A 196,079-nucleotide genomic window follows, 5' to 3' on the forward strand; every position below is an offset into this window, starting at 1 on the left:
GGACTGAGGTCATGTTATCTCTACTATCTGCTAGTTATCGGTGCCGTTGTCCGTGTTTTGTCACGGTTAACGGACTTACCAAGTGAAAACCACAGAGGCCGCGCGCTGCTCTGCACGGAACTCTGTGGTTGATAAGCATGCAGTGTACCGCCTAACGGCGGCCACTGCAAACGCACTTAGTTCAAGGTCTTGTGCAGACCTTGCAAATCGTACACACGCAACTCATCGAGGTGACGGATGCCTTCGACGGCCGCTTCCGCGCCCGCGATGGTGGTGTAGGTCGTCACGCGCGACGCCAGGGCCGACGTGCGGATGGCCCGCGAATCGACGATGGCGCTGCGTTTTTCTTCCACGGTGTTGATCACCAACACGATTTCATGGTTCTTGATCATGTCGACGATGTGCGGACGGCCTTCGATCACCTTGTTCACTGGCGTGACGGCGATGCCGGCAGCAGCGATCACGGCGGCGGTACCCTTGGTGGCGACCACGGTAAAACCGGACTCGACCAGGTCACGCGCCACTTGCACGGCGCGCGGCTTGTCCGACGCTTTCACGCTGATGAAGACCTTGCCCGATTTTGGCAGGTTCACGCCGGCGCCCAGTTGCGATTTCACAAACGCTTCGCCGAAGGTCAGGCCCACGCCCATGACTTCACCCGTCGATTTCATTTCAGGGCCCAGGATGGTGTCCACGCCCGGGAACTTGACGAACGGGAACACGGCTTCCTTGACGCTGAAGTATGGCGGCACGACTTCCTGCGTGATGCCTTGCGAGGCCAGCGACTGGCCGACCATGCAGCGCGCGGCGATCTTCGCCAGTTGCAGACCGGTGGCTTTCGAGACGAAAGGCACGGTGCGCGAAGCACGCGGATTGACTTCCAGCACGAAGACGACGTCTTTCATTTCGCCATCGATCTCTTGCTTCTGGATGGCGAACTGCACGTTCATCAGGCCGACCACGTTCAAGCCCTTGGCCATCAGCGCCGTCTGGCGCTTCAGTTCATCGATGGTTTCTTGCGACAGCGAGTATGGTGGCAAGGAGCAAGCCGAGTCGCCCGAGTGGACGCCAGCCTGTTCGATGTGTTCCATCACGCCGCCGATGAACGTCGTTTCGCCGTCGGAGATGCAATCGACGTCGCACTCGATGGCGTCGTTCAGGAAGCGGTCCAGCAGCACCGGCGAATCGTGCGAAACCTTGACGGCTTCGCGCATGTAGCGCTCGAGGTCGCGTTGCTCATGGACGATTTCCATGGCGCGACCGCCCAGCACGTACGATGGACGCACGACCAGCGGGTAGCCGATTTCCTGCGCCAGCGCCAGAGCGTCGGCTTCGGTGCGCGCGGTGCGGTTAGGCGGCTGGCGCAGTTCCAGCTTGTGCAGCAGTTGCTGGAAACGCTCGCGGTCTTCGGCCGCATCGATCATGTCGGGCGAGGTGCCGATGATGGGCACGCCATTCGCTTCCAGGTCCAGCGCCAGTTTTAATGGTGTCTGGCCGCCGTACTGCACGATCACGCCCACCGGTTTTTCGATGGCGACGATTTCCAGCACGTCTTCCAAGGTCAGGGACTCGAAGTACAGACGGTCCGAGGTATCGTAGTCGGTCGAAACCGTTTCTGGATTGCAATTGACCATGATGGTTTCGTAGCCATCTTCGCGCATGGCGAGGGCCGCGTGGACACAGCAATAGTCAAACTCGATACCCTGGCCGATGCGGTTCGGGCCACCGCCCAGCACCATGATCTTTTTCTTGTCGGTCGGATTCGATTCGCACTCTTCGTCGTACGTGGAATACATGTACGCCGTGTCGGTCGAAAATTCCGCCGCGCAGGTATCGACGCGCTTGTAGACGGGACGGATGTTCAGCGCATGGCGCTGCAGGCGCACGGCCGTGTCGGTCGTCTGCAACAAAAAGCCCAGGCGGCGGTCCGAGAAGCCCTTCTGTTTCAACTTGTACAGGGTGTTCTTGTCCAGGTTGTCCAGCTTCTGCGTATCGAGCCACAGTTCCAGGTCGACGATTTCCTTGATCTGGATCAGGAACCATGGGTCGATCTTGGTCAGGTTGTGCACTTCTTCCAAAGTAAAACCTTGGGCAAACGCATCGCCCACGTACCAGATGCGCTCAGGACCAGGCTCGCCCAGTTCTTCTTCGATCTTTTCGCGGTCCTTGGTTTTCTCGTTCATGCCGTCCACGCCCACTTCCAGGCCGCGCAAGGCTTTCTGGAACGATTCCTGGAAGGTACGGCCGATGGCCATCACTTCGCCGACGGATTTCATCTGCGTCGTCAAGTGGTGGTCGGCGGTCGGGAACTTCTCGAACGTGAAACGGGGGATCTTCGTGACGACGTAATCGATCGACGGTTCGAACGAGGCCGGCGTGGCGCCGCCCGTGATTTCATTGCGCAGCTCGTCCAGGGTGTAACCGACGGCCAGCTTGGCGGCGATTTTTGCAATCGGGAAACCCGTGGCTTTCGATGCCAGCGCCGACGAACGCGATACGCGCGGGTTCATCTCGATGACGATCATGCGGCCATCGACGGGGTTGATCGAGAATTGCACGTTCGAGCCACCGGTGTCGACGCCGATCTCGCGCAGCACTGCCAGGCTGGCATTGCGCATGATCTGGTATTCCTTGTCCGTCAGGGTTTGCGCCGGCGCAACGGTAATCGAGTCACCCGTGTGCACGCCCATCGGGTCGAGGTTTTCGATCGAGCAGATGATGATGCAGTTGTCCGCCTTGTCGCGTACCACTTCCATCTCGTACTCTTTCCAGCCCAGCAACGATTCTTCGATCAGCAACTCTTTCGTCGGCGAGGCTTCCAGGCCGCGCTTGCAGATGGTTTCGAATTCTTCTTCGTTGTAGGCGATACCGCCGCCGGAGCCGCCCATGGTGAACGATGGACGGATGATGGTCGGGAAACCCAGGGTGCGCTGCACGGCCCACGATTCTTCCATCGAGTGCGCCACGCCGGAACGGGCCGAACCGAGGCCGATCTTGGTCATCGCGTCCTTGAACTTGGAACGGTCTTCCGCCTTGTCGATGGCTTCCGGCGAGGCGCCGATCAGCTCGACGTTGTATTTCGCCAGCACGCCATTGTTGAACAGGTCCAGCGCGCAGTTCAGCGCCGTCTGGCCACCCATCGTCGGCAGGATGGCGTCAGGACGCTCCTTGGCGATGATGCGTTCAACGACCGACCAGGTGATCGGTTCGATGTACGTCACGTCGGCCATTTCCGGGTCCGTCATGATGGTCGCTGGATTGCTGTTGACCAGGATGACTTTGTAGCCCTCTTCGCGCAGGGCCTTGCACGCTTGCGCGCCGGAATAATCGAATTCGCAGGCCTGGCCGATCACGATCGGGCCAGCGCCAATAATCAGAATACTTTTGATATCTAAACGTTTAGGCATTTTTCTTTTTCTCCTCCGCAGCCATCAAGTTGATGAAGCGGTCAAACAGGTAAGCAACATCCATCGGGCCCGGCGACGCTTCAGGGTGGCCCTGGAAGCAGAAGGCCGGCTTGTCCGTGCGGGCAAAGCCCTGCAGGGAGCCGTCGAACAGCGATTCATGGGTCACGCGGCAATTCGCGGGCAGAGTTGCCGCGTCGACTGCGAAACCGTGGTTTTGCGAGGTAATCAAGACCTGTTTCGTTTCCAGGTCTTGCACCGGGTGGTTCGCGCCGTGGTGGCCGAACTTCATCTTCAGCGTTTTCGCGCCGGAAGCGAGCGCCATGATCTGGTGACCGAGGCAGATGCCGAAGGTCGGGATGCCCTTTTCGATCAGTTCCTTGGTCGCGGCAATCGCGTAGTCGCACGGTTCCGGGTCGCCGGGGCCGTTCGACAGGAAGATGCCGTCCGGATTCAGTGCCAGGGCGTCGGCTGCGGTGGCTTGCGCCGGCAGCACGGTGACTTTGCAGCCGCGCGACGTCAGCATGCGCAGGATGTTGCGCTTGACGCCGTAGTCGAAGGCGACCACGTGGTATTTCGCGTCCGCGTCAGCCAGTTGGCCGTAGCCTTCGCCCAGGGTCCATTCCGTTTCGCGGTACTCGTAGGCGGCCTTGCTTGATACCACCTTGGCCAGGTCCATGCCGGACAGGCCGGGGAAGGAGCGGGCCAGTTCCAGCGCCTGCGCGGCGGATGGCTCATTGCCTTGCGTGCCGACCAGGATGGCGCCGCCCTGCGCACCTTTTTCACGCAGGATGCGCGTGAGCTTGCGTGTATCGATGCCGGCGATGGCGACGATATTTTCAGCTTTCAGGTAATCGGACAGGGAGAGCGTGGAACGGAAATTGGATGCCAGCAATGGCAGATCGCGGATGATGAGGCCAGCGGCGTGAACCTTGGAAGATTCGACGTCTTCCGGGTTGACGCCCGTATTGCCGATATGCGGATAGGTCAGGGTGACCATCTGGCGGCAATAGCTTGGGTCGGTAAGGATTTCCTGATACCCGGTCATCGAGGTGTTGAAAACAACCTCGCCCGTGGTATGACCGGCGGCACCGATCGAAAAACCTTTAAAGATCGTTCCATCAGCAAGCGCTAATATGGCTGGAACGGCAGGGCCAGAAAAAAATGGCGGCAAGGGCAACTCCTGATAAAGTTACCGTAGCTGCGCCACGTCAGACCGACCGCCTAGATACCCGAGCCAGATGCACTCAGGGTGTTTCAACGGTCATTTTGAATGAGGGGATGGGTAGTCGCTACGGTATATGTGTGATTGGCTAAACCTTTGAATTATAACCAAAAGGAAGCTTTTCCACAAGGAAGAAAATACAGAAGGCCCGGCATTTTTTTGCGCAGCAGCATAAATCCTGCGCCCCATGAAAAAGCCGCCCGGCTTGCGCGGGGCGGCTGGTTCATTCTTCTGAAGATGCAATTGCGGTTATTACTTAAATCACAGTTGACGTCGCAACACCTGGCAAAACCGTAGCGAGCGGATGTGATTTGTGGCCGAGAAGCGCAACCGTACTAAAGTACGGTGAGCATCGCCGGCCGCAAAGCGCGCCGCGCAGTAGGTTTGGCCAAGTGTCCATCACACCAAAGCGGCGATACCCGCTTTGGCGATTTGCGCATCTTCCGCGGACTTCACGCCCGAGACGCCGACGGCGCCCACGTAGTGACCATCAAACACGATGGGCACGCCGCCTTCGAGCAAGCCGTCGATTTCCGGCGCGCTCAGGAACGATACGCGGCCGCCATTGATCATCTCTTCATAGATGCGCGATTCGCGGCGACCCAGTGCGGCCGTCTTGGCTTTCGATGGGGCGATGTGCGACGAGATCGGCGCCACGCCATCCATGCGCTGCAGCCACAGCAGGTGGCCGCCGTCATCGACGATGGCGATCGCGACCGCCCAGTTATTCTTGACCGCTTCCGCTTCGGCGGCGGCAGCGATTTTCTTTACGTCGTCCAGGGTCAAAATCGGTTTCGATTGCATGGTGCATCCTTGTTATGTTGAATCAAAATTGTATACGAAATGCGCAGCAGCGCGATCGATTACTGATCGCTTACTGCTCGCGTTTGGCTTTCAGCTTTTGCTTGAGCTGCGCCATGACGGCAAACGTCGCCTGCTCGCCCGCCAGGATGGCCTGGTTGCGGCTGTTGAAATCGTTGCCCTTCATGGTGCCCAGGCTGGGCTGGATCACCACGTCCGCATCCTTCAGTTCGAACTGGTTGATGCGCTGGCCCATGATGGCAAACGTCTGCATCAGCACTTCCATCGAGCTGATGGCCTTTTGCGTATCCGTTTGCGACGAGATATTCACGGCGATGATGAAATCGGCGCCCATGTCGCGCGCAAAGCGCACGGGCACGGGAGCGACGAGGCCGCCATCGACATAGGTGTGGCCGGCAATGGTTACAGGCTGGAACACGCCCGGCACGGCCGACGAGGCGCGCACGGCCATGCCGGTGTTGCCACGCTGGAACAGGATCGGCTGGCCATTTTTCAAATCGGTCGCCACCACGCCAAACGGAATCTTCAGCTTTTCCAGCGGCACGCCGCCGATAGCCTTGTTGACATAGCTTTGCAGCGCTTCGCCTTTCAGCACGCCGGACGACTTGCCGAACAGGGGCAAGGCCCAGTCGGAAATGGCCGCCTCGTCCATGTCGAAGGCCATCTTTTGCAGGGCAAAGCCGGAGTTGCCCGCCGCATACAGGGCGCCCACCACGCTGCCGGCGCTGGTGCCGGTGACGATGTCGGCGTGAATGCCCTGCGATTCGAGCGCCTTGATCACGCCGATATGCGCGAAGCCGCGCGCCGCGCCACCACCCAGCGCCAGGCCGATCTTGATCTTGCGCGGCGTGACGACGATGGGTTCCGGTGGCGTCAATACTTGTATGGGTTTCGGGGCGGTGGTATCGCAGCCGGCCAGCGCAAAGGCGGCCAGGGCAAGCAGGGTCAGGCGTTTAGGGAACATGGTGGAGAGTGAGAACCGCGCGCGGCAGTGGTAACAAAGGAGAGCCGATTGTAGCGCAAGCGGGGCCGCTGGCACTGAAGGCAGTCTTAAATGTTTATGGTGACAAGGTTCGTGCGCCCCTGCCCTGCTGCTAGACTGGCACCTGCTCTTTACTCTCAATCAAACATGTCCGACGATTTGCAATTTGCCGACAGCCGCGCCTTGAGCGCCCCTTTTTCACAGCAGCTGGCCAGCCACCCCGGCGACGGCGCCCTCGCCTGGCTGACCGCCATCCTTGCCACACAGGCGCCCGCGCTGCGCTCGTCGAACGCCATCCTGCTGGCCTACACGGGCAATCCGGCCGCCATCGACTGGATCGACGCGAATATCGGCTCGCCTGTGGCAGGAGCATGGGGTGTGGCGGCGGCCCTGCTGGGCACGCCCTGGCCGCGCATCTTTGACTGGCTGCAGCGCGGCGGCCCGCACCGGCTGATGGCACTCGATACCCTGTGCGCGTATCGCAAGCCGGCCGTCAACATGTCGCCGCTGGAACAGATCGCCGCGCCTGTACTGCCGCAAGCGCCCGCGCGCGCCGACCTCGACGCCGCGCTGGCCGCCTGCCTGGCAGCGTCAGCCACGCCACGCATCCAGGCAGCCGCCAACTCGATTAACATGCATGTGGACGACATCCTGCGCGGCGGCCCACGCGGCGTGGCCGTGGCCGACTTGCCGTGCCTGTACCTCGATCCGACACCGTTCAAGGATGCGCCCGCCATCATGGAACAGCACGAGTCGGTAGTGGGCGGCATGCGGCAAAACCTGCAGAACCTGCTCAAGGGCATCTTGTGAACAGACCAGCCCTGGTGGCCATCGACTTGAGCGATATCAACTCGCCGCGCCAGTTGCATGCGGCGCTGGCCTCCGCGCTGGGTTTCCCTTCCTTCTACGGCATGAACTGGGATGCCTTCTGGGATGCCATCACGGGCTTGGTGCACATGCCGCAACAGCTGGAACTGCGCGGCTGGCAAGCCTTCGCCGCACGCCTGCCCGCCGAGGCGGCCATCCTGCAACGCATCCTGGCGCGCATGGCGCAGGAAATGCCGGCCCAGGCGGCGCACGTGCGCCATACCTGAGCCTGCGACATTGTCTATTTCGAATATCCCTGCTCATTGAACTGCCCCGCGTCCAAGGTTGCCCAGGCATGCCGGATGCCCCACCACATCAGATAGGCATTGCCGCCGCCGCGCGCGCGGAACCACGGTTTCACGGGGTCAATCGGACGCACCTTGGCCGGCGGCAATATCAGCACGCCGGTCGTCTGGCCGACGTCGCTGGTGCCCGCCACCAGCACGTTCTGGCCAAAGTGATTCGCCTGCGCGATGCCCAGCGCCACATTCGTCAAGGCGGTGGCGGCGCCCATCTCGCCCAGCAAGGCAGGCGTATTGAAGGTCTGCTGGAGAAAATCGAAGGCTGGCAGCTCCGTCGTCAAGGTTTGCGCCAGGTGGCCGATGCGGTCCGATGAAGCCGGATGCGCATTGTGCGCGTCATGGATCACATAGCCGATATCTACCTCGCTCTTGCGCCCATTGCCTGCAGCCTGCGCCAGCGTCGCCTGCCACGCCTGCACCGTCGGCGGCGGCAAGCCCTTCTGCGCCGCAAAGGCGCTGACCTGCTGCGTGGCCGGATAAGCTATCCACGCCAGCGCATCACGCTCCGTCTTGTAATGGGGTCCTGCCAGTACCAGCAAGACCATGTTTTCATTGATCTGTTCATCTTTCGGAAAACTGGGCGCATCCCAGCTCATCACCCACACCGTTTCACTCGGATGCGCCTGCAGATAATCAAGGGCGGCCGCCAGGGAAATAAACCCGGCATTCGCGCCGCCGGCTGTGACGCGCACGTCAGGCGGGGTGGACTTGCTCCAGGAGTTGGGGAAACTTGGATTCCCGATGGAAAAAGTACTTGTAATTTGCTTGCGCAAGTCTTCCCCAGCAAGAAGAGGATCAAACCGCTCTGCAGGCAAAGCGTACTCAACATGGATACCCGCCAGTTCATTCCAGCCTTTTTTGTGTTTGAAGTCGTGGGCGTTATAAAAATAGGTGGGATTGGAAAAATACATGCCATGAAACTTGGTAATTATCTGCTGGACATATTTTCCGTGAAAGTTCACAAAAGTACCTTTTCCATCATTTGACGAAGCTATGCCAGACACAGATCTGACCTCAGAGAAAATAGCTGGGTATTGTTCTACCATGTCGTCTTTCTTATTTGGCCTTACTTTCCCAAGGGTCCATAGCAGTTGCCATTCGGTTGGATAATCCTGACGCTGATGCGGATTTAGCCATTGCACGCCCACCACTTGCGCCATGAAGGGCTGGACAATCATTTTTTCATTCTCACGGCCATCTCTGCTCACCGGATGCGTCACGCATGCCGACAAAGCCAAGCTTGCCAGCAGTGCCGCCAAGTTGCGAAAGGAAAAGAGAAGGTTCATTTTTCACCCTGGTCAGTTCATCGAAAACGCCATCTGGCGCGCCATTCCCATCGTCTACTTTGAATATCCCTGCTCATTGAACTGTCCCGCATCCAGCGTGGCCCAGGCATGCCGGATGCCCCACCACATCAGATAGGCATTGCCGCCGCCGCGCGCGCGGAACCACGGTTTCACGGGGTCGATGGGGCGCACCTTGGCCGGCGGCAAGATCAACACGCCGGTCGTCTGGCCGGCGTCGCTGGTGCCCGCCACCAGCACATTCTGGCCAAAGTGATTCGCCTGCGCGATGCCCAGCGCCACGTTGGTCAAGGCGGTGGCGGCGCCCATTTCGCCCAGCAGCGCCGGGGTGTTGAAGGTTTGCTGGAGAAAATCGAAGGCCGGCAGCTCCGTCGTCAAGGTTTGCGCCAGGTAGCCGATGCGATCCGACGAGACCGGATGCGCATTGTTTGCGTCATGGATCACATAGCCGATCTCGGCATCGGTCTTGCGCCCATTCGCGGCCGCCTGCGCCAGCGTCGCCTGCCACGCCTGCACCGTCGGCGGCGGCAAGCCCTTCTGCGCCGTAAAGGCACTCACCTGCTGCGTCACCGGATAGCCTATCCACGCCAGCGCATCGCGCTCCGTCTTGTAATGGGGGCCAGCCAGCACCAGCAAGACCATGTTTTCATTGATCTGCTCGTCTTTTGGAAAACTGGGCGCATCCCAGCTCATCACCCACACCGTTTCCTTAGGATGCGCCTGCAGATAATCGAGCGCGGCCGCCAGGGAAATGAAACCGGCCTGCGCGCCACCGGCCGTCACGCGCACGTCGGGCGGGGTGGACTTGGTCCAGGAGTTGGGGAAACTTGGATTGCCGATGGAAAAAGTATCGATGATTTCCTCGCGCAGGACATCACCAGCCTGGATGGGATCAAGCCGTTCTGCAGGCACCGCATATTCGACATGGATACCCGCCAGTTCATTCCAGCCTTTTTTGTGTTTAAAATCGTGGGCGTTATAAAAATAGGTGGGGTTGGAAAAATACATGCCATGAAATCTTGCGATCATTTGGATTACATATTTACGATGATAGCCTTTGAAAGTACCTGTCAATTTATTTGATGATGCTATATCAGACACATATTTTAGTTCAGAAAATTTCTCTGGATATAGCTCCAACATATCATCTCTCTTATTCGGCCGCACCTTCCCCATAGCCCATAATAATTGCCACTCTGTTGAATAATCCTGACGCTGAAGCGGATTCAACCATTGCAGCCCTACAACTTGTGCAATGAACGGCTTGCCGACATCAGTCGTGTCAACTTTATTTTTATCTGCATTCAATTCCGGATTGACGGCACACGAAGATAGCCCTATCGACGCCATGATTGCAGCCAAAGAAGTCACTACAGAATTTTTAGCCATAGCATCAGCCTTTAATTTTGTTTGTAAAATTTCAAATCACCTATTTTCGCGCAGACTCTTAATTTTTTCTGGCATTGAGCCCTCTGCCGACTTACTCCACTCCAAAACAGCAACCTCTTTGTATTTCCCTTTTTTAATGTATCTATCCAACAATATAAGTTCCTCATCAATCTCGAAATACTCAAGAAACCGCCAATCCGCCATGGTCCTCAACTCCCGCAAATCCGTTTCCAACAGATGGCAGCAGCCCACGGCCACGTCATACGCCAGCGCCTTTCTGGAATGCTCGCTATTGGTCAGGATGGTGGAGTGATCGGTGGCATAGGTGCCCACGTTGCCAGCCAGGCCGGCCTGGATTTTCCGCTGGCGCCATGCCGTGTATTGCGCGCTCGCCGTCTCGGGATGGTCTTCTTCCGTGACGTGTTTGCCTTTCTCGACCTTGCCTTCGCGCTTGGCCATCATGCGCAGGGAGGCGTGGTACTCGTATTGCAGTGCCGCTTCGCTCTCTTCGTTGCCGCGCGCCGCATCGGTTCGCTGTTTTTCGCCATGCAGGCCGCCACGCGGTATCTCCAGCTCGCGCTCGCCATGGAACGGGTCGCCCTGCGGATGGGCCGCATCCTTGTTGCGATCCCAGCCATGCGGATGCAGTCCCATATCGAAACTGGGGCAGATAGCGCCAAACAACTTCGCCTGCGGGAAGAAGGTCTCCGGCAGGTCGGGCGCTTCCAGCGGGATTTTCCAGTACTTGTCGGGCGAGGCATTGATACGCTTGCGCATCAATGCGGTGGCCACGATGGCGATGGGCGCAAACGCCACGGTGAGTATCTGGAACAGCCAGTTCTCTTGCGCTTCCAGGCCCTTGGCCACGCTATACGTGGAAATCATGGAAGGCGGATTCCAGAAATGGTCGCTGCCAAAATCAATGGCAGGACGATGATCGCCCCAGTAGTCGTACGCGCCTTTTACGCCGACGGGAAAACCTTCGGCAAACACGCGCTGGGTAAATATTCCCTCGCCGCCTGCCCTGGCGATTTCACCCGGGTCGAGCTTGCCCTGGCGGTCTTTCTTTGGCAGGCCATTCTTGTTCAGCACAGGGCACGGCTACGCGCCGCACCCGTCTGGCGACCCGTGCTGCCATCGGCCGTCTTCAGGTTCGACGACGTCCAGTTCTCCGCCAATGTGGGGATTGTGGCAGTCGCTGCTGACGATACCCAGTGCACCGGCGACGCCGGGATAGCGCGCAGCGAACTCCTGCTGATGCGTACGCAGCATGCCCAGTTCGAGTTCATAGTACTTCAGCAACGATTCCATGCTGGCAGCTCCAAAGCAGGGCGGGCGACACAGGTCGCCAGACGGAATCCGCATTATTCAATATCGCCGGAAAAGTAAGTTGCGCAGGAACAATAAGTCGAGCTGCGGCATGGCAGCTGCATCGTTCCCTGCCGAAATATGCTTGACAGCCCGGCCCCACTTCCCTTACATTAAGTGCATGTCCTCCTTCAAACATTCCTCCCCTTCCCTGCTGTCGCTATCGCGACTACTGCTAGCACGCGCATAAGTTTGCCGCATTGCTTCGCCTGGCCACACGCCGGCGTGTTTCAAAAACCCTGGAAGGTTTGATGATGTTTGCACCATCCCCCGCTACACCCGTAACTTCTGACGCGACCGCCACCGCTGGCGCCGTTGCCCTGTTTTGCCTGCTAAAACTACCGACCGCTTGCCTGGCCTAGTGTTGCGTGGCCGCCCGGCAAGCTTGCGCCACAACCATTGATTTCCCCCTATCTTCAGGAGTACCCGATCATGATGTTGCAAAACCCAGCTTCCAAATACCGCGCTTTTCCTCCCGTCAAATTGACCGACCGTCAATGGCCGAACCAGATCATCAGCAAACCGCCGATCTGGATGAGCACCGACTTGCGCGACGGCAACCAGTCCTTGATCGAGCCGATGAGCGCGGAAAAGAAGCTGCGCTTCTTCGAGATGCTGATCGCCATCGGTCTGAAGGAAATCGAAGTGGGTTTCCCATCGGCATCGCAGACGGATTTCGACTTCGTGCGCAAACTCGTCGATGAAGGCCGCATCCCGGACGACGTCACCATCATCGTGCTGACCCAGTCGCGTGAAGAATTGATACGCCGCACGGTCGAATCGGTGGTCGGCGCCAAGCGCGCCATCGTGCACCTGTACAACTCTGTGGCGCCTGTGTTCCGCAAGGTCGTGTTCGGCATGTCGCGCGAAGAAATCACGCAGATCGCCACCACCGGCACCACCCTGGTCAAACAGCTGGTGGCGCAGCATCCGCAAACGGAATGGGGCTTTGAATACACGCCGGAATCGTTTTCCACCACGGAACTCGATTTCTCCAAGCATATCTGCGACGCCGTCAGCGCCATCTGGAAGCCGACGCCGGCCAACAAGATGATCATCAACTTGCCATCGACCGTGGAATGCAGCACGCCCAACGTGTATGCGGACCAGATCGAATGGATGTCGCGCAAACTGGCGCGCCGCGATTCCATCATCATCAGCGTGCACCCGCATAACGACCGCGGCACGGCCGTCGCCTCGGCCGAGCTGGCCGTGATGGCGGGCGCCGACCGCGTGGAAGGCTGCTTGTTCGGCAATGGCGAGCGCACCGGCAACGTCGACTTGGTGACGTTGGCGATGAATTTGTACACGCAAGGCGTGCACCCGGGCCTGGATTTCTCCGACATCGATACCGTGCGCAAGTGCGTGGAAGAGTGCAACCAGTTGCCCGTCCACCCGCGCCACCCGTATGCGGGCGACCTGGTCTTCACGGCCTTCTCCGGCTCGCACCAGGATGCGATCAAGAAAGGTTTTGCCAAGCAACAACCGGACAGCATCTGGGAAGTGCCGTACTTGCCGATCGACCCGGCCGACCTGGGCCGCAGCTACGATGCCGTGATCCGCGTCAACAGCCAGTCCGGCAAGGGCGGCATGGCGTACTTGCTGGAACAGGAATACGGCCTGGTCTTGCCGCGCCGCCTGCAGATCGAATTCTCGCGCGCCGTGCAAGCCGTGGCCGACGCCACGGGCCGCGAAATCGCCGCGCAGGATATCCATGAAATCTTCCAGAAGGAATACCTGGAGCAGACGGCGCCGTACGCCTACGCTGCGCACCGCATGGTGGAAGACACCAGCAGCGACGAATCCGTGCAGATCGACATCAGCCTGTCGCACCGCCAGACGCCATTGGCCCTGCAAGGTGGCGGCAACGGCCCCATCGATGCCTTCGTCAATGCGCTCGGTCTCGATATCAAGCTGATGGATTACCATGAGCACTCGATCGGCTCGGGCGCCAATGCGCAAGCGGCGTGCTACGTGGAATTGCGCCTCGATAATGGCCCGACCCTGTTCGGCGCCGCCATCGACAGCAATATCGTCACCGCCTCGTTCAAGGCCGTGCTGTCGGCAGTGAACCGCCGCATCGGGCAGACGGAAGCCGAAAAAACAACAGCGGCCGATGTGGCGGCCAGCGCCGCCTGAGCGCGACTCCGGCCTCCCTCATAGGGAAAAAAAGCGGTACGGCTTGATCGCCGTGCCGCTTTTTCATTTCTCCAAGGCAATTGTTGCTGCAAAAGAAGTATCACGCGCCGTATAATCGTTTCATAATAAGACCAGCGGAGACAGATCATTAGCTACCGAAGGAATCAGTATGAAATTGACGGATATGAAGATAGGCGTGCGCCTGGGCGCCGGTTTTGGCGTGGTGCTGCTGCTGATGGCAGTGCTGGTAGGCACGGGATTGTTGCGCCTGGACAAAATCGGTGGGCTCAGCGAGTCCATCATCGAGAAAGACTGGGCCAAGGCCGACGCCATCGCCACCATCCGCAGCACCACGCGTTCGAACGCGGCGCTCGTTCTGGAACTGTTCATCCATGAAGACCCGGCCCGCGCCAACGCCATCCATGGCGAAATCGACGCCAACAAAGCCACCATCAGCGATGCGCTGGCTATCCTCGACCGCCTGATCGTGCTGCCTGAAGGCAAGGAGCTGCTGGCTACCCTGAAGCAGCAGCGCAAAGCCTATGTCGTTTCGTTCAGCCAGGCCGACAAGCTGCTGGTGGCGGGACAACGCGCGGAAGCGGCCGTGTATGTGCGCGACGATACCCTGCCCGCCCTGAACCGCTTGCAAAAGACGGTGAACCAACTGAACGAAATCCAGCGCGCGGTGGTCGTGCATGGCGGCCAGCAAATCCAGCACAATATTACAGCAGCCAATATGCTGATGGCCAGCCTGGGCACGGCCGCCCTGCTGCTGGGCGTGCTCTTTGCCTGGTGGGTCACGCGCTCGATCACCACGCCCATCGCGTATGCCCTGCGCGTGGCGCAAGCCGTGGCCGCAGGCGACCTGAGCAGTAAAATCGTGGCCGACGGCAAGGATGAAACGGGCCAGCTGCTGCAGGCGCTGCGCGACATGAATACCAGCCTGGCCACCATCGTGGGGCAAGTGCGGGGCGGCACGGGCACCATCGCCGTGGCGTCGAGCCAGATTGCCAGCGGCAATGCCGACCTGTCGGCCCGCACGGAAGCGCAGGCCAGCGCGCTGGAAGAAACGGCCTCGTCGATGATCGAACTGACGAGCACCGTGCGCAGCAACAGCGACAATGCGCGCCAGGCGGACAGCCTGGCCCGCTCGGCATCCACCATCGCCCAGCGCGGCGGCACGGCCATGGCGGAAGTGATCGGCACCATGGATGCCATCAATGCATCGTCGCGCAAGATCGTCGACATCATCGCCGTCATCGACGGCATCGCCTTCCAGACGAATATCCTGGCCCTGAACGCGGCCGTGGAAGCGGCGCGTGCCGGCGAACAGGGACGCGGCTTTGCCGTGGTGGCCACCGAAGTGCGCAACCTGGCGCAGCGCTCGGCAGCGGCTGCCAAGGAAATCAAGGAACTCATTGCCGACTCCGTCAACCGCGTGGGACAGGGCGCGCAGCTGGTCAGCCAGGCGGGCGCCACGATGGACGAAGTGGTGGCCAGCGTGGGCCGGGTCAGCGCCATCGTCGGTGAAATCAGCGTCGCCAACCACGAGCAAAGCGAAGGCATCGAGCAGATCAATGCCGCCATCATGCAGATGGACCAGACGACGCAGCAGAACGCGGCCCTGGTCGAAGAAGCGGCTGCGGCCGCGGCAGCCATGCATGAACAGGCGGGCGAACTGGAAACCCTCGTCAGCCAGTTCAAGCTGGAACAGAACGCCGGCGGCAAGGCGCCAGCCCGCCCTGCGCCAACCGCCACCCCGCGCTTGAACTAGCTCAGCTATTCCACCTGGCGAGCCAGGCGGATGCCGGAAAATTGCCAGCGCGCACCAGCAGGAAAGAAATTGCGGTAGCTGGCGCGCGCATGGCCGGCCGGCGTGGCGCACGACGAGCCGCGCAGCACATACTGGTTCAGCATGAACTTGCCGTTGTATTCACCCAGCGCCCCGGGCGCCGTGCGGTAGCCGGGATACGGCGCATAGCTGCTGCTGGTCCACTGCCAGCAGTGCCCGAACATTTGCCGCAGTCCCGCTCCCGGCGCACCGGCGGCAGGATTCAACTGCCCCACTTCCACGGCGACGCCTTGCGCCGCTACTTCCCATTCGGCTTCCGTCGGCAGGCGCGCGCCAGCCCAATGCGCATACGCGTCCGCCTCGAACAGCGACAAGTGCGTGGCTGGCGCCTGCGGGTCCAGCGCGCGCAAGCCGAATAAAGTGAATTCCTGCCAGTGGCCCGCCTCGTCGCACTGCCAATACAGCGGGCATGCCAGCTGTTGCGTGCGGACCCAGTCCCAGCCTTCGGCTAGCCACAGGTGGGCCGTGCGGTAACCGCCCGCCTCGATGAAGGCGAGAAATTCGCCATTCGTCACCAGTGCAGTGGCCAGCTCGAACGGCGCCACGTACTGCGGATGGCGCGGCAATTCATTGTCGAAGCAAAAACCATCGCCCGCATGGCCGATCTGCGCCAGGCCGCCGTCGAAGGCGAGCCACGCCGTGGGCTGCGCGTGTTCTTGCGCTGGCGCCACCGCGCTGGCCAGCGCATTGTTCAGCGCATTGTCCATGTAAGCGGGAAACAGGGCGCTCTGCGCCAGCAAGTGTTTCACGTCCGTCAACAGCAACTCCTGGTGCTGCTGCTCGTGTTCGAGCCCCAGCGCCAGCAGCATGGTCAGCCGTTCGCGCTCGGGACGCGCCAGCTCACTGGCCAGCAGCCGGCCGATGCGCGCATCGACATCGATCCGGTAGGCGCGCACTTGCGCCATGCCGGGGCGCGTCAGCAAGCCCCGCTGGGCGCGCGGATGCTTCTCGCCCACCCCGTTGTAGTAGGAATTGAACAGCACGCGGAAGGCGGGGTGGAACGGCATGAACGCCGCTTCCATGCTTTCCAGAATAAACGTTTCGAAAAACCAGGTGGTATGCGCCAGATGCCATTTCACGGGACTGGCGTCCGGCATCGACTGGGCCCCGCAATCCTCGTCGGACAGGGGCTCGGCCAGCAGCAGAGAATACTGGCGCACTTGATGGTAATGATCGATCAGCATCGTCGCCTTTTAGTCTCGAATAACGCGTGCGTAAATGACGGCAAACCACTGCTGCGGGTCCGTCCAGACTTGCACGGTGGAAAACCCCGCCTGCTCCAGCAAGCCGACGAAACTTGCACGGGTGTATTTGTAGCTGTCTTCTGTATGGATGCGTTCGCCTTTCGCGAAACGCCGCTGGCCACCTTTCCAACGGACAACTTGTTCGCTGCGCGCTTCCAGGTGCATTTCGACGCGGCGCTCTTCGGCGTTGAAAAAGCCGTGGTGCCGCCACGCACGCACGTCGAAGTCCGCGCCGATCAGGCCGTTCACATGGCGCAGCATGTTCAGGTTGAAGGCGGCCGTGACGCCCAGCGCATCGTCATAGGCGGCGTCGAGGATGGCATCGTCCTTGATCAGGTCGACGCCGATCAGCAAGCCGCCATCGCCGTCCGCATTCGCGCGCAGGCGGCGCAAAAAGGCGGTTGCTTGTTCAGGCGCAAAATTGCCGATCGACGAGCCGGGATAGAAGAACAGGCGCCGCGCCTCGCGCACGCTGTCGGGCAAGTCCAGGCGGCTGGAGAAATCCAGGCCCAGGCCCGTCATCTCGATGTGCGGAAAGCGCTGCTGCAGCCGGCTCAGCGATTCACTGAGGAAATCATAGGAAATATCCACGGCCACATACTGGGCCGGATGCAGCAGGGGGAACAGGCTGGCGGCCTTGGCGCAATTGCCCGCACCGAGGTCGATCAGGGTGCTGCCCGGCCCCACGGCGTGCGCGATCTCGGCGCCGTGACGGGCGAAGATGGCCGACTCGGTGCGCGTCGGATAGTACTCGGGCAAGGCGCAAATGGCTTCGAACAGTTTCGAGCCCAGCGCGTCATACAGGTACTTGGGCGAGGTCCAGGCCTCGCGCGCCAGCAGGCCGCTGCTGATCTCGACTATCGTGGCAGGAGTGGCGCTGGCCACTCGGACGTTGCTGGCGGGAGACAAATCTGACTGCTGTTGCGCGAGTGGCATGGTCATGGGCTGGCGTCGTCTATCAAGGTTCACGAAGGGCTTGCACGGTCAGCCACCGGGCGCCGCCCCTGCCATAGCGGTGTGCGGGCGCCTTTTCCGATGACTTTTTTCCATCATAGCGGAATCCGCACAAGCCAGCCGTGCGACAGGTAACTTAAGCTCAAACGAGCAGTACGTACACAAAATGGGTATTGCCCAGCAAAAATGATAATCCTGTCGTATACTACACATTGCCGGCCAATCAATCCGCGCCCCTTTGCAGTTCCCAGGCCCCCCTCTCCCCCGCGTGCCTCCCTTTACGATAGCCGTTAACATCATGCTCGAATTGCGCCATCTGTCGAAGTCCTATGCCCATGCCCGTCCCGTGCTGGCCAACATTTCCTGCCGCTTCAAGGCAGGGGAATTCATCGCCATCATGGGTGACTCGGGCGTCGGCAAGTCGACCTTGCTGAACCTGATCGCCGGCCTCGATACGCCCGATGCGGGTGCCGAAGCGCACCCTATCCTGGTGGACGGCATCGCCATGTCCAGCCTCGATGACGCCGCCGCCACCCGGCTGCGTCGCGCCCGCATGGGCTTTATCTTCCAGGCCTTCCACGTCTTGCCGCACCTGACCCTGCTGCAAAACGTGGCCCTGCCGCTGCTGCTCAACGGACTGCCCCAGGAGCGTGCCGCCAGCATGCTCGAAGCGGTCGGCCTGGGCGGACGCGGCGGCGACTTTCCGCAGCAATTGTCCGGCGGCGAAATGCAGCGCGTGGCCATTGCCCGCGCGCTCGTGCACAAGCCGGCGCTGGTGCTGGCCGATGAGCCGACCGGCAACCTCGATCCCGATACAGCACACAGCATCCTGCAATTGCTGCGCGCCGAAATCAAGGCCAACGGCAGTTGCGCGATCATGGTCACACATTCGCTGGCCGCCGCCGAAATGGCGGACAGAACCATGATCCTGACCAAAAACGGCTTACAAAATACAACAACCGTCGACCAAATTGGTCAAACAATCAGTTAATTTAACTGACCATCTTTCACAAGTTTTGTTATCGTAGTATTATTGAAAACACTTGCCTGGTTATCAATGTTGTAACGCGAATGGTATCACGTCACCCGGACAGCCGTACTGCGATGACGAACTATAGCTGGGACCACATACAGTGGTCTCGTCCCTTGCATAACCTGAAGGAGGAGTAAATGAACGTTCGGCAAAAGAAGCTGGAAATGATTGAAGCGATGAACCGGGCGCGTGCGCTCGAACCATCGAGTTTTGTGCCCAACAAGCTGCTCGATACCCTGATCGAGAAGATGAACCTGAAAAATGATGCGGAACTGTGCCGTGTTCTGGAAGTCCAGCCTCCCATCATCAGCAAGATTCGTCACGGCAAACTGTCGGTCGGTGCAACGATTTTATTGCGCATGCATGAAAAATCGGACATCACCATCCGCGAACTGAAGGAACTGTCCGCCACGCCAGTCCACTGAGATACACGCTGTTGCAATGCCATGCCAGGCACCCAGGTCCCCGGCGCCATGAACTTTTGCCATGCAATTCGCGCAGTTCGCTCACCGCACCACATCCGCGCACGATAGCGAAGAGACCCAGCCCAAACCATGCTGACCGTTTCTCTGCCCATCCGCTCCAGCGCCCCTCCCCGCTGTCACGCCCCCCCTGCCAGCCAGCATTTCCACTCAAACTTGATCTGACGCAACACGCATAGTCTCCGCAGGCATCAAGGTCAGCTTTTAACCAGTGATCCCAACCGCATGTCCAGCGACCCTCTTGCGCCGCCCGTGCTGCGTCTGACGCTCACGCGCGATCCCCTCGCCGACGCCGGGGACTGCCCCGCCGCGCCCGGCTGGCACAGCGAGACCCACGTGCTGTCGGGCGCGCGCGGCATCGGCAGTTGCCGCACGGCACTCGATATCGGTCCGGCCGACGTGGTGCAGCTGCTGTTGTGCGACGGCAGTTCACTGCTGGCGAGCAGCCTGGACCTGCCACGCTACCTGGGGCCGGTCATGGCGGCACGCGACGACGCGCCCGCCAGCATCGAAGTGGGGCTGGCCTTGCGCCCGCAGGCGGCGCGCCCGCCGCCCGGCGCCAGCCGCGACGGCCTGGGCGCCTGGATGCTGCGGGCCGTGCGCGTGTACCGCTGCGGCGCCGCCGCCATGACTGCGCTGGCGGCGGCGGGCGCCTTCCAGGACCGCCAGCTGGAACAGCGCCTGGGCCTGTACCGCTGCGGCATCGAAGCGGGCAGCATGACGTCCGTCGCCAGCGTGCCCGCCGGGCCGGAACCGGTGCTGCTGCTGTTGCACGGCACGGCGTCGTCGACCCAGCGCAGCTTTGGCGGCCTGTGGCGCAATGGCCTGGCGCCGCAGCTGGTGGCGCAATACGGCAACCGCATCTACGGCTACGAGCACCGCAGCCTCAGCGAAAGCCCCATCGAGAACGCGCTGGCGCTCGTGCGCCAGCTGCCGCACGGCGCCGTGCTGCACCTGCTGGCCCATTCGCGCGGCGGCCTGGTGGGCGAATTGCTGGCGCGCGCGCAGCGCATCGACAGCCGCGGCGCCGTCGACCTGGCTGGCGACGGCCTGGAACGGCTGAGCGAAAACACGGTAGGCGGCGAAGCGTTCAACAGCCACGATATCGGGCACTTCACGGCGCAGGCACGGCTGGGCGCACGCGCCGGCCACGACGCGGATGCGGCGCGCCTGCGCGAACTGGGCGAGGAGTTGAAGACGCGCGCCATCCGCATCGCCCGCTTCGTGCGCGTGGCCTGCCCGGCGCGCGGCACCACCTTGATGTCGGGCCGGCTCGACCGCTGGGCCAGCGTGATGTGCAACCTGCTGCCGCAGGACGATGTGCCCGATGGCGGCATGGCCTTCCTGCTGGCCGTGGTGCGGCAGCGCTGCGACGCGCGCATCCTGCCGGGCCTGGAAGCGATGATGCCCGACTCGCCCCTGGTGGCGCTGCTCAACGCGCCCGACGTGCGCGTGGCCAGCCCGCTGCACGTGCTGGCCGGCGCGTGCAGCGGCGATGGCTTGCTGGGCTGGCTGGGCGACTGCCTCGGCGACCAGCTGTACGGCGGCCAGAACGACCTGGTGGTCAACTGCGCCTCGATGGCGGGCGGCGCCACGCGCAGCACGCCGGTACGGCAACTGCTGCTGCGCGGGCCGCAGACGCACCACCTGAACTACTTCGAGCGCGCACCGTCCGGCCTGGCGGCAGTGCAGGCGCTCACGGGCGACGACAGCGCCTACCAGCCGCTGGCCGGCATCGAGCACGGCGCGCTGGGACGCGGCGGCGAAGTGCCGAAGCGGCGCGCGCACGCTCCCATCGTGCTGCTGCTGCCCGACATCATGGGCAGCCATCTGCAAGTGGGCAGCAACCGCATCTGGTTCGACCCCGTCAACCTGGTCGAAGGGCGCATCGAGCGCCTGGCCGTGGGCCAGCCACACATCGTCAGCGCCGGCTGGGTCGAATCCTGCTATGAACCGTTTGCCCGCTTTCTCGCGCAAAGCCAGGAAGTGCGGCCCTTTACGTATGACTGGCGTTTGTCGCTGCAGCACTCCGGCAACGCCTTCCTGCCCGTGCTGGACGAGGCCATGCGCGACGCCGAACAGCGCGGACAACCTTTGCGCATCCTTGCCCACGGCACGGGCGGGCTGGTGGCGCGCCTGGCATTGAAGGACCGCTGGCAGCGCTTCGGCGCCCTGCCCGGCAGTCGCCTGCTGCAGGTAGGCACGGCCAACCGGGGCACGCAAGCGATGGTGCAAGTGCTGCTGGGACGCGATCCGCTGGTGCGGATGCTGGCCTGCTGGATAGGCTGGAAGCACACGCGGCGCCAGTTTCTCGGCTTCGTGCGCGCCTTTCCCGGCGTGCTGGACATGCTGCCGTGGCCGCAGCCGCAGCCGCAGGTGGCCGGCAGCATCGATTATTTCGACAGCGACGCCTGGGCGCAACTGGCCGCCGGCGATGCGCAAGCGGGCCTGCCCGACGGCTGGCAGGCGCCCGAGGCACCAGCGCTGGCGGCGGCGCGCGCCACCGTGGCCTTGCTGGAGGCCGCCCCGCTCGATGCCCGCCATTGCTGCTACCTGGCCGGGTGCGCCGACACGCCGGTGGCGCTGCGCCTGCGCGACGGCGGCATCGAGACGGCCTGGTCGCCGGACGGCGATGGCCGCACGGCCTGGCAAGGCGCGGTGCCGGACGGCGTGCAAGCGTGCTACCTGCCGGTGGCGCATGGCGACCTGCTGCTGCAAAAAGAAACCTACCCGGCCATCGCGCAACTGCTCGAGAACGGCCAGGGCGCAGGCCTGTCCCGGCGCCCGCCGCACGCGCCGGGCGGCGCCCCGCCGCGCTTCCGTCCATACGCCCCCGATGCGCGGCCGCTGTACCCGCAGCCGCCGGAACTGCTCGACGCCGCCCTCGGCGCCGCCGGCCCCGCCAGCACGCCGGAGGTCTGCGCGCCGCAGCTGAGCCTATCCGTCATCCACGGCAGCATGGCCTCGGCCGACGCGCCCGTCATGAGCGGCTGCTACGCGTATGAATCGCTGCGCGGCAGCATGAGTTTTCTCGACCGCCTGCTGGCGGGCAAGCTGCAGGAAATCCACGCGCTGGGGCGCTTCCCGCAGCGTCCCGACTCTGCCCTGGTGGTGCTGCAACCCGATGCCGCGCGCCGGCCCGGCGGCGCCATCGTCATCGGCCTGGGCGCGCTGGGCGAACTGACGCCGGGCGAACTGGCGCGCGCCTTTGCCGGCGGCCTGCTCGAATACGCCTGCGTCTGTCTGCAGGTGCGCGCCGCCGGCCATGCGGCTGCGCCGCCGATGGGCGCACACGGCTTGCGCGTGGCCAGCCTGTTGTCCGGTTCCGGCTATGGCGGCTTGAGCATCGCCCTGTGCGCGCGGGCCCTGATCGATGGCGTGCGCAGCGCCAACCGGCGCCTGGAAGACGCGGGCATGGCCTGCCGCATCGGCCACATCGCCATCTATGAACAATCCGAGGCGCGCGCCATCGCCGCCGCCGTGGCCATCGAGCAGATCATGGCCGAGGCGCGCTACCAGGGCAGCTTCACGTTCGAGCGGCGCATCCGCCACAGCCCGGGCGGCTACCGGCGCATCTTGCCCAGCCTGAGCGGCGACAATGGCTGGCGCCGCGTGCAGATCGTCGCCGCGGACCTCTCCGGCGCCCTGCGCTTCACCGTGCTGACGGACCGCGCCCACAACAGCGTCGACGAGGAGCCGAACCAGCGCCAGGCCGTCGATGGCCTGATCATGGACGCCACCGACAACACCACCGACCAGCCGGGCCTGTCGCGCGCGCTGTACGAACTGATGCTGCCCAATGGCCTCAAGGCGGCCATCCCCGAGATGCGCGGCCTGATCCTGGCCGTCGACCAGAGTGCCGCCATCTATCCGTGGGAGCTGATGCGCGACGAGGCGGGCAGCGAGGAAAGCCCGCTGTCGACGCGCATCGGCATGGTGCGCCAGCTGGCCAGCCTGCGCGAGCAGCCGCCCGCCACCAGCCCGCCCAGCAACAGCGTGCTGGTGATCGGCGACACCGATTCCGGCCTGCCCGAGCTGCCCGCCGCGCAGGCCGAGGCGCAGGACGTGGCGCGCATGTTCCGCGCCTACGGCTACCAGGTGCGCGAGCTGCTGCGCCCGCACGCGCAGCGCGTGCTGGTGCACCTGTTCGACGAGCGCTATTTCGCCATCCACCTGGCCGGCCACGGCGAAGTGGCCGGCCCCGGCATCGCGCATACGGGCCTGGTGCTGGGACCGAAGACGCGGCTGACGGCGGCGCAGGTGGGCAAGCTGAAACGCGTGCCGCAATTCGTCTTCATCAATTGCTGCCACCTGGGCGACATGCGCCCGGACGCCATCGCGCCGTGGTCGAAACTGGCCGCCAGCCTGGCCACGGCCTTCATTGAAATGGGCTCGCAGGCGGTCATCGCGGCCGGCTGGCGCATCGACGATCAGGCGGCCAGCATCTTCGCGCACAGCTTTTATCACGCCATGCTGAGCGGCGAATACTTCGGCGACGCCGTGCGCCTGGCGCGCGAGGCGGCGTACCTGCAGTTCCCGGCGTCGAATACCTGGGGCGCCTACCAGGCGTATGGCGACGACCGCTACCGTTTCCCGAATACCCAGAGCCGGCCCTGGCAGGCGCCCGACTATCACTACCACGGCCACCTGCTGGCCGACCTGGAAACCCTGCATGCGCGCCTGGCGGGCGCCGATCCTGCGCGCCGCGCCGCCATCGAGGAAAAGCTGGCCAGCATCGAGCAAGCCGTGCGCGCGCGCTTCTTCGGCTGCGCCGACATCCGCGAAAACATGGCCGCCACGCGCGCCGGCCTGGGGGGACTGGAGAACACCCTGCGCGCCATCGAACACTACCGGGCGGCGCACAGCGCGGCCGACGGCAAGGTGGGTTTGCGCGCGCTGGCGCATTGGGCGGAATTGGAGATACGCCAGGGCGCGGCCCTGTGCGGCATCGATGCGGGCGCCGGCATCGAGGTGCCCGTCGTGCCGGATATGGCGCAGGGACGGCAATTGCTGCAGGATGGAAAACAGCATATCGACCTGCTGGTGGCGCTGGCGCCCACGGCGCAGCGCCTGGCCCTGCTGGGACGCTACTGGGCCTTGCAGGCACGCCTGGCCTGCGCCGAAGGCCATTCCGGCACGCCGGCGCTGCGCGCCATGACCGATGCCTGCCTGGGGGCGCTGGACGAAGCGCGGCGGCGCAGCGGCGTGGCCGACTGCGACCTGATTTTCCAGGTGCTGGCGGGCGCCCTGCTGTTGAAAGCCCATGGCGACGGCGACGCCTGGCGCGCACTCGATGCGCAACTGGGCGACTTGCTGCACGACGCCATCACCTATGCGCGCCAGCGCCACGCGGACGAACACCGCGCCATCGACGCCGGCGCCCCCGTGCGCGCCGCCCTGCTGGCGGCCCTGTGGCAAGTGCCGGACGGCCAGCCCTTCGACGCGCCCGCGCGCGCCGCCTTCCTGGCCTTGTACCACGACGCCGTGCGGCGCCATGGCAGCATCGGCGAACCCGAAGCGATCACCGTGCCGCTGCGCTTCCTGCTCGAACTGCTGCCGCCCGACAGCGCGCAGACCGGCTTGCGCAGCGCCGTGCAGGCGCTGGCCAGCCAGTTGCAGGCCTCACTCCCCGGCATTAACCTTAGCCAGGCACCACGCCGTAGTGGCGCGCATAGCGCTCGTCCAGATTCGCCAGCGGCATCATCATGAACATGTCGGCGCTTTCGAAATCAGGGTCCCACGCCGGTTCGCCGCAAATCCAGGCCCCCGAACGCAGATAGCCCTTGATCAGCGGCGGCACTTGCGGCTTGTGCGCCGCTTCCACCTGGTGGATGGGGAAAGGCAGGTGCGGCGTGACGCGGTATTCGCTTGGGGCCATGTGCTTTTCGGCCAGCGCCTGGTACACGGCAACGGCGTTATGCCCGCCATCGGCCAGGCTGATGCTGGCGCAGCCGACCAGGTAGTCGCAGCGCTCGCGGCGCATGTACTCGGCCAGGCCCGACCACAGCAGCATGATCACGCTGCCGCCCCGGTACTTGGGATGGATGCAGGCACGGCCCGCTTCGACCATGCGTCCGCGCAGGTTCTTCAGGCGGCTCAGGTCGAACTCGTTTTCCGCATACAGCCGGCCGATCTTGGCCGCCTTGGCCGCGCTCAGCACGCGGTAAGTGCCCACCACTTTCAGGGTATCGGCATCGCGCACGATCAGATGATCGCAATGCGCGTCGAACTCATCGCTGTCGAGGCCATCGGCATTCGCCAGCGAGCTCAATCCCATGGCCTCGATAAACACCTTGTAACGCAAACGCTGGACTTCGCGCAATTCCGCCGCGGTAGTGGCCTGGCTCAGCACCAGTTGGACCGGCCGGGCCTTGGCTTCGTTTGATGCGACTATGTTCTGCATGGTTTCATCCCCTGTGATCAAGACGACTCCAGCGTACTTGTCTAATATGTCAGGAAAATGACAGCCGAATGTCATTTCCATGACGCAAGTCAATGTCAGGGGAAGAGCGTGCGCATTTACCACACTCGCCGGCGCCGTCAGTGAAAACGCCGCTTACAGCGTGATACCAGGCGTGTAGTCGACGAAGGCATCCTGGCGGCAAAAGCCCACCAGTTTCATGCGCGCCTGCGTGGCGATGGAAATGGCCAGCGAACTGGGGGCGGAAATCGTCGCCAGCAGGGGAATCTGCATGCGCGCCGCCTTGCGCGCCAGCTCGTAGCTGCCGCGGCTGGACAGGAACACGAAGCCGCGCCGCATGTCGACATCGTGCAGCGCGAGGTGGCCAATCAGCTTGTCGAGACCATTGTGCCGGCCGACATCCTCGAACACATGCACGATGTCGCCATCGGGCGTGCACCAGGCGGCCGCATGCACGCCGCCCGTTGCCTGCATCAGCGCCTGGTGTTCGCGCAAGCCGCTCGACGCGCGCGCCAGCGCGGCCGGCAGGTCGACCTGGATCAGGGATGGCGGCAGCGCCGCGGGCCGCAAGTCGAGCATGTCGATGCTGTCGATGCCGCACACGCCGCAGCCCGTACGGCCCGTCAGCTGGCGCCGCCGGTCCTTCAGGCGCACGAAATCTTCCTGTGCGATGCTCAAGGACACTTCGGCGGAATCAGGGCGCAGGAGCACTTCACAGTCGAAAATGGCGCCGGCCGAAGCGACCACGCCTTCCGTCAGCGCAAAGCCGTAGGCAAACGCTTCCAGGTCACGCGGGGTGGCCATCATGACGACGTGGGAAATGCCATTGAAGACCAGCGCCACGGGGATTTCCTCGGCGACGTGGTCGATGGCATCGGTGGACTGGCCCGCGCGGTGGCGAACGATGGCGCGCTCGACGAAGCCGGCGCGTTCAATACTGATTTCTTCTGACATGGCAACCATGGGGGAACTATCACAGGCCCCATGGTAAACCAGAATGGGCAAGCGGAGGGGCGGCCCCTCCGCTGGCGCCATCAATCCTTCTTCGGACGGCCCGTTTTCAGCTGCGGCAAGCCGGCCAGCACGTTTTGCAGGGTCGCCAGGTCGATCTGGCTGATCAGCGCCACGCCGATGCGCAGCAATTCGCTTTTCTTGATCTCGAAACCGGCCTTCAGGCAAGCTTTCTTGACCTGGCCCAAGACTTCATATTCCGCTTCCGGCATGGTGAAGCTGTCGCGCACCAGTTTCGGCTTGCGGGCTTTTTCCTTGACGGCGGCGACCTTGGCGACAGGCGCTTTTTTCGCGGCGGCTGGCTTGGCGGCCGGTTTGGCTGCCGGTTTGACGGCGGCTTTCGCTGCCGGCTTGGCGACGGCCTTGGCGGCTGGTTTCGCAGCAATCTTGGCGGCCGGTTTGGCAGCGGCTTTGGCGACTGGCTTGGCCACAGCCGGTTTGGCCACGACGGCCTTGGCCGCCGGTTTGGCGACGGGTGCCTTGGCTACCGCAGGCTTGGCGGCAACGGGCTTGACTGCTGCCGGCTTCGCAGCGGCGGCTTTGGCGGCCACTGGCTTGGCGGCGGCCTTGGCCACCGGCTTGGCTGCCGGCTTGGCTACCGGTTTCGCGGCAGGCTTGGCGGCCGGTGCAGCCTTGGCTGCTGCCGCATTGATCGAAGCGCTGGTGGGGAACATCGATACGGGCGCGCTGTCGGCTTTTTTCACGGGAACGGTTTTGGTCATGGATTATCCAATCTAATAAATAATATAAACAATATATACTCTTTTTTGAAATCTTGCTTGCTGCACATCAAGCCATGCATACGGCATGACCTCCTAGGCGCTGGCGCGGATGGTGAAATCGACCCCGACCTCATCCCAGAATTCCTGCTCCTTTTCGATCCAGAACGACACGGTGGGATGGTGTGCCACCCAGCCGCGCTTGATGTCGAGCTCGATTCTGCTCTTCATGCGCAGGCGCAGTTCGCTGAAATCGGCTTCGATGCGCGCATGCATGAGCAGAATCGACAGGCGCAGCGCCAGCACGGCCTTGGCGAAATCGGGGTCGGACAGCACTTCGCCGATCTTGCGCAAGTTGCCCTTCTGCGCCAGGATCAAGCGGCTCATGGTCTTCTGTTCGCGCGTGGTAAAACCGGGCAAGTCCGCGTTTTCCACGATGTAGGATGCGTGCTTGTGGTAGCCCGTCTGCGACACGGCCAGACCCACTTCGTGCAGCAGGCTGCTCCAGCGCAGGCTTTTCACCAGGGCGTCCGACGTGGGCTTGAGCTGCGCATACATGGCCAGCGCCTGCTCGGCCACCCGGCCGGCGCGCTGCTGGTCGATATGGAATTTTTCCATGCAACCCTGCACCGATTGTTCGCGGCGGTCGCGCTTGGTCGAACGCAGGTACAAATCCCACATCACGCCCATGCGCAGGCCAGCCTCGATCGGCGTCATGACGGGAATGGCCAGTTCGCGGAACAGGCCGATCAAGATGGCCAGGCCGCCGACGATGGTGCTGGCGCGGTCAGGGCGCAAGCCGGGCATGTCGATGCGGCTGGTGTGGCCGAGCTCGATGAAGCGCCGCGCCAGCGCATCGAGGCTGACACCGGACAGCAAGCCATCACCGAGCTTGTTGCGGACGATGATGTCGGCGATGGTGCGGATGGTGCCGGAAGAGCCATACGCCGTCTTCCAGTGCTGCGGACCGAATGGCGGCGCGCCATCCTCGAAATGGCTGCGCGCCGACAGGATTGCCGCCTCGAACGACGGCGCATCGATGCGCCCGCCGATGAAGAACGACAGGCTTTGTTTGACCGTGCCCAGGCTGAAGGATTCGACGCGTTCGATATCATTGCCGCGCCCCAGTATCAGTTCGGTCGAGCCGCCGCCGATATCCATCACCAGCCGGCGTTCGCCGGGAATGGCGAGCGCATTGGCCACGCCCATGTAGATCAAGCGCCCCTCTTCCTCGCCCGAGATAATCTCGATCGGGTAGCCGATGGCTTGCTCGGCCAGCGGCAGGAAGACGGCGCCGTTGCGCGCCACGCGCATGGCCGACGTGGCCACCACGCGCACGGCATCGAGTTCGAAGCCGGCGAGGATGGCGCGAAAGCGCTGCAGGCAAGCCAGCGCCCCCTGCATGGCCGCCTCGGTCAGGTCGCCATTGGCGTCCAGGCCGGCGGCCAGGCGTATCGGGTCGCGCACGCTCTTGACCACGCGGATGGTGTCGCCATCATGCTTGCCGACGTGTAAACGAAAACTGTTGGACCCCAGGTCCACCGCTGCATACATACTGGCCTCTTGTCTTGTCATTGCTGTGCCAACTGAAAAAGTTGGCAAATTCAGTTGCTAAACTATATAAATCATTTAAACGATTTAAAAATCCTACCACACTACCCCCATCGTATGACAGCGGCGTGACAGGATTGTGACAAGAAGCCGCGCAGCTGCGACGTTTACGGCACGATGGTGGTGAATAAATAGACGGCAAAAATCACCAGGTGCACCGTGCCCTGCATGACCGTGGTGCGGCCCGTGCCCAGCGACAGGGTGGCGACCATCAGCGACAGCAGCAGCAGCACTGTCGATTTGATATCGAGTCCCAGGGTGATCGTCAGGCCCGTGGCCAGCGACACCACCACCACGGCGGGAATCGTCAGGCCGATGCTGGCCAGCGCGGAGCCGAGGGCCAGGTTCAAACTCGTTTGCAGGCGATTGGCGCGCGCGGCACGCACGGCGGCCAGGCCTTCGGGCAGCAGCACGATGGCGGCGATGACGATGCCCACCAGGGTCTTTGGCGCCCCCATGGCGGCAATCGCCGTCTCCAGCGCGGGCGCCAGCGACTTGGCCAGCAGCACCACGGCGCCGAGACACACCAGCAGCGCGCCGGCACTGACCCAGGCGACGGTGGGCGTGGGCGGCGCCGCATGCACCTCTTCGTCACCGACGGCTTCCTTGGGCAGGAAGTAGTCGCGGTGGCGCACCGTCTGCACCAGCACGAAGGTGCCGTACAGGACCAGCGAGATGACGGCGATGAAAATGAGCTGGCTGGAGTTGTAGTACGGGCCGGCGGCGCTGGAGGTGTAATTCGGCAGCACCAGCGTCAGGATGGCGATGGCCGCCAGGGTGGCCAGCGACGCGCTCACGCCCAGCAGGCCGAAGGTCTGCTCGCGGTGGCGCCCGGCGCCCAGCAGCAGGCAAATGCCGACGATGCCGTTCAAAATGATCATGATGGCGGCAAATACGGTGTCGCGCGCCAGTCCCGTCGTTTCCGGCCCGCCGGCCAGCATCAGCGAGACGATCAGCGCCACCTCGATCAGGGTCACGGCCAGCGCCAGCACCAGGGTGCCATACGGTTCGCCGATGCGGTGCGCCACCACTTCCGCGTGGTACACGGCGGCCAGCACGCTGCCGATCAGGCCAGCCACCAGCAGGATTTGATAGTAGCCGCCGACATTGAAGGTGGAACCGAACAGGAACAGCCAGCCGGCAAGGGGGGCGGCAAGCGGCCATACAGGCAGAGATTTGAGCATTTTCATTGTGGGCCTGGCAAGAGTAAGAAAGGGGAACTGCGGTGCGGACGACAAGAAGGGCCTGGCATGCACCCCACAGCATAACTTGCCTAGCTTAAATGAAAGTTAGGGAATGCACATGTTCAGCTGCCGGCGGCCAGCATGGCCTGTCTGGTAACATGCCGTTGCAATTTTCTTGTCTTTTTGCTTGCTGCCGCCGTCATACTGCAGGGTACGCCTTACCGGCAACGACCAAGGACAGACCATGATTTCAATAAACAACACAGCCATGCGCACCTTCTTCCTCGCCGGCAGCCTGCTGTGCGCCGCCGCATACGCGGACACGCCGCCAGCGCGCGAGGCGCAGGTGGACGCGAACTGGGCCACCCCTCCCGCGCCTGCCGCTGAGTCAAAGTGGCAAGACAGCCTGCCGCCCGCGCCGCCCGTGGAACCGCGCGCAGAAAAGATACTGCCCCGCAGCGAATGGCTCACCGTCGAGCCGATGAAGGCGCCCGACCGGCGCTGCGATCCCGGCCTCGACGCCCTATTCCTGAGCAAGGAATGCGGCAAGGAACCCAGCTGGCTGGGTTCGCGCAAAAAGTAAGCCGATTTACATATCGAGGGGGCTGGCGCCCTGCGCTTCCACCACCCTGTTGCGGCCCGCCTGCTTGGCCGCCTGCAGCGCCTCGTCGGCCCGCTTGAACAGGCTGACGGTGCTGTCCTCGGCGCGGATGGTGGTCACGCCCAGGCTGGCCGTCAGCTGCAGCACGGCGCGTTCCGTCTTGACCGGCAGCACTTCGACGGCGGCGCGGATGCGCTCGGCCACCATCAGCGCATCGGCCAGGGTCGTGCGCGGCAGCTGGATGGCAAATTCGGCGCCGCCCAGGCGACCCATCAGGTCGCTGTCGCGCAGCTGCTGGCGGCACGTGTCGACAATGGTTTTCAGCACCGCGTCGCCCACCGGATGGCCATAGCTGTCGTTGACGCGCTTGAAATGGTCGATATTGAGCACCACCAGCGCCGTCGGCAAGCCGGGCCGGCGCGCCAGCGCCATCCACGGCGCCAGCGCCTGGTAAAAACCGCGCCGGTTCGGCACGCCCGTGGCCGCGTCGAGCACCTCCAGGCGCGCCAGTTCGCCGCCCAGTTTTTCACGCGACAGCAGCAGGTAGCCGAAGGCGTTCGTCAGCATCATCAGATACAGGGCGCCAAAACCGGCCAGCTGTAGCAGCTCGGCATCAACATCCGGCACGGCGGCAGCGAGCACGCCGCGCGCGGCGATCAGCAGCGACAGGATGCCCATACTGACGACGAGGAAGCGGCGCAGCATGCTCGCCTCGCGCCATTTGAGGCACAGCGCGGCCACGCCGGCGAGGAAAAAGCCGGCCACGATCAGCGAGCCGCCGGCACTGCGCAGCAGCGGCGCCACATTAAACAGATAGCAGGCGGCAAACAGCGCCACCGACAAACCCAGCGCCGGCAGCATGGTACGACGCCAGCCGCTGCGCCCGGCCGCCTGCCACAGCGCGCCCGCGTCCAGCGCCATGCCGGCAAACAGCAGGCTGTTGCCCAGCAAGATGGACAGCATATCGGGCAGGACGCCGCGGAAATACAGCAAACACCAGGCCACGGCCTGGCACTGCTTGGCTACCGCCCAGGTGGACAGGCTGAGCGACTTCTTGCGCTCGTACTCGAAGAAGAACAGGGCCGCGCACAGGCTCAGGTTGCCGAGCGCCAGGGCCAGTACCAGGGTCTTGATATCCATGGGCTACGCTATCGATGCGCAGGCTAGGCGCGCCAGGTCAGATTTCGTGTTCGACATTCGTGCTGCCGTCGCCGACCTTGCTGGCCCACGCCTGCACGAAATACTGCTTTTCCACTTCACTGGGCGCCTCATGCCAGAACACGATGAGGGTGCCCTTGTGGTCATGAATCTGCGCCACTTTTTCAATGAATCCGAAGTTGGCGGCCACGTCGGCCAGCGCCGCCGCATAACCATATACGCGCGTCAGCCGCTCGATGCGGTCAGGCTCGGTAAAACTGTTCGTCGCGGTAATGATGGGGTGATCCAAAAACATGCTTGTCTCCATGGTGCCCGACTGCGTGGCCGTGCCGCCGCGCGTCATATGCATATACGCATGCTCGGCGCGGATTAATCGGGTATGCTCACGGGAGCTTATCAGATTTCTCTGAATGCAACAAAGCATCTTCCCCAGTCCACTCAGCGAAGTCGTCCTATGCCGGATAGCAAATTACCTGCCGTGCGCGCGCCCCAGGTGCATACCTGCGGCGACCGGCGCCGCCTGGAATTCCAGCCAGGCATGATCCAGAGCGAAATGTTGCTGTCGCGCCCCGATCATCTGCTGCTGCGCTATGCGCGTGCCATGATGTGCTTCACCCTGTTCGTGCCGCGTCCCCGGCACATCCTGATGGTGGGACTGGGCGGCGGCTCGCTGCTGAAATTCTGCCACCGCCACCTGCCCGAGGCGCGCATCACGGTGCTGGAACTGCGCGCCGACGTGATCGCCCTGCGCGAGCAGTTCATGCTGCCGCCCGACGACGCGCGCCTGCGCATCATCGAAACGGACGCCGTCAGCTATATCCGCCAGCATCCGGGCTGCGCCGACGTGCTGCTGCTCGACGGCTACGACGAAACGGGCCTGCCGCCCGCACTGGGCAGCGCGCGCTTCTATGCGGACTGCCTGCGCACCCTGCTGCCCGGCGGCGTGCTGGTAGCCAACCTGTTCAGTTATGACGCGCACTACCCTGCCATGCTGGCGCGGCTGATGCTCACCTTCCGCGGCGCCGTGTGCCACTTCGACGGCATCGCCGGCAACAACCGCATCGTCTTCGCCGCCAGGCCAGACAAGCTCGGGGCGGGCCGTGCCCTGCGCATCGTGCGCCTGGTGCGCTGGCGACGCGTGTGCGGCCTGGGCTTCCTGAACCGCTGGCTACCCGCATGGCAGTTGTGGCGTGTGCGCCGGCGCTCGGGCGCGGGCAGCGACTGAACGTCGCCTTCCGGCCATGGATGTTGTTGCTTAATAGCAGCAATTTGGTGCAAAATCAGCATGATGGATGTGGTTTATGACAAACTGTGGCCTGCGGGGCCGGCAGGCGCCGCCGAATCCAAGTATCCATGAAGTGAGATAGGAAAAAACATGCTGCGTGGCCGCCTGCCATTGTCAATTTCTGCCGCGGCCGCGCTGACCTTTGCCTGCGGCGCCAGCATCACCGCCGTGCTGTTCGCCGCCATCAGCCAGCTCGAATACGACAAAATGAGCCTGAGTCTGCAGCAGCGCGCCGGCGCGCGCGTGGCCGCCATCGAGCAGGGACTCGACGACGCGGTCGAGGTGCTGACCACGACCAACCAGCTGTTTGCCGCCGTCGTACCGGTCACGCGCGAGCAGTTCCACGACTTCACCACGCCGCTGCTGCAACGCCACCCATTCATTCAGGCCTTCAATTTTCACCGCCTCGTGCCGCACGCGCAGCGCGCGGCGTTCGAGAAGGAACTGCGGCGCGTCGTGCCCGACTATGCGATGACGGAAATGCGCGATGGCGTCATCCATCCCGTGACCGAGCACGCGACCTACCTGATCGTCGATTATCTCGAACCGCTACAGGGCAACCGCCCCGCCTTCGGCCTGAACGTGCGCCCTGACGGCTTGCTGGCCGGCGCGCTGGAACAGGCCATCATCAGCGGCCAGACCACCGCCACCGGCCTGCTGGCCCTGGCGCAGGGTCCGCAGCAGGGTTTCGTTATCCTGCGCCCCGTGTACCGCCACGGCGTGCCCCTGCAGACGGTAGCACAGCGGCGCGCGGCGCTGATCGGTGATACGGCGGCCATCGTCCGCGCCGGGGAACTGGTGCAGAAAATCCTCGCCGGCGCCGACCTGCTGGGCGACCCGCAGCTTGAACTGAGCGTCTACGCCGACGCTAACGCGGATCCGCTCCAATTGATCTTCCGGCATGGCCAGGCGCCTGCCGCCGAAGCGGGCGACGCCTGGGAGTCGCTGCCACGCTGGCTGCAATTTGCCTATCACAGCCATTATGACCGGGTCTTTGCCTCCGCCGGCCGGCCCTGGCATGTGCGCGTGGTGGCCCATCCGCGCCCCTTCCTGGCCGACCATCTGGGCTCATTGTTCACCCTGATCACGGGTTTGCTGTTCAGCGTGCTGACGGCCGCCTTCGTGCAATCGCTGACGCAGCGCTCGCGCCGCGTGCAGCTGCTGGTGGAACAGCGCACGGCCGACCTCAAGCGCAGCAATGAACTGCTCAGCGCCGACGTGCGGGCGCGCCAGCGCACGGAACGCGCCCTGCAGGAAAGCGAAAAGCGCTTCCGCCGCCTGCTGGCCCTGTCCTCGGACTGGTACTGGGAACAGGATGTCAACTTCTGCTTCACCCACATCACCGGCGGCTTTACGGACAAGTCGAACATGCCGCTGGAACGCTTCATCGGCATGACGCGCTGGGACAACAACCCGGAGATGCGCAATTCGCGCTGGGGCAAGCAGCATATCGCCAACCTGGAGGCGCACCTGCCCTTTTCCAACCTCGAATATGCGATGAAAGACCGCGATGGCCAGCTGCGCTGGTTCAGCATCAATGGCGAACCGCTGTTCAACGAGCTGGGCGAATTTCACGGCTACCGGGGCACAGGGTCCGAAATCACGGAACGCAAGCTGGCCGAGCAGCAAATCCAGCACATCGCCCACCACGATGTGCTGACGGGCTTGCCCAACCGCGCCCTGCTGCGCGACCGCCTGGCACAGGCCATGGCCCTGTCGCGCCGCAAGAACCGGGCCCTGTGGGTGCTGTTGATTGACCTCGACCGTTTCAAGTTCGTCAACGACAGCCTGGGCCACAAGGCCGGCGACCTGCTCCTGAAAACCATCGCCACGCGGCTGCAGGCCAGCCTGCGCGAAAGCGATACGGTGGCGCGCCTGTCGGGCGACGAATTCGTCGCCATCCTGTGCGAACAGGCCGACGAAGTGCTCAGCGGCGCCATCGTGCAACGCGTGATGGATGCCGTGGCGCAGCCGGTACTACTCGACGGCAAGGAATTTTTCGTCACCTGCAGCATCGGCGTGGCCGTCTACGACATGTCGCGCTACGACGCCCCCGGCGACGTGACCTTGCATGGCGAAACGCAGAACCTGATCGAGCAGGCCGACATCGCCATGTACTGCGCCAAGAAACAGGGCCGCAACAACATCAAGTTCTACACGACGGCCATGAACCAGGCCACGCTGGAGCGCCTGCGCATCGAGACGGCGCTGCGCCACGCGCTGGAACGGGAACAGTTCGTGCTGCATTACCAGCCGCAGGTGGACCTGGCCAGCGGACGCATCGTCGGCGTGGAAGCGCTGCTGCGCTGGCAGCACCCGGAACTGGGCATGGTGGCGCCGCAGCGCTTCATCGCGCTGGCGGAAGATACGGGCCTGATCGTGCCGATCGGCGCCTGGGTCATGCGCGAAGCGTGCACGCAGGTGAAACGCTGGCATGCGGCGGGGCTGGACACGCTGCGCCTGGCCGTGAACCTGTCGGCGCGCCAGTTCAACGAGCCGAACCTGGTCGCCTTGATCGCCGAAGTGCTGCTGGAAACGGGCCTGCCGCCCGCCTGTCTGGAACTGGAACTGACGGAAAGCCTGTTCATGCACGACGTGGCGCTGGCCGTCAGCCAGCTGCACGACATGAAGGCGCTGGGGGTGCAACTGTCGATCGACGACTTCGGCACCGGCTATTCCAGTTTCGCCTACCTGCGCACCTTCCCCATCGACGTGCTGAAGATCGACCGCAGTTTCGTCGGCGATGTGGCGCGCGACGCGGACGACGCGGCCATCGTCGTCTCCATCATCGCCCTGGCGCACAATCTGAAGCTGCGCGTGGTGGCCGAAGGGGTGGAAACGGCCGAGCAGCTCGATTACCTGCGCCGCCATGGCTGCGACGAAGCGCAAGGTTATTTCTTCAGCCACCCGCTGCCGGCGCATGAGGTGGAGGCGCTGCTGAGCAGCGCACACGCGACCGCATAAGGTCAGGCCGGCGTGCTATTTCTTGTATCTGAGCGTAAACCTGAACGGTACTACCATCGCGCAAGGCTGGCCTGCGCAACGGCCCGGTGTAAACCGGAGATGCATGAACATGGCCGCCGCCAGCTTGCCGGACTCGCTGTCCGGGCTTTTCAGCAGGGTGACATTCTGCGCCACGCCCTGCTCATCGACACCGACATTGACGTGCAACTCGCCGATTGCGTCCTTGTATGAGATCAGGCTTTGCATGGCGCGCGATATTTCCAGTATGCCCTTTTCCGGATACGGCGGCGCATCGTCATCCTGCAAGACTGCGTAGTCTCTTTTCACAAGCTGCTGCTGCTCCGGTGTCAACTGGGCGTAGGACTTTTCCGGGGGGACGTCAAAGCCCCCGGAGGCAGTGCCACGAATGTTCGAGCCAATCGCCGCACTTTGTTCCTTGATGGTGTACAGATTGCTTACCACGGGCAATTCCGGCTGCGCTGTCAGGTGGAAGCTACCATTGAAACGCCCCTTCAGCACGCGTCCGTTGGGATACAAGATCTCACCGTCACCATCCGGTCGTCCTTTGCGCCATTGCCCACGATAGGCGCCACCCATAAAAAATGTCATGGTACCGTAGCCTTCCGGACCATCCTGCCAGCCGCCCTCATACTGATCGTCGCCCGGAGAGCCGAACTTGACATTGCCCACCGGCTTGTCCTGCTCGAAATTGCTTTCCAGTTTTTTCCCGCCCTTAAAGATCACCACGGCAGGGCCCTGCAGCATGCCATCCCGGTAGGTCCCCTCATGCAAGCTGCTGTCCGCCCACTGTGAAATGCCTGCGCCTTCCGGCACGCCCTTGCTCAGCGTTCCTTCATAACGCTCCGTTGGCTTGCCGTCCTTGCTCCACTGCAAAGCACCGGGTCCGCTGGCATAGCCATCGTTGCAAGCGCCATTCCAGTAAGCTATGTGCCCGGCCACCCGCGCATGCTCGACAACGCGGCAGTCCGCTTTGCCCGCATAGGTGATGCTGGCGGCGCCGGCGCTGGACATGTATAACAAGGCGATCAGGGCAAAATGTTTACGCATGTTTTTTTTGCAATTTTTTAAGTTGCAACATGCTAGCATGGCTTACACAATAGAAAATGCACACTTTCTCACAAGGCACTACGGTTTTATTGCAGGCATTCCTGGCGCAGGCAGCCTCGCCCCGATTTCGAACTCATCCCAGCCGGCATGCAGCCCTGCCTCGGTGAGAAACGTCCCGACATCCAGCATGCTGTCGGCCGTGATCCGCATCTCCGGATGCTCCCATAGTGCATCGCACTCCGTGCAGACGATCACCTGCTGCCCTGTTTCTTTGATGGTGGCGTACAGCAAATCGCCATATTCGTCACAGGTTGGACATTGCATGCCGCTCTCCGTCATGGCTACAGCTTCTGTTGCAAAAATTCGAGGAAGCAGCTGATGCGCTGCGCCAGCTGCGTATTGCGGTAATACACGGCGTGGATCTGCTGGCGGTAGCCCGTGTAGAACGGCTGCAGCACCTGCACCAGGCGGCCGGCCGCGATGTCGTCCTTCGTCATGAAGTCGGACAGGCAGACGATGCCCTGGTCATGCAGCGCCAACTGGCGCAGGGTTTCGCCGCTGGAGGCGGCCAGCGCGGGCACGATCTGCAGGCTGTTGCCGGCGTCGTGGCGCAACGGCCAGCTGTTGCCCAGGTCGTACTGGGCAAAGCCCAGCAGCGCATGGCCGGACAGCGCTTCCGGCGTGGCGGGTTCGCCGTGGCGCGCCAGATAGGCGGGCGTGGCCAGCACGTGCAGGGGACTGGCACTGAGCGGGCGCGCGTGCAGGGTCGAGTCGACCAGGGTGCCGATGCGGATGGCGATGTCTGTACGGTGCTCGAGCAGGTCGGCGATCTGGTCGTTGCTGGTCAGCTCCAGGCGGATGTCCGGGTACATGGCGCGAAACTCGGCCACGTGGGGCACCACGCAATGCAGCATGAAGGGCGAGGCGGCATCCACGGACAGGCGCCCGGCCGGCTTCTGCCGGCGGATGCGGATCGATTCCTCCACATCCTCCATCGAGGCGAGGATGGCGCGCGCCTTGTCCAGGAACAGCTGCCCCTCTTCCGTCAGCTCCATGCGCCGCGTGGTGCGCGTCAGCAGCGAGGTGGCCAGCTTGTCTTCCAGGCGCGACAGGGCGCGGCTGACGCCCGAGGTGGTTTGCCCCAGGTGCACGGCCGCCGCGCTCAGGGTGCCGCTGTCGATGACGGTGACGAAGATTTTCAGGTCGTCCGAATTGATATCCATTGTTGCCTTATTGTTGCCTGCGTTTCACATATCGCGCCATTATAATGGAATCATGGCAACAGTGAGAACGAGCGACAACGTCAGGCAACGTAGAACAAAATGGCGATAAAATGACAGCTACTGCCGGCCAGCACGAACAGATGCCAGATGCCGTGGCCATGGCGCAGCTTGTGATCGGTGGCGTAGAAAGCGATGCCGCCCGTGTAGCACAGCCCGCCTGCCACCAGCCACAGGAAACCGTTCCACTCGAGCGCCGCCAGCAGCGGCTTGATACCGATGATGACCAGCCAGCCCATGGCCACGTAAATCACCAGCGACAGGATGCGCGCGCCTTTCGCGTACACATATTCCTGCACGATGCCAAACAGCGCCAGGCCCCAGACGACGCTGAACAGCGACCAGCCCCACGGCCCGCGCAGGGTCACCAGCATGAAGGGCGTATAGGTTCCCGCGATGAGCAGATAGATGGCGCAGTGGTCGAGCCGCTGCAGCATGGCCTTGGCCTTGCCGCGCACGCTGTGATACAGGGTGGAAGTGAGGTACAAGGTCAGCAGCATGGCCGCATACACGCTGCAGCTGACGATTTTCCAGGGATCGCCCGTGCGGGCCGCCGCGACGATCAGGATGACGCCGCCGATGGCCGCCAGCGCGGCGCCCACCGTATGGGAAATGCTGTTGAAGCGTTCACCGTGGTACATGGCTAAGCCCTGCGCATGGAGACGCAGCAAAACTCCGGGGTCAGACCTTCAAGGTCTGACCCCAGTTCCTGCTTTGGGGTTTCAATCAAGCTTCTTCCGCCTTCTTGCGCGCAGGACGGCGTGCCGGGGTCTTGCGCGGCGCCTTGGCCGGCTTGTCTTCAACGACCGAAGCGACTTCCACCGGCGCAGGCTCGATGACTTCGACTACCGCCTCAACCGCCTTCTTGGCCGGCTTTTTCGATGCTGCCGCCTTGCGGGCCGGCGTGCGCGGCTTGGCCTTCGGCTTGGCTTCCACGACCGCTTCCACTACCGGCTCAGGTACAGGTTCAGGCATGGCTTCCACCGCAGCGACTTCGACAACTTCGGCGCGCGCTTCACGGGCGCCATCGCCATTCTTGCGGCCGCCACGGCCATTGCGGCGCGAACCGCGCTTGGCGTTGCCCTCTGCCACCACCTCGGCCACCGCTTCCACGGCTTCGGCCACCTCGTGCAGCACTTCCGGCTGCGGCGCCGACGCATACTGCTCGATGACAGCCGATTCGGCCTCGGCCACCGGCACGAAGGCCTGTGGCGCGGACTCGCTGCGGCGTTGCTCGTTCTGTTTGCGGCCGCCACGGCCATTGCGGCGCGAATCACGGCGGCTGCCGCCTTCGCGGCTGTTGCCCTCTTCCGCCGTCGCGCCGGTCTCGCCACTGGCGCTTGTCTCGCTGGCGGCATCCGCATTCACGGCAACGGGCACGACCACCAGGCCGCTGCTGCGGTAGACATACGCGCCCGATTTCTCGTCGCGGCCAAATTCCAGCAAACCGCGCGTCTGCGCTTCTTCCAGCAGGTTGCCGAAGGTGCGGAAACCGTAATACGATTCGCTGAAGTCCGGCTTGCGGCGCTTGATCGCTTCTTTCAGCATCGAAGCCCATATCTTGCCGCTGTCGCCCCGTTCGGACACCAGCGCGTCAAAGGTTTCGACGGCCATTTCGATCGCTTCCGTCTTGCGCGACTCGTATTTTTCCTTGCGGCGCACTTCTTCGTCGGGCGAGCGCTTGACAGCGGCAGCCGGGCTTTCGCGCGCGTCGCGCTTGGCGGCCGTGCGGCGGCTCTCGCGCACCAGGTCATCGTAGAAAATGAATTCGTCGCAGTTCGCCACCAGCAGGTCGGAGGTCGACTGCTTGACGCCCACGCCGATCACCTGCTTGGCGTTTTCGCGCAATTTCGACACCAGCGGCGAAAAATCGGAATCGCCACTGATGATGACGAAGGTGTTCACGTGGGCCTTGGTGTAGCACAGGTCCAGTGCATCGACCACCAGGCGGATGTCGGCCGAATTCTTGCCGGACTGGCGCACGTGGGGAATTTCAATCAGCTCGAAGTTCGCTTCGTGCATGGTGCCCTTGAAACTTTTATAACGGTCCCAGTCGCAATATGCCTTCTTGACAACGATGCTGCCCTTGAGGAGCAAGCGTTCGAGGATGGGCTTGATATCGAATTTTTCGTAATTTGCATCTCGCACGCCGAGCGCGACGTTCTCGAAGTCGCAAAACACGGCCATGCTGAGGTTTTCTGGGGATGACGCCATAAGGGTGAATTCTCGCTGGATAATAAGGGCGGACGGGAAGCGCAACGCCTCCCTTTTCGCCTAGTATATTCGCCCATCGCCCGTTTCGGCGACAACTATCGTGCGCGGCAGCCTATTGCGCACCACCTACGGCGCTGGCGCCCGGCCAAACCACGCTTTCATCGACCGAATACAACTGGCACGGCAGGCTGCTGCGCCGCTGGCACGAAGCGAGTGCGCGCACATCGGGACTTTCGCCTTCCTCGGCCCAACCCCAGGCGCCGCTGGCCGACAGGGCAAAGGCGCGCGGTGCGGTTTTCTCCAGGAAGACGCGGTAGGCCGCGCGGCCCTGCTCTTCCAGATACGGCACGGCGGCGATATCGTCCTGCTGCGCGAAATGCGTGGCGGGCGGCGACGGCGCATCGGCCACGCGGTAGACCTGGCGCACCGGCATGCCGATTTTCTGCAGGAAGCGCTCCGTGGCGGGCAGCCACACGGCCACGCCGTCGCGGCTGCCCAGGGTCAGGTGGGCGTCGCGCTTGAACGGACCATAGGCCAGCAGTTGCGCCTGCCCGCCGGAACCCGTGAAAGAGCGAAACAGGCGCTGCGCCAGCGCCGGCGAAAAATACGCGTCGTTCGCGCCATACAGCCACAGGCTGGGAATGTGGTTGTAGGCGCCCAGGGTGGCGAAAGTCTTGGCCAGCGCCCCTTGCCAGTCGCAGCCGGGCATATCGACGCGCAGGCCGCCGGCAAAATTGAGCACGCCGCGCACGCCGGGCAGCACCCGGGTGGCCAGCGCCAGCGCCGCCATGCCGCCATACGACTGGCCCGCGACGACGATGCGTTGCGGGTCGACCCAGCTCTGGCGGCGCGCATACGCCAGTGCGGCGAGCATGTCGCGCGCCTGGCCCTGGGCATTGCCCAGCATGTCGCAGCCAAAATCGCGGTAGGCGCCCGTGGAGCGGGCAAAGCCGGCGCGCATGGGCAGCATCACCGCATAGCCGCGGCGCACGAATTCGGTAGCCATATAGATGAAGCGCTCGCGCTGCTGCAGCCGGGCCGGGCCGGCCTGCTTGCCGTGATTCATCAGCAGCAAGGGAAACGGACCGGGGCCGGCGGGGCGGAACACCGTCGTCTCCAGCGTCTCGCGCAAGCCGTCGCCGGCCGGCACCATGATCACCTGCTCGTTCAGGCGCGCATCGAGCGGCAACTGCGAGGGAACAAGCTGGGCTTTCAGGGGCAGGCAAGGCAGACTGAGCAGCAAAGCCAGGAAAATGGGGCGACGCAGATGGAAAATGGCGGACTCCGTGGACGACTTCCCCGCCAGTCTAGGCAGTGAAATACCACAGAGCAATATGAAAATATTATGTGATGCACCTATTTTTTTGCAGCAAGAAGCAACAGGAAAAATTGTTGCCTTGCACCACCACACTTTTCCCGCTGGCGGGAGTAAACTAGGCGTATTCTGAAGGAGTCGCCATGTCCATCTCCGCCCTCACCAGCGGTACCTCGGGGCTGACCGCCAACCAGCGCGCGCTGGATGTGGCCGCCAACAATATCGCCAATGCGAATACGCCGGGCTTCCAGCCGCAACAAGCCGAGTTCCAGGAGTCCAGTCCGGCCGGCACGGGCGTCACGCTCTCCGTCGAAGGGCGCAAGCTGGCCGCCAGCGAAAGCGTCAGCGGCGCCAATGCGAATGCGGCCAAGGCGGCGGAAAGCCGGCCGAACGGCGTCGGCCTGGCGTCCGAACTGACGGATAACCTGGTCTACAAGGCCGGTTTCAACCTGTCGGCGAATGTCGTCAAGGCGGCCGACCAGGCCTTGGGCAGCCTGATCGACGTCAAGACTTGAAGCCTTGATACTATCTACACCATAGCCAGCGCCAGCGGCGCCATGGCTGGCGCAATCAGCGCCAGCAGCCGTTCGGCCGGAATGCCGTCGCGCGCCTGCACCGACAGCCCATGCAGCAGCGCCGCATAATAATCGCCCAGCGCCTGCACGTCCGCTTCCCCTTTTAATTCTCCCGCCAGCTGCGCCGCGCGCAGGCGCTCGATGACCGCTTGCGTGCGCGCGCGGCGGTGCTGCGCCAGCCAGTCGGCGATGCCGGCGTTTTCCGCGCTCGTGTTGGTCGCGGCCGTGACCACCATGCAGCCTTGCGGCTGGCCGCTGCGCGTGTACAGCAGCACGGCTTCTTCCAGCATGCGCGCCACCGCCTCGCGCACGTTCAAGCTGGCGGCCAGCGCGTGCACGGCAAACGCGCCCTCGCCCGTTTCATACAATTCCACGGCTTCGCGGAACAATTGTTCCTTCGAGCCGAACGCCGCATAGATGCGCGCCGAGGCGATGCCCAGCGCCGCCACCAGGTCGGCCATCGACACGCCTTCATAGCCGCGCGTCCAGAACGCGTCGCGCGCTTTTGCCAGCGCCAGCGCGCGGTCAAATTCCCTCGGTCTTCCTGCCATTGTGATCCTCTGCTTGCGAAGTGGCGGCCAGTATAACGCCTGGCACGCCACCCGCCGTCGCGATTTATTTTGCAGCGACGCCTTGACCGAAGGGAAAATTTCGCCTATTCTTTGTCGATCGACAAACAATAGGAGCCGATATGAAAACCATCCAAGGACCAAGCCTGCACCTGGCACAATTCGCCGCCGACACGGCGCCCTTCAACACCCTGCCCGCCATCGCCGAGTGGGCGGCCGGCATGGGCTTCAAGGCCCTGCAGATTCCCGCCTGGGATGCGCGCCTGTTCGACGTGGCGCAAGCGGCGCACAGCCAGCAATACTGCGATGAACTGGTCGCCATGCTGGCCGGCCATGGCCTCGTCATCAGCGAACTGACGACGCACATCCTCGGCCAGCTGGTGGCCGTGCACCCGGCCTACGACGCGCTGTGCGACAGCTTCGCGCCAGCCCACCTGCACGGCCAGCCGGCCGCGCGCACGGCCTGGGCCATCGAACAGGTGAAACTGGCGGCGATGGCCTCGAAACGCCTGGGCCTGACCGACATGGGCACGTTTTCCGGCTCGTTCGCCTGGCCGTATCTGTTCCCGTTCCCGCAACGCCCACCCGGCCTGATCGAAACGGCCTTCGACGAACTGGCGCGCCGCTGGCTGCCCATCCTCGACGTGTGCGAGGAACAGGGCATCAACCTGTGCTACGAAATCCACCCCAGCGAAGATCTGCATGACGGCATCAGCTTCGAGATGTTTTATGAAAGAGTGGGCCGCCACCCGCGCTGCAAGATGCTGTTCGACCCCAGCCACTTCGTGCTGCAGCAGCTCAATTACCTGGAATTCATCGATATCTACAAGGAGCACATCCGCATGTTCCATGTGAAGGATGCGGAATTCAATCCGACGGGACGGCAAGGCATCTACGGCGGCTACCAGTCGTGGGAAAACCGCGCCGGGCGTTTCCGTTCGCTGGGCGATGGCCAGGTCGATTTCAAGGCGATCTTCTCGAAGATGGCGCAAAACGACTACGCGGGCTGGGCCACGCTGGAATGGGAATGCTGCCTGAAGGACCAGGAAGTGGGCGCGCGCGAAGGCGTGGCCTTCATCAATGCCCACATCATTCCCGTCACGGACAAGATCTTCGACGACTTCGCCGGCGCTCCCGTCAGCGCGCAACAGATCCATCAATTGCTGGGCATCCAGCACAACTAATTAGGGAAACACCATGAACGAATTTACACATGATTACGTCCGCATCGACGGCCAGCGCCTGCATTGCGTGATTGCTGGTCCCGGCACCGGCAAACCCGTGCTCCTGATTCCCGGCTGGCCGCAGACCTGGTATGCGTGGCGCCACGTGATGACAGCCCTGGCGGCCAATGGCTACCAGGCCATCGCCATCGACCCGCCCGGCAGCGGCCACTCCAGCCGCCCCGCCGATGGCTACGACACGGGCGCCGTGGCCGCCACCCTGCACCGCGCCATGCTGGCCCTGGGCCACGCGCAGTACGATGTGGTGGGTCACGACATCGGCATGTGGGTCGGCTATGCGCTGGCCAGCGATTTCCCGCAGGCCGTGACGAAACTGGCGCTGACGGAAGCCGTGATTCCCGGCCTGGCGCCCGCTCCGCCCATTTTCGTGGCGCCGTCCGACAATATCTTCCTGTGGCATTTCATGTTCAACCAGGTGCTCGATTTGCCGGAAATGCTCACGGCGGGCAAGGAGCGCGAGTACATCCGCTTCATTTTCGACCGCTGGTCGTACCGCCGCGACAAGGTGGCCGTCGACGTGTATGCGGATGCCTACGCCACGCCGGGCGCCCTGCGCGCAGGCTTCGCCTACTACCGCGCCATCCCTGAAACCATCCGGCAAAACCTGGAGCGGGCCAAGCGCAGCCTGCCGATGCCGGTGCTGGCCATCGGCGCCGACCACGCGACGAATGACGCGCCCCTGCTGACCATGCAAGGCAAGGCGGATCATTTACAAGGCGCCATCGTCGCCGAATGCGGCCACTTCATCATGGAAGAACAGCCGGAAGCCTTCATTTCCCACCTGCTGCCCTTCCTGGCGGGAGAGCCCGCATGAGCCTCGATCCACTGATCGCCGCCTGGCTGGAAGAGAGCAAAAATGCGCCGCCGCCCGCCTCGCTGGCAGACCTGCGCGCCGCCACGGAAACGGGCTTGCGCCAGCTGCACGGGCCGTTGGAGGACGTCGCCTCGATCAAGGATTACGTGCTGCCCGGTGAACATGCACTGGCCGTGCGCGCCTACGTGCCGGCCGGCGCGGATACGGGCAAGCCCCTGCCCGCCATCGTCTTTGCGCATGGCGGCGGATGGTGTCTGTGCTCGCTGGACCTGTACGACAATCCGTGCCGCGCGCTGGCCAACGCCACCGGTTGCGTGATCTTTTCCGTCGACTACAGGCTGGCGCCCGAGTACAAGTTTCCCGTGCCGCTGAACGACTTTTACCGGGCCTTGTGCTGGGTCGCCGAACATGCGGCAGCGCTGGGTATCGACGCGAAGCGCCTCGCCGTGGGCGGCGACAGCGCCGGGGGCAACCTGGCCGCCGCAGCGGCACTGATGGCGCGCGACCAGGCCGGCCCCGCGCTGGCGCACCAGCTGCTGCTGTACCCGGCGCTCGATTTCGCCTTCGACACGGCTTCGTACCAGCGCTATGCGGATGGCCATTCGCTGACCCGGGAAGCCATGCGTTTTTGCTGGTCGGCGTACCTGAACGAGCCGGCCGAGGGCGTGCAGCCTTATGCTGCGCCCCTGCGGGCCGCGTCGCTCAAGGACTTGCCGGCAGCGACGGTGCTGGTGTGCGAATTCGATCCACTGAATGACGAAGGTGCGGCGTATGCGCGGCGTTTGCGCGATGACGGCGTGGCGGCGCAATGCGTGCAGCTCGACGGCATGATCCATGCATCGATGCACATGCTGGGCCTGACGCCAGCTGCGCGGGGATTGTTTGACGTGGCGGGCCAGGCCATGCGGCAGGCGCTGGGAACGTAAAAAAAACCGCCGCCGGGGATGGCTCCACGGCGGCGTATCACATCAGTCCACCAGCTTGCGCACCTCGATGCCGTTCAACCATTTCACATGGCGCGGTCCCGTGCGGATATCCTTCGCCGAGATGAGGGCGATCTCGCCATCGTTGTCGTCGAGCGCCTTGCCGTTTTTTTCATAGTAGACGATCACGCCCTCGCCGGCCGGCGCGTTATACAGCTCGCCCCAGGAAAACACCACCGCGTAGCCATCGGTGGCCGTGGCGATGATGGCGAGCTTCTTGACGTCGTTGTGGCCCGGCGCGTCGAGCACCGCCTTGTCGAGGATGTCGCGCAGGCGCACGCCCTTGTAGCTGGTGATGGTCTCGGCCTTGTCGCCGTTATGGCGCGTGACGGCAATCTCTCCGCCATTCGCCGGCGGCAGCTGACGCAGGTCGGCCACTTTCAGGGTCAAGGGCGTTTCCACCATGCCCGTCACGGCCAGCGCGTGGCTCATGTTGTCGCGCGCGGCAGCGGGTGCCGACCACGCGGCCGGTGCCGCCGCCAACAACGACGCCGCGGTACAGGCAGCGAATATTTTCTTGAACATGCTAAATCCTTTCATCGAACAGTCAAAAAATCAGAACTGGACCTGTGCATTGGCCAGCCAGGTGCGCCCGGCGCTGGGGAAGCCGTCGGACAGCGCGTAATTGCGGTCACCCAGGTTCGCCACGCCCGCTTCCAGCGTCAATGCCGGCAAGGGACGGTACACGGCCTTCAGGTTCAGCGTCGTAAAACCGCCAAGTTCCAGGGTGTTCGAGACCCAGCGCCCGCTGTTCGCTTCAGCGATGGCCACCACGTCGACCTGGCGCGCAGCATGCAGCACGGCGTGCGCCGTCAGCTTGTGGCGCGGCACGTCCGTCAGGCGGATAGCGCGGTCGCTGACATTTTTCATGTCCGTATACGTGTAGTTGCCGCCGAAATCAAGCCAGGCGCCGGCGCGGCCACGCAAGCCCAGTTCCACGCCGCTGATATGCGCCCGGCCCGCATTCTGCATCTGCGCGCGCACGCCCGAGACATTCGCCACGCTTTGGATCTTGTCCTTCACGTCGCTGTAGAACAGCGCCGCCTCCAGCGCCAGGCCTTGCGCATTGCCCTGATAGCCCAGCTCATAGTTCATCGCCTCCTCCGCGCGCAAGGCCGGGTTTTCGATATATGTGCCCAGGCGCTGCGAGTAGCGGTCCTTCAGGGTCGGCAGGCGCGACTTGCGCGCCACGGTGGCATACACGCGCGATTCAAGTCCGGTCTTGTGGAACAGGCCCGCCTGCAGGTCGGTGGCCGATTGATTGGCTGGCAAGGTATACGCATTGCCGGCGCTGTAGACGGTATCAGGGCGCAGTGCATTGCGCGAGGCGCCCAGCGACAGTTCCGTCGCCGCATTGAGGGCGATGCTGTCTTCCGCACCCAGGGTCCACAGGGCATCCTTGTACCAGGTATTGCGCACGCCCTTGGCGTCGAGTTCCTGGTGCTCGTCGGCCTTGTAGCTGGCGACGACGCGCAGGCTGTGCGCGGCCAGGCGGAACGATTCGAGTTCCACCGCGCCGCCGTTCGTGCGGTCGTTATAGATGCTGCGCCCGCCGCTGACACTGCCCTGGCCACTGGTTTTCAGGGTCGTGTAGCTGCCATTGGTAAACGAGGTGATTTCATTGTCATAGCTATCGTGGTACAGCCGCAATTTCAGGCGTTCCTGCTGGCCCAGGCGCGTCTGCGAGACGAAATACACGCTTTCCTTGTTCCAGTACGGCCATTGCCAGTAGCGCGCGCCGACGGGGTTGGTCGATGGCGGCTGGCCCTTTTCGCCATGCTGCTTGTAGTAGCTCAGCGCATACTCGTCGCCCGCCTGCGCGCCATCGGGCGTGTAGCCCACCTTGAACGACAGTTTATGGTCCTTGCGATAAGCATTGTTGCGCGTGCCGCCGTCTTCCGTGGCCGTGGGGCGGAAGTCGGACGACATGGGGAAACCGTCGCTGTCGATATACGACACACCCGCCTGCAGATACCACAGGCCCTGGTTGGTTCCCACGTTGGCCGATACCTGGCGCTCGCTGCCCGAGCCGAAACCGATGGAGGTATCGCCCTCAAGGCGCGCCGCGGGTTTGCGCGAGATCAGGTTGATGGCGCCGCCCAGGGTATTGGCGCCGTAAGCCACGGAGCTGAAACCCTTGGCCACCTGGATGGCGGCCAGGTCGCCAGTCGTGAAGCGGTTGAAATCGACGTAGCCGTCATACGGCACGTAGACGGGAATGCCGTCGATGTACAGCGGCACCTGGCGCGCATCGAAACCGCGGATGGCGACGGTTTTTTCGTTGCGTGAATTGGTCGACAGCGACACGCCCGACAGCAAATTGAGGGCGTCGCCCACGTTGTCGCGGTTAAAGCGGCGCATCTCGGCGCGGCTCACTTGCGCGCCCACCTGCTGTTCCATTTGGCCTGCCTGCTCGCGCTGGCCGATCACCGTCACCGTGCCCAGCACGAACGGCGCCGCCTCCATCTCATCCTTGCCGCCTGTTTGCTGCGCCTGCGCCATCTGCGCCAGCGCCAGCATCACGGCGCCTGCCATTACCTGTTTCAACATCGTCTTGTTCTCATCTCTCGTTATATACGTTATATATCGTCTTATATAGCGATATACAAAAAAATACAAAAAAAGCGGCCGCGCTTGCGGCGACCGTCACCCAACAGCGCAATATACAGACGTATATAGCGATGCTCAAGCGAGAAGACCAAAAGCGCGCGCACAAGTCAAATTTCATGCCTTTTTCATGCAGCGCAGCATTTCGCTGTGCGAACGAATGTTTCACAAAACGGTTGACAGGCGAGATCCGGCTAGGCAAACTAATTTCCAGGGAGTCCGCAAATGAAGGCAAATATGAGCAAGATTCAGACCGCAGCCGATCCGGAACTCATCGTCTTCAGCGATGACGAAGAAGGCAAGGATCGCCAGTTCGTCAACGCGCTGGCGCGCGGACTGGAAGTGCTCCGGTGCTTCCGCCCCGGCGAAGTGTTCCTGTCGAACGCGGACATGGCCAAGCGCACGGGCATCCCGAAACCGACGATTTCGCGCCTCACCTACACGCTCACCAAACTCGGCTACCTGAATTATTCGGACAGCCTGGGCAAGTACCAGCTGGGCGCCGGCGTGCTGGCCCTCGGCTACCGCATGCTGTCGAACCTCGACGTGCGCAAGATGGCGCGTCCGCTGATGGAAGAACTGGCCGAACATGCGCAAGCCTCCGTGTCGCTGGGCACGCGTGACCGCCTCAGCATGGTCTACGTGGAAACCTGCCGCAGCAGCGCCAACGTCACCCTGCGCCTTGACGTCGGTTCGCGCATTCCCCTGATGACCACGGCCATGGGCAAGGCCCTGCTGTGCATCCTGCCGCAGGCCGAGCGCGACTACCTGATGGACCATGCGCGCGAGCACGAGACGCAGCGCTGGCCGCGCATCAAGGCCGGCATCGAGCAAGGCTTCAAGGATTACCAGGACCGGGGCTTTTGCATCTCGGCCGGCGAGTGGCAAAACGACGTGCATGCGGTGGGCGTGCCCATGCTGGGTGCCGATGGCGAACAAGTCATGGCCTTCAATTGCGGCGGCCCCGCCTTTTTGCTGTCGCGTGAAAAACTCGAATCCGACCTGGGACCGCGCCTGGTCGCCCTGGTCAAGACAGTGGAAAAAAACCTGGGCCGCGGTTAGACTGCGCGCCCCCTCTCAACGACAGCTCACATCAAAGCGCCGAGGAAACCGATGATACGCGACGAAGAAACCCTGAACATCCTGCTCGACAGCATCGCCCGTTTCGTGCGCGAAGTGCTGGTGCCGAACGAGGCGCTGGTGGCCGAAACGGACACGATACCGCCCGCCATCGTGGCGCAGATGCGCGAACTGGGCCTGTTCGGCCTGTCCATCCCGGAAGCCTACGGCGGCCTGGAACTGAGCATGGAAGAGGAAGTCAGGGTCGCGTTTGAAATCGCCCGCACCTCGCCCGCCTTCCGCTCGCTGATCGGCACGAACAACGGCATCGGCTCGCAAGGTATCGTTATCGACGGCACGGAAGCGCAAAAACAATACTATCTGCCCAAGCTGGCGGCCGGCGAGATCATCGGCTCGTTCGCCCTGACGGAAGCGGGATCAGGCTCCGACGCGGCATCGCTGCGCACGAGCGCCGTGCGCGATGGCGATTTCTATATCCTCAACGGCAGCAAGCGCTATATCACCAACGCGCCCGAGGCGAGCATTTTTACCGTGATGGCGCGCACGGACCCCGTCAAACGGGGCGCCTCGGCCATTTCCGCCTTCATCGTGGAAAAGGATACGCCGGGCCTCTCGCTGGGAAAAATCGATAAAAAGATGGGCCAGCAAGGCGCGCATACCTGCGACGTTATCTTTGAAAACTGCCGTGTGCCGGCCGCGAACATCATCGGCGGCAAGGAAGGCGTGGGTTTTAAAACGGCCATGAAGGTGCTCGACAAGGGCCGCCTGCACATCGCCGCCGTCTGCGTGGGCGCCGCCGAACGCATGCTGGGCGACGCCCTGGCGTATGCGATGGAGCGCCAGCAGTTCGGCCAACCCATCGCCGAGTTCCAGCTGATCCAGGCCATGCTGGCCGACAGCAAGGCCGAGATTTACGCGGCGCGCAGCATGGTGCTCGATTGCGCGCGCCGGCGCGACAACAAGGAAGACATTTCGACGGAAGCGTCGTGCTGCAAGCTGTTCGCCTCCGAAATGTGCGGCAGAGTGGCTGACCGCTCCGTGCAGATCCACGGCGGCGCCGGCTACATCAGCGAATACGCGGCCGAACGCTTCTACCGCGACGTGCGCCTGTTCCGCATCTACGAAGGCACGACGCAGATCCAGCAGATCGTCATCGCCCGCAACATGATCAAGGCAGCGCAAAAGTGAAGGAGGCCGCGATGGACATTCCCGCCCTGCTGGCGCACTTGCCGGCACGCCTGTCGGCCATCCCTATCTATTGGGCGATGCGCGCGCCGGACGCGCCCGCGCTGCATGAAGGGGGCCGCAGCTGGACCTACGCGCAGCTGCAGCGCAGTGTGGAAAGCGCCGCGCAGCTGCTGCGGCAGCTGGACGTGCGCGCCGGCGACCGCCTGATGGTGGTGGGCGAGAACTGCGCGCTGCAGGTGGCGCTGATCTTCGCAGCGGCCAGCATCGACGCGTGGATCGTCAACGTCAATGCGCGCCTGTCGGCGCGCGAGATCGACAGCATCGCAGGCCACTGCTCGGCGCGGCGGCTGCTGTTCCTGGCCGGCGCCTCGCCGGAAGCGGCCGCGCATGCCGCACGTCTGGGCGCGGCCAGCGCCACGGTCGACGGCATGGGAGAACTGCTGGCGGGTGAGTTGAACGAGGCAGCCATCGCGGAAGATACGGTCCCCGGCAACGAACAGGTGGCCGCACTGATCTACACGACGGGTACCACGGGACAGTCGAAAGGCGTGATGCTGACGCACCGCAACCTGCTGTTCATCGCCGCCGTCTCCAGCACCCTGCGTGGCCTGACCAGCAGCGACCGCGCCTATGGCGTGCTGCCGATTTCGCACGTGTACGGCCTGGCCTCGGTGACCCTGGGTACCCTGTATGCGGGCGCCGCCCTCTATCTGGTGCCGCGCTTCTCCGTCGATGGCCTGCTCTCGGCCCTGAAGAATGACGGTTTGACCATCGTGCAGGGCGTGCCCGCCATGTACGCCAAGCTGCTGCAAACTCTGGGCGGCGCCGATACGCCGCTGCCCACACGGCTGCGCTTTGCGTATGCGGGCGGCTCGCCGCTGGCGCCGTCGCTCAAGCGCGAGGTGGAAAAGCTGCTGGGTACCGCGCTGCACAATGGCTACGGCATGACGGAAAGCGCTCCCACCATCAGCCAGACGCGCCTGGATGCGCCGCGCCGCGACGATTCGGTGGGCATGCCGATCCCCGGCGTGGAAGTACGCGTGGTGAACGTGGCCGGCCTGGATGTGACGCCGGGCGAGCCGGGAGAATTATGGATACGCGGACCGAACATCATGGCCGGCTACTACCGCGAACCGGCCATGACGGCGGCCACCATGCGTGAAGGCGGCTGGCTCAATACGGGCGACATGGCGCGCCAGGAACCGGACGGCGCGCTGTTCGTTGTCGGGCGCACCAAGGAACTGATCATCCGCTCCGGCTTCAATGTGTATCCGCTGGAAGTGGAAACGGCGCTCAACGCCCACCCATCCGTGGTGCAGTCGGCCGTGGTCGGGCGCACGCTGGACGATGGCAACGAAGATGTCATCGCCTACGTGGAACTGGACCCGCGCCAGCCCGCCAGCGTGGCACAATTGCAGGCCTGGCTGGCGCAAACGCTGTCGCCGTACAAATGCCCGTCCGCCATCATCGTCATGGAAGCGCTGCCGGCGGCCGCCACGGGCAAGATTTTAAAGGGGCAGCTGCGGCAAATGGCGCAGAATGCCCGATAAGTTGACCATAATGTACCAGACCCGAGAATAAAACCAAGCCACATCACCGGAGGAGACACGATGAAACGCACCTACACACGCATCGCCATGGCAGCGCTGGTTGCCAGCGCCTGGATGACGCAGGCCAGCGCCGACGAATTCCTGGTCGGCGCGGAAATCCCGCTGACGGGCAACCTGGCGCGGGTCGGCGCCGGCATGCAGGAAGGGATCATGGTCGCGGCCGAAGTCTTCAACAAGACCAACGGCAAGCACACCATCAAGATCATCACCGTCGACGACGAATCGGCGCCCGCCAAGGCCATCGCCGCCGTGGAAAAGCTGGCCAGCCAGGGCGTGGTGGCCATCACGGGCGGCTATGGCTCGAACAATATCTCGCCCGCCTCGGACACTGCCAATAAACTGGGCCTCGTCTACATCACCTCGGGCGGCGTGGACGACAGCCTGGTAGCGAGCGGACGCAAGAATTTTTTCCGCATCAATAACACGGCCGGCTATGAAAAAGCCATGCTGGGACTACTGCAGGACGTGGGCGCCAAGTCCGTCTCCATCGTGTATTCGACCAAGGATGCCACCACGGGCCTGGCGAAAGACGTGGAGAAAGCCCTGACGGCCAAAGGCGTGAAGGTGACGACGCATTCGTTCGACCCGGCCATTACCGACTTCAAGCCCATCATCAACAAGATCAAGCTGCAGGATAAATCGGAAGTGGTGGCCATGGTCGGCTACGAAAACGATTACGTGGGCATCATCCGCGCCGCCCGCGTCCTGAAACCGAAGATCAAGGCCATGGTGGGCGTGTGGTCGCTGGCCACGCCAAAAATGGCGGCCGACTTCCCCGACCTGATGCCGAACGTGTTCGGCACGGCCCTGCTGCCCTTCCCCACCGAATTCAAGACGGCCGACGGCAAGGCCTTCAGCGACGCCTACAAGCAGCTGTACAAGAAAGAGCCGGACTACCTTGGCCAGTTCGGCTACGTGCAATCGATGCTGCTGTTCGAAGCCATCGCGCGCGCGGCCGACAAGGGCACGCTCAAGAAAGGCGGCGTGGCCGAGGAAATGCGCAAGACGGACCGCGAAACCCTGATCGGCCGGGTGCAGTTCGCCGCCAATGGCGACAACCAGAACTTCGTGCACCGCATGGCGCAGCACCAGGACAAGAAGGTGGTGATCGTCTGGCCGAAGGAACACGCCACGGGCAAGCTGGCCTACCCAGCCCTGCCCTGGTAAACGGCAGCCGCCCCCTGCACACGCGCGCGCCTCCGACTGGGCGTGCACCGATGAACGGCATCCCTGGCGCATACTTCGCGATGCGCCAGGGATGCCCGACGGGATGACGACATGACAGAATTAATCTTGCAAGCCCTGTATTCAGGCTTGCTGCAGGGCGGCTCCTACGCCCTGATCGCACTGGGACTGGCGCTGGTCTTCGGCACCATGAAAGTGATCAACCTGGCGCACGGCGAACTGGTGCTGCTGGCCGCCTATATCGCCTACAGCGTGGAGTCAAGCCTGGGACTCGGGCCCATGTTCGCCATTCCCATCGCGCTGGTGATCGTCAGCCTGACGTCCGTGGGCGTGTATCTGATCGTCAGCCGCATCAAGAAGGACCGCGAAATCAATTCGCTGATCCTCACCTACGGCATCGGCGTCATTCTCACCAATGTCATCCTGCTGGTATGGAAGGCCGACATCCGCTCGACCTCATCGAGCTGGCTGCAGGAAGGCATCGAGATCGGCCCGTTTTTCAGCATGCGCAGCGAAGTGATTTTCTTCGGCGTCAGCCTGGTGCTGATGGCGGCCCTGTGGCGCTGGCTCGCCACCAGCTGGTATGGCCGCGCCGTGCGCGCCGTGTCCAGCAACCGCGACGCGGCCAAGCTGATGGGCATCGACCCGGGCCGCACGGAACTGGTCTCCTTTTTAGTCGCAGGCATCCTGGCCGCCTTCGCCGGTGTCGCCCTGTTCAGCTATGGCGTGATCCAGCCCGCCTACGGTGGCGCGTTGACGGTGAAAGCCTTCATCATCACGGTCCTGGCCGGCATCGGTTCGATTCCCGGCGTGCTGCTGGCCGCCGTGCTGCTGGGCGTGGCCGAAGCGCTGACCGTCACCCTGGCCAGCTCCGCGCTGCAGGAATTGTCCGGCATGGTGCTGTTCCTGCTGGTGCTGTTCATCATGCCGAACGGCCTGTTCGGCGCACAACGGAGGCGCGGATGAAGCGCTCAACACTGATTTCAACGGCCGGTTTGCTGCTGACCGCCTATGTCGCCGTGCCGCTGGCCCTCGGCGGCAACCAGTATGTGATGAGCATGGTGGTGGCGGCCCTGATCATCGGCGGCGTGGCCATGTCCTGGGCCCTGCTCGGTAATTTGGGCGGCATGGTCAGCTTCGGCCATGCGGCCTTCTTTGGCGTGGGCGCGTATGTCTCCGCGCTGACCACCGTGAAACTGGGCTTGCCCGTGTTTGCCGCCATGCTGCTCGGTGGCGCGGGGGCGGCCATCGCCGCCGTCATCATGTTGCCCGTGCTGCGCCTGCGCGGGCCGTACTTTGCGCTGGCCATCCTCGCCTACGCCCACATCTTCCGCATCCTGGCCACGGAATGGAGTGCCCTCACGGGCGGCGCCGGTGGCATCAACAATATTCCCACCCTGCCCACTGTCTTCGGCTTCGACTTGGCCAGCAAGACGGGCGCCTACCTGGTGGTGCTGACCCTGGTGGTGTGCTGCGCGTTTGCCTACAGCCGCATCCGCGCCAGCCATTACGGCATCGCCCTGCGCGCCATGCACGACAGCGAAGACGCCACGCGCGTCGTCGGCGTCAACAGCACCTTGCTGAAAGGTGCCATGCTGCTGGTGTCGGCCTTCATGGCGGGCCTGTTCGGCGCCTTCAACGCCCACTACATCAACTTCCTGGAGCCGGATTACGCCTTCAACAGCCTATGGGTGACCTTGCCCATCGTGGCAGCCATCTTCGGTGGCTACCGCACGATACTCGGCCCCGTGCTGGGCGCCGTGGTGGTCTACCTGGTCGACCAGCTGATCTTCAAGTCGCTGATTCCCACGGGCCACCAGCTGGTGCTGGGCGTGCTGCTGGTGGCGATGATTGTCTTCAGTCCGAACGGCCTGCTGCCGCTGCTGCGCAAATTGGTCAAGGGCAAAGCGAAGGAGAACGCACATGCTTGAACTCGATAATGTGTCCGTGCGCTTCGGCGGCCTGACGGCCGTCGATTCCGTCACGTTAAAGGTGGGCAGCCACGACGTGATCGGCCTGGTGGGCGCGAATGGCGCCGGCAAGACCACGCTGTTCAATGCGATTTCCGGCCTGGTGCGCCCCACCAGTGGCGGCATCCGCTTCGAGGGGCGCGACATCATGGCCACGCCCATGTACCAGCGCGCGCGCCTGGGATTGGGACGCACCTTCCAGATTCCGCAACCCATGCATGAATTGACGGTGCGCGAAAACCTCATCGTGGCGCAGCGCTTCGGCACGGGCAAGGTGGACCAGCGCAAGATCGATGAAATCCTCGATTTTACGAGCCTTCTTGACAAGGCCGGGCGCGATGCGGCCAGCGAACTGGCGCTGACGGAACTCAAAGCGCTGGAAGTGGCCAAGGCGCTGGCCACCAATCCGAAGCTGCTGCTGCTCGATGAAGTGCTGGCAGGCCTGGAAACGAACGGCAAGCGCCGCTTCATGGGCATGCTGAAGGACTTGCACGCCGCCTTTGGCGTGGGCATCGTCATGATCGAACACGATATCGAAACCATCAGCAACCTGTGCCAGCGCGTGGCCGTGCTCAATTTTGGCCAGCTGATCGCCGATGGCACGCCGGACGCCGTCTTCCGCGATCCGGCCGTCATCGAAAGCTATACGGGAGCCGCGCATGCCTGAAACGATGCTTGAATTAAGTCAACTGCGCGCCGGCTATGGCGCCATCAACGTGCTGTGGGATGTGTCGCTGTCCATCCAGAAGGGCAAGCTGACCACCATCATCGGCCCGAACGGGGCCGGCAAGACCACGCTGCTGCGCGCCATCATGGGTTTGCTGCCCGTGGGCGCGGGCAGCATCGCGCTCGATGGCGTGGCGATCAACGGCACGCCGACGTGGAAGATGAGCGATGCCAGGGTCACCATGATCCCCGAGGGGCGCATGACGTTTCGCGACATGAGCGTGGAAGAAAACCTGATCATGGGCGCCTTCCCGAAGGAGCACCGCAGCCACATGCCGGCGCGCCTGGCCGAAGCCTATGCCATGTTCCCGCGCCTGCACGAACGCCGAAAGCAGCTGGCCGGTTCCCTCTCCGGCGGCGAGGCGCAGATGCTGGCGATGGCGCGCGGGCTGATGTCGGACCCGTCGCTGCTGATCATCGACGAGCCGTCGCTGGGACTGGCGCCGCTGGTGGTCAATGAACTGTTCGACATCCTCGCGCGCCTGAACGACGGCCGGCGCACCATCATTTTAGTGGAACAGAACACGGCGCGCGCCGTGGCCGTGGCCGATCACGTGTACCTGATGCAAAGCGGTAAAGTGGCGCTGTCGCAGGCAGCTTCCGAAGTCAACCTGGAGCACCTGCACGAACTCTATTTTGCGCGCTGAGTGGTATCCGCCACCAGCGCATTGTCAGCGGCCTGCGGCCGTCACTCCTCGTCGTCGGCCAGTTTATCGAACGCCAGCAGCTCACTCTTGCCGAGTCCCGTCGTCACGAAGGGATCGTCGGCAGGAAAGCGGCCGGTATCGACCAGCATGCGCAGCTTGCTCAAGCGCTCGCCCAACGCCAGCGCCTGCGCCTGCGGATCGGCATCGGCTTGCCCCACCTGCCCGATCGCGCGGGTCACGGACGCGGGAAATTCCCATAATTCGGCGATGCGTACCGACAAGATACGCGCTTGCGCAAATACCTGGGCAATGAAGGCGTCCGATTGCGGAAAGGCGTCGGGCGCATGCATCTGGTCGATCAGGCGGAACGCCACCACCAGGCCGACATTGGCCATCAGCCCCGCGAGATAGGCGTCGAAGGCATTGGCCTGCATGGCAGGCGCGAGCAGGTTGGCCGCCAGCGCACATTTTTCGGACTGGCGCCAGATCAGCGGCGCCGTGCGTATGGTCAGGCCGCCGCTTTGCATGCTGACGATGGGACGGAAGGCGACGCGGGCAAGCAGCATGCGCATGCCGTTTTGCCCGAGCAGCATGATGGCGCCTTCCATATTGTTGATCGACGGGCTGGCGTTGTAGCGCGACTGGTAGCAGGGCCGGTTCGCTTCGCGGTAGACCTCGGCGACCAGCAGCACGTCCTGTGCCAGCTGGGCCGACAGCTTGGCCGCGCTCATGTTTTCATCTTGCAAGGTACGCATCAACTGCGGAATGATGGCTGGAATGCGCGGCACCAGCGCGGCGCCAGCGATCGGTTCACGGGCCAGGCGCGCCAATTCGTCCAGAATCTGCTGTTCAGCCTCCGCCGGAGCCTGCGCCGAACCAGCAGCCGCCAGCCAGCGGTAGTACATGGCATCGATTTCGGTGATGGTGGCTGGCTGCCGTGCCATCTCAGGCGCCGCCGCTGCCGTGATGGGCGCAGGCTTGTTTTTTGCGTCGCCGCCGTTCAGTAATTTTCCTATCCAACCCATTTTGCTATCCAAGCCCTGTATGCATCATTATCGCGCAGTTCGCTCCGTGATTTTACTTGATGACAGCAGCGCTGGTGCGGCTGGCGTGACCGCTTTGTCCACCTGCCGCAACATGCTACAGTGGCGCTCTCGCAGCTTCCCCTGCTTTGCAAGGTACTCATGAACAATCCGCTGGCCCGTTATGTCACCGGCCAGGCGTACAACAACGCCTGGGCCAACCACCGCCTGCTGAAGGCTTGCGGGCAGCTGACTCAGGCCGAGTTCCAGGCCACGCGCGTCAGCTTCTTCCCCACCATCGGCTTCACCCTGAACCACATATTGACGTGCGACTGGTTTTATCTCGACGCGCTCGAACGCGAACTGCGCGGCGAAGCGCCCCATGCCGACTGCTATGTCTTCTTTGAAAAGGACGAGCCATTTGCCGATTGCGCGGCCCTGCACGCGGCGCAGCGCGCGTCGGACTTGCGCCTGATCACCCATTGCCGCAGCCTGTGCGATGCGGACCTGGCGCGGCCCGTGACGATCCTGCGCGATAATCCGCAAATCGACACGCGCCAGCGCCTGCTGGCGCACGTGTTCCAGCACCAGATCCACCACCGTGGGCAAGTGCACGCCATGCTGGCCGGCACGCGCATCGAAGCGCCCCAGCTCGACGAGTTCTATTGCGCCGGCGAAGCGGGCGAACGAGCGCAGGATTTCCTGGAACTGGGCTGGACGGAAGACGATGTGTGGGGTCCGCGCTGAATCACCGCTCGGCGTGGCAGCAGACGCACAGCTTGTTGCCGTCGAGGTCGCGGAAGTAGGCGCCATAATAATTGGCGTGGTAATGGGGCCGCAAGCCGGGTGGCCCCTCGCACACGGCGCCCAGCGCCAGCGCGACCTGGTAGCTGCGGTCCACCTGGGCGCGGCTGGCCGCCAGCCAGGCCGTCATCTGGCCATTTCCGGGCGTCGCCGGCAAGCCGTCATGCGGCGCCGTCAGCACGAACAGGGGGCGCGGCGCCTCCCGCGCCATCCAGCCCGCCCAGGGTTGGGCCGGATCATGAAATTTTTCGATCAAATCGAGTTCTCCCAGCAGGGCCGTGTAGAAGGCATAGGCGCGGGGAAAGTCATTGGTGCCGAGGCAGATATGGGACAGCATGCTGCTCCTTCATGGGTAGAAACGGGGGTGCGGCGAAATGCGCCAGCTGATTATAATGGCGCATCTCTTTCGGGCCAGATCCCATGCCAGACATCGACCGCCTCCAATTGTCCCCTCCGACCAGCGCCGACCTCTCCGCCTTGCTGGCCTTCGAGCTGGACAACCGCGCCTATTTTGAATCCTGGGTCACGGCCCGGGCGCCGTCCTACTATAGCCAGGAAGCCATCGCCGCCGCCATCGAGCAGGCACAGCGCGAGCGCCAGCAAGACCTCGCTTACCAGTATCTGGCCAGGCTGGACGGACAGATCATCGGCAGGGTCAACCTGACAGCCGTCACGCGCCCGTATTTCAACAAAGCTGCGCTCGGTTACCGCATCGGCGAACAATTCGGCGGACGCGGCTACGCTACGCGCGTCGTGGCCCTGCTGCTGGAAGAAGCGTTCGGTCCACTGGAACTGTGGCGCCTGGAAGCGACGGCGCGGCCGCAAAACCTGGGCTCGGTCGCGGTCATGCAGCGCAACGGCTTTCACCAGTATGGGCGCTCGGAAAAAGCCATGCATTTCCAGGGCGCCTGGTCGGACTTGCTGTATTTTGAACGGCGCAACGAGCACGCCGGCATGGAGTAAAACCGAGCAGTTGCTCTATTGTGAGGCCACTTTTCCCCTGGCGTTATAAAATAGGCAAATATGGCACGACATCGGCCGTGCCGCTTGCCAGCCTTTCGCGCATGCGGATGCGCTCACATTCAGGGGGAAACCATGACCAATACAAACAAAAAAGCCTACCTCATCGGCGGTGGCATCGGCTCGCTGGCCGCCGCCGCCTTCATGATACGCGACGGCGGCATGCAAGGCAGCAACATCACCATCTTCGAAGCATCGCCCGTGACGGGGGGCAGCCTCGATGGCGGCGGCAATGCCGAGGATGGCTATACCTTGCGCGGCGGGCGCATGCTGACCACCGATAATTACGAGTGCACCTGGGACTTGTTCAAGAGCATCCCTTCGCTCGAACATGCGGGCCAGAGCGTCTACGATGAAACCATCGCCTTCAACGAACGGCACCTTCCCCACTCGCGCGCGCGCCTGGTCGACCGCAACCGCTTCAAGGTCGATGTCAGCAGCATGGGCTTTTCCATGCAGGACAGGCTGGAATTGCTGAAGCTGACGGAAGCCGATGAAGACACGCTGGGCAGCAGCGCCATCACGGACTGGCTCTCGCCCGAATTTTTCGACACCAAGTTCTGGTTCATGTGGGCCACCACGTTCGCCTTCCAGCCCTGGCATAGCGCCGTCGAGTTCAAGCGCTATCTGCACCGCTTCATGATGGAGTTTTCGCGCATCGAAACCCTGGCCGGCGTCAAGCGTACCGTCTACAACCAGTACGACTCGCTGGTGCGCCCGCTGGTCGCGTGGCTGCAGGAGCAAGGCGTCAACATCATCATGGATTGCACGGTGACCGATATCGAGGTGCAAGAATCCGGCGGGCGCCTGAGCGCCACCGCCATTGCCTGCCAGCGGCGCGGCCTGGCCGACGTGATTCCCGTCGCCGCCGGCGACCTGGTGTTTTTCCAGAACGCCTCGATGACGGATGCCTCCAGCTATGGCAGCATGCACAGCGCACCGGCCAAGCGCACGAAAAGCGACAGCCAGGGTTGGCTTCTGTGGGAAAAACTGGCCGAAGGCCGCCCGGAGCTGGGCCGTCCAGCCGCCTTCAACAGCAGCATCCCCGAATCGTACTGGGCCTCGTACACGGTCACCTTGAAGGACAGCGCCTTCTTTGACCGAATGGAACAATTCACGGGCAACAGCGCGGGCACGGGCGGCCTCGTCACCTTCAAGGACAGCAACTGGTTCATGTCCATCGTACTGGCGCACCAGCCTCATTTCGCCGGCCAGCCCGAAGGCGTGCAAGTATTCTGGGGCTATGCGCTGCACCCTGACCGCATCGGCAACTTCGTCGCCAAGCCCATGTCCGAATGCAGCGGCGAGGAAATCCTGCGCGAGCTGTGCGGCCACCTGAACTTCGACCTCGACATCATGGCCACGGCCAATTGCATTCCCTGCCGCATGCCCTACATCACCAGCATGTTCATGCCCCGCGCAAAGAGTGACCGCCCGCTGCCCGTGCCCGCCAACTCCGTCAACCTGGCCTTCGTCAGCCAGTTCGTGGAGCTCGCCGACGATGTCGTCTTCACTGTGGAATACTCGGTGCGCGCGGCGCAGACGGCCGTCTACCAACTGCTGGGCGTACAGCGCGACGTGCCGGCCATCCAGGCGCACGACAAGTCGCTGAAGGTCAAGCTGGACGCCGTCATCAAGGCCTTCAAGTAGCCGCATTCCCGGACGTCAATGCCGTTTTCCGCCTATCGTCCGCGACTTTGTGGCAGCGCAAGGCACCGTGATAATGGACTGATAACGTCAAGGTTCGGGAATCTTATCTATCTTGCAAAGTCCAACATGAAAGTGCGGCTACGCCTGTTCGAACATGTGCTGCTGGTGCTGGCATTGGCCGTCGCCATCTTTGCCGCCGCCATCGTGCTGGCACGCATGACGCAGTGGGCGGAAGCGCAGGAATTGCCCGTCTACCTCGTGCAGGGCATGCACCTGGTAGGCAAGGTGCTGTTTTTCCTCGATGGCTGCATCGTCATCGCCGTCAGCAGCATTCTGGCCGCCCGGCTGTTCCGCCTGCTCACCAAGGAGGATGTATGAACCACCTTCACTACCTGTTCACGCTCCAGCATCCGCGCCGCTTCTGGTACAGCGCCATCATCATCGCCATCGCCTCGGCCATCCTGCTCGGTCCCTGGCTCGACAGTATTCCCTGGCTGGTGGCGATCCCCTTCGTGGCCGGCGGCTTGCTGGTGGCGCTGGGCGAGCTGTGGGATGAGATGCACGGCAAGCGCCGGAGCAACGGCGACGACGACGCGCATGCGCCGTGCCGGCATCCCTGAACCAGGGTGATGCGTGCACGCAACAATACTCAAGCCATCGGCCGCGCCTGCGTTGATTTAAGACTGGCTTCAGCCTCGCCGTGCATCGTGGATAGGGCGCCAGCAGCAATGGCGACTTCCCTCACACTCACGGGCACGGCCCAGCGAAAGAGCCAACATGACCACATGGATACGCGCCAACAAAGGTTTTTTGATGTTTCTGCTGCTGTTCGGCGTGTTCCGCACGGCCGTGGCGGACTGGAATCCGATACCATCGGCATCCATGCGGCCCAACCTGCTCGAGGGCGACGTGGTCTTCGTCAACCGCCTCGCCTTCAACCTGAAAGTGCCGCTCACCGATATTGTGCTGCAGCGCCTGGGTGAACCGCAGCGGGGCGATATCGTCACCTTTTCCTCGCCGAAAGATGGCACGCGCTTGATCAAGCGCATCATCGCCCTGCCCGGCGACACGGTGGAAATGCGCAATGAACAGCTGGTCATCAATGGCCAGCCCGCCCGGTACACGGCGCTCGACACGGCGCCCGAAACCATCGCCCACCTGGGCCAACTGACGGCGCAGCGCATCAGCGAGCGCAACCAGACGGAACAGCACCGCATCCAGGTCTTGCCGCAAATCGCGGGTGCGGCGCGCAGCTTTGCCCCCGTGACGGTGCCGGCCGACCACTTCATGATGCTGGGCGATAACCGCGACAACAGCGCCGACTCGCGTTACTTCGGCTTCGTGCCACGCGCATTGCTGATCGGCAAGGCCGAGCGCATCCTCGTCTCGGCCAATATTCAGGAGCATTGGCAGCCGCGGCTGCAGCGTTTCGGCATGAAGCTGGAGTAAACATCCCCCCTTGCAACGGCGCCATGCTTTTCGGTTAGCATGGCGCATCATGCAAAACTTTCCCTTAGCCAGCCAGCAGTGCGCCAGCGACGATCCCGCCCTGGAGCAGCTGGCGCAGTTCCTGCAGCGCCATTCCGACGTGCTGCTGCTGACGGGCGCCGGCATCAGCACGGCGTCCGGCATTCCCGCTTACCGCGACACGCACGGCGTGCGGCACGGCAATGCTCCCGTGCAAGGCCCCGAGTTTCGCCGCCAGGAAGCCGTGCGCCGCCGCTACTGGGCGCGCAGCATGGTGGGCTGGCCGACGCTGGCGCGCGCCACGCCCAATTCCGGTCACCTGGCCATCGCACATTTGGCCCAGCGCCAGCACATCGGCGGCCTGGTCACGCAAAACGTCGATGGCCTGCATCAGCAGGCAGGCAGCGCCGCCGTCACGGAGTTGCACGGCAGCATACATGGCGTGGTGTGCCTCGATTGCCGTACGCGCCACACGCGCCGCCTGATCCAGGACCAGCTCGAACGCGACAATCCGCAGATGCTGGGTGCCACGGCCACGCCGGCGCCCGACGGCGACGCCTTGCTGGAGCCATCGCAGCTGGCCACCTTCCACCTGCCCGTCTGTCCCCGCTGCGGCGGCACCCTGCAGCCGGACGTGGTGTTTTTCGGCGATGGCGTACCCGCCGCCTGCGCCGCCGAGGCCGAGCGCAAGATGCAGGCCGCCGGCGCCCTGCTGGTGGTTGGCTCGTCCGTGATGGTGTATTCGAGCTTTCGCCTGTGCCGCATGGCGGCCGAGACGGGCAAACCCGTGGCCGCCATCAACCTGGGCAAGACGCGCGCCGACCATTTGCTGGCCTTCAAGGCCGAAGCGCCGGCACAGGACATCCTGCCAGCATTAGCGGCCATGCTGGGCTGATGCCGCCTCGGCGGTGCCCCACTCTGGCTATACTGTGCGATTGACGAGGAGAATTCATGCTTGAACTGTTGAGTGAACACGCCTGTTTTGGCGGCGTACAACGTTTTTATCGCCACGACGCGCACGCCATCGGCTTGCCCATGCGTTTCTCGGCTTTCATTCCAGATACGTCGCCAGGCGCCACGGTCAGCACCAAGCGCCCCGCCCTGTTTTACCTGGCCGGCCTGACGTGCACGGAAGAAACGTTCATGATCAAGGGCGGCGCGCAGCGCGTGGCGGCCGAGGAAGGCTTGATCCTGATCGCGCCCGACACCAGCCCCCGTGGCGCGAATATCGCGGGCGAGACGGATGCCTGGGATTTCGGCGCGGGCGCCGGCTTTTACGTCGATGCCACCGAGGCGCCGTGGCGCAGCCACTATCGGATGTATAGCTACATCCTGGAACTGCGCGCCCTGCTGGAACAGGAACTGGCGATCGATGCGCAACGCACGGGCATTTTTGGCCACTCGATGGGCGGCCATGGCGCGCTGGTGCTGGCCTTGCGCAACCCTGACCTGTTCCGCTCCGTCTCCGCCTTCGCCCCCATCGCCGCACCGAGCCAGTGCCCGTGGGGCAAGAAGGCGTTCACGGGCTACCTGGGCAACGATGCAGCCAGCTGGCAGCAGTACGATGCCAGTGCGCTGATGCGCGGCCTGCAAGGCCAGCCGCCGCTGTTCCCGGAAGGCATCCTGATCGACCAGGGCCTGGCCGACAAGTTCCTGCCCGAGCAACTGTACCCCGAGGTCTTCGAAGCGGCGTGCCGCGACGCCGGCCAGCCATTGCAGCTGCGCCGCCATGCCGGCTACGACCACGGCTATTACTTCATCGCCAGCTTCATGGAAGAGCATGTGCGCTTCCATGCGAGGAACTTGCGCGCCGCCTGATCTGCTGCGCTACTGCGCCGTACTGGTATGCCCGTTGAAATGGCGCGTGTACCAGTCAGTAGCCAGCAAGGCCGCCTGGTGGCGCGTGTCGGGGCCGCCAGGCGCGGCGATCTGTTCCAGTTGTTTGTCGCAGCGCAAGGTGGCAAACGCCATGCGGTTCAGGCCGGCCACGTCGGGGTCACGCCCGCCCACGATCAGCAGCGATGGCACGCGCACGTTTTCCAGCGCCGCCTTGCCCGCCATTTCCACCTGGCCATCACAGACGGCCAGCGCGGCGATTTCCGCGCTGCGCCAGGCCGCCAGTTGCATCACCACGGCGGCGCTGGTGCCATAGCCATACAGGCCGCAGGGCAAGCGCCGCGTGGAAGGGTCGACTTGCAGCCAGCCCAGGGCTTTTTCCAGTTGACGCGCCAGCAGCACGATATCGCTGCGCACGAAATACGCGTGGCCGTTGCTGCCGCCACCAGGCTCGACACCGCCCTGGTCGAAGCGCAGGGTGGCGATGCCCGCTCGCAAAAAATCCTGGGAAGTGGCGTGGCTGGAAGCGCCCAGGTAGTCGCTATCGGCGCCTGCGCCATGGGCAAACAGGACGATGCCCACGGGCCGCTCGGGCATTTCAAGCACGCCGTCCATTTGAAGTTCATCGGCCGTGATGCTGACAAATTGTTCTTGCATGGCTGCCTCCGCTATCGAACTTGGATCAAGCTGACATCAAGCTGCTAGTGCGCTGATTTTGCCGGACCGGGCGCCGCCTGCGCGCCCAGAGCGGCAATTCTCAGTGTACCAGCCTGCGCCCATTCACGCGCGGCGCACGTCATTTTGCCCCGCACCCGCATCAGACGGCGCCGTGCCGGTCCAGCCCCTTCAGCACGGCTTCCGGGCGGATCGGCAAATGCCGCACGCGCGACGCCACGGCGGCAAAGATGGCGTTGGCTATCGCCGGTGCCACGGCCGTCGTGGGCGGTTCGCCCATGCCTGTCGAAGTTGCCGTGCTGGCCACGAATTCGATGTCGAGCTCGGGCACGTCGGCCATGCGCAGGGGCGTGTAGGTATTCAGGTTGGTATCCTTCACTTCGCCGTTGAGGAAAGCCGTGCCTTCATGCAAGGCCATGCTGACGCCCCACAGCGCGCCCCCTTCCGCCTGCGCCAACGCGCCATCGGGATCGACGATGCTGCCCGCGTCGATGACCATGAACAGCTTTTCGACTTTCACCATGCAAGTGCTGCGGTCCACTTTCACCCGGGCAACGCAGGCCGTCCAGGTCGGCATGTCGCGCTCCTGGCCGAACGTGGCGGCAATGCCCAGGCCCGTGTCGGGCGGCATGGCCGTGCCCCAGCCCGCCTTGGCCGCCACCCGCCGCAGCACGTGGGCCAGGCGCGCGGCACCGCCGACGGCGTTCGGCGCGCTGCCCGCATTGCGCCCCGTCGCCTGCAGCAAGGACAGACGGAAGGCCAGCGGATCGACCTTGGCCGCCTGCGCCGCCTCGTCCATGAAGCTTTCCACTGCCCAATTCGTCCAGCCCGGGCCCACGGAACGCAGCCAGCCGGGGCGGAAACTGCTGTTGGCCAGGTCGTTCGACACGGCCCGCACGCGCTGCGCGCCCACCGTGTACCAGTGGTCGGCGCCGGCGATGGCGAACGGGTCATACGGATGGCCCTGCTTATCCTTGGCCAGGAAGGCGGGTATCATCGCTTGCGTGGGCCAGCCCGCGCTCGCTTCGTGCACCATCGCAGACACCTTGCCGGTATCGTCGAACGCCATGCGCACATGCTGCACGGATGGCGAACGGGGCGAATCAAAACGCGCATCGTCGGACCGCGTGCAAATCATCTTGACGGGGCGTCCCACGGCTTGCGCCGCCAGCGCGGCCGGCACGCAATAATCGCCATTCAAACGCCGCCCGAAACCGCCACCGAGCAAATAGGTATGCAGCATGACCTTGCTCTCCGGCACCTGCAACGCCTGCGCCAGCACGGGCAGGATCAACGATTGCCACTGGTTGCCCGCATGGATATGCCAGACGCCGTCGATTTCCTGCGCCAGCGCATTCACCGGTTCCAGCTGGAAATGCAGCACGGTGCTGGTCGTGTAGTGGCGTTCCAGTTGCAGGCTGGCATCCTTGAACGCTTGTTCCACGCCATCATCATCGACCACGCGGGCGCCCAGGCTGGCATCGGCCAGTTGTTTGCCCGCATAGTTGAGGATATCCTGCTCCGACACGTGGGCCGCCGCACCGGCCCGCCACTTGACCTGCACCAGGTCGGCCGCGCGCATGGCGGCCGCATACGTGTCGGCCACCACCATGACCCAGCCGGGCACCGTGCCGCTGGGGTCTTGCAAGGCGAACGAGCGCAAGTAGCCCTGCACCTTCTTGGCCGCCGAGTCGTCGATGGACACCACTTTCGAACCGTAGCGCGTGGGCGGGATCTTCGGGCGCGCATACAGCATGCCCTCGACCTGCGCATCGATGCCGTACACGGCCGTGCCGTTGATTTTCGCCGGAATGTCCAGCGCCTGCACCTGCTGGCCGATCAGGCTGCGCTGCTGCGGTATTTTCAGCACGATGGCTTGCAATTGCCCGGGCGTGTACTGGCGCGCCAGCTTGCCACGGCGCACGATTTCTCCATAGCTGATGGAGCGCCCACGGCCATGCACGACACCGAGCCGGGCGTGGCAGGCGGAAACGGGCACGCGCAGCAGGCGCGCGCCCTCCTCGACCAGCGCGAGGCGCCCGGCCGCGCCGGCACGGCTGAGCGGGTCAAAATTCTGCCAGACGGACCAGCTGCCGCCCGTGACCATCAAGCCCCATTTCGGGTCCGTGTCCACGTAATGCAGGCGCACCTTGCTCCAGTCCGCTTCCAGCTCCTCGGCCACGATGCGCGCCAGGGCCGTGCCGATATGCTGGCCCATTTCCGCCTTGGCAATATTCACGGTGACGATGCCGTCGCGCTCGATCTGGAACCAGATGCTGGGATCGAACACGGGCACGCTGGCTTTGACCGGCGGCACGGGCGCCACCTTGCCGGCGGCCAATGAGCTGTCGGCGCGCAAGAAAGCGAGCGTAAACCCCGTGCCGGCGGCGGCGATCAAGAAACCGCGCCGGTCCAGCGCGCTGGGGCGGGTGGCGGAATTTTCTTTCGGCAGCTTAAACACCGGGCGCCTCCTGCATGCCGGCCGCCAGTTTAATTGCCTTGCGGATCCGTACATATGCCATGCAGCGGCACAGGTTGCCGCTCATGACGGCATCGATATTCGCATCCGTCGGCTGCGGATAGTCTTTCAACAAGGTGGCCGCCTGCATGATCTGGCCCGACTGGCAATAGCCGCACTGCGGCGCCTGCGTGGCCAGCCAGGCCCGTTGCAGCGGGTGCGTACCGTCCGGCGAGAGGCCTTCGATGGTGGTGATGGCGCAGCCGGCCACGGCGGCAATCGGCGTGATGCACGAGCGCATGGCGCGGCCATCCACGTGCACGGTGCAGGCGCCGCACATGCCGATGCCGCAGCCAAACTTCGTGCCTTTCAGATGGGCTTCATCGCGCAGCACCCACAGCAGGGGCGTCTCGGCGTCGGCTTCGGTGCCGAAGGGCTGGCCATTGACAATAAGGTTATACATGAGTGTTATACATAAGAAACTTTCAGAGATTACTTGCCGGCGCGGGCGCGTGCCACGGCCGCTTCCAGGTTCGTCCAGGCGGGCTGAGGGCTGCGGCTGCGGCGCAGATAGGCGGCCAGCTGGGCCACGTCGTTGTCCGTCAGCGAGGCGGCAAAGCCAGGCATCTGCACGCCGGGCATGGCCTCATCCTTGGTCAAGCCGTGCAATATCACCTGGATCAGGTTGGCGGGATCGGGCGCGCTGACGGCGCTGTTCAGGCTCAGTTCCGGACGCAGGGCCACGGGCCGGCCATCGCTGTTCGAGTGGCACGATGCGCAGGCGGCCACGTACAGGCTGGCGCCACGGTCGTTGTCGACCAGGCTGACCCGCTGCGAACGCTTGATGCCGGCTTGCACCACGGTATCGGTATCGACCTGGCGTTGCTCTGCGCCGGCCACGCCGGCAAAATACGTCGCCAGCGCGCGAATATCGCTGTCGGGCGAAGCGCCCATGCCTTCGTGCACGACGGCCGACATGGGCCCCGCCGCCACGCCGTGCAGGGCCGTCGCTCCCGTACGCAGGAAGGCGTACAGCTCATCCTGCGTCCACGGCAAGGGCGCCGTGTTGGCACTGGTCAAGGCCGGTGCATACCAGTGATCGATGGAAGCGCCCAGATACGACGAACCGACAAGCTCGGCGCCCAGCGCATTGCGCGGCGTGTGGCAGGCGGCGCAATGGGCCAGGCCCTCGGCCAGGTAGCGCCCCCGGTTCCAGTCCAGCCCTTGCGCGGCATCGAGCTGATACGTCGTTGGCTTGAAAAACAGCAACTTCCAGCCCGCCTGCAAGGGGCGCAGGTTCAAAGGGAAAGGCACGCTATTGGCGGGCGCCACCGCATACACGGGCGGGCGCGTCATGACATACGCGTACAAGGCCGTCAAATCGGCGTTCGAGACGAGGTTGAAGTGGGTGTACGGAAAGACGGGATACAAATGGGCGCCATCGCGGCCTACGCCTTCGCGCATGGCCCGCTGGAAGGCGGCCAGCGACCAACGGCCGATGCCCGTTTGCCGGTCGGGCGTGATATTCGTCGCATAGATCGTGCCGAACGGCGTGGCCAGGCCATGGCCGCCCGCGTAGTCGGCGCCGCCCTGGGCCGTATGGCAGGCGGCGCAATTGCCCATGCCGGCCAGGATGCGGCCCTTCTCCACCACTTGCGGGGAAAACGCCGGGGCGGCAGGCGGATCGATGGGCGCCAGCGCGGGGCGCCAGTAATACAAGTAGGCAGCCAGCGCCGCCACGATGAGCAATGCCAGCGACAGCAGCAGGCCGGTGAAAATCTTTTTGAGCAAAACAGGCGTCCGGTAAAAGGCCAAGCACAAGGCTAAGCACGCGCCTGCCGCGCACGGACGGCAGCAACAGGGCAGATTATGACAATGATGGGCACAATCTTACCGCGATTGTGACTTGTTGTATGTACGCAATGACACGCAGGCAACGCCGTGCGCGGGCTGCGCCTTATAATCAGCGTTTCAGCACGCCGCCGCTCCTTCATGCATACCGTTACCATCATCCTCATCCTCGTCCTGAGCGTCGTCCTGTGCGGCTTCATCGCCCGCTCGCGCTGGGTCAAGCTGCCGCTGCCCCTGATCCAGATCGCCGGCGGCACGGGATTGGCCCTGTTTGGCGTGCAAGTGCCGCTCGATCCCGATATTTTCTTCCTGCTCTTCATTCCGCCGCTGCTGTTTCTCGATGGCTGGCGCATTCCCAAGGGCGCCTTCTTTTCCGATGCGCGCTCGATCCTGATGCTGGCCATCGGCCTGGTGCTGTTTACCGTGCTGGGCATGGGTTTCTTCATCGACTGGCTGATCCCCAGCGTGCCGCTAGCCGTCGCCTTCGCGCTGGGCGCCATCCTGTCGCCGACGGACCCCGTGGCCGTGTCGGCGATTGCGGCCGGCAACCCGATCCCGCCGCGCCTGATGCACATCCTCGAAGGCGAATCCCTGCTGAACGACGCCTCGGGCCTGGTCTGCTTCACGTTTGCCGTGGGCGCCATGATGACGGGCGGCTTTTCCATCGGCGCCGCTTCGCTGAGTTTCTTGCAGGAAGCGGGTGGCGGCATCGTCATCGGCCTGGCCATCTCCTGGGGCGTGGGCCTGGCGAATAAATGGCTGGTGAGCAAGGTGGGCGAAGAGCCGGGCTTGCAAATCCTCATCAGCATCCTGATTCCGTTCGCCGCCTACCTGGGCGCCGAACAAATCCACGGCTCGGGCATCCTGGCCGCCGCCACGGCGGGCGTGTCCATGCATTACGCCGACCTGATCGGCCGTCCGCTGGCCGCCACCCGCACCCAGCGCAAGGCCGTGTGGGATACCGTGCAACTGGTCTTGAACGGCGTGATCTTCGTCATGCTGGGCGCGCAACTGCCCGCCACCGTGGCCGGCTTGCCCGCCGCCTCCATGGAAGTGGGCGCCGGCAGCGCCTGGAAACTGCCCCTGTTCGTCATCGCCATCACGGTGGGGCTGACCTTCATGCGCTTCCTCTGGGTCTTCATTTCCATGAAACTGACCCTGTTCAAGCACCACAAGAAGACGGCGGGCGAACCGAAGGACGCGGCGCTGCTGGCGCGTCCCAGCCTGCGCCTGCTGCTGGTGGCCTCGTTCGCGGGCGTGCGCGGTGCGCTGACCCTGGCCGGCATTTTGACCCTGCCGTTGTTCTTGCCCGACGGCACGCGCTTTCCCGCGCGCGACCTCGTCATCTTCCTGGCGATGGGCGTGATTTTGCTGTCCTTGCTGCTGGCCAGCGTCACCCTGCCCCTGCTGACCAAGGGTCTGGTGTTCGCGCCGCCCGCGCGCCGCTCGACGGAAGAGCGCAATGCCCGCGCCGCTGCCGCCGAAGCGGCCATCGCGCGGCTGGAAAAGGTGTGCGAAGGCATCGACAAGAATGACAAGCAGCAAGTCGTCACCGAGGCGGCCAACCGCCTGATCGAAGCCTACCGGCGCCGCCTCGCGTACGGCGAAAGCAGCAACGACGAGGCGACGCGGCTGCAGGAACTGGCCAAGGCCGAACGGGTGCTGCGCCTGGAAGCACTGAACGCTGAGCGCGATGAGCTGTTCCGCCGCCGCATCTCGGGCGAACTGGACGACACCATCCATTTGCGCCTGCTGCGCGAAATCGACTTGCTGGAAGCGACACTGGAAGAATAGAGACAGCCCAGCCACGCTTCAGCCATGATGATGTGCAATTCTCATGGTAGAGAATGCAAGTTTTCGGATTAGTGTTTATAATGCAAGGTTATATCGCACAATTGATTTACTTTCAGCATGCAGTTCCGTAGAGTCTGTGCTGATGAGTAGCAATTTGAGTAGCCACCCGACCTGAATAAAGACACCCGACGCCGTGCCCTCCTCCCTTCGCCACCGGCAGCGCGCTGCGCTGCCTGCACTGCTCGCCGTCGCGCTGCTGGCCTCGCTGTTCGCCTGCGGCGTGCTGGCGCCGTGTGCGGCGTGGGCGCAGACGGGCGCGGCGGTCGATGCCCGGCGGCCGGCCGAAGTGGCTCAGGTCCTGTTTGGCATCATCAGTTATGTGCGCTGGCCCGTGGCGCGCCCGGAAGTGCGCGTTTGCATGCTCGGCGCGCCCCGCTATGGCGCGGCCATCGTCGACACGCCCGCCTCCAGCCTGGGCCAGCGCATCCGCGTGAAAATTCCCCCGGCGGCAGCCGCAGCAGGCGAATGCGACGTCATTTACCTGGGCAGCCTGCCCGATGGCGAACGCGAGCATCTGCTGGCGCAGATCATCGGCAAGCCGATTTTATCGGTCGCCGAACCCGGCACGTCCTGCACCGTGGGCACCATGTTCTGCCTGCGCCTGAACGACGCGCAGATCGGTTTTGACGTCAACCTCGACGCCATCGCCCGCAGCGGCCTGCGCGTGCATCCGAACGCCTTGCAAATTGCACGTCGCAAGGCACCGCCGCCATGAGCGCCAGCATGCCTCCCAAGTCGGTGCGCAAGCCCCGCCCCACGCTCGACAGCGTGCTGCGGCGCGCCCACCTGAGCGTGTCGCTGATCGCCGTGCTGGCGGCCGGCCTGACCCTGACAGCAGTGGCGCTGCTGGCCCTGCGCGTGTATTCGGACCAGAACCTGCGCCTGGTGGCCCGCTCGATGAGCTACACGGTGGAAGGAGCCGTCGTCTTTGGCGACTCCTTGGCCGCCAAAGAAGCGCTGGCCTTGATCGGCGTCAATGAAGATATTGACCAGGCGCAGGTGAGCGACACGGCCGGCAAGGTGCTTGCTCGCTGGGAACGGGGTCAGCACGGCACCCGCTACTACATCGAACGCGCGCTGACGGGCTGGATATTGCCCGATTCGCTGACCTTCCCCATCATGCGCAATGACCAGGCCATCGGCAGCATCAAGCTGGTGCCGCACAGCCGCAGCCTGCTGCCCTTCCTGCTGAGCGGCCTGTCCTGCCTGCTGGCTTGCCTGGTGCTGAGCCTGGCCGTCGCCGTGCGCCTGTCGCGCCGCATGGAAACAGAGATCACCTCGCCCCTGCGCCACCTGGCGGAAACGGCCCACCGCGTACGGCGTGACCGCTCGTTCGAATTGCGCGTGCCGCCGGCCAACATCGCCGAACTGAACCAGCTCAATGACGACTTCAACGCCCTGCTCGACGAACTGGAAGCGTGGCAAAGCCATCTGCAAAAGGAACACGCCTCGCTGTCGCACCGCGCCAACCACGACAGCCTGACGGGCCTGTCGAACCGCGCCTTCATGGAAGCGGAGCTGGAACGCGCCATCCTCGAAGCGCGCATCGGCAATGGCAAGGTGGCCGTGCTGTTCCTCGACAGCGACCGCTTCAAGTACATCAACGACACCTTCGGCCATGCCTCGGGCGACCGCGTGCTGGTGACGATCGCCGCGCGCATCAAGCAGCAATTGCGCGAAGGCGACCTGGTGGCCCGCCTGGGCGGCGACGAATTCGCCATCCTGCTCAAGCCGCTGCGCAACAGCAGTGACGCCATGCACATCGCCGACAACATCATCACCGCCATGGCGCAAGCCATTGAATTACCTACAGGCAACAGCATCGTCAGCTCGCTGACCATCGGCGTGGCCGTCTTCCCCGATCACGCCATCGACGCCGCCTCGCTGGTGGGCGCGGCGGACGAAGCCATGTACCGCGCCAAGCAGGCGCAGCGCGGCACGCGCCAGGTGGCGCGCCTGCCGCAACCCCACATTCACCCCTGACCCCAAGGAGCAACACCATGCAATTCATCTACAAGCAATTACGCCTCGGCTTCCTCGGTCTGTTCATGCTGGGCCTGCTAGCCGCCTGCCAAAGCACGCCAGAGACCAAACCGCTGTTCAACGCCGAACAAGTCGCCACCCTGAAGGAACAGGGCTTCAACCAGACCGACGAAGGCTGGGAGCTGAGCTTTACCGACAAGCTGCTGTTCGAATTCGACGCCGCCAAGCTGACGGCACCGAGCCGCAACGCCATCCAGAAAATCAGCGCCGCCCTGCTGAAAGTGGGCATCACGCACATGCGCGTGGAAGGCCATACGGATAACGAAGGCACGGAAGCGTACAACAACAAGCTGTCGCTGGCGCGCGCCAACGTGGTGGCCGACGCCATGAGCGCCTCGGGCATTCCACGCGACAACATCTCCGTCAAGGGCCTGGGCATGAGCAAACCGGTGGCCTCGAACGCCAGCAAGACGGGCAAGGCGGAAAACCGCCGCGTCACCGTCATCGTTTCTGCGCCTTGAAAATGGGCGTGCCCCTCGTGCGCTGGGTCGTGATGGGTGTCTCCGGCTGCGGCAAGAGCGCCGTCGGCAAGCTGCTGGCCGACGCCTTGCACGTGCCCTACGTGGAAGGCGACGACGTGCACTCCCCGGTAAACGTGGCCAAGATGGCCGCCGGCATTGCGCTCGACGATGCCGACCGGGCCGGCTGGCTGGCCGCCTTGCGCGAGCGCATCGCCATGGCCCGCGCGCAAGGCAGCGGCCTGGTCGTGTCCTGCTCGGCCCTGAAGCGCGCCTACCGCGACGTGCTGCGCGAAGGTGACCCGGCCCTGCGCTTTGCCCACCTGGACGGTCCGCGCGACGTGCTGGAGCGCCGCATGCGGCGTCCCGGCCATTTCATGCCGCCCAGCCTGCTCGACAGCCAGCTGGCCACCCTGCAGCCCCTGCAAGCGGACGAGGCCGGCATCGTGCTCGACATCCGCCAGCCGCTGCCCGTTTTGCTGGAACAGATCCTGCAGTCTACACAGGCAGCCGCACGGCTGGACAGCCCGCGGCCCCCTGTGTAGACTGGCGCGCACTTTCATAGGGATTTTCATGAACACACCAACGACAAAACCAGCACCGGGCCCGGAATTCTGGGAACGCGCCGACCAGGTCATCGCCCTGGCCAATGAGCAATGCCAGCATAGCGGCGGCAATGAAGTGGCCACCTCGCTGCTGTACGCGGCCGCCCGCTTCAACGCCTTCCTCGTCGCCAGCAAGAGCAACGACGTGGCCAAGATGCAGGCAGAAAAGGAAGGCGCCGTGGCTTTCTTCACGGAACAGTACAAGCGCATGCTGACCGACAACTTCAACGACTACATCACCAACTTCGACAAGTACACGCAACCGTCGGCAGCCCCCAAGGATTGATGTCCGCAGCCAGCCTGGACAGCCACCGCGTCCGCGCAACGCACGCCGGCAGCGTGCTCGACGGCACAGTGCGCCATGCGCCGCTGCAATCGCTGTGGCTGATAACCATGCTGGCCGGCGCCGTGACCGGCGCCCTGCTCTTCTTCACCTGGACCGGCCTGCTACTGTTTGTTATCAGCACGGCCATCGTCCTGCTGTTCGGCCATTCGCTGGGCAGCCACCGAAAACTGATCCACGACAGCTTTCATTGCCCAACATGGCTGGAATATATACTCGTCTACCTGGGCGTGCTGGTGGGACTCAGTGGCCCGCTGGGCCTGCTGCGCCAGCACGAACTGCGCGACTATGCCCAGCGCCTGCCCGACTGTCACCCCTATTTGCGCCATGGCGCCGGCTTCTGGCGTGATGCCTGGTGGCAATTATTTTGCCGCCTGGACCTCAACCATCCGCCGCACATCGCCATCGAAGCGCGCATCGCGCACGACCGCTTTTACCGTTTTCTGGAAAGAACCTGGATGCTGCAGCAACTGCCGTGGGCCGTGCTGTTCTACGCCTGGGGTGGCTGGGGCCTGGTCTGCTGGGGTGTCTGCGCGCGCGTCAGCGCCGGCGTACTCGGTCACTGGCTGATCGGCTACTTCGCCCACAACCATGGACAAATGCACTTTCATGTCGATGGCGCCGCCGTGCAAGGCAGGAATATCCGCCTGGCTTCGCTGCTGACCATGGGCGAATGCTGGCACAACAACCACCACGCGTATCCGGGCTCGGCCAGGCTGGGCCTGCTACCGGGCGAATGGGATCCCGGCTGGTGGGTCTTGCTGCTGTGGCAACGCATGGGCCTGGTGTCCGGCCTGCGCCTGCCGCAAGACCTGGCGCCGCGGCCGGAACTGCGCCGCCTCGATCATGCCGACAATCAGGCGTCGTCGCCACCGGCCAGGTAATTGTTTTTGACGCGCACGTAGTGTTCGGCCGAATAGCGCAGGTAGGCAATTTCGGCTTCCGTCAGCGCGCGCACCTTGGCGGCGGGCCGGCCCACGTACAGATGGCCGCTTTCCAGCACCTTGCCGGGCGACACCAGGCTGCCCGCGCCCAGCATCACGTGCTTTTCCACCACCACGTCATCCATGACGATGCTGCCCATGCCGATCAGGCATTCGTCGCCAATGGTGCAGCCGTGCAAGATCACGGAATGACCGATGGTCACGTACTTGCCGATGGTCAAGGGAGATCCGTCGGGCTTGGCCGCATTCTTGTGCGACACATGGCCCATGGAAAAGTCCTGGATATTGCTGCCCTCGCCGATGACGATGTGGTTGACGTCGCCACGCAGCACGCTGTTGCACCAGATGGAACAGTCGTCGCCGATCTGCACATCGCCAATCACTTGCGCCGTGTCATGCAGGTAGACGCGCTCGCCCACGACGGGACGGGTATTCAGGTAGGAACTGACAGGCATCGCTTTCTCGCTTTTCATTAAAAGTAAACATTCACACCCAGCCGGCGGCCAGCGCAAAAATCGCCAGGCCATGCGCCAGGGACGCGCCCAGCAAGCCGGCACGGCAATATACCAGTCCCGCCACCACGCCTTCGATCACGGTAAACACGAGGATGGGCGCGCCCACCTGCGTGACGGTGGTGGCGAGGAAGGCGTGGCACAGGCCAAACAACAGGCCCGACACCAGCGCCGCGCGCCAGGCCGGCAGCCAGGCGCGCAATTGCTGCTGCAGCAAGCCGCGGAACAGCAATTCCTCGTAACAGTTGGCCGCCAGCGCAAAGCCCAGCAGCAAGGGCAGCGCGGATGGGGAAACGGGCGCCAGGGACGGCAAGTTAAACAGGGCTTTCAAGCCCGTCGCCAGAGCGACGATCAGGGCCGCGCCCGCCACGCCCAGCAGCACGGACAGGGCTGGCCGCATGCCCAGCCAGCGGATCTGGCGGCGCGCCTCGCTTTCCAGCCAGCACGTACTCGCCACCAGCCCCAGCGACATGGCGCCCAGCGCCAGCAAGACCAGCGGCGGTGCCGTGAAACGCAGGCCGCCCGCCGCCACCTGCCAGTAGCCGTGCGCCGTCATCGCGTCGCGCGCCAGCACGAAAAACAGCATGTGCACGAGCACGCGCAGCAGTGGCACCGTCCGGGGCACGGCCAGCAGCAAGGCGGCGCAGACGAGGAAGGCGGGCGTGATCGCCAGCAGGTACTGCGCCAGGGAAGTCAGGTCGGCCATCGCTCACATCGGGAAAAGTACGGTGCCAATGGGCACGGGCGCAGCAATTGTATGCGGCGGCTGGCAAAACGGGCAACCTGTCTTGCTATGCCGCCTTGCGCCAGCCGTGCATCAGCCCATGCGCCGCCAGCCCGGCCGCCAGCCCCCACAGGGCGCCGCCCACGCCCAGCAGGGTCACGTTCGCCGCCGTCGCCAGGAAGGTGATCAGCGCCGTTTCGCGCATGCGCACGTCCGCCATCGCCTGCGCCAGGCTGTTGCCGATGGCGCCCAGCAGGGCCAGGCCCGCCAGCGCCGTGATGAAGCTGCGCGGCAAGACCATGAACAGGCTGGCCAGGGTCACGCCGAAGACGCCCACCAGGATGTACAGCACGCCGCACGCCAGCCCCGCGACATAGCGCTTCGACGGGTCCGCATGCGCATCCTTGCCCGTGCAGATGGCGGCCGTGATGGCGGCCACGTTGAAGGCGTGCGCGCCAAATGGCGCCATGAGCAGTGAACCGAGTCCCGTCACCGTCAAAATCGGATTGGCGCTGACGGGGTAACCATCGTTGCGCAGCACCAGCATGCCAGGCATGTATTGCCCCGTCAGCGTGATCAGGAACAAGGGCAGCGCCACGCCCAGGAGCGACGCCACGGAAAAGCGCGGCATCTCGAACACGGGCGCGGCCAGGGCCAGTTCGATGCCTTGCGCATCGATGCGCCCCTGCGCCAGCAGCAGTGCCAGGCCGATCAGCATGATGCCCACCACGGCAAAGCGTGCCGTGAAGCGGCGCAGCACGGCGTACGACAGCAGCAGCACCGCCACCAGCAGCGGGTCGGCGCTGGCGCCGCCGAACGCGCTCACGCCGAACTGCAGCAAGATGCCGGCCAGCAAACCCGCGGCGATGCCGCCAGGAATCCATCGCACCAGGCGCTCGAAGGCGCCGGACATGCCCAGCAAAATGAAGGCGATGGCGGACACCATGTAGGCGCCGATCACCTCGGCATACGGCGTGTGCGGCATGACGGTGGCCAGGAAGGCCACGCCGGGCGTGGACCAGGCCGTGATGATGGGCGCGCGGTAGCGATAGCTGAGCCAGATGCCCGTCACGCCCACGCCGATACTCAGCGACCAGACCCAGGACGCCGTCTGCGCCGCGCTCAGCTGGGCCAGCTGGGCCGCCTGGAACACCAGCACGAAGGTGCCGCCATAGTTGACGAGGACGGAGATGCAGGCGGCCATCGTGGGGGCAGCAAGATCGCGCCAGTGCAGCCGGTCGGCCATGGCGGCGGTGGTTGTGGTTGTGGTTGTGGTTGTCATGTGTATGCCCCTGCCATTGAAAGGGAGCATCTTAATCGCCACATGGACTGCTCAGGCAGTCCAATTTCCACGTATCCAGCAGACCACTTGATCGATCACCCCAAGGCGCGCGCCAGGCGGACGATGCCGCTGTCGATCTCGTGCGGCGTGAGCGCGGCAAAGCCCAGCAGCCAGCCGCCGCGCGCCGGCGGCGTCGCATACAGCCGGCTCAGGCCCGGCAGCACGATGCCCGCCTGCGCCGCCAGCCGTAGCGTGTCCAGCTCGTCCCTGCCCTCATGCAGCAAACACGGCAGTTGCAAGCCGCCCGGCGGCAGCTGCGCCGTGACCACGTGGGACAAGTGCCGCCGCACGGCCTGCGCCATCGCGTCGCGGCGCACGGCGTAGACCTTGCGCATGGCGCGCACATGGGCCGCGAAATGGCCGTCGGCGATGAAACGGGCCAATGTCAGCTGGTCCAGTTGCGGCGTATGCCCGTCGAGGATGCTGCGCGCATGCGTCATCGGTTTCACCAGCGCGGGCGGCAGCACCATGTAGCCGATGCGCAGGCCCGGATACAGCGACTTGGCGAAGGTGCCCAGGTAAATCGTGCGCTGCTGCGTATCTAGCCCCTGCACGCAAGCCGTCGGCAAGCCCGCATAGTGGAACTGGCTGTCGTAATCGTCCTCGATGATCCAGCCCTGGCGCTCCGCAGCCCAGGCCGTCAGGGCCAGGCGGCGCTCGAGCGCCAGCGTGGCGCCCGTCGGGTACTGGTGCGACGGCGTGACGTACACCGTGTTGGCGCCGCTGCGGTCCGCCCGCAGGTGCTCGATGGACAAGCCATGCGCGTCGACAGGCACGGGCAGCACCTGCAATTGGGCCATCTCGAACGCCTTGCGGGCGCCAAAATAGCCAGGATCTTCCATCAATATCGGGCCATGCGCATCGGCCAGCACCTGCGCGCACAGATACAGCGCCTGGCGCGTGCTGCTCAGCACCAGCACCTGGCCGGCCGTGGCCCGCGCGCCCCGCTCCAGGTTCACATAGTCGGCGATGGCTTGCCGCAAAGGCTCGGCCCCTTGCGGGTCGCCGTGCAGCAGCACATGGTGTTCGCTGCTGGCCGCCTGGCGCCGCAAGCGCTCCCACACGGCGAGCGGAAAGGCGCGCGTTTCCGGCAAGCCGGTGGCAAACGCTTTCACACTCTGCTGGTCGGCCACGCCGCCGCTGGCGAGAATCTGCGCGCCGCGCATGCTGAGGGCCACCGGCTGCGCGGACGCGGGTCGCAATGCCGACGACGACTTGCCCAGCAAGCTCGCGCCTATCGTTGGCGAGACAAAACTGCCCGATCCCGCCTGCCGCCGCAGATAGCCATCGAGGCGCAGCTGCGCATACGCCATTTCCACCGTATCGCGCGACACGCCCAGCGATTGCGCCAGCGCGCGCGTGGCCGGCAGGCGCAGGCCGGGCGCCAGCACGCCATCGAGTATCAGCTGGCGCAGCGCGCGCTGCACGCGCACGCGCAAGTCAAGCGCCGCCAGTTCGGGAGCGGCGAGGCGGATCTTCAGGGTGTCGAGTTCGAACTGCGCCGTCATATGACCTTGGCGCGGGCGGCATCCACGGCCGCCATGCTGCTGGCCGGCGAAAAGCCGTGCTGCTGCAGCACCGCCACCAGCTGTTCGCTGGCGCAGCCCAAACGCAGGTTTTCCGCCACCCAGTCCTGCCAGGCGGCGCCGATCTCCGGCATCGGCTCGGGCGCCAAAGTGAGACCGAGTATGCATTGGGCCAGCAAGCCGTTGATCCGTTTTGTGTCGATCAGGTGCTGCACCACCGCGTGGCCCGACTGGGGAAACGGATGCAGGGTGCAGCGGCCGAAGGCGGCCAGGCGCTGCGCGTGCATGGCGTCGAGGTTCACCGATTCGCTGGTGCTGGCGCCAAGGTTAGCCGCGTCCGGCCGCGTGCCGAACACCAGGTGCAAATGCGTGTCGTCCGTGGCCCTGGCGCGGCACAGGGCCGCCAGGTCATAGTAACCCGAGAGCGGCGGGTCTTGCGCCAGCGACTCCATCACGGGCAGCCAGCGCAGCTCATGGTACAAACGCGCCTGCTGCACGTCGAGGAAGGACAGCGGCCCAAAGGCGACGATCTGCTGCGCATCGAGCAGCAAGCCAAACATGACGGCCGCATACGCGCCCATGGACTGGCCGATGGTAGTGACCTGGCTTGGCGCAATGCGGTTCACCAGCTCGCGCAAGGCCTGCGCCGTTTCGTCCACATGGCTGCCCAGGCCCGTGATCTGGCGGTGGTACCAGGCATTGCCGGAGTCGCGCACGAGGATTTTGTTCAGGTGCTGGCCGCTGACCTGCTCGAGCTTGCGCAAGCGCCCGTAAAAATCGAAGGCGGGACGCGTGGTCCACGAGACGAAGCCGAAGGCGATGACCAGCGGCGCGCCGGGCACGATGCGGTCGACCAGCACGTCGTCGCCAGTGGTGGCGACCAGTCGATTATCCAGCGCTTGCGCTTGCAGCATCGGCCCGGCTCCCGATCAAGGTTGAAACAGCAGAAAGCATGAGTTTAATGCCAGGACTGGCAAAATGGAAACAATCACCGCTGCCGTGCGCTGAGCGGCGCGCAAAACCTGCTAGTCTGCACGCATTCCCCCTCACAGGAGCATCCCATGCTGCATCGCCTGACGCATCATCTTAAATACCTTCCGCTTGCCGCCGCCATCGCCATGGCCGGCGGCTGCGCCACCACCAGCGACAGCGCCAAGCCAGACAACGGACTGGCGCCGCAGGCCAGCCTGACGAATACCTACTGGAAGCTGACGCAGCTCGATGGCGCCCCCGTGGTGATGGCGCCGCAGCAGGAGCGCGAAGTGCGCATCACCCTCAGCGACGATGGCAAGGTCACCGGTTTCACGGGCTGCAACCGCGTGATGGGCGGCTATACGCTGGCCGGCACGGCCCTGCGTTTCACGCAACTGGCTGGCACGCGCATGGCCTGCCCGCCGCCCCTGATGCAGCTGGAAAGCGCGGTGCTGGCCAATTTGAACAGCGTGACGGGCTACCAGCTTGAGGGAGAGAAGCTGATCCTGCTCAAGGATGGCGCGCCCGTGGCCCGCTTTGAATCAGTCTACCTGTGAAATAAAAATCGACTGCCGTTACAATGGCTTCCAGCCCATCATCCGGAAGGAAGCCATGTCCGCACTGCCCTCGCCGTCTTCACCACCGCCACCATCGGCCGCCGGTCGCTATCGGGCTTTTCTGTTCGACATGGACGGCACCGTCATCAATTCCATCGCCGCCGCCGAACGCATCTGGGGAACCTGGGCGCAGCGCCAGGGCCTTGATGTAGCGGCCTTTTTACCCACCATCCATGGCGCGCGCTCGGTCGACACCATCGCCAAGCTGCGCCTGCCCGGCGTCGATGCGCAGCGCGAATCGCAGGGCATCACGGATGCGGAAATCATCGATGTGGAAGGGATTATTGAAATCGCGGGCGCGCTGCGCTTTTTGCAGTCGCTGCCGCCCGCGCAATGGGCCATCGTCACCTCGGCGCCAAGGGCGCTGGCCACGGCGCGCCTGAAGGCGGCCGGCATGCCCATTCCCGCCATCATGGTGACGGCGGAAGACGTCAAGGCAGGAAAACCCAGGCCCGATTGCTATTTGCTGGCGGCGGAAAAACTGGGCGTGGCGCCCTTTGACTGCCTGGTGTTCGAAGATGCCTCCGTCGGCATCGAGGCGGGCGAGGCGGCCGGCGCGAAGGTCATCGTCGTCACGGCCACGCATGCGCACCCGCTGGCCACGCGCCACCCGGCCATCGACAGCTACGAGGGCATCGTGGCGACCGTCGATGCGGATGGTTTCATCGTGCTGGCGCAGTTGTCCGACCCTGCGGTTGCAGCACCCGCGACAAGATAGCCTGCTCCAGCGCGGCGAACGCCGCATGGCCGCGCTGACGGGGACGCGGCAAGTCCACCCGCACGTCCAGGGTAATCCGCCCATCCTCGATCAGCAGCACGCGGTCGGCCAGGGCCACGGCTTCGGCCACATCGTGCGTCACCAGCACGGCCGTAAAACCGCGCGCCAGCCAGAGCGACTCGATCAGTTGCTGCATCTCGATGCGCGTCAACGCGTCGAGCGCGCCCAATGGCTCGTCAAGCAGCAGCAATTGCGGTTCGTGCACGAGGGCGCGCGCCAGCGCCACGCGCTGCTTCTGCCCACCCGACAGGGCCGCCGGCCAGTCGTCGGCCCGTTCGGCCAGGCCCACCGTCCACAGCGAGGCGGCCGCCGCGCCGACGGAGCGGGGTAGCCCCAAGGCCACGTTGTCGAGCACCGTTTTCCACGGCAGCAGCCGCGATTCCTGGAACATGATGCGGATATCGGGCGCGCCCACGCCGCTGCCGATGGCAACCTCGCCTTCATCGACGCTTTCCAGCCCCGCGATCGAGCGCAGCAAGGTGCTCTTGCCGCAGCCGCTACGCCCCACGATGGCGACAAATTCGCCCGCTTCCAGCTGCAGGTCGACGTTTTTCAGCACGGGCCGGCTGGTGTAGGATTTACTCAGGTTTGTCAGTTCCAAGGGAACGCCACGCCGTTGCAAGGGGGCGGACGGCGCCTTGGCCTGCGGCGGCGCGCTGGCGGGATCGTACTGCACGAAGTGCGACAAAAAATCCGTTTCGATCTGGATGGGGGCGAGCAGCATGGTATTTTCTTTCCTCATTTCGTCACTATCGGTAGGCGGGATTCCAGCGCAGGCAGTGGCGTTCCAGCCGGCGCGAGAATAAATCGGCCAGCTTGCCCAGCAAGGCGTACAGCAGTATCCCCACCAGCACCACGTCCGTTTGCAGGAATTCGCGCGCATTCATGGTCATGTAGCCGATGCCGGCCTGCGCCGAGATGGTTTCGGCGACGATCAGCAGCACCCACACGAGACCCAGCGAGAAGCGCACGCCCACCAGGATGGAGGGCATGGCGGCCGGCAGGATCACGTCGCGGTACAGGGGCCAGCCGGACAGGCCATAGCTTTTCGCCATTTCGATCAAGCCCTGGTCGGCCGAACGGATGCCGTGGAAGGTGTTCAGGTAGACGGGAAAGAACACGCCGACGGCCAGCAGAAAGAGCTTGGCCGTCTCGTCGATGCCGAACCACAGGATCACCAGCGGGATCAGGGCCAGGGCCGGGATATTGCGCACCATTTGCAATGTCGTGTCGAGCAGGGTTTCCGCATGGCGGAAGCTGCCCGTCAATAGGCCCAGCAGCAAGCCCAGTCCCGCGCCAATGACGAAACCGACCGTCGCCCGCCACAAGCTCGTTTTCAGGTGCAGCCACAGTTCACCCGACACGGCCAGGTGCCAGAAAGCCTTCGCCACGGCCCACGGCTCGGGCAGGATGCGGCTCGACAGCCAGCCCCACTGCGCGGCCAATTGCCAGGCCAGCAGCAGCGCCACGGGCAAAGCCCACGGCGCCAAGACATTGCGCCATGGCGTGCCGGGCGGATTCCTGACGGTGGCAGTCTCCATCTCAGGCCGCCTTTTTCTGCGGCGCGGCCGGCACGATATTGCTGGCCATGACTTCGCCGAAAGGCCCCGTCAGTGACTGCTCACCCACGGCCTTGCCCTTGCCCAGCAGCGGGAACACCAGTTCGGCGAAGCGGTACGCTTCTTCCAGGTGCGGGTAGCCCGAGAAAATGAAGGTGTCGATGCCCAGGTCCGCGTATTCCTGCATGCGCGCCACCACCGTGGGCGCATCGCCCACCAGGGCCGTGCCCGCGCCGCCGCGCACCAGGCCCACGCCGGCCCACAGATTCGGCGACACTTCGAGCTTGTCGCGCCGCCCGCCGTGCAGGGCCGCCATGCGTTGCTGGCCCACGGAATCCATCTTGCGGAAGGCCGCCTGTGCCTTGGCGATGATGTCGTCGTCCAGATGGCTGATCAGTTCATCGGCCGCGCGCCAGGCCGCTTCGTTCGTTTCACGCACGATCACGTGCAAGCGGATGCCAAACCGGACTGTACGGCCTTTTTTTGCCGCACGGGCGCGGATGTCGGCGATCTTTTCCGCCACGGCGGCAGGTGGCTCGCCCCACGTCAGGTACACGTCCATCTGCTCGGCCGCCAGTTCATGCGCGGGCTCCGACGAGCCGCCGAAATACAGCGGCGGATACGGTTTCTGCACGGGCGGGTACAGGGTTTTCGCGCCCTTTACCTGGATATGCTTGCCCTCGAAATCGTAGCCGGCCGCGCCGCCCTCGCCGGCCAGCGTGGCGCGCCAGACCTTGATGAATTCATCGGAGATTTCATAGCGCTTGGCATGGTCGGCAAACAGGCCGTCCGCTTCCAGCTCGCCCTGGTCGCCGCCCGTGACGACGTTGATCAACAGGCGCCCGTTCGACAGGCGGTCAAACGTGGACGCCATGCGCACGGCCAGGCCGGGCGTGGACAGGCCGGGCCGCACGGCCACCAGGAACTTGAGCTTTTGCGTCACGCTGATCAGCGACGAAGCCACCACCCACGCGTCTTCGCAGGAGCGGCCCGTGGGCAGCAGCACCCCGTCGTAGCCCAGCGTATCGGCGGCCACGGCCACCTGGCGCAAATAATCGGCATCGACGGGACGCGCGCCCTGCGACGTACCCAGGTAGCGGCTGTCGCCGTGGGTGGGGATGAACCAGAAGACATTCAATGACATGATATATGTTCCTTATTTTGCGCTGGTGGCCAGCTGGCGCGCCGGCAGCAGCGCATCCTTGACAACGATCGGTTTCGGAATCAGCTTCAGGCTGGAAAAGGCGTCGGCCACCCTTTGCTGCGAAGCGATGACGTCGACGGAAACGGGTTTGACGCCATACGCATAGCGCGAGGCGGCCAGCGCCACCACATCCTTGCCCAGCCCAGTCTGCGCCGACAAAATCGTCGCCACTTCGTCCGGGTTGTTGCGGCCCCAGTCATCGACCTTGGCCACTTCGTCGAGCACGATGCGCAGGATCTCGGGATGCTTTTCCGCATACGTGCGCGAGGCCAGATAAAACTGGTAGTTCGCCACCAGGCCCTTGCCATCGGCCAGCACGCGCGCGCCCAGCTGCTTTTCGGCGGCCGCCAGAAACGGGTCCCAGATGGCCCAGGCATCCACGCTGCCCCGTTCAAAAGCGGCGCGCGCATCGGCCGGCGGCAGGAAGACGGGCTGGATGTCGGCATACGCGACACCGGCCTTTTCCAGCGCCTTCAACAGCAGGTAGTGCACGTTCGAGCCCTTGTTCAGGGCGATTTTTTTGCCCTTCAAATCGGCCAGGGTGTGCAAGCCGGAGCCCTTGGGCACGACGATGGCTTCGCTGGCCGGCGACGCCGGCTCATTGCCGACATACACCAGGTTGGCGCCGGCCGCCTGCGCAAAGATCGGCGGCGCCTCGCCCACGGTGCCGAAATCGATGCTGCCGACGTTCAAGCCTTCGAGCAGAACGGGGCCGGCCGGGAACTCCGTCCATTTCACGCCCACGCCCTGTTCGGCCAGGCGTTTTTCCAGCGTGCCGCGCCCTTTCAGCAGAGTCAGGGTGCCGTATTTCTGATAACCAATACGCACCTGGACCTCCCCCTTGGCCTGCGCGAGCGCCGCGGCCGGCATGCCGGCCGCCATCACGCCGGCGGCGGCGGCAAACAGCAAGCCCAAAGTGGTACGGCGCGAGAGTCGTTGTGCGTGGCGGTGTGTCATGGTGCGTCCTTGGTCGGTAAATAATCAGGCGGCTTGAAATTGCGGGTCGTAAGGCTGGTCTTGCAGCGAACGCACGGGATGCGGGACCTCTGCTGGCGCGGGCGGACGCCGGCCCTGCAGCACGAACAGGCCGGCAGACAGCTCCTCGATGCCGGCCTGCACGCGTGCGGCAATCGGCGCGTCCAGGCTCAGGCCCCGCTCTTCGTTCCAGTCCAGCTGCTGCGCATTGGCGTAGATGCTGGTAAAGACTTGTTTGGCGCCCAGCGCATGCAGCACGGGACGCAGCGCATAGTCGAGCGCCAGGGTGTGGGCGTGGCCGCCGCCCGTGGCCAGCGGCAGCACCAGCTTGCCGGCCAGACCATCTTGCGGCAGCAAGTCGAGGAAGGCTTTCAGCAAACCCGTATAGGACGCCTTGTAGATGGGCGTGGCGATCACGATGGCGTCGGCGTCGGCCACGGCGCGCACGGCGCGGGCAATCGCCACGTCGTCGTAGTCGGCCAGCAGCAGGGCACGCGCCGGCAGGTCGCGCACATGCAGCTTGGCGTAGCTGTGACCCTGCAGCGCCAGCTGTTCGCCGATATGCAGCAGCAGGCGGCTGGAACTCGATGGGAGTTGCGGGCTACCGCCCAATAACAAGATGCTCATGTGATGCCCGTCCCTGTAGGTTGTCGAAAGTGGATCTGCTCGGATGCTTGCAGCCTATCGCCATCATCAGCCGGGTAAAACGAATGCTTTCGCGCTTCGATATGCGTTTTTTGACTATCCGGGCCTGACGCCCCGCAAGCGAAGGCGCCTGTCCCGACGCGGCTTTTTTCGCATATCCATGCGCGGTTTTCTTCGTGTACGGCACGCGCCTGGCGGTGCAATATCGGCCTCATCGTCTTTCTGGAATGTCACTCATGTCTAGCGCTTTTCTCCACTCCGCCCGCTCCCAGGTCCCCGCACAGGAACCGCTGCAGGATGCCATCCGCATCGCCACAAAGCTGGCCGCGCGCCTGGCTGAAACGGCGAATGCCCGCGACCAGGCCGGCGGCCATGCGGCCCAGGAGCGCGAATGGCTGCGCGAGTCGGGTCTGCTCACCTTGTCGATTCCCGTGGAATTCGGCGGCCAGGGCGCGTCGTGGCCCCTCGTGTACCAGGTGATCCGCATCCTGGCGCGCGCCGACAGCGCGCTGGCGCATGTCTTCGGCTTCCACCATCTGCAGCTGGCCGGCCTGCAGCTGTATGGCAGCGCGCAACAGCAGCGCCGCCTGCTCACCCTGACCGTCGACGAGCGCCTGTTCTGGGGCAATGCCTTGAATCCGCTCGACAAAAGAGTCACGGCCAGCGACAGCGACGACGGTTTCATCCTCGACGGCATCAAGAGCTTTTCTTCCGGCTCGGTGGGCTCCGACTGGCTGACCGTCTCCGCCTGGCACGCGCCCACGCAGACGGCGCTGATCGCCGCCCTGCCGACGCGCCAGGATGGCGTGAGCGTGCAGGCGGACTGGGATGCCTTCGGCCAGCGCCAGACGGACAGCGGCAATGTGCATTTCCAGGCGGTCGCCCTGCCGCACGAGCTGGTGCTGCAGGCGCCCGCGCAAGCCGCCACGCCGCAAGCCACGGTGCGCTCGCAGATCGCGCAGCTGATCATGGCGAATTTATATCTGGGCATCGCCGAAGGCGCGTTCGAGGCGGCGCGCCGCTACACGGACGAGCAGGCGAAAGCCTGGTTTGCCTCGGGCGTGGCCAAGGCAACGGACGACCCTTTGATCCAGCACCGCTACGGCCAGCTGTGGCTCTTGCTGCGCCCCGCGCAAGTGCTGGCTGACGGCACAGCGCAGGAGCTGGAAAAGGTGTTTCGCAAGGGTGCGCTGGTGACGGCGCGCGAACGGGGCTTGCTGGCGGTGGCCGTGGCCGAAGCCAAATGCCTGGCGCACAAGGCGGGACTGGAAATCAGCAGCCAGATGTTCGAACTGACGGGCGCCAGATCCACCTCGGCCCAATACGGCTTCGACCGCTACTGGCGCAACGTGCGCGTGCATACCCTGCACGACCCCATCGACTACAAGCTGCGCGACCTGGGACGCTTTGCCTTGACCGGCACCGTGCCCGAGCCGACCGCGTACTCATAATTCACCCACAAAGGAGCCAACATGACCATCGCCCGCCGCAGCATCCTCCTCACCGCCCGGGCCCTGGCCAGCTGCTTTGTCCACGCCAAGGACCCGAAAGACATCACCATCGGCACCAGCGCCGGGCCGTACGCGGACCAGATCAAGCTGGGCATCAAGCCTATCCTGGAAAAACAGGGCTACAAGGTCAAGCTGGTGGAATTCAATGACTACATCCAGCCGAACTTCGCGCTGGCCGAAGGTTCGCTGGACGCCAACGTGTTCCAGCACATCGTCTACCTGAAGAAATTCGCGCTGGAACACAAGCTGGCGCTGACGGACCTGATCACGATCCCCACGGCGCCGATCGCCATCTACAGCAAGAAGCACAAGAGCCTCGACGACGTGAAGGAAGGCACGACGGTGGGCTTGCCGAACGATCCGACCAACCAGGCGCGCGCGCTGGTGCTGCTCGACCAGCTGGGCTGGATCAAGCTGCGCGCCAGTTTCGACCCCGTGCGCGCATCGGAAAAGGATATCGCCGTCAACACGAAGAAAATCAAGCTGCTGCCACTGGAAGCGGCGCAGCTGCCACGCTCGCTGGGCGACACCGACTACTCCTTCATCAACGGCAATTACGCGCTGGCGTCGGGGTTGAAACTGACGCAGGCGCTGGTGGCCGAGAAAATCTCGCCCAACTACATCAACCTGGTGGCCATCCGCACGGCCGACAAGGACAAGCCGTTCGCGAAAGACCTGGCGGCCGCTTACCGCTCGCGCGAATTCCTCGCCATCACGAACAAGCACTTTGCCGGCTATTCGAAACCCGATTACCAGCAAGCCTTGCAGACGGCGGCCAACTCGGTGACCAAATAAGCCATGGCAAAGACGATACGCTTCAACGCCTTCCAGATGAATACCGTGGGCCACCAGTCGCCGGGACTGTGGACGCATGCGCGCGACCGCAGCCACCGCTATACCGAGCCCGCCCACTGGACGGAGCTGGCGCGGCTGCTGGAAGTAGGCCTGTTCGACGCGGTGTTCCTGGCCGACGTGCTGGGCGTGTATGACGTGTACCGGGACAGCCTTGATGCGGCCCTGGAACACGGCGTGCAGGTGCCGCTGAACGATCCGCTGGCCCTCGTGCCCATCATGGCGCAAGCCACCACGCACCTGGGTTTCGGCGTCACCTGCGCCCTCACCTACGAGCATCCGTACACGTTCGCGCGGCGCATTTCCACCCTCGACCACCTGACGGGGGGACGCATCGGCTGGAATATCGTCACCGGCTATTTAGACAGCGCGGCGCGCAACCTGGGTTTGCAGCAGCAACTGGGTCACGACGAACGCTACGACCTGGCCGACGAATACCTCGACGTCGTCTACAAGCTGTGGGAAAAGAGCTGGGACGACGACGCCGTCGTCAACGACAAGGTGCGCGGCATCTACGCCGATCCGGCCAAGGTACATCCGATCAACCATGCCGGGCGCCACTACCAGGTGCCCGGTATCCATTTGTGTGAGCCGTCGCCGCAGCGCACGCCCCTGCTGTACCAGGCGGGTACCTCGCCGCGCGGCACGCGCTTTGCGGCGCGCCATGCGGAAGCGACGTTTGTCAGTGGCCCCAGCAAAACGGTGGTCAAGCGTTACGCCGACGACTTGCGCGCCGCCGTGCGGCAAAGCGGGCGAGATGGCGATGCGCTGCTGATCTACGCGCAGGCGCTGGTCATCACGGGCGCCACGCAAGAAGAGGCGCGCGCCAAGCACGCCGACTACCTGCGCCACGTAAATATCGAGGCGGCGCTGGTGCTGCTGTCGGGCTGGACGGGCGTCGATTTCAGCCGCTACCCGCTCGACGCCACCATCGACTACATCGATTCGCCGGCCGGGCGCTCGGCGCTGGCGTCGTTCAGCCAGGCCGACCCGGACCGCACGTGGACGGTGCGCGAGGCCGCCGAATACATCGGCCTGGGCGGGCGCGGCCCGGTGCTGGTGGGCGACGCGCGCCAGGTGGCCGACCAGCTGGAAAGCTGGCTGGACGAAACGGGCATCGACGGCTTCAACCTCGCCTTCGCCGTGGCCCACGACAGCATGGCCGACGTGGTCGCCCACATCGTGCCGGAACTGCAGCGGCGCGGCCGCTATCGCACCCGTTACGAGGAAGGCAGCTTGCGCCACAAGGTCTTCGGCCAGGGTCCGCGCCTGCGGGCCGATCACGCGGGTCGGCAGGTCAGTATCGCCACCGGCGGCGCCACCCTGGCCGCGGCCTGAACACCCGCTTCGCCAGCAGCCATGCATGCAAGGATGCGTTTGCGTCCCGCCCCGTTCCGTGTCAGCATACGCCACCTTGGCAACACGGATAAGGATCGCAATGCCCCTCACTCTTACACGCGCGCTGGCACTGGCGCTGCTGGCAGGCCATGGCTGCCTGACATGGGCGCAGGCGCCAGCCACGCCGCCGACACCGGGCTGCGACGTCTGCGCCACCTGGAATGCGGACCAGGCGCCGTTCCGCATCTTCGGCAATACCTATTATGTGGGCGTGAAAGGCCTCAGTTCCGTGCTGGTGACGTCGCCGCAGGGCCACGTGCTGATCGACGGCGGCTTGCCGGAATCGGCGCCCAAGATCGTCGCCAATATCGCCACCCTGGGCTTTCGCATCGAGGACGTCAAGCTGATACTCAATTCGCACGGCCATATCGACCATGCGGGCGGCCTGGCCGAACTGCAGCGGCGCAGCAATGCGCTGGTGGCCGCCAGCCCGTCGGCGGCGCTGGACCTGGCGTCGGGCGAAGTGGGTCCGGACGATCCGCAATACCACACGCTGCCCAAGTACCCGCCCGTGAAGGACATGCGCCTGGCGCGCGACGGCGGCCATTTCGACGTCGGCCCCGTCAAGCTGACGGCGCATGCCACGCCGGGCCACACGCCCGGAGGCCTGAGCTGGACGTGGCAATCGTGCGACGGTCCCCGCTGCCTGAACATGGTCTACGCGGATAGCCTCAACGCCGTCTCGCGCCCCGGCTTCAAGTTCAGCGCCAGCAGCGAGTATCCGCACGCGGTGGCGGATTTGCGCCACAGCTTCGAGACCCTGGAAAAACTGCCCTGCGACGTGCTCATTTCGGCGCACCCGGAAGCGTCGCAATTGTGGGAGCGGCTGGAAGCGAGCGCCACCGCCGGCAGCGATGCCTTCATCGATCCGCAGGCCTGCCACGCCTATGTGGCGGCGGCGCGCACCTTGCTCGACGCACGGCTGGAACAGGAAAAACAGGAATAAGCTTGTCAACCGTGCACGCTGGCGTAGCGCCAATCTGCTACGCTGGCGCCATTCATTTGAAGAAGGAAATGCCATGTTCAATATCGCCAGACTGATCCCCCTCGCCGCCATCGTCGCCATCACCGCCGGCTGCGCGCAAACACCGGTACGCAGCGACGCTGCCGCCGCCGCGCCAGGCGCCACCTCGCCCGCCAAGCCGGCGCCCAAGCTGACGGGCACGCAGTGGAAGCTGAAGGAATTGAAGGGCAAGCAAGTGGTGCGCAAGGCGCCTGAACAGCGCGAAGTGACCCTGCAGCTGGCCGAAGGCCGCGCCAGTGGCCACAGCGGCTGCAACCAGATGATGGGCGGCTACACCAGCGATGGCGTCAGCACCTTGAACTTTGGACAGATGGCTGGCACCATGATGATGTGCCAGCCGCAAGACATGGACCTCGAACGCCTGCTGCTGACCACCCTGGGCGAAGTCAATGGCTACCGCTACGCCGACCAGGAATTGCTGCTGCTGAAGGATGGCGTGCCCGTGGCGCGCTATGAAGCGCTGACGGTGAAGTAAGCCCAAGCGCAAATACCGGGGTCGTACCCTCAGGGTACGACCCCAGTTTCTGCGCTGGGGTTCGTTTTCCCTTTAACTCTTCTCAATCGTTGCGCATCTGCGCCTGCGATACATTGCTATTTGGCGGCACGCTCTGCGTCAGCCACACATTCCCCCCGATGGTCGATCCCGCGCCGATGGTGATGCGCCCCAGCACGGTCGCGCCCGCGTAGATGACCACGTCGTCTTCGACAATGGGATGGCGCGGCGTGCCCTTGATCAGCGCGCCGCTTGCGTCAGCCGGAAACCGCTTGGCGCCCAGCGTGACGGCCTGGTACAGGCGCACCCGCTGGCCGATGATGGCTGTCTCGCCGATCACCACGCCCGTGCCGTGGTCGATGAAGAAGGACGCGCCGATATGCGCGCCCGGGTGGATATCGATGCCCGTCAAGGTGTGCGCGATGTCGGCGATCAGACGCGCCAGGAACGGCGCGCCCAGCGCGTGCAAGCGATGCGCGAGGCGGTGGTACAGGATGGCGATGGTGCCCGGATAGCACAGCATGATTTCAGCCACCGAGGTGGCGGCCGGATCGCCCGCGTAGGCGGCCTGCACGTCCGACACCAGCAAGGCGCGGATATCGGGCAGGCTGGCGGCAAAGGCGCGCGTGATGTCGCGCGCCTGCTGCGCCAGGGCCGTATCGTCGCTGGCGCCGCCCTCTTCATCGCCGGCCGGTACGGAGAACAGCAGGCCGCGCCGCACCTGCTCGCTGAGCCGGTTCAAGGTGGTGTTGAGCGTGTCGCCGACAAAATAGTCGATGCTTTCATCAGTCAGGTTGGGTCGCCCGTAATGCGTGGGGAACAGCGCTGCCGACAGGCCGTTGACGATGGTGGTCAGCGCTTCGCGCGACGGTAGTTCGCGCACCCTGCCGTTATGGCGGATCTTGTGCTTGTCTTCGCGCGAGGTGCGCAAGGCCTGGATCACGGGCCCCAGGTTCCACTGGGCCGTGTCATCGGCGGGCGCTGCGGGATAAATGCTGTGCATGGCGTATTACTTCCAGAAAAAGGCAAACAGGCCGGGTCGCCCCAGCTTAACGGCGCAGACAGGCAAAGCCAACGAAGGATTGCGAGCTTTGATATGCGAAAAACGCATATGGATGGCAAGCAGCGTCGGCGCCAGACCCGATTGTTGCCACTAGCGTAAAATGACGGACTAACAAAAACACTCTTTAACATGACTAAATTATTAACCTGGATTTTGGCGGGCCTGGCGATGGTCGGACCGCTGGCAATTGACACCTATCTGCCGTCTTTCCCCGCCATCGTGCAAGATTTCAATGCCAGCCCCCTGCTGGTGCAGCAGACCCTGAGCTTTTTCCTGTTCACGTTCGCCTTCATGATGCTGTTTTACGGCACCCTGTCCGATTCGTTTGGCCGCCGTCCCGTGATTCTCGTCTCGCTGGTGCTGTATGTGATCGCTTCCGTGGGTGCCGCGCTGGCGCCGTCGCTGGGCTGGCTGCTGGCCTGGCGCGTGCTGCAAGGACTGGCGGCGGGCGCCGGTTCCGTGATCGGCCGCGCCATCGTGCAAGACCGCTATTCGGGCGCCGCCGCGCAAAAAATCCTTTCGCACATCATGATGGTGTTCGCGCTGGCGCCGGCCATCGCGCCAGTGCTGGGCGGCTGGCTGCAGGTGGGCCTGGGCTGGCGGTCGATCTTCTGGTTCCTCACGGCCTTCGGCGTGCTGATGTTCATCGTCGTCTGGCGCGCGCTGCCGGAAAGCCTGCCGAAGGAGCAGCGCCACGCCTTCCACCTGGGCGACATCGCCGTCAATTACTGGAAAGTGCTGTGCCACCGCCAGTTCCTGCTGCTGTCGACGGCCATCGGCGCCGCCTTTGGTGGCTTCGCCCTGTACATCGGCTCGGCCGCCTACTTCATCATCAACATCCTGCATTTGCCGGAGACGGCGTTCGCCTGGCTGTTCATTCCCTTAATTAGCGGCATGGTGTTCGGTTCGGCCCTGTCGGCGAAAATCGCCCACCGCTACAGCCAGCGCCAGATGATCTGGGCCGGCTTCATCCTGATGCTGGTGGCGGCTGCCGCCAACATCGGCTACAACTATGTGTTTGCCGCCGAAGTGCCATGGGCCGTGCTGCCATTGTTCTTCTACTCGTTCGCGCTGTCGCTCGCCATGCCGCCGATGACCCTGATGGCGCTGAACCACTTCCCCAACAACAGCGGCCTGGCCTCGTCGATGCAATCGTTCATCCAGATGCTGCTGTTCGCGCTGGTCTCGGGCCTGGTGGCGCCGCTGCTGTTCGACAGCGCCTTGAATCTGGCGTATGGCGTGATGGCAGGGCTGGTGGTGAGTTTGTTGTGCTGGGTGTTTGCGCAGGGTGGTTCGGCGGAAACGGCGACGAATCAACGATAAACCCCGCAACAAAGACCGGGGTCGGTCACTTCGTGATCGGAGTGCATCCCATTGGGATACCCTCCCCCTGAGGGTCCGACCCCAGCCCTTCGTTCAGGGTTCCCTCAAGGCCAGGGGGCTGGCGTCACATCGACATACTGCGCCCCGCCCTGCTCCGGTTCCGCTTCATTGTTCTGCGACGGCTGGTTCAACGACCCCGCCGGCGAACGCAAACTCAAAATCTCCTTGCGCGTCTCGACGAAGTCGGCGGAACTCAAGGGATGTTGCTGGTCGGGCCAGTGGCTGACGGCCCATTCCTGCAAGGTTTCAAAGCGCCGCCACAGTTCGGCGATGAATGCGCGGCGCGCTTCTTCCTCCTGCTGCGGCGTCTTTTCGGCGCCTTCCCCGGTATGTACTTGCATGGCTGCTCCCTGGCTGATCAATCGTCCTGCCAGCCTACCCAGGGACCAGCCAGGCGTCTGTTCGCGAACGAACACAGGATTTATTCGGGCATCTTGCGGAAGCCCACGGCCAGGCGGTTCCAGGTATTGATGGAGCCGATGGCCAGGGTGACGTTGACCATTTCCGCCTGCGTCAATTGCTGCGCCAGCGCCGCATACACGTCATCCGGTGCCTGGCTTTGTGGCAGCAGGGTCAGCGCTTCCGTCCAGGCCAGCACGGCCCGCTCGCGCGGTGTGAAGAAAGGCGTTTCGCGCCAGACGGACACGGCGTACAGGCGGCGTTCCGTTTCGCCCGCCTTGCGAGCGTCGCTCGTGTGCAAGTCCACGCAAAAGGCGCAGCCATTGATTTGCGAAGCGCGCAGGCGGATCAGCTCTAGCAGCGAGTGTTCCACGCCCAGCTTGGCAATCGCCGCTTCCAGCGCGTACATGGCCTTGACGGCGTCGGGCGAAGCTTGTGTAAAATCGAGTCGTTGCTGTGTCATGATGCATTCCTTGATGATGAGAGATGCACCATTCTAGAAGCGCGAATAGCGCGCGCGGCAGGCCAATCCCCCCGAAAAGCAGCAGACCACCAGCAGAAACCCCATGGAATTACATATCCTGATCGATGGCACGCGCGACCTGGGCGGCCAGCTGTACCGCCAGCTCAGTGCCGCCATCCGCTCAGGCCGCCTGACGGACGGGCAGCAATTGCCGCCCACGCGCCTGCTGGCCAGCCAGCTGGGCCTGTCGCGCAAGACGGTGTCCGACGTGTATGAGAGGCTCGGCTATGAAAAGCTGCTGGTCGGTAAAGTCGGTGTGGGCAGCTTCGTGCAGACGCCGCACGCCTCGCCGCAGCGCCGCCATGCCAGCACGCCGTTGGCCAGCGCGCAGCGCATCGCCCGCTGGGAAGCGACGCCCACGCCTTTGCGCCGCGCCAGCCAGGAAACGCCCGCGCGCTACGCCTTCATCGGCGGACGCGCCACGCCCGCACACTTCCCACAAGATGAATGGCGCGCCTGCATGCTGCATGCTCTGCGCCAGGGTGGCCAGGCACGCGGCCGTTATGGCCCCGTGGAAGGCTTGCCCGCCTTGCGCGCGGCGATCGCCGGCCATGCCGCCTTCAGTCGCGGCATCCATTGCACCGAGGAACAAGTGCTCGTCACCAGCGGCGCGCAGCAAGCCTTGCACCTGCTGGCGCTGACCCTGCTGGAGCCGGGCGACACGGTAGCCGTGGAAGAACCCGGCTACCCGGTGGCGCGCGCCGTGTTCGCCAGCCAGGGCGCGCGCGTGGTGGGCATCGAAGTGGACGAAGATGGCCTTGTCGTCGCGCAAATCCCCGACGGCACGCGCTTGATCTATGTCACACCCGCCCATCAATTTCCACTCGGCATGCCGATGAGCATGGCGCGCCGCCACGCCTTGCTGGAGCGTGCCCGGCAGTTGGGGGCCATCATCATCGAGGACGATTACGACAGCGCCTTCCGCTATGAAGGGCGGCCCGAGGATGCGCTGCAAAGCATGGACCGCTATGGCGTCGTGGCACACGTGGGCAGCTTTTCCAAGATCATGCTGCCGGAATTGCGCCTGGGCTATGTGGTACTGCCGCAAGCCCTCGTGTCCGCCATGCAGACGGTGAAATACCTGAGCGATTGCCATACGGCCAGCCTGGGCCAGCATGCGCTGGCCAAGTTCATCCTGGACGGCCATTTGCTGCGCCATATCCGCCGCTGCCACGACATCTATGCGGGGCGGCGCGAACGGCTGCAGCATTGGTTCAACGGCCCGTTGGCGCCATGGTTCCGCCTGGTGCCGGCCAGCGCCGGCTTCCACGTGGCGGCGCTGGCGCAGGCGCCGCTCGATATCGCCGAATTGCTGCGCCGCACGCGCCTGGCCGACGTCAGCCTGTATGCGCTGGCCAGCTTTTACCATGGGCCCGCCCGCCACGAAGGCCTGTTCCTCGGCTATGGCGCCATCGACAAGTTCGATATCGACACGGCGCTGGCCATCGTGCTGGCGATCCTGCAAGAGATGGCGCCCCTGCCCCTCAGCGGAGTTGCCAACCGGGTTGCCAACGATAGTGCCCCGTGATCGGATAACTGAATAAAATGTTTTCCTCGCGCGCGCCCTCGCCGATGTTGTGGATGATCAGCGGCACACCGCTCCACGACTGCTTGTCGCTGACGATGCCGATATGCGTGAGGTTGCGCGGCAAACGCCAGGTGACGATGTCGCCCGCGCGGTAAGCGCTGGCATCCTTGGCTGGAGGCAGGCTGGTGCCGTGGCGGGCAAAGTAGGTGCCCAGGTTCGGCACGCGGCGGTGGTCGATATTGCGGTCCGGCCCCTTCATCTGCCAGCGTCCCTGCTGCTGGTACACCTGCCATGCCTTGCGCATGTCTTCGTGCACCAGCACCTGCAAATCCTGCCCCAGCTGGCGGTAGGCGCGCACCACCACGTCCGTGCACACGCCACGCTCGATGGGCACGTCGCCGCCCGGATAGGCCAGCCGTTCATAGCGCGGATCGTACTGCACCGTCACGCCCACCTGCTTGCGGGCGGCGGCAACGAGGGCTTGCGGGGTGGCAAGGGCTGCCGACGCCAGCATGGGCGCCAGGGCAAGCATCACGGTGAAAAGCGGTTTGATGGGCATCAACGTCGGTGGTCGGATGAAAATGCCAACTGTACCGCAGCGGCAGGGAAAACGTCGGACGCTAGGCTGCAGCCAGCTGCGCCAGGTGCGCAGGGAAATCCACGGCCGGTCCCGCCGCATTGATGGTCTCAAAGTAATCATGCCAGCCCGTGGCGGCGATACCGGCCAGCAAGGCGTCCAGTGCCGCCTCGTCCGGGAAGCGCCAGACGGCATAGAATTGCTGGGCAGCCGCATGCAGCTTGCCGCCGTCGATGGCGCCCATGGCCAGCGCTTCGGCGCCGCTGCCCGACAGGGCCGCCATGCCGGCGCCCACGGTGGCGAAATACGATAGGCGTGCGGCGCCATCGAGGGCCAGCCAGGCGGCTTTCGGACTGTACAGTTCTAACAGGTAATGCATGTTTTTCCTCCAAAAAGTTAAGAAATCGAGCGCTGGGCCCGCTTGCAGATGCGCTGTGTGGCGGCAACGGGGCTTTCCAGCAGCCATTGCGCGCACAGGCTGCGTACCCAGTCCGGCTGGCTCTTCGCAGCATCGTTGAGCCAGTTGGCCACGGAATCCTGCACGTAGGTGGCCGGGTCGGCGCGCAACGGCTGCAGCAAGGGCAAGGCCAGCTGCGGCTGCGCTTTTAACTGTGCAATGTGCGCGCACCACACGCCGCGCGGACGCAGCGCTTCGCAGGCAAAGCGGCGCACTCTTTCCGACGGGTCCGCCGTCCACGGCGCCAGCAAGGCAATGGCCTCGTCAAGGCTCTCCGCCAGATGGGGCCGCAGCGCCAGCCAGGCCCATTCGCGCACGCCGAAGTGGCCATCGTCGGCCAGCGGCCGCATGGCGGCCAGCTGCTGCGGCAAGGTCCAGCCCGCTTGGGCGGCGATGACAAAGCAGGCCCAGCCACGTACCGTGTCGGATGGGTGCGCCAGCAAAGGCACCAGGTCAACTTGAGCGTCGAGCAGCAATTGCGCCGCCAAGGCCATGCGTTTGGTGATGCCAGCGGCGGCCTGCGCGCGCATCCGCTCCAGCCGGGCGGCACCGATGTCGGGTACGGCTGCAGCCAGCAGCTGGGCGAAATCGATGGCCAGCCCTTCCGTCAGGGTGGCGCTGGCCACGCTGCCCCCATTCAGCAGGGCCAGGCGCGCGGGCGTCACGTCAGCGATGCCACGGCTCATGGCGCACCCTGCATTTCACCTTTATCCGTCTTGCGCCAGGCTTTTTCCAGCAGTCCACTCAATAATTGCATCTCTTCCGGCGTGAAATCGGCAAACAGGCTGGCGATCCATTGCGCGTGCTCATCGACCAGGGTGGCGGCGGCAGCTTCTCCCTTGGTGCTCAGGCGCACCAGCAGCTTGCGCCGGTCGACCTGGTCCGCGTGGCGCGCCAGGAAACCATCGCGCTCCAGGCCGTCGAGCAAACCCGTGATGGTGCCGCGCGTCACGCCGGCCCGCTCGGCCAGTTCGTGCGGCGAGAGTCCGTCAGGCACGTCGCGCAGCAGGGACAGCAGCACAAATTTCCCCTCCGACAAGCCATGCCGGCCCAGGCGCGTGGCGCAATCGCCATCGATGGCGGACGCCAGGCCCAGCACTTCAAAGCACAGGCGCAAGCGCACCGTGGACTGCGTCATGTCGAGACCGCTGGCGCGGCGCTGCACGTCACCCAGCAAGGCCGTGTATTTCTGTTCGAGTTTTATCATATGGCGCAATATAATATGGCGCCATACTAAATGTCAAATGGAAAACCGTAATGGTTTTCCTGGCGCTTCAAAAACGGGCTTTGTCCCTGGCCCACGCAACGATGGCGTTGGCGTCGATGGCGCCCGGCTGGCGCGCCACTTCCACCCCCTTGCGAAACAGGGCCAGGGTGGGAATGCTGCGAATATTGAAACGGCTGCCCAGATCCGGCGACGCTTCCGTATTGACCTTGACGACGCGGAACGCCGGCTCCAGTGTCTTGGCGGCTTGCACATAGAATGGCGCCATGCTGCGGCACGGGCCGCACCAGGGCGCCCAGAAATCCACCAGCACGGGAATGTCGCTGCGTTCGATATGCTTGAGGAAACGGGCGCTGGCCAGGTCCACGGGCTGGCCCGTAAACAAATCTTTCTGGCACTTGCCGCAAGTGGGCTGTTCAATCAGGCGCGCGGCCGGCAAGCGGTTGACGGCGTCGCAATGGGGGCACACGATGTGCAGGGAGTCTGGCGTGGTCGGGGTCATGGCATTCCTGGAAAGGGTAGCGTACAGTTGCCGGACATTTTACGGCGTATCGTGCGGCGGCGCTCATCCGCATAGTCCGCTATAGTGCGCTGGAACGGCGCGCACATTGCCCGGCCAGCCAAGGAGAACAATGCCTGATGTCGCAAACAACATGGAGCTGAAGACCGCCGAGCTGGCTGCCGCCCTGGCCGTGCAGCGTGCCGCCTGCCTGGCCCACCCCGTACCCACGTTCGCCGAGCGCAAACGCGACCTGCAAACCTTGCAGCGCTTCATCCGCGAGCATACAGACGCGCTATGCGACGCGATCAGCGCCGATTATGGCAACCGCTCGCGGCACGAAACCTTGCTGGCGGAGATCTTTCCCGCCATCGACGGGATCGATCACGTACTGAAACAGTTGAAAAAATGGATGAAGCCGCAGCGCCGCAGCGTGGACTGGCGCAATTTTCCAGGCGCGCGCAACCGCGTACTGCCGCAGCCGCTGGGCGTGGTGGGCGTCATCGTGCCGTGGAATTTCCCCGTGAACCTGAGCCTGGTGCCTTTGACCTACATCTTCGCCGCCGGCAACCGCGCCATGGTCAAGATGAGCGAGAATTCGCGCCACCTGGCGCGGCTATTGATCGACACCATGCCCGCCTACTTTCCACCGGAAAAGCTGCAGTTTTTCGACGAGACGGGTGGCGTGGGCATGGCGTTTTCGCAACTGCCGTTCGACCACCTGCTGTTTACGGGTTCCGGCCAGACGGGCCGCGCCGTCATGGCGGCGGCCGCGCGCAATCTGTGCCCCGTGACCCTGGAGCTGGGCGGCAAGGCGCCGGCCATCGTCTGCGCAGACTTTCCCCTGCGCACGGCAGCCGAACGCATCCTGTTCGTCAAATACCTGAACGCGGGGCAAATCTGCACCAGCGTCGACCACGCCTGGCTGCCCGAAGCCAGCATCGCCGCCTTCGTCGAGCACGCGCGCCAGATCATGCCCACGCGCTACCCGCGGCTCGATACGCCCGACTATACGTCCATCATTGACGAGGCCGCCTTTGAGCGCCTGCTGCAGGCGCTGGACGAAGCACAGGAACGGGGCGCGCAAGTGATTTCCCTGTTGCCAGGTCCGGCCTGGGACCGCGCCACGCGCAAGATCGCGCCGCACATCGTGCTCGACGCCCCCGCGGACAGCCTGCTGCTGACGCGCGAAATCTTCGGCCCCATCCTGCCGCTGCGCGGCTATACAGATCTGCACACGGTGATCGACAGCATCAACGCGGGGCCGCGTCCGCTGGCCATCTATCCGTTCAGCAACCAAGCAGCTACCGTACAGCGGCTGATCGACACGGTGATGTCGGGCGGCGTGTCCGTCAACGACGCGCTGTTCCACGTGGGCCAGCACGATCTGCCCTTCGGCGGCGTGGGCGAGTCCGGCATGGGCCACTACCACGGCGTGGAAGGCTTTCACACCTTCAGCAAGCTGCGCCCCGTGTTCTATCAGGCGCGCTACAGCGCTTTGACACTGCTGTGGCCGCCGTATGGCAAGCTGGCCAGCCGCGTATTGAACTTCCTGACCCGCTGATTACAGGAACAGCGAGGCGGCGATGGCCCACATGACGAGGGCGATAATGCCGTCGAGCACGCGCCAGGCCATGGGCTTGGCAAACACGGGCGCCAGGTAGCGGGCGCCAAAGCCCAGCAGGAAGAACCACAGGGCCGAAGCCATGATGGCGCCGCCGGCGAAGTAGAAGCGTCCCACACCTTCATGCTGGCCGCCGATCGAGCCGAGCAAGATGACCGTATCGAGGAAAGCGTGCGGGTTCAGCAGGCTGAACGCCAGCGCCGCGCCGATCACGGCCCAGTAGCCTTCAGGCGACTTGGCCGCCGATACCGTCATGGCCGTTGGACGCCAGGCCGACTTGGCCGCGCGCAAGCCGTAGGCGATCAGGAAGGTGGCGCCACCAGCCTTGGCCCACAACAAGAAATCAGGATTGTCGGCAATGAAGGTGCCCATGCCGGCCACGCCGGCCGTGATCAGGATGGCGTCGCACAGCAAACAGACGAGTATGCAGGTGAGCACGTAATGGCGCTTCAGCCCCTGCTTGAGCAAGAATGCATTCTGCGTGCCGATGGCCACGATCAGGCTCGCTCCGAGCCCCATGCCTTTCAAGAAAATTGCGCTGTCCATATCGATTCCTTTCTATTGCTTTCCATCACGCGCACGGCCGCCCACGCTCTGCCGGCAACGGCAAAGTCATCAGAGGTAGGTGGAGGGTGGTGCGGAACCAGGAGGACCGCGCGGGAGAGTGGAGTTGTTACCCTATTTCAACAGTGTAAAGAAAAAGTAAATATAAGTATAATGAATGATTCTAACCATATATAAGAGAATCTTATGCGCGTCGTCGATTACCGTGGATTGGCCGCCCTCGACGCCGTGATTGGCCTGGGCAGCTTTGAAAAGGCCGCGCAGGCGCTGGCGATCAGCCAGCCGGCCGTATCGCAGCGCATCCGCACCCTGGAAAACCTGGAAGGCACTTTGTTGATCATCCGCAGCCACCCGCCCCTGCCCACGGAAGCGGGCCAGCGCCTGATCGCCCATTACCGGCAAGTCAAGCTGCTGGAAGCGGCGCTCGACGCCCAGCCCGGCCCGACCACGCAATTGCCGGAACTGGCCATCGCCGTCAACGCCGACAGCGCCGCCACCTGGATCCCGGAAGCACTGGGGCCACTACTCTCGCCGCCGTCCTGCCTGCTCGATATCCGCCTCGACGACCAGGACCACACCCTGAGCCAGCTGCGCGAAGGCCGCGTGTTTGCCTGCGTCACCAGCGCCAACGACCTGGTGGCCGGCACTACGGCCACGCCGCTGGGCGGCATGCGCTACCTGTGCGTGGCGTCGCCCGCGTTCGCGCTGCAATGGTTTCCCCATGGTTTTACGGTGGAAGCCGTCAGCCAGGCACCGGCCATCACGTTTGGCAGCAAGGATGCCCTGCACGAGCGCTATCTGCAGCACCGGCTCGGCTACACGGGCCGCTATCCACACCATGTGCTCGGTTCGGCGCGCGACTTCGTGCGCTTCATCGAAGCGGGCTATGCCTATGGCATGGTGCCTTTGCTGCAGGCGGAAACGGCGCTGGCCGCAGGCAGGCTGGTCGACGTGGCGGCCGGACAGGCGCTCGACGTGCCCCTGACCTGGCATGCCTGGGATATCCAGACGCCGCTCACGCGCACCCTGTCGGACGCCGTCATCGCCACGGCGCGCAAATGGCTGCTACAAGACAACATAATTCCCGAATAATTTCTATGCTACCGCAACAACTTGTGCCTGCCGCGCGCCGCTTGGCCTACACTGCAAACATCCTTCATGACAATCAGGGGACGGCATGACGATCGTGCGCACCACTCTGCTGGGCTTGCTGGCGACGCTGCCCGTGGCCGCCGGCCTGATCGCCTGCGCCCCCTTGAGCGCCATCAATGCCCTGTCGTCCGGCAGTGCCTCGCAAGTGACGCGGGGCCTGGCCTACGGCCCCCTGCCACGGCAAAAACTCGATGTCTACGCCCCAAAAATCCGCACGGGGCCCGTACCCGTGGTGGTGTTCTTTTATGGCGGCAACTGGACGGCGGGCGAGCGCGCCGACTATGCCTTCGTTGGCCACGCGCTCGCTGCGCGCGGCTACCTGGCCGTGATCGCCGACTACCGGCTGTATCCGGAGGTGCACTACCCGGAAATTTTGCAGGATGCCGCCCGCGCCGTGGCCTGGGCCGCGATGGAATCGAGCCGCCATGGCGGCGACCCCGCGCGCCTGTTCGTGATGGGCCATAGCGCGGGCGCCTACAATGCGGCGATGGTGGCGCTCGACGCCAGCCTGCTGGCGCGCCACGGCATGCACCCGCACGACTTGCGCGGCTGGATAGGCTTGGCCGGTCCGTATGATTTCTTGCCGATCGAAAACACCACCACCCGGCCCGTCTTCTTTTACCCGGACACGCCCGCCGCTTCGCAGCCCATCCACCACGTGACTGCCGAGGCCCCGCCCGCCCTGCTGATCGCCCCCTTGCCCGGACAAGACAAGCTGGTCAATCCGCAGCGCAATACGGGTGGCCTGGCCACCGCCTTGCGGGCAATGCACCGGCCCGTGACGGAAACGTATTTCGACAAGGTCAGCCATACCACCCTGGTCGCCTCGCTGGCCAGCCCCCTGCGCATGCTGGCCCCCACGCTGGACGCCGTGAGCGCCTTTATCGACGCCAACAGCAATGTGGATACCATGCTGACACGTAAGATGGGCGCGGGCACGCAGGCTGCCGTCGTGCACACCCACGACAAAACGCCCGCCCTCTGAAGGACGGGCGCTCTGCCCGAACCACTACGCACGATGCTGCGCCAGCTAAGAACATCTCAAGGCTCGGCCCTCGCGATGCGAATTCAGCTGGCATTCAGCTACCGGTGGCAGCCCGCTTACTCTTTACGGCTGGAGCTGCTGGTTTTGCTTTGTGCGGAGCCCGCTTGCGAGGCGCTGCCGCTGGCGGAGCTTTCGCTGCCGGCCGACTGCTGGCTACCCTGCTGGCCAGCGCTTTGCAGGCTTTGACCGTCACGGCTTTGCGCGCCGCGCTGCTGATCGCGGTTGGCGCCATTTTGATGGTAAGCCTGGAACGGTTCTGCGACGCGCTGCATGGCTTCCTGCTGCTTGCGCACGTTTTTCTGCGTTTCTTCCGAAGCCGTGCGGGCCACTTCTTCGGCCAGCGCCTTGGCCGTACGGCTCGTTTCATTCACATGCTGCTCAGCCACATTGGCCAGTTCGACCTGGGTATCGGCGGCCAGACGCGACAGCTGTTGCTGATACTTGCGCAATTGCTCTGCAGCTGGCTGGCCCGCTGCCGCAGCCACCTGAAACACATCTTCTGCACGCTCGACCGTCAGCAGGTTCTGGCTGGTGACAGTGGTTTCTTCCAGCAAGCCTTGCGCCAGTTGCATGTTCAGGTCACTGAAGTGCTGCACCGACTGGAACAAGGACTTCGACAGACCATTGAAAAAAGCCAGTTGCGCTTCCAGGTGGTTTTTGACGGCAGGGGTAACACTACGGGAATATGGATACATGGAGTTCCTCATTAAATAGCGGTTGGGTAAATACAAGGCGACACCACCGGTTGTCGAAGGGTGAAGCAGACGACCGGGCTACGCCACGAAACGCGAAAAAACATATCCAATTGGTGGGAAGATGCTTTGCAACGCGAGTCCCAAGGCTACGTGAGCACCGCAGGTGAGGCATGATCTGGATCAAAGGTGCGCTAAGCTGCGCAGAAAGTTTTGGCTGGACAGCTTGCCCTTGGCAAACGTCAGTGACAGGAAGGAAAATCTGTGCCCGGCACGCTCAACGCGCGGTGCCGGTGCCCGGCACGACGGGCTTGTAGCCACGGCTGCGCAGCGAGGCTTCCAGCCAGCGGTTGCCATACCAGCCACGTGCCAGCAGGTAACTGAGCTCCGCGGCGGCCATCAGCAGCATCATCGGACCGATGTGCATTTCGGTGGCCAGATGGCTGCCAAACCACAGGCAGACATCCATCGCCAGCATCAGCAACAATAGCCACCAGCGGCGCTTGGCCACGGCCCAGAACGAGCCCAGCAACAGGGCCGGCCAGGAAAATCCCGCTTTCACGTAGGCATAGCGGCCCGCATCGTCGGCAAACAGGGTGGCGCTGTGCTTCATGCTGCTCTCTTCTGGTAATGAACGGTGTCAGGGTTCGGGATGGTGACAGACGGCTTCGACATTGTGACCGTCCGGCCCCAGCACGAAGGCGCCGTAGTAATTCGGGTGATAGATGGCGCGGATGCCGGGGGCGCCGTTATCCTTGCCGCCCGCTGCCAGTGCAGCCTGGTAAAACGCGTCCACCTGGGCGCGGTTGTCCGCCGCGAAGGCGAGATGCATGCCGGCATGCGGCGTGCCGCCCACCCCAAACCAGAAATCGGGCTTGCCATCCTTGCCCAGGCCAACCCAACCCTGCTCTTCCATCACCACCGACACGCCCAGGGGCGCCAGGGCGGCCGAAAAGAAGGCCTTGCTGGCCTGGGCATCGCTGACATTCAAACCGATGTGATCAAGAATCATGATGGTGCTCCTCGCAGGTAAGGGGACAGGTAATCCAGTATGCGCCAACATTGCCTTTTAAGCAAGCAAGGCGGCAGGTCCTGTGCGGACGGATCTTGCACGCACAGTTACCCCATCGCCATTACCTTGCACCTGCCTCGCTTAGCGCAGGTTGCCCGTATGGCCGAGCGAATAGCGGCCCGGCTGCGGCCACACGGTCAGGCCGTGCGGTTCCTGGCCGACTTTCACCTTGGACACGTCGCCACTGTTCGTATCGATGCGGTACACCACATCGTCGAAACGGCCGGACAGCCACAGATACTTGCCATCGGCGCTCACATTGCCCATGTCGGGGCTGCCGCCGCCGGGAATCGGCCAGTTCGCCACCACTTTTTCGGTGGCGAAATCGATTACGCTGACGCTGCCCTTGCCATTGCGCTTGCCGTGGATGCGGTGCGTGCCGCGGTTGGCCACGTACAGTTTCTTGCCGTCACGGCTCGGGTACAGGCCATGCGCGCCCACGCCCGTCTGGATGAAGCCGATTTCCTTCAGAGTGGCGCCATCGACGATGTGCACGCCGTCGGCGTCCATGTCGGCGATAAAGAATTTCTTGCCGTCCGGCGAGATGCGTATGTCTTGCGGCATGCCCTTCTTGACGCTGCAGATTTCATTCGCCGGGCCGCCCACGGGACCGGACTCGGCAAAGCGCTTGGCCGGCATCTGCAATTTCAGGTAGCCGTCGACCTTGCGGCCCACCAGGTCGATCTTGGCGATGGTGCCGTCGAACTCGCAGGTGAACATGGCGTAGCGGCCGTCATTCGAGAAATCCGCATGGTTGATGCCGCCGCACTGGGGCGTGTCGATCGAATACTGCACCGCCATGGTCTTCGGATCGCGGAAATCGAGGCGGTGGCGCGCTTCGGCCACGATGATGGCCGACTTGCCATCCGGCGTGAAATACATATTGTAGGGATCATCGACGGGCACTTCCTTGCCCGGCTTGCCCGTCAAGGGGTCGACCGGCGTCAGACTGCCCTTGTCCGTGCGCTCGGCATTGTTCGCCACCCACAGCGTGCGCAAGTCCCACGACGGCACCACGTGCTGCGGGCCGCTGCCGACCTTGAACTTGTCGACCACTTTCAGGCTGTCCTGGTCGATCACATACACATCGTTCGAGCGCAGGTTGGGCACGTAGACTCTGCGCAAGTGATCCTTGACGACGGGACTCATATTGCTGCTGCCGATGCTGCCGTACACGTTTTTCGGGTCCACCAGCGGCGGCATACCCGGCAGCGGTGAATAGGCGGCAGCCGGCGCGGCAGCGGCAGGAGTTGGCGTGCTGGCGCCGATGACCTGGCTGGCCAAGCCCAGGCCGGCCAGTGCGGCAGCCAGGGCGGATAAGGTGACGATGGTGCGTCGTTGAGATGTTTTCATGTGATTTCGCGTCGTTTCGTTGCAAAAAGCCGGAAGTTCAGCACTACCAGCGGAGAATTTACTTGTTACGTTGCAGCAATTGCTTGATGGCGGCCACCGACGTATCCACCTGCAGCTTGATGCCGATCTGGCCCAGTTCAGCCGTGGCACGCGTGGCGTCGCCGCGCACGCCGTCCGCCACACCGGGCTTGGGTCCGTGCGCCATGGCCTCGCTGCGCACCAGCGACGGGTCCGTCGCCAGCATCAGCGCCGCGTCCGCCAAGCCTGCATGCAGGCCGATCTCGGCGCTGCTGTGGCCGCGCTTCTGCAGCTCGGCAATATATTGCGATTGCGTGATGTCATAGTAATCGAGCAAGGCATACGCACGCGCATCTTTCGCCGTGGAAGCTTTGCCCCAGGCCCGATTCAGTTTATTTGCCACATTCTGCTCGTTCTTCTGGTAACCACCGTGATCACCGAGGAAAATAATGTCACGGAAACCATGCTGGCGCAGGCTGGCGGCCGCGCCTTCCAGCACGGCCTCGAAGGCGGCTGGCGGTATCGAAATCGTGCCGGCAAAGCGCATGTGGCCGGCTGGTGGAGAAATACTGCCTTCCGGCACGTAGGACACGACGGGCGCGACGATGGTGTTGCCCAGCTTTTGCGCAATCTGCCGCGCCAACAGAGCGGCGCGCACATTGTGCTTGCCCAGCGCGATATACGGCCCGCTCTGCTCGACGCCGCCGATCGGCACCAGCACGGTGGTGGCGCCGTGGTCGATACGGCTGCGCAACTCCGTGCTGGTCAGCTCTTCCAGCATGACACTGCTGCTGGCAGGCGTGGCCGCCAGGGCGGACGCGGCAGGAATCAGGCAGAACAGGGTCAAGGAAAACACGGAGCCGAATGGCTTGGACAGAATGGAGGGCGCGCGCGGCGCAAGGGGTACATTCGGCAGGGGGAACTGCAGAGTCATAAGCAAACATCTTTCCAAGGTCAAAGCGTGACGCCGTGCCCGGCCTTGCCAGGCAAGCTGGCTGCCACGCAGGAATTGTATTCCATCATGACGGGAAGGGCACGTTAATTTGACGCGGTGCTTTGCAAGGAATTGACGAGCGGAAACTATCTGTCAGACTGTTGTCGCCTTGGTCCCGTCCACCTCGCCATCATGGAGAGTCGCGTGGCGTTTCTCGGCATAGGCCTTGAGTGAGCGCATCGTTTTGGGTAGCCCTTGCCGGACTTGTTTGGCAACGCCTGGCCCGAACAGAAAGGCAAGCGCTCCGGTGAACCACACGCGGTGAGCGACTTCCGCTCCGCCGTCTACGGCCGTAACCGTGTGCTCGAAGTGGATACGAAACAGGGGGATATAGCCCTCGACGGTGAACGAGCGGCCTGCGGTGCGCTCGGTAACCCCAGCTTCTCGAAGCTTTCATTGTCCAATACCATGCACGTGGCGAGTGTTCAACTGTTGAGCTTCTCGCTGATATTGGTCTTGGTGCACAGGGCTATTCGGGTGATCCTGCACAGCTCCAAGATTTTTTGAATACCGCAGATACGCTTTTGGGGCCGGCTAACAAGCAGCCGTAGACGGCCGCAAGCGGACTGATACTTTTTTTGAAAATTGCTTATGCAACGCCATTTCTACGCGACAGCAAAGGACCTTCTTCCGATTTTCGAACTTGTTGAGGCGAAGATTCCGCTTGGCTATACACGAACTGGGCTATTTGATGAGGATACTTTCGTGACGTTTGGCAGCGGGGTAGAACTTCCAACACTAACAAAAGCCTTAGTTGTTACTAGTGCGGTAGCGGGGCCAGGATACCTTGTCACTGAGCGGGCGTCTCTTATTATTCAGAGTAGGGGCATCCAACAAAATGATGGGCGAAAAAAATTCGCCATCGACCAGTTGATGAATCCTGATAGTATTGTTTTCCAGCACGGCGGCTTTTATTCTGACCAGATTTTGTTATCTGGTCGTATCTCGACGGCGTCAGACACTCCGGTGGCCACGAGGCTACAACATGCGTTCTCTACTGCGTTGACCAACAAATTTGTCCGCGTTAAAGCTTATTGGGTCGGACCAGATGCTTTGGCACTATTAGAACGAGGTGCTCGCTTAACGATTGGCGCTGCCTCGCCAAGCGAATTCGATTTGGCGCTTGACAGCTAAATGCCCTAGGCCTGGTACCGGCCAACAACGGACTTTTATTGAGGAGCAACTGAAGAAATGAAAATAGAAGACTTGGAGTTGGGCGCTGTTTTTCAACCGGAATGGGATGCCCGCCTAATTCGTGTACTCGCTTTCGATAGTGAACAGGTCATGTATGATTCTTGGCTACCGCATGTGTCCAGGTGGGGAATAGACTCGTTAAGTCGGCGCATGTCGTACTATCGGATTCCGACATCGTTCGTATTGAACAAGGCTTTGTACCTGCGAACTGAGAAATACACTGAACAAGAACGTGCAGTTCATCGGCCCGATTTGCCATTTTCTTTCGCGAGAGTCGATAGCCTTGAATGGCCAATGACTTGTCCTGCAACGACGCATGACTTCCCCCAATCGCTTTCACAAGTCGCAAATGGAGAACAGGAACTACTTGATGCGCCAAGAATTTTCCTAGAACCGTTCGGGCCGAAAGGTGGTCCCAAACCGAGCGCATTAGTTACGGCGAAAAATAAGAAGACCTTCAATGTCGAAGAGATGCTTTGGCATGCTGCGCGGCTTCAATTTCAACATCTTCGAGATGAAAAGATTATTCAGGGCGTAGGAATCTATCGTTCGGGTGTTCAACGCGGCCTACCTTCATATTATGTTTGGGGCGCAAAGAGCCGCATGGGCATATAAATCTACGACAGTCCGCAGGCGCAAGTGGACTCACGCGCCCGACAGTCAGGCAGACACCCTGACTGCTGCGGAACTGGACGGCGCCGCCCTGCCAGCCCGAACAACTTTACTGCCACTCGCCACAGTTGCAGAACTCAAGGCCGCCATCCGACGACGCCAGCACCAAAACCCCGGCGTACCGGGGCAGTCACAAGGTTCAAGCGCGGGCGCTGCGGCCCGGCAGCGCCAGGCGGCGGCTGGCGGCAGACGTAGCCGGGGCCGGCAAGCCGCCCGCCACTTTCAACAATTTGGCCTGGGCATCGCCACGCAGGCGGAACACGGCCACCACGTCGACCAGTTCCACGGCGCGGTCCTGCAGCGAGGAAGCCGCTGCGGCCGCCTCTTCCACCAGGGCCGCGTTTTGCTGCGTGACCTGGTCCATCTGCGAAATGGCCTGGTTCACCTGCTCGATGCCGGCACTTTGTTCATGGCTGGCGTTGGCGATGTCGCCCATGATGTCCGTCACGCGACGGATGCTGGCGACGATTTCTTCCATCGTCGCGCCGGCCTGGTCGACCAGCACGCTGCCCGTGTTGACTTTATCCACGGAATCTTCGATCAAGCCCTTGATTTCCTTGGCGGCAGCCGCCGAGCGCTGCGCCAGGTTGCGCACTTCCGTGGCCACCACGGCAAAGCCACGACCCTGCTCGCCCGCGCGCGCCGCTTCGACGGCCGCATTCAGCGCCAGAATATTGGTTTGGAAGGCAATGCCGTCGATCACGCCGATAATGTCGGCGATCTTCTTCGCCGACTCATTGATCGAACCCATCGTGCCCACCACTTGCGCCACCACGGCGCCGCCCTTGCGGGCCACGTCCGAGGCGGACACGGCCAGGGTATTCGCCTGGCGCGCATTGTCCGTATTCTGGCGCACGGCCGAGGTCAGCTCTTCCAGGCTGGAGGCGGTTTCTTCCAGCGACGACGCCTGCTGCTCCGTGCGCACGGACAAGTCCGCGTTGCCGGCGGAAATCTGCGCGGCCGCCACGCTGACCGTATCGGCCGAGGTGCGCACGGTGGCGATCACGTCGACGATGCGTTCGAGGAATTTATTGAAGGCGGTGGCCGTGCGGCCCACTTCATCCATGCGCTCGACGGGCATGGCGGCGGACAGGTCCAGCGAAGCGCTGACGCGTTCCAGCGTATGTTCGATATTGCCCAGGCCGCCGCTAATTGTGCGGTAGATATGCCAGGCCAGCGCGCCCGTCAGCAGCACGGCCACGCCCAACACGGCCAGCATGGTGTTGAACGCCGTGTCGTAGGCGGCCAGGCTTTCCGCCTTCACATCGTCGACCAGCTTGTTGTTGTAGGCGATATGGTCATCCATGCTTTTTTTCGCGGCGGCGGCCGTGATGGCCAGTGGCGTGCCGGCCAGCAAGGTGGCGCGTACGCCATCCATATCGCCCGCATAGGCGGCGGCAAAGAATGGCACCAGCGCGCGGCGGTACGCTTCCATGGCGGCCTGGTCGGCGTCGAGCATCTTGCTGTCCGTCGCGTCGTACAGGCGCTCGGCGCGGTAGGTGGCGATGACCTTGTCGAAATTCGTGTTGGCGTCGGCCACGGCCTTGTCCAGCGCCGTCTTGTCGGTCAGGTTGGAGAATACGGACAGGCGATAGCCGGCCAGGCGCGAATCGGCCAGGAAACCCTTGGCCGCATTCAGGCCCTGGATGCTGGGAATGATGCGGTTTTGTACGGTGTCAAAACGTTCCTGGGCGCGCTGCAGCTGGATGGCGCCGCCGGCGCCCAGCAACAGCAGGGCCAGCAAGGCGATGGTGAGGGTCAGAATTAATTGCTTGGTGATATTCATGGTGTTTTACAGTCAAAAAAGCAGCCTGGCAAGGCCAGGCGGGATGAGTAGCTGCCGATCAGGTGGCCGGGACCGGTTGCAAACGGCGCGAGCTTAGGCCGCCAGCGGGGAAGCATCAGGCGTGCGGCGCAGCAAGTCGCCATGCTGGCGGCAAAATGCCAGGCCCGCCTTGTGGCCCACCTCGAACAGCAGCTGCATGTTCGAGCTGGACCAGTCCAGGGTGTCGGGCCAGTGCTGCTCCGGGATGCCGCCCATCAGGTCGAGTTTCAACAGACGCCGCTTGGGCTGGCCCGAGCGCGCATCCGTGTTGTGCTCGAGTTCAAACAGACGCAGTTCGCTCTTGGAAATCTTCACCAGCGGCGTGATGATGGAGCGCACCCAGGCGTCGTACAGGTTGCGCGGCTTGCGCAGCAAGCGTTCGTCGCCGAGGATGTCGAGGATGACCAGGGTGTCGGCGTCAGCGTGTTCGCCCTTGCCTTCGATAAACGGCTCGAAATTGAGCGTGTCGAGCGCCGCGCCTTCGATGTAGTCGTCGCCATCGATGGTGGTGGGCGCATACAGGAAGGGAAACGACAAGGCCGCGCGCACGTGGATGGGGGCGATCTCGTGCTTGCCCCAGATGTGCATGCGGTGCTCGCTGAGGTTGTAGGCATTGATGTAGAAATCGGGGCGCATGCGCGCCACGCCCGAGAAATCCACGGCTTTTTCCAGAAAGGGCAAGTGCGCGCACAGGCCCAGGCTTTTCGCCGACAGGTCCGATGGCGACAGCGACGACACCATCAATTTTCCCCAGTCCGACCAGGCCGTGGGCACGCCCGCAAACGTTTGCTGGAACGCCTGAAAAAAAGGATTGTTAGCCGGCGGCTGGAAGGCGTCGCGGAAACTGCTCGCCTGCATGCCCGGCTTCTGGAACACCTTGTAATTGATCGGAATCATCTTGTAGATGCTGTCGGCCACGCCCGTGTCGGCCCAGCTTTGCAAGGCCTGGCGCGGCGTGGCTTCGTGCGGCGTCGTGTAAAGCAAACCCATCAACACACCGGCGCCGGAGGCGGAAATGACATCGAATTCGATGCCCTCATCGAGAAACGCGGCCAGCGCGCCCGCGATCAGGGTGGAATTTGGTGCACCGCCACCAAGCAGCAGGCCCGTCTTGCGGGCGGGTGTCGCGGCTGGCGCCGGATGTGGCGGCGTCGTGCTTGCTGTCTTCATGCACACTCCCTGAATGGAACCGGGCTCACGCCCTAATTGTTGGTTACTACACGCTTGGAGCCTATCCCAGTAGATGAATACATCCCCTGCTGGCGCCCCTCAGAAGCGGGGACGGCGTTGATCGTCGTCGCGTGGCTCGCCACGCGTCCTCCTCACGCCTTGTCCGCGCGCCTGATGAACTGCCAGCAGAAGACGCTCCCTACTGGGATAGGCTCTTACTACGCTGATGCATGCCCATGTTCCAGCAACTGGAAACTATTGCAATATTGCCGAAACAGATATTAAATTAACATAAATAAATTCCTTATGGCAATTTAATTAACGCATGATAGGTATTCAGAAAGGGCATAAGTTGACGGCAAGCGGCGTGGCGTGACGCATCGCAGCAAATAAATATTCTGCGACGTTAGGAAAAATCTCTTTGGGGTAGGAATATTCCTCAACTGGCCGTCATGGCGGCCGCCAGGCCGTTCAGGGGGCGGGAGGTGGGGCTGAAAAATGCAGGTGGGTACACAGATGGTCAACAAAGACGCGAATTTTCGGTGACAGATGGCGGCTCGATGGCCACAGCACCCAGAACTTGCTCGCGTACAGCAGGTAGTCGCCCAGCACGGCTTGCAGTTCGCCCCGTCCGATGGCGTCGCGCACGATAAAGTCGGGCAAATACGCGAGGCCCACGCCCTGCGTGGCGGCGCCGATCAAGGCTTCGATATTGTTGCAGGTCAAGGCCGTCGGCAAGCGCAACTCGCCGCCGCCGTCGCCCTCGGCGCGCTGCAGCGCCCACTCCTGCAACTTGCCGGTGGTGGGGAATTTATAGCGCACACAGGCATGCCCTTCCAGCGCGCGCGGCGTGGCCGGCACGCCATGGCGGGAAAAATACGCGGGAGAACCAACGATGGCAAACGCGAACGGCCCCAGTTCGCGCGCCATCAGACGCGAATCGGTCAAGGTGCCGCTGCGCACGGCCACGTCGACGCCTTCGGCCACCACGTCGACCAGGCGGTCGTTGAAATCGAGGTCGAGTTCGATCTCTGGATACTGCCGGGTAAAGTCCGCCAGCAGGGGCAGGATGATGCGGTAGCCGATCACGGGCAAGCTGACCTTAAGCTTGCCGCGCGGCGCCTCGGCCAGGTGCGACAATTCCGCCTCGGCATCGCCGAGGTCAGCCAGGATGCGCTGGCAGCGCTCATAGAACAGCGCGCCCTCGTTGCTCAGGCTGATGCGCCGCGTGCTGCGGTTGAGCAAACGCACACCCAGCTTTTCTTCCAGCCGCGCCACGCTCTTGCCCACGGCCGAGGCCGACACCCCAAGCAGCCGCCCGGCCGCCACATAGCTGGAAGTTTCCGCCGCGCGCACGAAGGCGGCAATGCCGTTCAAATTATCCATCTCATACCTATTGAAGAATATTTGTCCGTTATGAGTGGATTTTCAGCCACTTTTTCATGGATTGCGTCCATATTATCATCAGATTCCCTCTTTCTGGAATCGATTCCCATGGATACAAATCACCGTATGAAGCCAGCCTCCCCGGCCCGGCGCGCCTTCGTGCTGGCTGCCGTCTGCCTGGCCGCCCTGTGCATGCCGCTCAGTTTTACGGGGCCGGCCATCGCCATCCCTGCCATCGCCGCCGACTTGCACGGCACGCCGCTGGCGCTGGCGTGGATCACGAATGCCTTCATGCTCAGCTTTGGCGGCTGCCTGATGGTAGCCGGTGCGCTGGCCGACCGCTATGGCCGCAAACGCGTGTTCTTGCTGGGCATGGGCGTGTTTTCCGCCGCCGCGCTGGCCCTGGCGGCCGCACCCGGCATCCTGTGGCTCGATGTGCTGCGCGCCGTCCAGGGCATCGGTTGCGCCATGGCCCTGTCGAGCGGGTTGGCGGCCCTGGCGCAGGAATTCGACGGCCCGGCCCGCGCGCGCGCCTTCAGCCTGATCGGCACAGCCTTCGGCGTGGGCCTGGCTTTCGGCCCCTTCCTGGCCGGCACCTTGATCACGCACACGGGCTGGCGCGCCATCTTCATCGCCACGGCCGTGGCCGGACTGGCCGCCCTGCTGGCCGCCGCGCGCGCCATGCGCGAATCGCGCGACCCGCAGGCGCAGGGCGTCGATTGGCCTGGCGCGCTGACGTTTACGGGCGCCCTCTCCTTGTTTACGTATGGATTGCTGCAGGCGCCCGACAGTGGCTGGGGCAGCGCGGCCAGCGTGGGGCTGTTCGGTGGCGCGGCCCTGCTGCTGGCCGCGTTCATCCGCGTGGAGCGGCGCGCCGCGCGGCCCATGCTGGATTTGTCGCTGTTCCGCCTGCCAGCCTTTGCCGGCGTGCAGCTGCTGGCCGCCGCGCCAGCATTTTCCTTCGTCGTGCTGCTGGTATTGTTGCCGGCCCGCTTCATCGGCATCGAGGGTTATAGCGCCTTCGACGCGGGGCGCATGATGATCGCCCTGTCGGCGCCCATGCTGGTGCTGCCGATCCTGGCCGGCATGGCGGCGCAGCGCATTGCCGCCGCGCACATCTGCGCCTGCGGCCTGTTGCTGGCGGCAGGCGGCCTGCTGTGGTTGTCGACCTGCGCGCCGGGCCAGTCGCCCGCCAGCTTGCTGGGGCCGCTGCTGCTGATCGGCTGCGGCATCAGCCTGCCCTGGGGCTTGATGGATGGCCTGGCCATCAGCGTCGTGCCCGTCGAGCGGGCCGGCATGGCGGCCGGCATCTTCAATACGACGCGCGTGGCGGGCGAAGGCCTGGCGCTGGCCATCGTCAGCGCGCTGCTGGGTACCTTTGCCGTGTCGGCGCTGGGCGGCGCCGGCATTGCCGGCATTGGCGCGCAACAGGCGGCGCACGCGGGCCCCTTCCTGGCGCTGGGCGAGCTGCGCCATGCGGCGACCCTGCTGCCGCAGGCGGGCGCGGCCGAACTGGCGCAAGCGTATGGCACGGCCTTCCGCCACTTGCTGTATGTGCTGGCCAGCATTACGACGGCCTCGGCCCTGCTGATCCTGGCATTCCTGCGTCATCCTGCCCCTGCCGCAACGGACACGGCCGCCCTGCCCGCCTGCAAGGCACAGCAATAATTCGCCATCGTAGTTTCTCTTGCCGTACACGACGGCGCCCCCGCGCCGCCGCCCGCCTTTGATGTTTCTCCGCAACACCTCAAAAGTTTAAGAAGAATCCAAAGAACAAAACTAGTTTACTGATCAAAGCGCTTTGAACTATACTCAAAGCGCTTTGAAACATAGTTAAAGCGCTTTGGTTGTGCAAAGTGATGTGCACCGATCCCACACCTATAAAAACACTGGAGACACAATGAACAAATTTTTCTTGAAAGCGTTGCCAGCGGCAGTGCTGATGGCCTTGAGCGCGTCAGCCCAGGCTGCCCTGCCGATCGACTTCGGCGGCTACATCCGCTCGGGCTTCGGCACCAGCAGCGAAGGCGGCAAGGAAGCCTGTTTCGGCCTGGCCGGCGCCTCGTCCAAGTATCGTCTGGGCAATGAGTGCGAAACCTACGGCGAGCTGAAATTCGGCGGCGAAGCCTTCAAGGCAGCCAACGGCACCACCTTCCGCATCAATACCCTGGTGGCGTTTTCCGTCAACCAGAACCAGGACTGGGAACAATCGGACCCGTCGTGGCGCGAAATGAACGTGGTGGCCGACAAGATCGGCACGGGCGCCTTCGCCGAAGCGCGCGCCTGGGTCGGCAAGCGCTACTACGACCGCCAGGACGTGCACATCACCGATTACTACTTCTGGAATAACAGCGGCCCTGGCGCCGGCCTGGAAAACATCGACCTGGGCGCCGCCAAGCTGGCCTACGCCATCGTGCGCACGGCCGACGACAAGGACAGCAAGCGCATGGGCCTGTCCCACGACTTGCGCTTTTCCGGCATCAAGGTCAACCCGGACGGTGAACTGACGCTGGGCCTGCAATTCAATCAGAAACGCAATGCGCAAGGCGCGGCCCCCATCGCCAGCGGCCACTTGCTGACCATCATGCATACGCAGGGCAACCTGCTCGGTGGCTTCAACAAGGTGGCATTGCAGTTCGGCAAGGGTAGCGCCGCCAACACGGGCGGCTTCAGCCTGGGTGCCGACAAGGACGACAAGGTCGTGCGCCTGACGGAACAGATCATGATCCAGCCCAAGGGCGCCTGGTCGGGCATGGGCACCTTCGTCTACGAAGACAAGGAAACGGCGGGCGTGAGCAGCAAGTGGACCTCGATCGGCGCGCGTCCCGTCTACCACTTCACGGACAACTACAGCCTGGCCGTGGAACTGGGCCACGACATCGTCAAGCCGGAAGGCGGCGAGAGCCGCAACCTGACCAAGCTGACCTTCGCGCCGCAACTGTCGGCCGGCAACAGCTTCTGGTCGCGCCCCGTGCTGCGCGCCTTCTACACCTATGCCAAATGGAACAAGGCAGCCCAGTCGGCCGCCGCGGCGGAAACCGCGCTGTCGTCGACGGGCGTGTTTGGTGGCAAGACCAACGGCAGTTCGGTCGGTTTCCAAGTGGAATCCTGGTGGTAAGCGCAGGACGCTAGAACTTTGGCAAGCGTCCCTGGACACTTGCCACAGGCAGCAACACCGCCCGCTTTTTCAGGGGCAAGGAATATCCGGACCCACCATTTCGCCGCTGCACGCGATGGCCGGCAGCTTCAATGTAGTGATTCAGCAGTATCCTCTTTTAGCGCGGGCGCCCCTGGGTTTGCCCGCGTATTTTTTTGGGCGCTGCCGCCGCTGGTCATACCCCTGATCATTCCGGCATTTATCAGATAAACTACCCGTCATTGCACGACACCGCAACGCTCCCGACCCACCCTGGATAGACCCCGACTGCAGCATCCATGAACCTCAAAAATCTCGCCAAAACGCTAGGAATATCCGAAACCACCGTCAGCCGCGCCTTGAATGGCTATCCGGAAGTGAGCGAACGCACGCGCGAGCGGGTGCTGGCCGCCGCGCAGGCGGCCGGCTACCGTCCCAATCCCATGGCGCGCAGCCTGGCCGTGGGACGCACGAATATCGTCGGCATCATCTACCCGCTGATGCCGAACGACCTGGCCGACCCCATGTTCATCGACATCGTGGGCGGCATGTCGGAAGCGCTGGAAGCGCAGCAGATGGACATGATGATCGCGCCCGCCTCGGCCACGAATGAATTCCACACCTATCAACGCATGGTCAAGGGCCGTCGCATCGATGGCCTGATCGTCGGACGCACGAAACCGTACGACGAGCGCATCGCCTACCTGGCGCAGCAGGGCATGCCATTTGTCGCGCATGGCCGCACGCAGCTGAACCAGCCGCACGCCTGGTTCGACTACGACAACGAGGCGGGCATGCGTCTGGCCGTCGAGCGCCTGGCGCAGCTGGGCCACCAGCGCATCGGCCTGATCAGCGCCACGCCGGACCTGAACTTCGTGCGCCAGCGCGTCGAGAGTTTCCAGCACGCCATGCAGGCGGGCGGCCTGGCCGTCGATCCGGACAACCTGGTCGACAATGCGCACGACCGCCGCGCCGGCTACCAGGCGATGCAGCGCCTGCTGGCCCGCTCGCCCCGTCCCACCGCAGTCATCGTCGACAATCACATGTCGGGCGTGGGCGCCGTGCGCGCCCTGCTCGACGCGGGCATCGCCATCGGCAGCGAGATGTCGCTGATCGTCTGGGGCGTGATGGAAGATTCCCTGGCAGGCCACAACGTCACCACCGTCGTCCAGCCCGACCCGCGCGGCGCCGGCGCAAAGATGATCCACATGCTGCTGGCCCTGATGGATGGCACGCCCGTCGCCGACTTGCAGGAACTGTGGCCGTGCGAACTGTTGCCGGGCGAGTCGGCCGGGCCGATAATACACGCCTGATTTACCCCTGGGGCAAACTACTGGGGTCGGACCCTCAGGGTCCGACCCCAGTCTCCGCTTGGGGTTTCGTAGAACTCCCTCTTCCGCTCTGTTTTGCCCTCCTGAATCACCCTCATAAAAAAATCGTATGTCTGGCGCGTGTATCGCTTTACTTTTCAAAGCGCTTTGAACTATACTCATTTCATACCCAAAGCGCTTTGAATTTTAAAATAAGACGTTCGCCTACCAACCAGCAGCGCTGCCCTGATAGCCAAGGCTACAGGCAACTTTTAAGAAATCATTCATGCCGACCATCCAGAACAATCTCGCCCACCTGCCCGCCGACTGGTGGCGCAGCGCCGTCATCTACCAGGTCTATCCACGCAGCTTCCTCGACAGCAATGGCGACGGCATCGGCGACTTGCCCGGCATTACCTCCAAGCTCGATTACATCGCCGCCCTCGGTGCCGATATCGTCTGGATCTCGCCCTTCTTCACGTCGCCGATGAAAGACTTCGGCTACGACGTGGCCGATTTCTGCGACGTCGACCCCATGTTCGGTACCCTGGCCGATTTCGACCGCCTGGTGGCGCGCGCCCATGAACTGGGCCTGAAAGTAATGATCGACCAAGTGCTGTCGCACTCGTCCGACATCCACCCGTGGTTCGTGGAAAGCCGCTCCAGCCGCGACAATGCCAAGGCCGACTGGTATGTATGGGCCGACCAGAAACCGGATGGCACGGCGCCCAATAACTGGCTGTCCGTGTTCGGCGGTTCCGCGTGGCAATGGGAGCCGCGCCGTGGCCAGTACTTCCTGCACGATTTCCTCGCCAGCCAGCCCGACCTGAATTTCCATAACCCGGCCGTGCAGCAGGCCCAGCTGGACAACCTGCGCTTCTGGCTGGAACGCGGCGTCGATGGCTTCCGCTTCGATTCCTGCAACTTTCCGTATCACGACCAGTTGCTGCGCGACAATCCGCCGGCCGCCCAGCGCGACGCCAGCAGCGTGTCGGCCATCAACCCGTACGGCATGCAAGCGCACGTGTACGACAAGACGCAGCCGGAAAACATCGCCTACCTGCAGCGCGTGCGCGCCATACTCGATGAATACCAGGCCATTTCCATCGGCGAAGTGGGCGACGACAATGCGCTGGCCACCATGGCCGCCTACACGGGCGCCGACAAGCTGCACATGGCTTACAGTTTCAACTTGCTGACGGCGGAGTTTTCCGCCGCGCACATCCGCACGCAGGTGGAAGAGTTCGAAGCGCAAGTGGCCGACGGCTGGGCTTCCTGGTCCGTGGGCAACCACGACAGCGTGCGCGTCATGACGCGCTGGGGCGGCGAGAATCCATCGCCATCGCTGGCCAAGGTGGTGCTGGCCGTGCAAGCGGCGCTGAAAGGCACGCCGTGCCTGTACCAGGGCGACGAGCTGGCCCTGACGGAAGCGGACATTCCTTTCGAAGCGCTGCAAGACCCGTACGGCATCCCGTTCTGGCCCCAGTTCAAGGGCCGCGATGGTTGCCGCACGCCGATGCCATGGGTGGCTGACGCGCCGCATGGCGGCTTCAGTTCGGCAAAACCCTGGTTGCCCGTGCCGCCCGAGCATCTGGCGCGCGCCGTTGACGTGGAAGAGCGCGATAACGCCTCGCCCTTGACCTTTGCGCAGAACATCCTCGCCTGGCGCCGCACCCTGCCGCAATTGCTGCGCGGCGATATCGTCTTCTTCGATGCGCCGGAACCCGTGCTGGCCCTGCGCCGCGACTTGCCCGGTCAACCATCCGTGCTGGCCGCCTTCAACCTGGGCACCGAAACGGTCACGTTTGACTTGCCGGCCGCCGCAGCAGCGACCGACCTGGCCGGCCACGGCTTGCCGGGTAGCAAAGATGGCCAGCAGATCAGCCTGCCACCGCATGGCGGCTGGTTCGGCACGCACGCTTAAACAGTACCCTTTGGCGGCCATGCCGCCAATTACAATAACGAGCCCCGCGCATCAGCGGGGACGGATTGACACAGTGAGGACGACATGGCAGGACTGAAATTAGCAGGGCTGAAGAAGGCATATGGCGACGTGCAAACCCTGCACGGCATCGACCTGGAGATCGCCGATGGCGAATTCATGGTTTTCGTGGGCCCGTCGGGTTGCGGCAAATCCACCTTGCTGCGCAGCATCTGCGGCCTGGAAGAAATCAGCGGCGGCGACTTGTTCATCGGAAAGACGCGCATGAACGACGTGCCGCCCGCCAAACGGGGCATCGCCATGGTATTCCAGAGCTACGCCCTGTACCCGCACATGAGCGTGGCGCAAAACATGGCATTTGGCCTCAAGTTAGCTGGCATGAGCAAGGTACAAATCGCCGACGCCGTGCAGCGCGCCGCGCAAATCCTGCGCATCGAACCGTTGCTCGAACGCAAACCGAAAGACTTGTCGGGCGGCCAGCGCCAGCGCGTGGCCATCGGCCGCGCCATCGTGCGCAAACCCGACGTCTTCCTGTTCGACGAACCGCTGTCCAATCTCGACGCCTCGCTGCGCGTGCAGATGCGCATCGAACTGGCGAATCTGCACCGCGAATTGCGCTCGACCATGATCTACGTCACGCATGACCAGGTCGAAGCGATGACCCTGGCCGACCGCATCGTCGTGCTCAACGCGGGCCGCATCGAACAGGTGGGCGCACCGCTGGAGCTGTACCATCATCCAGCCAACCTGTTCGTGGCCGGCTTCCTCGGTTCGCCCCGCATGAACTTCCTCAAAGGCAAGATCCACAGTGTCGTCGACGGCGTGGCCACCATCGCCACGAATGCGGGTGGCATGCTGCAGGCGGCGTTGACGCAGCCGCTGGCCAGCGGCACCCCCGTCACCATCGGCGCGCGCCCCGAGCATGTGCAGGCGTGCGCGCCAGGCGCCACTGCCGCCATCACGGCCACTGTGCAGGCGGTGGAAAAACTCGGCGACATCAGCTATCTGTATGTGCAGGTACCGGGCGGCGACGAGCCGCTGGTGGTGCGCGCCGATGCCGACACGGACTGGGCCATTGGCCAATCCGTGGTGCTGCAGGTGGCGCCCGCCCGTGTCCACGTGTTCGACGAGCACGGCCAGACCCGTACCTGACACCCGAATTAAGGGGCCAGGCGCTACAGGCGCCGCCTGGCCTGGTTGCATCGTTTCAGCCTTGATACTCAACATAAACTTAGCATAAAAAAAGATACTGGAGATTGACATGTCCTTCACGCACCCGAAACGCAGCTTCATCAAAACCACGCTGATCGCCGCCGCCCTGGCCGGCATCGGCAACCTGGCCGCCGTCAGCATGGCGAACGCGGCCGAAGCAGGCACCCTCTTGATCTGGATCAATGGCGACAAAGGCTACAAGGGCCTGGCCAAGGTCGGCGAGGAATTCACCAAGAAGACGGGCATCAAGGTCGTCGTCGAACACCCGGAAGATGCGCCAAACAAATTCCAGCAAGCGGCGGCCGCCGGCAAGGGCCCGGACATCTGGATCTGGCCGCATGACCGCATCGGCGGCTGGATCGACGCCGGCTTGCTGCAACCAGTGACGCCAAGCAAGGAAGCGCGCGCCGCCATCCTGCCGCTGGCGTGGAACGCCTTCACCGTGGGCGGCAAGACCTGGGGCTACCCGATCTCCATCGAAGCCGTCGCCCTCGTCTACAACAAGGACCTGGTGCCGAACCCGCCCAAGACGTTCGAGGAAATCGCCGCGCTGGACAAAAAACTCTCCGCACAAGGCAAGAAGGCCATCCTGTGGGATTACACGAATACCTATTTCACCTGGCCTTTGCTGGGCGCGGGCGGCGGTTTCCCGTTTGAAGTCAAGTCCGATGGCCGCTACGATGCGGCCAAGACGGGTGTCAACAATGCCGGCTCGCAGGCGGGCGTGAATGCGCTGATGAACCTGATCAACAGCGGCGCCATGCCGAAGGGCGCCGGTTACGCGGAAATGGAAGCGGGCTTCAACCAGGGCAAGATCGCCATGATGATCAACGGCCCATGGTCTTGGGACAATGCGCGCAAATCGAAGATCAATTACGGCGTGGCAACGATTCCTACCGTGGCAGGCAAGACGGCCACCCCATTCGTGGGCGTGCTGGGTGCGATGATTTCGAAAGCCAGCCCGAACAAGGACCTGGCGACGGAATTCCTGGAAAATCAGATGCTGCAGCTCAATGGCCTGAAAACCATCAACGCCGATGTCCCGCTGGGCACGCCAGCTAATAAAGTGCTGTTCGCGGAATTGAAAGCCAACCCGAACATCCAGGCGACGATGGAAAGCGCGCAAGCGGGCCGCCCGATGCCGAACAACCCGGAAATGGGCCGCTTCTGGTCGTCGATGCAATCGGCGCTGGAAAACATCACGCAAGGCCGCCAGAGCACCAAGGATGGCCTGGACGCGGCGGCGAAGCGGATTACGACGGCGAATTAAGCGATTATCGTTGGCTTGGTTAATGCTTTCAACATGAATCAACCCTAAACCCAAAACGACATCCGGGGTCGGACCCTCAGGGTCCGACCCCGGCCGTTCAACGGGTTCAGCCATCAACACGCCAACATCGTTTTAGCACCATCCTTACAGCGCTTCATTTTCACAGGTATCCATCGTGCGCAAGTTTATCGGCCCTACGGTATTGACCATCAGCATGGCGCTGGGTCTGTATCTGCTCTTCATGTTGTACATTTCCGGCCAGACCATGCTGGCCGCCGTTTTCCTCGGCTTGCTGACCCTGACGACGTTTGTCTTCACGTCGCCGCGCGCCTATGCCTACCGTTATCTGTTTCCCGGCATCACGGCGGTCATCGTCTTCGTGCTGCTGCCGATGGTGTACACGGTGTCGATCGGCTTTACCAATTTCAGTTCGCGCAACCTGCTTACCTACGAGCGGGCCACGCAATATTTGCTGGACGAGACGCAGCGCGTGGAAAGCACGGGCTACGCGCTGACAGTGCACCCGGACAACAAGGAGTACCGCTTGCGTTTGGAAAGCCCGGACACGGGCGAAGTGCTGCTGACGCCGCCGCTGGCCCTGAAGCGCGCCGTACCTTTGACCGTGGAAGTGGCGCCGGCTGACCCCGTGCAGGCGCCCGTGCTGGCCCCGCCGCTGCCCATCAAGGACATCATCGCCCTGCAAAAGGATCTGAAGCTGCTCACCCTCGTGCTGCCGAACAAGATCGAGCTGCGCATGGTGGGCTTGCGCGAATTCGGCCCCGTCGCGCATGTCTACAAGCAGCTGCCCGACAAAACCCTGAAGAAAATCGCCACGGGCGAGCTCGTCAAACCGAACTTCAAGACGGGCTTTTATGAAATGCCGGATGGCACGAAACTGGAGCCTGGCTTCAAGGTCAACGTGGGTTTCGCCAACTTCGTGAAGATTTTCTCCGACGAAGCGTTCCGCGGCCCCTTCCTGCGCATTTTTGTGTGGACCATCGTTTTCGCCCTGATCAGCGTGGCCACCACGACGGGCCTGGGCATGGTGCTGGCCGTACTCTTGAACTGGGATGCGCTGCGCTTCCGCGGCCTGTACCGCACCCTGCTGTTCCTGCCGTACGCCGTGCCGGGTTTTATCTCCATCCTGGTCTTCAAGGGCTTGTTCAATAACAACTTTGGCGAAATCAACCTGGTGCTCGACGCCCTGTTCGGCATCAAGCCCGCCTGGTTCTCGGACACCACGCTGGCCAAGGCCATGATTTTGATCGTCAACACCTGGCTCGGCTACCCCTACATGATGGTCGTGTGCATGGGCTTGATCAAGGCGATTCCATCGGACCTGTACGAAGCCTCGGCCCTGGCCGGCGCGGGACCGCTGACGAATTTCTTCAAGATCACCTTACCGTTGATCATCAAGCCGCTGACGCCGCTGATGGTGGCCAGCCTGGGTTTTAACTTCAACAATTTCGTACTGATCAGCTTGCTGACGGGCGGGCGTCCCGATTTCCTCGACACCACCTTACCGGCCGGCACGACGGACTTGCTCGTGTCCTACACCTACCGCATCGCGTTCGAGGATTCCGGCCAGAACTTTGGCCTGGCCGCCGCCATCTCGACCCTGATTTTCTTCCTCGTGGCCGCGATTTCGCTGGTCAACATGCGCCTGACGCGCATGAACAAAGCATAAAGGACCGACCATGGCTATCGTTGTCGACCGTTCCAACCGCTGGCGCATCCTGGCGGCCCACGTTGCCGTGATCGCGCTGATCGCGCTGGTGATGTTCCCCTTCCTGATGATCTTGTCGATCTCGCTGCGCCCCGGCAATTTCGCCTCGGGCAGTCTGATCCCGCCCGAAATCAGCTTCGAGCACTGGCGATTGGCGCTGGGCATGTCTTACCAGGCGCCCAACGGCACCCTGGTCGAACCGGACTTCCCCGTGCTGCTGTGGCTGTGGAATTCGATCAAAGTGGCCAGCATGAGCGCCACCGTCACCGTGCTGCTGTCGACCACTTGCGCGTACGCGTTCGCGCGCATGCAGTTCCGCTTCAAGTCGCAGACGCTGTCCGCGCTGATGCTGCTGCAGATGTTCCCCGCCGTGCTGGCCCTGGTGGCCATCTACGCCATCTTCGACGTGCTGGGCAGCTACGTGCCATGGCTGGGCATCGACCACCACGGCAGCCTGGTGCTCGCTTACACGGGCGGCATCGCCCTGCATATCTGGACCATCAAGGGCTACTATCAAACCATCCCCATCGAGATCGAGGAAGCGGCCAAGGTCGACGGCGCCACGCAGTGGCAGGCGTTCATCTACGTACTGCTGCCGATGACGGTGCCCATTCTGATGGTGGTGTTTTTGTTGTCCTTCATCGGCGCCATCATCGAATACCCGATCGCCTCCGTACTGCTGCATGAACAGAACAACCTGACCCTGGCCGTCGGTTCGAAACTGTTCCTGTACGAGCAAAAATACCTGTGGGGCGACTTCGCCGCGGCAGCCATTTTGTCGGGCCTGCCCATCACGGCTGTATTCCTGCTGGCGCAAAAATGGATGATCTCCGGCCTGACGGCTGGCGGCGTGAAGGGCTGACATGAAGACCGTGCTGACCGCCCTCGCCGCTTTGCTCTTCTGCGCACCGGCGCAGGCGGGCAGTTTCGCGGACAATCCCATCGTCTACTTTGCCGTGACGGACCGCTACGCCAACGGCAATCCCGGCAACGACCACAGTTATGGCCGCGCGGCCGACCCGCAAGGCGGCGATGTCGGCAGCTTTCACGGCGGCGACATCGCCGGCATCACGCAACAGCTGAAAGCCGGCTATTTTCAAGAACTGGGCGTCAACGCCCTGTGGATCACGGCGCCCTACGAGCAGATCCACGGCTGGGTGGTGGGCGGCAAGCAGCAATTCCGGCACTACGCCTACCACGGCTACTGGGCGCTCGATTACACCACCATGGATGCCAACATGGGCACGCGCGAAGAATTGCGCGAGATGATCAACACGGCCCACGCGCAAGGCATCCGCGTGCTGTTCGACGTGGTGCTGAACCATCCCGGCTATGCGGACTTGCGCACCCTGGCCGAATACAAAGTGCCCGTGCTGTGGCCCGGCCACGAAAAGGCCGGCTTGCGCGACTATCACAGCTTCATCGACTACAACAACTTCGCATTCGCGCAGTGGTGGGGCCCGGACTGGGTGCGCGCGGGCTTGCCCGGCTACCCCGATGGCGGCCAGGACGACTACACCATGCAGCTGGCCTACCTGCCCGACTTCCGCACGGAAAGCGGCAAGGCCGTGGGCTTGCCACCGATTTTGCAGCGCAAAGCCGACACACGCGCCGTGGCCCTGCCCGATGCGACAGTACGTTCTTACCTTGTTCATTGGCTGGCCGACTGGGTGCGCGAATTCGGCGTCGACGGTTTCAGGGCCGACACCGTCAAGCACGTGGAACCGGCCAGCTGGCTGGCCTTGCGCGCGTCGGCCACCGATGCATTGAAGGATTGGAAGGCGCGCCATCCGCAGCAAAAGATCGACGACGCGCCATTCTGGATGACGGGCGAAGCGTGGGGCCACGGCCCCGAACGCAGCAGCTGGTTCGATGCCGGCTTCGATTCGATGATCAATTTCGATTTCCAGAATCGCGCCAGTGGTGACTGGAAAAACATCGATGGCGTGTACCGCCAGTACGCGGGCTTGCTGAATAAGAGTCCCCGCTACGACATCCTGTCGTATATCTCCTCGCACGACACCAGCCTGTTCCCGCGCGATCAATTGAAACATGGCTTGTCCGCCCTGCTGCTGGCGCCGGGCGGCGTGCAGCTGTTCTATGGCGATGAAAGCGCGCGCCAGCCGGGCGCCGCGCCCATCGGCGACGAACAGCAGGCCACGCGCTCCGACATGAACTGGACATCCATGGACTCTGCAACTCTGGCGCATGCGCGCAAGCTGGGCCAGTTCCGGCTGCGCCACCCTGCCCTGGCGCGCGGCGAGCACAAATTCATCAACGACAAGCCGTACGCCTTCGCCCGCGTGATGGATGGCGATGCCGTCATCGCCGTGCCCGAGGCGCAGGGTACGCTCGACCTGAAGGTGCACGGCGTCTTCGCCGATGGCACCCTGCTGCGCGACGCCTACACGCATCAAACCTACATCGTCAAAGATGGTGCCGTCGCCGTGAACGCGGCCGGCACCGTCCTGTTAGAAAAGGCAGCACCATGAGTAGCTATGACATCCTGGTGGTCGGCGGCGCCGGCATCGACACCATCGTGCGCGTCCCTTCCCTGCAATTGCCCGTCGCCGATTCGCTGCACGTGGCGCCCATCCTCGACTATGTGGCGCACACGGGCAATGGCGTGGCGCTCGGTTGCCACGCGCTGGGCTTGCGCTGCAAATTCATCGACTTCATCGGCGACGATGCGCAAGGCGCGGCCATCCTGCAGCGCTACAAAGAGGCAAAACTCGATTTTTCGCATCTCGTCGAAGCATCGGGCACGCGGCGCAGCGTCAACCTGGTCGACCCGCAGGGGCGCCGGCTGTCGCTGTACGACGGCCGCCATCCGGAAAACGTGCGCATGCCGGCCGCCTTTTATCTTCCCTACCTGGGACCGGCGCACCATGCGCACTTTTCCATCATGGGCTGGGTGGCCGAACTGTTTGACGACGCGCAAGTGTGCGGCACAACGGTGTCGACCGACCTGCACGACTGGGACGGCGTCAACCCGCACCACAAGACATTCGCCCTGCGCGCCGACCTGGTCTTCCTCAGCACGGCCGCGCTGGGCCAGCGCATGGAGTCCGTCATGCGCGCCATCGTGGCTGAAGGGCGCGCGCAGGCAGTGATCGCCATGGCCGGCGCCGACGGCGCCTACTTGCTGGAACGCGCCAGCGGCGAAGTGCGGCACTACCCGACGGCAGGCTTGACGCTGCCCGTGGTGGACACGAACGGTGCCGGCGACTCCTTCGTCGCCGCCTTTTTGCACGCCTGGCTCGATGGACGGCCGCTGGACGAGACCATGCGCCGCGGCGCCATCGCCGGCGCGTTTGCCTGCGCCCAGCATGGCACACATGAACGCTTCATCGGATCGGCGGAGCTGCATGACTTAGATCAAGACCGCACTAGCTTATGACTTAATATTCTATCAAGCGTAGCAACGGGCTAACGGACGCATGGCACAATGGCTGCGGATTTCACCACCGCATACCATCGATACCGGAGACCACATGAGAATCGAAACCCTGGCCGTGCACGCCGGCTACACACCCGACCCGACCACCAAGGCCGCCGCCGTCCCCATCTACCAGACGGTGGCCTACGCCTTCGACAATGCCCAGCATGGCGCCGACCTGTTCGACCTGAAAGTCGCCGGCAATATCTACACGCGCATCATGAACCCCACGCAGGATGTGCTGGAAAAAAGAGTCGCGGCGCTGGAAGGCGGCGTGGCCGCGCTGGCCGTGGCGTCGGGCATGGCGGCCATTACCTACGCGATCCAGACCATCGCCGAAGCGGGCGACAACTTCATCTCCGCCAGCCAGCTGTATGGCGGCACCTACAACCTGTTTGCCCACACCCTGCCGCAGATCGGCATCGAAGTGCGCTTCGCCGACGCACGCCAGCCGGAGACCTTCGCCGCGCTGATCGACGCGCGCACCAAGGCCATCTTCTGCGAATCGATCGGCAACCCGCTGGGCAATGTCACGGACGTGGCGAAACTGGCCGAGATCGCGCATGCGCACGGAATCCCGCTGATCGTCGATAACACGGTGCCCAGCCCCTATCTGTTCCGCCCCATCGAACATGGCGCCGACATCGTCGTCCATTCGCTGACCAAATACCTGGGCGGCCACGGTACCACCGTGGGCGGCGCCATCGTCGACAGCGGCAAATTTCCATGGGCCGAGCACAAGGAACGCTTCAAGCGCCTGAACGAACCGGACGTGTCGTATCACGGCGTCGTTTACACGGAAGCGTTCGGCCCCGCCGCCTTCATCGGCCGCGCGCGCGTGGTCCCGCTGCGTAACATGGGCGCGGCGATTTCGCCCTTGAGCGCCTTCCAGCTGATCCAGGGCATCGAGACACTGGCCTTGCGCATGGACCGCATCTGCGACAACACGCTGGCCCTGGCCAGACACCTGAAAAACCATCCGAAAGTCGCGTGGGTCAATTACGCGGGCCTGGAAGACCACCCGGACCACACGCTGGTGAAAAAATACATGCAGGGCCGCGCCTCGGGCATTTTGTCGTTCGGCCTGAAACTGGCTAGCGGAGAAGATCCGCGCGCGGCCGGCGCCCGCGTGCTCGACGCCCTGCAACTGTTCACGCGCCTGGTCAATATCGGCGACGCCAAGTCGCTGGCCACCCATCCGGCGTCCACCACGCACCGCCAGCTCAATCCGGCGGAACTGGCCAAGGCCGGCGTGTCCGAAGACATGCTGCGCCTGTCGGTCGGCATCGAGCATATCGACGACTTGCGCGAAGACCTGGAGCAGGCGTTGAACGCCGCCTGAATCAGGTTAAAATTCGGGTGAAATCAGCTTGAAATCAGGCTGAAAGCCTGTCCTGGCATAGGCATGCAGACCCCGCCGGGACAGGCGCTTACAAGCCGTAAAGCGAAGCCGGCGTTCACGCAGAGCGCCTGCGATGCTTCTGTCATCCTCCTCATGGTTGCACTGGATCGCCCCCAGGTCCAGCCCGGAACCTCCTTCCCCCCTCCCCGCATCCCCTGATATCACGCCTACGCCATGGCAAGTGGCGGGCAGCTGACGTATGCGTCGTCACTCATGGTCAATACGCTCGCGTTGCGAAAACGAATCAAAACGAACAAAAAAGAATAATTAGATGTTGTTAAATTTTCGAACGTGCGTAGAATAAACAAAAAAAAGCGCGTTATTCTTCACTTCAGCGCAGTTCTCTTCCTGTTCGCATGAACGCCCGAATACGCCCACGGCAGTGGCAGGCAGGCGCATGGCAGCGACTGCGTGGCGGGATGAGAAACACCTGAAACCATGCACTTTTTATAGCCCATAGCGGCCTATCACCACCTTCAGGATCATGATGCAATCGACAATCAAGCAGCTAGCGCAACAGGACTGTGATCTTTTAATCGTCGGCGGCGGCATCAACGGCGTCGGTATCGCGCGCGATGCGGCCGGCCGCGGTTTGCGCGTCATCCTGTGCGAGCAGCACGATCTGGCCCAGCACACGTCCTCGGCCAGCACCAAACTGATACACGGCGGCCTGCGCTACCTTGAGTATTACGAATTCAAGCTGGTGCGCAAGGCCTTGCAGGAACGCGAATTGCTGTTGCGTACGGCACCGCACATCATGTGGCCGCTGCGCTTCGTCATGCCTCACGACGCCGGACAACGGCCGGCCTGGATGATCCGTGCCGGACTGTTCCTGTATGACCATCTGGCGCGACGCGCTTTCCTGCCGGCCTCGCAAGGCGTGTCGCTGCGCCAGCACGTGGCGGGCGGCCCGCTGAAGGGCGATTTCGGCAAGGGCTTCGTGTACTCCGATGGCTGGGTGGACGATGCGCGCCTGGTGGTGCTCAATGCGCTGGACGCCAGCGAACGCGGCGCCAACATCCTGACGCGCACCCGCTGCGCGGCGGTGCGCCAGGAAGGCCAGGGCTGGCACGCCACGCTGGAAAGCGAGCAGCATGGCCGCATCGAGGTGACGGCGCGCGCCATCGTCAACGCCGCCGGCCCCTGGACCGCGCAATTCGCCAACGCCGCCTCGGGCGTGAGCAATACGCACGGCCTGCGGCTGGTCAAGGGCAGCCACATCATCGTACCGCGCCTGTTCGATCACCCTTACGCCTATATTTTCCAGAACCAGGACAAACGCATCATCTTCGCCATACCCTATCAGGACGAGTTCACCCTGATCGGCACCACCGACCTGGAATACACCGGCGCGCCCGGCAAGGTGACGATCAGCGACGGCGAAGTGAGCTACCTGTGCGAGGTGGCCAACCGTTACTTCACCAAACAGATTGCACCGGGCGACGTGGTCTGGACCTATTCCGGCGTGCGGCCGCTGCTCGACGACAGCGCGCAAAACGCCTCGGCGGTGACGCGCGACTACCTGCTCGAATGCGACCCGAACACCGCCCCCTTCCTCAATATCTGGGGCGGCAAGATCACCACTTACCGGAAACTGTCGGAAGAAGCGCTGGCCATGCTGCAGCCGCGCCTGGGCGGCGATGCGCCGGACTGGACCGCCTCGGCACCCTTGCCGGGCGGCGACTTGCAGCAAGCGGGTGCGCTGGTTGAGAACATCGATTTCGAGCGCTTCGCACAACAACTGCACGCCCAGTACCCATGGCTGCCGGGCAAGCTGGCGCAACGTTATGCGCGCTGTTACGGCACCCGCGCCAGGCGCATGCTCGGCACGGCAAAGAAGATGACGGATCTGGGCGAGGAACTGACGCCCGGCGTGTACGAACAGGAAGCGCGCTATCTGTTTGAGGTGGAATGGGCGCGCTGTGCCGAAGACATCCTTTGGCGCAGAACCAAATGCGGCTTGTATTGCCAGCCGCGGCATGTGGCGCGTCTGGAGGAATGGATCAGACAGATGTCGATGCCTGAGATGAGCACTTGAAAAAATTAGCCTGAGAGCCAGGCGGCTTTGCCTTGCCTGGGCCATCTCCCTGGACACGGGATACCAGTTTTACCGAGTGACCGGCGCGGCAAAGACCGGCAAAAAAAATCAACTATAGACGGAGAAGAAGACATGCAGAAAATGGCGATGCAGGACCAATACATTCTTGCGCTCGATCAGGGAACGACAAGCTCACGCGCAGTATTGTTTGATCGGGCCGGCAACATCGTCTCGGTGGCACAAAAGGAATTCCCGCAAATATATCCGCAGCCGGGTTGGGTCGAACATGACCCGCAGGATATCTGGTCGACGCAGGCCGGCGTCGCCGCCGAAGCCGTCACGCACGCGGGACTGAATGGCGCATCGATCGCCGCCATCGGCATCACCAACCAGCGCGAAACGACCATCGTGTGGGACCGCGAGACGGGCCGCCCGGTGTACAACGCCATCGTCTGGCAAGACCGCCGCACGGCCGATTTCTGCGATGAACTGAAAGGCCGCGGCCTCGAAGCCATCGTGCGGGAAAAAACCGGTTTGCCGATCGATTCGTATTTCTCCGCCACCAAGATCCGCTGGATACTCGACAATGTTCCAGGGGCGCGCGAACGCGCCAACCAGGGCAAGCTCGCCTTCGGCACTGTCGACAGCTGGCTGGTCTGGAATCTCTCGCAGCAAGGACTGCACGTCACCGATGTCACCAACGCCTCGCGCACCATGCTGTTCAACATCCACACGCTGCAATGGGACGACGAGTTGCTGGCCATGATGGATATCCCGCGCAGCATGCTGCCGGAAGTCCATCCTTCTTCCGCCGTCTACGGCACCACCAAAACCACCTTGTTCGCCTCCGCCGTGCCGCTGGCCGGCATCGCCGGCGACCAGCACGCGGCGCTGTTCGGCCAGATGTGCACCAAGCCAGGCATGGTCAAGAACACCTACGGCACAGGTTGCTTCCTGGTGATGAACACGGGCGACAAACCGATTGAATCGAAGAACAATCTCGTCACCACGATCGCGTGGCAGATCGGCGAGCAAGTCAACTACGCGCTCGAAGGCAGCATTTTCATCGGCGGCGCGGTCGTGCAATGGCTGCGCGACGGGCTCGGCATCATCAAGAGCGCCTCTGAAATCGAGGAGCTGGCACGCTCGGTGCCGCATGGCGACGGCGTCTATCTGGTGCCCGCCTTCGCCGGCCTCGGCGCACCGCATTGGAATCCGCGCGCCCGCGGCACGCTGTTCGGCGTAACGCGCGGCACCACCTCGGCCCACATCGCCCGCGCTGCGCTCGACAGCATCGCCTACCAGTCGCTGGACGTATTGAAGGCCATGGAAGCCGACTTGGGCGGCAAGATCACCGAATTGCGGGTCGACGGCGGCGCGGTGGCCAACGATTTGTTGATGCAATTCCAATCGGACCTGCTCGGCGTGGACGTGGTGCGCCCGCAAATCACCGAAACGACGGCCCTGGGCGCGGCGTATCTGGCCGGCCTGGCGGTCGGCTACTGGAAGGATGTCAGCGACATACAGGACCAATGGAAACTGGACCGCCGTTTCACGCCGGCGCTCGACGCGAACACAGTGAAGAGCCACATACAGGGATGGCAGCGTGCTGTCAACGCCAGCAAAGCCTGGGCCGATGCGGTCTGATCGACCACACGCCCATCCCCACCACCTCACTGGAAGTTTCACATGCATCCTTTATTCGCCGAATTCATCGGCACCACTTTGCTCGTCCTGCTGGGCAATGGCGTGGTCGCCAACGTCATCCTGCAAAAAACCAAGGGCCACAACAGCGGCCTGATCGTGATCGCCATCGGCTGGGCGATGGCGGTCTTTGTCGCCGTGCTGTGCACCGCCACCGCCAGCGGCGGCCACCTCAATCCGGTGGTGACCGTGGCGCTGGCGGTGGTCGGGAAATTTCCCTGGGCAAATGTCCCCGCCTATGTCGCCATGCAGATGCTCGGTGGCATGATGGGAGCGTTTCTGGTATGGGTCATCTACTACAAGCACTTCGAGGCCACCCCCGATGGCGACACCAAACTGGCGGTGTTTTGCACCGGCCCGGCGATCCGTGGCACTTTCGGCAGCCTGGCTTCCGAAATGATCGCCACCTTCGTTCTCGTGTTTGCCGTGTTGAACATGGCGGCGCCGAGCTTCGGACTGGGCGCCATGAGTGCCTTGCCGGTCGCCCTGCTGGTGCTGGGCATCGGCGTGTCGCTCGGCGGCACCACGGGTTATGCGATGAGCCCGGCGCGCGACTTCGGTCCGCGCATCATGCATGCGATCCTGCCCATCCCGGGCAAGCGCGACAGCGATTGGCGCTATGCCTGGGTACCGGTCGTCGGCCCGCTGCTGGGCGCCGTCCTGGCGGCACTGCTGTACAACTATAAATCTTAATTCCACTCCTCCCCCGCGTCTGCCGTACAGGACCGTCTTGCCATGCAGGACGGATGACAACGCACGGCCGGCGCGGCGTGGAGCAGGCACTTTCACCAGGAGACACACATGGCAGCGAAAAAAATCTTGTTTTTGACCGGCGATTTTGCGGAAGATTATGAAATGATGGTGCCGTTCCAGGCATTGCAGATGGTCGGCCACACGGTGCACGCCGTCTGCCCGGGCAAGAAGAGCGGCGACAAGATCAAGACCGCGATTCACGACTTCGAGGGCGACCAGACCTATACCGAGAAGCCGGGGCATCTGTTTGTGCTCAATGCCAGCTTCGACGAAGTCGAGGTGGGCAACTACGACGCCCTGATGATCACGGGCGGTCGCGCACCGGAATATCTGCGCCTGAACCCGCGCGTGATCGAGATCGTGCGCCAATTCGCCGCCGCCGACAAACCGATCGCGGCCATCTGTCATGGCGCGCAAGTGCTGGTGGCCGCCGATGTCATCCGCGGAAAACGCATTGCGGCGTATCCCGCGTGTGCGCCGGAAGTGCGCCTGGCCGGTGGCGACTATGCGGACATTGCAGTGGACCAGGCAGTCACCGATGGCGCTTTCGTCACGGCGCCGGCATGGCCCGCGCATCCGCAATGGCTGGCGCAATTTCTCCAGCAACTGGGAACAGCAATCACGCTCTGATCCGTGACAAAGATTGGCCTCGCGCCCTTTCCGGACGCGAGGCCACCCGCAGCGCTGCCTTGAAAGCCGAACCATCATGCCCTTGCATTGTCCCCGTTACAGAATCGGTCTGGCTGCAAACCGGGCGCATCAAGATGCCGCCGACTCGGCCCTGGTGCGCCTGCTCCAGGGTGGGCAGGCGGCGATCGAAAACCACCTCCAGCCGCAACTCGTCGTCGTTGGCAGAACCCTCGACGCGATCCTGAGCCACGGTTTGCTGCCGCACTATCCATCGATCGAGCGCTTTCCTTATGGCCGCGAAGGCGGCCTGATGATGCTCGTGTCGCGCGTCGTCGAGAGCGATCCGGCCAAGGCGCTGGACGCGGTGATTTACCTGATGGACCCGCTTGACCCGTCGTCCAATTTTCCCGAAGCGCTGGCCTTGAAACGTCAATGCGTCATCCATGGCAAACCATTTCTGTCGACCCTGGCCGGCGCCAGGGAGTGGCTCGAACTGGAAGCGGTGGCCGTTGGCGCAGCGGCCGATGCGACGCTCGATTCCACCTTTGACCTGGCCAATGAAAGCATCGCCCTGATTGCGCACGACGCGATGAAAGGCTGCATGCTGGCCTTGGCGGAGCGGCATTTCGCACTGCTGGACAGCTTCGCGATGCGCTGCGCCACGGGCACCACAGGCGGCTTGCTCAATCAGCTGGCGCAAAAGATCAAGGGCGAAGTGGCCGGCCGCAACTGGGTGCGACCTTTCCGCAGCGGTCCCCTGGGCGGCGATGCGCAAATTGCCGAACTGATCCTGAACCGCCAATGCCGCCGCGTGCTGTTTCTCGAAGACCCGCATGTGGCGCGCCAGCACGAGGCGGACATTCAACTGCTTGAACGCGCGGCGCGCACCGTCACCGACTATGCATCGTGCAGCAGCGATGTGAAAGGCGTGGAACGCTGGCTCAATTTGCTGGCCCTGCGCTGCAAGCGGGTGTCCTGAACGCCCTTGCGTGACTGAAGCGTTGGCATGTCAGCGATAACAATGAGCATGGCAAGGCCATGATGGTAGTGGCTTCTGTCTTGCCGAAGATAATAAACAGGAGTACGCCAGCATGAACCGATCGAACACCGCATCCACCACCCCGAACCCGGCATTGATCGCGGCGCTGTGCGCACGCTTGCCGGACGCGCGCGTCATCACCGATGAACTGCGCCGCCTGAGCTGGGGCAGCGACGCCAGTTTCTACCGCATGCTGCCCCAGGTGGTCGTGGTGGTGGAAGACGAGGCCGACGTGGCGCATGTGCTGCAGGTGGCGCGCCAGCATCAGATGCACCTGACCTTCCGCGCCGCCGGCACCAGCCTGTCCGGGCAAGCCGTGACCGACGGCATCCTGGTGTTGCTGGGTGACGGCTTCGCCACCTATGCGCAAGACGACGGCGCGCTGAGCGTGCGACTGGGGCCGGGCATGATAGGCGCCGAAGTGAATCGCCGCCTGGCGCCGCTGGGCCGCAAGATCGGCCCCGATCCGGCCTCGATCGCCACCTGCAAGATCGGCGGCATCGCCGCCAACAATGCCTCGGGCATGTGCTGCGGCACCTCGCAAAACAGTTACCGCACCCTGCGCGCGATGCGCGTGATGCTGGCCGATGGCGCCCTCCTCGACAGCGCCGACCCGCTCAGTGTCGCCGCCTTTCAAGCCAGTCACGGCGCACTGCTGTCGACGCTGGCGCAGCTGGGCCGGGAAACGCGCGCAAACCTGGCGCTGGCGGCCCTGATCCGGCGCAAATACAAGATCAAGAACACGACCGGATACAGCCTGAACGCGCTGGTCGACTTTGACGATCCGATCGACATCCTGTGCCATCTGATGATAGGCTCGGAAGGCACGCTCGGCTTCATTTCCAGCATCACCTACGACACCGTGCCGGAACACCGGCACAAGGCCAGCGCGCTGGTTTTTTTCGCCGACATCGCCGGCGCCTGCGCCGCCGTGCTGGCGCTCAAGCCACTGGCCGTGTCGGCGGTGGAGCTGCTCGACCGCGCCGCGCTGCGCTCGGTCGAGAACAAGGCCGGCCTGCCGCCGATGCTGCGGCAACTGGACGCCGGCGCGGCCGCCCTGCTGATCGAAGTGCGCGGTGGCGACGAAGCGGCCCTGGAACGTGGCGTGGCGGCGGCACTGGCGGTGCTGCAAGCGTTTGACACGCTAGCGCCGGCGCGCTTTTCGAGCGACCCGGCGCAATGCGAGATCTACTGGAACGTACGCAAGGGCATCTTCCCCAGCGTCGGGGCGATGCGCGCCACTGGCACCACCGTCATCATCGAAGATGTCGCCTTCCCGCTCGATGCGCTGGCCGCCGCGACGCTCGATTTGCAAGCCTTGTTGCGCCGGTACGAATACCACGAGGCGGTCATTTTCGGCCACGCGCTCGAGGGCAATCTGCACTTCGTGTTCACGCAGGATTTCGGCCAGGCGCAGGAAGTGCAGCGCTACCGCCGCCTGATGGAGGCAGTGTGCGACCTGGTGGTGAACAAGTACCTGGGCTCGCTGAAGGCCGAACATGGCACCGGACGCAATATGGCGCCTTTCGTCGAGCTGGAATGGGGCCGCGAAGCGACCGCCCTGATGTACCGCATCAAACAAAGCTTCGACCCGGCCGGCTTGCTCAATCCCGGCGTCATCCTCAACGACAATCCCACAGCCCATCTGGAGCATCTCAAACCGCTGCCGACCGCGTCCGCATTGGTCGACAAATGCATAGAGTGCGGCTTTTGCGAACCGAAGTGCCCCTCGCATCAGCTCACGCTGTCGCCGCGCCAGCGCATCATCGCCTGGCGCGAAATGTCGCGGCGTGAACTGGCCGGCGAAGCGCCCGGAAAACTGGCCGATGATTACGTGTATATGGGACTGGGCACCTGCGCCGGTTGCAGCCTGTGCGCCAGCGCCTGCCCGGTCGGCATCGATACGGGCGCCCTGGTGCGCGATTTGCGCGGCCGCCGGCACAGCGGTGCTGCGCGCCGTATCGGGCGCTGGAGCGGCGACCATTTCGGTGCCGTCGCCCTGCTCGCGCGTCTGGGATTACGGCTTGGGCATGGCGCCGCCAGTATCGTCGGCGAACGGACGCTGGCCACGGTGTCGGGCGGCGCCTGGCGCCGCAGCATGCCGCGCGCCGCCGCCAAAGTCACGCCACCGGCTCCCGGCCACGGCGAACCGGTGGTGTATTTCCCCAGTTGCGCCAGCCGCATCTTTGGACCGGATCAGGCCGGCGAAGCGCCGCTGCCCGAGGTGATACAGACATTGCTGCTGCGCGCCGGCTACGCGCCACAGCTACCGCGCGGTGTCGAACAACTGTGCTGCGGCCAGATGTTGGCCAGCAAGGGCATGACGGAACAAGCCGATGCCAGCGCCAGGCGGCTGGAAGCGGCGCTGGCCGAAGCCTCCGAAAACGGGCGCTATCGTATCGTCACCGATGCCAGCGCCTGCGCCCTGCGCCTGCAGCAGCAGATGGCCGGCCGCCTGCGCGTGTTCGATTTCCATGAATTTGCGCATGACGCCTTGCTGCCCAAGCTCAGCCTGTCCAAACAGGCTGGCCCGATTGCCTTGCATATCAATTGCTCGGTTCAGAAAAGTGGTTCAGACAAAAAACTGCGGGCCGTGATGATTGCCTGTGCCGAACAGATCGTGCAGCCGGCCAGCGTGGGCTGCTGCGGTTTCGGCGGCGACCTGGGCTTCGCGGCGCCTGAACTGAACCGCCATGCGCTGCGCAAGATCGAGGCCGAACTGCCCACCGGCTGCGCCTGCGGCGTATCGACCAACCGCACTTGCGAGATCGGACTCTCGTCCGAAACGGGCCGCCCGTATCGCTCGATCGCATGGCTATTGGAGTTGTGCAGCCGACCAGCGGGCCAGGTATGACTGCCGGCATAAATCGACGACTGGCGCAACGGGCTGGCACCGGCCTTGAACGCGGCATGAGGCCCTGTTTCAATCCGCACGGAGGGGACTTCATGCCATAATCGGCGGCATGTCTTCTCCTCCTACTCCCCCTGAGCAGCCGGTATCTTGCCAGTTCCGTGGCCAGTTCCGCGCCGAATATGCGCGGCGCATGAATGCCGTGCTCGATCATATCGACCGCCACCTCGACACGCCGCTGGACCTGGCGCAGCTGGCCGACGTCGCGCATTTTTCGCGCTTCCACTTTCACCGCGTGTTCGCCGCCTGGATGGGCGAAACGCTGGGCGACTATGCGCGCCGCCGGCGCCTGGAAACGGCCGCCTTGCGGCTGGCCTGCCGCCCCGACGAAGCGATACTGGACATTGCCCTGGCGACGGGCTTCGGTTCCGGCGAAGCGTTTGCGCGCGCCTTCAAGCTGAAATTCGGCTGTACGCCGACGGCCTGGCGCGCCGGTGTCGCCGCGAAAAACGCGTCCATGCTCACGGCCATGCGCCTGCGCCGGCAAGATAGCAATCCGGATCAGGCCATGCGCAATGCGGATCAGGAAACCGGGCCGAACTTCCAGCACCATGGGCACTCCAATCCATTTTATAGAGAGCGTCCCATGCAAGTTACCATCATCGACCTGCCGCCCGCCAGCGTGGCGTGCCAGCGCCATATTGGCCCCTACGGCCCCGCCATCGGTGCCTTCTGGCGCGACACCGTCGCACCGTGGATGCAGTCGCACGGCCTGGGCGACGCCACCTGCTACGGCATCGGCCATGACGATCCCAGCATCACGCCGCCGGACAAATGTCGCTACGACGCCTGCGTCGCCTTGCCAGATGGCTTCCAGCCAGGCGGCCGGGCCAGCATCACCACCCTGCCCGGCGGGCGCTATGCGGTAACGCAGTTCAAGGGGCCGTCCAGCGCCATCGCCGAGACGTGGACGCGCATGACGCGCGAATGGCTGCCGGCCAGCGGCCTGCAGTGGGACGAGCGCCCCTGCTTCGAGCGCTTTTCCGCCGCCACGGCAATGGACCCGGCCACCGGCGAATTCTCTTGCGAGATCTGCATTCCCGTGCGGCCGCTGTAGCTTCGGCGCGTGGTGCTGTCAGGCCTCCTGTCAGCCGCTGAGGCCGTAGCGCGATGCCGGCTTGCCGTGCATCGCGCCCGCGAACAGCGCAAGGCGGGCCGCGTCGAAGCGCTCCCACAGCTCCTGGTCTTCGACGGAAGGCAAGGTCACCAGCTCGCCCTGGTCCAGACCCGCCAGCGCCGCATCGACGCAGTCTTCCGCGCGCATGATGGTGGCCTGGTCCAGCTGCGCCAGCGGCACGCCGCTCAATTCCCAGATTTCCGTCGCCGTCGATGCGGGCAGCACCAGTTGCACCGTGATGCCCGTGCCGGCCAGTTCCTGCTGCAAGCCCCGCGTGAAATTCATCACATAGCCCTTGGTGGCGCTGTAGATCGTGCTGACTGGCAGGATGTGGAAGGACAGCACGGAACCGATGTTGATGATGGTGCCGCTGTTGCGCTGCTTGAATTGCGGCAGCACGGCATAGGTCAGCTGGGCCAGCGCCGTCACATTCACCTTGTCCATGCTGGCGATGCCCGCCCTGGGCGTATCGACGACGGGCGCCAGGGTCGACGCGCCCGCGTTATTGACCAGCATGGTGATGGCCGGGTTGCTGGCCAGTTCATCGGCCACGCGCTGCAGGTCGGCCGGTGCAGACAGGTCGGCCGCCATGGCGCGCACGGCCACGCCATACTTTTCCGCCAGCGACTTGGCCAGCACGCCCAGGCGCTCGACGCGGCGCGCCACCAGGATCAGATCAAAGCCACGGCTGGCCAGGCGGTCCGCATACACGGCGCCCAGGCCAGACGATGCGCCAGTGACGAGGGCCGTGCCTTGGATATTGCTTGTACTCATGATGATTCCTTTAGGGTTTTCAAATTGAAATGCAGGGACTGCAAGCATGACGCTGATCATGCTTCGATGCGACACTAAACATGACGATCATCATGTTTAGTGTCGCAAGCATGACGTACGTCATGTATGATGTCAACAGAAATGTGCAATGAGCGGAGAACACCATGCGATACCCAGCGACCGAGACGGCAGAAAAACACCAGCGTATCCTGCGGGAAGCGGCACGGCTATTCCGTGAGCAAGGCTTTGACGGCGTCAGCGTGGGGCAGATCATGCAGGCGACGGGGCTGACGCATGGCCCCTTCTACAACCACTTCGCCTCGAAGGAAGCGCTGATGGCCGAAAGCACCCTGCACGGCTCGGAACACTCGCGCGCGGCGCTCGATGCGGCAACCATCAGCCCGGAAACCATGCGCCAGTATGTGCGCGACTATGTGAGCGCGGCCCACCGCGATGCGCCGGGCAATGGCTGCCTGCTGGCGGCCCTGGCCGGCGACGCGCGCAAGCAGCCGGCCGTGCGTCCCGCCTTTACCTTCCACCTGAAATCCATCATCGGCAAGCTGGCGACACATTTTCCGTGGCAGAAAAAGCGCAACCCACGGCAGGACGCCATCGTCATGCTGTCGGCCATGGTGGGCGCCGTGGCGCTGGCGCGCGCCGTCGACGATGAAGCGTTTTCGGATGAGATCCTGACAGCAGTGAACGCTGCTTTTACGACGTAGGTCGGATTAGCGCGCGAGCCACTGCGCGACTTGCCCGACCCTGTCTGCGACCGTGCCGGACACATCGACGTACGCAATCCCCCGCCGCGCAAGCTCGTCCCTGTACCACGCATGCTGGCGCGCGCGGAAATCGCCGTCGCGGCGTGTGCCGTCCTGGATGAAGGGAAAGTCGGGCGCGCACAGCAGCACCAGGTCGTAACGATGTTCGGCCAGCTGCGCCAGTTCCTGCTCGGCCCTGCCGAACATCTCGACACAGTAAAAATACGTGGTAAGGGGCGACGTGTCGCAAAACAGCCAGCGCCGCGCAGCCAAGAGCGCCTGCGCTTCGCGGCGCAACTGTTCCCTGCCGATGTTCAGCAGATCGTCGTAGTGCAAAATGCCATCCTGGCTTTCCCACAGCTCGCGGCCATACTCGGCCACCCAGCCGGTATCGAAATGCGCTGCCAGCGCGGCGGCCAGGGTCGTCTTGCCGCTCGATTCGCCCCCCAGCACGCAGACACGCGTGACAAAGTCGGCGCGCACGACGGGCGACAGGAAGGCGCTGTGGGCCTGCGGGTCTTGCCTGACCCGCGTTCCGGACACGGGCACCAGCGTTCTCGCCTGGTCCACGCTGACATGCGCCACCGCTCCCATCGCGTAATGCCTTTCCAGCACACGCGCAAAGCCGGGACCGTAATCCTCGCTGCTGAACACCGCATCGACGGGCAGGTCCAGCACCGTCCAGCACAGCCAGCCCATGAAGTGGCGATGCGCATCGCCCTCATCGTCGTTGTGCGGCAGCGGATGCGCAGGCACGCCACGCGCCGCGCACAGGGCGGCCAGGCGGGCATCGTCGAGCACCACGACCGCCGCCTGCGGGAAGCGAGCGCGCAGCCAGGTTTCCCGGCGCGCCGGTTCCAGGCCGGGAAATTCAGGCCTGGTGTAGCTGACCACCAGCAGCTCCTCGCACCCGTCCGTGGCGCGCTGTATCAATAGTTCATGGCCCAGGTGCAGCGGGCAGAATTTGCCCACCACGAGGCCGCGTTTATAAAGGTTCATGCCACTGCTTCCCGCAAATCCGAGGTGTATTGAATGATCTTGTCTTCCGCCAGCAAGGTGTCGACCGTGACGGCGCCGAAAAAAGGCGCCAGCAAGGTGCGCGCCTGGTCAGCCTGCGGCATGGCGCCCGGCGCCAGGCGCAGCACGACGCCGCCATCGCCATGCTGGTGCACGCCGAACAGGGCGATGGCCAGCGGCTTCAAGGCGTGCGTGATGTCGATATTGTTGATCCATTCGCCCTTGATCGTCCTGTAGCGCAAGGGGCTGCGGCCCGCCAGGCCCACCAGCACGGGGCCGTGCGGGCCGTGCGCCAGCGAGGCGTAATCGCCCGTGCGGTAGCGCACCAGGGGCAGGCAAAAGTTAAAGCCGCCCGTCACGGTGATTTCGCCGCGCTCCCCATCTGCCACGGCCTTGCCTTCAGCATCGAGGATTTCCACATACAGCCGGTGCTGCAGCAGCACATGGCCGCCCGCCCGCTCGTCGTAGACGGCGACCGGACCCACTTCATTGAGCGAATAGATGTCGAGCACGGGACAACCGAAACGCTGTTCCAGGCGCGCGCGCATGCCGGGCAACAGCATCATCGAGACGGACAGCAGCGCGGCCGGCTTGTGCGTCATGGGCAGGGTCAGCAGCTCGACAAACGAGATGGGGTCGCCCGCGATCAGTTCGGGCGCCATGGCATCCAGATAGCGCGCGCGGTCTTCAGGTTGACGCCAGTCGTCCGGGTGCAGATTGATCTTCGCCAGGCCCGATTCGTCCATCGTGGGCGTGACGGAAACGTAGGTAAAGCAGCGGCGCTGGTGCCCCAGCAGCATGACGCCCACCTGCCCCGCGCCATGGCGCAAGGTCACGCCAAAGCGGCGCAGCGCACGCTTGTGGAAAGCCAGGTAGCGCCCCGCCACCAGCGGGTGCGAAGCGATCAGCAGCGGGTGGCCCGTAGTGCCCGTGGTCTGGAAATTGATCATGCGCGCCAGGTCCGCATCGTCGGGCACGAAGGAGGCGATATCGTGCGCCAGTTCGGCGCGGCTGATGGGTGCCACGTCCGCCAGGCGCGCGGGAGGCGAACCGCAGGCGCGGTAATGCGGCACCGTGGCATAAGTCGCCTTGAGAAAAGCCGGCAGCCAGGATGGCGGCGCGGCGGCGCTCCAAGCGACTACCGCGTCCATGACTTCCTGCTCATAATCGCGCAGTGCTTCAACCTCCCCTGCCTGCAGCTTGTTGCCGCTGCGGTTGCGGTACTGGGGCGCCGCGGGATGGCTGCGCAGTGTTGCCAGCATGCGCGCGCCCGCCGGCGTCAGGGTGGGACAGTAATCGAGGTCCGATTCCCAGGCGCCGCCCGGCAGATGGACGTCAGGTTTGCCAGCGAGCGTCATTCGCGCGACCACTTGTCGGCCGATTCCTCGGCCGCCTTCTTCGCCAGCGCCTCGCGGATTTCCCGCGCGCGCTGCTCGGCCAGCCGGCTCGCTTCGAGCAGGCGGCGGCGCTCCGTGCCACTGATGGCGGACAATCTGTCCGTGGCTTGCGCCACGCTTTCATCGCGGGGCCGAAAGCCCAGGCGCGCCAGCACGATGCGCGCCAGTTCCTCGCGCCGCTCCGGGTCTTGCGTGAACTGGTGGGCGGGCGTACTGGCGGCAAGTTCGCGCGCCGCCTCGCCCAGCACCTGCAGTAGATCATGCTGCGGCAACTGCTGGCCGATGAACCAGTCGTCGGCCAGCAGCCAGCACAGGATCATCGCCAGCGCCAGCCGGTTGCGGTCGGCCTTCACTTGCGCGCCGATAAAACCCTGCAGTGACGCGGCCGGCGCGCGCGCGCCATGCAGCAGCAAAATATCGTTGACCAGCGCAGCCACCGCCACCGCCTGCGCATTGACGACACCGGCGATGCGGGGCTCGGCGAGGAATTCGACGGGGGTGTCGGCCAGGCGGTGGGTCAGGGTTTCGAGCAATGGGCCAGGAGTATTCATCGTTTTGCTTTGAAATTCCAACCCCAAAATGCAACTGCCGGGGTCGGTTCCTTCAGAATCGCAATACGGTCCATTGGACCGTATTGCCCCTGAGGGTCCGACCCCAGGTTTAGACGTTGGGGTAATTTATACATAATGCCTGCGGCTGAACGCCCGCGCAAAGTCCAGCAAGTCCTCGTAGCGCTCGACGGCGTGGATGTCCCAGCCCTGTTCGCGGCGTGCGCGCTTCAAATCGTCATAGGTTTGCCGCAGCCACTTGTTGGCCGCCGCGCCATCCCAGTCGCGCTCCAGGTTCAATGCCATGGTGCCGCCCGCGCCGCCCTGGGCCAGCGCTTTCGCCGAGATATCCCAGCCGCTGTTGCCCAGTTCATCATTATCGAACATGGTGGTGATGCCATCGTCGGAAATCATCAAAATGTGCGCGGGCCGCTCGCGCTTGCCCGCATAGGTCTGGCGCAGGCGGTGGATGGGAAAGCACGTGCCGCCGCCAAAGAATTCCGTCAGCACGCCCAGGATCATGTCTTCATCGCGCACAAAGCCGGGCGTCTGCATCACCTCGTTCTTGCCGCTCCACAGGGTCACCTGCACTTTCGCGCCAGCGCGCAGGGCGGACAAGGCGATGACGGCGCCGGCCAGGGTCAGGAACGAGGTGTGTGCCTGCGGGTTCGGCATGGAACCGGAACTGTCCACGTACATGTCCAGGTCGACGGGCACGGCGTCGATGGCGCGCGCCGGTTCGCGGCCATATACGCGGCGCACGGTGGTCACGCCCGGCACGGGGCGCGGCGACTGCATCACGGACTGCAGCCAGTCGATATCTTCCAGCGGGTCGCCGATTTCCCATGGCTCCAGCCCTTCCATCTGCGGTTCCTGCGACTCGGGCGCGGGGCGGCTGGGGAACGCCACCAGATGCGGCAAGGCCCGCTCGCGGTAATAGCGGATGGCGATTTCATGGTCGCTCAGGTCCACGCCCGAGGCCCTCAAAATATCGCCCAGTTCGAACGGTTCGCGCAGTTGCCCGCCACCCGATCTGGCAGGCGCCTCGGCCGGCGGCTCCTCGCCATCGAGGCCGGAGATGCGTTTGTCGTGCACGGGATGGATGGCGCCGCCCTCCTCATCATCCTCGATCTGCTGCGCGCCGTAGGTCTGGCAGCCCCTGGCCGCGTCGCGCGTGTCGAGAAGGTAGCGACTCGGGCTCAAGGCATCCGTATCCTCGACCAGGTAAGGCAGCAGCAAGGTGGCGAAGCGCCCCGCCGCCAGCATCCAGTCGTTCGCATACACGCGTATCAGGCGCGCGCCCAGCCAGGCATCCGTGTCCAGGCGCTCGTCGGCGTGCTCACCGCCGCCCAATTCTCCCTTTTCCAGCTGCCACAGGTTTTCATAGATGCGCATGTACAGGGTCCACACGCCACCGCTCTTAGCATCAGCTTGCGCCGTGCGCCCCTGCTGCAGCTTGCGGTAGATGTCGGCCATGCGCAAATTCGCCTGGCGCTGCAGACGGTCGTTGATGAACAGGTCCGTGTACAGGTTGGCCACCATGGGCGCGTGCTGCTCCAGGGTCGGCAAGGCGCGGCGCATGCGCGCCAGCAGGCGGAACTGGTCACTGGCGCTGCCCGGCGCGAGGATGTGGTGGCCGATTTCATGCGCGAGGATTTCCAGCGCATAGCCGTCCAGGCCCAGTTCCGTCACCAGCGGCAAATCCACCACCACGCTCTGGTCCAGCAAACGGATCATGGCAAAGCTGCCGGACAGCCCCTGCTTGCCGGCCTCGACGCGGCTGGCGCACAGATTCGGGTCGCGCAGGCGCGTAAATTTGCTCCACACGGCCAGGGCCTCGGGCCATGCGGCGCGCCAGCTGTCGATCAGCGCGGTGTCGGCGGTCTCGGTCTTTTTCATGCGAGCGGCAGCAGGCGGATCGCGTGCGTCCACGGCGACGTGATGGCCAGCGTGTGTGCATTCGCGGCAAGCGCGATGTCGCCGGCCGGCAGGTCGAGCACGATGCTGCGCGCGCCGATATGCACGGTCGCGCCATCGAGGCGCACGTCCGCCGGCAAGCCGGTAGTCGCCTGCTCAAACTCCTGCGCCGTGGCGCCATGCAGCACGGCGCCATAGGCATCGGCCACCAGCAGATAATGACGTTCGCCGCTGCGCACGACAAAACCATCGTTTGTGGCACACACCTGGGGCGGCGTGCCGAAGTCGCCACCGAGGCCGCTGAAGCTGCCGAACTCCCTGCCGTCCGCATTGCCGCGCCACGGATTCGCCATCAGCTGCGCATGCACCTGCGGCCAATGCGCACCGGGCTCGCCAAAGGCGGCCAGCGCCAAGGCGGGCGGCAAGGTGTCGGCGGCGGCCAGCGCGCCCTGGCGAAAATGCGCGACACCGGCGCGCCAGGCCAGCACCTGGCCCACGGCGCGCAGCTGCGCCAGCGTGGCGATCTGCGCTGCCAGGGCGGCCAGCTCGCGCTGCCACTGCGCGGGCCGCGCGCCCGCCACGGAGGCTAGGTGGAGGGCGGCATTACTGAGCATGCCCAGCACCTCGACGGGGGCCGTCGCCAGCAGCGGAGAAAACTGCGGTGCGAGTTCGCGCCAGACGGTATTGACGAAAGGGTTTTTCGCGGCCGGACCGGCCAGGCCATGACCCACCAGTTCCAGGGCCATGTCGTAGGCGGCCAGGGTCGCGCCGCCCACGCGCTCGGGCGCATCGGCGGCCACGGCCACCACCAGCGGATCGACACCATCGAGTAAAAAGGCGCCGAAGGCGGCCATGTCGAGCGAGGGAAAGCGCCGGCGCGCTTCCGCCGCGCGCGCATTGAACTGGGCGCGGCCGCTGGCGAGTATCGAGGCAAAGACAGGAGAGATCATCGCCACTCCTCAGTCGCTGTGCGAAAAGTGCAGCAGATAGCGTTCATCCCCCAGTTCGAACGCGATCTCGTCCCAATGAATCGCATACCAAAAACCGGAGGGCGGCGTCATCGTCACGGCGTGCAGGGAAAACCCGCCCAGCGCGTCGTCGAGCGACTCCAGGAAGGCAGCCACCAGCTGCGCGCGAAAGCGCCCGGGTGGCGCCGCCTGCATGTGCCGCGACGAGAAAAACCAGCGCTGGCAGACCTGTTCCAGGTGCGCGCGCCCGCACGGCGCCGGCTCGATGTGCCACAAGGCCGCCGGCAAGTCACGGGCGGGGTCGATGACGTTCAGGGCATAATCTTCGACGCGCAAGCCCAGCGCCGTGGCGAGATCGGGCGCATCGGGCAGGCGCCGCAACTCGTAGCTCGCGCACAGGTCGCTCGCTTCTCCATTGAGTATGGCCAGCGCTTCCAGGAAGCCTTGACAATGCTGGATACTCATTGCGAACGCAGCCAGTTGCGGTAATTCGTATAGCGCTGGTGCAGGTATTTCAATTTCAGCAGATCGTCATACAGGGGACCATACAGCTTGCGCCCTTTCGTGCGTTCGCCGATCAGCTTTTCGATGCGGTTGAGGCGCGCCAGGGTTTCGCGTTCGCTGACGCCATCGAGGCCCAGGTCGAATTCGGCCGACAGCACGCCGACCGGGTCGTCGCGGTCCAGGTCCAGGCGGTTGAATTCATCGTTGGACAAATCGAACAAACGGCGCAGCCAGCCCAGTCTGTCGCTGCGGTAGGCGGCGTTTTCCGGCAGCGCGAAGAATGGCGCGTCTGGGTCCGGCTGCAGCTTGTTGTGCAGCACAAACGGCAGCACCTGGCGCAAGTCTTCCAGCTCCACTTCACCGTTACCGCGAAAATACGCCATGGCCTTGGCGTAGATCATGAGCGCCATCAGGGTGCGCACGGAGATGCCATTCAAGGTCTGGCAACCGAGATCCTTCAGGCGGTCGCGCCCATTGTCGGCCGCCTGCGCGGCGCCCCGGTCGGCGCCGGCCAGGCGGGCCGTATCCTTGGTCATGTATTCGAACTGGCCGCCCGCCGTCTCGAACAGCTCGAACTGGCTGGCGAAAAATTCCAGGCGGCGCCGCACGGCGGCCGGTATGCCTACCTGGCGGATCGCCTCGCCGATCTGGTCAACTTCCCCTTCCGTGAAGATGATATCGGGCGGCACCAGCTCTTCGGGCCGCAGGTTTTCTTCCACACGCAGCAGCAGCTCGTTCAGGAAGCGCGGGTTGAAGGCCAGCGCCTGCACCGTCACGTCGACCCGGTCGCGCAGCGCTTCGATCACCTGGTAGGTGCCGCCGCCCTGGTCGTCGTTGGCCGTCAGATACCAGGCCGCTTCCGGGCACTCGTAAATATGGTTCAGCACTTCCGCGTAATTGTCGCCCATGACGGTCAGCAGCGCGCTTTGCGTGCGCGTGGGGATGCGGTTGTATTCATCGACAATCTTCACGCGCATGCCCAGCCAGGCGCGCCAGGCGATGCGGATATCGTCCATGCTTTGCGCGTTGACCAGGTCCGCCGGCAGCGGGTTGCCCAGCAAGTCGGCCACCGTCATTTGCGGGTGACCGTGCTGCATGGCGCGCTTGACTTCCTTGACGGTGGAGCCGGCCAGCACGCCCATCAGCAAGGCGCTGGCCGTCTTGCCCCGTCCCGGCCCGCCGACGAACAGGCATTTGCGGCGCGTGGCAAACGTCAGCAGCGGCAGCAAAATAAAACTCGAATAGCTTTGCGCCGACGGCAGATTCAGGGTGCGGCGGCTGTCGCCCACGGAGTACGTCTGCGACGGGCCATCGTTGTATTCGATGTCGTAATGGGGACTGATGATGGCGTGATTGACGATCCAGAAATACGCCTGGCGCAGCTTTTCATCGAAAGGCCGCGCTGCCGCCTCGCCTTCCGCTCCCAGCGCGATGGGGCCCTGGTACAGGTCCGCCACATCGAACTGCCGCGCGGCAGGCGCGGACTTGGGTTTGGTGGGGGCCTGGGAGATGCGCTGGAACAGGTTGAAGGGGGACATGGTGATTCTCAGAAAGGCAGCGAGTCAAACCCTAAGCCAAGGACTGGGGTCGGACCCTCAGGGGGAATGCAGTCCAATGGACTGCATTCCAATCCCTTTGGGTCCGACCCCGGCATTTCGCAGGGGTTACGGAAACGAAATTATTGCATATCGTTCCCACTACGCCTTGTTCAAATCAACAACCGTTTCATCCATCCTGCGCCAGCGCCACCAGCCCAGCGCCACGCAGGCCAGCAGCAAGGCCAGCAAGCCCGCCACTTCATGGCGGATTTCATACAGCGAGGCGCCCATCTGGTTGAGCACGACAAAGCCCTGGATGCCGGCCGTCGATGGCAGCAGCCAGCGCAGCCATTGCAGCACGACGGGCATGGACGAGACGGGCCATGTCAGGCCGGCCAGGAACAGAATCGGCATCGAAGTGGCGATCATCAGTTGGGTGCCCCGTTCGCGCGTGCGGAACAGCATGCCCAGCAGCATGCCGAACGCCGCTTCCGCCAGCGAGAACAGCACCAGCAGCAAGAGCATGCCGCCGAAATTGCCGCCACGGGGGTAGTCCTGGAACCAGAAGACGAAACCGAAGAAATAGCAGCAGTTCAAAAACGCCACGCAGGCAAACGCCAGCAGCATGCCCGCATAGCCGCCCGCCGTGCGTCGGCCCGCCAGCGGAAAGCGCTTGCGCTGATACCAGGTGCCGAACAGCATGGTCATGCCGATCAGCAAGGTCTGCTGCACAATGAGCGTCGCCACTCCCGGCACGACATACGCGCCATAGCCTTCCTTGACGTTAAACAAGGGCACGGCGTCGAAGGCGATGGGCGAGCGCTGCTGGTTGGCCTGGATGGTCGATGGCGTGCCCGCGCCCAGACGCTTGAGTTCAATGCCGGCCGACACCGTGCCCACCACTTCGGCCAGCCCGTTCAAGGCCACCTTGTTGAGCATCAGATACAAGCCATTGCCCGCCACCTGCGCGTGGGCGGCGCGGCCGGCCAGCACGTCCGTCTGCAAGCCGTCGGGAAGGATCAAGACGCCCATGACCTGGTCGCGCCACAATAAATCTTGCGCGACGGGCAAGTCTGGCGTGACGGCCACGACCTGCAAGGATGGATGGGCCATGGCGAAGCGCGTCAGCTGGCGCGACATGGCGCTGCGGTCCTGGTCGACGACGGCCACGGGCACGCGCTGGACGATTTCCGTCGAGTACGGCAGCGGATAGAAGAAGGAATAGATGATGCCGCCAATGAACAGCAAGGTCAGCGCGCCCTTGTCCGTCAGCATGGCGCGCCAGGTGGCGATAAACGATTGCCACATCATGCGCGCCCCCAGGCGGCCGGGGCATTCGCGCGGCGCGCCAGCAGGAAGACGCCCACGGCGCCGCAGCCGATGGCGATACCGGCCAGTATCAGCATTTCCTGCACGCCATAGCGCCACGGCGCGCCGGCCAGCCAGTATTTCGTTTGCAGTTGCAGATAATGCGTGAGCGGCAAGGCTTCCGCCCAGGCGCGCGCCGGCGCCGGCATGGCCATCAAGGGAAAGGCCTGGCCCGCAAACGCGAAGGCCGGCGCCGTGATGAAGGCCGCGCCCGACAGGGCCAGGCGCAGCGACAGGGTGGCGGCGATCAGCAAGGTGGCCAGGCCACAATAAGCGAGCACCAGCAGCAACATGCTCAGCAGCAAGGCTGGCAAGCTGCCCGCCACGGCCCACTCCCGCGCCAGGCTGAAGAACAACAAATACAGCAGCGCCAGCGCGCAATAGGCGATGAGGGGAAACAGCAGCTTGGCGCCGACGGCGCGCAGCCAGCTGCCGTTCGCCGAGGCCAGCCATTGCGGCACGGTGCCGTCGCGCAACTCGCGCCCGATGCTCGTGACGACGGCGACGACGATGAAAATCTGCAACATGGCCGGCATCAGGGCCAGGGTCAGAAACGCTTCATAGCTGGTGTTTTCATTGTATAAACTGTTCAGTGTCGTGCGGATCGGTTCGAACTGGGCCGCCGCCTGCACGCCCGACATGCCTTTTTTTGCGCGCGCCGTCATCTCGATGCCGGCCGACAAGGTCGTGCTGACCGTGCGCACGTCGCGCAGCAAGGCGCCCGCGTGCGAGGAAAACTGCGCGTTGTACAGCCATTGCACGGTGGCTTGGCGGCCGCCCAGCAATTTCTGCTCGAAATCATTCGGAATGACCAGATAACCAAACGCCGTGCGTTCGCGCAAGCGATGCAGGGCTTCGTCGCTGGACGCCACTTTCGCCGCCACGGCAATGCCGGGCGAAGCGTCGAGCCAGCGCGTCAGCTGGCGCGACAAGGTGGAGTTGTCGTTATCGATGACAACGATGGGCAAGTCGCGCGCGATGCCGGCGGAAAACACCAGCCACAACATGCCACACAGCACGACGGGAATCCAGCTGAGCATGCCCATATCCCAGAAATCGCCGCGCAGCCGCGCCCACTCGCGCGCCAGCGTAGAAACCGGCCCTTTATCCGCTTCGCTCATCGGCTATCAGAGCGGTGGAAATACGACCGACATGCCAGGACGCAAGCCATCGACCTTGATGGCGGGACGCAAGCGGATTTCAAACGTGCGCAAATCCGTGCCGCCCGGACGGGCCGCGCGCCACGTGGCAAAATCCGGCAGCACGGCCACCGAGCTGACCTTGAAGCTCACTTGCTGTTTCAGCGCCGGCACATTGGCCGTATGCGTGCTGCCCATGGCAAACGCCGCCATTTCATCTTCGCGCACCTGCAGCACGGCCCAGGCATCGTCCAGATTCACCAGGGTAATCACCGGGAAACCTTGCGGCGCCAGTTCACCGGGCTGTATCTGGATCTTGCTGACCTGGCCCGCCACCGGCGCGGCGATCTTCGTTTCGGCCAGGGCGATCTGCGCTTCCGTCAGTACGGCGCCCACCTGGCGCGCCTGCGCGGCGGCGGCCGTCTTGTCTTCCGGACGGGCGCCCTTTTGCGCCATGTCGTATTGCGCGCGGGCCGCTTGCGCCAGCTGGTCGGCGGCGCGCCATTGTGCTTGCGCCTCGTCACGTTTTTGCTGGGCAATCACGCCTTGCTCGAACATATTGTTGACGCGCGTGTACGTGGTTTTGGCAATGGTGGCACCCGTTTGCGCCCGTTCCCAGTTGGCTTTTGCGGCCGAGACTTCTTCCGGACGCGCTCCCGCTTGCGCCTTTTGCGCCACGGCATCGGCCGCCTGCGTGGCCGCCGTCGCTTGCGCGACCTTTGCATCCACTTCCGGGCTCGTCAGCTGGAACAGCAGCTCGCCTTTCGGCACCGTCTGGCCCAGCTTGACGTACAGCTCGCCTACCCGGCCCGGCACTTTCGACGAGACATTGACTTCCTGCGCATCCATCTGCCCCTGCAAAGGCAGGCGCTGCGGCTGAAATGCCTGGTACAGGCCCCAGCCGACGAACCCCAGGACGATGACAGCGGCGACTATGGCCAATGGTTTTTTGGAAGTACTCATTATTATTTGTCCACAGGTAATTGGATATCGGCTGCGGCCGCCAGGCTGCCCAGGCGCTGCGTCTCGCCCGTCGCTTCCAGCAATTGCGCCAGCCCCATCACATAGTTATAGGCAGTCTGCGCGCGCTGGGTTTCCACCTTGGCCAGATTCAGGCGCGCGTCGACCACTTCCAGCGACGTCACCTGCCCTTGCTGGAAGGCCACCGTTTGCAAACGGATATTTTCGCGCGCCAGCTCCACCGACGAGGCCGTGGACAGATACTGGATGCGGGCGTTTTCCAGCGCGCGCCAGTTCTTCTCGATCAGGGTGGGAATGTCGCGCTCGGCCTGGCGCGCCACCACTTCCACCCGCTCCTGGTCCAGCTTGGCGGCGGCGATCATCTTGCCCGTGTTGATGCGGTGCACCAGCGGCACGGACACGACCAGGCCGATGGCCCAGTTCGAGCGCACGAGCTTTTCGCTGCCGCGATTCAAATTGTAATTACCGATGGCAAACACGGTGGGCGCATATTCCTTGCCATGCAGCTTCAAGGCTTGCTCGGCCTGCACCCGCTTGCTGTCGATCTTTTTCCAGTTCGCATTTTCGCGCATGCCCGTGCTGATGAACGATTGCAGAGTACCCACAGGCAAGCTGTTGACGAACAGGGGCGTGCTGGGCCGCACTTGCGAGTTGACGGCAAGCAAGCGGTCGAGCGCCACTTGCGCGATTTCCTCATCGCTGCGCGCCTGCGCTTCCTCGCTGCGGGCGCTGTCCAGGGCCACGTCGGCGCGCAGGCGTTCCGCGCGCGAAATCAGGCCGCCCTTTTCCAGCTTGGCCGCGTCGCGCTGGTGCTGCGTCACGCCGTCCGTCACTTCGGCCCGCACGGCCACCACCCGCTTGGCCAGCAGCAACTGGAAATAGCGCTGCGCCACCAGGGTGGCCAGCTGTTCTTCCGCTTCCGTGTGCTCGGCCTGCGCGGCCAGGGTCAGGCTGGAAGCGAGGCCCTTGACGGCGTCCAGGCGCCCGCCCGTGTAGATGGGCCACATGCCCAGCAAGCCGAACGAAGTCAGGTCCGTCACCACTTCACGGTTCAGGGAATTGGGAATGTGCGGCGTGGGCAAGCCGGGAATCGGCGGCAGCACCGATTCGATGCCGCCCACCACGCCGGCCAGGCCGCTCGTATCGATGCTCAAGTCCGTCGACAAACGGCCGCGAAACGCCGTCAAATCCACCGACGGGCCGTCGATATTCGACAAGGCTTCCGCCTTCAGTGTTTTTGCGCGCACGTCGAGCGCAGCGCCCTGCACGGCTCCCGAGGCCTTGGCCGCTTGCTGCAGCGCTTCGTTAAATGTCAGCGGTTCCGCCAGGGCGGGCAGGGCCGCGCCCAGCGCGCCCGCCAGCAATAATGATAAGTGTCCTTGCAATCTGCCCATGTAGCGTCCAGTCAATGAATGAGGGGAAAGCACGGGGTTGCCATGTTTATACTTTCACAATAGCAATTATATCCACGGATGTCCATTCCACCCTGCACTATTGGTTACGCAGACTGACAGACAAAAACGGGCGCCTCTTGCGGGGCGCCCGTTCTACTCAGCGTAAGCGGCTAGCGGCTTACTTCTTGGCCTTCTTGCTACCCTTCTCTTTTTCCTTTTCGAACACGGCAAAGAACTCGGACGCCATGTTGCGGATGGCGCGGCCGATGTTGGCGTAGTCGTATTCGTTCAGGTTGGCCAGCGACACGCGGCCGGACGGATGCGTGGTGCCGAAGCCGCGGCCCGGCAACAGGATGACGCCCGTTTCCTCGGCCAGGCGGAACAGCGCTTCGTTCGGTTTGAGCTTTTTCAGCAGCCACTGCGAAAACTCCACGCCATGCATCTGCGCGGCCAGGGACTCCATGTCCAGCAGGTGGTAGTAGCGCACGGAGTTGGCGTCATGCACCATCGGCAAGCCCAGTTCGCGGTACAGCGCTTCCTTGCGGCGCAGCACGATGCGCTTCATCGACTGTTTGTACTTTTGCTCTTCATCCATCAGCGAGAACAGCGAGAACAGGGTCATCTGCGCCTGCACTGGCGTGGACAGGCCGGCCGTGTGGTTCAGCGCCACCGTGCGGCTGTCAGCCACCAGGCGGTCGATGAATTTCAGCTCGCGCGGCTCCGTTGTGATCGAGTGATAGCGCGCATCGAGCTGCTTCTTGATGGTTTCCGGCAACTTGGCAATCTTGTCGTCGAGCACATTGTTTTCATGCGTGGCCACCACGCCCATGCGCCAGCCCGTCGCGCCGAAGTATTTCGAGAACGAATACACGAGGATGGTATTGAACGGGCAAATGGCGAACAGCGAGACGAAATTGTCGGCAAACGTGCCATACACGTCATCGGTCAGGATGATCAGGTCCGGACGCTTCTTGATGATCTTGGCGATGTATTCCAGGGTCTCGTCGTCGATCTTGACGGAAGGCGGATTGCTGGGGTTGACGAGGAAGAAAGCTTTGACTTTCGGGTCCAGCAGCTTGTCCAGCTCCTTCTTGGTGAATTGCCAATTGTTCGATTGCGGCGCATCGATGTGCACGGTGTTCAGCTTGTAATCATTGAGCTGGGGAATCTCGATGTACGGCGTGAAGATCGGCATGCCCAGGGCGATGGTGTCGCCTTCCTGGATGATGTGGTTCGATTTCAGGCTGGAGAACAGATACGTCATGGCCGCCGTGCCGCCTTCGACGGCGTACATGTCGAAGTTGCCGATAAACGGATGGTCACCGATCATTTCGCGGTGGATATACTGGCCGACGATTTTCTCGGACAGGCGCAGCATGCGGTCCGGCACGGGATAGTTGCAGCCCAGAATCGCTTCGCACATTTCATAGATGAAATCGCCCGCGCTCAGGCCCAGCTGGTCGCGCACATACGACACGGCCGCCTCGATGAAATGCGCACCAGGGTTGCCTTCGTGTTTACGCACGAAGATTTCAAAGCGCGCCTCGATACCCTCGCGCGTGGGGAAACCGCCCACGTCGTCCATGTACACATACGAGCGCTCCGCTTCCGTCATGGCGAACTGGCCGAACTGGAAGAAGCCGTGGCGCGGCGTGGTCGCCAGGAAATTCGGGTTGCCGCGGCCCGCGTTCAGCATCAGGCGGTTGCTTTGCTTGGCCGTCTGGATCAGCGCATCCTTCAATTCGAAGGGGCTCAACAGGGCGAGTTTGCTTGGGTTACTGAAATCCATTTTTGCTACTCCTTTAGACAGACAATGTGCAGGGTTCTTGCAGACTCAGACGAAGGCCACGATCAGCGGCCCCAGCAAGGTCAGGAAAACGTTGGCCAATGCATAGGTGATGGCAAACGGTACGGTGGGAATCGAGTTTTGCGCCGCATTCAGCACTTCGCCGAACGCGGGATTGGCGCTGCGCGAGCCGGACAAGGCGCCCGCAAAGATGGCGACGTTGTCATAACGCAAGATGTAACGGCCGATCAGCATGGTCAAAATCATCGGCAGGATGGTCACCACCACGCCCACGCCAAACAGGGTCAGGCCGTGTTCGCGCACGGTTTGCACGGCTTGCAGGCCGGACGTGAGGCCGACGACGGCAACAAAACCGGCCAGGCCCAGGTCTTTCAGGATTTGCACGGCGCCGCTGGGCATGTAGCCGAAGGTCTGGCGCTTGGCGCGGAACCAGCCGAATACCAGACCCGACAGCAGCACGCCGCCGCCGCTGCCCAGGGTCAGCGGAATCGAGCCGATGCGCGCCACCAGCAAGCCCACCAGCAGGCCGACGACGAGGCCGGCGCCCATGTAGACGAAGTCCGTCTTGGCGCTCGGCACGATCATGTAGCCCACTTCGGCCGCCACGCGCTTGACGTCTTGCTCGGCGCCGTAAATGGTCACCACGTCGCCCGTCTGTACGATGGTTTCCGGTTGCATGGGCAAGATCTTGCCCATGCGGCTCAGCTGCACGACAAAGATGCCGTGACGCACGCCGGGCGCCGTCGCGCTGCGGATTTCGCCCACCGTCTTGTTGTGGTAAGCCTTGTTGGTCAGCACCATGTCGCGACGCTGCATCACCAGTTCCATGCCTTCGACGGCCAGCAATTCCTTGCCCAGCTGGGAAGAGACGCTGAGCATGGCTTCGCGCCGCCCCACCAGCAGCACGATATCGTCGGCCGCCAGCACCAGGTCCGGGCTGACGTCGATGATCTGGCCATTGCGCTTCACGCGCTCGATGGTGATGGCCGTGTTCGGATGGGCACTTTCGATCTCCTCCACGGAGCGCCCGGCGCCCGGGCCCACATCGTAGATGCGGCCGATCAGGTCAGGCGCGGCCGGCGTCTGGCCCGGTCCCAGCACCTGCACGCCCGCCTGCAGCGCCGTTTCCGCCTTGATCGCATCTTCGCGGATGGTGCGACCCATGAGTTTCGGCAAGATATTGACGCAGACGATGATGGCGCCAAACGAGCCGAACACATACGTCACGGCATAGCCGACGGCCACGTTGCCCTGCAAGCGCGCCACCTCGTCGGCCGCCAGGCCCAGCTTGGTGATCGCGTCGCCGGCCGTGCCGATGATGGCCGACTGCGTCAAGCCGCCCGCCGCCACGCCAGCCGCCAGGCCCTTGTCCAGGCCAAAGACCTTGGCCATGATGACCACCGTCAGCAGCGCCGTCACGGCCAGCACCACGGCCAGAATGATTTCGCGCACCGACTGGCGGCCCAGTGAATTGAAGAACTGCGGTCCGCTTTCATAGCCGACCGCGTAAATGAACAGGGCGAACAGCACCGACTTGACACCGGGATCGATGGCGACGCCTACCTGGCTGACGAGGACCGCCACCAGCAGTGAACCGGCGACCCCGCCCAGCTGAAACGAGCCGAACTTGATCTTGCCGATGTAGTAACCCACTGCCAGGGAGAGAAACAAGGCAATTTCGGGCGACTTCTTGAATAACTCATGCAACCATTCCATACGGACCGCCTTTCGTGTTGAAGGAATTCTTTACTGCGTGTGCTCTTGCGTGCTTCACGCGTGGACCGAGCCGGCCAGGGCCACGATGAGCGGCCCCAGCAGAGGCAGCACCACGTTCGATATCGCATAGGTAATCGTGTAGCCCAGCAAGGGCGTGGAGTTGCCGGCCGCGTTCTGCACGGCCGACAGGGCCGGCGTGCTGCACTGCTGGCCGGCGATGGCGCCCAGCAGCACGGGCGCTTCCAGCTTGAGGAAAAAGTGTCCCACCAGCAAAGAGAGCGAGGCGGGAACGACGGCGATCAACACGCCCATCAGCGGCAGCGACAGGCCGTACTGGCGGATCAGCTCGATCGCCTGCGGCCCCGACGCCAGGCCCACGCAGGCGATGAAGGTGGCCAGGCCGATATCCTTCATCATGTCGAGCGCGCTGGGGGGGATGCCCGGCATGCCCGGCTTTCGCGCCTGGTACCAGCCGAATACCAGGCCCGTCAGCAAGGCGCCGCCGCCCGTGCCCAGCGAAAACGGGATGCCGCCCAGCCTGGCGGTAAAGCCGCCGATATACACACCGAGCACGATGCCGATGCTGGCGTAGACGATGTTGCTGCGCTCGCCCGTGGGCACGCGCTTGCCGATGGCGGCCAGCGCCGTGTTCAGCTCGCGCCCTTCCGTCGTGCCATACAGGCGCAGCACGTCGTCGCGCTGCAGGGCCAGGTCCGGCAGGGGCGGCATGCTGTGCTCGCCACGCACGACGGCCGCCACATGCACGCCGGAAGGCAAGGCCAGCTGACGCAGGGGCTGGCCCACCAGCGCGGCTTGCTGCAGCACCACTTCGACGGCCGAGACGGCCATGTTCAAGCCCGTCGTATCGGCAAATTCTTCGCCCAGGATGGCTTCGGCCGCCACCAGCGCGGGACGGTGGCCGATCACCAGCACTTCATCGTTGGCGCGCAGGCGCAGTGCCGGTTCCAGGTCCAGCACCTTGCCGTGCCGGCGCACGCGCGTGATGCTGGCGCGGCCCGAAAAAATATGCTGCAAGGCATCGAGACGGCGTCCAGCGCCACGGCTGATGCGGTAGGCGCGGCCGACCATTTCCGGCGTCGCCTGCACCCCGTCGCCATCGGTCTGCGCGCCGCCCATCTTCTCCCACAGCTTGTCCGCTTCCTCGCGCAGGTTGACGCGCAGCAACAGCGGAAAAATCTGGCTGGTGACGATGACGATGGCGATCAGGCCGAAGATGTAGGTGATCGAATAGGCGGTAACCACGTTGGCCTGCAGCTCGGCGATGCGGGCGGCCGGCAGCGCCAGCTTGGAAATGGCGTCCGTGGCCGTGCCGACGACGGCCGATTCGGTCGCCGCGCCCGCCATCATGCCGGCCGCCGTGCCCTGGTCCAGGCCCAGGAGCCGCGTGGCCAGCAGCACCAGCGCCAGTACCACCACCACTTCGATCAGGCAGAGTATTCCCAAGCGCAAGCCCTTGGCATTCAGGTTGGCAAAGAACTGGGGACCGCCCGCATAGCCGAGGGCAAAGATGAACAGCATGAAGAAGACATTCTTGACGCTGGCGTCCAGCGTGATGCCCAACTGGCCGATCAGCAGCGCGGCGATCAGGGTGCCGCACACGCCGCCCAGCTGGATGGGACCGAAGCGTATCTGCCCTACCGCGTAGCCCAGGGCCAACGCCAGGAACAAGGCCAATTCCGGAACCTGGTGCAATACCGACGCGATCGAATCGAGCATGGACGAACCTTCGAAAAGATAACGGATGGTTACAAGGGAACAGAGCGCTCGGCGGTTGGCGACGGCTGGCTGTTGAACGGGCGCACGGGTCCCGCACGACACCTGCGGTAAGCGCTTGCGCCGGAGAAATGTTGTTACGAGGAATCATGTTCGGTGAAAATTTTACAAGTGTCAACAGGTGTTCTATTGAACTCGCCTTGCGTTTCATCAAACATCCTGCGCACGATTGAAGTACCTGTTTGACACCGATCAACAAAACCACTAGTAATGATTTTGACGATACCAAAGTACTTGTGCGCCAGCGGAATTTCCTCCGGCAGGTTGGGATTGAGCAGCTCCAGCACAGAAAGTCGGGATAGGCACTTGCCGACAAAGAAGCAAGAAGGCCGTCACATGGCACTGGCCGGCAAGCAGGAGCAGGAGGCGCCGCCGCATGGCCCCTCCTGTCCAGTACCTTCATCAACAACATTATTAAAACGACACTACTATTCAGCAGGACACGCTTGTCGACTGGAATAGGGTAACTGTGTATAAAGCGACAGCTCTTTCAGACTGAGCAGGAGCGCTTGGAATTAATCCAGATCAATAAAAGCGCAAATAGAAAAAAAAACTTGCGTGCTGCTCTGGACGGCAGGCGCACCCCTCGCCTACGCTGTTTTTTTATCTGAAAAACAAGAGGAACCCATGCAGACAGCACGCTTGAATATTATCGGGATGGATCACGAAGGCTGCGCCGACAGGCTGACGGGCGCGCTCGAGGCCGTCACGGGTGTGGCCACCGTGTGCGTCTCGCTGGCGCGCCACGGCGCCACGGTGCAATTTGACGAACGGCTGGCCACGCAGGAGCGCCTGCTGGCGGCCGTCAACGACGCCGGCTTCATGGGCGAGGCCTCCGACGAGGAACAACTGCCGTCCTGCAGCGGCGCCTGCGGCCACTGCCGCCATTGAACGCCGGCTCCGGCAATTCTCCGCTCCCCCTGCTCCGCTCAGCCTTCCCGCGCGCCCCGGTCGCGCAGATGCGCCAGCACGCGGCGCGGTCCCAGCGCCTGTAAATCGAACGGTGGCAGCTCGATGGCGTCGAGCGTATTCTTGAACAGCAAGCCCAGTTCCGTATCGCCTTCCAGGCTCAAACGACGGCTGAAGAACAGCGTGTCAGGATCTTCCTGGCGCCGCGCCAGCAGCATCAGATCATGCACGCTGGCGGCGATGCACAGGTCCGGCTCGTCGACATAGCGCTCGGCCACGAACACCGTGCCCTGCCACTCGAAATCGAAGGCGATGCCCGCGTCCAGCAAGCGCAGGCGCAGGGTGCGTCCCTCCAGGCTGCGCCGCACATCGTCGGGCAGTTGCGGCGCCAGCAGGCGGTTCAGACCTTGCACAAATAGCCAGGAGGCGGGGTACGGCGGCAGCTTGGACAGCAATTCGGCCAGCGGTTCGGGCAGCCGGTACGACATGGCGGGCTTGCTCATGGCGGGCTTGGCCGGGATGGGCAATCTTTCCAATTGATCTTGCATGGTGCTTCCTTTCGATGCGTTCAATGAGCGGCGTGCTGTTCCATGCCGGGCTGGCCGTGCCAGTAGCCGTCGCAGGCGCCGGCCGGCTGGCAGGCCGCCAGCTGGGCCTGAGCACCAACGCCGCTGACCTGGCCGCGGCGGGCGCGATCGAAGATGGCGATGACTTGTTCCGTATGCATGGCCTGCGGGCTGATGCGCGCCACCGCCACGCCCATGTCGCGCATGGCGTCGAGTTCGCGCACCAGGTTGTAGACGAGGGCCGACTGCGTCTGCGTGCCATTCAGTACGAGGAAGGGCACTTCGTCGCGCGTGCGCAGCAGCAGGCCGTCCGGTTCTTCCAGGCAGCTGTAGCCGCAATCGTCCTTCGGCAGGTTGCGGTTGCGCGCCGTGAAGCAACGTGCGGAAAACGCCAGCGGCATGCGGCCGTAGGCGAACACTTCCGTCTCCAGTCCTTCCGGTTTCTGGCGCTGCATCTCGGCCAGTGCCGCCTGCCCCATTTCCAGCGGCATCACCCAGCGCCGTGCACCCAGGCGCGCCAGCAGTTGCAGGCTGGGGCCATTGAACAGGTTCAGATGGGGACCGGCGACGAAGGGCGCGCCCTTTTCCATGCAGTGCACGGCGCCCATGTCGTTGGCTTCGACCGTATAGCGGCCATTGCCCGTGATGCGGCGCAGGGTCGCCAGTTCGGCGCCCGCCTCGATCAGCGCCTGCGTCGACAGCACCACCTCTTTGCCGGCGGCGGCCAGCATGTCGGCGATATCGAGCCAGTCGGCCAGGCGCAGTTCATGCCGGCGCGAGCAGACGGTCTCGCCCAAATACACGATCTCGACGGCGCTGCCGGCGATCTGCTGGTAAAACTCGAAGACGGTGGCGCGCGGCCAGTAGTACAACAAGGGGCCCAACGATAGTTTTAGCATGCCTTTTCCAGTATTTTTCAAGTTACAAAACCGTAGCGAGCGGCCTGCGGCGAGGCCGAGAAGCGCAGCCGTGCTCCAGCACGGTGAGCATCGCAGGCCGCGCCCCGGGACGCGCAGTAGGTTTTGCTATTTCCAGGAGCGGTGGTAGGCGCCCAGGGTGTGCTGCTGGCCCTCGGCCAGCTTGTCCATGGCCGCCATCCAGCCCGGCTTGACGGCGTAGCGCGGATTGCCTTCGCGGCAGGCGTCGATCGCTTCGCGCCACACGCGCGTGACCTGCGCCACGTAGGCCGGACTGCGCTGGCGCCCTTCGATTTTCACGGCGCGCACGCCCATGGCGATCAGTTGCGGCAGCAGCGCCAGAGTATTCAAACTGGCCGGCTCCTCGATCGCGTAATACTCTTCGTCATTGACTTCGAAACGCCCCTTGCACAGGGTCGGATAGCTGGCGTTTTCACCGGGCGCGTAGCGGTCGATCAGCACGCCGTTCAGGCGCGACTCCAGACCGTTCGGCGTTTCCAGCCAGCGCACGGCCTTGGCCGGCGAGCACACGCCGTGGGTGTTCGGCGCCTCGCCCGTCGCATACGACGACAGCGCGCAGCGCCCTTCGACCATCACGCACAGGCTGCCGAAACCGAACACTTCGATCTCCACCTCCGTCTTGGCTATCAATTGTTCCACCTGCGCCATCGACAGCACGCGCGGCAGCACGGCGCGGGCGATGCCGAAGTGTTCATGGTAAAAATTGATGGCTTCGTAGTTGGTGGCCGAGCCCTGCACGGACAGGTGCAGGCGCAGCTGCGGGTGGTGCTGGGCCGCGTAGGCCATCAGACCCGGATCGGCGACGATCATGGCGTCGATGCCGGCTTGCGCGGCGCGGTCGATGGCGCTGCGCCACACGGCCCAGTTGTGCGGCTGCGGATAGGTATTCAGCGCCAGCAGCACCTTGCGTCCGTACTGGTGGGCGTAGCGCACGCCCTCGGCGATGGCCTTCTCGTCGAAATTGAGGCCGGCGAAATTGCGCGCATTGGTGGCGTCGCGAAAGCCCAGGTAAACGGTATCGGCGCCATTGTCGACGGCCGCTTTCAAGGCAGGCAGGCTGCCGGCGGGGCAGACCAGTTCCAGCGGTCCGGCCACGCGGGTGGCGGTAGTTGATTCAAGCATCATGATGTTCACAGTCCTGTATCGGCTCAGGGTGCAGACTATAGCCCCGCCCATGCGGCCCAGTCCTTGACGCAGGTGAAGGAATGCATGCATGGCTGGCGCACCTTCAACTTGCTTGACCTGGCTGTAAAATGCCCCACTTTCCTCCCTCTTCGATTGCCCACCATGACCCGCAAACCGCTGCTGATTTTCCTTCTGACCCTGTTCCTCACCGCGCTGCAAGTGCAGTGGGCCGGTCCGGCCGATGGCTATGACGCGGGGACCATCTCCGTGCTGTCGCCGGAAGTGCTGGGCGCCTATCCGGGCGTGCTGCTGCTGTTCCTGCTGGCCGTGTTCGCGCGCCGCCAACTGCCGCTGCTGCGTCAGGCCGCCATCTGCACGGGCCTGCTGGCCATCTACTGGCTGCTGGCGAACTACGTCACGTTCGACGCGCGCGTGGCCAGCTGGAGCACCTATACGCCGCTGGAAATCTGGGCCCACGTGCTGCCCGCCTCCGTCGCCAGCATCGCCGCCTGCGGCGCCGCATTCTTTTGCGCGAGCTGGCTGATCCTGCGCGAAACGCGCTGGAATAAAACCGGCTGAGGTGGTTTTTTCACCTGGATCAAGGATACGCGAATCGCTTGCACGCCACCTTTGACTGCACTACATTTAGTAGATAACCTTCATAAAAACACCGCATGTTGTGTTTATTGGAGGTTTCATGACGACGAATGCAGTTTCCCCCACACGCGGCCAGGTCGATGTCGCCGCGTCCATCAATGAATACCTGGAGCGGCGCGACTGGCGCGTGAACGCCAACGCCAACCAGGGTTACTCGCTGGGTGGCCTGATCCTCAATGTGTCGGGCAAGGTCATCGCCAACTACTGGCTGGACCAGGTGTATCCGCCGGAAGTGGGCGCGGCGCACCGCGAAGCGGCGCTGCACATCCACGACCTCGACATGCTGGCCGGCTATTGCGCCGGCTGGTCGCTGCGCACCCTGCTGCATGAAGGCTTGAATGGCGTGCCGGGCAAGATCGAATCGGGCCCGCCGAAACACATGTCGAGCGCCATCGGCCAGATCGTCAATTTTCTGGGCACCCTGCAAAACGAATGGGCCGGCGCCCAGGCGTTCAGTTCCTTCGACACCTACATGGCGCCGTACATCCGCAAGGACAGCCTGCGCTACGAAGACGTGCGCCAGTATATGCAGGAGCTGATCTTCAACCTCAACGTGCCATCGCGCTGGGGCACGCAGACGCCGTTTACCAACCTCACGTTCGACTGGGTCTGCCCGGACGACCTGCGCGAGCAGATTCCCGTCATCGCCGGCCAGGAGATGGACTTCAGCTATGGCGAGCTGCAGGCGGAGATGGACATGATCAACCGCGCCTACATCGAGATCATGATGGCGGGCGACGCCAAGGGCCGCGTCTTCACCTTTCCCATCCCGACCTATAACATCACCGAGGATTTCGACTGGCATAGCGAAAATGCGGAACGCCTGTTCGAGATGACGGCCCGCTACGGCCTGCCCTACTTCCAGAATTTCATCAATTCGGAACTCAAGCCGAACATGATCCGCTCCATGTGCTGCCGATTGCAGCTGGACTTGCGCGAACTGCTGAAACGCGGCAATGGCCTGTTCGGTTCCGCCGAGCAGACGGGCTCCCTGGGCGTGGTGACCATCAACTGCGCGCGCCTGGGCCACCTGTGGCGCGGCGACGAAGCGGCACTGATGGCCGACCTGGACCGCCTGCTGGAGCTGGGCAAGACCAGCCTGGAAATCAAGCGCCGCACCATCGAAGAACTGATGCAGCAAGGCCTGTTCCCCTACACGAAGCGCTACCTGGGCACCCTGCGCAACCACTTTTCCACGCTGGGGGTGAACGGCATCAACGAGATGATCCGCAATTTCAGCGGCGACGCTTACGACATCACGTCCGCCGAGGGCCATGCGCTGGCGATACGCCTGCTCGACCACGTGCGCGCCCGCATGGTGGCCTTCCAGGAAGAGACGGGCCACATGTACAACCTGGAAGCGACACCGGCCGAGGGCACCACCTACCGCTTCGCCCGCGAAGACCGCAAACGCTATCCGGCCATCCTGCAGGCCGGCACCGTCGACAACCCGTATTACACGAACTCGTCGCAGCTGCCCGTGGGCCACACGGACGACCCGTTCGAGGCGCTGGAATTGCAGGACGCACTGCAGCGCAAGTACACGGGCGGCACGGTGCTGCACCTGTACATGACGGAAGCGCTGTCGGATGCGAACGCGTGCCGCGAGCTGGTAAAACGCGCGCTGAGCCGCTTCTCGCTGCCCTACATCACCGTCACGCCCACGTTTTCCATCTGCCCGCGCCATGGCTACCTGGCCGGCAAACATGAATTCTGCCCTACCTGCGACGCGGAACTGATCGCCCGCAAGCAAGCCCACCCTGTTCCATCACTTGAGGAAACGCCATGAATGCACGTCCCGACTTCACTCCCGCCATCACCCTGCTCGACAGCGAACGCCAGCGCTGCGAAATCTGGACCCGCGTGATGGGCTATCACCGCCCCGTCGCCTCGTTCAACATCGGCAAGCAGGGCGAATTCCACGAGCGCCAGTATTTTACGGAAGCGAGCGCCCGGGTTGGCCAGCCCGCCTGCCGTGGCTGAGTTGAAAGTGGGCGGCCTGACGCCCTTTTCCGCCACCGACTACCCGGGCAAGCTGGCCGCCGTGGTCTTCGTGCAGGGCTGCCCCTGGCGTTGCGGCTATTGCCACAATCCGCACCTGCAGGCGCGCACACCGCAGGGCGCCATGCCGTGGCAGGACGTATTGACCTGGCTGCGCCGCCGCGTGGGCCTGGTCGACGCCGTCGTCTTCAGCGGCGGCGAAGCGTGCATGGACCCGGCGCTGGCGCGCGCCATGCTGGACGTCAGGGAACTGGGGTTCGGCATCGGCCTGCACACGGCTTGCATCTATCCTCAGCGCCTGCGGGAAGTGCTGCCCTTGGTCGATTGGGTGGGCTTCGACATCAAGGCGCCGTTTGCCGACTATCGCCATGTGACCCGCGTGGCCGGCAGCGGCGACCCGGCACGCGCCTGCCTGGACGCCATTCTCGCCAGCGGCGTCGCCTACGAATGCCGCACCACCACCCATCCGGACCTGCTGCTGGACGAACAGCTGCTGGCCCTGGCCACCACCCTGGCAGCCAAAGGCGTCGACAACTACGTGCTGCAGCAGTTCCGCGCCGAAGGCTGCCAGGATGCGGCGCTGGCCGGCCGCCCCCTGCACGGCTATCCGGCGGCGAGCACGGTGGCGCAAATCGGCGCCATGTTTCCCCGTTTTACATTCCGTAACCATGGCAGTTGATCCTGCAGCCACATAATTATTGAAAGTCCCGCAAAATTCCCCGTTCTGCAACGCTGAAATGTCTTGCGTGCTGTAATGTATCAACTGTGCCGCGCACCATGCGCGGCCCGTCAGATTCCTCACACAGCATTACAGATAAGCGTCATCCATGAACGATTTCACCGCAGTCAGTCCAGGCATCCCTTCCACCCACGCCGACATCCTGTACGGCCCGCCGCGACCGGACCTGCTGCGCGAGGAAGTGCTGGCCGACCTGCTCGAAGCGACGGCCCTTCGCTGCCCGCAGCACATCGCGCTGATCGACGGCGCGCGCCGCATCACGTATGCGGAACTCGATGCGCAGGCTGGCCTGGCCGCATCGCGCCTGGTGGCCGCCGGCGTCAAGCCCGGCGACATCGTGGGCCTGTGGCTGCCGCGCGGCGCCCCTCTGCTACTGATGCAGGCGGCGATTGCCAAGGCGGGCGCCGCCTGGCTGCCCGTCGATGAAGACACGCCCGTCGAACGCCTGCAAGTGTGCCTCGATGACGCGAACGGCTTTGGCGTCGTCAGCTGCGCGCAGTTCGCGCCACGCCTGTCTGATGCCGGCATCCAGCGCCCCGTGTGGACGGCGGAAAGCCTGCTGGCCCCCGCCGCACCGGGCGAACACCTGCCCGCGCGCGCTACCGTGCTGCCCGCACACCCGGCGTATGTGATCTACACCTCGGGCTCGACGGGCAAACCCAAGGGCATCCTGATCAATCAGCGCAGCATCTGCCACTTCCTGCGCAGCGAAAACGCCGTGCTGGAAGTGACGCAAGCCGACACCGTCTACCAGGGCTTTTCCGTCGCCTTCGACATGTCGTTCGAAGAAATCTGGATCGCCTACCTGGTAGGCGCCACCCTGTGGCTGGGGCCGAAGGAAATCTCCGGCGACCCGGAAGCCTTGCCGCGCGCCCTGGCAGCCAATCACGTCACCGTACTGCACGCCGTGCCGACCTTGCTGGCCCTGTTCGCCGAGGAAGTACCGAGCCTGCGCCTGATCAACCTGGGTGGCGAGATGTGCCCGGAATCGCTGGTCGAGCGCTGGTCGCGCCCGGGCCGCGCCATGTTCAACACCTATGGCCCCACTGAGGCGACCGTCTCGTGCAGCCTGGCACGCCTGCGGCCCGGTGAACCCGTCACCATCGGCACGCCGCTGCCCAACTATGGCTTGCTGGTGTTGCAGGTGGCCGAGCCGGGCGAAAACCGTCCCCTGATTCTGCTGCCGCGCGGCGAGACGGGGGAGCTGTGCATCATCGGCCCCGGCCTGGCCGAGGGTTACCTGGGCCGCCCCGACCTGACGGTGGAAAAATTCCTGCCCAATCCGTGGGCGACCAGCGAGGATGACGCACGCCTGTACCGCACGGGCGACCTGGCGCGCATCGATCTTGATGGCCAGGTGCTGTGCCTGGGCCGCGTCGATGACCAGGTGAAGATTCGCGGCTTCCGCGTGGAACTGGGCGAGATCGAAGCCGTGCTGGCGCAGCAGGCCGGCGTGGGCACCGTGGCCGTCTTGCTGCGCAAGGACGACGGCATCGACCAGCTGGTGGCCTACATCGTCGGCAGCGACGATGCCCCCGACGACGCCCTGACGGCGAAAACCCTGCGTGCGGCATTGAACCTGCATTTGCCGCCCTACATGGTGCCCGGCCGCTTCGAATTGCTGCCGCTGATGCCGCGCCTGACCTCCGGCAAGATCGACCGGAAGGCGCTGAAGGCCATGCCACTCTCGACGCCGCCGGCGGGCGAGTCGGACGTGCCGGAAACGCCGGCCGAAGCGGCCCTGTTCGCGGCGCTGGCGACACTGTTCCCGGGCCAGCCGATACGGCGCCAGTTTGACTTCTTCAGCGACCTCGGTGGCCACTCCTTCCTGGCCGCGCGCCTGGCGTCCGCCCTGCGCGCCGATCCAGCCTACGCCCACATGACGGTGCGCGACATTTATCACAATCGCCAGATCGGCAAGATCGCCGCCGTGCTGAACGAAGCGCCCGCGCTGGCCACGCCGGAAGCGGATTGGACGCCGCCATCGGCCATGAAGCGCTGGCTGTGCGGCGCGGCGCAAGCGGCGGCCGTGCCGGGCCTCGTCACCCTGCGCATGGCGCAGTGGATGGCGCCGTTTTTCACCTATCACTTCTTCACGGGCGACACGGGAGACACCGTGCCGCGCGCCATTGCCGCCTCGATCGGCGTGTTCCTGCTGGCGACCCTGGCCGAATTTGCCATCGCGATTGCTGGCAAGTGGCTGATTGCCGGGCGTTTGAAGCCGGGCAGCTATCCGCTGTGGGGCGTCACCTATTACCGCTGGTGGCTGGCCGACCGCCTGGTCGAATCGGCTCCCGCGTATCTGCTCAGCGGCTCGTCCCTGAACAGCTGGTGGCTGCGCGCGCTGGGCGCGAAAGTGGGCAAGGAAGTAGTCATCGGTTCGATGACCCTGCGCGCGCCCGACCTGCTGTCCATCGGCGACAACGTCAGCGTCGGCAATGCCGTCAACTTTGAAAACGCCCGCGTGGAACGGGGCCGTTTGCTGCTGGGCCAGATCAGCATTGGCGACGATGCCTGCATCAGCTCTTACGCGATCATGGAAGGCAATACCAAGGTGGGCGCCTTCGGCCACCTGGAGGGACAGTCCGCGCTGGCCGATGGCGCCTCGGTACCGGACGGCCGCGTCTATACGGGTTCGCCCGCGCGCGACATCGGCCCCTACGACCGGGCCAGCCAGCCGCCGCGCCCCGCCGTCTCGCGCCTGCGCCTGACGGGCGAAACCCTGTTCTTTTGCTTCGGCATGGTCCTCATCGCCGTGCTGTTCTTCATGCCCGTCTTCCCCAGCTTCGTGCTGATCGACTGGTTCGACGAACGCGAAATGATGCCGTGGCTGCAGGGCCGCGACGTGACGACCCAGCTGGCCCGCTACTTCCTGCTGGCCTTCCCCGCCAGCGCCGTGCTGATCGTGCTGACCGCTCTGCTGTCGGCCGCCATCCGCTGGGGCGCGCTGCCCCGCTTGAAGCCGGGCAGCTCGCCCGTGCACAGCAATATCTATTGCGCCAAGTGGCTGGTCAGCCATATCCAGGAGTCAAGCCTGAACGTCCTGCACGGCATCTACGCCACTGTCTACGCGCCGTACTGGTACCGCCTGCTGGGCGCCAAGGTGGGCAAGGGCGCCGAGATTTCCACGGCGCTGGGCGTGGTGCCCGACATGCTGACCCTGGGCGACGACACCTTCATCGCCGACGCCGTCATGCTGGGCGACGAGCAGATCGACGGCGGCTGGATGACCATGCGCCCCACCGTCATCTCGCACCGCAGCTTTGTCGGCAACGGCAGCTATATCCCGGACGGCACCACCCTGCCCGAGCACGTGCTGATCGGCGTGCATACGCATGCGCCGCGCAATGAGCAGATGCACAGCGGCGATACCTGGCTTGGTTCTCCCCCGATGCACCTGCCCGCGCGCGAACAGGTCAGCGGTTTTGCCGAGCACCTGACCTTCAAGCCGTCCATCCTGCGCCGCCTGGGCCGCAGCCTGATCGAAGCCTTCCGCATCGTCGCGCCGCACGCGGTGGTGATCGCCGTCGGCTACACCCTGGTGCTGGACGTGATGCCGATCGCGGGCGCCGGGCGCTGGGGCGAAGTGGTGGGCGACCTGGCCATTGCCGGCCTGGCCTACGGCATCGGCAATTTCCTCGTCGTGGTGCTGTTCAAGTGGCTGCTGCTGGGACGCTACCGCAAGCACGCGGCGCCCATGTGGACGCCATTCGTGTGGATTTCCGAAGGCGTCACGAACCTGTATGAAGGCATCGCCGTGCCCAACTTCATGCGCTACCTGCGCGGCACGCCGTGGCTGCCGCTGGCCTTCCGCCTATTCGGCTGCAAGATCGGCCGCGGTGTCTACATGGACACCACGGACATCACGGAATTCGACTGCGTGCACATCGGCGACTACAGCGAATTGAATGCGCTGACCTGCCCGCAAACGCATTTGTTCGAAGACCGCGTGATGAAGATCGACCACGTGGACATCGGCCAGCGCGTCTACATGGGCCCGCGCAGCTCCGTGCTGTACAGCGCCAAGGTGGGCGACAATGCGCGCCTGGGGCCCTTGACCCTGGTGATGAAGGGCGAACACATCCCCGCCGGCAGCAACTGGGCCGGCTGCCCGGCGGCACCTTTGCGTAGCTGATGGCTTTTACGGTGCTCTTGTCAAGAGACGGCGTGCTGGTGGTCGGCATTGCCGCCGTGCTGCCGCGCGCCGAGGCCCGCCTGCGTATCCGCGCCGCCGTGCGCGAGGCGCTAGCCCGGTGGCTGAAGATGGATATCGAATCGATTTCGGTGGAGTCGACGCCGGGCGCCCCTCCCCGTTTGCTGCTGGCCGGCCGCGCGGCAGGTTTGTCATTGACCCATGACGACGGTATCTCGCTGGCCGCCATCCACCTGCATGGCGCTGTCGGCATCGACGTGATGCGCGTGCAGGACATTCCCGACTGGGCGAATCTGGCGCGCGATTACCTGGGGCCGCAGGTGGCCGAGGAACTGGCCGCCTGCCCCGATGCACTGCGCCCGCTGCGGCTGGCGCAGGCGTGGACGGCGCGCGAGGCGGTGCTCAAGTGCGCGGGATTGCCGTTGATGGAGTGGGATGGAGTGGCATTGAATTACAAGGTACAGCACATCGCCTTGCAGGACGGATTTGTCGCAATGCTCGCAACCCAGAAGACGAAGACTGGGGTCGGACCCTGAGGGTCCGACCCCGGCCTTTCTGCCGTTGGGTTTCCACGCGAAACGTACATCAATCCTCACTGTCCGCTCCTGATCGACCGCCGCCGATCTGGACGAAAATCAGTTTTACGATAATACTGACGAGCAGTCCCAGCACCCCGATCAATTCCAGCATGGTCTTTCCTTTGCAATGACAGCAGAGCAATCCACTGTAGCCTGAACGCCGGGGCCGGGCCAATATCAAATCAGGCAGTCACCGATCTCGAAAAGGCATACGATTGATTTCCATCAGACAGTTCCGCTATTTTGTCGAAGTCGTCGATGCGGGCAGCTATTCGCGTGCGGCGGAAAAGCTGTATATCGCGCAGTCGGCCCTGAGCCGGCAAATCAAGGAGCTGGAAACCGAAGTTCAAGCCTTGCTGCTGACGCGCGACTCTCGCCATATCGAACTCACGCCGGCGGGACAAGTCTTTTATGAACGCGCCAAACGCATCCTCGAAGACATCGACGAAACCGTGCGCCAGACGCGCCACGTGGGACAAGGCGCGCAAGGCATCATCCGCCTGCTGCATTCGAGCTCCGTCACCCTCACGCCCGCCATCGGCGCCGTGCTGAACCGCCTGCTGGCGCAGTTCCCCGGCGTCTCGCTCGATGTATCAAAGGGATCGTCGGAAAACCAGGCGGCTGACATCGAGGAAGGCCGCGCCGACCTGGGCCTGGTGCGCCTGCCCACCTTGCGCAAACACGCCAATATCGTCGTGCGCGAACTGTTTGCGGAAAAGCTGGTGGTGGCCGTGTCATCGGCCTCGCCGCTGGCCGCGCTGCAGCGCACGACGATTGCCGCCCTGCGCGACGAAGCGTTCGTCTCGATCCCGCACAAGGACCGCGGCGGCCTCAGTTACCTGGTGGCGGGCCTGTGCCTGGCGCAGGGCTTCTTTCCGAAGGCGGCGCGCGCCCTGTCGCGCAAGACTTCGCAGCTGAACCTGATCGAGGCCAACATGGGCATCGCCATCGTCCCCGGCAGCATGCGCCTGGTGGCGCCGCCCGGCGTGCGTTTTATTGCGCTGCCGGACGAGGAATCGCATTCCGTCGTCGGCCTGATCTCGCCGCGCGCGGCCAGCGGCATGGTGGCCGCGTTTACGGAAGCGTTCGTGCGCGAAATGAACGCATTGGCAACGACGGATTAACCTTCCGCATACAGCGCCGCATCCACATCGCGCACGGCCGCCATCAGCAAGGCCAGCTTCATGACATCGAGCTTGCCATCGGTGCGCACGCGCGAGCACAGGTCGATGCCGTAGGGCCGCACCTGGCGCAGCGCCTCCGTCACATTGTTGGCATCGAGGCCGCCAGCGAGGAAGACGGGACGGGGACTGGCGCGCACGAAGCGCGCACTGACGGACCAGTCGTGCGTGCGGCCCGTGCCGCCCAGCTCCGGGACCGGCGCGCCAGGACGGCCGGAGTCAAGCAGGAAGGCATGCACATGGGGCGCGTAGGCGGGAATCAGCGCCAAAGCCTCGGGCCCTTCCACATGGATCACCTGCACGCGCCGCACATGCGGCAGCAGGCGCGCCAGTTCCTCGACTTCACGCGGGTCGATATGGCCGACGATCTGCACGGTCGATGGCTGCGTGGCGCGCACGTGTTCGGCGATGGCTTGCGCCGTCGTCTCGGACGTCAGCAGGAACGTGGCCACGGGTGGTGGCGTCCAGGCGGCGATCTGCGCGATGCACGCGTCGGGAATCGGACCGGGGCCGGACGGCATGGCGGCCACCAGGCCCAGCGCGTCGGCGCCGGCGGCAATGGCCAGTTGCGCTTCGTCGATGGAAGCGATGCAGCAGATCTTGATGCGAGTTCTCATGGCCTTGCGTGTTCAAATGAAATGATCAACATTACAACACAGGGCCGCGCGCGCGCCAAGACACGCGGTCAAGGCCGCACACGATTGTGTGCCAGAATGGGGACATTTCCCACTTACAGATGATTCCATGGCCGACTACAAAAACCCCAGCTACGTGGCCCGCTCCATGCACCCGCGTTTCGATGAACTGACCTCGCCCGGCGAAGCCGTACCGTACTCTGGCATCTACCGCTGCGACGGCTGCGCGCACGAAATCGTGTCGACGGAAGGCCATATCATGCCACCGCAAAACCACCATCAGCACAGCAGCGAGCAAGGTACCATCCGCTGGCGCCTGATCGTCAGCCCGCGCTGATTGACAGGCGCCAGGTGGCGGACGATACTGGATTTATCCGGCATCGCCATTGGAATGTCACTGGAACACCAGCATGCGCATCGTCGATTTTGAAGTCCGCAAGGAGTGTCCGCCGCAGCTGTGCGACTGCGAACGCGAGCGGCTGCTCGACGATCCGCAGGCGGACCTGTCCATCCTGCGCCTGAACCTGACGGAAGAAAAGCGTTTGCTGGCGCACATCGAGGGCATCGCCACGTATGCGCAATTGCAGAAGCTGCAGCTGCTGTTGAAGAGCAACCTGGGCGTGGAATTGAAGATTGCACCGGGCGGCGGCGAAGTGCGCACCGTGCGCGGCTTCCAGATCCGCCTGCAAGAGCAACCGGGCCTGTGCCGCAAGACGCGCGCCGCCATTCCGGCCGCCGTGCGGCGCTGCCTGGCCGCGCATCCCGAGATCGCGTTTGCGATATTGAATGAAAACGATTTGCTGGGTGGGGTGTGAGCCGAGTAGGTCGGATTACGCGGTTCCCGCTAATCCGACCTACGCCGCTGACCCCGGTTTTACGCTGCGTGTATCTCGATCACTTTCCTGCCCTTGGCCTCACGCGCCCGCAACTGCCCGCAGCCGCCCTCCACATCCTGCCCGGCCGAATCGCGCAATTTGGTCAACACGCCGCGCGCGTGCAGGGCGGCGGCGATGGCGCGCGCCTTTTCCCAGCTGGGACGCTTGAACGGCAAGTCGTCGATGGTGTTGTACGGGATCATGTTCAGCACCGCGTACTTGCCCTGCAAGAGCGCCACGATGCCGTCCATCTCGTCCTCGCCATCGTTGATCCCTTCCATCAGGGTCCATTGATACTGCACCGGGTAGCCGGTCAGGCGCGCATACGCTTCGCCAAAGTCCACCAGCTCGCGCGGAGAGAGCCTGGGGGCGCGCGGCAGCAGCTGTTCGCGCAGCTCCGGCTTGGTCGTATGCAGGGACAGCGCCAGCGCCGGCTTGACTCTCCCTTGCGGCAGGCGCTCAAACGCGCGCGGGTCGCCCACCGTGGAAAACACCAGGTTCTTGTGGCCGATATTGCCCTCGGTGCCCAGCAGCTCGATCGCTTCCATCACATTGTTCAGGTTATGCGCCGGTTCGCCCATGCCCATGAAGACGACTTTTTTCACAGGGCGCAGGGTGCGCGCCAGTACCACCTGCGCGACGATTTCGCCGCTGGTGACTTGCCGGATCAAGCCGTCGCGGCCCGTCATGCAGAACTGGCAGCCGACGGCGCAACCGACCTGGCTGGACACGCACAGGCCGTCGCGCGGCAGCAGCACGCTTTCCACCGTCTGGCCATCGTGCAGTCCCACCAGCAGGCGCGCGGAACCGTCCGCGCCCGGATGGCTGCTGAGCAGTGTCAGCATACCCTGCAATTCAAGGTCGAGCGCAGGCAAGTCCTCGCGCACGGGCAGAGGCAAAAAATCCTCGGCGCGGCGCCGGCCCTGGTCGTGCGGCTGCCCCTGGATCCAGTCGCGCAGCACGCGCTGTTCGTGCAGGGGTTTGGCACCCAAGGCGCACAGGCGCTGGCGGATGGTATCGATTTGCATGGATTCTGAATAAAAAAACGGCGCGCAGGAATGAAGCCAGCGCGCCGTGTTACGGGTAAAAGCGTTACACCTTCTTGACGAACTCGGTTTTCAGGCTCATGGAACCGAAGCCGTCGATCTTGCAGTCGATATCATGGTCGCTGTCGACCAGGCGGATGTTCTTGACCTTGGTGCCCATCTTGACGACGCCGCCGCCGCCCTTCAATTTCAAGTCCTTGATGACGCTGACCGTGTCGCCATCCTGCAGGATATTGCCGGCCGAATCGCGGTAAACCTTGGCGCCCTCTTCCGCTGCATCCGCAGCCGTGGCCGACCATTCATGCGCGCACTCAGGGCAGATCAACTGGCTGCCGTCTTCATACGTGAATTCGGATTTGCATTGCGGGCATGGTGGTAATGTGCTCATTTTCTTCTCTGTCTGGTGAACAGCGCGTGCTGTAAAAGCCGACATTATACTGCCTACGCCCCGCATCAGCGTGCTTTTTCACCATCATTGTCAAGGCCGCCGAATAATCTCGATGGTGCTGTGGACAATTTCCTCGTGGATGCCGATGCGCGCGCGCAGTTGGGCCGCTGTCAGCGAGGGATCGCGGCTGACGACGGACAAGGCGCACGAATACAGCTGCTTGCCGACTCGCCACACGTGCAGGTCGACGATGCGCGGCGTGTCGCCGGCGCTTTCCACCTCCACGGCCTCGCGGATTTCGTCCACCACGGGGTGGTCCATCTCGCGGTCCAGCAAGACCTTGCCCGTCTCGTGCATCAGCTTTTTCGCCCACAGCGCCACCAGCACGGCGCCGACGATGCCCATCACGGGATCGAGCCAGCGCCAGCCGTAAGCCCACGCGCCGCCCAGCGCAACGATGGCCAGCACGGACGTGGCGGCGTCGGCCAGCACGTGGATGTAGGCGGCCTTCATGTTCAGGTCTTCTCCATGGTGGTGGCCGTGGTGATCATGATGGTCGTGATGCTCGTGGCCATGGTGGTGATCATGGTCGTGGTGGCCGCCGAGGATCAGCGCGCACACCAGGTTGACAGCCAAGCCGAAAGCCGCCACCGCCATGGCCTGCGGATAGTGGATGGGCTGCGGCAAGAACAGGCGTTCCAGCGAAGCGAACACCATCAGCGCGGCCACGCCCAGCAGCAGGATGGCGCTGGTGTAGCCGGCCAGCACTTCGATCTTCCACGTGCCGAAGGCAAAGCGGGGGTCGCGCGCATAGCGGCGCGCCGCCGCATACGCAAACGCGGCCAGGCCGATGGCCAGCGCGTGCGAACTCATATGCCAGCCATCGGCCAGCAGGGCCATGGAGTTGTACCACCAGCCGGCGACGATTTCCAGCACCATGGTGGCCAGGGTGATCCACATGACGATGCGCGCGCGGCGTTCCGCCTTGTCGCTGGCGCCGCCAAAGACGTGTTCGTGCTGCCAGGCGGACAGGTCTTCCTTGATGGATGGCGTTTGCATGACGATCTCCTTATTTGAGGTAGGTGCGCAGGATGCCCGCGATGTCGTCGGCGCCCCTGGTACGCTCGTCGCTGGCAAGGTCGGGACTGGCCACGTGCTCGCGCAAGTGCTCTTCGATCACTTCGGCCATCAGGCCATTCACGGCGCCGCGCACGGCGGCGATCAGCTGCAGCACTTCGCCGCAGTCGCGGCCCTCTTCCAGGCCCCGCTCCAGGCCTTCCACCTGGCCGCGAATGCGCTTCACGCGATTGAGCAGCCTGGTCTTGTTATGCGCCGTGTGTCCCATGATTCCACCTCGATCAATACTATAGGGGGGTATACTATCAGAGAGAACCGGACGGCGCGATCTTTTGCAGCTTGCTGGCCAGCGAGGCATCGGACAATTCGCCCAGGTGGGTATCGACCAATCGCCCCTGCGCGTCATAAAACAAGGTGGTGGGCAAGGCCGAGGAACCGGCTGCCTTGCCCAGCGCCGCCGCGCTGTCGAGCACCACATTGCGCAGGGTGACGCCGCTGCTGTCCAGGAAGGCACTGGCCGCCGCCGCATCCTCGCGCTGGTTCGCGTACACGAAGACGATATCGGCGCGCGCCTGCTGCGCGGCGGCCAGCACGGGCATCTCGCGCCGGCATGGCGGGCACCAGCTGGCCCACAGGTTGACCACCATGGGTTTACCACCGGCCAGCGTCGCCAGGGTCGTCGGCGCGCCGGCTAGCGTCTGCAGGGCCACGGCCGGCAAGGCCGTCGGCTGCTCATACGCCAGCCCCATCCCTGCGCTCAACACGCCCCAGGCCAGCGCGCCGGACGCCACGCTGATGGCCAGGGGCCGGCGCATGGCCGCCATGGCGGGACGCCGGCAGCGCCACGCGGCGATGGCCAGCGCGGCGGCGATGCCGGCCGGCGCCAGGAAGCCGCCGTCGCGGATATTCAAAATGGACCAGGGCGCCGCGAAGTATTGTTCATGCCAGCGCAGCACGAATGCCAGGCGCGCCGCCAGCAGGCCGGCGATCAGCAGGTCGGAAACGAGGGGGCCGGCGTCGGGCAGCTGGCGGTAGCGCCGCAGCCACCACGCCACGCCGTAGGCGACGCACAGGGAAACGAACAGCAGGACCAGGCCCGTGGGCAAAGCCAGGGGGCCGATTTGCAGGGACAGCATGGGCGCTCTCTATCACGTCGAATGGACGGCCATTGTGGCCCATGCGGATTAAGCATGCATTAATCCGGCGTCAAGAAGCGGCCAGCGCTTCCTTGCGCACGAAATGCATGGCTTGCGGCTGGTCCACCAGCACGCACTGCTTGCCCGTGCGCTTGCAATGGTCATGCACGCGCCAGTAGGCATCGTGGCTGACGCAGCCCGTCTGGCAAATCACCAGGTCGGCCGCCACCAGGCCCGCCTCCAGCGCCGCCACATCGTCGGCGCCATCGTCGCCGCCCGCATGGTGCAGGAAGCGCCCGCCGGCCTGCTCGACGGCCTGCTGCGCCATCAGCGCGCCGTCCGCAGCCTGGCCAGCATCCTGGGTCAAATAGCTGCCCACATACAGCACGGCTTTTTCACGCACGTCGGCCTGCAAGCCTGGCGCGGGCAGCCACTGCAGACGCAGCAACTCGCGCATCAAGTCCTGCACGCGCTCGCCAAGCCACTCGACCTTGCGCGCCAGCCGGGCGCGCGTCGGCAAGCCCGGCACGCTGGCCACCAGCTCGGCCAGTTCGTCGCGCACCAGCGCCAGCCGCGTATCGCGGATCACGACTTGCGCCCGCGCGCGCATCAATTCCGACTCCAGCTGTGCGATGCGCGCCGCCTGCGCGGCCAGTTGCGCACTGCAACGCGCCTGCGCCCGCCCATATTCGCCCATCAGCACGCGATGCTCATGCGCGATCGCGTCCTCGTTGCCATGCCTACTACCCATCATGCCCTCCTTCACCACCCGTGGCGCCATGGCGCCAGCCCATGCTACCCCCCATTGCCCGCATTATAAATGAGAATCATTATTATTTGCGCATGCACATGCGCGCAGCAGGGGTATGCGGTGGCCAGCGTCACGTAGTCGGCGGGCAAGACAGCAGGCGCTGCCAGACGTCATCCTGCACTGCGCGCACATGCCGCAAGCCATCGGGGCCACGATAGATGCCCAGCGTATTCGGCCACGCCATATCGATGAACAACTGCCGTGCCGGATCGATCAGCAGTGACTGGCCCACATAGTTCCCCTTGATCTCGCCCTTGTTCACGGCCAGCAGACGCGCGCCGCCCGCAAGCACACGCTCGTCCAGCGCCACGCCGCTGCGCTCGGCCACATCGCGCAGCCAGCGCTCGCGCCAGCGTGCCTGCTCCTCGAATTGCCCCTTGGGAGGCCGATCCAGCTTGACGACGGCCGCCACGGGACCGCCTATGCCCGCTTGCAGCGAAAAGCCCATGCGTTCCTGCAATTCGACCGTGTAGGCCTCGCCCTTGACGTCGATCTGGTAGCGCCCCGTCCCGTCCTGCAACAGCAGGTCGGCCTGATGATACGCAGGCTTGACGCAATTGGCGTACTGATAAACGAGCACGTCAAGGAACGGGAACGGGAACGGCGGCGCGGCCGGGGTGGATGCCGCCATGGCGGGCGACAGGCTGGCACATAACGCCGCAGCGGCCGCGTATTTCATCTTGCTCATGCTTGCTCCTGTTCACGTAAAAAGACGATGACGGCCGAAAAACACCTGCGGCACGCCATCGAGTCGCTCATATTAACTATTTTGTATATTTCTTTCTGGCACACGATTCAATTGAATCGCGCTTGTTCGATCACTATTTCTAGTGTGTAATCTTGCAAACAAGTTATTACATCAACTGCCGATACGTTTACCTCAGCACAGGGAGTTCCAGGCAATGTCCGCATTTTTCCATGCAAGCGCGTCGTTACGCGTCGATCACGACGGCAGCCAGACAGGATGAACAATCGCCCATTCACCGAGCGCCGCCGCCAGCAATTTCTGGATGAAGAACTGTATGCCAAAACGCGCAACAATCAATTTGCGCTGATTGCAGGAGGACTGGAAAACAAAAAAGTCGCCGACTCAACGCAGGAGAATGCCTCCGTTCATCATTTTTTGTATCTGGAACTGCTCTGGCTCTGGATGCTCGATTACACGGCGGGTGTGTCCATCGATGCGCTGGCGCCGCGCATCGCGGGCATCGTGGATAAGTTTGAAGAATGGAATGCGGTCGATCAACTCTATCAGCAGGATGCGGCGCTTGAGTTTCCAGAGTTTGGCCCCTACGAATATGAGGGAGCACCAGAGTTTTACGTCCTGTCCGACTATCAGGACACCTTGCAACTGCTGAGCATTGCGATCCTGCTGCGCGATCAGCGTTCGGTACTGCGCATCATCCACGTGCTGCGCAGCCACCGTGGCCGCGATGGCCTGTTCGAGCAATTGATCGACGGATATGTGGCGGATGGACTAGCACTCGACGCCTGCATCATCACCAGGCCCTATGACACCCTGCTGCAAGTGTTCTATGAGGAGGATGAGGAAGCTACCTTGGCCCTGCTCCAGAAATACCTGAAACAATGGTATCCGGCCATGAAACATCATCCGCGCTGGTACAACGAGCATCTCAATATCAGCGAGGAAGGCTATGCCGGCTACTATGGCTACTGGGCATTCGAAGCGGGGGCGACGGTTTTCCTGCTCGATCTGGACGATAGCCAGACCGGGCAACTGGTGTACCCCAGGGACCTGGTCGACTATGCGCGACGACTACGCAAAGAAGAGCGCTACACCAGTGAAGTTGCATGGCCGCAGCCATAATCAGCAAGGGACAAGGATGCAGACGCTGAACGAACAGGATTTTTTGGCCAGGCGCAGGGAAGCGCGGCTGTCCTACGCCATCTACCTTGAAAGCAAGGAAAGCCAGGACGAGTGCTACGACATGGTAGAAGCCGGTTTGCAACAGCCGGTGGAGGTGCTGCAACATATTCCACCAGAAAATTTCATGACGGCCACGCGTGAGCGGGCCTGGGATGGCGTCGACCAGCTCGCCCTCGCCTACAGCGCCGGCCACCCGCTCGACGAGTTGCGCGCCGCGTATCCCACGATACTCGGTTACTGGCTGGCGTTTGCCCGGCATGACATGGCATTTGACGCTCAGGCCGGCGCGGCCGAGCAGGGATTTCCCCACTTCGCCCTGCCCGGCGACGGCTACGAGCAGGTCAACCGCATGGTCTGCCTCGGCATTTTGCTGGGCTGGGGCAGTTTGCTGCCCCGGCTGGCGCCCGTCATCGATTTCAACAACCATGAAAAGGATGGCTTGCTGGAGCGGCTGCTGGCCGGCTTCGTTGCCGGCAGAGATACCGCCTGGCCAACGTGCACGCGCCAGTTGCCCTACGTCAATACGCTGGCGATATTCGCGGCACAAAAAGATGCCCGTCCCGCGCTGATGCAGGCTTATCTGCAGCAATGGTATGAGGCCAGCCGCCGCGAGCCCTATTACGACAGTCACCGGCGCGACACGTCGTTCTGGGGCTACTGGTCCTGGGAAGCGGCCGCCATCACCTGCGTGCTCGACATCGACGACAGCAGCTATCGCGGCGCGCCCTTCTATCCGGCCGACCTGGTGGCGTTGTGCCGAAGGCAAGGAAGCGGCCCCGGCGCATGAAAGCTACCAGCACCGCCATCGCCACCGGCATCGCCGTGCTTGCCGGACTCTGTTTTGCCCTGCCCACGCTGTCGCGTGTCGCCACCAATCCCTTTCCGGGCATTTATTCCATCATCGACCCTGTCACCGGCGAGACCAAGGATGTCCTGAAAGTCAAACCGCTGCTGGGCGAGTACGTGGTGCTCGCGCGTTTTACCGGCCACGGACCATGGACAGGCCCCACCTACGCCAAAGTCATGGGCGACAGCGACAGCTATGCGTCGCCACCACTGTTTCAGCAGGGCCGCATGGTCAGCGCGCTATCGCTGGACGAGATCGGCTACCTCTACCACACGCCGGGCAACAGCAACTCGCGCGTCGGCCCGTCCGATACCGGCTATATCAGCAATATCGCGAGCTTCGGCATTACCCCCCTGTTCCACCGGCCGCTCCTGGCAGGCCACGACGAGCGCGGGGAGCGGGGCCGGCACGCGTACACGCCCGGCACCGGTGAGCGCAAGGTATCGGTCAGCACCTTGAACTACAGCCCGCGCATGATTCAGGTGGCCATCAGTTCCGTCGGCAATCCCCACAACGCTGTCGATACCGATCCCCTGAACCCGTACATGAGCAGCGCCGCCAGCTGCTGCCTCTACCTGCCGGCGCAGGCCTCGGCACAGCTAGAGGTCAAGCTCGAATATCGCTGGCTGCCCAAGGGCAGGCCTGAAGTGCTGGCCATGACCTTGCCAGCCAACAGCGACGCCGACGAACTGCTGATACTGGTGCGGGCGGATGGCACAATGAGCGTGGAATTTCGCCCCCCCGGCAAGGACCTGGATCTGACGCCTGAGGGCGTCAAATCCATCCATGGCAAGCCCTATCCGCTGCCACCGGCCGCCGAGCGCAAGGCGCGCCTGGCTGCGGAACTGGTGCGAAGAAAACGCTTTTTGAACGATATTTCCAGGCTACGGGACAAGGCCGCCGGGGAATCTGGCGACGTGGCATATCAGCTGCGCTATCTGATCGAGGAGTACGAGAAAACCATCACCTATCTGGAAGCGTTTTCCGCATGCACAGGCAGCCTGGCGACGTGCGACAAGCAAGCCACGGCAGCGGCCCGCGCGCCAGAGTAGCGGTATCAGGCCGGCGCCTGCGCGCCCGCGTGCAACTGGCGCCAGAACGGCGCGGCGGGCCAGCGCTGCTCCCAGCCATAGTATTGCTGGCGCTGCGCCAGGTACTGCGCATGGCGCAGCGCCACCGTGTGCGCCACCGCGCCCAGGGTCGCGTGGCCGGCGATGGCGCCAGCGGCCGCCATGCCATTGGCGAGCGCCTTGACGATGCCTTGCGAGGTGACGGGATCGAAGGCCGAAGCGGCGTCGCCGATGGCCAGCCAGCCTTCGCCATGCAGATGGTCGAGGCAGTAGGACGGCGCGGGGAAACTCTGCACGCCGCCGGCCAGCGGCACCGCGCCGCGGGCCAGCGCGGCCGTGTTGGGCGCGGCCGCCAGCCATGCCAGCCAGTGGCCTGATTGCTGCAAGCGCCGCGCCTTGACGGTGGCGGCATCGCTGTAGAACGCCAGCAGCAAGGTGGCATCGGGCAGATGGGCGCCATACCACCAGCCATGTTCGACCGCCTCCAGGTGCGTGAGGCCGGAGCGGGTGCCAGCTGGCGCGGCGAAGCGCATGGCCAGGCATACCAGCGGCAGCGTTTCGACCTTGCGGCTGCCGCGCTGGCGTGCGAAGACGGCGCGCGTGCCGCTGGCGTCGACCACCAGATCGGCATGCATAGTGGCCTGGCGCGGGTGTGCCGGATCGCCCAGCATCAATTCCAGGGCAAAGCCGCCGCCTTGTGCCGGGGCCGACGCGGCCAGGCTGGCGCGCTCAAGCACCTCCGTCCCGCGCAAGCGCGCCTGCCGCGCCAGGAAGCCATTGAAGCGGGAACGCTCCAGATGCCAGCCATGGCCCAGCGGATGCATCAGCGCATCGTTGTAGCCGCGCTTGTCGCTGCCCCACCAGGAACAGCTGCCATGGCAAGGCGCGTGCCCCTCGGCGAAGAACTCCTGCGCAATGCCCAGCGCCTGGAACAGGGGGTTGGCTTCGGGCGGAATGCTCTCGCCGATGCGAAACGGCGTGTAGTCGCCCGCCTCGATGACGAGCACGTCGTGCACGCCATGCCGGGCCAGCGCCAGCGCGCAGGCACAGCCGGCCGGGCCGCCGCCGATGATGGCGACCCGGTAGCGCTGCCGCGATGGCGCTGCCGCTACGGAGCGTTCTGCCGCCGCCATCAGGGCTTCGGCTTCGGCCGGTACACCTTGTCGATGGCCGTGTTGCGCCAATATTCGACCAGATTGCTTTCATCGCTGTCGAACAGGCTCTCGACTTCCAGGTAGTAATCGTGGCAGATGTTCTGGTTGCCCTGCGCCTGCGGGATGGCCGTGCTTTGCACCACCACCCCGATACGCTGCCAGTTCAGCAGGAACTGCGCGCGATCCTGATAGCGCCCCACATGCATGGCCGGCCGGTCGATTTCCGCATCGGCGGGCGTGGTCGATGGGACGTCATCGGCCCGCGTACCCTTGCCCCGCACGGAAAAGCGCGGCGTCGGCAAAGCCGTGCCGCTGGCCACCACGTCGTCGTAGGTGTAGACGGCCACGGGCCGCTGCGCCGGCCAGGACGAGTACAGCAAGGTATTGATGCCATTGCCAGGGGTCGCCGTGGCCGCGTCAATCGCGTCCTGATTATTCAGCAGCTGGCGCTCGGGCGGCGCTTCCGGCAAATGCGTGGCGCACGAGTTGTAATCCGTATGCCACGGCAAGGCCATGAACTTGGACAGGTCGCCCGGCTGCACCGCCTCGCCGCGCAGCGGCGTGTAGCCGCCCGTCAGAAAAGGTGCATTCCTGTGCGCCTTGCGGTAATCGAGCCGCTCGCGGTTGATGCGGAACGGTCCGCCGCTGTCGTGGCGCTGCCATGCCTGCTGATACAGCCCGGGGTCGCGCACGATAAAACTCATTTCGATACCGGGACTGTAACGGCCGCCCAGGCAGTTGAACAGCACCGTGCGGTCCAGCGCCTCGCCGGGGCCCGGCACGGCATCGCTGACAGCCGGCACATAGTGCTCATGCGCCCACTGCTTCATGAAAAAATACTGCGCGCGCGTCAGCGTCAGCAGGCCGCTGCCCGCGTCACCGAGCGACAAGGGCATTTGCGGCGTCGCCGTCGCCAGCTCCGGCTGGTCCGGATCGCGGATGAAGTTCATGATGCGGTAGCCCTTCAAGCCGTCGGCCGCCATCTTGCCCAACCGGTCGTGCTCCTTGATCGCGCGCGGCGGCAGGCTGGTGGTCCACTTCTGCAGCGCGGCGGCGCGCAGGATCGGCTGCACATCGGTGCTGAAATCGCAGCGGTAGCCGGCCTGGTAACTGCCCTGCGCATAAATGGCGGGACGCAGCGCCATCTTTTCCAGCCAGGTGCAATACAGGTCGTCCCACAACGACACCACGCTGGCCGTTTGCGGCGCATACGACGGGTCGCTGGAGATCACCCAGGCGCTGCCCTCGACGGCGCGGCTGCTGCCGTCGGCGAACACCAGGCTGGCCGTGACGGGACCATCGGCCACGTCATCGAACCAGTGATCGTTGTTGACATTGTCGCCCAGGCTGGCACTGGCCGAATAATTGCCTTGCGCATCGAAGCCGCACGCCTTGCCATAGCCACCCAGCACCAGCAGGCGGCCATTGTTTTCCGTCGTGATGGCGCCCAGGGAGGCGATGATGGCGCCAGGGCCATCCGCGCCAGGCGGCCCGCCACGCGGAAACGACACGGGATAGTCGGGCAAGGCGCATACGGCGCCGCTGGCGGCATCCACGCAGGACGGCTCGGTGGCGGCGTCAAACTGCAGCAGCGCCTGGCGCGATGCCAGTAGCGTGCGCGGCCCCGCGTCGATGATCAGCAGTGCGCGGCGCTGCAGCTCATCGCCGATGAAGTTCTTGTTGCGCAAGTCTGGCGCGCGGCCATGTTCAAAGGGGGCGACGCCGTCGCCGCCCAGCCAGCTATTCGCTTTCTTGTTGGCCAGGTGCACGGTCCACACGATGTCCTGGACGCGCTTGCCATCGACCATGCTGCCGATGGCCACTTCGACCGGCGTGCCCTGCTTGCCGAGCGGGTACGTTTCAGTGCCCGCCGCGTCATCGAAAGCATATTGAAAAATCCGGAAACGGGCCGCCTGCCGCTTGAGTTTCCCGCTGCCGTCGCGCAGTTCGGTGCTGAGGATGGTGGTGTCTTCCGTGCCCGGGCGGATCGGCAAGCCTCCCGTGCAGGTCTTGCCGGGCAACTCCATGCCCGCCATGCTTTCCGGGCCCAGATAATATTCTTCGCTGTTGCCGACACGGGCGATGCCGATGGCCGGATGGATTCTTAACGCGGTGTATGCCATGCTGAACTCCTGGTAATCGAAGATGTCCGTGCCGCCAGGCACGCGAGGCTGCTGGACTTACGGCTGCATGCCGTCCCGGACCCACTGGTCGAAGATGTCGATGCCTTCCTGCGGCATCGGCCCGTCGGGCGGCATGGGATGGGGCGCGGACTGCACATACTCGCCCGCCTTGCCGTCCCGTTTTGGCAGCCGCTGCGCCGCGCCTACCCGCCACGTCCCGCTCGCGCCGTCATAGTCGTAGCCATGCAGGGCCACCTGGATCTGGTAATAAAAATCCTTCACGCTCGCATACTCGTTCAGGCGCAGCAGGCGCACGCCCGAGGACGAGGGGTTGTTCAGCTTGACCTTGTTCATATCGGCGACATATTTGGAAAACAGGCCTTGCACATCGCGCTTGAAGCTTTTTGGCACGCTCATCATTTCACTCCTTCATAGCTGGGCCTGGAAGGCGAGCGGCGATCGACGATGGCGACCGACGGTTTGGAGAAATCGCTTTGCCGGATCAGGCCGCGCCCCTTGTCATTGGTGGTAATGGCCGTCGTGATGCGCCAGGTCTGGCCGCGCTTTTTGGGCACCAGGCTGTCGACGATGCCGGTGATATCGACGTCGATGGCGTAAGCCTTGTGCGCATGCGTGCCGGACAAGGCCCAGTGGCTGGTGCTGGTGATCAGGTAACGGTCGCGAAACTGCTTGTCGCCGAGCCGCGCGGCCACGTTCGCAGGGTGCAGATACACATCGGCCTGGAAACTGTAGTCTTCCATGGCATGGGCGCGATCCAGGTGCAAGTTGGCGCGCTTGTCCCTGGCAACCGGCGCCCTGGCGATGGTATAGCTGCCGCTCAGGACAATGTCGGGCCGGGCGACCGTGCCATCGCTGGCCTCATCGCTCAACAGGGCGGCGAACAGGCTTTTCTGGTTGTCGCCAAAGGCGAAACCGGCCTGCTGACGCTGGTCGATCAGCACTTGCAAGTCCTTTTTCCGCACGAACTCGCCGCCATAGGTGGGCTGGAAGCCATACCCTTGCCTGATGGTGTCGAAGTAAATCCCGGCCTGCCCCATGTTCGCCGTATAGCTGCCCGAATCGCTGCGCTGGGGATCGCCATCGCCCGCATTCCAGCCGACGGGCCTGGCCAGGCCGGCATCCTGTTCGCTGCGCAGGAAGGTGCTGCGGCCATTGCCCCGGATGCCGCTGTCGCCATGCTCGTCCAGCCATTTTTCAAAACTGTAATCGAGAAAATTATGGAAAGCGTAAAACAGCGGGTCCAGCCCTGCCGTGATGTTGTCGCCCATGTTGCCGCCCATGTAAAAGGCGTGCATGTGATTGTGGATGCGCGTTTCCAGGTTGCCACCGCCGCCGCTGCCATACTCGTCGCCGCCGAAATCGTTCCAGTCCATGTAATAGATCTGGTAGCCCAGCAAGTTCGGCGAAGCGGTGGCCATGGAACTGTCGAGGCTGCCCTTGATGCGGGTCGAGTCATACAACGGCGAATCGACGTCCTCGAAGGCTTTCGGATAGCGCACGCCGCTGGGCTTGCGGGTGAAATTCCAGTACGGCAGCGCGACATTGCGCGTGCTGGGGCCCCGTTCGCCGTTCGGGTCGGCGGCCTGCAAGGCTTGCTCATAGAAATACAGCTGCGCCCGGTGCCATTGCAGGAAGGTATTTTTCTGGTGTTCGCACTCGCCCGGGAATTCCAGATGGGAATTTTCCTGCGTCGGCGGCTGGTCGAGGAAATAGGCGACATCGCAACTGTTGCGCGACGGGTCGCTCAGCAGCCACTTCAAGCCCTCACCAGGCAGGGATGCCTGGCGGTCATTGAACACATCGACGGACGGACAGTTGTGCACCCAGGCTTGCCACAAAAAGCCGCGCCGGTCATACACGTTCTCCTGGCTCTTGCGTTTCATCTCGCTCACCGCATGCTTGAATGCATCAAGCTCGGCAGAAGTAAGCTCATCGATATTCTTGCGGTAGCGCACGATGCGCGCGCCGCCCTGCTCCGCCTGGGCCAGCAAGGCGGGGCTGCAACGGGCGACAGCCAGCGCGCCCGTGTCGGCATGGGCGCCGGCGCACGCCAGGCCAGCCAGCAGGGAAAAGGTCAAGGTTTTCACGCGTAACATGGGCAGATGCTCCAGAGACAGGTTGGGAGGGGCGCAAGCGCGGCAGGCGCGCTTGCGCCAGGAACGATCAGTGGCCGTGTCCGCCCAAGTCACCACCGCCCTTGCCATCCGGCAGCACCACCTTGACGTTTTGCATCATGCCCTGGTCTTCATGCTCGAGGATGTGGCAATGCAGCACGTATTCGCCGATGTAGCGCTGATAACGCGTGGCAATCTCGATCTTGTGGCCCTGCATCACCAGCAAGGTGTCTTTCCACGTGCCGATCAGATCCTTGTACTGCGCATCGACCGTGCCACCGTCGGTACGGGTGATGCCGATGATCTGGAAGGGATTGACGTGGATATGGAAGGGATGGTTGCCATTCTTCGAAGCGAGCTCCCACATCTGCTCGGTGCCCAGCACCAGCGTGTGGTCGACGCGGTGCGGATCATAGACGTACTTCATCTCGGGTGTCGGCGCGTCTTCCGGCTTGCCTTCCACCATGAAACGGGTCTTGCCGTCCACCTTGGCAATATTGAAGGTCGCGTACTCTTTCGTCTTGCCGCGCATCGCCTCCTTTGCCGCCTCGCTGAAGCTGGCATGCGGGACGAACTTGCCAAGCTTGAGGCCATCGTTCAGGTCGCCGAGGATGGTGCTCTTGACGCTCTCGGGCAACTGGGCGCCGGGCAGGCTCTTGACGGCATTGCGCAACTCGGCCAGCAGGAAGTCGCGCGGCGACTCGCCCGCCCTGGCGCGGGCCGATGCCCTGGCGTTGGTCTTGGCGGCGATCACGCCGATCAGGCGCGTGTTGTTGACGTCATGCATGGTCGTCATATTGTTGACGTTGGTTTCCGCATACACGCAATAGGCGCCCGCTTTCGGCAGCGAAAACAGGATATCGCTGCGGTAGCCCGGTTGCAGGTAATTGAGCGTCTTCGGGATGATCCTGTCGTGCGTCAAGCCGTCGCTGGCCACCTCGAACTGCGTGACGTCCTCGCCATCGCACAACGCCATCACGTCCTTGTCCTGGTTGGCCACGCTGAGCGCCTGGAACAGCTTTTGCGGATCATTCGCGCGGCGGATGCGCAGCACCACGGTTGCCTGGAAACCCGTGTCGATCATGCGCCAGCGGTACAGGCGCTGCGTCTTCATCTTCAGCACCGGCTGCACCTTGCCGTTGACGGAGGTATAGCGGCCCGACTTCAGCCAGGCATTCGGATCTTCGACCTGATCGAAATCCTCCAGCACGCCCACCGCATCCTTTTCGCACGGCTTGGCCGGCGTCAGGCTGTTGCTGGGGCAGTCATAGGGAATTTGCTGCAGCAGCATCACCTCTCCGGCACTGCCGCTGCCATCATCGGGCTGGAATTGTTTCAGCACGACGTCGAGGTCGCCATTCGCCGTGGCCGTCGGATAACGCTCGCCTTCCACCACCAGCGCCCCGGCCATGCCGCTGGCGACCTGCATCGCCGTCGCGCCATGCTGGTGCGGGTGATACCAGAACGTGCCGGCCGGATGGTCGATGGGAATATTGTATTCATACTCGAAATCCACACCAGGCTTGATCGATATCAGCACGTTGTCGCTATTGCCCGAAGGCGACACCCACAGGCCGTGCGAATGCAGATTGGTGTCGTTGAAGCAGCCGCGCGGGCGCGCCGCATTGATATCGGTGGTCGCGCACTGCTCGGCCGGCAGCGGCTTCAAGCGATTATGCAGCTTGAAGCGCACGGTCTGCCCCGGCGCCATCACCACGGTGGGCGCCATGAAGGTGGCGGCATGCTCGTCGCGCCCATCGAGCGCCAGGCCGTCCGTTTGCTGGTAGGAGCGCAGGCGCACCTTGTCATGCTTGGCCGTGGTCGGGTTGTAAATGCTGCCGTTGGCATAGCGGATGTACATGTCATACGACTTTTCAAACTCGTCGCGCCTGCTCGCCGCGCGGTTGGCAGGCCTGGCGCGCGCCTTCAGTTTCGGCGGCTCCTGCAGCAGCCGCAGCTCGACGTTGGGCACGGCCTTCAGATTCAGGTCGAGATTCAGATTGACGTTGGTTTCCGCAGCGAAGGCGCTACTGCAGGCAAACGGCATGGCGGCCAGGCACAGCAGCGCATACCTGCGGGGAAGACGAGAGGACATGACAACTCCTTGATTGGACTCGGCAATGGAAGCATGGCTGGGCATGCGTATTTTTTTATTGGTAACATTGCTATTATCCATAATGACAAAGAGTCAATACTCACACTAAGTCACTTGTTGTTTTTTGAATTTGGGATGAGGTGGAAGGGGAGCTGGCCGCCAGTGCCTGAAGTGAGGGGACGGCGTTGGCCGCTGCGTGGCCAACGTGCCGCGCGGAGCGCGGTGGTTGGGCGATTCGGAGAGGGCTGGGCCGTGCCGGCCCAGCCCTTCGAATCCCACCGTTCCGTCCAGACAAATAAAAAAGCCTCCCGCAGGGGAGGCTTTTTTATTTGATTCTGGCGGAGACGGTGTCCGCCAAAGTGATGTTCGCAAAACGTCGCTTGATGCCTCTACGCCCTTGAATTCATGCGTTATTTTTGCCAATTAGTCCGCTTGGCGTCGCTTGAGTACGGTAGAATCCGCACTCTATGTGTGGGTAGGAATGGGGGTAGGAGATGGCGCGGACGGTTGAAAAATTGACGGCATTGACAGTGAGTCGGGCAAAAACGCCTGGGTATTTTGGCGATGGTGCAGGTCTGTACTTGCAGGTATCGAAGACAGGCACCAAGAGCTGGATCTTCCGCTATACGCGCGAGCGCAAGCAGCGCGAGATGGGCCTTGGCGCCGTGCACACTGTAACCCTGGCCGAGGCGCGTGGCAAGGCGCGGGATTGCCGGGCACTGCTGCTGGAAGGGAAAGACCCACTGGAAACGCGTGCTGCAGACAAACTGACCGATGCGCTGGATCGCGCTCGGGCAATCACGTTCAACCAATGCGCCAGCGCCTACATCGCCGCGCACCGTGGCAGCTGGAAAAACGTCAAGCACGCGGAGCAGTGGGAAAACACGCTGGCGACCTACGCCGCGCCCTTTATCGGAGACTTACCCGTGGCCGCCGTCGACACCGGCCTGGTCGTCAAGGTGCTGAGTCCCATCTGGCAGGAAAAGACGGAGACGGCCACCAGGTTGCGCGGCCGTATCGAGAGCATTCTGGACTGGGCGACCGTCAGCAAGTACCGCATGGGCGAAAATCCGGCAAGATGGCGCGGCCACCTGGATAACCTGCTGGCGGATCCCAGCAAGCTTGGGAGGGTGAAGCACCACCCTGCCCTGCCGTGGCAGGACGTGGGCGGGTTCGTGAAAGAGCTGCGCCAGCGCGAAGGCATGTCGGCGCGCGCCGTGGAATTTGCGATCCTCACTGCGGCCCGGTCGGGCGAGGTCCGGGGAGCGGTGTGGGAGGAAATAGACCTGGACTGCGCACTGTGGACCATACCGGCGGTTCGGATGAAGGCCGGCCGGGAGCACCGCATCCCACTGTCAGCCGAGGCGATCACGCTGCTTAAGAAAATGCCGCGCGTAGAGAAGCATGTTTTCCCAGGGAGCAAAAAGGCCACGCCCCTATCCGATATGAGCCTGACGGCCGTGCTGCGCAGAATGGATCGGCACGATATCACCGTGCACGGCTTCCGGTCGACGTTCCGCGACTGGTGCTCGGAATCGGTTGCAAACTCGTTCCCGCGCGAGGTTTGCGAGCATGCGCTGGCGCACAGCTTGCCGGATAAAGTCGAGGCAGCGTATCGCCGCGGCGATCTGCTGGAGAAGCGCATTTTGCTGATGCAGGTGTGGGCAAACTTTTGCGCCACGGTGCCGGCTGCGGCAACGGTAACGCCAATCCGGGGCGTAGCGGCGTAACTTATGCTGCATGAATATGCGGACGAGAAGCGGGCAGCGTAGTGTTAGACGAATGGCTGACAACGACGCTTGATTAAAATCATTATCCATTCACTATTAGTGTAATTTAGCAATTTACTAAGCGCAGTATTAGGTAATCCTATACAATTACTACTAACCAATAAATTCTCAGTCTCCTACGATTTTTTAAGAGGGGGAAATCATGAAAAATAAAATGTCAAAACTCACATTCGTGCGCCTCTGCTTGTCCGGCGCGATTGCTGGTGCAGCTCTTTTCGGTGTTCTGGCTCCAATTTTTGGAGTTGACTCAAGCGCTGCAAAAGAAGTGGTAAGTGGAGTCGCTGGCGCTAGCGCTGTTGTGGCTATCAAGTTCGCCCATCTCATCTAAGTTTTGTTTCAATTCGACGGGAATCCAGTTGATATGGCGACCATTGGTGTCGCCATAGCTAGCTGCATGGTGCGCCCGATTCGCCGTGCGATTCGGAAAACTGGTTCATGCTTCACAGTGAACAACATCATTCTGGACTTCTTGAATGGAACAGTTCTTGTGCCTTTTTGCCTCTTGATCGGCGCAACTTTTTCGACCGCAATTTTTGAAGAGGCACTAAAATCTAACAGGCTATTTTTGACTGTTGGCGGTTTCATTGGCCTAATTTTTGTTGTCCGTGAATTTATTAATGGCGATGCATCGCAGCATGCTGTACCTGCGTCCAGTGGCAACCCTGTAGTGGCACTTCCAATTGCGAAGAGCAAGGCCGCGAACTCACCCAATCGCGCGCCAAAGGCAAAATCATCACGCCGTCGCTAGCCTCGATTTTCAGCTGGTCGAATTCGTAGGCCGGACGCTGCGGCACCGCCTTTACACATGGTGTAAAGATGGAAATATCGACGACCTACTCTGCCGTTCCATTTCCCCGCACAAACGCCTGGTACGCCCGCCCCGTCGCGGCCACCTCTTCCTTCTGCAAGATCAAGGCTTGAATATCTCGCGCCACTGCGTCAAGAAGTAACCCGCCGGCGTGATCGGCCGCAGCGCCTCCTCCGTCGCCACCGGCATCGACCGGCGCGGCAGGTCCAGCACCTGCACAGAAGGCGGTCTTGCGCATGCGCTCAGCATCAGGCCGAGCGCAAACGCCGTAGACTTTCGTTCATTGCTGTTTAGAATAGCCCGGCCGGCTCAGCCGCCCTATCCCAGCTGTAAATAATCAACTCCTTACGCTCGACTCCCTTGCCACCTCCGCCCACGTTGTACTGGATACCGGTTGTATCCATCTGGAAGCGCGCAAACACACGCCGGATGTCCGGATGGTCATTCAGGCTCAAGATGGCCTTACCTTTCAGCCGGGCCATCAACTCGGCCATCTTCTCGTACTGGGCAAATTCAAATTCCACGCCATACCCGGCCGTCTCCCAGTATGGCGGGTCCAGGTAAAACAGTGTGTGCGGCCGGTCGTAGCGCTCCATGCACTTGTACCAGTCCAGATTTTCGATGTAGGCGCCGGACAGGCGCAGGTGCGCTGCTGACAGGTTCTCCTCGATGCGCAGCAAGTTGATTGGCGGCGCGGTGGTCGCCGTGCCCCAACTCTGACCGTCGACCTTACCGCCGAAGGCCTGCTGCTGCAGGTAGAAGAAACGGGCCGCGCGCTGTAGGTCCGTTAGGGTGTGCGGTGGCGTGTCCTGCAGCCACTTGAACACCTCGCGGCTCGACAGCGCCCATTTGAATTGGCGCACGAATTCCTCCAGGTGGCACTTCACGACGCGATACAGGTTGATCAGCTCGCCGTTGACGTCATTCAGCACCTCGACCTCGGCCGGCGGCCGCATGAAGTAAAGCGCGGCGCCGCCGGCGAAAACCTCGACGTAGCAGGTATGTGGCGGAAATTGCGGGATGATGCGGTCGGCCAGGCGTCGTTTGCCGCCGATCCAGGGGATGATGGGAAAAGCCAAAATGTGAACCTCCTAATGTTAGAGTCGAATTACCTTCCCGAGGTAGCACGAGCCTACTTGGTTCATTGGCCTGGCCAGCGTGCCGAGGCTGATTGCCGCTGTTGATGCAGCGACAATCAGCGCTCTGCTTTTTCATCTGGCTGAATGCAGCCCGCAATTACTGCTTCCAGTTCCACTTCATACTTTCGGCCGCGCGGCCAGTCCCGCGCCAGCGCCAGGACGATCTCGCCATCCGTAGCCGCTGGCGTCAGCTGGTCGAACTCATAGGCCGGCCGCTGCGGCACCAACTTTACACATGGTGTAAAGACGGGAACTTCGACCCGCTGCGGCGCCAGCGGTGCGCTGCCGCAGCCGGCCAGCACCAATGCAAGCATCCATTTCATCGCACGCCCTCCAGCAGCAGCCTGACGGCCGGCATAGCTTCGTCGCAGGTATTGGCGCGCGCGCCCGCGATCTGCGCCAGGGCAGCGTCATACTTCTTGCCCTTGGCAGCGGCGGCCGCCTGCGCCGCCGCACCGCGCTCCTGCGCCGCCAGGGTTGCCTTGGCCATGCCATCGATGGCGCGGTTTTGCTCGCCGATCGACGCGCGCAACACAGCGCTGACGCGCTGCTCCTGCACCAGCGCAGCACGCGCGGCATCACGGTCGCCGGCGGCCAGCCACCAGCCCGTGCCGGTGGAGCTGGCCACCAGCAGCAGCGCGGCGGCCAGTACGATGGCAGCCGCCTTCCAGATGCCGCTGACGGCGCCAGCCGCCAGCGTGCCCAGGGCGCTCATGCGATGCCCGCCACGTAGCTGACGCCACCGCCAGCAAACTTGGCCGTCAGGACCTGGCGGCGTGGCGCGCCCGTCGACAAGCCAATATGCACCCACGTTCCCTCGTAGATCAGCTGGTCGAAGGCGATATCGCTTTGCCGGATCAGCAGGGTCAGCGCCTTGGGCGTCAGCTTGGCCGTGCTGATATCGGCAGCCAGGCCCAGCACGTGGGCGCTATTGGCCGCGCCGCCCACGGCCTTGTTGAGGGCGGGCGAGCGGTAGCCGCTGGAAATGGCGATGGGCGCGCCCACCAGCGCGCGCACCTGCTCGATCAGCGCAGCCAGGCGCGTGAGGTTAGCAACGATGGCGGGCGCCGGGGCGTTATCGATGCCCTTGCGGGTGGCCACCTGCGAGGCGACCAGTTCGGCCAGGCTGAAATGTGGGCTCAGGTTCACAGGCCACCCCGCACGTCCTTGACGACGGCGGCCGCATCGCGCGCCAGCTCGCCGATGTCCTTGTCGCGGCGCTTGTCGAACCAGCGCACCGTGGCGCCCAGCACCCACCAGGCGGGCAAGCCAGCGGCCACCATCAGCGGCGCAGCGATGAACAGGAAGCCCAGCGCCGGGTCGCTGCCGTACAGCACCGCGACGGCGCGCGCGCTGTCGAACAGGCCAGGCATCCAGTTGCGCACGACCACGACCAGGGCCGGGCCCATCAGGGCGGAAAAGAGAATGGTGACGAAGAAGCGCACGCCCGCTTCCTTGGCAGTTTTTGGCCACATAAACATGAATCCCAGTGAGGTTGCGGCAGCGCCGGCCAGGACCGGGATGCCGAAAATTTTAATCAGTGCGCCGCCAGCGGCGGTTGTTTCGATGGCCATGAATGCCTTTCAGGTGGTGGAAATGAAAAAACCCGCCGAAGCGGGTTTGTGGTGGAGTGGTATTGTTAACAATTTTTATGCGGAGCAATAAAATGGACTACCCGTCTCTTCAACCATTTCCCCCTCAAATAGCCACATTGGTGGGCGAAATAGAGTCCGTCATCGGAAAACCGATTGAGATACGAACGAGGGACGCGGCTTACAATCCGCTGATGGCTCCAGAGGAACTGGCAATGTGCGACTGCCACATGATTAATGGGTCAATGAACGTTTCCATTTTATTGCCAAACGAGAAGTCGACTCCAATGCACACTTTGTTTCATGAGCTACTGCATGCGCATCGAAACGTATGCCTATCCATTCCCCGCTTGACACCGATCAAAGATAGTGCGGCAGGATTTAGATTGACATCCTCC

At 63.6% G+C, this 196,079-nt stretch carries 186 protein-coding genes (1 of these 186 cut by a window edge); 89 read left to right on the top strand and 97 right to left on the bottom strand.

Features of this window, described 5'->3' with window-relative positions:
* The 5 genes from greA to O0882_RS14160 form a co-directional block, all read right to left on the bottom strand.
* Positions 1 to 13, bottom strand: the start of a protein-coding gene (gene greA / locus O0882_RS14140; RefSeq protein WP_010397233.1) for a transcription elongation factor GreA. It extends 464 nt beyond the left edge of the window; 13 of the gene's 477 nt are visible here — the first part of the coding sequence; the start codon lies at positions 11 to 13; its stop codon lies beyond the left edge, outside the window.
* 163 nt (positions 14 to 176) lie between these two features.
* Positions 177 to 3,407 (bottom strand): carbamoyl-phosphate synthase large subunit, encoded by a 3,231-nt coding sequence (gene carB, locus O0882_RS14145; RefSeq protein ID WP_116744059.1) that lies wholly within the window; start codon positions 3,405 to 3,407, stop codon positions 177 to 179.
* Positions 3,400 to 4,578: a glutamine-hydrolyzing carbamoyl-phosphate synthase small subunit gene (gene carA, locus O0882_RS14150; RefSeq protein WP_289948899.1), complete on the bottom strand. Its 1,179-nt coding sequence runs from the start codon at positions 4,576 to 4,578 to the stop codon at positions 3,400 to 3,402. Before carA ends, carB begins: the two co-directional genes overlap by 8 nt.
* A 450-nt stretch (positions 4,579 to 5,028) precedes the next feature.
* Positions 5,029 to 5,433, bottom strand: coding sequence for a heme-binding protein (locus O0882_RS14155; protein WP_096234935.1), 405 nt, complete (start codon positions 5,431 to 5,433; stop codon positions 5,029 to 5,031).
* A 70-nt stretch (positions 5,434 to 5,503) separates the two neighbouring features.
* Positions 5,504 to 6,415, bottom strand: coding sequence for a patatin-like phospholipase family protein (locus O0882_RS14160; RefSeq protein ID WP_289948900.1), 912 nt, complete (start codon positions 6,413 to 6,415; stop codon positions 5,504 to 5,506).
* A gap of 165 nt (positions 6,416 to 6,580) precedes the next feature.
* Here O0882_RS14160 and O0882_RS14165 point away from each other — a divergent pair, with 165 nt between their 5' ends.
* Together O0882_RS14165 and O0882_RS14170 are read left to right on the top strand one after the other, a co-directional pair.
* Entirely contained in the window at positions 6,581 to 7,243 is a 663-nt protein-coding gene (locus O0882_RS14165) for a hypothetical protein (RefSeq protein ID WP_289948901.1), read from the top strand.
* A complete protein-coding gene (locus tag O0882_RS14170; protein ID WP_289948902.1) occupies positions 7,240 to 7,527 on the top strand; it encodes a barstar family protein in 288 nt (95 codons plus the stop codon). The genes O0882_RS14165 and O0882_RS14170 overlap by 4 nt, the downstream gene beginning before the upstream one ends.
* A 14-nt stretch (positions 7,528 to 7,541) precedes the next feature.
* Here the strand turns inward: O0882_RS14170 and O0882_RS14175 are convergent, their stop codons facing one another.
* The 4 genes from O0882_RS14175 to O0882_RS14190 are packed head-to-tail and all read right to left on the bottom strand — an operon-like array spanning position 7,542 to position 11,606.
* A complete protein-coding gene (locus O0882_RS14175) occupies positions 7,542 to 8,888 on the bottom strand; it encodes a virulence factor (RefSeq protein WP_289948903.1) in 1,347 nt (448 codons plus the stop codon).
* A 54-nt stretch (positions 8,889 to 8,942) separates the two neighbouring features.
* Positions 8,943 to 10,295, bottom strand: a complete 1,353-nt coding sequence (locus tag O0882_RS14180; protein ID WP_289948904.1) for a virulence factor — start codon at positions 10,293 to 10,295, stop codon at positions 8,943 to 8,945.
* Between the two features lie 36 nt (positions 10,296 to 10,331).
* A complete protein-coding gene (locus O0882_RS14185; RefSeq protein ID WP_289948905.1) occupies positions 10,332 to 11,387 on the bottom strand; it encodes a DUF3274 domain-containing protein in 1,056 nt (351 codons plus the stop codon).
* A gap of 9 nt (positions 11,388 to 11,396) precedes the next feature.
* A complete protein-coding gene (locus O0882_RS14190; protein WP_289948906.1) occupies positions 11,397 to 11,606 on the bottom strand; it encodes a type VI secretion system baseplate subunit TssF in 210 nt (69 codons plus the stop codon).
* A gap of 489 nt (positions 11,607 to 12,095) precedes the next feature.
* Between O0882_RS14190 and leuA the strand changes: the two genes are divergently transcribed.
* Both leuA and O0882_RS14200 read left to right on the top strand, forming a co-directional pair.
* Entirely contained in the window at positions 12,096 to 13,802 is a 1,707-nt protein-coding gene (gene leuA, locus O0882_RS14195; RefSeq protein WP_289948908.1) for a 2-isopropylmalate synthase, read from the top strand.
* A 169-nt stretch (positions 13,803 to 13,971) separates the two neighbouring features.
* Entirely contained in the window at positions 13,972 to 15,576 is a 1,605-nt protein-coding gene (locus O0882_RS14200) for a methyl-accepting chemotaxis protein (protein WP_289948910.1), read from the top strand.
* A 5-nt stretch (positions 15,577 to 15,581) separates the two neighbouring features.
* Here the strand turns inward: O0882_RS14200 and egtB are convergent, their stop codons facing one another.
* Positions 15,582 to 16,838: an ergothioneine biosynthesis protein EgtB gene (gene egtB, locus O0882_RS14205; protein WP_289948912.1), complete on the bottom strand. Its 1,257-nt coding sequence runs from the start codon at positions 16,836 to 16,838 to the stop codon at positions 15,582 to 15,584.
* Positions 16,839 to 16,847: 9 nt separating this feature from the next.
* Positions 16,848 to 17,840 (bottom strand): L-histidine N(alpha)-methyltransferase, encoded by a 993-nt coding sequence (egtD, locus tag O0882_RS14210; RefSeq protein WP_289948914.1) that lies wholly within the window; start codon positions 17,838 to 17,840, stop codon positions 16,848 to 16,850.
* 310 nt (positions 17,841 to 18,150) lie between these two features.
* Here egtD and O0882_RS14215 point away from each other — a divergent pair, with 310 nt between their 5' ends.
* The 3 genes from O0882_RS14215 (at position 18,151) to O0882_RS14225 (ending at position 25,076) form a co-directional block, all read left to right on the top strand.
* The gene (locus tag O0882_RS14215) at positions 18,151 to 18,843 is read left to right on the top strand and encodes an ABC transporter ATP-binding protein (RefSeq protein WP_096234921.1); all 693 of its coding nucleotides are present in this window, start codon (positions 18,151 to 18,153) and stop codon (positions 18,841 to 18,843) included.
* 179 nt (positions 18,844 to 19,022) lie between these two features.
* Positions 19,023 to 19,310 (top strand): hypothetical protein, encoded by a 288-nt coding sequence (locus tag O0882_RS14220; RefSeq protein WP_034786045.1) that lies wholly within the window; start codon positions 19,023 to 19,025, stop codon positions 19,308 to 19,310.
* A 282-nt stretch (positions 19,311 to 19,592) separates the two neighbouring features.
* Positions 19,593 to 25,076 (top strand): CHAT domain-containing protein, encoded by a 5,484-nt coding sequence (locus O0882_RS14225; protein WP_289948919.1) that lies wholly within the window; start codon positions 19,593 to 19,595, stop codon positions 25,074 to 25,076.
* Here the strand turns inward: O0882_RS14225 and O0882_RS14230 are convergent.
* From O0882_RS14230 to O0882_RS14250, 5 genes are all read right to left on the bottom strand, one after another.
* Positions 25,009 to 25,770, bottom strand: coding sequence for a GNAT family N-acyltransferase (locus tag O0882_RS14230; RefSeq protein ID WP_289948920.1), 762 nt, complete (start codon positions 25,768 to 25,770; stop codon positions 25,009 to 25,011). The genes O0882_RS14225 and O0882_RS14230 overlap by 68 nt on opposite strands.
* 153 nt (positions 25,771 to 25,923) lie before the next feature.
* Positions 25,924 to 26,751 carry a formate dehydrogenase accessory sulfurtransferase FdhD gene (gene fdhD / locus O0882_RS14235; RefSeq protein ID WP_289948922.1) on the bottom strand — a complete coding sequence of 276 codons (828 nt, stop codon included), beginning with the start codon at positions 26,749 to 26,751 and terminating at the stop codon, positions 25,924 to 25,926.
* Between the two features lie 71 nt (positions 26,752 to 26,822).
* Positions 26,823 to 27,521 carry a hypothetical protein gene (locus O0882_RS14240; RefSeq protein WP_289948924.1) on the bottom strand — a complete coding sequence of 233 codons (699 nt, stop codon included), beginning with the start codon at positions 27,519 to 27,521 and terminating at the stop codon, positions 26,823 to 26,825.
* A gap of 93 nt (positions 27,522 to 27,614) precedes the next feature.
* On the bottom strand, positions 27,615 to 29,072 hold the full coding sequence (locus O0882_RS14245; protein ID WP_289949206.1) for a Ppx/GppA phosphatase family protein: 1,458 nt from the start codon (positions 29,070 to 29,072) through the stop codon (positions 27,615 to 27,617).
* Between the two features lie 164 nt (positions 29,073 to 29,236).
* Positions 29,237 to 30,319 (bottom strand): ionic transporter y4hA, encoded by a 1,083-nt coding sequence (locus O0882_RS14250; RefSeq protein ID WP_099759686.1) that lies wholly within the window; start codon positions 30,317 to 30,319, stop codon positions 29,237 to 29,239.
* A 238-nt stretch (positions 30,320 to 30,557) separates the two neighbouring features.
* On the opposite strand from O0882_RS14250, the gene O0882_RS14255 reads away from it, so the two are divergent.
* Positions 30,558 to 30,896, top strand: a complete 339-nt coding sequence (locus O0882_RS14255) for a hypothetical protein (protein ID WP_289948929.1) — start codon at positions 30,558 to 30,560, stop codon at positions 30,894 to 30,896.
* A gap of 6 nt (positions 30,897 to 30,902) precedes the next feature.
* Here O0882_RS14255 and O0882_RS14260 read toward each other — a convergent pair whose 3' ends face one another.
* Together O0882_RS14260 and O0882_RS14265 are read right to left on the bottom strand one after the other, a co-directional pair.
* The gene (locus tag O0882_RS14260) at positions 30,903 to 32,054 is read right to left on the bottom strand and encodes a GGDEF domain-containing protein (protein ID WP_289948931.1); all 1,152 of its coding nucleotides are present in this window, start codon (positions 32,052 to 32,054) and stop codon (positions 30,903 to 30,905) included.
* A gap of 37 nt (positions 32,055 to 32,091) precedes the next feature.
* Entirely contained in the window at positions 32,092 to 32,367 is a 276-nt protein-coding gene (locus O0882_RS14265; RefSeq protein ID WP_071078435.1) for a hypothetical protein, read from the bottom strand.
* Between the two features lie 159 nt (positions 32,368 to 32,526).
* On the opposite strand from O0882_RS14265, the gene O0882_RS14270 reads away from it, so the two are divergent.
* Together O0882_RS14270 and O0882_RS14275 are read left to right on the top strand one after the other, a co-directional pair.
* Complete coding sequence (locus O0882_RS14270) at positions 32,527 to 33,297, top strand: transferase spermidine synthase (RefSeq protein WP_289948934.1); 771 nt, start codon at positions 32,527 to 32,529, stop codon at positions 33,295 to 33,297.
* A 150-nt stretch (positions 33,298 to 33,447) separates the two neighbouring features.
* Positions 33,448 to 36,321 (top strand): EAL domain-containing protein, encoded by a 2,874-nt coding sequence (locus O0882_RS14275; RefSeq protein ID WP_289948936.1) that lies wholly within the window; start codon positions 33,448 to 33,450, stop codon positions 36,319 to 36,321.
* 15 nt (positions 36,322 to 36,336) lie between these two features.
* Here the strand turns inward: O0882_RS14275 and O0882_RS14280 are convergent, their stop codons facing one another.
* From O0882_RS14280 to O0882_RS14305, 6 genes are all read right to left on the bottom strand, one after another.
* Entirely contained in the window at positions 36,337 to 37,389 is a 1,053-nt protein-coding gene (locus O0882_RS14280; RefSeq protein WP_289948937.1) for a hypothetical protein, read from the bottom strand.
* A 78-nt stretch (positions 37,390 to 37,467) separates the two neighbouring features.
* Positions 37,468 to 37,713 carry a hypothetical protein gene (locus O0882_RS14285; RefSeq protein WP_289948939.1) on the bottom strand — a complete coding sequence of 82 codons (246 nt, stop codon included), beginning with the start codon at positions 37,711 to 37,713 and terminating at the stop codon, positions 37,468 to 37,470.
* A 17-nt stretch (positions 37,714 to 37,730) separates the two neighbouring features.
* A complete protein-coding gene (locus tag O0882_RS14290; protein ID WP_289948940.1) occupies positions 37,731 to 38,612 on the bottom strand; it encodes a LysR family transcriptional regulator in 882 nt (293 codons plus the stop codon).
* 80 nt (positions 38,613 to 38,692) lie between these two features.
* Positions 38,693 to 39,310 (bottom strand): hemolysin III family protein, encoded by a 618-nt coding sequence (locus tag O0882_RS14295; RefSeq protein ID WP_289948943.1) that lies wholly within the window; start codon positions 39,308 to 39,310, stop codon positions 38,693 to 38,695.
* A gap of 85 nt (positions 39,311 to 39,395) precedes the next feature.
* On the bottom strand, positions 39,396 to 40,883 hold the full coding sequence (locus tag O0882_RS14300) for an NYN domain-containing protein (RefSeq protein WP_289948944.1): 1,488 nt from the start codon (positions 40,881 to 40,883) through the stop codon (positions 39,396 to 39,398).
* Between the two features lie 112 nt (positions 40,884 to 40,995).
* Positions 40,996 to 42,126 carry a CocE/NonD family hydrolase gene (locus O0882_RS14305; RefSeq protein WP_289948946.1) on the bottom strand — a complete coding sequence of 377 codons (1,131 nt, stop codon included), beginning with the start codon at positions 42,124 to 42,126 and terminating at the stop codon, positions 40,996 to 40,998.
* A 215-nt stretch (positions 42,127 to 42,341) separates the two neighbouring features.
* Between O0882_RS14305 and O0882_RS14310 the strand changes: the two genes are divergently transcribed.
* Positions 42,342 to 42,713: a flagellar basal body protein gene (locus O0882_RS14310; protein WP_289948948.1), complete on the top strand. Its 372-nt coding sequence runs from the start codon at positions 42,342 to 42,344 to the stop codon at positions 42,711 to 42,713.
* Between the two features lie 14 nt (positions 42,714 to 42,727).
* Here the strand turns inward: O0882_RS14310 and O0882_RS14315 are convergent, their stop codons facing one another.
* A complete protein-coding gene (locus tag O0882_RS14315; RefSeq protein WP_289948949.1) occupies positions 42,728 to 43,324 on the bottom strand; it encodes a TetR/AcrR family transcriptional regulator in 597 nt (198 codons plus the stop codon).
* A 140-nt stretch (positions 43,325 to 43,464) separates the two neighbouring features.
* Between O0882_RS14315 and O0882_RS14320 the strand changes: the two genes are divergently transcribed.
* The 3 genes from O0882_RS14320 to O0882_RS14330 are packed head-to-tail and all read left to right on the top strand — an operon-like array spanning position 43,465 to position 46,326.
* Positions 43,465 to 44,526, top strand: coding sequence for a sugar phosphate isomerase/epimerase (locus O0882_RS14320; protein WP_289948951.1), 1,062 nt, complete (start codon positions 43,465 to 43,467; stop codon positions 44,524 to 44,526).
* Between the two features lie 13 nt (positions 44,527 to 44,539).
* On the top strand, positions 44,540 to 45,400 hold the full coding sequence (locus tag O0882_RS14325; protein ID WP_289948954.1) for an alpha/beta hydrolase: 861 nt from the start codon (positions 44,540 to 44,542) through the stop codon (positions 45,398 to 45,400).
* On the top strand, positions 45,397 to 46,326 hold the full coding sequence (locus O0882_RS14330; protein ID WP_289948957.1) for an alpha/beta hydrolase: 930 nt from the start codon (positions 45,397 to 45,399) through the stop codon (positions 46,324 to 46,326). The genes O0882_RS14325 and O0882_RS14330 overlap by 4 nt, the downstream gene beginning before the upstream one ends.
* A gap of 42 nt (positions 46,327 to 46,368) precedes the next feature.
* Here O0882_RS14330 and O0882_RS14335 read toward each other — a convergent pair whose 3' ends face one another.
* The gene (locus tag O0882_RS14335) at positions 46,369 to 46,908 is read right to left on the bottom strand and encodes a molybdopterin-dependent oxidoreductase (protein ID WP_289948958.1); all 540 of its coding nucleotides are present in this window, start codon (positions 46,906 to 46,908) and stop codon (positions 46,369 to 46,371) included.
* A 30-nt stretch (positions 46,909 to 46,938) separates the two neighbouring features.
* On the bottom strand, positions 46,939 to 48,933 hold the full coding sequence (locus tag O0882_RS14340; protein WP_289948961.1) for a TonB-dependent receptor: 1,995 nt from the start codon (positions 48,931 to 48,933) through the stop codon (positions 46,939 to 46,941).
* A gap of 294 nt (positions 48,934 to 49,227) precedes the next feature.
* On the opposite strand from O0882_RS14340, the gene O0882_RS14345 reads away from it, so the two are divergent.
* The 8 genes from O0882_RS14345 to O0882_RS14380 all read left to right on the top strand — a co-directional run bounded on the left by O0882_RS14345 (position 49,228) and on the right by O0882_RS14380 (position 57,396).
* A complete protein-coding gene (locus tag O0882_RS14345; protein ID WP_289948962.1) occupies positions 49,228 to 50,052 on the top strand; it encodes an IclR family transcriptional regulator in 825 nt (274 codons plus the stop codon).
* Between the two features lie 51 nt (positions 50,053 to 50,103).
* Positions 50,104 to 51,258, top strand: a complete 1,155-nt coding sequence (locus O0882_RS14350) for an acyl-CoA dehydrogenase family protein (protein WP_289948964.1) — start codon at positions 50,104 to 50,106, stop codon at positions 51,256 to 51,258.
* Between the two features lie 11 nt (positions 51,259 to 51,269).
* Positions 51,270 to 52,808 carry an AMP-binding protein gene (locus O0882_RS14355; protein WP_289948966.1) on the top strand — a complete coding sequence of 513 codons (1,539 nt, stop codon included), beginning with the start codon at positions 51,270 to 51,272 and terminating at the stop codon, positions 52,806 to 52,808.
* Between the two features lie 60 nt (positions 52,809 to 52,868).
* Positions 52,869 to 54,035, top strand: a complete 1,167-nt coding sequence (locus tag O0882_RS14360) for an ABC transporter substrate-binding protein (protein WP_289948969.1) — start codon at positions 52,869 to 52,871, stop codon at positions 54,033 to 54,035.
* A 111-nt stretch (positions 54,036 to 54,146) separates the two neighbouring features.
* The gene (locus O0882_RS14365) at positions 54,147 to 55,019 is read left to right on the top strand and encodes a branched-chain amino acid ABC transporter permease (protein WP_289948971.1); all 873 of its coding nucleotides are present in this window, start codon (positions 54,147 to 54,149) and stop codon (positions 55,017 to 55,019) included.
* Entirely contained in the window at positions 55,016 to 55,984 is a 969-nt protein-coding gene (locus O0882_RS14370) for a branched-chain amino acid ABC transporter permease (protein WP_289948972.1), read from the top strand. The genes O0882_RS14365 and O0882_RS14370 overlap by 4 nt, the downstream gene beginning before the upstream one ends.
* Positions 55,977 to 56,690 (top strand): ABC transporter ATP-binding protein, encoded by a 714-nt coding sequence (locus tag O0882_RS14375; protein ID WP_289948973.1) that lies wholly within the window; start codon positions 55,977 to 55,979, stop codon positions 56,688 to 56,690. The genes O0882_RS14370 and O0882_RS14375 overlap by 8 nt, the downstream gene beginning before the upstream one ends.
* A gap of 4 nt (positions 56,691 to 56,694) precedes the next feature.
* Positions 56,695 to 57,396 (top strand): ABC transporter ATP-binding protein, encoded by a 702-nt coding sequence (locus O0882_RS14380; RefSeq protein ID WP_289949208.1) that lies wholly within the window; start codon positions 56,695 to 56,697, stop codon positions 57,394 to 57,396.
* A gap of 41 nt (positions 57,397 to 57,437) precedes the next feature.
* Here the strand turns inward: O0882_RS14380 and O0882_RS14385 are convergent, their stop codons facing one another.
* Positions 57,438 to 58,421 (bottom strand): HDOD domain-containing protein, encoded by a 984-nt coding sequence (locus O0882_RS14385; protein WP_289948975.1) that lies wholly within the window; start codon positions 58,419 to 58,421, stop codon positions 57,438 to 57,440.
* Between the two features lie 159 nt (positions 58,422 to 58,580).
* Here O0882_RS14385 and O0882_RS14390 point away from each other — a divergent pair, with 159 nt between their 5' ends.
* Positions 58,581 to 59,165 (top strand): DinB family protein, encoded by a 585-nt coding sequence (locus O0882_RS14390; RefSeq protein WP_289948978.1) that lies wholly within the window; start codon positions 58,581 to 58,583, stop codon positions 59,163 to 59,165.
* A 1-nt stretch (position 59,166) separates the two neighbouring features.
* Here the strand turns inward: O0882_RS14390 and O0882_RS14395 are convergent, their stop codons facing one another.
* Entirely contained in the window at positions 59,167 to 59,559 is a 393-nt protein-coding gene (locus O0882_RS14395) for a VOC family protein (protein WP_289948980.1), read from the bottom strand.
* 83 nt (positions 59,560 to 59,642) lie between these two features.
* Between O0882_RS14395 and O0882_RS14400 the strand changes: the two genes are divergently transcribed.
* The 7 genes from O0882_RS14400 (at position 59,643) to fghA (ending at position 65,177) form a co-directional block, all read left to right on the top strand.
* Positions 59,643 to 60,185: a GNAT family protein gene (locus tag O0882_RS14400; protein WP_289948982.1), complete on the top strand. Its 543-nt coding sequence runs from the start codon at positions 59,643 to 59,645 to the stop codon at positions 60,183 to 60,185.
* Between the two features lie 132 nt (positions 60,186 to 60,317).
* Complete coding sequence (locus tag O0882_RS14405; RefSeq protein ID WP_289948984.1) at positions 60,318 to 61,892, top strand: oleate hydratase; 1,575 nt, start codon at positions 60,318 to 60,320, stop codon at positions 61,890 to 61,892.
* Positions 61,893 to 62,018: 126 nt separating this feature from the next.
* On the top strand, positions 62,019 to 62,270 hold the full coding sequence (locus tag O0882_RS14410) for a hypothetical protein (RefSeq protein ID WP_289948986.1): 252 nt from the start codon (positions 62,019 to 62,021) through the stop codon (positions 62,268 to 62,270).
* On the top strand, positions 62,267 to 62,512 hold the full coding sequence (locus O0882_RS14415) for a hypothetical protein (RefSeq protein ID WP_289948988.1): 246 nt from the start codon (positions 62,267 to 62,269) through the stop codon (positions 62,510 to 62,512). Before O0882_RS14410 ends, O0882_RS14415 begins: the two co-directional genes overlap by 4 nt.
* Before the next feature lie 157 nt (positions 62,513 to 62,669).
* Entirely contained in the window at positions 62,670 to 63,341 is a 672-nt protein-coding gene (lepB, locus tag O0882_RS14420; RefSeq protein ID WP_289948989.1) for a signal peptidase I, read from the top strand.
* A gap of 49 nt (positions 63,342 to 63,390) precedes the next feature.
* A complete protein-coding gene (locus O0882_RS14425) occupies positions 63,391 to 64,254 on the top strand; it encodes an NAD-dependent protein deacetylase (RefSeq protein WP_289948990.1) in 864 nt (287 codons plus the stop codon).
* A 56-nt stretch (positions 64,255 to 64,310) separates the two neighbouring features.
* On the top strand, positions 64,311 to 65,177 hold the full coding sequence (gene fghA / locus O0882_RS14430; protein WP_289948993.1) for an S-formylglutathione hydrolase: 867 nt from the start codon (positions 64,311 to 64,313) through the stop codon (positions 65,175 to 65,177).
* Positions 65,178 to 65,186: 9 nt separating this feature from the next.
* Here the strand turns inward: fghA and O0882_RS14435 are convergent, their stop codons facing one another.
* The 4 genes from O0882_RS14435 to O0882_RS14450 form a co-directional block, all read right to left on the bottom strand.
* Positions 65,187 to 65,852: a hypothetical protein gene (locus O0882_RS14435; RefSeq protein WP_086139552.1), complete on the bottom strand. Its 666-nt coding sequence runs from the start codon at positions 65,850 to 65,852 to the stop codon at positions 65,187 to 65,189.
* A gap of 160 nt (positions 65,853 to 66,012) precedes the next feature.
* A complete protein-coding gene (locus O0882_RS14440) occupies positions 66,013 to 68,331 on the bottom strand; it encodes a molybdopterin cofactor-binding domain-containing protein (RefSeq protein ID WP_289948998.1) in 2,319 nt (772 codons plus the stop codon).
* Positions 68,324 to 68,791, bottom strand: a complete 468-nt coding sequence (locus tag O0882_RS14445; protein WP_289948999.1) for a (2Fe-2S)-binding protein — start codon at positions 68,789 to 68,791, stop codon at positions 68,324 to 68,326. Before O0882_RS14445 ends, O0882_RS14440 begins: the two co-directional genes overlap by 8 nt.
* A 29-nt stretch (positions 68,792 to 68,820) precedes the next feature.
* Positions 68,821 to 70,119, bottom strand: a complete 1,299-nt coding sequence (locus tag O0882_RS14450; RefSeq protein WP_289949000.1) for a c-type cytochrome — start codon at positions 70,117 to 70,119, stop codon at positions 68,821 to 68,823.
* A gap of 201 nt (positions 70,120 to 70,320) precedes the next feature.
* On the opposite strand from O0882_RS14450, the gene O0882_RS14455 reads away from it, so the two are divergent.
* The 7 genes from O0882_RS14455 to O0882_RS14485 all read left to right on the top strand — a co-directional run bounded on the left by O0882_RS14455 (position 70,321) and on the right by O0882_RS14485 (position 76,366).
* Positions 70,321 to 71,973 (top strand): Na+/H+ antiporter, encoded by a 1,653-nt coding sequence (locus O0882_RS14455; RefSeq protein WP_289949002.1) that lies wholly within the window; start codon positions 70,321 to 70,323, stop codon positions 71,971 to 71,973.
* 193 nt (positions 71,974 to 72,166) lie between these two features.
* On the top strand, positions 72,167 to 72,748 hold the full coding sequence (locus O0882_RS14460) for a YfiR family protein (RefSeq protein ID WP_289949004.1): 582 nt from the start codon (positions 72,167 to 72,169) through the stop codon (positions 72,746 to 72,748).
* Positions 72,745 to 74,016: a diguanylate cyclase gene (locus tag O0882_RS14465; RefSeq protein WP_289949006.1), complete on the top strand. Its 1,272-nt coding sequence runs from the start codon at positions 72,745 to 72,747 to the stop codon at positions 74,014 to 74,016. Before O0882_RS14460 ends, O0882_RS14465 begins: the two co-directional genes overlap by 4 nt.
* A 17-nt stretch (positions 74,017 to 74,033) precedes the next feature.
* Positions 74,034 to 74,537 (top strand): OmpA family protein, encoded by a 504-nt coding sequence (locus tag O0882_RS14470; RefSeq protein WP_289949007.1) that lies wholly within the window; start codon positions 74,034 to 74,036, stop codon positions 74,535 to 74,537.
* 8 nt (positions 74,538 to 74,545) lie between these two features.
* The gene (locus O0882_RS14475; RefSeq protein ID WP_289949008.1) at positions 74,546 to 75,079 is read left to right on the top strand and encodes a gluconokinase; all 534 of its coding nucleotides are present in this window, start codon (positions 74,546 to 74,548) and stop codon (positions 75,077 to 75,079) included.
* Positions 75,080 to 75,107: 28 nt separating this feature from the next.
* Positions 75,108 to 75,425, top strand: coding sequence for a DUF3144 domain-containing protein (locus tag O0882_RS14480; RefSeq protein WP_289949010.1), 318 nt, complete (start codon positions 75,108 to 75,110; stop codon positions 75,423 to 75,425).
* Positions 75,425 to 76,366, top strand: coding sequence for an acyl-CoA desaturase (locus tag O0882_RS14485; RefSeq protein ID WP_289949012.1), 942 nt, complete (start codon positions 75,425 to 75,427; stop codon positions 76,364 to 76,366). Before O0882_RS14480 ends, O0882_RS14485 begins: the two co-directional genes overlap by 1 nt.
* Here the strand turns inward: O0882_RS14485 and O0882_RS14490 are convergent.
* The 5 genes from O0882_RS14490 to O0882_RS14510 all read right to left on the bottom strand — a co-directional run bounded on the left by O0882_RS14490 (position 76,339) and on the right by O0882_RS14510 (position 81,444).
* A complete protein-coding gene (locus O0882_RS14490; protein WP_289949014.1) occupies positions 76,339 to 76,881 on the bottom strand; it encodes a gamma carbonic anhydrase family protein in 543 nt (180 codons plus the stop codon). The genes O0882_RS14485 and O0882_RS14490 overlap by 28 nt on opposite strands.
* Before the next feature lie 31 nt (positions 76,882 to 76,912).
* Entirely contained in the window at positions 76,913 to 77,644 is a 732-nt protein-coding gene (locus tag O0882_RS14495; protein ID WP_289949015.1) for a CPBP family intramembrane glutamic endopeptidase, read from the bottom strand.
* A gap of 85 nt (positions 77,645 to 77,729) precedes the next feature.
* Positions 77,730 to 78,908 carry a benzoate/H(+) symporter BenE family transporter gene (locus tag O0882_RS14500; protein ID WP_289949210.1) on the bottom strand — a complete coding sequence of 393 codons (1,179 nt, stop codon included), beginning with the start codon at positions 78,906 to 78,908 and terminating at the stop codon, positions 77,730 to 77,732.
* Positions 78,909 to 79,039: 131 nt separating this feature from the next.
* Entirely contained in the window at positions 79,040 to 80,512 is a 1,473-nt protein-coding gene (locus O0882_RS14505) for a PLP-dependent aminotransferase family protein (protein ID WP_289949017.1), read from the bottom strand.
* On the bottom strand, positions 80,509 to 81,444 hold the full coding sequence (locus tag O0882_RS14510) for a hypothetical protein (RefSeq protein WP_289949019.1): 936 nt from the start codon (positions 81,442 to 81,444) through the stop codon (positions 80,509 to 80,511). The genes O0882_RS14505 and O0882_RS14510 overlap by 4 nt, the downstream gene beginning before the upstream one ends.
* 147 nt (positions 81,445 to 81,591) lie before the next feature.
* Between O0882_RS14510 and O0882_RS14515 the strand changes: the two genes are divergently transcribed.
* On the top strand, positions 81,592 to 82,059 hold the full coding sequence (locus O0882_RS14515; RefSeq protein ID WP_289949020.1) for an META domain-containing protein: 468 nt from the start codon (positions 81,592 to 81,594) through the stop codon (positions 82,057 to 82,059).
* 55 nt (positions 82,060 to 82,114) lie between these two features.
* Positions 82,115 to 82,837, top strand: a complete 723-nt coding sequence (locus O0882_RS14520; protein WP_289949022.1) for an HAD-IA family hydrolase — start codon at positions 82,115 to 82,117, stop codon at positions 82,835 to 82,837.
* On the opposite strand, the gene O0882_RS14525 is transcribed toward O0882_RS14520, so the two are convergent.
* The 5 genes from O0882_RS14525 to ssuE all read right to left on the bottom strand — a co-directional run bounded on the left by O0882_RS14525 (position 82,782) and on the right by ssuE (position 87,262).
* Entirely contained in the window at positions 82,782 to 83,621 is an 840-nt protein-coding gene (locus O0882_RS14525; RefSeq protein WP_289949024.1) for an ATP-binding cassette domain-containing protein, read from the bottom strand. The two genes, O0882_RS14520 and O0882_RS14525, sit on opposite strands and share 56 nt — an antisense overlap.
* 25 nt (positions 83,622 to 83,646) lie before the next feature.
* A complete protein-coding gene (ssuC, locus tag O0882_RS14530; RefSeq protein WP_289949026.1) occupies positions 83,647 to 84,438 on the bottom strand; it encodes an aliphatic sulfonate ABC transporter permease SsuC in 792 nt (263 codons plus the stop codon).
* Position 84,439: 1 nt separating this feature from the next.
* On the bottom strand, positions 84,440 to 85,600 hold the full coding sequence (gene ssuD / locus O0882_RS14535; protein ID WP_289949029.1) for an FMNH2-dependent alkanesulfonate monooxygenase: 1,161 nt from the start codon (positions 85,598 to 85,600) through the stop codon (positions 84,440 to 84,442).
* Between the two features lie 12 nt (positions 85,601 to 85,612).
* Entirely contained in the window at positions 85,613 to 86,542 is a 930-nt protein-coding gene (locus O0882_RS14540; protein WP_289949212.1) for a sulfonate ABC transporter substrate-binding protein, read from the bottom strand.
* 99 nt (positions 86,543 to 86,641) lie between these two features.
* Complete coding sequence (gene ssuE / locus O0882_RS14545) at positions 86,642 to 87,262, bottom strand: NADPH-dependent FMN reductase (RefSeq protein ID WP_289949030.1); 621 nt, start codon at positions 87,260 to 87,262, stop codon at positions 86,642 to 86,644.
* Between the two features lie 254 nt (positions 87,263 to 87,516).
* Between ssuE and O0882_RS14550 the strand changes: the two genes are divergently transcribed.
* The 5 genes from O0882_RS14550 to O0882_RS14570 all read left to right on the top strand — a co-directional run bounded on the left by O0882_RS14550 (position 87,517) and on the right by O0882_RS14570 (position 92,540).
* Positions 87,517 to 88,731: an acyl-CoA dehydrogenase family protein gene (locus O0882_RS14550; RefSeq protein WP_289949032.1), complete on the top strand. Its 1,215-nt coding sequence runs from the start codon at positions 87,517 to 87,519 to the stop codon at positions 88,729 to 88,731.
* Positions 88,732 to 88,752: 21 nt separating this feature from the next.
* The gene (locus O0882_RS14555) at positions 88,753 to 89,586 is read left to right on the top strand and encodes a MetQ/NlpA family ABC transporter substrate-binding protein (protein WP_289949034.1); all 834 of its coding nucleotides are present in this window, start codon (positions 88,753 to 88,755) and stop codon (positions 89,584 to 89,586) included.
* Positions 89,587 to 89,589: 3 nt separating this feature from the next.
* Positions 89,590 to 90,981 (top strand): LLM class flavin-dependent oxidoreductase, encoded by a 1,392-nt coding sequence (locus tag O0882_RS14560; RefSeq protein ID WP_289949035.1) that lies wholly within the window; start codon positions 89,590 to 89,592, stop codon positions 90,979 to 90,981.
* A 100-nt stretch (positions 90,982 to 91,081) separates the two neighbouring features.
* The gene (bla, locus tag O0882_RS14565) at positions 91,082 to 91,987 is read left to right on the top strand and encodes a subclass B3 metallo-beta-lactamase (protein ID WP_289949036.1); all 906 of its coding nucleotides are present in this window, start codon (positions 91,082 to 91,084) and stop codon (positions 91,985 to 91,987) included.
* 73 nt (positions 91,988 to 92,060) lie between these two features.
* On the top strand, positions 92,061 to 92,540 hold the full coding sequence (locus tag O0882_RS14570; RefSeq protein WP_289949037.1) for an META domain-containing protein: 480 nt from the start codon (positions 92,061 to 92,063) through the stop codon (positions 92,538 to 92,540).
* Positions 92,541 to 92,622: 82 nt separating this feature from the next.
* Here the strand turns inward: O0882_RS14570 and epsC are convergent, their stop codons facing one another.
* Positions 92,623 to 93,561 carry a serine O-acetyltransferase EpsC gene (epsC, locus tag O0882_RS14575; RefSeq protein ID WP_289949038.1) on the bottom strand — a complete coding sequence of 313 codons (939 nt, stop codon included), beginning with the start codon at positions 93,559 to 93,561 and terminating at the stop codon, positions 92,623 to 92,625.
* 189 nt (positions 93,562 to 93,750) lie between these two features.
* On the opposite strand from epsC, the gene O0882_RS14580 reads away from it, so the two are divergent.
* Positions 93,751 to 94,944, top strand: a complete 1,194-nt coding sequence (locus O0882_RS14580; RefSeq protein WP_289949039.1) for a multidrug effflux MFS transporter — start codon at positions 93,751 to 93,753, stop codon at positions 94,942 to 94,944.
* 104 nt (positions 94,945 to 95,048) lie between these two features.
* Here the strand turns inward: O0882_RS14580 and O0882_RS14585 are convergent, their stop codons facing one another.
* Both O0882_RS14585 and O0882_RS14590 read right to left on the bottom strand, forming a co-directional pair.
* Positions 95,049 to 95,345, bottom strand: coding sequence for a hypothetical protein (locus O0882_RS14585; protein ID WP_289949041.1), 297 nt, complete (start codon positions 95,343 to 95,345; stop codon positions 95,049 to 95,051).
* Positions 95,346 to 95,425: 80 nt separating this feature from the next.
* Positions 95,426 to 95,866, bottom strand: coding sequence for a carboxymuconolactone decarboxylase family protein (locus O0882_RS14590; RefSeq protein WP_289949043.1), 441 nt, complete (start codon positions 95,864 to 95,866; stop codon positions 95,426 to 95,428).
* A gap of 103 nt (positions 95,867 to 95,969) precedes the next feature.
* Here O0882_RS14590 and O0882_RS14595 point away from each other — a divergent pair, with 103 nt between their 5' ends.
* Positions 95,970 to 97,454 carry a PLP-dependent aminotransferase family protein gene (locus tag O0882_RS14595; RefSeq protein ID WP_289949045.1) on the top strand — a complete coding sequence of 495 codons (1,485 nt, stop codon included), beginning with the start codon at positions 95,970 to 95,972 and terminating at the stop codon, positions 97,452 to 97,454.
* On the opposite strand, the gene O0882_RS14600 is transcribed toward O0882_RS14595, so the two are convergent.
* From O0882_RS14600 to trxC, 5 genes are all read right to left on the bottom strand, one after another.
* On the bottom strand, positions 97,411 to 98,013 hold the full coding sequence (locus tag O0882_RS14600; RefSeq protein ID WP_289949047.1) for a DUF1287 domain-containing protein: 603 nt from the start codon (positions 98,011 to 98,013) through the stop codon (positions 97,411 to 97,413). The genes O0882_RS14595 and O0882_RS14600 overlap by 44 nt on opposite strands.
* 61 nt (positions 98,014 to 98,074) lie before the next feature.
* On the bottom strand, positions 98,075 to 98,410 hold the full coding sequence (locus O0882_RS14605) for a DUF6616 family protein (RefSeq protein ID WP_289949049.1): 336 nt from the start codon (positions 98,408 to 98,410) through the stop codon (positions 98,075 to 98,077).
* A 17-nt stretch (positions 98,411 to 98,427) separates the two neighbouring features.
* Positions 98,428 to 99,174 (bottom strand): HEAT repeat domain-containing protein, encoded by a 747-nt coding sequence (locus O0882_RS14610; RefSeq protein WP_289949051.1) that lies wholly within the window; start codon positions 99,172 to 99,174, stop codon positions 98,428 to 98,430.
* Positions 99,171 to 99,692 (bottom strand): MarR family transcriptional regulator, encoded by a 522-nt coding sequence (locus O0882_RS14615; RefSeq protein WP_289949213.1) that lies wholly within the window; start codon positions 99,690 to 99,692, stop codon positions 99,171 to 99,173. Before O0882_RS14615 ends, O0882_RS14610 begins: the two co-directional genes overlap by 4 nt.
* Before the next feature lie 70 nt (positions 99,693 to 99,762).
* Entirely contained in the window at positions 99,763 to 100,215 is a 453-nt protein-coding gene (gene trxC, locus O0882_RS14620) for a thioredoxin TrxC (RefSeq protein WP_289949052.1), read from the bottom strand.
* 130 nt (positions 100,216 to 100,345) lie between these two features.
* Between trxC and O0882_RS14625 the strand changes: the two genes are divergently transcribed.
* Entirely contained in the window at positions 100,346 to 101,776 is a 1,431-nt protein-coding gene (locus tag O0882_RS14625; protein ID WP_289949053.1) for a coniferyl aldehyde dehydrogenase, read from the top strand.
* Here the strand turns inward: O0882_RS14625 and O0882_RS14630 are convergent, their stop codons facing one another.
* On the bottom strand, positions 101,777 to 102,382 hold the full coding sequence (locus O0882_RS14630; protein ID WP_289949054.1) for a LysE/ArgO family amino acid transporter: 606 nt from the start codon (positions 102,380 to 102,382) through the stop codon (positions 101,777 to 101,779).
* A 204-nt stretch (positions 102,383 to 102,586) separates the two neighbouring features.
* Between O0882_RS14630 and O0882_RS14635 the strand changes: the two genes are divergently transcribed.
* Positions 102,587 to 103,492: a LysR family transcriptional regulator ArgP gene (locus O0882_RS14635; protein ID WP_289949055.1), complete on the top strand. Its 906-nt coding sequence runs from the start codon at positions 102,587 to 102,589 to the stop codon at positions 103,490 to 103,492.
* Between the two features lie 85 nt (positions 103,493 to 103,577).
* Entirely contained in the window at positions 103,578 to 104,537 is a 960-nt protein-coding gene (locus tag O0882_RS14640) for an alpha/beta hydrolase (RefSeq protein ID WP_289949057.1), read from the top strand.
* 116 nt (positions 104,538 to 104,653) lie between these two features.
* On the opposite strand, the gene O0882_RS14645 is transcribed toward O0882_RS14640, so the two are convergent.
* The 5 genes from O0882_RS14645 to O0882_RS14665 all read right to left on the bottom strand — a co-directional run bounded on the left by O0882_RS14645 (position 104,654) and on the right by O0882_RS14665 (position 108,666).
* Entirely contained in the window at positions 104,654 to 105,292 is a 639-nt protein-coding gene (locus O0882_RS14645) for a phasin family protein (protein WP_289949058.1), read from the bottom strand.
* A 274-nt stretch (positions 105,293 to 105,566) separates the two neighbouring features.
* Positions 105,567 to 105,902: a hypothetical protein gene (locus tag O0882_RS14650; RefSeq protein ID WP_289949059.1), complete on the bottom strand. Its 336-nt coding sequence runs from the start codon at positions 105,900 to 105,902 to the stop codon at positions 105,567 to 105,569.
* 27 nt (positions 105,903 to 105,929) lie between these two features.
* The gene (locus tag O0882_RS14655) at positions 105,930 to 106,301 is read right to left on the bottom strand and encodes a VOC family protein (protein ID WP_289949061.1); all 372 of its coding nucleotides are present in this window, start codon (positions 106,299 to 106,301) and stop codon (positions 105,930 to 105,932) included.
* Between the two features lie 141 nt (positions 106,302 to 106,442).
* Positions 106,443 to 107,714, bottom strand: a complete 1,272-nt coding sequence (locus O0882_RS14660; protein ID WP_289949063.1) for a YncE family protein — start codon at positions 107,712 to 107,714, stop codon at positions 106,443 to 106,445.
* Positions 107,715 to 107,772: 58 nt separating this feature from the next.
* Complete coding sequence (locus O0882_RS14665) at positions 107,773 to 108,666, bottom strand: creatininase family protein (protein ID WP_289949215.1); 894 nt, start codon at positions 108,664 to 108,666, stop codon at positions 107,773 to 107,775.
* Positions 108,667 to 108,921: 255 nt separating this feature from the next.
* Here O0882_RS14665 and O0882_RS14670 point away from each other — a divergent pair, with 255 nt between their 5' ends.
* The 3 genes from O0882_RS14670 (at position 108,922) to O0882_RS14680 (ending at position 110,535) form a co-directional block, all read left to right on the top strand.
* The gene (locus O0882_RS14670) at positions 108,922 to 109,233 is read left to right on the top strand and encodes a hypothetical protein (protein WP_289949065.1); all 312 of its coding nucleotides are present in this window, start codon (positions 108,922 to 108,924) and stop codon (positions 109,231 to 109,233) included.
* Positions 109,234 to 109,317: 84 nt separating this feature from the next.
* The gene (locus O0882_RS14675; RefSeq protein ID WP_289949067.1) at positions 109,318 to 109,860 is read left to right on the top strand and encodes a hypothetical protein; all 543 of its coding nucleotides are present in this window, start codon (positions 109,318 to 109,320) and stop codon (positions 109,858 to 109,860) included.
* A gap of 57 nt (positions 109,861 to 109,917) precedes the next feature.
* Positions 109,918 to 110,535: a hypothetical protein gene (locus tag O0882_RS14680; protein ID WP_289949069.1), complete on the top strand. Its 618-nt coding sequence runs from the start codon at positions 109,918 to 109,920 to the stop codon at positions 110,533 to 110,535.
* A 196-nt stretch (positions 110,536 to 110,731) separates the two neighbouring features.
* On the opposite strand, the gene O0882_RS14685 is transcribed toward O0882_RS14680, so the two are convergent.
* The 3 genes from O0882_RS14685 to O0882_RS14695 form a co-directional block, all read right to left on the bottom strand.
* The gene (locus O0882_RS14685; protein ID WP_289949071.1) at positions 110,732 to 112,378 is read right to left on the bottom strand and encodes a methyl-accepting chemotaxis protein; all 1,647 of its coding nucleotides are present in this window, start codon (positions 112,376 to 112,378) and stop codon (positions 110,732 to 110,734) included.
* A gap of 93 nt (positions 112,379 to 112,471) precedes the next feature.
* The gene (locus tag O0882_RS14690) at positions 112,472 to 113,587 is read right to left on the bottom strand and encodes a patatin-like phospholipase family protein (protein WP_289949073.1); all 1,116 of its coding nucleotides are present in this window, start codon (positions 113,585 to 113,587) and stop codon (positions 112,472 to 112,474) included.
* 471 nt (positions 113,588 to 114,058) lie between these two features.
* Positions 114,059 to 114,973, bottom strand: coding sequence for a LysR family transcriptional regulator (locus tag O0882_RS14695; protein ID WP_289949074.1), 915 nt, complete (start codon positions 114,971 to 114,973; stop codon positions 114,059 to 114,061).
* Positions 114,974 to 115,099: 126 nt separating this feature from the next.
* Between O0882_RS14695 and O0882_RS14700 the strand changes: the two genes are divergently transcribed.
* From O0882_RS14700 to O0882_RS14785, 18 genes are all read left to right on the top strand, one after another.
* On the top strand, positions 115,100 to 116,641 hold the full coding sequence (locus tag O0882_RS14700) for an MFS transporter (RefSeq protein ID WP_289949075.1): 1,542 nt from the start codon (positions 115,100 to 115,102) through the stop codon (positions 116,639 to 116,641).
* Between the two features lie 232 nt (positions 116,642 to 116,873).
* A complete protein-coding gene (locus O0882_RS14705; RefSeq protein WP_289949077.1) occupies positions 116,874 to 118,091 on the top strand; it encodes a carbohydrate porin in 1,218 nt (405 codons plus the stop codon).
* A gap of 317 nt (positions 118,092 to 118,408) precedes the next feature.
* Positions 118,409 to 119,422, top strand: a complete 1,014-nt coding sequence (locus O0882_RS14710; RefSeq protein ID WP_289949079.1) for a substrate-binding domain-containing protein — start codon at positions 118,409 to 118,411, stop codon at positions 119,420 to 119,422.
* Between the two features lie 283 nt (positions 119,423 to 119,705).
* A complete protein-coding gene (locus O0882_RS14715) occupies positions 119,706 to 121,343 on the top strand; it encodes an alpha-glucosidase (RefSeq protein ID WP_289949080.1) in 1,638 nt (545 codons plus the stop codon).
* Positions 121,344 to 121,427: 84 nt separating this feature from the next.
* The gene (gene ugpC / locus O0882_RS14720; RefSeq protein WP_289949081.1) at positions 121,428 to 122,513 is read left to right on the top strand and encodes a sn-glycerol-3-phosphate ABC transporter ATP-binding protein UgpC; all 1,086 of its coding nucleotides are present in this window, start codon (positions 121,428 to 121,430) and stop codon (positions 122,511 to 122,513) included.
* Between the two features lie 109 nt (positions 122,514 to 122,622).
* Positions 122,623 to 123,843, top strand: coding sequence for a maltose/maltodextrin ABC transporter substrate-binding protein MalE (gene malE, locus O0882_RS14725; RefSeq protein WP_289949083.1), 1,221 nt, complete (start codon positions 122,623 to 122,625; stop codon positions 123,841 to 123,843).
* A gap of 175 nt (positions 123,844 to 124,018) precedes the next feature.
* Entirely contained in the window at positions 124,019 to 125,530 is a 1,512-nt protein-coding gene (gene malF / locus O0882_RS14730; protein ID WP_219890352.1) for a maltose ABC transporter permease MalF, read from the top strand.
* Between the two features lie 10 nt (positions 125,531 to 125,540).
* Positions 125,541 to 126,431 (top strand): maltose ABC transporter permease MalG, encoded by an 891-nt coding sequence (gene malG / locus O0882_RS14735; protein ID WP_070259183.1) that lies wholly within the window; start codon positions 125,541 to 125,543, stop codon positions 126,429 to 126,431.
* Position 126,432: 1 nt separating this feature from the next.
* Positions 126,433 to 128,061 carry an alpha-amylase family glycosyl hydrolase gene (locus O0882_RS14740; protein WP_289949089.1) on the top strand — a complete coding sequence of 543 codons (1,629 nt, stop codon included), beginning with the start codon at positions 126,433 to 126,435 and terminating at the stop codon, positions 128,059 to 128,061.
* Positions 128,058 to 128,969, top strand: coding sequence for a PfkB family carbohydrate kinase (locus O0882_RS14745; RefSeq protein WP_289949090.1), 912 nt, complete (start codon positions 128,058 to 128,060; stop codon positions 128,967 to 128,969). The genes O0882_RS14740 and O0882_RS14745 overlap by 4 nt, the downstream gene beginning before the upstream one ends.
* A gap of 94 nt (positions 128,970 to 129,063) precedes the next feature.
* Positions 129,064 to 130,350, top strand: a complete 1,287-nt coding sequence (locus O0882_RS14750; RefSeq protein ID WP_289949091.1) for an aminotransferase class I/II-fold pyridoxal phosphate-dependent enzyme — start codon at positions 129,064 to 129,066, stop codon at positions 130,348 to 130,350.
* Positions 130,351 to 130,894: 544 nt separating this feature from the next.
* Positions 130,895 to 132,448, top strand: coding sequence for a glycerol-3-phosphate dehydrogenase (glpD, locus tag O0882_RS14755; protein ID WP_289949092.1), 1,554 nt, complete (start codon positions 130,895 to 130,897; stop codon positions 132,446 to 132,448).
* A 147-nt stretch (positions 132,449 to 132,595) separates the two neighbouring features.
* Entirely contained in the window at positions 132,596 to 134,095 is a 1,500-nt protein-coding gene (gene glpK / locus O0882_RS14760; RefSeq protein ID WP_289949219.1) for a glycerol kinase GlpK, read from the top strand.
* A gap of 42 nt (positions 134,096 to 134,137) precedes the next feature.
* Entirely contained in the window at positions 134,138 to 134,845 is a 708-nt protein-coding gene (locus O0882_RS14765; RefSeq protein WP_289949093.1) for an MIP/aquaporin family protein, read from the top strand.
* A gap of 108 nt (positions 134,846 to 134,953) precedes the next feature.
* Positions 134,954 to 135,535, top strand: coding sequence for a DJ-1/PfpI family protein (locus tag O0882_RS14770; protein ID WP_289949095.1), 582 nt, complete (start codon positions 134,954 to 134,956; stop codon positions 135,533 to 135,535).
* Between the two features lie 76 nt (positions 135,536 to 135,611).
* Positions 135,612 to 136,514 carry a methylglyoxal synthase gene (locus tag O0882_RS14775; protein ID WP_289949097.1) on the top strand — a complete coding sequence of 301 codons (903 nt, stop codon included), beginning with the start codon at positions 135,612 to 135,614 and terminating at the stop codon, positions 136,512 to 136,514.
* Positions 136,515 to 136,626: 112 nt separating this feature from the next.
* A complete protein-coding gene (locus tag O0882_RS14780; protein ID WP_289949099.1) occupies positions 136,627 to 139,428 on the top strand; it encodes an FAD-binding and (Fe-S)-binding domain-containing protein in 2,802 nt (933 codons plus the stop codon).
* Positions 139,429 to 139,537: 109 nt separating this feature from the next.
* A complete protein-coding gene (locus O0882_RS14785) occupies positions 139,538 to 140,542 on the top strand; it encodes a GyrI-like domain-containing protein (protein WP_289949102.1) in 1,005 nt (334 codons plus the stop codon).
* Positions 140,543 to 140,572: 30 nt separating this feature from the next.
* Here O0882_RS14785 and O0882_RS14790 read toward each other — a convergent pair whose 3' ends face one another.
* Positions 140,573 to 141,376 (bottom strand): SDR family oxidoreductase, encoded by an 804-nt coding sequence (locus tag O0882_RS14790; protein WP_289949103.1) that lies wholly within the window; start codon positions 141,374 to 141,376, stop codon positions 140,573 to 140,575.
* A 164-nt stretch (positions 141,377 to 141,540) separates the two neighbouring features.
* On the opposite strand from O0882_RS14790, the gene O0882_RS14795 reads away from it, so the two are divergent.
* The gene (locus tag O0882_RS14795) at positions 141,541 to 142,098 is read left to right on the top strand and encodes a TetR/AcrR family transcriptional regulator (protein WP_289949104.1); all 558 of its coding nucleotides are present in this window, start codon (positions 141,541 to 141,543) and stop codon (positions 142,096 to 142,098) included.
* Positions 142,099 to 142,104: 6 nt separating this feature from the next.
* On the opposite strand, the gene O0882_RS14800 is transcribed toward O0882_RS14795, so the two are convergent.
* From O0882_RS14800 to O0882_RS14870, 15 genes are all read right to left on the bottom strand, one after another.
* Positions 142,105 to 143,136 carry an AAA family ATPase gene (locus O0882_RS14800; protein WP_289949106.1) on the bottom strand — a complete coding sequence of 344 codons (1,032 nt, stop codon included), beginning with the start codon at positions 143,134 to 143,136 and terminating at the stop codon, positions 142,105 to 142,107.
* Positions 143,133 to 144,512 carry a capsule biosynthesis protein CapK gene (locus tag O0882_RS14805; RefSeq protein WP_289949108.1) on the bottom strand — a complete coding sequence of 460 codons (1,380 nt, stop codon included), beginning with the start codon at positions 144,510 to 144,512 and terminating at the stop codon, positions 143,133 to 143,135. The genes O0882_RS14800 and O0882_RS14805 overlap by 4 nt, the downstream gene beginning before the upstream one ends.
* On the bottom strand, positions 144,509 to 145,102 hold the full coding sequence (locus O0882_RS14810; RefSeq protein ID WP_289949109.1) for a hypothetical protein: 594 nt from the start codon (positions 145,100 to 145,102) through the stop codon (positions 144,509 to 144,511). Before O0882_RS14810 ends, O0882_RS14805 begins: the two co-directional genes overlap by 4 nt.
* Positions 145,103 to 145,228: 126 nt before the next feature.
* Positions 145,229 to 146,998, bottom strand: a complete 1,770-nt coding sequence (locus tag O0882_RS14815) for a VWA domain-containing protein (protein ID WP_289949111.1) — start codon at positions 146,996 to 146,998, stop codon at positions 145,229 to 145,231.
* Complete coding sequence (locus O0882_RS14820; RefSeq protein WP_289949113.1) at positions 146,995 to 147,966, bottom strand: hypothetical protein; 972 nt, start codon at positions 147,964 to 147,966, stop codon at positions 146,995 to 146,997. The genes O0882_RS14815 and O0882_RS14820 overlap by 4 nt, the downstream gene beginning before the upstream one ends.
* A gap of 9 nt (positions 147,967 to 147,975) precedes the next feature.
* On the bottom strand, positions 147,976 to 148,449 hold the full coding sequence (locus O0882_RS14825; RefSeq protein ID WP_289949115.1) for a hypothetical protein: 474 nt from the start codon (positions 148,447 to 148,449) through the stop codon (positions 147,976 to 147,978).
* Positions 148,446 to 150,026, bottom strand: coding sequence for an AAA family ATPase (locus O0882_RS14830; RefSeq protein WP_289949116.1), 1,581 nt, complete (start codon positions 150,024 to 150,026; stop codon positions 148,446 to 148,448). Before O0882_RS14830 ends, O0882_RS14825 begins: the two co-directional genes overlap by 4 nt.
* A 159-nt stretch (positions 150,027 to 150,185) precedes the next feature.
* Entirely contained in the window at positions 150,186 to 151,337 is a 1,152-nt protein-coding gene (locus O0882_RS14835; RefSeq protein ID WP_289949117.1) for an ABC transporter permease, read from the bottom strand.
* On the bottom strand, positions 151,334 to 152,515 hold the full coding sequence (locus O0882_RS14840; RefSeq protein WP_289949118.1) for an ABC transporter permease: 1,182 nt from the start codon (positions 152,513 to 152,515) through the stop codon (positions 151,334 to 151,336). The genes O0882_RS14835 and O0882_RS14840 overlap by 4 nt, the downstream gene beginning before the upstream one ends.
* Before the next feature lie 6 nt (positions 152,516 to 152,521).
* Positions 152,522 to 153,496 (bottom strand): HlyD family secretion protein, encoded by a 975-nt coding sequence (locus O0882_RS14845; protein ID WP_289949119.1) that lies wholly within the window; start codon positions 153,494 to 153,496, stop codon positions 152,522 to 152,524.
* Between the two features lie 2 nt (positions 153,497 to 153,498).
* On the bottom strand, positions 153,499 to 154,908 hold the full coding sequence (locus O0882_RS14850) for a TolC family protein (RefSeq protein WP_289949120.1): 1,410 nt from the start codon (positions 154,906 to 154,908) through the stop codon (positions 153,499 to 153,501).
* A gap of 178 nt (positions 154,909 to 155,086) precedes the next feature.
* Positions 155,087 to 156,697, bottom strand: a complete 1,611-nt coding sequence (locus O0882_RS14855; RefSeq protein WP_289949122.1) for a bifunctional aspartate transaminase/aspartate 4-decarboxylase — start codon at positions 156,695 to 156,697, stop codon at positions 155,087 to 155,089.
* A 45-nt stretch (positions 156,698 to 156,742) separates the two neighbouring features.
* Positions 156,743 to 158,431 carry an aspartate-alanine antiporter gene (gene aspT / locus O0882_RS14860; RefSeq protein WP_289949124.1) on the bottom strand — a complete coding sequence of 563 codons (1,689 nt, stop codon included), beginning with the start codon at positions 158,429 to 158,431 and terminating at the stop codon, positions 156,743 to 156,745.
* 54 nt (positions 158,432 to 158,485) lie between these two features.
* Positions 158,486 to 160,168: an aspartate-alanine antiporter gene (aspT, locus tag O0882_RS14865; RefSeq protein ID WP_289949126.1), complete on the bottom strand. Its 1,683-nt coding sequence runs from the start codon at positions 160,166 to 160,168 to the stop codon at positions 158,486 to 158,488.
* A 134-nt stretch (positions 160,169 to 160,302) separates the two neighbouring features.
* On the bottom strand, positions 160,303 to 160,512 hold the full coding sequence (locus O0882_RS14870) for a hypothetical protein (protein ID WP_289949129.1): 210 nt from the start codon (positions 160,510 to 160,512) through the stop codon (positions 160,303 to 160,305).
* A gap of 340 nt (positions 160,513 to 160,852) precedes the next feature.
* Here O0882_RS14870 and O0882_RS14875 point away from each other — a divergent pair, with 340 nt between their 5' ends.
* Positions 160,853 to 161,116: a heavy-metal-associated domain-containing protein gene (locus O0882_RS14875; RefSeq protein WP_071078113.1), complete on the top strand. Its 264-nt coding sequence runs from the start codon at positions 160,853 to 160,855 to the stop codon at positions 161,114 to 161,116.
* Between the two features lie 38 nt (positions 161,117 to 161,154).
* On the opposite strand, the gene O0882_RS14880 is transcribed toward O0882_RS14875, so the two are convergent.
* The 3 genes from O0882_RS14880 to O0882_RS14890 form a co-directional block, all read right to left on the bottom strand.
* On the bottom strand, positions 161,155 to 161,682 hold the full coding sequence (locus tag O0882_RS14880) for an SCP2 sterol-binding domain-containing protein (RefSeq protein WP_289949132.1): 528 nt from the start codon (positions 161,680 to 161,682) through the stop codon (positions 161,155 to 161,157).
* A 20-nt stretch (positions 161,683 to 161,702) separates the two neighbouring features.
* On the bottom strand, positions 161,703 to 162,599 hold the full coding sequence (locus O0882_RS14885) for a U32 family peptidase (protein ID WP_289949134.1): 897 nt from the start codon (positions 162,597 to 162,599) through the stop codon (positions 161,703 to 161,705).
* Between the two features lie 126 nt (positions 162,600 to 162,725).
* Complete coding sequence (locus tag O0882_RS14890) at positions 162,726 to 163,760, bottom strand: peptidase U32 family protein (protein WP_289949220.1); 1,035 nt, start codon at positions 163,758 to 163,760, stop codon at positions 162,726 to 162,728.
* 165 nt (positions 163,761 to 163,925) lie between these two features.
* On the opposite strand from O0882_RS14890, the gene O0882_RS14895 reads away from it, so the two are divergent.
* The 7 genes from O0882_RS14895 (at position 163,926) to O0882_RS14925 (ending at position 173,015) form a co-directional block, all read left to right on the top strand.
* On the top strand, positions 163,926 to 164,342 hold the full coding sequence (locus O0882_RS14895; RefSeq protein WP_096234812.1) for a hypothetical protein: 417 nt from the start codon (positions 163,926 to 163,928) through the stop codon (positions 164,340 to 164,342).
* A gap of 118 nt (positions 164,343 to 164,460) precedes the next feature.
* Positions 164,461 to 166,209, top strand: a complete 1,749-nt coding sequence (locus O0882_RS14900; protein ID WP_289949137.1) for a ribonucleoside triphosphate reductase — start codon at positions 164,461 to 164,463, stop codon at positions 166,207 to 166,209.
* Positions 166,206 to 166,403 carry an anaerobic ribonucleoside-triphosphate reductase gene (nrdD, locus tag O0882_RS14905; protein WP_071078116.1) on the top strand — a complete coding sequence of 66 codons (198 nt, stop codon included), beginning with the start codon at positions 166,206 to 166,208 and terminating at the stop codon, positions 166,401 to 166,403. Before O0882_RS14900 ends, nrdD begins: the two co-directional genes overlap by 4 nt.
* Positions 166,396 to 167,100 carry an anaerobic ribonucleoside-triphosphate reductase activating protein gene (locus O0882_RS14910; protein WP_289949139.1) on the top strand — a complete coding sequence of 235 codons (705 nt, stop codon included), beginning with the start codon at positions 166,396 to 166,398 and terminating at the stop codon, positions 167,098 to 167,100. The genes nrdD and O0882_RS14910 overlap by 8 nt, the downstream gene beginning before the upstream one ends.
* 148 nt (positions 167,101 to 167,248) lie before the next feature.
* Positions 167,249 to 171,295 (top strand): Pls/PosA family non-ribosomal peptide synthetase, encoded by a 4,047-nt coding sequence (locus tag O0882_RS14915; protein ID WP_289949141.1) that lies wholly within the window; start codon positions 167,249 to 167,251, stop codon positions 171,293 to 171,295.
* A gap of 11 nt (positions 171,296 to 171,306) precedes the next feature.
* Positions 171,307 to 171,849: a 4'-phosphopantetheinyl transferase superfamily protein gene (locus tag O0882_RS14920; protein WP_289949142.1), complete on the top strand. Its 543-nt coding sequence runs from the start codon at positions 171,307 to 171,309 to the stop codon at positions 171,847 to 171,849.
* Between the two features lie 257 nt (positions 171,850 to 172,106).
* A complete protein-coding gene (locus tag O0882_RS14925; RefSeq protein ID WP_289949145.1) occupies positions 172,107 to 173,015 on the top strand; it encodes a LysR family transcriptional regulator in 909 nt (302 codons plus the stop codon).
* On the opposite strand, the gene O0882_RS14930 is transcribed toward O0882_RS14925, so the two are convergent.
* The gene (locus O0882_RS14930; protein ID WP_289949147.1) at positions 173,012 to 173,689 is read right to left on the bottom strand and encodes a phosphoribosylanthranilate isomerase; all 678 of its coding nucleotides are present in this window, start codon (positions 173,687 to 173,689) and stop codon (positions 173,012 to 173,014) included. The genes O0882_RS14925 and O0882_RS14930 overlap by 4 nt on opposite strands.
* 127 nt (positions 173,690 to 173,816) lie before the next feature.
* Between O0882_RS14930 and O0882_RS14935 the strand changes: the two genes are divergently transcribed.
* Both O0882_RS14935 and O0882_RS14940 read left to right on the top strand, forming a co-directional pair.
* Positions 173,817 to 174,044: a protein L gene (locus tag O0882_RS14935; RefSeq protein ID WP_289949149.1), complete on the top strand. Its 228-nt coding sequence runs from the start codon at positions 173,817 to 173,819 to the stop codon at positions 174,042 to 174,044.
* Between the two features lie 73 nt (positions 174,045 to 174,117).
* Positions 174,118 to 174,522 carry a hypothetical protein gene (locus O0882_RS14940; RefSeq protein ID WP_289949150.1) on the top strand — a complete coding sequence of 135 codons (405 nt, stop codon included), beginning with the start codon at positions 174,118 to 174,120 and terminating at the stop codon, positions 174,520 to 174,522.
* Between the two features lie 59 nt (positions 174,523 to 174,581).
* Here O0882_RS14940 and O0882_RS14945 read toward each other — a convergent pair whose 3' ends face one another.
* The 7 genes from O0882_RS14945 to O0882_RS14975 all read right to left on the bottom strand — a co-directional run bounded on the left by O0882_RS14945 (position 174,582) and on the right by O0882_RS14975 (position 179,728).
* Positions 174,582 to 175,610: an RNA methyltransferase gene (locus O0882_RS14945; RefSeq protein ID WP_289949151.1), complete on the bottom strand. Its 1,029-nt coding sequence runs from the start codon at positions 175,608 to 175,610 to the stop codon at positions 174,582 to 174,584.
* 64 nt (positions 175,611 to 175,674) lie between these two features.
* The gene (locus O0882_RS14950) at positions 175,675 to 176,016 is read right to left on the bottom strand and encodes a zinc ribbon domain-containing protein YjdM (RefSeq protein ID WP_099759805.1); all 342 of its coding nucleotides are present in this window, start codon (positions 176,014 to 176,016) and stop codon (positions 175,675 to 175,677) included.
* Positions 176,017 to 176,106: 90 nt separating this feature from the next.
* Positions 176,107 to 177,075 (bottom strand): CDF family Co(II)/Ni(II) efflux transporter DmeF, encoded by a 969-nt coding sequence (gene dmeF / locus O0882_RS14955; protein WP_289949155.1) that lies wholly within the window; start codon positions 177,073 to 177,075, stop codon positions 176,107 to 176,109.
* A 10-nt stretch (positions 177,076 to 177,085) separates the two neighbouring features.
* On the bottom strand, positions 177,086 to 177,361 hold the full coding sequence (locus O0882_RS14960; RefSeq protein ID WP_289949156.1) for a metal/formaldehyde-sensitive transcriptional repressor: 276 nt from the start codon (positions 177,359 to 177,361) through the stop codon (positions 177,086 to 177,088).
* 37 nt (positions 177,362 to 177,398) lie between these two features.
* On the bottom strand, positions 177,399 to 178,229 hold the full coding sequence (locus O0882_RS14965; RefSeq protein WP_289949158.1) for a TlpA disulfide reductase family protein: 831 nt from the start codon (positions 178,227 to 178,229) through the stop codon (positions 177,399 to 177,401).
* A 70-nt stretch (positions 178,230 to 178,299) separates the two neighbouring features.
* Positions 178,300 to 178,839 carry a DUF2325 domain-containing protein gene (locus O0882_RS14970; protein WP_289949221.1) on the bottom strand — a complete coding sequence of 180 codons (540 nt, stop codon included), beginning with the start codon at positions 178,837 to 178,839 and terminating at the stop codon, positions 178,300 to 178,302.
* A gap of 271 nt (positions 178,840 to 179,110) precedes the next feature.
* Positions 179,111 to 179,728: a hypothetical protein gene (locus O0882_RS14975; protein WP_289949159.1), complete on the bottom strand. Its 618-nt coding sequence runs from the start codon at positions 179,726 to 179,728 to the stop codon at positions 179,111 to 179,113.
* Positions 179,729 to 180,004: 276 nt separating this feature from the next.
* Here O0882_RS14975 and O0882_RS14980 point away from each other — a divergent pair, with 276 nt between their 5' ends.
* Genes O0882_RS14980 through O0882_RS14990 form a run of 3 tightly spaced genes read left to right on the top strand, consistent with a single transcriptional unit; the run spans position 180,005 to position 182,827 of the window.
* Positions 180,005 to 180,868: a PoNe immunity protein domain-containing protein gene (locus tag O0882_RS14980; RefSeq protein ID WP_289949160.1), complete on the top strand. Its 864-nt coding sequence runs from the start codon at positions 180,005 to 180,007 to the stop codon at positions 180,866 to 180,868.
* Positions 180,869 to 180,884: 16 nt separating this feature from the next.
* The gene (locus O0882_RS14985; protein WP_289949162.1) at positions 180,885 to 181,715 is read left to right on the top strand and encodes a PoNe immunity protein domain-containing protein; all 831 of its coding nucleotides are present in this window, start codon (positions 180,885 to 180,887) and stop codon (positions 181,713 to 181,715) included.
* Positions 181,712 to 182,827 carry a hypothetical protein gene (locus O0882_RS14990; protein WP_289949165.1) on the top strand — a complete coding sequence of 372 codons (1,116 nt, stop codon included), beginning with the start codon at positions 181,712 to 181,714 and terminating at the stop codon, positions 182,825 to 182,827. The genes O0882_RS14985 and O0882_RS14990 overlap by 4 nt, the downstream gene beginning before the upstream one ends.
* 5 nt (positions 182,828 to 182,832) lie before the next feature.
* Here O0882_RS14990 and O0882_RS14995 read toward each other — a convergent pair whose 3' ends face one another.
* From O0882_RS14995 to O0882_RS15015, 5 genes are all read right to left on the bottom strand, one after another.
* Entirely contained in the window at positions 182,833 to 183,978 is a 1,146-nt protein-coding gene (locus tag O0882_RS14995; RefSeq protein ID WP_289949166.1) for an FAD-dependent oxidoreductase, read from the bottom strand.
* Positions 183,978 to 186,122, bottom strand: coding sequence for a LodA/GoxA family CTQ-dependent oxidase (locus O0882_RS15000; RefSeq protein ID WP_289949168.1), 2,145 nt, complete (start codon positions 186,120 to 186,122; stop codon positions 183,978 to 183,980). The genes O0882_RS14995 and O0882_RS15000 overlap by 1 nt, the downstream gene beginning before the upstream one ends.
* Positions 186,123 to 186,179: 57 nt before the next feature.
* Positions 186,180 to 186,539: a hypothetical protein gene (locus O0882_RS15005; RefSeq protein ID WP_289949170.1), complete on the bottom strand. Its 360-nt coding sequence runs from the start codon at positions 186,537 to 186,539 to the stop codon at positions 186,180 to 186,182.
* Entirely contained in the window at positions 186,539 to 188,239 is a 1,701-nt protein-coding gene (locus tag O0882_RS15010) for a tyrosinase family protein (protein ID WP_289949172.1), read from the bottom strand. Before O0882_RS15010 ends, O0882_RS15005 begins: the two co-directional genes overlap by 1 nt.
* Before the next feature lie 67 nt (positions 188,240 to 188,306).
* Entirely contained in the window at positions 188,307 to 190,352 is a 2,046-nt protein-coding gene (locus O0882_RS15015) for a multicopper oxidase family protein (RefSeq protein ID WP_289949174.1), read from the bottom strand.
* 494 nt (positions 190,353 to 190,846) lie between these two features.
* Between O0882_RS15015 and O0882_RS15020 the strand changes: the two genes are divergently transcribed.
* The 3 genes from O0882_RS15020 (at position 190,847) to O0882_RS15030 (ending at position 192,890) form a co-directional block, all read left to right on the top strand.
* Positions 190,847 to 192,082, top strand: coding sequence for a site-specific integrase (locus O0882_RS15020; RefSeq protein ID WP_289949176.1), 1,236 nt, complete (start codon positions 190,847 to 190,849; stop codon positions 192,080 to 192,082).
* A 202-nt stretch (positions 192,083 to 192,284) separates the two neighbouring features.
* A complete protein-coding gene (locus O0882_RS15025; RefSeq protein WP_289949178.1) occupies positions 192,285 to 192,470 on the top strand; it encodes a hypothetical protein in 186 nt (61 codons plus the stop codon).
* A 33-nt stretch (positions 192,471 to 192,503) separates the two neighbouring features.
* Positions 192,504 to 192,890 (top strand): hypothetical protein, encoded by a 387-nt coding sequence (locus tag O0882_RS15030; protein WP_289949181.1) that lies wholly within the window; start codon positions 192,504 to 192,506, stop codon positions 192,888 to 192,890.
* A gap of 350 nt (positions 192,891 to 193,240) precedes the next feature.
* Here O0882_RS15030 and O0882_RS15035 read toward each other — a convergent pair whose 3' ends face one another.
* The 5 genes from O0882_RS15035 to O0882_RS15055 form a co-directional block, all read right to left on the bottom strand.
* Positions 193,241 to 194,029 carry a DNA adenine methylase gene (locus O0882_RS15035; protein WP_289949182.1) on the bottom strand — a complete coding sequence of 263 codons (789 nt, stop codon included), beginning with the start codon at positions 194,027 to 194,029 and terminating at the stop codon, positions 193,241 to 193,243.
* A gap of 116 nt (positions 194,030 to 194,145) precedes the next feature.
* The gene (locus O0882_RS15040; RefSeq protein WP_289949184.1) at positions 194,146 to 194,412 is read right to left on the bottom strand and encodes a hypothetical protein; all 267 of its coding nucleotides are present in this window, start codon (positions 194,410 to 194,412) and stop codon (positions 194,146 to 194,148) included.
* Positions 194,409 to 194,804 carry a hypothetical protein gene (locus O0882_RS15045; RefSeq protein WP_289949185.1) on the bottom strand — a complete coding sequence of 132 codons (396 nt, stop codon included), beginning with the start codon at positions 194,802 to 194,804 and terminating at the stop codon, positions 194,409 to 194,411. The genes O0882_RS15040 and O0882_RS15045 overlap by 4 nt, the downstream gene beginning before the upstream one ends.
* Positions 194,801 to 195,238 (bottom strand): D-Ala-D-Ala carboxypeptidase family metallohydrolase, encoded by a 438-nt coding sequence (locus O0882_RS15050; RefSeq protein WP_289949187.1) that lies wholly within the window; start codon positions 195,236 to 195,238, stop codon positions 194,801 to 194,803. The genes O0882_RS15045 and O0882_RS15050 overlap by 4 nt, the downstream gene beginning before the upstream one ends.
* Positions 195,235 to 195,564 (bottom strand): hypothetical protein, encoded by a 330-nt coding sequence (locus tag O0882_RS15055; protein ID WP_227742029.1) that lies wholly within the window; start codon positions 195,562 to 195,564, stop codon positions 195,235 to 195,237. Before O0882_RS15055 ends, O0882_RS15050 begins: the two co-directional genes overlap by 4 nt.
* Positions 195,565 to 195,568: 4 nt before the next feature.
* Here O0882_RS15055 and O0882_RS15060 point away from each other — a divergent pair, with 4 nt between their 5' ends.
* Entirely contained in the window at positions 195,569 to 195,754 is a 186-nt protein-coding gene (locus O0882_RS15060) for a hypothetical protein (protein ID WP_289949189.1), read from the top strand.
* A 1-nt stretch (position 195,755) separates the two neighbouring features.
* Positions 195,756 to 196,079 (top strand): hypothetical protein (locus O0882_RS15065; RefSeq protein ID WP_289949191.1); only part of this gene is annotated, 324 nt, incomplete at its 3' end.

Source organism: Janthinobacterium sp. SUN073 (genome assembly GCF_030397665.1).
Classification (GTDB): domain Bacteria; phylum Pseudomonadota; class Gammaproteobacteria; order Burkholderiales; family Burkholderiaceae_D; genus Janthinobacterium.

Excerpts from the sequence above, each read along its gene's own strand:
- O0882_RS14785 (WP_289949102.1), top strand. The coding sequence starts at position 139,538 with ATGTCTTCTCCTCCTACTCCCCCTGAGCAGCCGGTATCTTGCCAGTTC.
- O0882_RS14550 (WP_289949032.1), top strand. The coding sequence starts at position 87,517 with ATGTCTAGCGCTTTTCTCCACTCCGCCCGCTCCCAGGTCCCCGCACAG.
- O0882_RS14805 (WP_289949108.1), bottom strand. The coding sequence starts at position 144,512 with ATGACGCTCGCTGGCAAACCTGACGTCCATCTGCCGGGCGGCGCCTGG.
- O0882_RS15040 (WP_289949184.1), bottom strand. The coding sequence starts at position 194,412 with ATGAAATGGATGCTTGCATTGGTGCTGGCCGGCTGCGGCAGCGCACCG.
- O0882_RS14260 (WP_289948931.1), bottom strand. The coding sequence starts at position 32,054 with ATGGATATCAAGACCCTGGTACTGGCCCTGGCGCTCGGCAACCTGAGC.
- O0882_RS14965 (WP_289949158.1), bottom strand. The coding sequence starts at position 178,229 with ATGCTGTCCCTGCAAATCGGCCCCCTGGCTTTGCCCACGGGCCTGGTC.
- O0882_RS14375 (WP_289948973.1), top strand. The coding sequence starts at position 55,977 with ATGCTTGAACTCGATAATGTGTCCGTGCGCTTCGGCGGCCTGACGGCC.
- O0882_RS14250 (WP_099759686.1), bottom strand. The coding sequence starts at position 30,319 with ATGAAAATGCTCAAATCTCTGCCTGTATGGCCGCTTGCCGCCCCCCTT.
- dmeF (WP_289949155.1), bottom strand. The coding sequence starts at position 177,075 with ATGCAAACGCCATCCATCAAGGAAGACCTGTCCGCCTGGCAGCACGAA.
- O0882_RS14490 (WP_289949014.1), bottom strand. The coding sequence starts at position 76,881 with ATGCCTGTCAGTTCCTACCTGAATACCCGTCCCGTCGTGGGCGAGCGC.
- O0882_RS14365 (WP_289948971.1), top strand. The coding sequence starts at position 54,147 with ATGACAGAATTAATCTTGCAAGCCCTGTATTCAGGCTTGCTGCAGGGC.
- O0882_RS14710 (WP_289949079.1), top strand. The coding sequence starts at position 118,409 with ATGAACCTCAAAAATCTCGCCAAAACGCTAGGAATATCCGAAACCACC.
- O0882_RS14750 (WP_289949091.1), top strand. The coding sequence starts at position 129,064 with ATGAGAATCGAAACCCTGGCCGTGCACGCCGGCTACACACCCGACCCG.
- O0882_RS14485 (WP_289949012.1), top strand. The coding sequence starts at position 75,425 with ATGTCCGCAGCCAGCCTGGACAGCCACCGCGTCCGCGCAACGCACGCC.
- O0882_RS14745 (WP_289949090.1), top strand. The coding sequence starts at position 128,058 with ATGAGTAGCTATGACATCCTGGTGGTCGGCGGCGCCGGCATCGACACC.
- O0882_RS14875 (WP_071078113.1), top strand. The coding sequence starts at position 160,853 with ATGCAGACAGCACGCTTGAATATTATCGGGATGGATCACGAAGGCTGC.
- O0882_RS14310 (WP_289948948.1), top strand. The coding sequence starts at position 42,342 with ATGTCCATCTCCGCCCTCACCAGCGGTACCTCGGGGCTGACCGCCAAC.
- O0882_RS15030 (WP_289949181.1), top strand. The coding sequence starts at position 192,504 with ATGGCGACCATTGGTGTCGCCATAGCTAGCTGCATGGTGCGCCCGATT.
- O0882_RS14240 (WP_289948924.1), bottom strand. The coding sequence starts at position 27,521 with ATGACCAAAACCGTTCCCGTGAAAAAAGCCGACAGCGCGCCCGTATCG.
- O0882_RS14455 (WP_289949002.1), top strand. The coding sequence starts at position 70,321 with ATGCATACCGTTACCATCATCCTCATCCTCGTCCTGAGCGTCGTCCTG.
- O0882_RS14525 (WP_289949024.1), bottom strand. The coding sequence starts at position 83,621 with ATGCTGCTCGCCCCCATCCAGATCGAAACGGATTTTTTGTCGCACTTC.
- O0882_RS14815 (WP_289949111.1), bottom strand. The coding sequence starts at position 146,998 with ATGAAAAAGACCGAGACCGCCGACACCGCGCTGATCGACAGCTGGCGC.
- O0882_RS14995 (WP_289949166.1), bottom strand. The coding sequence starts at position 183,978 with ATGGCGGCGGCAGAACGCTCCGTAGCGGCAGCGCCATCGCGGCAGCGC.
- aspT (WP_289949124.1), bottom strand. The coding sequence starts at position 158,431 with ATGGAATGGTTGCATGAGTTATTCAAGAAGTCGCCCGAAATTGCCTTG.
- O0882_RS14290 (WP_289948940.1), bottom strand. The coding sequence starts at position 38,612 with ATGGATATCAATTCGGACGACCTGAAAATCTTCGTCACCGTCATCGAC.
- O0882_RS15000 (WP_289949168.1), bottom strand. The coding sequence starts at position 186,122 with ATGGCATACACCGCGTTAAGAATCCATCCGGCCATCGGCATCGCCCGT.
- trxC (WP_289949052.1), bottom strand. The coding sequence starts at position 100,215 with ATGACCCCGACCACGCCAGACTCCCTGCACATCGTGTGCCCCCATTGC.
- O0882_RS14370 (WP_289948972.1), top strand. The coding sequence starts at position 55,016 with ATGAAGCGCTCAACACTGATTTCAACGGCCGGTTTGCTGCTGACCGCC.
- O0882_RS14600 (WP_289949047.1), bottom strand. The coding sequence starts at position 98,013 with ATGCCCATCAAACCGCTTTTCACCGTGATGCTTGCCCTGGCGCCCATG.
- O0882_RS14685 (WP_289949071.1), bottom strand. The coding sequence starts at position 112,378 with ATGAATATCACCAAGCAATTAATTCTGACCCTCACCATCGCCTTGCTG.
- O0882_RS14280 (WP_289948937.1), bottom strand. The coding sequence starts at position 37,389 with ATGCGTAAACATTTTGCCCTGATCGCCTTGTTATACATGTCCAGCGCC.
- O0882_RS14390 (WP_289948978.1), top strand. The coding sequence starts at position 58,581 with ATGAACAATCCGCTGGCCCGTTATGTCACCGGCCAGGCGTACAACAAC.
- bla (WP_289949036.1), top strand. The coding sequence starts at position 91,082 with ATGCCCCTCACTCTTACACGCGCGCTGGCACTGGCGCTGCTGGCAGGC.
- O0882_RS14350 (WP_289948964.1), top strand. The coding sequence starts at position 50,104 with ATGATACGCGACGAAGAAACCCTGAACATCCTGCTCGACAGCATCGCC.
- O0882_RS15025 (WP_289949178.1), top strand. The coding sequence starts at position 192,285 with ATGAAAAATAAAATGTCAAAACTCACATTCGTGCGCCTCTGCTTGTCC.
- O0882_RS14665 (WP_289949215.1), bottom strand. The coding sequence starts at position 108,666 with ATGACTCTGCAGTTCCCCCTGCCGAATGTACCCCTTGCGCCGCGCGCG.
- O0882_RS14715 (WP_289949080.1), top strand. The coding sequence starts at position 119,706 with ATGCCGACCATCCAGAACAATCTCGCCCACCTGCCCGCCGACTGGTGG.
- O0882_RS14470 (WP_289949007.1), top strand. The coding sequence starts at position 74,034 with ATGCAATTCATCTACAAGCAATTACGCCTCGGCTTCCTCGGTCTGTTC.
- O0882_RS14480 (WP_289949010.1), top strand. The coding sequence starts at position 75,108 with ATGAACACACCAACGACAAAACCAGCACCGGGCCCGGAATTCTGGGAA.
- O0882_RS14610 (WP_289949051.1), bottom strand. The coding sequence starts at position 99,174 with ATGAGCCGTGGCATCGCTGACGTGACGCCCGCGCGCCTGGCCCTGCTG.
- O0882_RS14570 (WP_289949037.1), top strand. The coding sequence starts at position 92,061 with ATGTTCAATATCGCCAGACTGATCCCCCTCGCCGCCATCGTCGCCATC.
- O0882_RS15005 (WP_289949170.1), bottom strand. The coding sequence starts at position 186,539 with ATGAGCGTGCCAAAAAGCTTCAAGCGCGATGTGCAAGGCCTGTTTTCC.
- O0882_RS14585 (WP_289949041.1), bottom strand. The coding sequence starts at position 95,345 with ATGCAAGTACATACCGGGGAAGGCGCCGAAAAGACGCCGCAGCAGGAG.
- O0882_RS14500 (WP_289949210.1), bottom strand. The coding sequence starts at position 78,908 with ATGGCCGACCGGCTGCACTGGCGCGATCTTGCTGCCCCCACGATGGCC.
- O0882_RS14970 (WP_289949221.1), bottom strand. The coding sequence starts at position 178,839 with ATGCGCGCGCGGGCGCAAGTCGTGATCCGCGATACGCGGCTGGCGCTG.
- O0882_RS14520 (WP_289949022.1), top strand. The coding sequence starts at position 82,115 with ATGTCCGCACTGCCCTCGCCGTCTTCACCACCGCCACCATCGGCCGCC.
- O0882_RS14405 (WP_289948984.1), top strand. The coding sequence starts at position 60,318 with ATGACCAATACAAACAAAAAAGCCTACCTCATCGGCGGTGGCATCGGC.
- O0882_RS14765 (WP_289949093.1), top strand. The coding sequence starts at position 134,138 with ATGCATCCTTTATTCGCCGAATTCATCGGCACCACTTTGCTCGTCCTG.
- O0882_RS14425 (WP_289948990.1), top strand. The coding sequence starts at position 63,391 with ATGCAAAACTTTCCCTTAGCCAGCCAGCAGTGCGCCAGCGACGATCCC.
- O0882_RS14190 (WP_289948906.1), bottom strand. The coding sequence starts at position 11,606 with ATGGAATCGTTGCTGAAGTACTATGAACTCGAACTGGGCATGCTGCGT.
- O0882_RS14660 (WP_289949063.1), bottom strand. The coding sequence starts at position 107,714 with ATGAAAACATCTCAACGACGCACCATCGTCACCTTATCCGCCCTGGCT.
- ssuD (WP_289949029.1), bottom strand. The coding sequence starts at position 85,600 with ATGTCATTGAATGTCTTCTGGTTCATCCCCACCCACGGCGACAGCCGC.
- O0882_RS14915 (WP_289949141.1), top strand. The coding sequence starts at position 167,249 with ATGAACGATTTCACCGCAGTCAGTCCAGGCATCCCTTCCACCCACGCC.
- O0882_RS14595 (WP_289949045.1), top strand. The coding sequence starts at position 95,970 with ATGGAATTACATATCCTGATCGATGGCACGCGCGACCTGGGCGGCCAG.
- O0882_RS14770 (WP_289949095.1), top strand. The coding sequence starts at position 134,954 with ATGGCAGCGAAAAAAATCTTGTTTTTGACCGGCGATTTTGCGGAAGAT.
- O0882_RS14200 (WP_289948910.1), top strand. The coding sequence starts at position 13,972 with ATGAAATTGACGGATATGAAGATAGGCGTGCGCCTGGGCGCCGGTTTT.
- glpD (WP_289949092.1), top strand. The coding sequence starts at position 130,895 with ATGATGCAATCGACAATCAAGCAGCTAGCGCAACAGGACTGTGATCTT.
- O0882_RS14555 (WP_289949034.1), top strand. The coding sequence starts at position 88,753 with ATGACCATCGCCCGCCGCAGCATCCTCCTCACCGCCCGGGCCCTGGCC.
- O0882_RS14580 (WP_289949039.1), top strand. The coding sequence starts at position 93,751 with ATGACTAAATTATTAACCTGGATTTTGGCGGGCCTGGCGATGGTCGGA.
- O0882_RS14625 (WP_289949053.1), top strand. The coding sequence starts at position 100,346 with ATGCCTGATGTCGCAAACAACATGGAGCTGAAGACCGCCGAGCTGGCT.
- O0882_RS14645 (WP_289949058.1), bottom strand. The coding sequence starts at position 105,292 with ATGTATCCATATTCCCGTAGTGTTACCCCTGCCGTCAAAAACCACCTG.
- O0882_RS14985 (WP_289949162.1), top strand. The coding sequence starts at position 180,885 with ATGCAGACGCTGAACGAACAGGATTTTTTGGCCAGGCGCAGGGAAGCG.
- O0882_RS14275 (WP_289948936.1), top strand. The coding sequence starts at position 33,448 with ATGCTGCGTGGCCGCCTGCCATTGTCAATTTCTGCCGCGGCCGCGCTG.
- lepB (WP_289948989.1), top strand. The coding sequence starts at position 62,670 with ATGACCACATGGATACGCGCCAACAAAGGTTTTTTGATGTTTCTGCTG.
- O0882_RS14360 (WP_289948969.1), top strand. The coding sequence starts at position 52,869 with ATGAAACGCACCTACACACGCATCGCCATGGCAGCGCTGGTTGCCAGC.
- egtD (WP_289948914.1), bottom strand. The coding sequence starts at position 17,840 with ATGACCATGCCACTCGCGCAACAGCAGTCAGATTTGTCTCCCGCCAGC.
- O0882_RS14265 (WP_071078435.1), bottom strand. The coding sequence starts at position 32,367 with ATGTTTTTGGATCACCCCATCATTACCGCGACGAACAGTTTTACCGAG.
- O0882_RS14330 (WP_289948957.1), top strand. The coding sequence starts at position 45,397 with ATGAGCCTCGATCCACTGATCGCCGCCTGGCTGGAAGAGAGCAAAAAT.
- O0882_RS14695 (WP_289949074.1), bottom strand. The coding sequence starts at position 114,973 with ATGGATAATTTGAACGGCATTGCCGCCTTCGTGCGCGCGGCGGAAACT.
- O0882_RS14800 (WP_289949106.1), bottom strand. The coding sequence starts at position 143,136 with ATGAACCTTTATAAACGCGGCCTCGTGGTGGGCAAATTCTGCCCGCTG.
- O0882_RS14300 (WP_289948944.1), bottom strand. The coding sequence starts at position 40,883 with ATGGCGTCATCCCCAGAAAACCTCAGCATGGCCGTGTTTTGCGACTTC.
- O0882_RS14900 (WP_289949137.1), top strand. The coding sequence starts at position 164,461 with ATGACGACGAATGCAGTTTCCCCCACACGCGGCCAGGTCGATGTCGCC.
- O0882_RS14590 (WP_289949043.1), bottom strand. The coding sequence starts at position 95,866 with ATGACACAGCAACGACTCGATTTTACACAAGCTTCGCCCGACGCCGTC.
- O0882_RS14820 (WP_289949113.1), bottom strand. The coding sequence starts at position 147,966 with ATGATCTCTCCTGTCTTTGCCTCGATACTCGCCAGCGGCCGCGCCCAG.
- O0882_RS14415 (WP_289948988.1), top strand. The coding sequence starts at position 62,267 with ATGAACCACCTTCACTACCTGTTCACGCTCCAGCATCCGCGCCGCTTC.
- O0882_RS14690 (WP_289949073.1), bottom strand. The coding sequence starts at position 113,587 with ATGAAGACAGCAAGCACGACGCCGCCACATCCGGCGCCAGCCGCGACA.
- leuA (WP_289948908.1), top strand. The coding sequence starts at position 12,096 with ATGATGTTGCAAAACCCAGCTTCCAAATACCGCGCTTTTCCTCCCGTC.
- O0882_RS14895 (WP_096234812.1), top strand. The coding sequence starts at position 163,926 with ATGACCCGCAAACCGCTGCTGATTTTCCTTCTGACCCTGTTCCTCACC.
- O0882_RS14885 (WP_289949134.1), bottom strand. The coding sequence starts at position 162,599 with ATGCTAAAACTATCGTTGGGCCCCTTGTTGTACTACTGGCCGCGCGCC.
- O0882_RS14345 (WP_289948962.1), top strand. The coding sequence starts at position 49,228 with ATGAGCAAGATTCAGACCGCAGCCGATCCGGAACTCATCGTCTTCAGC.
- fghA (WP_289948993.1), top strand. The coding sequence starts at position 64,311 with ATGCTTGAACTGTTGAGTGAACACGCCTGTTTTGGCGGCGTACAACGT.
- O0882_RS14410 (WP_289948986.1), top strand. The coding sequence starts at position 62,019 with ATGAAAGTGCGGCTACGCCTGTTCGAACATGTGCTGCTGGTGCTGGCA.
- O0882_RS14850 (WP_289949120.1), bottom strand. The coding sequence starts at position 154,908 with ATGGGCAGATTGCAAGGACACTTATCATTATTGCTGGCGGGCGCGCTG.
- O0882_RS14630 (WP_289949054.1), bottom strand. The coding sequence starts at position 102,382 with ATGGACAGCGCAATTTTCTTGAAAGGCATGGGGCTCGGAGCGAGCCTG.
- O0882_RS14950 (WP_099759805.1), bottom strand. The coding sequence starts at position 176,016 with ATGAGCACATTACCACCATGCCCGCAATGCAAATCCGAATTCACGTAT.
- O0882_RS14980 (WP_289949160.1), top strand. The coding sequence starts at position 180,005 with ATGAACAATCGCCCATTCACCGAGCGCCGCCGCCAGCAATTTCTGGAT.
- O0882_RS14295 (WP_289948943.1), bottom strand. The coding sequence starts at position 39,310 with ATGTACCACGGTGAACGCTTCAACAGCATTTCCCATACGGTGGGCGCC.
- O0882_RS14540 (WP_289949212.1), bottom strand. The coding sequence starts at position 86,542 with ATGGCGGCCGGCATGCCGGCCGCGGCGCTCGCGCAGGCCAAGGGGGAG.
- O0882_RS14960 (WP_289949156.1), bottom strand. The coding sequence starts at position 177,361 with ATGGGACACACGGCGCATAACAAGACCAGGCTGCTCAATCGCGTGAAG.
- O0882_RS14355 (WP_289948966.1), top strand. The coding sequence starts at position 51,270 with ATGGACATTCCCGCCCTGCTGGCGCACTTGCCGGCACGCCTGTCGGCC.
- ssuC (WP_289949026.1), bottom strand. The coding sequence starts at position 84,438 with ATGGAGACTGCCACCGTCAGGAATCCGCCCGGCACGCCATGGCGCAAT.
- malE (WP_289949083.1), top strand. The coding sequence starts at position 122,623 with ATGTCCTTCACGCACCCGAAACGCAGCTTCATCAAAACCACGCTGATC.
- O0882_RS14230 (WP_289948920.1), bottom strand. The coding sequence starts at position 25,770 with ATGCAGAACATAGTCGCATCAAACGAAGCCAAGGCCCGGCCGGTCCAA.
- O0882_RS14340 (WP_289948961.1), bottom strand. The coding sequence starts at position 48,933 with ATGTTGAAACAGGTAATGGCAGGCGCCGTGATGCTGGCGCTGGCGCAG.
- O0882_RS15015 (WP_289949174.1), bottom strand. The coding sequence starts at position 190,352 with ATGTCCTCTCGTCTTCCCCGCAGGTATGCGCTGCTGTGCCTGGCCGCC.
- O0882_RS14335 (WP_289948958.1), bottom strand. The coding sequence starts at position 46,908 with ATGTTCAAGAAAATATTCGCTGCCTGTACCGCGGCGTCGTTGTTGGCG.
- O0882_RS14650 (WP_289949059.1), bottom strand. The coding sequence starts at position 105,902 with ATGAAGCACAGCGCCACCCTGTTTGCCGACGATGCGGGCCGCTATGCC.
- O0882_RS14790 (WP_289949103.1), bottom strand. The coding sequence starts at position 141,376 with ATGAGTACAAGCAATATCCAAGGCACGGCCCTCGTCACTGGCGCATCG.
- O0882_RS15010 (WP_289949172.1), bottom strand. The coding sequence starts at position 188,239 with ATGTTACGCGTGAAAACCTTGACCTTTTCCCTGCTGGCTGGCCTGGCG.
- O0882_RS14845 (WP_289949119.1), bottom strand. The coding sequence starts at position 153,496 with ATGAGTACTTCCAAAAAACCATTGGCCATAGTCGCCGCTGTCATCGTC.
- O0882_RS14810 (WP_289949109.1), bottom strand. The coding sequence starts at position 145,102 with ATGAATACTCCTGGCCCATTGCTCGAAACCCTGACCCACCGCCTGGCC.
- O0882_RS14740 (WP_289949089.1), top strand. The coding sequence starts at position 126,433 with ATGAAGACCGTGCTGACCGCCCTCGCCGCTTTGCTCTTCTGCGCACCG.
- malG (WP_070259183.1), top strand. The coding sequence starts at position 125,541 with ATGGCTATCGTTGTCGACCGTTCCAACCGCTGGCGCATCCTGGCGGCC.
- O0882_RS14830 (WP_289949116.1), bottom strand. The coding sequence starts at position 150,026 with ATGTCCCCCTTCAACCTGTTCCAGCGCATCTCCCAGGCCCCCACCAAA.
- ssuE (WP_289949030.1), bottom strand. The coding sequence starts at position 87,262 with ATGAGCATCTTGTTATTGGGCGGTAGCCCGCAACTCCCATCGAGTTCC.
- O0882_RS14855 (WP_289949122.1), bottom strand. The coding sequence starts at position 156,697 with ATGGATTTCAGTAACCCAAGCAAACTCGCCCTGTTGAGCCCCTTCGAA.
- O0882_RS14400 (WP_289948982.1), top strand. The coding sequence starts at position 59,643 with ATGCCAGACATCGACCGCCTCCAATTGTCCCCTCCGACCAGCGCCGAC.
- O0882_RS14705 (WP_289949077.1), top strand. The coding sequence starts at position 116,874 with ATGAACAAATTTTTCTTGAAAGCGTTGCCAGCGGCAGTGCTGATGGCC.
- O0882_RS14245 (WP_289949206.1), bottom strand. The coding sequence starts at position 29,072 with ATGTATGCAGCGGTGGACCTGGGGTCCAACAGTTTTCGTTTACACGTC.
- O0882_RS14675 (WP_289949067.1), top strand. The coding sequence starts at position 109,318 with ATGCAACGCCATTTCTACGCGACAGCAAAGGACCTTCTTCCGATTTTC.
- O0882_RS14890 (WP_289949220.1), bottom strand. The coding sequence starts at position 163,760 with ATGCTTGAATCAACTACCGCCACCCGCGTGGCCGGACCGCTGGAACTG.
- O0882_RS14940 (WP_289949150.1), top strand. The coding sequence starts at position 174,118 with ATGCGCATCGTCGATTTTGAAGTCCGCAAGGAGTGTCCGCCGCAGCTG.
- O0882_RS14285 (WP_289948939.1), bottom strand. The coding sequence starts at position 37,713 with ATGCAATGTCCAACCTGTGACGAATATGGCGATTTGCTGTACGCCACC.
- O0882_RS14605 (WP_289949049.1), bottom strand. The coding sequence starts at position 98,410 with ATGCATTACCTGTTAGAACTGTACAGTCCGAAAGCCGCCTGGCTGGCC.
- O0882_RS14840 (WP_289949118.1), bottom strand. The coding sequence starts at position 152,515 with ATGAGCGAAGCGGATAAAGGGCCGGTTTCTACGCTGGCGCGCGAGTGG.
- glpK (WP_289949219.1), top strand. The coding sequence starts at position 132,596 with ATGCAGGACCAATACATTCTTGCGCTCGATCAGGGAACGACAAGCTCA.
- O0882_RS14780 (WP_289949099.1), top strand. The coding sequence starts at position 136,627 with ATGAACCGATCGAACACCGCATCCACCACCCCGAACCCGGCATTGATC.
- O0882_RS14640 (WP_289949057.1), top strand. The coding sequence starts at position 103,578 with ATGACGATCGTGCGCACCACTCTGCTGGGCTTGCTGGCGACGCTGCCC.
- O0882_RS14635 (WP_289949055.1), top strand. The coding sequence starts at position 102,587 with ATGCGCGTCGTCGATTACCGTGGATTGGCCGCCCTCGACGCCGTGATT.
- epsC (WP_289949038.1), bottom strand. The coding sequence starts at position 93,561 with ATGCACAGCATTTATCCCGCAGCGCCCGCCGATGACACGGCCCAGTGG.
- O0882_RS14680 (WP_289949069.1), top strand. The coding sequence starts at position 109,918 with ATGAAAATAGAAGACTTGGAGTTGGGCGCTGTTTTTCAACCGGAATGG.
- O0882_RS14155 (WP_096234935.1), bottom strand. The coding sequence starts at position 5,433 with ATGCAATCGAAACCGATTTTGACCCTGGACGACGTAAAGAAAATCGCT.
- O0882_RS14945 (WP_289949151.1), bottom strand. The coding sequence starts at position 175,610 with ATGCAAATCGATACCATCCGCCAGCGCCTGTGCGCCTTGGGTGCCAAA.
- O0882_RS14220 (WP_034786045.1), top strand. The coding sequence starts at position 19,023 with ATGAACGTTCGGCAAAAGAAGCTGGAAATGATTGAAGCGATGAACCGG.
- O0882_RS14315 (WP_289948949.1), bottom strand. The coding sequence starts at position 43,324 with ATGGCAGGAAGACCGAGGGAATTTGACCGCGCGCTGGCGCTGGCAAAA.
- O0882_RS14445 (WP_289948999.1), bottom strand. The coding sequence starts at position 68,791 with ATGTATAACCTTATTGTCAATGGCCAGCCCTTCGGCACCGAAGCCGAC.
- O0882_RS14385 (WP_289948975.1), bottom strand. The coding sequence starts at position 58,421 with ATGGGTTGGATAGGAAAATTACTGAACGGCGGCGACGCAAAAAACAAG.
- ugpC (WP_289949081.1), top strand. The coding sequence starts at position 121,428 with ATGGCAGGACTGAAATTAGCAGGGCTGAAGAAGGCATATGGCGACGTG.
- O0882_RS14825 (WP_289949115.1), bottom strand. The coding sequence starts at position 148,449 with ATGAGTATCCAGCATTGTCAAGGCTTCCTGGAAGCGCTGGCCATACTC.
- O0882_RS14505 (WP_289949017.1), bottom strand. The coding sequence starts at position 80,512 with ATGACGGCGCAGTTCGAACTCGACACCCTGAAGATCCGCCTCGCCGCT.
- O0882_RS14835 (WP_289949117.1), bottom strand. The coding sequence starts at position 151,337 with ATGATGTGGCAATCGTTTATCGCCACCTGGCGCGCCATGCTGACGGAC.
- O0882_RS14270 (WP_289948934.1), top strand. The coding sequence starts at position 32,527 with ATGCCGGATAGCAAATTACCTGCCGTGCGCGCGCCCCAGGTGCATACC.
- O0882_RS14225 (WP_289948919.1), top strand. The coding sequence starts at position 19,593 with ATGTCCAGCGACCCTCTTGCGCCGCCCGTGCTGCGTCTGACGCTCACG.
- O0882_RS14465 (WP_289949006.1), top strand. The coding sequence starts at position 72,745 with ATGAGCGCCAGCATGCCTCCCAAGTCGGTGCGCAAGCCCCGCCCCACG.
- O0882_RS14160 (WP_289948900.1), bottom strand. The coding sequence starts at position 6,415 with ATGTTCCCTAAACGCCTGACCCTGCTTGCCCTGGCCGCCTTTGCGCTG.
- O0882_RS15060 (WP_289949189.1), top strand. The coding sequence starts at position 195,569 with ATGAATCCCAGTGAGGTTGCGGCAGCGCCGGCCAGGACCGGGATGCCG.
- O0882_RS14510 (WP_289949019.1), bottom strand. The coding sequence starts at position 81,444 with ATGCTGCAAGCGCAAGCGCTGGATAATCGACTGGTCGCCACCACTGGC.
- O0882_RS14175 (WP_289948903.1), bottom strand. The coding sequence starts at position 8,888 with ATGAACCTTCTCTTTTCCTTTCGCAACTTGGCGGCACTGCTGGCAAGC.
- O0882_RS14990 (WP_289949165.1), top strand. The coding sequence starts at position 181,712 with ATGAAAGCTACCAGCACCGCCATCGCCACCGGCATCGCCGTGCTTGCC.
- O0882_RS14255 (WP_289948929.1), top strand. The coding sequence starts at position 30,558 with ATGATTTCAATAAACAACACAGCCATGCGCACCTTCTTCCTCGCCGGC.
- O0882_RS14435 (WP_086139552.1), bottom strand. The coding sequence starts at position 65,852 with ATGCAAGAACAATTTGTCAGCATCACGGCCGATGAACTTCAAATGGAC.
- O0882_RS14180 (WP_289948904.1), bottom strand. The coding sequence starts at position 10,295 with ATGGCTAAAAATTCTGTAGTGACTTCTTTGGCTGCAATCATGGCGTCG.
- O0882_RS14320 (WP_289948951.1), top strand. The coding sequence starts at position 43,465 with ATGAAAACCATCCAAGGACCAAGCCTGCACCTGGCACAATTCGCCGCC.
- O0882_RS14935 (WP_289949149.1), top strand. The coding sequence starts at position 173,817 with ATGGCCGACTACAAAAACCCCAGCTACGTGGCCCGCTCCATGCACCCG.
- egtB (WP_289948912.1), bottom strand. The coding sequence starts at position 16,838 with ATGCTGATCGATCATTACCATCAAGTGCGCCAGTATTCTCTGCTGCTG.
- O0882_RS14560 (WP_289949035.1), top strand. The coding sequence starts at position 89,590 with ATGGCAAAGACGATACGCTTCAACGCCTTCCAGATGAATACCGTGGGC.
- O0882_RS14795 (WP_289949104.1), top strand. The coding sequence starts at position 141,541 with ATGCGATACCCAGCGACCGAGACGGCAGAAAAACACCAGCGTATCCTG.
- O0882_RS14930 (WP_289949147.1), bottom strand. The coding sequence starts at position 173,689 with ATGAGAACTCGCATCAAGATCTGCTGCATCGCTTCCATCGACGAAGCG.
- carB (WP_116744059.1), bottom strand. The coding sequence starts at position 3,407 with ATGCCTAAACGTTTAGATATCAAAAGTATTCTGATTATTGGCGCTGGC.
- O0882_RS14975 (WP_289949159.1), bottom strand. The coding sequence starts at position 179,728 with ATGAGCAAGATGAAATACGCGGCCGCTGCGGCGTTATGTGCCAGCCTG.
- O0882_RS14165 (WP_289948901.1), top strand. The coding sequence starts at position 6,581 with ATGTCCGACGATTTGCAATTTGCCGACAGCCGCGCCTTGAGCGCCCCT.
- O0882_RS14495 (WP_289949015.1), bottom strand. The coding sequence starts at position 77,644 with ATGGCCGACCTGACTTCCCTGGCGCAGTACCTGCTGGCGATCACGCCC.
- O0882_RS14395 (WP_289948980.1), bottom strand. The coding sequence starts at position 59,559 with ATGCTGTCCCATATCTGCCTCGGCACCAATGACTTTCCCCGCGCCTAT.
- O0882_RS15055 (WP_227742029.1), bottom strand. The coding sequence starts at position 195,564 with ATGTGGCCAAAAACTGCCAAGGAAGCGGGCGTGCGCTTCTTCGTCACC.
- O0882_RS15020 (WP_289949176.1), top strand. The coding sequence starts at position 190,847 with ATGGCGCGGACGGTTGAAAAATTGACGGCATTGACAGTGAGTCGGGCA.
- O0882_RS14515 (WP_289949020.1), top strand. The coding sequence starts at position 81,592 with ATGCTGCATCGCCTGACGCATCATCTTAAATACCTTCCGCTTGCCGCC.
- O0882_RS14655 (WP_289949061.1), bottom strand. The coding sequence starts at position 106,301 with ATGATTCTTGATCACATCGGTTTGAATGTCAGCGATGCCCAGGCCAGC.
- O0882_RS15045 (WP_289949185.1), bottom strand. The coding sequence starts at position 194,804 with ATGAGCGCCCTGGGCACGCTGGCGGCTGGCGCCGTCAGCGGCATCTGG.
- O0882_RS14380 (WP_289949208.1), top strand. The coding sequence starts at position 56,695 with ATGCTTGAATTAAGTCAACTGCGCGCCGGCTATGGCGCCATCAACGTG.
- O0882_RS14325 (WP_289948954.1), top strand. The coding sequence starts at position 44,540 with ATGAACGAATTTACACATGATTACGTCCGCATCGACGGCCAGCGCCTG.
- O0882_RS14775 (WP_289949097.1), top strand. The coding sequence starts at position 135,612 with ATGCCCTTGCATTGTCCCCGTTACAGAATCGGTCTGGCTGCAAACCGG.
- nrdD (WP_071078116.1), top strand. The coding sequence starts at position 166,206 with ATGAATGCACGTCCCGACTTCACTCCCGCCATCACCCTGCTCGACAGC.
- O0882_RS14215 (WP_096234921.1), top strand. The coding sequence starts at position 18,151 with ATGCTCGAATTGCGCCATCTGTCGAAGTCCTATGCCCATGCCCGTCCC.
- aspT (WP_289949126.1), bottom strand. The coding sequence starts at position 160,168 with ATGCTCGATTCGATCGCGTCGGTATTGCACCAGGTTCCGGAATTGGCC.
- O0882_RS14880 (WP_289949132.1), bottom strand. The coding sequence starts at position 161,682 with ATGCAAGATCAATTGGAAAGATTGCCCATCCCGGCCAAGCCCGCCATG.
- fdhD (WP_289948922.1), bottom strand. The coding sequence starts at position 26,751 with ATGGTTGCCATGTCAGAAGAAATCAGTATTGAACGCGCCGGCTTCGTC.
- O0882_RS14700 (WP_289949075.1), top strand. The coding sequence starts at position 115,100 with ATGAAGCCAGCCTCCCCGGCCCGGCGCGCCTTCGTGCTGGCTGCCGTC.